This window comes from Lutibacter holmesii (assembly GCF_042679665.1).
GTDB classification, from domain to species: domain Bacteria; phylum Bacteroidota; class Bacteroidia; order Flavobacteriales; family Flavobacteriaceae; genus Lutibacter; species Lutibacter holmesii.
The window spans coordinates 978,304-1,208,989 of the sequence record NZ_JBHTMV010000003.1 but is presented as its reverse complement, the minus strand read 5'-3'; the positions used below and the strand labels follow the sequence as shown (position 1 = coordinate 1,208,989).

Here is a 230,686-nt window from a genome sequence, read left to right as displayed (position 1 = left end):
TTTGGTTTTGTTTTAAATATTTTTTTCGCCCATAATAAAGCGTTATTTTCTTCAATACTTTCTGCATTGGCTTTTTCAAACCTAGCAAAAGAAATCCCTAATTCACTTTCAAACTCTGCCAATTCAACAACTTCTTCTTGTTGTAACACCGTTAAAGAAAGTCCGTTTGCTCCTGCTCTTGCAGTACGCCCGCTTCTATGCACATACGTATCAAAAACATCAGGCAAATGATAATTTACAACATATGATATCTCTTTCACATCAATTCCTCTTGCAGCCAAATCTGTAGCCACTAAAATATTAATATGTCCTTCGCGAAATTGCCCCATAATTCTATCACGAATAGGTTGAGACAAACTTCCGTGAATAGCTCCTGATGAAAATTTATTGATAGCTAAGTTTTTAGCTAATTTATTAACCGCTGCTTTTGTTTTACAAAATATAATTCCTCTTTCGCCCTCTTTTGAGTTTAAAAAATGCATTAAAACATTTAATTTCTCAATAGGCTCTACCACAACATATTGATGGTCTATACCTTGGTGTCCGGTTGTTTCCATATTTGAACTTACCTGAACCACATGTTTAGACATATAGTTTTGAACCAATTGCTTTATGGTTCCTGGCATAGTAGCAGTAAACAAAATTGTTCTTCTGTTTTTTGGTAATACACCTACAATTTCATTTAAACCTTCTTTTAAAGAAGTTACCATTTCATCCGCTTCATCTAAAACTAAATAGTTTGCTTTTTTAATATTGATAGCATCACGCTTTATCAAATCAATCAACCTTCCTGGTGTAGCTACAACAATATGAACCGCTGCTATTAACTGCTCAATTTGTGGCTTTATAGGTGTTCCTCCACAAATTGAAACAATAGACACTTTAGGTAAATATGTTGCAAAAGAAATAAGGTTATTATAAATCTGCTGTCCTAATTCTCTAGTCGGAGCAATAATAACAGCTTGAATACTTGTATTTTCAACATCAATTAATTGCAATAAAGGTAAACCAAATGCAGCTGTTTTTCCGGTTCCTGTTTTTGCCAAACCAACAAAATCAGTTGTTTCATTTAATAAAATTGGGATAGATTTTTCTTGAATATCCGTTGGTATTGAGATATTTAAATCTTCTAAACTTTTTTGAAGTGGCGCTAAAATTCCTAAATCGGAGAATGTTTTTGACATAAAATTAATTTGGGCAAAGATAGTTACTCTAATGATGCGAATTACATAGAATTATACAATCTGTAAATTTATGTAATCTTATTAATTTCAACCTTTTATCTACAATTTAATTGACACTATTTCAGTATATTCGTAATCAACTAACTATTTTACAATGAAATCTTTCAAATTAAAAAAAGCAGTAATCACCGGTGGTGCTTCAGGTATTGGAAAAATTATGACTCGTTTACTCTTAGAACGAGGAGCTGAGGTTATTATTTGGGATATTGATCAATTAAAAATTGATGCTACTATTGCTGAATTTTCTTCGCTTGGAAAAATTTACGGATTTCAAATAGATGTATCTAATAACGCGCAAATTAAAGCAACTGCCAAAAGAGTAAAACAAGAAATTGGTATTGTTGATTTACTTATAAATAACGCAGGAATAGTTGTAGGAAAATACTTTCATGAACATACAAAAACTGACATTACAAAAACAGTAGCAATTAATGCCACAGCGCCAATGCTTGTAACACTTGCTTTTTTAAATGATATGCTTGCTCAAAACTCAGGACATATTTGTAATATTGCATCTTCAGGAGGTTTAATTTCTAATCCAAAAATGTCTGTATATGCAGCAAGTAAATGGTCGTTAATAGGCTGGTCTGATAGTTTACGTATTGAAATGAAACAGTTGAAAAAGAAAGTACATGTAACCACAATTATGCCTTATTATATAAACACAGGAATGTTTGATGGTGTACAATCAAAATTACCAATTTTAGAACCAGAACCAACAGCTCTCACCATTATAAAAGCAATTGAAAAAAATAAAAGAATGCTCACCATTCCTGGGTATATTTACCGAGTTACTAAATTAGGGCAAGCAATTATGTCTATAAACGTATTTGATTGGTTTGCTGGCAGCGTTTTAGGTATTTATAAAACAATGGAACATTTTACAGGGCACAAAAAATAATTCATTTCTAAAAACAAGAATATGATGGAAGAAACTACCGAAAAAACAATAGTTGAGCATTTAAAAAGGCAACGCACTTTTTTTTCTTCTAACCAAACAAAATCAATTCCTTTTAGGCTGAAACAACTTCAAAAATTAAAAAATGTAATTCTTACATCTTCAAAAAAAATAGAAGCAGCCTTATGGGAAGATTTGCATAAGTCACCCGAAGAAGCATATTTAACAGAAATAAGTATTGTTCTTCAAGAAGTAAACTACCACATAAAACATTTAAAAAAATGGGCAGCGCCAAAAGCTGTTTCTTCACCTATACATTTGTGGCCATCATCAAGCAAAATTATGTTTGAACCACTTGGGGTTTCATTAATTATTGCTCCATGGAATTATCCGTTTCAGCTACTTTTTAACTCATTGGTAGGCTCAATATCTTCTGGTTGCTGCTGTATTTTAAAACCTTCACCAGATACACCAACTATTGCAAAAGTAATGGAGGAAATGATTGAAAAAACTTTTGACCCCAACTATATAACTTTAGTGCAAGGAGGTAGAGAAACAAACACATTATTACTTAAACAGCGTTTTGATATTATCTTTTTTACTGGAAGTTCAAACGTTGGAAAAGTAGTAATGAAAGCTGCATCTGAAAATTTAACACCAGTTGTATTAGAATTAGGTGGTAAAAGTCCGTGTATTGTAGATTGTGATGCAGATATTGAAATTGCAGCAAAACGAATAGCTTGGGGAAAACTTATAAACGCAGGACAAACTTGTATAGCTCCAGATTATATTTTTGCACACGCATCAATTAAAGATAAATTATTGCAAAAAATAGCACAAAACATACATCAAATGTATGGAGATGCTATTAAAAATAGTCGTTTTTATCCTCGTATTGTAAATGAGCGCGCAATGAAACGATTGGAAACTCTACTAAAACAAGGGAAAATTTATACTGGAGGAATAGTTGACCATACCGAAAAGTATATTTCACCCACAATTATTGATGAAGTTCAGCCAGATTTTTTAATTATGCAAGAAGAAATTTTTGGACCTATTTTACCTGTACTAACATTTAATCATATTGATGAAACAATAGCCTACATTAACCAAAATGAAAAACCATTAGCATTTTACTACTTTGGTAAAAATAAAAAAGCAAAAGAAGTTTTAGAAAAAACTAGTTCAGGTGGCGCGTGTATAAATGATACACTTATGCATATAACCAATCACAATTTACCATTTGGCGGTGTTGGAAACAGCGGAACAGGAAAATATCATGGAAAACAAAGTTTTTTAGCTTTTAGCAATCAAAAAGCTGTTGTTAAAACACCTACGTGGATTGATATTCCTTTAAAATATGTTCCTTTCAAATATTTTAAGTTGATTAAAAAAATTATTTAATTTTAGTTTTAAAAGAGTTTCACCTATAAAAACAGTCTTAATTCAGCCTAAAAAACAGTAACAATTGTTACTTAAAGGAAATAATTTATAAGAACTGACAAAAGTCATATTTCTAACTAAATAAACGTTTTAAATTTACACCATAATTCAATTACTTATTTATTTAAGTAATGTTTTTGATTTTTTTAGTTAGTAGTAAAATAAAAAAAGAGAGTTTACCCAAACTCTCTTTTTTATTGTTTTATAAAGTCTTTTCTTTACAAAGCTACCACAGAATTTAACTCTGCTCCCAATCCACTATTGATGTACTTATCAGCACAATCATCATTTACCCATTTTTCACCATCCAATAAATATTTGAATTGAAATTCCTTTTCAGAAGGTAAATCAATAGTAACTTTAAAAGTACCATTTTTTAATTTTTTCATCTGCACAGGTTCTGCAGTATTCCAGTTATTGAATTCACCTAATAAATCTACTTTGCCAGCACCAGCTACAGCTTCTTTATCCATTGAAAATGTAACTTTACAAACTGGCTTACTTTTTAAGTATTGCTTTTTTAAACTCATAATTTTGGTGTTAAGTTTTACATGTCAAAGTTAACCTTCAATAACTCAACAATGTACAACTCTATTTTCATATTTATATACTTTTTTACCACACAAATCAATAATTAACCACTAAGGGTTAAATTTATATAGACTCATTATAAATAAGGTCAATTTAAACTATATTTCGGATAATTTTGCAAACAAACCTTGTAATAGCAAGGGATTCCTATTAAATAACCTAAATTTTAGCGACCTTGTTTAAACAGTGATTTTTTGACTATTTTTTTAAACTTACCAAAAGTTAAAACGCTTCAAAAATTTTGCTATAAACTTAGATTAGTAGTTATTTCAACTTCCTAAAACAAACAAAAATTTACTTTTAAAACGTTTTATTTCTACTCTAATAAATCTTAACTTCAATAATTTTAGCAGTTGATTTAAAATCACTTTTCTTTAAGTTCATTTGATCACTAGTAATCTCTAACTCACCTTTTGTAAAATCATTCTTACTTAAAATAAATAATCCGTTTACACTTTTTGTTTCTAAAACGTACAAATCTCCTACATACGTGTACCAAAGTTTATATGCTGGGTATGCTGCAATAAATTCTTCAATTGTTGATGAAACTCCAATACCTTCAGTAGTTTTAAACTTAGGTGATAAAACGATTACTTCATTTATTTTTTCAACAGTTTTATCTGTTTCAATAGAAGCTACAGTTTTTAAATCCAATAATTTTTCATTGTTTTCTATAACCGTATAAACAGTTTCCTCTTCTTCATTTCCTTCTACCATTTTAGTCACAATATTTTTTTCTAACTCAAAGGCATCATTAGCAGTTGGTAATACAATTTCGCTTCCAATTTTAAAATCTCCTGCTGCATTAGTTGAAATTGTAAAATTTTGAATTGCCTGTTTTGCAACTTCAACTTTTTTAGACTCAACATCTTTCTTTTTTTCTTGATTTGAATTTGTGTTACAGCTAACTAAAACACTTATTACTAAACCAGCAAATAACATTTTTAATTTCATATTTTTTTCATTTTTCAGGTTCCTATTTTTCAAAAATAGATTTTCAAAAAATAACAGGAACTGATAAAATTCATCTTAATTGTACTTTTTTATCAATATAAGAAGTGTTTATCTTATCACTATAATCATACTGTTTGAAATGAATACCCACAAAAAAACCTCACAAGAAATAATCTTGTGAGGTTTTCAATATTAAATTTTTTTATTTTTAAATAATTTCAGCAGATAAACCTCTGTTTAACAATTTTGTACAACGTGGTTCTAAGTCTTTATATTCACCTGTTTTTACCGTGCATTTTCCTTTATAATGTACTAACATTGTACATTGTTCTGCTTGCTCTAAGGTATGGTCGCAAACCTCAATTAAAGCATCAATTACAAAATCAAATGTGTTTACATCATCATTAAACAACACAATTTCATTCAAATTTGTTTCTTGCTCTAAAACATCAACCTCTTCTTGTATTTTTTCTTTTGTACTCATTTTCAACTTCTAAAATACTAATTATTTAATATACTTCAAAGAAACCCAATTATTTCGCTCTATAGTTTTATCTAATTTTAAACCATATTTTGAAACTTCAGCATCAATTATTGAAATATCCTCTTTATAAAATCCGCTAAACAAAATTACACCACCCTTATTTAAGCAATTCATATAAGCTTCCATATCATTCAACAAAATATTTCTATTAATATTTGCAATAATAACATCGTAACTTTTGTCTTTTAATAGCGTTGCATCTCCTTCAAAAACTTCAATATGCTGACAATTATTTCGCTGAACATTTTCAATTGAATTTTCATAGCACCAATTATCAATATCAATTGCATCAATTGGATGTGCACCTTTCATTTCAGCAAAAATGGCTAAAATTCCAGTTCCGCAACCCATATCTAACACTTTTTTATTGGTTAAATCAAGATCAATTAATTGCTGAACCATCATATGCGTAGTTTCATGATGACCTGTACCAAAACTCATTTTAGGCTCAATTACAATATCGTATTTTAAATTTGGATTTTCGTGAAATGGTGCACGAATACTTACCAAATCATCTACTTGAATTTGATTGAAATTCTTTTCCCATTCACTGTTCCAATTGGTTTGTTCAATTACTTCTTCAACATATGAAATTTCAAATTCATTAGAATTTAATATTTGAATATCTTCTAAAATAGTTGCATTCCAATCTCCTTCTTGAATGTAAGCCGTTACACCGTCTTCATTTTCAACAAAACTTTCAAAACCTTCTAGCCCTAATTGAGCAATTAAAATCTCAGTTGCTGGTTCTTTCGGACTAATTTTAAACGTGTAACCTATATAATTTACCATAATTTATGTATTCAGAATGCAAAAATACGGTTTCCTTTCAAATGAAAGAAAACCGTATTGTATTTTGTTATTATTTTAACGTTTATTTAAAATGATTGTACTAGCGCTAAAAAGTCTGCTGAATTTAATGCTGCACCTCCAATTAAACCACCATCAACATCAACTTTAGAGAAAATTTCTTTAGCATTTCCTGGCTTCACACTTCCACCATATAAAATTGATACGTTTTCAGCAAGTTCAACATTGTATTTTGCTGCAACAATTTTACGAATAAAAGCATGCATTTCTTGTGCTTGTTCAGGAGAAGCAGTTTCACCTGTTCCAATAGCCCAAACTGGTTCGTATGCAAGTACAATATTTTTCCAAGCATCAGCTGGTAAATGAAATAATCCGTTTTTTATTTGACTTTCAACAACATTAAAATGATTGTTTGATTTTCTATCTTCTAAAACTTCACCAAAACAAAAAATCACTTCCAATCCGTTTGCCAAAGCAGAATTCACTTTTTCAGCTAAAATGGCATCTGTTTCACCAAAATATTCGCGTCTTTCAGAGTGCCCTAAAATAACAGATTTTAACCCTAATGAAGTTAACATTTCAGCAGAAATTTCTCCTGTATATGCTCCACTTTTTGCTTGATGCATATTTTGAGCTGCTACTTCAACTGCAGATCCTTCAGTAACTTTTACAACTTCACTAATATTTACAAAGGTTGGAGTAACAATTACTCTTGTATTATCTAAAGTTAAATCTTTAACTCCATTTACAATTTCGTTTGCTAATTGTGTAGATTCTTGAACGTTTTTGTTCATTTTCCAGTTTCCTGCAACTATTTGTTTTCTCATGATTTTAAATTTTTATAATATTTTGGTTTACCCAACAAATTTACCACTTTACCTACTAAAAACGAGTTAAAAAAGAGATTGTTTCCGCAATCGTTTTCGACTGAGAATCAAGTTAAAACCTTTATTTAATTCTAATTCTTGGATCTAAAATTCCGTATAAAATATCCACTAAAATATTAATAATAATAAACATGGTAGCAATTATTAAAACACTTCCCATTATTACTGGTAAATCTAGCGTATTTAAAGCATTTACAATTTCTTTACCTAAACCATTCCAATTAAAAATGTATTCTACAAAAACAGCACCTGCCAATAAGGAAGCAAACCAACCAGATACTGCTGTAACAACCGGATTTAAAGCATTTTTTAAAGCGTGGGTTTTTATTATTTTAAACGTTGAAAGGCCTTTTGCTTTAGCCGTTCTAATATAATCTTGATTTAAAACTTCCAACAATGAATTTCGGGTTAATTGAATGACCACTGCTAGTGGCCGAATACCCAAAACTATTGAAGGTAAAATTAAATTTTTCCATTGAATAAAAATATGTTCGCCAAAATCATCAACTGCGTACAAACTTCCGGTCATGTTTAAATGGGTATATTTTCGCCACACAAAACCAAATAACCAAGCAAATAATATTGCTGAAAAGAATGATGGCACACTCATTCCCAATGTACTTACTACCGAAATTAAACGATCAAAAAAAGTATCTTTATACAATGCTGAAAGTATTCCGAAAAAAACACCAATTAAAATGGCAATAGTTATCGCTGAAACGGCTAAAATTGCAGTGTTTGGTAAAGTTTCACCAATTACTTCAGAAACCTTTTTATCATTCTTTTGAAATGATTTTCTTAGGTAAGGATACTTCAATACAATCGTTTTATTTCCTACTGAAAACAGTTGTGTATAACTAAATGTATTCTCTTTTAAAAACGTGTAATTTTCAGGGTTTTTACTATGAATTGATAAGGGCGATAAATCATTTAAATAATATAAATACTGCACGGATACCGGTTGATCAAATCCATATTTTTTACGAATATTAGCTAATTGCTCAGTATCCTCTCGCTGGTCTAACATCATTCTAGCAGGATCACCAGGTAAAATATTAAACAAGAAAAATATAACCGTTACCACTCCAAAAAGCGTTAACACACCATAAAAAAATTTATTTACTATATAATTTATCAATGAAAAGAATATTTGATGAACAAATATAACTTAAAGTATTAAAATTACTACTTTTGCTGAACTCTTTATTTAAAGTTATGAATAGACAAGAACTTATTGATCAAATTCAACTAAAAAAATCATTTTTATGTATTGGTTTAGATGTTGATATTACAAAAATTCCAGCACATTTATTAACCGAAGAAGATCCTATTTTCGCATTTAATAAACAAATAATTGATGCCACTGCACACTTAGCGGTTGCCTACAAACCAAATACTGCTTTTTATGAAGCCTACGGAATTAAAGGTTGGAAAGCATTAGAAAAAACGATTAATTACATCAACGATAATTACCCTGAAATTTTCACAATTGCTGATGCAAAACGAGGAGACATAGGTAATACTTCAACTATGTATGCCAAAGCTTTTTTTGAAGATTTAAATTTTGATTCGGTTACTGTTGCGCCTTATATGGGAAGTGATTCGGTTGAGCCTTTTTTAGCTTTTGAAAACAAAACTACTATACTGTTAGCATTAACATCTAACAAAGGAGGTTTGGATTTTCAGGGATTAAAAACTGAAAACAACGAATTGTACAAAGAAGTATTAAAAACAGCTATTACTTGGAAAAACTCTGAAAACTTAATGTTTGTTGTTGGAGCTACCAAAGCTGAATATTTTTCAACCATAAGAGAAATAGTTCCTAATCATTTTTTATTAGTACCAGGAGTTGGTGCACAAGGCGGAAACTTGCAAGATGTTTGTAAATACGGTTTGAATAAAGATTGTGGGTTGCTTATAAATTCTTCAAGAGGAATTATTTACGCCGGAAATGATGAAAATTTCGCCATAAAAGCGCAAGAAGAAGCTCTAAAACTACAACAAGAAATGGAAATTATTTTAAATGAAAACAATTAAAGATCAAATTGGTAGAGAAATTACCTTAAAAACTACACCTAAAAGAATTGTTTCTTTGGTTCCTTCTCAAACTGAATTATTGTACGATTTAGCTCTTGAAAACGAGCTAATAGGAATAACCAAATACTGCGTACACCCATTTCAATTAAAATCTATTAAAACAATTGTTGGAGGCACCAAAAAAGTTGATTACGAAAAAATTAAAGCTTTAAATCCTGATTTTATTTTATGTAACAAGGAAGAAAATGCATACGATATGCTTCCTGAATTAGAAAAAATAGCTCCAACTTATTTTTCTGATGTAAATACTATTCAACAGTCTGTAGATTTAATATTAAGATTAGGTTCTATTTTAAATAGAAGAACTGAAGCTGATAACTTAGCGCATAAAATAGAGTTTAAACTTAATGATTTTAAACAGTTTATAGCAGACAAACCCATAAGAAAAGTTGCTTATTTTATTTGGGCAAAACCGTGGATGGTGGTTGGAAACGAAACCTACATAAATGAAATGCTTGAATTAAATAAATTCGAAAATATTTATGCAAATATGAGTCGTTACCCTAAGGTTGAAATTAATAAAATTAGACATGAAGGTGACCCTGAAGTTATTTTTTTATCTTCGGAACCATATGATTTTAAAGATGAACACGCTATGGAAATAGCCTCTTTTACCAACCGATCAATCACTGTTTTTGCTGATGGAGAAATGTTTAGTTGGCCTGGTTCTAGAATGTTATTGGCGTTTGAATACTTTAAAAAATTACATGAAAAATTAGAAAGTCATTTCTAATTAAGCTCACCAGTTTTTTTGTTATAACCATACGGACAATGTTTACATCCGTTTTTACAACAATATCCTCTTTTTAGGTGATATTGTTCAGTAAAAACACGGTAACCTTGTTCGTTTTCGTAGTAATCTCCTTCTTCTAAAGGTTGTAATCTATTAAATTCCATTTGGCGAATATAAAAAAAACGTTCTGAAAAAATCAGAACGCTTTGTAATTTCAATATTATTTTATGAATTAAGGAGCTACAACTGGTGGGTATTGTGCCATTATTTGAGCTACAAACTCTTTAATTCTTGCTTCTTTTTTTGCAACATTTCCTGAAGTAGACAATCCGCCGCTTCCAATACCTTGCCAAGCTAATTCTTTTTTATTTGCATCAATTAAATCTATAAACAACGTACCTTCTGTATATTCAGAAATTGTGGTTCCGTAGTTAGGGCCATAATACCAAGGGTACCAACCATAATAACCGCCATAACCAAAACCAAAGTTATTGTTGTTAATATCCACTTTCCTTCTAGATTTTGTAAATATATTCACCAAAACATCAGGATTTTCAGATTTTGTAAAACCTTTAGCCATTAATTCAGCTTCAACAGCTTTTAAAATTCTACGTTTATCTAAATCTGAAATTTCAGCCTTATCAATTCCTTTTTTATAAAATGCAAATGTTTTATATTGTGTAAAATCAGTTGTGGATTCATAGTCGGCCACTACTTTTATTGAATTACAAGATGTAATTAAAAATACCAATACCAATGATGCTAATTTTAAGACTTTCATTTCAAATAATTTTAGGTGTTAAACAAATCATTCAATAAGGTATCATCAATTAAATTAGGCAATGTTACCTTTAAATTTGGTTCCATTTCCATAGCTCTTTTAACTGCAAAAGTAGCTCCTTTATTACGAGCCCAATTTCTTCTTGCAATACCATTATTTACATCCCAAAAAAGCATACTTTTTAAACGCTTTTCTGCTTCTATTGTTCCATCAATAACCATACCAAATCCACCATTGATAACTTCACCCCAACCTACTCCACCACCATTGTGAATTGAAACCCATGTTGCGCCTCTAAAACTATCACCAATTACATTTTGAATTGCCATATCAGCTGTAAACCTTGAGCCATCATAAATATTTGATGTTTCACGGTAAGGAGAATCGGTTCCTGAAACATCGTGATGATCTCTTCCTAAAACAATTGGTGCTGTTATTTTTTTATTTTTAACTGCATTATTAAAGGCTTCAGCAATTTTTATTCTTCCTTCAGCATCAGCATATAAAATACGTGCTTGTGACCCCACCACTAATTTGTTTTTTTGCGCACCTTTTATCCATTGAATATTATCATCCATTTGCTGTTGAATTTCTTTTGGTGAATGCTTTTTAATTTCTTCTAAAACTTCACAAGCAATAGCATCAGTCTTTTCTAAATCTTCAGGATTCCCACTTGTACACACCCAACGAAACGGTCCAAAACCATAATCAAAACACATTGGCCCCATAATATCTTGCACATAACTTGGGTATGCAAAAGATTCGCTATTCAAATTAGTTTCATTAACCGAACAAAACTTATTTTGCTTGTCTTTAAAAACAAACGCTCCTGCTCTGCTAGATTCTAATAAAAAAGCATTTCCATAATCAAAAAAATAGGTTCCGTTTGTAGTATGTTTGTTTATGGCATTTACCTGTCTTCTTAGGCTAGCTTGTACTTTTTCTTTAAACACTTTTGGGTTGCTAGCCATAAGTTCATTTGCTGCATCAAAAGAGAGACCTATTGGATAATAACCTCCTGCCCAAGGATTATGTAACGATGTTTGGTCAGAACCTATATCCACATAAATTTTAGCTTCATAGAATTTCTCCCAAACCTCAACAATATTACCTAAGTAAGCAATGGAAACAACTTCTTTAGTTGCTTTCGCTTTTTTAACTCTTACTACTAACTCATCAATATCTGTAATTTTTTCATCAATCCAACCTTGCGATAAACGCACCTCCGTAATTTTAGGATTTACCTCTGCACACACTGTAATACAACCAGCAATATTTCCAGCTTTAGGTTGCGCACCACTCATACCTCCTAAACCAGAAGTTAAAAAAAGTTTACCTGCCAAACTCTCGCCTTCTTTTGCTATTTTTCTTCCGGCGTTTAAAATGGTAATTGTTGTGCCGTGCACAATTCCTTGCGGGCCAATGTACATATAGCTTCCCGCCGTCATTTGACCATATTGCGTAACGCCAAGTGCATTGTATTTTTCCCAATCGTTAGGCTTGCTGTAATTTGGAATCATCATTCCGTTAGTAACTACAACTCTAGGCGCATTTTTATGTGAAGGGAACAAACCCATTGGATGTCCTGAGTAAATAGCCAAAGTTTGCTCATTTGTCATTTCACTTAAATACTGCATTGTTAATAAATATTGCGCCCAATTTTGAAAAACAGCACCATTTCCGCCATAAGTAATTAATTCATGTGGATGTTGCGCTACAGCATAATCCAAATTATTTTGAATCATTAACATAATTGCTTTTGCTTGTTCACAATTCCCAGGATATTCTTGGATTGGACGTGCATACATTTTATAATCTGGCCGAAAACGATACATATAAATACGGCCATAAGTTTCTAATTCCTCTAAAAACTCTTTCACTAACACTTTGTGATGCTTTTTATCAAAGTATCTCAATGCATTTTTAAGTGCTAATTCTTTTTCTTCTTTTGAAAGAATTTCTTTTCGTTTTGGCGCGTGATTTATTTCTTTTTGATATTCTTTTTTTGAAGGTAATTCAGCTGGAATTCCTTGTTTTATTTTTTCTTGAAAAGTCATAAGTAAGTATTTATAGGTTATCGTCAATTTTTTTCAAAAAAAAATAAACTACGGATAACGAATATCTACCCTAAAATGAGTACGAAAAATACAACGCTTATATGTGAAGTGAAAAATATCCAAGATATTTTATTTTAGTGTCCTCAACAAATATAATGTAATTTGGTTTGATTTTTGAATATGTTTGGTTGTATGCTAATAGTTTGTAAATATTTAACACCCAAAAACTACAACGCCATAACCATTTACCCTTTTATTATTTTAAAGCACCAACATTTAAAAGGGAATTGCTTACTAATACAACATGAAAAAATTCATATAGTTCAACAAAAGGAATTACTGTGGATATTTTTTTTCATTGCATATTTGTTAGAATACATATTCCTTTTTATGAAATATAAAAATCACCACAAAGCATACAAAAATATTAGTTTTGAAAAAGAAGCATATCAAAATGAATCTAATGCAAACTATTTAAATAGTCGAAAAAAATATAGTTTTTTAAACTACTTTTAAGTGAATACTACTGTTTTATTATTAAACACCATTACTTTACGTTTTGTATGTAGTTTTAACGCTCTAGACAATACAATTTTCTCTAAATCACGCCCTTTTAAAATAAAATCTTTAATGGTATGCGTATGTGAAACACGTGTAATATCTTGTTCAATAATTGGCCCTTCATCTAAATCTTCAGTTACATAATGACTTGTAGCTCCAATAATTTTAACACCACGTTCATACGCAGAGTGATAAGGTTTTGCACCCGGAAAAGCTGGTAAAAATGAATGATGAATATTTATTATTTCGTACTTATATTCTTCAATAAGTTTAGGCGAAATAATTTGCATATACCTTGCTAAAACAACAAAATCTACATTGTGTTCTTTTAACAAACGTAATTGCTCTTCTTCAGCTTCTTGTTTAGTATCTTTTGTAACTTTTATACAGAAATACGGAATATTAAACGATTTTGCAATTGGCTCTAAATCTGGGTGATTACTAATAATTAATGGAATATCTACTTCCAATTCATTAGAACTATATCTACTTAAAATATCATACAAACAATGCTCGTATTTAGAAACAAAAATGGCCATTTTTGGTTTTGAGTCTGAATCATGTAATTGCCAATTCATTTCAAATTTCTTACCAATAACTTCGGCAAAAATATTTTTAAACACCTTTAATGAAAATACATCTTTTGAAAACTCGCACTCCAAACGCATAAAAAACATATCGTCAACTCTATCTACATGTTGATCAATGTAAACAATATTTCCGCTTTGTTGGTGAATAAAATTAGTTGCTGAAGCAATTATTCCTTTGCTATCCTTGCAGTTTATAAGAATGGTAATCCTTTTCATTTTAAAATTTAATTAAGTTTCAAAATTATGTAAAAAATTAGACTATTTATAAGTTTTATTAAAAACACCTGTTAAAATTAACGAATAACTAATATTCTGCCCTATTCCCTTTTAATAAATTTCGGATTATACTAACTACAACTTTTATTTATAGGTCAAATCAGCTATAAAAAAATACTCCTATGTTTGATAGGAGTATTTTTAAATTATGATTGTAACTTTTAACTACACTTAATTAAAATTAACCTTTTGGAACTCTTATTTTACTTCCAAAAAATAATGCATTCATAAACATTTTATTCGTTCCGTACCAAGCTCCTCTAAAATTCGGGTTATCAGCAAATAAAATAACTCTTCCTCTTCCTATTGGACTAACAATTAAAGAGGCTGATTTACTTAATAAATCTAAGTTTTTAGGCGAAATAAAACCATTTATAAGTGGATCATTAGTATATTTTGCAACTGTTGAATAAATGTTTTTACTAGATTTAATAAATGTTAAATTGTTTTTATATACAGGTATCTTACTATCTCTATATCCAAAACCTAAAGGATGTGAAACATCTAAATCAACTTCAAAAATAGCACCTCCTAAACGTTGTTTCCCTATGTCTTCAGCAGCGTTCACATATGACACTCTTTTAGCCACAGAATCTTTATTTTGTACAACTAGTTTTTCAGCAACAACTTTCTTAGAAACCGCCCATTTACTAGCACCACCAATTGTAACCAAAGTATTTCCTTCTTTCACCCAATTTTGCAATTTCTCTAATTTTAAAGAATCTAGTTGGTAATAACTACCAGAAACCATTACAAGTGTATTGTACTTACTAAAATCTACTCTATTAAAATTGTGTAATTGAATTTTAGTAATAGGCATTTCAATTCGTGTATCTAATAAATGCCAAACTTCACCAGCTTCATAAGGCGAAACACCATCACCAATTAACATAGCTACTTTTGGTTTATCAACCTTAATAAAATCTCTACTTCCTAAAGGAATTCCCTTTGAACTCATTCCTGAGTTTACAGCCCAAATAGGCACATTAAATTTTTCCTGAGCTTCGGCAATTATTTCATAAACTTTATTGCTATCAAATGTTTGTTTACTTACAGGAAACATCATACTTCCATAATTAAAACTTTTAACTCCTGAAGTCGTTTCAATTGTAAACGGCTTAAACGCAGAAGCTGCTTTTAGACCTTTAGTTTGAAGGAAATATAAAGCCGCTGATGCATTATAATCATCCCAATCTAAAATATACGCATAATTAGTTTTTATAATTTTTTCAACTTTAACCAAAGAACTTGTTTCAGTAATTTTTTCACCTAATGATGGGGATTTTGTTAACTCTTTGTAATCAATATTATAAAAGTCTACTACATTCCAAGCAGAAGCATCGTAAAAAACACTATCAACAAACTTTTTATTTGTTTCAAACATAGTTTGAACCATTCTTTTTTGTGGCTGATTTAACGGAATAATAAAACTTTGGTCGTTCTTTTTATAAACTTCTATATTATGTTTCAGTAAAAAATCTACAAATGCTTTTTTTCTATTATTATCGTATTTTTCAGAAATTTCATATGCTGCAACACCATTTTTTGCTGAAGCTGCTTTAGCAGAATTAAAAAAGTCTTGCTGATATTTTCTTAAGAAATCTTTATTCTCAACACTTGCCTGCAAAGTTGCTAAACTACTTACATATTGGTTTCTTATTGTAAAAGGAAATGTAATTTTACCAAAATCAGTATCTTGCACGTGACCTCTAGAACTTGCTTGTTCAAATAACAACCCTAAACCACCTTGTAAATCTGGATATGTTGAACCATAACCTGGGTACGTACCATCAAAAGCTTCACTGGTAAAATAAAAACCTCCTATACTATCTAAAGATTTTTGAAAATATTTTGCAAACATGTTATTTAAATCTTCATAATTTTCTTTTGGTGGCAATGGTTTTGTAAGTGCACTTGTTCTCTTTGGCTCAAAGAAATAAGTACTATTTGTTCCCATTTCATGAAAATCTGTAGTTACATTTGGATACCAGCTATGATACCAATTTAATTTAGATTGACTTTCTGGATGAACAGCTAATAACCAATCTCTATTCAAATCAAACCAATAATGATTTGTTCTTCCTTTTGGCCACGCTTCATTATGCTCTGCTTCAACATTATCTGAAACTAAATTATTTGACCTATATTGATTTGCCCATTGCGTATGACGATCTCGTCCATCAGGATTAATTGCAGGGTCAATAAAAACTATTGAGTTTTTAACATAATTTAAAATTTCAGGATTCTCTGAAGCAACTAAAGTATAAGCAACTAACAAAGCGGCTTCCGCACTTGAAGGCTCGTTTCCGTGAACACCATAACCCAAGTTTACAAAAACAGGTAAAGCACTATAATCTTCATCTCCTACTGAATTTAAATAGTTTAAATGCTTTTGCTTTAAATCATCAATATTTGTTAAGTTCTCTTTGTTTGAAACTCTTAGCATTACTAATTTTCTTTTTTCATGAGTTTTACCATAAACCTCAATTTCAGCTTTATCAGAAACTTTAGCTAACTCTTCAAAATAAGCCACAATTAAATCGTGCCTTGTATGATATTCTCCAATACCATAACCTAAAAATTCTTCAGGAGAAGGAATATCTTTATTAAAGGGTTCATATTTTTCTAAAAAGTAATTTTGAGCTACTAAAATATTTACAAAAAATAATAGCGTTAGTGAAGTTAAAAATTGTTTAAAATGCATATTTAATAGGGTTAAAAATTTTAAATAAATGTAGATGTTTTAAACAATTATTTAACAAAAAACACGCTAAAACCTTAAAAAACTGCTATTTTTTAACTATTTTATAAAAATCATTACATTTTTTTGATTTAAGATAAAATAGTATGAATTATTTTTATTAATCTAAAAATCCAATAGCACTAATTGCTGAATAGAATTACAATAAAATTTTTAAAATATTGGGATTAATTACCCGTCAGCATCTAATATTGTTAAGGCCAAACGTATTTTAAAATATTCAATTTCCGCATTAAAATGTTCAAAATACGGTTTTAATGCTTGCGGATTTTCCAATTCATCTTTCGCCTTTCTAACTCGTTCAACTTCTTCTTTGGTAACAAAATCATAAATATCTATATCTTTTCCATCAGCATACAATTTTGCTAAATGAGAAAAAATAGTGGTAGATTTTAAATTTCGTTTTTTAGCTATTTCATCAATTGTTAAACCTTCTTTATATAATTGGTAAGTAACTTTATGAGTGTCTTTCTTTTTACGTGTTTTAATTTTTTCGTTTGAAAAAGACACAATTTCAGCTATAAAATCTTCTCCATACACTTCTAACTTTCGTTGCCCAACTCCGCTAATATCTAAAAAATCTGTTTCACTCATTGGGCGCGCTCTTTCCATTTCTTTCAATGCGGCATCACTAAATACTAAATACGCCGGAATATTTTCAGCAATTGCAATTTCTTGACGTAATTTTCGTAAACGTTCAAACAACGTATCTTTTTTAGGTTTTGCTGCACGCGTTGTTTTTGACTTTTTAATAGCAGCTATTGGCTCTTTAAACTCTGTAGGTTTTGTTAAATTTACTTGCTCGCCTTGAAACAATACTTTTTTTGAAAATTCAGTTAATTGCAATGCATTATTTTTATGAAAGGCAATTTCACAATAGCCTTGATTCATTAATTGAATTAAATATTGCTGCCAATCTCTCCAAGATATTTCGCTTCCAACACCGTGAGATTTCAATTTATCGTAGCCTTTGTCTAAAACTGTTGCATTGTGTGCGCCACGTAACACATCAATAACAGTACCTATTGCCTCTTTTTCTTTTAAACGCGTAATTACAGACAATGCTTTTTGGGCAATAATTGTTCCGTTAAAAAACTGAGGTGGATTTTTACATACATCACAATTTCCACAGTTTTCAGCCAACAATTCTCCAAAATAGCTCAACAATATTTTTCTTCTACAAGCAGTAGCTTCAGAAAATTGTTTCATTCTATCTAATTTAGCTGCTTGCACTTCTTCATTAGTAGCACCGCTCATAAATTTTCGAAGCTGAATTACATCAGCATAACTATGAAACAACAATGCATTTGCTTTTAAACCATCTCTACCACAACGACCAATTTCTTGATAATAACCTTCAATATTTTTAGGCATATTGTAATGAATTACCCATCGAACGTTAGACTTATCTATTCCCATACCAAAAGCAATAGTTGCGCAAACTACTTTTGTTTGATCATAAATAAAATTCTCTTGAACTTTAGAACGTTCATCAAAATTTAAACCGGCATGATAAGCCGCAGCATTAATTCCGTTTTGCTTTAATTTAGCCGCTGTTTGCTCAGTTCCTTTTCGGCTTAAACAATAAATAATCCCAGATTCATTGGGCTGCTTTCTAATAAATTTAATTATTTGAGCCATTCTATCATTTGCAGGACGAACTTCTAACTCTATATTTTTTCTATCAAAAGAAGCAATAAATTGAGTTGCTTTTGGAATATTTAACTGTTCTAAAATATCAGCTCGTGTAGCTTTATCAGCCGTAGCAGTTAGTGCAATAATTGGAGTATTTGGCAACGTTTGTTTTAAAAAACCAAGTTGTTGATACGAAGGTCTAAAATCGTGACCCCAAGAAGAAATACAATGCGCCTCATCAATGGCAACACAACTTAAATGCTCTTCAGTTAAAATATTTTGCAACAATGATAAACTCTCTGGAGCTACATATAATAATTTTAATTTTTGCTGAATAATTTGTTCAAAAATAGCTTCTTGCTCAATACTATCTTGGCTACTATTAAAAAAATCAGCTTCAATTCCGTTTGCTTTTAACCCATCTACCTGATCTTTCATCAAAGCAATTAAAGGTGAAATAACCAATGTTAATCCTTCAAACAATAATGCAGGTAATTGAAAACAAATAGATTTTCCTCCACCCGTTGGCATAATTACCAAATTATCTTTTTTTAACAATACAGATTCTACTATTTGCTGTTGTTGCGCACGAAAACTATCGTAACCAAAATAGGTTTTTAAAGTTGGTAATAACTGGTCTTGGGTTTCTTTCAAAAGCATTTAACAAATTTTCGACAAAAGTACGGTTTATTAACAAATTATAAGAAATTGAAATAAGCGGCATTATTTTCACTTTTATTTCAAGATACACTAATGATTTTGACCTTGATTTCATATATCACAAAATATTTACTAAATAGTTTAGAATACTTATGTTACACCCAATGCAATCACAAAAAAAACGTGCATCCCTCACAAAACTTTCGTAATTTGGCCTGCTTAAAGTTTAACACTTAAACTAAATAAAAAAGAGATGAGTAAAATAATGACTGTCGACGTATTGTCGAGTATTAAAGGAGCGCAGCCCTCAGAGACTGTAAACAAATTATTTGATGTGATTAAAAATGCACAACCAACAAATAATAACTCTTTAAATAATGTCAATTATAATTGTGTGTCGTTAAATGATTTAAGAGAAGATGTTGTAGTTGAAAGCCCTGCTTTGGAGAAAAAAATTATTATAGAAAACTTTCCAAAAGAAAAAAATGGGTATTTAGTAGTTTCAAAAGTGATAGAAGACTAATATGGATTCGCAAATAAAACAACTTCACCAACAACTGGTGAACAAAGAAATAACTTGTACAACTTTAGTGCAAGACAGATTAGAGTTATTAAAGAAAAACACGTACAATTCTGTAAATTCTATTTTAGAAACTACAGCTTTAGAATTAGCAAAAAAAGTTGATGCTAAAATAGCAAACGGTGAAAAAATAGGATTGCTAGAAGGAATTCCTTTTGGAATTAAAGATGTGTATATGGTGCAAGGAACCTACACAACTGCAAGTTCCGATTTGTTAAAAAATTACAAATCGGCTTATACCGCAACTGCTATTCAAAAATTATTAGATGCAGGTGCTATTCCGTTAGTAAAAGAAAATTGTGATAGTTTTGGTCACGGTTCATCAAGTGAAAACACCATTTTTGGAGCTGTAAAAAATGCTATCAATCCTGAATTGGTTGCAGGAGGTTCAAGTGGAGGTTCAGCAGTAAATGTAGCAAAAGATTATACGGTATTTTCAATTGGTGGAGATACAGGTGGTTCCATTCGTCAGCCTGCTGGTTACAATAAAATATATGGTTTAAAACCAACTTATGGTCGAATTTCAAGATATGGAATTATGGCATACGCTTCATCAACAGACTGTGTTGGACCTTTAGCAAAAACTATTGATGATATTCGCATTGTGTTGAATGTTATGAGCGGTAAAGATGTAAAAGATCAAACTACTTATAAATCTTCTACAATTGAAGAAGCAGATATTTTAAATAAAACTACCATAAAAACAGTTGGATATTTTAGTAATTTTATTGAAAACGAAGCAATTGATCCAAAAATTAAAGCCGACTTTTTAGCGGCTTTAGAAAAAATAAAAGCAACAGGTGTTGAAGTAAAAGAATTAGATTTCTTTAAATCGGACACCTTAGTTTCAACGTACTACACACTTGCAATGGCTGAAACAGCATCAAACCTTTCAAGATTAGACGGTACAAATTATGGAAATAGAATTGAAGGTGATAATTTAAAAGACACGTATTCAATTACACGTTCTGAAAACTTTTCAGAAGAATCAAAACGAAGAATTGTTGGTGGAAATCAAGTATTATCTCAAGGATTTTCAGATGAAATTTATTTAAAAGGATTGGCTTTAAGAGACCAAATCTCGGCAAACTTTGAAAAAGACTTTAAAGAAGTTGATGTTATTATTTCACCTGTTACACCTAACAACATACCAAAAATTGGTGAAAGTTTAAACGACCCTATGGCTATGTATTTGTCTGATGCATACACTGTTGGTTTTAGTTTAGGACAATTACCAACACTTACCGTACCACAAGGAACAGCAACCGGATTGCAAATTACGGCTGCAAAAAATCAAGAACAAACAATATTGAAGTTTGCTAACTTCTTAAAAGAAACAATATAATGGAATTGGAACAATTAACTGCTGCTTTAAAAGCGCACGATTTAGAATTGGTAATTGGACTGGAAACACACGTTCGCTTAAATACCAAAACGAAGTTGTTTTGTTCTTGTCCAAATCAAGAAATTGAAACACCAAACGAAAACATATGTTCAGTTTGTACAGGACAAATGGGCGTTTTACCAGCCATAAATAAAGAAGCAATTACAAAAGCTATTTATTTTGGAAAAGCCGTAGAATCTTCATTTGAAAACGAAGTAATTTCTTGGGATCGTAAACATTATGAATACCCAGACAATCCGAAAAACATACAAATTACACAGTTTCACAATCCGATTATTCCTGACGGACACGTTTCGTGTTACAGAAATGATGGATCAAAATTCACGGTGAATTTAACGCAAGTTCATATTGAAGAAGATGCTGCAAAATTAATGCATGAAAAAAACATTTCATTGGTTGATTTTAACAAAGCTGGTGTTCCTTTAATTGAAATTGTTACAGAACCTTGTATTAGAAATATTGAAGATGCTTCAACCTACGCACAATACATTCAACGTATTGTTCAAAATTTAGGAATTTCAGAAGCTAACCTTGAAAAAGGTGAATTTAAATCTGATGTTTCGGTATCTTTACGTAAAAGAAGAACGTACGATTTAAATCCAAGAACTGAAATCAAAAACTTAAACTCGTTTAAGTTTATGGTAGATGCGTTAAAAGAAGAAATTGAAAAACAATTCAACTATTATGTTGAAAATAAAGAATTTAGACCTGAACAAACCACAGTTTTATGGGATGCTGATTTGAAGCAAACCAAAACAATGCGTAAAAAAGAATTTGAAGCTGATTACCGTTTTATTTCTGAACCAGATTTACCTTTTGTAAGTATTAAAAATGAAATAAAAGCAATTAGTGTTGATTCAAGCGTATTACCTTTTGCCGTTGAAACTATTTTAATTGAAGGAGGTGTTTTACCACAAGACGCAAAATTCTTTACTGCTGATGCTATTCGTTCTAAAGTTTTTATGGGAATTAACAATGAGTTAAAAGACCCTTCTTTTGTTGCAAAAACACTGGTAAACAACATAAAACCTGAAGATTACGCCACCATAAATAGTATAGAAAGCTTAACAGAAATTTTTCAACTATTTAAAGCTGAAAAAATTACAGCAGTACTAGCGCAAAACGGAATTACAGCTTACTTAAAAGATAGAACTTTTGATTACAATCAATATTTTGAAGACAATACCATTTCAGAAGACAAAATACAAGAGGCTATTCAAAAAGTAATTTCAGAAAATGACGCTATTGCAAATGACATTAAAGCTGGAAACCAAGGAAAAGCTGGTATTTTAGTTGGAAAAGTTATAGCTATTATTGGTAAAGGTGCTTCAGGAAAAGTAATTAGAGAAGGTATTTTAAATAAACTAAATTCCGCTTCTACACAACAAAAATCAGCTGAAGGTAAAGCTAAGGGAACACATGAAGAAACTTCTTCAAAAGAACAAGATGATGTGTTACCTGAAATTCCAATCATAATAAAAGACGAGTATAGAACACATAAAATCTCACAACTTTCTGATACTAGTATTTCTGAAAAGGTAACACTGTCTGGTTGGGTAGCAAGTGTTCGTGATCACGGAGAATTAATGTTTATTGATTTACGTGATTCTAGTCAAGAAATTTTTCAAGTTCGATTAAGTAGAGAGTCATTCCCTAATTTAGATGACTTGGTAAAACTAAAACCAGAATCTGTAATTTCAGTTACAGGAATTGTTGTAAAACGTAAAGAAGATGATTACAATGCTGGTTTAAGAACAGGAACTATTGAATTAGAAACTTCAGCTTTAGAAATTTTAAATCTTTCTAAAACATTGCCTTTTGAAATTAAAAGAGCTACAAAAACCAATGAAAGTACTCGTTTTCAATACAAATTTTTAGATCATAGAAATGATGATGTTCGTAGAGCAATAGTGAATCGCCACAAGGTGATTAAACTAATGCGTGACATTTTAGATGAAGAAGAATTTTTAGAAATTGAAACTCCAATTTTAACTGCCGGAACAGATGAAGGAGCTCGTGAATTTATTGTGCCAACACGTAAACAAGGTGGTTTATTTTACACCTTACCACAAGCACCACAGCAATTCAAACAAATGTTAATGGTGAGTGGTTACGAAAAATATTTCCAAATTGCACGTTGTTTTAGAGATGAAGATTCTCGTGGAGATCGTCAGCCAGAATTTACACAATTAGACATTGAAATGGCATACGCAAGTATGCAACAAATTATAGATTTAAACACCAAAATGTTTAATAAAATAGTTAAAAAAATATATGGTAAAAAATGGATTTTACATCCGTTTGAAGTGTTAACTTACAAAGAAGCAATGGACAATTATGGTTGTGACAGACCAGATTTACGCTATGGCTTAAAAATGCAAGACATTACTGAGATTGTAAAAGACACCACATTCCAAGTATTTAGCAAACCTATTGAACAAGGCGGTATTGTAAAATGTATCAAGGTTTCTGCAAAGGAACAAGGAGACAAACGTATGTCTAAAGGTCAAATTGAAAACCTAACTGCCATTGCACAGCAACACGGATTGGGCGGATTGGCTTATATTATTGTAAATGAAAACGATTTACAATCGCCAATTATTAAGTTTTTAGGTGCTGAAATTGCAGCAGGAATTATCAACGAAACCAATGCACAAGTTGGAGATATAGTGTTTTTCTCAGCTGCAGATTATGAAACTGCAAATAAAGCATTAGACGCCGTTCGTCAAGAAATGGGAAAAATCCTACGATTGATAAATCCAAAAGAATTAAGACCTGCTTGGGTAGTTGATTTCCCAATGTTTGAGAAAAACGACGATGGTAGATGGACATTTACTCACAACCCATTCTCTATGCCTGCTGTTTACGATTTAGAGAAGCACTTGAATGGAAAAGAGGATGAAATTGGAAGTATTATTGCGCAGCAATATGATTTAATCTTAAATGGTTTTGAAATTGGTGGTGGTTCTGTACGTGCTCACAAAGCGGAGATTTTAGAAGCAACTTATAAAAATATGGGTTACAATAAAACTGAAATGATTAAAAGCGTTGGAGCTATGTACAAAGCTTTCCAATACGGGGCACCGCCGCACGGAGGAATTGCTTGGGGAGTTGACCGATTGATGATGATTTTAGAGAAAAAAGCGTCTATTAGAGAGGTGATGGCTTTCCCTAAAACAGGAACTAGCGACGATTTATTATTTGGAGCACCTTCTAAATTATCAGATAAAAAAGTAGAAGAACAAAATGTTCGAATTTTAAAATAACTTTTATATTATTTTGTCATTTTGAGCGGAATGAAATGAAGTCGAAAAACCTTATGAAACTATTCTTTCAATAATAAGATTTCTCGATTACGCTTCGCTTCACTCGAAATGACATTTTTTCTCTAAATAACATAGTAAAACCAAAATGTCACAATTCACATTACAATTCGCCAGTATTTTAGGTGGTTTAGCCGTAATATTTGGTGCTTTTGGTGCGCACGCATTAAAAAAAATCCTTTCAGAAGAACAATTAAAAAGTTTTGAAACTGGCGTAAAATACCAAATGTATCACGCCATTATTTTATTAATTATTGGATTTAATTTTAGTTTAGAAATTCCTTCTGAAAAATATATGGTGTATAGTTTTATGCTTGGAATTATCTTATTCTCTTTTAGTATTTATGGATTGGTAATTTCTTCAGCAAAAAATAAAAAACTACGCTTTTTAGGTCCAATAACACCACTTGGCGGGTTATTTTTAATAATTGGATGGTGTCTTTTAGCATACAACGTTATATCATTAGATTGCTAATCTTTTCAACATAAACAAAACCCTTTTATTATTTCATTTTTTTGTAGATTTACGATTCAATTAATCTAATCTTTAATGAAAAACTATCCTTTTAAAGCAATATTAATATTATTGCTATGTATCTCTTTTTTTTCTTGTCAAAATACAACTTCGGAAAAGGTTTCTAAAAATGAAAAAGAAGCAAATTATGTTGAGGAAAATTACGATAAAACAGAGACAACAATTACCATGCGAGATGGTATAAAACTGTTTACAACCATTTATACTCCAAAAGACAAAAGCAAAACCTATCCAATTTTATTACAACGAACTCCTTATAGCGCAAAACCTTATGGAGCAAATAAATTCAAAAAAAGTATAGCTCCTAATAAACATTTAATGCAAGAAGGAAATATTGTAGTATACCAAGATGTTCGTGGACGTTGGATGAGTGAAGGTGTGTACGATAATATGCGCGCTTATATTCCTAATAAGAAAGATAGTACTCAAATTGATGAAAGCTCTGATACGTATGACACAATTGATTGGTTGATAAAAAATGTTGAGCATAACAATGGAAATGTGGGTATTTGGGGAATTTCGTATCCTGGTTTTTACAGTACGTATGCTACTGTTGATGCGCACCCTGCATTAAAAGCAGCTTCACCACAAGCGTGTATTGGCGATTTCTTTTTTGATGATTTTCACCACAACGGTGCGTATTTGTTGAGTTATTTTATGGCAACACCTCTTTTTGGAACACCAAAAGATACGCCAACGGATAGCAGTTGGTATAAATTTCCTGATTTAAAAAGTAAAGACATGTACCAGTTTTTCTTAGATGCTGGCCCACTTAAAAATTTAGATAAATATTTTGAATATGAACAATTAGACAAGCCCAACATAGAAACTAGTGAAAAAGTAACCGATTTCTTTTGGAAGGAATTAAAAGAACACCCTAATTATGATAGCGTTTGGCAAAGCAAAGGAATTATTCAGCATTTAAAAAATGTAAAACCACACGTTGCAACAATGGTTGTAGGTGGTGAATTTGATGCCGAAGATTTATACGGACCACTTGAAACCTATAAAACTATAGAAAAGCACAACCCAACTAATTATAACACCTTGGTTTTTGGCCCTTGGAGTCACGGACAATGGGCAAGCACAAAAGAGACAAATAGTGTAGGAAATTATTATTTTGGAGATTCTATTTCATTAAACTATCAAGCACAAATTGAAACGAAGTTTTTTAATCACTTTTTAAAAGGAACTGGCGATAAAAATTCTGGTTTACCTGAAGCTTATGTATATGATAGTGGAAAAAAAGAATGGAATAGCTACGATTCTTGGCCTCCAAAAAACACTTCAAAAGTTGCTTATTATTTAGGCGATTCACAAAAATTAACAACATTAAAAGAAAAAGAAACAGCTATTCAATTTATAAGTAATCTTAAAAAACCTGTTCCGTATACTGAAGATATTAAAATTGTATTTACGCCAAGAAAATACATGACAGATGATCAACGTTTTGCTGCCAGAAGAAGCGATGTGTTGGTTTTTGAAACAGAAGTTTTAGAAAATGATATTACATTAGCCGGAGATATTTTAGCAAAATTACAAGTTGCAACAACGGGAACCGATGCCGATTGGATTGTAAAAGTAATTGATGTGCATCCTTCAGATATTGAAGAAAATAATGAAAATATGCAAAAGCACTTAAAACTTAGCAATTATCATTTAATGGTACGAAGTGAAGTAATGCGTGGAAAATTTAGAAACAGTTTTATACATCCTGAACCTTTTATACCTAACAAAAAAACGGCAGTAAATATTAAACTACAAGATGTACACCACACATTTAAAAAAGGTCATAGAATGCAAATTCAAGTACAAAGCACTTGGTTTCCATTAATTGATTTAAATCCGCAAACTTTTGTTGATAATATTTTTGAAGCAAATGCTGAAGATTTTAAAAACCAAACACATACTGTTTTTACTTCATCAAGTATTGAATTTTCTGTACTAAACTAAAAAATAAGAACCAGCATCGTTGATTGAGAATCGTTGATGCTGGTTCTAAACTAAAACTACTAACTAAATTTTTGTTCGAAAAAGACAATTTTAGCTTTAAACTAAAAATAAGAACTAGCATTGTTGATTGAGAATCTTTAATGCTAGTTCTAAACTAAAACTACTAACTAAATCTTTATTCGAAATAATTTTATTTTTTCATTTAATATTGAGATTTCAATATTCTCTTTTGAAAAATAAGAACCAACATTTATGATTGAGAATCGTTAATGTTGGTTCTAAACTAAAACTACTAACTAAATTTTAATTTGATAAAAATAATTTTGGTCTTTCTCCAATTCATGAATTATTTTCATCCCTAATAACAATGCAAATATAGAAGTGAAATTAAGTTCAAAGACTGATTTTTATCAAGGTTTTTTAATTTTTTTTAAATTATGAGAGGCCTATTTATATTAATTTTATTGATACTACATAAAGTAAAAGCCATATTTTAACATATTAAGCTATATTAAATTGATTTCTCAATACAATTACAATTGTGTTTATTCAAATTAAAAAACAAAGAGAATTTCATTTTTTAAAAATTGAATTAAAAAACACAAGAAAAAGTAATAAGTGAATTATTAGTAAAAAATTAATTTTCTTTAGGAACTATAAGTCTAAATTTATGAAACAGTTTTCATAAATTATTTTCCAGCACCAATATCTTTTAAGGTAAGTACGCGTCCTTTTTCAGAAATTTCTTGAGCAAATTCTATAATTGTTTTATCTCTAAATTTTCCTAAAATATTTTCTTTAAATGGTTCAACAATAAAATGTACAGGACAAGGGTTTGCTGCATCGCATTCATTTAAACCTAAAAAGCAATCATTTAATTTATTTAAACCATCAATATTTTCAATAATATCTAAAACGTTTCTTTTACCGTTTGTTTCTGTTAAATAAAAACCACCGTTTGGACCTTTGGTTGAAGAAATTATTTTACCACGAACTAATTGTTGAAATAATTTTGCTAAAAAAGGACTTGGTACATCAATACTTTCTGCAATTACTTTTACACTAATTTTTTTTTCTTCACTGGAATGTTCTGCCAAAAATAAAGTTGATAAAATAGCATATTTACTAGCACGTGATAACATCATAATTTAATTTAATATTTTTTGATACTTCAAAACTACTGAAAAAAGAGTAAATGATATTATATTTTTTTGAATTTTACAGTAAAATGACGCATTATTGGAGCTTCATCTACAATTATATAGCCAGATTTCGCCTCATTTCTAGAGTCGTACACATTTTTTAAAGTTGCCGCAATATAATCCATATGGTTATTGGTGTATGTTCTTCTTGGAATGGCCAATCGCACCAATTCTAATTCTGGAAAACGATTTTCACGTGTAAACGGATCTCTATCGGCTAAAACAGTACCTATTTCAACACTTCTAATTCCACCAACCACATACAATTCAATAGCTAGCGCTTGGGCTCTATATTCTTCTCTTGGTATATTTGGCACAAACTTATTGGCATCTAAAAATATTGCGTGCCCACCAAAAGGTTGCTGTACAGGAACACCATATTCTACCAACTTATTACCTAAATATGTAATTTGCTCTACCCTACTTTCCAAATAATCAAACTCTGTAGCTTCATTTAAACCAACAGCTAGCGCACCCATATCTCGCCCATTCAATCCGCCATAAGTAATAAAACCTTCGTACATAATATTAAAAACAGTTGCCTGCTTAAAAACCTCTTTACTATTTAGCGCAATAAAACCACCCATATTTACCAAACCATCCTTTTTAGCACTAATAGTCATTCCATCTCCATATGAAAAAACCTCTTTCACAATTTCCTTAATTGTTTTATCCTTAAATCCTGGCTCTCTTTTTTTTATGAAATAAGCATTTTCAGCAAAACGTGCAGCATCAAAATACAATGGAATTTCATATTGCTTGCACAAAGCTGAAACTTCTTTAACATTTTGAAGAGAAACAGGTTGACCTCCAGCACTATTGCAAGTAATGGTTAAAATAACGAAAGGTATTTTTTCTCTTGGATGACTTTCAAAAAAAGTTTGTAATTTTTTCAAGTCTACATTTCCTTTAAACGGATGAATAATTGATGTATCAAAAGCTTCAGTAATAGTACAATCTACAACAGTAGCTTTTCTAAATTCAATATGTCCTTTTGTAGTATCAAAGTGTGAATTTCCAGGAACAACATCACCTTCCTTAACCAATGCAGAAAACAGTACATTTTCAGCGGCTCTACCTTGGTGTGTTGGTAAAAAATATTTGAATCCAGTTATTTTTTTAACAGATTTTTTTAATTTTTTAAAAGAAGAAGAACCGGCATAACTTTCATCACCAATCATCATTTCGGCCCATTGATGATCGCTCATTGCCCCAGTTCCTGAATCTGTTAACACATCTATAAAAACCTTATCTGAAGCTAAATTAAACAAATTATAATCTGCCTGTTCAATCCATTTCAAACGTTGCTCTTTTGTTGAACGTTTAATTTGTTCAACCATTTTAATTTTATAAGGTTCAGCATATGGCAATTCCATAAATGTATAATTTAAAGTGAATAAGTTAAAAAAGAATAGTTTACAAGACGTTTAATTTTAAAAAAGACAAGAAAATAAAGATCATCCTTTTAATGTAAAAAACAACCTTAACAAATTTACATTTTTTATTTAGTTGAACATAAAATAAGACTTTTTAAATACCTATAAACACAACTTATAACCAAAGTTACTTGTATATTTACGCTCAAGTTTTGCAAAAAAATAAAATAGTTAAAATCAAACACAAAAGGTTGTACTATGACAATTATCATTATTTTTGCATTTCATTTATTTTTCATCATAAAACTTAAATAATGAATAAAATTCTTTCCTTTTTATATTCAACCCGCTTAATGGCTGTTTTGTTTTTAATTTTTGCAATAGCTATGGGTGTTGCCACCTTTATTGAAAATGATTTTGGCACAGAAACAGCCAAAGCATTGATTTATAATTCTTGGTGGTTTGAAGGTATTATGGTGTTTTTTGTAATTAATTTTTTAGGAAACATTTTCAAATACAAATTGTTTAGAAAGGAAAAATTAGTTGTTTTAGCATTTCACCTTTCTTTTATTTTTATAATTGTTGGTGCCGGAATAACTCGTTATATAAGTTTTGAAGGAATTATGCCTATAAAAGAAGGTACAGTTACCAATAAATTTCTTTCAGAAAAATCATTTATAAGTATTACCATTAATGATGGAAATGTACAAAAAGAACCTGTGCATACGCCAATTTTATTGTCTGCAATTGGAAACAACAATTTTAATTATACTACAGATTTTAAAGGAACTGATGTTGAAGTTAAATTAACCAACTACATACCAAATGCATCAGATGTTTTTGAAGAAAGTGAAACAGGTAGTGAATATTTATTATTTGTAGAATCAAGCAGCGGCGGAAGACATGACCATTATTTGAAAAGAGGTACATCAGAATTAGTTCACGGTGTTTTAGTTGGTTTTGATTCGCCAAATGAAAATACTATTGACCTTAGATCAAGTGAACAAAGTTCTACTGGGTTTACAATAAACTCAAAAGTTGCAGGAAATTATTTTAGAATGGCAGACCAATTTAATGGTTCTATTTCAAAAGATTCTGTACAAGAATTTTCACTTTTAGCTGTACATAATATTGCCGGATTACAATTTGTGATTCCTAAAGGAACTACAAAAGGATCTTACAAAACAGTTTCTGGAGACAGCGAACAATTTTCAAATGCACAATTAGAATTTGATGTAACAGTTGCAAATAAAACAGAACACATAAAATTAAGAGGCGAAAAATTTGCCATTCAACCACCAACACAATTTAAAGTTGGAAATTTAAATTTTAGAATGAGTTATGGTGCAAGACAAATGGAATTACCTTTTAGCATTAAACTAAACGACTTTCAATTAGATAAATACCCAGGTTCTAATAGTCCAATGTCTTTTGCTAGTGAAGTTACCGTAATTGACCCAAATGAAACTTTTGATTTTAGAATATTTATGAATAACATATTAAACTATAAGGGTTATAAATTCTTTCAATCTAGTTACAATATTACACCTGAATATGAAGAAACACATTTATCTGTAAATCACGATTATTGGGGAACTTTAATTACTTATATAGGTTATTTTTCACTTTATGCTGGTTTAATTTTAATACTATTCACAAGAAATACTCGATTTGATTTTTTAAGAAAAAACCTTCAAAAAATTAGAAATAAAAAATCAACTTTATCAATTATAGCATTGTTATTTATTTCTGGTTTTGCTTTTTCTCAAGAACACAATCATACGCTTTCTAGCACACAAATAGATTCTATTTTAACTAAAAACGTAATCTCAGCTGAACACGCTGATGTATTTAGCAAAGTTATTATTCAAGATGCTGGTGGAAGAATGAAACCAGTACATACGTACGCTTCTGAATTACTAAGAAAAGTTAGTAAAAAGGATATTTATCACGGTATGAATGCTACACAAGTATTTTTATCTATTCAACAAAATCCACGAACTTGGTTTCAAATTCCCGTAATTTTTATTGAACGAGGAAATACTAAATTAAGAGATATTTTGGGGATTCCACACGATCAAAAATACACTTCATTAGCAAGTTGTTTTGATACAAAAGGAAATTATAAACTTGGAGAAATTCAAGCGAAAGCTCAAAAAAATAACATCAAAAGTAAATTTGAAAAAGATGTAATTAATGTAGACAAAAGAGTGAATCTTTTATATTCAGCAATTACTGGTTCTATTTTAAGAATTTTCCCTATTCCAAACGATGCAAACAATACTTGGGTTTCGCATAACGATATTAACAAAGCAAATTTTCACGGACAAGATTCAGTATTTGTACGCCAAATATTACCTATTTACATTCAAACCCTTGCTGAAGCCAAAAACACAAATAATTATGCTACTGCTAATGAAATTTTAGGTGGAATTACAAACTTTCAAAAAAAATATGGAAGCGCTGTTTACCCTTCAGAAGACAAAATAAATTTAGAAATAGCCTATAATAAATATGATGTGTTCAAAAAGCTGTTTAGCTACTATATGTACATTGGAACATTTATGTTTTTATTGGTGATTTTCCAAATATTCAAAAATAATAAAACGGTTAGCTTTTTAATTAAAGCGTGTGCTGTAATTATTATTGGATTGTTTTTAATGCATACAGCAGGTTTAATTGCTCGTTGGATTGTAAGCGGTCACGCACCGTGGAGTAACGCATACGAATCTATGATTTACGTAGGTTGGGCAACAATGTTTTTTGGATTAATATTTGGACGAAAATCGTCTATGACTTTAGCTGCAACTGCATTTTTAACAGCATTTATTTTAATGGTTGCACATTGGAATTGGATGGATCCAGAAATTGCAAATTTACAACCTGTATTAAATTCATATTGGTTAATGATTCACGTTGCCATTATTGTTGCTAGTTACGGCCCGTTTGCATTAGGAATGATTTTAGGACTTATCGCCTTAATTTTAATGACTTTAACTACTGAAAAAAATAAGGCAAAAATAGATTTAATGATTAAAGAAATTACCATTATTAATGAAATGTCTTTAACCGTAGGTTTAGTAATGCTTACTATTGGTAACTTTTTAGGTGGTCAATGGGCCAATGAAAGTTGGGGTAGATATTGGGGATGGGATCCTAAAGAAACTTGGGCGCTTATAAGTATTATGGTATATGCTTTGGTTTTACACTTGCGTTTAGTGCCAGGATTAAGAAGCAAATTTACTTTTAATGTACTTTCAGTAGCCGCTTTTGCATCAATTTTAATGACTTATTTTGGTGTAAACTTTTACTTATCAGGATTGCATTCATATGCGAGTGGAGATAAAGCCATTACACCTACTTTTGTATATTATTCTGTTGCAATTGTAAGTATATTGTCAATAGCAGCATACATAAAGTTTAAAAAACATTATAAAAAATAAAGAAAATCATTGCAAAAATGTAACTTTGCAAACTATTAAAAAATAACAATCCATGTTTAATAAAAATATAAAATTAGTAATTGCAGGTTTAATCATAGTTTGGTCAGTGTTTCAATTTATTGAAGGTAATATCATGAATGGAATTTCATTGGTTTTATTAGCTGGTATTTTTGTGTTGTTTTACTTTAAAAATGAATTTATTTTATTAGCCTTTTGGCAATTAAGAAAACAAAATTTTGCAGGTGCAAGCAAATGGTTAACGTATATAAAAAACCCAAGTTCAGCACTTGTTCAAAAACAAGAAGGATACTATAATTTTTTACAAGGAATTATGGTTTCACAAACTAACTTAACACAAGCAGAAAAATTCTTTAAAAAGGCATTAACTTTAGGTTTAAGTATGGATCACGATGTTGCTATGGCCAAATTACAATTAGGTGGTATTGCAATGTCTAAAAGACGTAAACGTGAAGCAACTTCGTTAATTAACGAAGCTAAAAAATTAGACAAACAAGGTGTTTTAAAAGATCAAATAAAAATGATGAAAGATCAATTAAAGAGAATTTAATTCACTTGAACTATAAAAAAAAAGAGCTTCGTATTGAAGCTCTTTTTTTTGCTGTTATTTTAGATTAAATCTTTTTTAACTGTTTTTTTATTTTATTTATTGCATTTTCAATTGGTTTTTCAGGCTCAATTAAATTGTATTCTCCCCAAAACTCCGGATCTGAAAATCCTGAAGCTTCATCTGTCATAACCACTGAAGGTTTTAACCTATCTTTCGATTTTACAACTTTTGGATCAGAGATTTTATCCCAATCTGTAATTGCCAACTCCATAGTTGAATAATACGTTGAATTAAATAGTTTTTTATCCCAATTAATTTTAAATCCTAATTCAATTCGGCTATAAGTATGGTACCAAGTTTCTCCTTGTTTTCTATAATCTACTTGATATTTAGCCAAAACAGGCGTTACATCAGCTTTTTGAGGTTTCTTTATAATAAAAAATCGTTTAGCTTTAGAAATATCAGATAAATCAAGTTCAAACTTGGCACTTACCAAAGCTAAAGACTGTGCATCAATATATAATTTTCCATAAAAGAAAACATCTTCAGCTCCACGATACGGTTTAAAATTAACTACATAAATTACTCTATCATCAATTTTTGTTGAAGTGTCAAATGTGAATTTATAATTTTTAAAAGTATCTTGCGTTAATAGCATTTCAGGGTTTTTCATAATATCTAAATGTACTGTACTATGCGCTCCTCCTCTATGTTTTAACGCTACAGTATCTAACTTTTTATAGTCGGTACTTTTTCTAGATTTATGTAATTGTAAAATGTCACTTCTTTCAGAAGCATAAGGTTTTTTATTTAAAAGAATAATTGCTTCAGACAATGAAACATAGGTTTTTCTTTTTTTTATGGCTTCTCTATAAAAGGCTGTCATTACCAAATTATCCGATGAATAATTTTGTGTTCTTCTTTTTAACACTTCACGCATTAATGTTGGCGCATCTTTTACGGTTATACTAATTTCAGTAAGTTCTTCAATATATGTTTCTAAACGTATAATAGTTTCTTCTTCGTTAAAATCAGACAAGTTCATTACTTTACTAGTGTATCCCAAAAATGAAATAGTCACATTTTCATTTTTATATTTTTTTGGGACTTTTAATAAAAAGGCGCCTTTTGAATTTGAAACCGTACTAATATTTGTTCCATTCACATTTAACGATGCAAATTCCAACGGTTTTTTAGTATTTCCTTCAACAACAATACCTCTATAACTATTAAAACCAATAGTATCATTTAAAATTATATTTGATGCCTTTATAGTTTGTTGGTTACCAACAAAGCATAAAAAACACAACAAAGTAAAAATGTAAGTCTTTTTAAAAAATAGTGCAGCTTGCGTTTCCATGAGCTTTCAATTTAAATAATTAATATCTATCATTTAACAAGATACTAATTTCCACACAAATATAAAAGTCTACAATCACCTTATTATAAGATGATTACACTTTTACAAAAAAATATATAACACAAAAATGTTTGCTTAACCTACAACTATTTTCTTTAAAAATAAAAAGGAAGTGCTTTAGACACTTCCTTTTTATTAAATTATAAAACAACGCTTATTTTTTTGGAATAGGAAAACCTCTATCTCTCATAATAGCATCAATTTTAGCATCACGTCCTCTAAACATTCTATACGCTTCAGCAGGATCTATTGCGTTTCTTGGAGCAAACAAATACTTCACCATTTTAGCTGCTAAATCTTTATCGTAAAAGCCATTTGGTGCTTCAGAAAAAGCTTCTGCAGCATCTGATGTTAAAACATCTGCCCACATATAACCGTAATAAGCAGTTGCATAACCTTCGCCTGAAAATACGTGTCCAAAATGCGGTGTACGGTGACGCATTACCAATTCTTTTGGCATTTTTAAAGCTTCTAATGTTTCCTTTTCAAAGGCATCAACATCCATATTTGTAGGGTCTGCTAAATGAAGTTTCATATCCATTAAAGCTGATGCTAAATACTCAGTAGTTGCAAAACCTTGATTAAAAGTAGCTGCACTTTTAATTTTTGCAATCAACGCTTTTGGCATTGGTTTGCCCGTTTTATAATGAACTAAAAATTGATTTATCACTTTATCTGTAGATAACCAACGTTCTAATACTTGCGATTGAAACTCGGTATAATCTCTTACTCCTCCATTTAATTTAGGGTATCTTACTTCTGAAGAAAAGAAATGTAAAGCGTGTCCAAATTCATGTAAAAATGTTGTTGCATCATCCCAAGAAACTAAAACAGCTTCTCCTGGAGCAGGTTTTACAAAGTTTGAATTATTTGAACCAAGTACATTTTTATTTCCATTGAAAGTAGTATGGCTTCTATAAGTTGTTGCCCAAGCACCAGATCGTTTTCCTTTTCTTGCAAACGGATCTAAATACCATAAACCAATTGTATCTCCAGTAATTTTATTGGTTACCTCCCAAACTTTTACATCATCATGAAAAACTGGTACAGTACCTTCAGCAACTGGTGTAAATTTATAATTAAACAATTCATCTGCTACAAAAAATAACGCTTGGGTTAATTTATCCAATTGTAAATATTGTTTAACCTCATCAGAATCTAAATCATATTTTTGTTTTCTTACTTTTTCAGCATAATATCTATAATCCCAAGGTTCAATTGTAATTTTATCTCCTCTTTCATTAGCTACAGCTTGCATATCACGTACCTCTTCTTTAACTCTTGCAATGGCTGCTGGCCATACTGCATTCATTAAATTCATTGCGTTTTCAGGAGTTTTTGCCATTCTATCTTGCAATCTCCAATCTGCATAATTATCATATCCTAATAATGCTACGCGCTCTTTTCTTAATTTTAAAATTTCAGCAATATTTTTATTATTGTCAAATTCATCACCATTATCACCACGAGAATAATAATTGGTCCATACTTTTTTACGCAATTCTCTTTCATTAGAATATGTTAAAAAAGGATCCATATAAGAACGGGTATTTGGAATGGCATATTTTCCTTCTTGACCTTTATCTGAAGCTATTTTAGCCATTGATTTAATCATTGCTTCAGACAATCCGCCTAATTGATCTTTGGTTAAATACACTACATAATTTTCTTCATCGGCTAAAATATTATTAGAAAAATTGGTGTATAACGTAGATAATTCTTTATTTATAGCTGCGTAACGTTTCTTTTTATCGGCATCTAATTCTGCGCCATTCATTGCAAAATCTTTATAAATTAATTCAACTACTCTTTGTTGATCATCTTCTAAAGGTGTAATTAATGAATTATCGTACACTGTTTTAATTCTTTGAAATAGTGCCAAATTTTGCGAAATTTTAGAACGAAACTCTGAAAGTAAAGGTGCCATTTCTCCTTGAATTTTTCTAAACTCGGGAGATGAAATATTTGCACTCCAAATACCATAATATTTTTGTACTCTTGACAGTTCTTCACCTGCTTTTTCTAAAGAAACAATGGTATTTTCAAAAGTTGGAGCTTCCGTATTAGCTGTAATTTCTTCAATTTCATGTAGATTTAAAGCCATTGCCTTTTTAAATGCTGGCTTAATATCAGCTATATTCATTTTATCAAAAGCAGGAACACCTCCGTAAGGTCCAGTCCATTCTTCTAATAATATATTTGTATTTTCTTCGGAATTCATGTTTTGCTTATTTTCATTACTATTATTACAACTCATAAAAGAAACAATAGTACAAAATACTATAACTACTTTTATGGGAGCTGTAGTTGATTTTTTAAACATACGTACAAATTTAGATTTTAAGTATTCGAAGATAATAATTGTACTCCAAGCAAGTTTAATCAAAATTAACCACTATTAATACTAAATCACTTATTTAAAGAAAAACTTAAATATAGTAGCATAACTAGCAACAAAAAAAGGAATTACGTTTAAGTAATTCCTTTTTTGTTTATTAAAATAAAATGCTAAAACACGTTTAACAAACTATTCATATGTTATCTTATACTACCTCAACAAATAAACCATCATCAGTATTATTTACTTTTGCCAAGTTATATTTAGTTAAACCTTTTAAAGTTTTATCCCATTTTTTGTTACTTAAACCACTTTTTGCTTTTAAGTCGTTTAATAACACTGGAGAATTTGCTTCTAACATTGCCAACACTGCTTTTTCTTCTTCATTTAATTCTACTGAAGGCGCTTTCTTTTCTGGTTTCATTTGTGGGAAAAATAATACTTCTTGAATAGAACTATTATTTGTCATAAACATAACTAAACGATCAATTCCAATACCAATTCCTGATGTTGGTGGCATACCATACTCTAACGATCTAATAAAATCTTGATCAATAAACATAGCCTCATCATCACCTTTTTCAGATAACGATAGTTGATCTTCAAAACGTTCACGTTGATCAATTGGATCATTTAACTCAGAGTAAGCATTTGCTAACTCTTTACCATTTACCATTAATTCAAAACGCTCTGTTAATGCAGGATTATCTCTATGCTCTTTTGTTAACGGGCTCATTTCTTTTGGATAATCTGTAATAAATGTTGGTTGAATGTATAAGTGCTCACATTTTTCTCCAAATAATTCATCAATCATTTTACCAATTCCCATGGTTTCATCTACTTCAATACCAACTTTTTTACATACATCTCTAAGCTCTTCTTCTCCCATTCCTGCAACATCATATCCTGTATGTATTTTAATAGCTTCTAAAATTGGCACTCTTGGATAAGGCGCTTTAAAACTTACTAAATTATCTCCAATTTGAACTTCACTTGTTCCATTGGTATCAATTGCTATTTTTTCTAATAACTCTTCAGTCATATTCATCATCCAATGGTAATCTTTGTATGCAACATACAATTCCATTACCGTAAATTCTGGATTATGCGTTCTGTCCATTCCTTCATTTCTAAAGTCTTTTGCAAACTCGTACACCGCATCAAAACCACCAACAATTAATCGTTTTAAGTACAATTCATTTGCAATTCGCAAATATAAAGGTATATCTAAGGCGTTATGGTGTGTCATAAACGGACGCGCAGCTGCTCCACCCGGAATTGGTTGTAAAATAGGTGTCTCTACTTCTAAATAACCACGTTCGTTAAAAAAATTACGCATTGAATTGGTAATTTTTGTACGCTTAATAAATGTTTCTTTAACTTGATCATTTACAATTAAATCAACATAACGTTGACGGTAACGTGTTTCTGCATCAGAAAACGCATCGTGCACTTTTCCGTCAGCATCTGTTTTTACAACAGGCAACGGACGTAAACTTTTAGAAAGTACTGTAAGTTCCTTCACATTTACTGAAACTTCTCCAACTTTAGTTTTAAAAACCTCACCTCTAATTCCAATAATATCTCCCATATCCAATAATTTTTTGAATACAGTATTGTACATTGTAGGATCATCTTCAGAAGAAATTTCATCACGGTTTACGTAAATTTGCATTCTTCCGCTTGCATCCTTCAATTCAGCAAAAGAAGCTTTTCCCATAATCCTTCTACTCATCATTCTACCAGCTAAAACAACCTCCTTACCTTCAAATTCATCAAATTTTGAAACGATTTCATTGATAGTTGTCGTAGTTTTAAACTCTTCTGCAGGGTATGGATTTATACCTAATTCTCGCAGTTTTTGAAGGGATTCTCTCCTAACTATTTCTAGTGCTGATAATTGCATGCTTTAATTTTTAAAATTTACTTTTTATAAACAGTTTGCAAAGATACATTCATTTAAATTAAATAAATAATTTCCAAAGAAAAAGTAATTAGAATTTGAATTCAATTATTATTTCCTATATTTGCGTACTGCTTTTAAGAGCAGTTTAGTTGTGTTGTTTGACGTTTTTATAAACGTCTAGGTTTTTTAAACCAATGGAAAGCTTCCCGAAAAACCGGGACGCTTTTTTTATTTTATAGCAATACCTTTAAAAGGTAAAGAAAGTATTTTTATATTCCCAAAAAATTGAAATATACAAGCCTAAAAATACAACGGCGGCTATAAATTTTAAAAAGGTTGAAGTTAAAAAACCAATAAACGATCCAAATGCGGCCTTCAAAGCTTTTTTTGGCTCTTTTGAATTTTGAATCATTTCTCCTAAAAAGGCTCCTAAAAATGGGCCAATTATTATTCCTAATGGAGGAAAAAAGAACAAGCCAACAATTAAACCAACCATTGTACCTACTACTCCATACCTTGTACCTCCAAATTTTTTAGTTCCCATAGCTGGTATAAAATAATCTATAATCCAAATTATAACTGCAACAGCTAAAGTAATGCTCAAAATTGTCCAATTCATTGGAATAACACTTGTTAAATACAAAAGTAATAAACCAAACCAACTTGTAATTGGACCAGGCAATACCGGTAAAAAAGCACCAATTATACCTAATATAGCTAACAAAAAACCACTAAAAAGTAAAAATATATCCATACACAAATTTATACATTCAAATGATGTAAAAAAACATGTACACAAAAATTTTCAACTAAAAAATTAGTTTAAACTAAATATTTAGTTATATTTGTATTGTAGAACTAAAAACTTAGTTGATAATGGAGAAACAATTAACAAAGGCTGAAGAACAATTTATGCAAGTTTTATGGGAGCTAGAAGAAGCTTCAGTAAAAGAAATTATTGAGCAACTTCCAATACCAAAACCGGCATATAATACAGTTTCAACAATTATTAGAATTTTAGAAACTAAAAATTTTGTAGCACATAAAACCAAAGGCAGAGGTTATATTTATTATCCGCTTATTAAAAAAGCAGATTACAGCAATAAGAGTTTGCAAAAATTGGTTGATGGTTACTTTGGAGGCTCATTTAAAAATATGGTATCCTTTTTTGTAAAGAAAAATGATGTTGATATTAATGATTTAGAAGCCATTTTAAAAAATATAAACGATAAAACTTCTGAAAAATGATAAACTATATACTACAAGTACTCCTTTTTCAAGCGTTATTTTTAGCAGTGTATGATTTCTTTTTACAAAAAGAAACCTTTTTTAAGCTAAATAGAATTTATCTTTTGGCTTCTCCACTCCTTTCCTTTTTAATTCCATTTTTAAAATTGGAAAGTATGCAGCAAACTATTCCACAAGAATACATAGTACAACTGCCAACGGTATTTTTAAATCCACAAGCTGTACTTGAAAACACCACTGCTAACACAACATTAAGTGATTATTTACCAAGCATATTCTATGCAGGTGTTCTTATTTTTACTATGCTCTTTTTGGTTCGTTTGGCTCAAATTTTACTATTGATTAAAAAGAATACCATTGTAAAAAAGAAGAATTATAACCTTGTTATTTTAGCAACTAAACAAGCTGCTTTTTCTTTCTTTAACTATGTTTTTATTAGCAATCGCTTACAAACTAAAAAGGAATTAAACATTATTCAGCACGAATTAATTCACTGCAAACAAAAACATTCTATAGATTTATTAGTTTTTGAAGTATTGAAAATTATACTTTGGTTTAATCCGTTGATTTATGTGTATCAAAAAAGAATTACACTTTTACACGAATATATTGCAGATGCTGAAGTAGTAAAAGTAACCGACAAAAATACGTACTTCAACAACTTACTATCTGAAACTTTTAATGTAGAACATATCTCTTTTATCAATCAATTTTATAAACAATCATTCATAAAAAAACGCATCGCCATGATTACAAAAAACAAATCAGAAAAAATGAAACAATTCAAGTACTTATTAATTGTACCCTTATTATTTGGGATGCTAATTTATTCATCTTGTAGTGAAAACGCTAACAATGAAATAAGTGAAATAAATTCGATTATAGAGAATGAAGAAGTAAGTATAAATGGGAAATATTTCACTGCAAAAAATGGAACCATCATATTTATAGGTACATCATTAGATGGTGAGGTTATTTCCTATGAAAATATGACTGAAAAAGAAAAGAGAATTTCAGATAACTTCAGCAGTAAAGAAAGCGAAGGAATTGATTATAGTTTAATCTTAGAACCTAATGGTACTAGAGCTCATTTTATTAAAACTCCAATACCACCTATTCAAAAAACTACAGTTGAAGTTGACAGATCAGTTTCTTTTGCTACAATTGAAGACGTTCCTGTTTACCCAGGTTGTGAAGGAACTAATGAAGAATTAAGACTATGCCTTCAAGAAAATATTACAAAACATGTAGGCGCAAATTTCAATTCAGATTTAGCAAATAGTTTAGGTTTAGATGCTGGTACAAAACGTATATTTGTCATGTTCAAAATTGACGAAGAAGGAAAAATTGCGGAAGTAAAAGCAAGAGCTCCACATAAAGCCTTAGTTGAAGAAGCAAAGCGAGTTATTAATTCTTTACCAAAAATGATTCCTGGAAAAATGGAAGGTAAACCTGTAGCAGTAAAATACAGTTTGCCAATTGCTTTTAAAGTAAATGGTAATGGAAAAAAAACAGCTACAAAACTTCCTGAAGATTTAATCTATTTATTAGATGGAAAAGAAATTACTAAAAAAGAAATGCAAAAAATAAAGCCAGACGATATTGAATCTATCAACGTTTTAAAAGGTGAAAATGCGTTGGAGAAATATGGAAAAAAAGGTGAAAATGGAGTTATAGAAATCACCTTAAAAAAATTATAAAAAGTTCTTATTTGTAAAATTATTTTAAAAACCGAAGCCTTATCTTCGGTTTTTTTTATTTGAAATTGTTACTTGCATAAAAAGTTGTATTTTCACTGTTTGAAAAAAGATGTCATGTTAAAACAACTTATTATCATTTTATGTTGCAGTTTCCTGGTGGTTTCCTGCTCTTTTTTTGAAAATAAATCAAAAACTCAACCTATTCAAAAAGTTGATACAATAGTTGACTTTAATTCTGTTGATGCTTTTCCATTATTTCCAGATTGTTCTGATATTCCTTCACGAGACAAACAACAAATTTGTTTTCAGCTAGAAATGTCAAATTATATTTATGCCAGTTTAAAAGAGTTTCCTTTAAATACTTCTGAAGCTATTAACGATACTGTTTTAGTAAAACTAAGAATAGATCATTTAGGAAAAACTAGCCTTTCTAAAATTGAAAGTTCTAAAAGCACTCAACAATTAATTCCTGAATTTGATAGCATTGTAAACTTAAGTATTGAAAACCTACCTCAACTTCAACCTGCAATTAAGAGAAATATGCCGGTAACAACTGAATTTACCTTACCAATAATTTTGAAAAATTAGTACATTTTTTAACACGTAAATTTATTGGCTACTAGTTTAAAAATTACTTTTTATTATGAACTAATTGAATAAAATAACTACCACATTTAGGACATATTTCTATTTTATCACTACCAAAACAAGTCTCTGTAGCGTCGAATTCTAACTCTTTTTCTGTGCCTTTCCAATTACAACCTCCACACTTATATAGCATATTTCACAAGTTTTTTATGTACACAATATAAACAATATTTAACAAGCTCTAACATAAAAACACCATTTGAAAATTGGACAAACATTCACTATTACAAAAAATCAATTTAAAATTAATAGAGAAATTCACATGAAAAATTGCCATAAAAAAAGGAGCTAAAAAGCTCCTTTTTTTATTCTAATATTTTGAATGCACTACCAAATTTTTACTCTGTCTTCTGGTTTTAAATACATTTCATCACCTTCAACAATATTAAATGCTGTGTAAAAAGCATCTACATTTTGTAACGGCATATACGATCTGTACAATCCTGGTGCGTGCGGATCCGTTTTTATTTGATTTTTTAAAGCTTCATCTCTTGTTTTGGTTCTCCAAATAGTTCCCCAAGACATATAAAAACGTTGCTCTGCAGTAAATCCATCAATATCTTCAGGTCTTCCATTTTTCTCATAAAAAATTTGTAAACCATCATAAGCTGCATTAATTCCACCTAAATCACCAATATTTTCACCCAGTGTAAATTCACCATTTAAATGAACATCATCAATAGCTACAACTGCACTGTATTGATCTACTAATTTTTTCCCTAACGCTGCAAATTGTGTTGCATCTTCTTCTGTCCACCAGTTTGATAAATTTCCATCAGCATCAAACCTAGCTCCTTGATCATCAAAACAATGTGAAATCTCATGACCAATAACAGCTCCTATTCCTCCATAATTAACAGCTTCATCAGCTGTGTAATTGTAAAAAGGAGGTTGTAAAATTGCTGCAGGAAAAACAATTTCATTATTTACAGGATTAAAATACGCATTTACAATTTGCGGAGCCATTCCCCATTCAGAACGATCAACTTCTTTTCCTAGTTTTTCAATATTTTCATTAAAATTCCATTTTGAAATATTAATTGAATTTTGAAAATATGAACCTCCATCTTTCAATCCTTTTACGTCTAATGCTGAGTAATCTTTCCATTTATCAGGATATGCAATTTTAACTGTCATTTTATGAAGCTTTTCTAGTGCTTTTAATTTTGTATCAGCACTCATCCACTCCAATGCGTTAATTCTTTTTTCAAACCCTAACATAACGTTAGCAATCATTTCTTCAGCTTTTGCTTTTGCCTCTGGGGGAAATTTAGCATCTACATACAACTTCCCTAAAGCTTCACCAATATTTCCGTTTAAAGATGCCAATGCTCTTTCATCTCTTGGTCTTTGTTGTTTTGCTCCTCGCAATTCTTTACTGTAAAACTCCCAGTTAGCTTTTTCAATTTCTCTTGTTAATTTACCAGCAGCTCTGTCAATTGCTGTCCAACGTAAATACAATTTAATATCCTCTATTTCACTTGTTTTTAGAATAGTTTCAACCGATTCCATATATTTTGGTTGCATCACAATAACTCTATCTAAATTTTCAACTCCTAATCCATTAAAATACGTTTCCCAGTTAATTGAAGGAGTTAACTCATTTAACTCTTCCATTGTTTTAGGGTTGTACAATTTACGCGTATCTCTAGATTCTTCTTTTGTGAAACGAGGTTCGGCTAAATTATATTCATACTTAAAAATTTTATCAGCATTAATAGTTGCTTCCTCTGGTGAATCTCCAAAAAATTGCAACATTCGTGCTATGTGTGCAATATATTTTACACGTTTACCTTTGGTATCTTCATCTTGATCTACATAATAATCACGAGATAACCCTAAGCCTGCAGGAGACAAATAGCCTGCATTCATTTTACTATCTTTTAAATCATTAAACACACCAAAATCAAAAAATCCAGCACCTCCGTATGGCGCCATTTCAACTAATAATGTTTCTAAATCTTTTAAGTTTTTAATAGCATCAATTTTATCTAAAAATGGCTGAACTGGTGCAATACCTTGTGCATCTCTTGCAACAGTATCCATAATAGATTCGTAATAATTTACAGCCTTTTTTTGATCAGATTCTAAGGTTAAATTACCTTGAGCATCTTTTAATTTTGGAAAATTATCTTGTGCAATAGCTTCACTTAAAATAGCCAACACATCAGCATCTGTTTTTTTTCTAAGTTCATTAAAACCACCCCAAGAAGTTCTATCTGCAGGAATTTCAGTTTTGTCAAACCAAGTACCATTTACAAATCTAAAAAAGTCATCATTTGGTCGAACGGAAGTGTCCATATTTTCAACAATGATTCCTGGTATTTTTTCTTCTTCAACTTTAGAATCACTGCCACAAGAAGTTGCCGTGGTAATTAATGCTACAGAAGAAATAAGCATTAACTTTTTAACTAAATTTTTCATAATATTAGATTGATTGTTTTAAATTTTAACATTTTAAACGCCTAAAATAAGATTTTTCAACCAAACCTTAACTAAATAGCATTCATATTATTTGTTAATAATGTCTAAAATGTTTGGCTTAAAATAGTTTGGTCCCTTCATAACCTTTCCGTCTTCCCGGTAAATTGGTTTTCCATTTGCTCCTAATTTACTCATATTACTACGTTGAATTTCATTAAAAACGGCTTCTATTTTGTGTTGCATTCCATGTTCTAAAATAGTACCGCACAAAATATATAGCATATCGCCTAAAGCATCAGCAACCTCAACCAAATCATTTTCATTTGCTGCTGCCAAATACTCTTCATTTTCTTCAGCCATTAAATCGAATCTTAATTTAATTTTATTAACATCTAATTGCGCTGTTGGTTTTTGTTGAATTCCTAACCCAAATGCTTCGTGAAATTCTTGTACTGCTTTTAATTTATTTTTCATTAAGAATCCTATTTATAAATTGATTTATTTTGTTGAATTTTATGTACTTTTGACACTAAATATACACATTTATATGTTTAGTAAAGGTCAATTAATATTTGCTGTTTTTTTTGTAATTGCTTTTAGTATGGCTATGGTTTGGAGCTATAGAAAGGATATTAAAGTTCATAAAAAGCATTATAAAAACACATTTTTAATTATTATTGGTTTGTTTTTAATTGTTGCAATTTTTGCTTTAATTACATTTTCTCTACATTAGTTTCCATAGGAATTAAAGTGCTTAATTCATTATGATCTAACACCACAAAGCCTTCATCGTTGTATGAAATTGAAGGTTTAAATTTCACATTAAATTTTAAATCATCATTTGTATAAACAAAGGTTTGAAACACCTTTTGAGCAAACGAGTCTTCATGATATTCCATTAAAATGTACCATTCAACATCTAATTTTTGAATTTCAGCATCACTTAAATTAAAAAGTGGACTTTCAGTATCAATTTCATGAACTACTGTCCAAACTGTAGATAAATATCGAATTGCTTTTCTTTCTAATTTCAACTGATAAAAATCTCTTTTTGAAATACTATGTTCAAGATTGTTTCTTATGGCCATAGTAACCGAAATTTTTGGCTCAATCATAATGGTTGATCTATTGTTCATTAATCTAAACATTAGTGCTTTTCCGTCGTTAAAATCTCTATAAATAATATGATTGCTAAATTTAACCGATGCTTTTGGTTTAGAAAACCTACCGTATAACAACCCTGTAATAAATGAAAACGATAACAGTCCTATTAAAGCTTCAAAGGCCGAAACCAAATTTGCCGAAAACCCGTGAGGAGAAATACCTCCGTACCCAACAGTTGTAATTGTTTGAGCGCTAAAAAAGAAACCATTTAAAAAATCTTTAAACTTATTTCCTGATAAAGTGGTAATTTCTTCAATTCCAATTAGCGTGTAAATTAATCCGAAAAATACATTTATAAGCACATAGCTTAAAAACACAAATAGAAAAAATTGAAACCACGAAATTTGAATTAAATACGCATACGTATCTTGAAAACTAAACTTCTTATTTTTATGAATAATAGTAGATTCACCTTTTTTATTAATAACACTTTGCGCATTTCTTTTGGATGAATACCCAAAACCTGGATCTTTTATTTTTTGCATAAAAAATTATTTGATGCCTAAAATACCAATTTTCAATGATACTTTTTCCAAAAAATAAGCCTTTTAATAAAACTAATTAATTTCATAAATTAGCATACCAAATTAGCACATATTCAAACAAATGAAATCTTTAAAATATATTTTCTTTTTAGTTCTAATGGCCATTATTGGTGGCTCAATTTATGTAGCAACTTTAGATGGCTCTTTTGATGTTCAACAATCTAGAACTATGAAAGTTCCTGCAAGCGTTGCTTACAATAACATTAACGATTTTAAAAATTGGCAACATTGGGGACCTTGGTACGAATTAGACTCTACCATAGTTGCAACATTTCCAGAAAAAACATCTGGTATTGGAGCCTCATATTCTTGGACAGGAAAAGAAGGTGATGGCAGTATGAGAACTATTTCAACCATAGAAAATAAAGAAATTATTCAACAAATTAATTTTGGTTCAGATAGTACTCCTGAAGTTTACTGGAAACTAGACACCAAACAAGATAGCACCATAGTAACTTGGGGAATGCGAGGAAAAAATAGTTTTAGTGAAAAAATATTTTGGTTATTAAATGGTGGTATAGAAAAAAATATGACACCAATGTATAAAAGAGGTTTAGAGCTTCTAGAAATACAATTAATAAAACAATTAGATGTACACAGTATAACCTATAAAAACGAAGTTGATTTTGGAGGCGGTTATTATTTATACCAAACTATTGCTTGCAGAATTGAAGATGCTTCTAAGAACATGAAAAAAATGTTTCCTGAAATTATAGAGTATATGGCAACAAATTCAATTGAAGCCTCAGGAAAACCATTTACTTTAAATCATCAAACAGATTTTATTAATAACAGTATTATGTTTTCAGCTTGTATTCCTGTTAAAGAACGTATTGTTACTGAAGGAACAATTTTAACTGGCTTTTTAGAACCTCAAAAAACATTTAAATCTATTTTTAAAGGTAACTACAAATTCTTACCTGAAATATGGCCAGAAATTTATAAAAACTTAGAAGAAAAAGGGTTTAAAGCGGTTCAAAAAGGGTTTTCTTTTGAAATTTACACAGTAAGTCCGCAAGAAACTGAAAATCCTGCAGAATGGCTTACTGAAATTTATGTTCCTATTGAATAAAATTAAACCTCGTGATATCTAAAACAATCCGTTACGTGGTCATTTACCATACCTGTTGCCTGCATATGCGCATAAATTACTGTTGACCCAACAAATTTAAAACCTCGTTTTTTTAGGTCTTTTGAAATAGTCTCTGATAGTTTAGTTGTAGCCGGAACATCATTCAACGTTTTTGCACTATTTTTAATAGGCTTACCATTAGTAAAACCCCAAATATACGCTGAGAAAGAACCAAATTCTTTTTGAATTTTCATAAAAGCAACTGCATTTGAAATAGTTGCTTTTATTTTTAATTTATTTCTAATTATGCCCGCATTCAACAGTAATTCCTCTTGCTTTTCAACTGAATAATTAGCTATTTTTTTATAGTTAAAATTATCAAAAGCCTCTCTAAAATTTTCTCTCTTTTTTAAAATAGTAATCCAACTTAAACCTGCTTGAAAGGTTTCTAAAATTAAAAACTCAAACAAAGTTGCATCATCATATACCGGAACACCCCATTCTGTATCATGATACGCTATATACAAAGGGTCATTACCACACCAAGCACATCTTTTTTTATCCATAAAAAATATTTTTTTCAATATACAAACTAATTAAAATTAGTATCAACTATTTTTTGTAAATTTAATAGACTTAAAGTTATCATTATGAAAAATTTACTAAAGTGTTTTGTGCTAATATTTTTTATTATTAGCTGTGGTTCTACTTCAAAAACAACTGTAAAAAATAAAAAAAACACTTCTGAAGAAGCTGTTAGAATAGCCAATGACTCTTTAGAATATGAAATTATTATTTTTGATATTGGTTTTAATACTTATTTAAATACCATAGCACAACCACAAGGATATTATTCATTACAATATTTAGAAAACAAAAATAAATTTTATGTTTCTAAATGGAATATTAGGGTTCAAAACCCATATAAATACAATCCTAAAATTTATGAAAACATTATAGATTACGATTTTTCTACAGATTACGGACTTGAAGTAAACTATAAATTATTCAACTATTTTAAATTTGTAGAGTATAAATACAAAGAAGTTTTTTAGCTTTTATTCTTCATAAAACTCTTTAATAAACTTCATAAAAAAAGCCTCTCAAATGAGAGGCTTTTTTTTATAAGAACATACGTTTTTAATTTAATTGTGGACCTGCAGCTACTAAAGCTTTACCTTCATCATTATCAGTATATTTATCAAAATTCTCAATAAACAATTTTGCTAATTTGGTAGCTTTTTCATTCCATTCAGCAACATCTTTATACGTGTCTCTTGGATCTAAAATTTCCGTATGTACTTGATCTAGTGATGTTGGTACTTCTAAATTAAATACCGGAATAGTTTTAGTTTCAGCTTTTTCTATTGAGCCATCTAAAATTCTATCAATAATTGCTCTTGTATCTTGTATAGAAATTCTTTTCCCCGATCCATTCCATCCTGTATTCACTAGGTAGGCTTCAGCACCATTTGCTTCCATTTTTCTAACTAACTCTTCACCGTATTTAGTTGGGTGCAACGTTAAAAATGCTTCGCCAAAACAAGCAGAAAATGTTGGTTGGGGTTCTGTTACACCTCTTTCTGTACCGGCTAATTTAGCTGTAAACCCAGACAAAAAGTGATATTTAGTTTGCTCAGGAGTTAATTTAGATACTGGTGGCATTACGCCAAAAGCATCAGCAGTTAAAAATATTACTTTACTCGCAGGACCCGCTTTTGAGATTGGTTTTACAATGTTTTCAATATGATAAATTGGGTATGAAACACGAGTATTTTGCGTCACGGATCCATCTGAAAAATCTATTTTCCCGTGCTCATCAACACTAACGTTTTCGAGTAAGGCATCTCTTCTAATAGCTCCATAAATATCTGGTTCAGCTTCAGGATCTAAATTTATAGTTTTTGCATAGCAGCCTCCTTCAAAGTTAAAAACACCTTCGTCATCCCATCCGTGCTCATCATCACCAATTAATTGTCTCTTTGGATCTGTTGACAAAGTAGTTTTACCTGTACCTGACAAACCAAAAAAGATAGCTGTTTTCCCATCTTCACCAACATTTGCCGAACAGTGCATACCTGCCACACCTCTTAAAGGTAAATAATAATTCATCATTGCAAACATTCCTTTCTTCATTTCTCCACCATACCAAGAACCACCAATAACTTGCATTTTCTCAGTTAAGTTAAATACGGTAAATACTTCAGAATTTAAGCCGTGTTCTCTCCATTTATCGTTTACTGTTTCTGAACCATTCAAAACTACGAAATCTGGATCGCCGTACACCTCTAATTCCTCGGCTGTTGGGCGTATAAACATATTTGTAACAAAATGAGCTTGCCAAGGCACTTCAACTACAAATCTAACTTTTAACCTTGTATCTTCGTTAGCTCCACAAAATGTATCAACTACATATAATTTTTTTCCAGACAATTCTCTAATAGCCAATTCTTTTAAATCATTCCAAACAGCTTGTGTAGTTGGTTTATTGTCATTTGGTGCTTTTTCAGAAGTCCACCATAAAGTATCTCTTGTTATATCATCTTTTACTATAAATTTATCTTTAGGAGAACGTCCAGTAAATTTACCTGTCATTACATTTATACAATCTAATTCCGTTAAAACCCCCCTTTCAAAACCGACTAATGCAGGATCTAACTCTGCTTTATGCAACTCTTCGAAAGAAGGGTTGTACACTATTCCTTTAATATCCTTAAGCCCTATGTTTTCCAGAGCTTTAACAACTGAATCTCTTAATACTTGCATCGCGGTAAATGTTTTTTATTAATAATATTTTTGATTATCCTTATCAAATTTACACATAATTACAGTCAAAAACATGAAATTCGTTATAAAATATAGCACTAATTACTAAAACGTTTTCTTTATATAATCACTTGAAAATCAACCACATAAAAACACTTAAAAAATACTTACACTTCAATTCAACCTAAAAACATTTAATAAAATTTGTTTTTATTAAATATTTACATATGTCGTTTTTTTTTATTAATTTTAAAGTTTTACCCTTATTAAAACCATCTATTTTATTATTAATTCATTTTTACACCTTTTAAACAAGAAATACCTAAAACAATCCATCCAACTATTAATAACAGCCCTCCAAAAGGTGTAATAAACCAAATTTGTTTGGCCTCTACCCCAAATGCAATTGCATAAATAGATCCTGAAAAACAAGCAATTCCAAACAAAATAATAGTAGAAATTATTTTTTTACTTTTATTTGAAACAATGGCAAGCGAATTCACCACCAATAGCATTAACACATGATACATTTGGTAACGCACCGCGGTTTCAAAACTTTTTAATGCTGTTTCTGAAAGTATTTTCTCCAAAGAATGTGCACCAAAAGCACCTAACACAATCGTAATTGCCCCTAAAAACGCAATAACACTCAAAATTTTATTCATTTTATCTCTATTTTAAGGTTTAAAGATAAAATATAAGCCACAAACACATTTATTTATTTCGTATATTTAATAAATTTAAAGTCATATGGAAAATCACTCAAATACTTTAGTCACAGTTTTAACTGCTAGTTTAATTCACCAAATTCATATTGCAAAAACACTTTTAGCCAGTAGAGGAATTGAAAGTTATGTGTTTGATGAAAATATTACAACTACTATTGGTACCGCTTATGTTGATGGTTATAAACTAGAAGTAGATAAATCTGATTTAGAACGTGCTCAAGAAATTTTAGCAGAAATTGAAGAAGATAATAGCTAAACCTATTAAAGGTTTAAGCTATGTAGCTTACATTTTTTCTAATCCTTGTTACATTAAATAGCACAACTATGCGAACCATTTTAGTTATTGGAGCAGGAAAGTCTTCATCATCTTTAATTCGTTATTTATTAAATAAATCTGAAGAAGAAAATCTTCAGGTTATAGTTGCTGATGCTGTTTTGCAAGTTGCTAAAAGCAAAATTCAAAAACACAAAAACGGTTATGCAATAAAACTTGACGTTTCAAACAAAGCTGAACGTCAAAAAGCCATACAACAAGCTACTATTGTTATTTCTATGTTGCCAGCACGTATGCATTTAATAATAGCAAAAGATTGCCTTGTTTTCAATAAAAACTTAGTTACTGCTTCTTATATTTCAAATGAAATGAAAGCATTAAATACCGAAGCTATTGAAAAGAAACTTGTTTTTATGAATGAAGTTGGATTAGATCCAGGAATAGATCATATGAGCGCAATGAAGGTTATTGACACAATTAGAAAGAAAGGTGGTAAAATGCTCTTATTTGAATCTTTTACAGGCGGATTGGTAGCTCCTACTAGCGATAACAATCTATGGAATTATAAATTCACTTGGAACCCAAGAAATGTAGTTTTGGCTGGCCAAGGTGGCGCTTCCAAATTTTTACAAGAAGGAAAATACAAATACATTCCCTACCACAAACTATTTAGAAGAACCGAAATTTTAACAATTGATGGTTATGGCAAATTTGAAGCTTACGCCAACCGAGACTCTTTAAAATACAGAAACGCATATGGCTTAAAAGATATTTTAACCTTATATCGCGGCACCATTCGTAGAGTTGGCTTCTCTAGAGCATGGAATATTTTTGTGCAATTAGGAATGACCGATGACAGTTATACTATTGAAGACTCAGAAAATATGAGCTATCGTGATTTTACCAATTCATTTTTAGCCTATAGTCCAAATGATTCTGTAGAATTAAAATTAAGACACTACCTAAAAATTGATCAAGATGATATTATTTGGGATAAACTGTTAGAACTCGACATTTTTAATGCAACTAAAAAAGTTGAATTGAAAAATGCCACACCTGCTCAAATTTTAGAAAAAATATTAAAAGAAAGTTGGACATTGAAAGAAGATGAAAAAGATATGATTGTAATGCAGCATCTTTTTGGATACGAGCTTAATGGAGAACAAAAACAAATTGAAAGTAGTATGGTTTGTATTGGAGACAACCAAATTTATACAGCTATGGCAAAAACCGTTGGCTTACCCGTTGCTATTGCCACTCTTAAAATATTGAATGGTGAAATTAAAACGTCTGGAGTTCAAATTCCAATATCAAAAGAAATTTACAATCCTATTTTAGAGGAACTTAAAGAAAACGGTATTGTTTTTATTGAAAAAGAAGTACCTTATTTAGGATATAATCCCGAATCAATCATAGGATAATTACATTTTTAAATAATAATCTTTCACTAAATTTATATAATCTTGCGTGTATTTATGACGTTCAATTTCAATTACTAATTCATCTGTTTCAATTGCTGTTTTCTGAAATGACAATTGTAATAAACTTCTTTTTATAGGAGTTATAGCTGTACCTTTTACTCTTGTTATTCTATTTGCAAACAACTTATTTTGATTGGCTATTTTTAGAAATTCTTGTTCTTCTGAAAAAGGAATTACAAATGCACAACTTCCCATTTCAGCCAATAATTTTGAAGTAGCTTCTAACAACTCCACATACGTTAAACTCTCGGTATGTCTTGCCATTGCTCTTTCTTCTGAAAGTTCTTTATAGGTTGAAGTATAAAACGGTGGATTGGCAATAATTAAATCGTATTCATCATCAATTTCATCACTAAATTCTTGTAAAGATGCGTGGTAACAAAACAAACGATCTCCCCAATTACTATGTTCAAAATTTTCAACGGCTTGCTCATAAGCATCATCATTCAACTCAATAGCATCAATTACTTCGGCATTACTTTTTTGCGCCAACATTAAAGCTATTAAACCTGTTCCTGTTCCAATATCTAACACACTAAAATACTCTGATTTCAGTTGTACCCAAGCTCCTAACAAAACACCATCTGTACCAACTTTCATTGCCGTTTTATCTTGGTTTATTGCAAACTCTTTAAATTTGAATGGTTTAGTAGCCATACTATTCTATATTTTTTAATAACACTTTTATGTTTCTGCAAAAGTAAGCATCCTTAACTTATAAAAGCTTTTACAAACTGTCATTTTTAAAATAACTACCAATAAAATCCACTCATAAAAGAAATCTAAAGCACTAATTTTTATATATTTGATTATCATAAACCACTATTTATCAAAACTTCTATGGAATTCCCAGACAAATCAACTGAAAAAAAGATTGATCAATCAATTTACGCTACTCTTAGAATTGCATTTATTGCCTTTCTGTTTTTTATGAGTTTTTTATTTTTAAAACCTTTTATAACTCCAATAGTTTGGGGTACAATAATTGCTGTTGCAGTTTATCCATTGTTTAAAAAACTAGCTAAAAAACTAGGTAATAGAGAAAAATTAGCAGCAGTTATTTTCGTTTTTTTTGGATTAAGTTTGATTATAGCTCCTGCTTTTATGTTTACTTCTTCAACTGTAGAAAGTTCTGAAACTATTTCAAAACAAATTCATGAAGGGAATATTTCATTACCAATTCCAAATGTAGAAATAAAAGACTTACCTATAATTGGAAAAAAAATATACAATATTTGGACAATAGCCTATGAAAGTTTGAGTGACTTAGTTGTAAAATTTGCTCCATTATTTAAAAGTGCTGCAACATTTTTAATTTCTATTGCAGGAAGTATTATTGGAACTGTTTTTCTATTTATAATTTCACTAATTATTTCTGCAGCTTTACTTGTTAACGCTAAAGCAGCAGAAAAAACGTCAAGAGCTTTATTTATTACTTTAGCAGGAAAAACAGATGGTGAACATTTTTCTAAACTTGCAAGTGCCACTATTAGAAGCGTTGTGCAAGGAATTTTAGGCACAGCCGTTATACAAGTAATTGCATTAAGTATTGGTTTATTTTTAATTGATTTTCCTGCTGCAGGTATTGTTGCAATAATTCTACTTTTTTGTGCCATTGCACAGCTACCATTGTTATTAATTTCATTACCTATAATTTTTTATGTATTTAGTTATGCTGGCACAACTGCAGCCGTAATTTTTACAATATGGACTATTATTTGGAGTATGGCTGACAATTTTTTGAAACCCATGCTAATGGGACGAGGTGTTGATGTTCCAATGTTGGTAATTTTATTAGGTGCAATTGGAGGAATGATGTTTGCCGGAATTATTGGTTTATTTATTGGTGCTGTTTTCTTAGCTTTTGCATACAAAGTTTTTCAAGCTTTGATAAGCATTGAATCCAACTAAACAAATTATACTATTAAAAATAAAGGCTGTTTATACAAAAATGTATACAGCCTTTTCTTATACAATTTAATTGAAACCTTAAAATTAACAAGGCAATGAAAAATGAAATATTGTACCTTTATTTATAGTACTTTCTACACTAATTTCGCCTTTATTTTTCTCTACAAACTCTTTACATAAAGCCAACCCAATTCCTGTTCCTTTTTCATCATTAGTTCCTAAAGTTGTGAAATTAGAATCAATTTTAAACATCTTTTTCAAATTACTTTTTTCAATACCCATTCCTTCATCTTTAATTGAAATTGTACAAATATCATTTTCACAATTACTATAAATATCTATTTTACCATTTTTAAACGAAAATTTTATTGCATTTGACAGCAAATTTCTAATTATAGTATTCAACATATTTGCATCACATTTAACAAATTGCGTAGCTGAAATCCTGTTTATTACTTCAATATTTTTCTCATTTAATTTCCCTTTAAAAAGATCTATATTTTCATCAAAGTTATCTTTTATACAAATTTTTTCTTCTTTAATAGCCAAAGAATTACTTTGAGAACGTGCCCAACTTAATAAATCATCTAATAGTTTTGATGTTCTTAATGAAGAGTCTCTAATTGCAAATCCTAATTTTTCCAACTCTAATTCACCCATACTCCCTTTTTTCATATCAATAATTTGGGCAATATTGGCAAGCTGAATCATTGGAGATTTTAAATCATGACCAATTATTCTAAAAAGTTTATTTTTGGTTGTATTTAATTCGTAAAGCTCTTGGTTATCCTTTTCAATTACAATTAACAATAAAAAAACAGGAAAAGTAAAGGTTACAATAATATACATGTAACCTGTTATTACTTGCATAACAGCATTGTTGTAAATCTCAAATTCAACTTGAAACCAAACACTATAAACTCCTCTACACAAATGAATTAACCCAAAAATTAAAGCCAACCAACCTACAATATGTTGAGTATTTGTGTGACTTTTAGAAAAAACTAAACGAGTAAACATAAAAGTATACAACCCAAAAAACAAGCAGGAAGATATAATAACTCTAACAATAATATTTGATGCCAAAAAGAAATACAATACCGAAAATAAACTACAAATAAGCATCCATATTACTATTTTCTCCTTACTTCTTTGTGTAAATACATATGTAAATCCAAACACTTCAAATGTGAGCCCAAAATATTGAAATATGTTACCAATACCCATTACTTGAGACGTTAAATTATTTTGATAATAAATAAAAAGAACCCAAGAAATTGTTTGTAGTATTTTACCTACAGCAAAAAACATTAAAGCAGTTCGCTTATTTTTATGAGAGTATATAAAAAACAAAAATATTATTGAAAATACTCCATTACCTATTGCAAGAAGATTAATTATTGTACCTATATCCATTAGCCATTTTTTTACACAATCCTAAACTTCAAAAACAACTTTAATAGCTGATTTGCTAAATCAAGAGTTTACACACCCTTTGTTTTAAGGAAAATTTATAATAAATGAATTTAAATTATTTGCTTTAAAAAAATAATGACAATTATCAAGAAAATACTTTTTCAGTAAAATAATTAATGTTTACACTGTTTTGTGAAGTTAAAAAATGAAAGGATACTGGTGCATAAGAACCTCATTTTTAACAATAAAAACAGTACTCTTTTCAAGTAGTTTTTGCTCTTGTTTTAAAAAATTAAAGATTTGCTCTTCAGTATCAATAATTTCAACCACATGCGGGTGACGAAAATTTAAGGTTTCACTAATTCCCCAATGAACTTTACCTTTATTAAAATATCCTTTTGTTACATTAAAACTTAAAACCTGCTCTAAATTTAATGCTTTTGCTCTTTTGATTATCTCGGTTGAAAAATCAGAAGACGTCATTTTTTTCCAGAAGGAAGTATCGTTTGCCTTTTGGCCATATTCAAAATAAATTCTTATGGTAGTTAATTGCTTCATTCTGATTTTCTTTTATTTTTAACTTCAAATAAAGCCAGTCCTTTTTCTTTTAAATAACTACTGTTTTTGGGGCTTCCAATTATTTGTGATGAATATACGCCTGAATGTCCAGAAAATAAATAAGCAGCACTACAAGCAATTGCTATAAACACTCCTGATTCTATTCCAAACAATTCAATTCCCATTATTGTACACGCAATTGGCGTGTTAGTTGCACCTGCAAAAACCGCTACAAAGCCCATTCCGGCAAGCAAACCCATTGGTAATGGAATAAACCAAATTAACACATTACCCAACGTAGCTCCTATAAAAAACAACGGTGTTACTTCACCGCCTTTAAATCCTGCACCTAAAGTAAAAGACGTAAACAATACTTTTAATAAAAAATCATACGAATTTAAATTATTATGAAACGCATCAACAATGGTTGGAATACCCAGTCCAATATATTTAGTGTTTCCAATTGCAAAAATTGCAATTGCTAAAACTACACCTCCTATAACTGGACGCAATGGTGGGTACTTAATATGCTTGGAAAACAAATTACCCCAAAAATGAGTTGATTTTGAAAAAAGCATAGCAGCCAAACCAAAAATAATTCCAGCTAATAATGCCCATAATAAATTCACAGGATTCATTTCTGCAACCGTTGAAATTGAATAATGCGTATGAGAAACATTCCATATTTCACAAAAATAATTTGCTAAAACTGCTCCCATAAAACTGGGAACAATAGCCTCTAATCTAATTCGTCCTAATACCAATACTTCCAACGCAAATATTCCACCTGCCAATGGTGTTCCAAAAACTGCAGCAAAACCAGCACTAATACCAATAATAATTACAATTTGCCGATCGCTCTTTGATAATTTGAACAGTTTGGTAAATTGATCTGCTACAGCTCCACCAATTTGCACTGCTGTTCCTTCTCTTCCTGCTGAACCACCAAAAAAATGAGTTACAATGGTTCCAAATAACACCAAGGGAGCCATTTTAAAAGGTATTATTTTTTTTGGAGAATGAAACTCTTCTAACAATAAATTATTTCCTTTCACCACACTATCACCATACAAATGATAGGACAAACCAATTATAAACCCTCCAATTGGTAACAATGCAATAATCCATAAATGAGATTCTCTCCAATTTGTGGCCCAATTTAAACTCAGTAAAAAAAATGCTGAAATACTTCCAACAATTGCACCTATTAACGTACAAATAAACAACCATTTTACAAGGTATATTAATGATGGAATTTGTTCTATTGAACTTAAAATGCGTTTAATTTTAGTACTACTCATTAATTCCTGGTCTTATCATTTTAAAAGTTGAAGTGACTTACATAAAAAAGCAAAGTTACGTGTTGCCTTTCAAACAGTTGTTCAAATTTAAAACAAATAATAAATTGACCATATTATAATTCATAATTATTGTAAAACACACAGGTATAAAACAAAAAAGAGCTGGTGTATACCAGCTCTTTTTTTTAAATATAAGTATTTTATTTCTAGTTCCAAAAAACAGCATACAACGCAACTAAAATTAACATAATTGCAAATGAACCAATATTAAATAATGGACTTGTTTTAAATAATTCTTTAGAAATATCAATTGCTTTTTCATCATCTTTTCCTTTATGCTGAAAATAACTAACCAACCCAATAACTACCATAGTTAAAATAGTTGTGTATGCCATTTGATCCATAAAAGGAATATTTACAAATATAGCGCTAGAAGACCAACCATTTGGCGCAATTTTAAAATACATTGCTACAGGAATAGAAGCTAAAGCCCCAATAATAGCTGCTTTGTTTGTTGTTTTCTTCCAAAACAACCCTAACATAAATACCGCTAATATACCCGGACTTACAACTCCTGTATACTCTTGTATATATTGAAAAGCTTGATCTAAGCCACCTAATAAAGGAGCTACAACACTTGCAATTATTAATGCTACCAAAGCTGAAATTCTACCAATATTTACCGTTTGTTTATCACTTGCATTTTTATTGATATATTGTTTATAAATATCCATTGTAAAAATGGTTGAAGTTGAATTTAACATGGAAGCTAAAGACGAAACAATAGCTGCCGCCAAAGCAGCAAATGCCACACCTTTCATCCCAGTAGGTAAAAACTGTAATAACCAAGGATAAGCTTTATCCGCTTGCTCTAATGTTGGTATATTATTTACGCCTGCAGATCCTAAACGCGCCATAATCTCAGGGTCATTTACCATTACATAAGCCGCAATTCCAGGAATTACAACAATTATTGGAATAATTAATTTTAAACCAGCAGCTAATAAAATACCTTTTTGAGATTCTTTTAAAGATTTTGCTGCTAAAGTTCGTTGAATTATATATTGATTAAAACCCCAATAATATAAATTTGCTACCCACATACCACCAATTAAAACACCTATTCCAGGTAATTTATCATAATACGTATTTGTTTCATCAAATATCATAACAAAACGTTCTGGGGCAACTTCGTAAATAGTTTTCATTCCGGCTACAATTCCTTCACCATTAGATACAGTATCTAATGCCAAATAAGTTGTTACCAACCCTCCAAGTACTAAAAACACTACTTGTATTACATCGGTCCAAGCAACTGCAGAAAGTCCGCCATATAACGAATAAGCTGCAGCAAATAATGCCAACCCAAAAACACCATAAATCATTGGAACTCCCATTATAGTTTCTAATGCCAATGAACCCAAATACAGTACTGATGTTAAGTTTACAAACACATATAAAAAGATCCAAAAAACAGCTAAAATTGTTTTTAAATTTGTTGAAAAACGTTTTTCAACAAATTCTGGAATGGTATACAAACCTTTTTCAATAAAAATAGGTAAGAAATACTTTCCTACAATAATTAAAGTAAGAGCAGCCATCCACTCATAAGAAGCTATTGCCAAACCAAGCGCAAAACCAGAACCTGACATTCCTATAAATTGTTCTGCTGATATATTTGCAGCAATTAAACTAGCTCCTATTGCCCACCAAGGCAAACTTTTACTTGCTAAAAAATAATCTTCAGCATTTTTTTCATGTCCTTTTTTATCTCTGGAAACCCATAATCCTACACCTAAAATAAGTATGGCATAGGCAACGAAAATGAGGTAATCCCAAAATCCAAAATCTGTTGTCATAATTTACTAATGTTTGTGTTTGTTTGTTTACTCTTCAAATATATTTATAATTAGAAAAAATAAATGATACTATTTAGTCGTATTTATAAATTATTATTCTAATAAAGTATTATTTAACCATCAATATATTTTCATACTAACAAAAAAAGGTTCACCAAACTGGTAAACCTTCTTTTTAATTAATAATAGTTTTATTCTAATTCAAAAGGATAAATTACTTTCCAATCATTTTTCATATCAATAACTGTCCAACCATCACTCATAGCTTGATCTAATCCTTTGTCTAAACGACCAATATGTGATTCTCTATCATAAGCCCACTCACGAACCTCATCTGTATGGTGCACATACAACATAAAGCTCTTATAACTGTTTGAAGCTGCATATTGCATCATTTGTAAATCACCATCAGAATTCCCTGAAGAGAATACTGGTTTTTTACCAATAATTTTTTGAATATTTAAAGGCTTTCCTTCTTTATCATCGTTAAAATCTAATCCAGGCGTACGTTTAATTACAGCTTTACCATCCTTATATTCATATGCTGTAGTAATACGAGAACCTATAATTTGTTCTGCTGGAATACCATAAATTTCAGTAACAATAGCTCTCATAAAATCTACACCTCCACCAGAAACAACGTACGTTTTAAAATCATTTGCTCTTAAATACTGCAACAGTTCTAACATTGGTTGGTACACTAACTCATCAAACCCTACATTTTTAGTTGGATGTTTAGCTGTTTTAATCCATTCTTTAACGTTAGCATCAAACTCTTCAATAGTATTTCCAGAGTGCGTTGCCATTACCAATTTAACTAAACCATGTTCTCCTTGTTTTGCTAAAGAAGCCATATCATTTTCTAATACTGATTTAAATGGTTCTTGAGTTTTCCACTCAGGATGGTCAACTGCCATTTCTTTTACTCTATCAATAGCAAAAAATAGTTGAAAATATGCTGGCTGTTCACTCCATAAATTCCCATCATTATCAAATGTTGCTATTCTTTCTGAAACAGGAATAAAATTTGCGCTTTCAGAATTAGTAACATCTTCAACATACGCAATAATGTTCTGCTTGCTTTTTACTTCATTCCAAGAAGGAAGAGGGTCTGATTTCTGTTCTGTAGCATTTTCAGAACTTCCTATTTGAGAGTTTTGGTTTTTACAAGCAACTGTTACAAAAAACACAGTTGCTAAAAAAAGGACTACATATTTCTTCATTGTTTTAGTTTTTTTTTAATTACTTTATAAAAGTAAACAAAAAAAGCTTCTCAAAAATGAGAAGCTTTTCTTTAATAAAAATTAGATTATTTACTTACAGGTGCTGTTAAAGCATCCATAGTGTCTCCTAAGTTAAAGCTCGCAGCTTTCATACGTGGAGGGTATTCTTTAAATGTACCTATAAATTGCGCAACATATTCTGAAGCTGGTAGTAATAGAAACACATGGTCTAAATACCAATCCCAATAAGTATTAGAAGTTGTTGAAGCAAATTCATAAGGGTCTCTACGTAAATTATACAACCAAGGAATTCTTGTAGTAACCATTGGTGCAGACCAAACATCTAATGTACCAACAGATGGTTGATGCATAAATGTTACTTTCCAATCATTATAACGTAAGGCCATTAATTCTCCATCATCAGAGAAATAAAATAATTCTTTACGTGGTCCTTTTTCTTCTTTTCCAGTTAAATAAGGTAAAAAGTTATACCCATCTAAATGTACTTTGTAAGATCTACCTCCTGCAGTAACACCTTTTAATAAATTTTCTTTAATATCTGTATTTCCTGCTGCCGCTAAGAAAGTAGGAAACCAGTCCATTCCGGACATAATTTCATTTGAAATTGATCCTGCTTCAATATGCCCTGGCCAACGAACCATTGAAGGAGTTCTCCAACCACCTTCCCAGTTTGTATTTTTCTCACCTCTAAAAGGATTTACACCTGCATCTGGCCAAGTATTTTTATGAGGACCATTATCAGTTCCATATTGTACAATTGTATTGTCTGCAACACCTAATTCATCTAGTAAATCTAATAATTTACCAACGTGCATATCGTGCTCTAACATTCCATCAGCATATTCATTTTGACCTGAAGTACCTCTTAATTCATCTTTAACATGTGTTCTAAAGTGCATACGCGTTCCATTCCACCAAACAAAGAAAGGTTTTCCTGCTTTTACAGATTTTCTAATAAAAGCAATAGCCGCATCAGATGTTTCATCATCTACAGTTTCCATTCTTTTTTTAGTTAAAGGTCCTGTATCTTCTACTTTACCATCAGCATATGAATGTATTACACCACGAGGTCCAAATCTTTTTCTAAAATTTGGGAATTCTTCAGGATCTGGATAATCAGGTAATTCTGGTTCTTCTTCAGCATTTAAATGATATAAGTTTCCAAAAAATTCATCAAATCCGTGATTAGTAGGTAACATATGATCTAGATCTCCTAAGTGATTTTTACCAAACTGACCTGTTGCGTACCCTAAAGGTTTTAACATTTCAGCAATTGTAGGGTCTTTTTCACTAATTCCATCTTTTGCCCCAGGCATTCCTACTTTACTTAAACCAGTTCTTAATACACTTTGTCCTAAAATAAATGAAGAACGACCCGCAGTACAACTTTGCTCAGAATAATAATCTGTAAAAATCATACCTTCTTTTGCGACTCTGTCAATGTTTGGAGTTCTATAACCTACTAACCCCATAGTATAGGCGCTAATATTTGATTGTCCAATGTCATCACCCCAAATTACAAGGATGTTTGGTTTTTTTGTTTGAGCAAAGGTATCTGTTACATTAGATAACAAAAATACACTTAACAAAAACAAAAGTTGAAAGAAATTTGTTTTGCTTTTTTTCATAATTATTAGTATTTATTTGAATATTTAAAGTTTTTAATTTATTCAGCAAAACAAATATAAATATAATATTTGTTTTACTAGTACTGTATTTATTAATCTAATGTTAATCATTTTAATTAAAAGACAGTAACATATTGAACAAAAGAATAATTTTAATCATAAAAAAGAGTTCTTTAACTATTAAGAACTCTTTTATATTTAATCACAAACCTTTTTAGTTTTGAGGTTTTACATTTAATGACTGAACAACTTTATCTACACCTAAAGAACCTCCACGAACAGGTGGGAATTCTTTAAAGGTTTCTAAGAATTTAGCTACATAAGCTTGAGCCGGAACAAATGTCCACATATTATCAGCAAACCATCTTATATACAATGCAGAATCCATTGATACTTCAAAAGGATCTGCTCTTAAATTTATTAGTATTGGCCAAGACGGTGTTTTTCTATAAGCCGTATTTATTGCTCCATCCATAATTGAAAAGTGTAATTTCCAATCTTTATAACGTAAAGCGTTTAGGTTTCCACCAGCATCAAAATAAAAGATTTCATTTCTAGGTGATTCTTCAACATCTCCTTTTAAATAAGGCATCATATTGTAACCATCTAAATGTACTTTAAATGTTTTTCCATTTGCTTTAAAACCGGTTAATAATTTTTCTTTTACATCAGGAACTCCTGCTGCGGCTAATAAAGTTGGCATCATGTCTTCATGAGAAAAAATACCATTTTCTTTTGTACCTGGCTTAATTACACCTGGCCAACGAATAGCACATGGAGCTCTAAATCCACCTTCCCAAGTAGTTCCTTTTTCTCCTTTAAATGGTGTAGTACCTCCATCAGGCCAAGTAAATTTTTCTGCACCATTATCTGTAGAATACATAATAATTGTATTATCAATAATACCTAATTCTTCAAGTTTAGCTAATACAACACCAATTGATTTATCATGCTCTACCATTCCATCAGGGTATAATCCAATACCTGTTACACCTCTGCTTTCTTCTTTTAAATGTGTCCAAACATGCATACGAGTAGCACTTAACCACACAAAAAATGGCTGACCATTTGCATGTGCTTTTTCAATAAATGAAATTGCTGCACTTGTAAATTCATCATCTGCAGTTTCCATTCTTTTTCTTGTTAAAGGTCCTGTATCTTCAACCTTACCATCAGCATAAGAATGAATTACACCTCTTGGCCCAAACTTTTTGTGAAATTCTGGATCCTTTGGATAGTAATAGGTTTCTGGTTCTTCTTCAGCATTTAAATGGTACAAATTACCAAAAAACTCATCAAACCCGTGGTTAGTTGGTAAATGCTCATCTCTATCTCCTAAATGATTTTTTCCAAATTGACCAGAAGTATAACCTTGTGTTTTTAAAAGTTCAGCTATTGTAGGTTGATTGTCTTGAATTCCTTGTTTTGCACCTGGCATTCCAATAGTTAATAAACCTGTTCTAAAAGGATGCTGTCCTAAAATAAAAGCAGCACGACCTGCTGTACAAGATTGTTGTGAGTACCAATCAGTAAACATTGCACCTTCATTTGCAATTCTATCAATATTAGGTGTTTTATACCCCATCATTCCGTGGTTATAAGCACTAATATTATCCCATCCTACATCATCACCCCAAATAACAAGAATGTTTGGTTTTTCTGTTTGTGCAAATGCATCTCCTACATTAGAAAGTAGAAATACACCCATCAACATAAAAATTTTAAAGAAATTTGTTTCGTTTTTTTTCATAATAGCTGGTATTTATTTTAAACTTAATTAACTATATTTTAATAACTTATAGTTATAATTTTGGAATAAGTTAACGTTTTTCTAGCGTTTTGCAAAATCCATTTTTAAAAATGGTTTCTTCAAATTTAATCTAGTTCTATAAACTCGCAACTAATTATTCATAACTCTTGCAAATAGTACTATAAATTAATTTTATTATTCTAATTTTTCCTTAGGGATTAATCCAATCCTGTAAAACGCTAACTTTTTCATTTTTACCCAAGCGTAAAAACTTTTTTCTAGCAATAACCCAAGGAGTTGTTTTTAGCTTCAACTTTACAGATTTATTACTATCAGAAGCATTCATTAATTCCGTCATAGCTTCACTCAATTCCTCTGCTCCATATTTTGAAACAAAAAACTGAATTGTTGGTTCTTTTAGTTGTAATTTATCTATCCATTGATAGAGTGCATTTAAAATTTCTACGGAATCTTCCTTCTTCAAAGCATTTATAAATAATTTAAAAAAGTAAGCTTCGCTAACTTTGTATACTTCCTTTCTTAATTTCAACTTCTTATAAATACTTTTTACAATTCTAAATAATACATAAAGTAAAATTATAAATCCTACTAAAAGTAGTGCAAATTGTTTTTTTGACAATCCAAAAATAGTTGCTGATTCCTCCTCTTCAATTCCATTAGAATCAATTTTCACTGATACGTTTAAAGAGTCTTTCATAGTAGTTAACATTCCTAAATCTGGGTTTGGCAAAACTTCTATGGTACGGGCCTTTAAGGTACGTTTATAAACTTTTTTAGCATAAGGGTTCCACCAACTCAGTACCATTTCAGGTATTTCAACTGTTCCTTCTTTTTCAAATAAATACCTAATACCATCGGTTCTATTTGCACTAATCGCTGTTTTTGACTTGTTGCTATTTATTACTGACCTTGTAGGGTATAAACTTACAGCTGGAATACTATCCCAATTTATTGGTGGAATTAATTCAGAGACAGTTCCTGAAACATTTCTAGTAATTTTACGCTCTAAAACATCACCAACTTTCACTTCTTTTTTATTACTTGACCAAATATCTGAAACCGATACATTTGAGGTTACAAGCCATTCATTCTTATTAAATCCAGGTGGAACTGGCTTTACTTTAATTACTCTCGAAGGTGTTTTAACTGTTCTTTTTACGCCTTTAAACCCGCCATCATCAGGTGTGTTTACGGTAAATTCTAAGGCCGGAAATTCAATATCTTTTTCACTATATGGAAAAACATTGAAATACAAAATTACGCCCGCATATGTTTTTCCATTAATTTGTTTTGAAGTACTTAACGATCTAAAATAAATAGTAAAAGCATCGTTCACTTTAATATTTCCTGGGTTAATTCCTTCAGTAAACCAGGTAGAAGTAAATATAGAAACACTAACCTCAACAGGTTCACCAACATACACGCTACTTTTGTTAATAGCTACATTTCCTATTAAATGTCGCTGTGCATTTATAGAGAAACTAACTATAAAGCATATGAAAACAAATAAATATTTAAATTTAGAACTTACCATTTTTCTAAAGTGTTTTGTGGTTTTATTTGTTCTTTTTTTACTTGATACTTGAATTTTCGTTTTAAAAACAATGCCGGATCGTCATCTACTTTTCTCATTAATATTTTTTGAGAATTGTTTTGTTTTCCACTTTCAAAATCATCAGGAACTTCTTCTAGTTCTTTTCCTTTTCGTATATCAGTATTTACGGTTTCTTCTAACCGCTCTTTTTCCATATCTTTTTTAGTTGCTTCTTGTCCGCCACCACTTAAATCTTCCGGGCTTTTATTTTGTTCATTTTGAGCTGTTGGTTTTTCTTTTTTCGCTTCTTCAGCATCTTCTACAGAAGCTTCATTTTCACCAGAAATAATTTGTTGTGTTAAGTTTTGATTCTTTTTTGCCTGTTCATTCTCAGGATCCATCTCTACTGCTTTTCCAAAAGCTAATTCTGCCGCCGCATAATCTCCGTTTTTATAATAACTCAAACCTAAATTATAAGCACCCATTGCTGTGGTATCTTTTTGAAATGATGAAATTGCTTCTTCGTAATTCCCAGATTTAAAATACGCAACACCTTTTCTAAGCGGGTCAACATAGGTTTCTGCCGCACGAGCATAGTCACCATTATCAGCCATTTTTTGAGCTTGGTAATCTTTTGAAAACCATAAATCTTTAAATGATGAATTATTTGAAGAACAAGATGAAAAACTCACTAAAATCAATAACGAAAAAACTACCCAACCTTTTCTAAACCACATTAACACAAAAAACACCAACGGAATAACTAACCAATAACCTTCATCTTGCCATTCATCTTTTATAGCATCGTTTTCTTCATTAAATTCTAAATTACTACTAATAATTTTAGCTAATAATTCCATATCACTATTATCAAGTGTCAATAGATTTACGTGAATATTTTCAATAGAATTTAACTTATTTAACACTTCTGAATTTAAAGCTGAATGCACAACTTTTCCGTTCGTATCTTTTAAATTTCTTTTACTTCTTGCTGCAGGAATAGTTGAACCCGCTTTTGTATTCATTGGAATAATTTCAACAATTGTTTTTCCTTTTAAAACAAACTTTTGAAGTGTTTCAAACGTTTCATTGGTTAAATCATCTGTTATCAATAATAATTTAGCGGTTGCTGTTGTAATACTTGTTAACGAATCTGTTAATTGTAAAGCGGCGTCAAGATTGGTTCCTGCATACGGCATCATTGCTGGTGAAAGTCCATCTAAATGCGATTTAATTATTTTATAATCGCGCGTTAATGGTACAATTGTATGTGCAGAGCCAGAAAACCCAATAAGTGCAATTCGTGCTTTCGGATTTTCAGCTAATAAATCTTTAATTTTAAATTTTGCACGTTCTAACCTGTTAGGCTGAATATCTGTTGCCATCATACTTTGCGATAAATCTAGCGCAATAACCAATGGTGTTTCTAACTTTTTATCTGGCACTTCAGAAGTTTTCCAAGTTGGGCCAGCAACGCCTAAAGTTCCTATTGAAAGTACAATAACCAAAACTATTTGCATCCATTTTTTTAAATTTTCGCTTCCTTTTTTAATTACATAAGGTTGCAAGTGAGGTGCAATTACTTTTTTCCATTTTACATCTTCTTTTGAACTAATTAATGTTAGAATCAAAATAATAGCTAATGGCAAAAACAACCACAAAAATTGAGGTCTCAAAAAATGGAACTGCTCCCAATTTATATGTAAGTAATCATCAATCATTGTTATTTTTATTTTTGAATTGATGAAATACTTTATATATGCTTAAAATCAATGATTGAAAAATTGCTAAAAACAAAGCCACAGCTAACGGATAATAAAACAGCAATGTTTTTGGCTTAAACTCTTCTTCTTCGTATTCAATTGGTTCTAATCTGTTTAGCTCATCATAAATTTCATTCAATCGTTCTGTATCAATAGCTCTAAAATACTGTGCATTGGTCATTTCAGATATTTCAACCAACGTTTTTTCATCTAAATCTGAACTTCCACTATTAGGGTCACCAATTCCTATGGTATACACCATAATTGAATCTTTTTTTGCCATATCAGCAGCATCTAAGGGAAGAATTTCTGTTCCGGCATCAATACCATCTGTTAATAACAACATTACTTTTGTTTTAATGGTATCTTGATCAAACATCTCAATTCCTTTCACAATTGCTTTTCCAATGTTTGTCATTTGGCCTGCCATTCCAACATCAGCTTCTTCTAACATGGCATCAACAGTTACTAAATCTGGAGTAAAAGGAGCTTGAATGTAAGCACTTGAACCAAAAAATATCAAGCCCATTCTATCTCCTTCTCTTTTTGAAATAAATTCGTGCATTACACTTTTAACACCATCCCAACGACGAACTTTTTGCCCATTATCAACCCAATCTTTTTGAGCCATACTAAATGAAATATCCGCAACAACTAAAAAGTTTCTAGAAGTTTTTACTTTCATTTCAGGGTCTGCAACTAATTGAGGTGAAGAAAGTGCCCCCAAAAGACAAATCCAAATCAATGTTAAAATTGTAAATGAAAAGAAATTTCTTCGCTTTATCATTGCTGAACTTCGGGGTTTCTCACCTGTATACTCTTGAACCTTTCCAAAATTAGGCATAGACAATGAAGCACTTTTTAATCGTAAAGGAGGTAATAACCAATAGATTAAAAAAGGCAAAGGTAATAACCAAAACACCCAAATATGCGCTATTTCAAAATTTTCAGGCATGTGTTTTTATCCAGTTTTTGCTTGTTTTACAAATTTCTTTTAAGGTGCTTTTATTTACCTTTTTATTTTTATATATCGCATCAAAAAAATCAACTTCATACTTTAAAAATTCGCCCTTTTTGCTTTTTGAATCTAAAAAAACGAGCCATTCATTTCCAAATAAATTAGCAACATTTTCTCTTCCAAAAGTGGTAATTGCAACTTGTTTTAAAACAATATTTAAATTATTAATTTCATTTTGAGCTGTTGAACTTTCAATAGCTTCAATTTTTTTTATTGCTACTCTTCTATAGGTGTTTTTTTTATATAATTTAAATTGTTTATATAAGGTAAACACTAATACTATTAACAATAACACAGCTAAAACTTTCCAACCAATTGTTTCAAATGTAAAAGGTAATGGATCAGGTTCTAAAATAGTACCCACTGGTTCAGAAGAACTTACATCTTGCTGAAAAGAAAAAGAGCTAAGTATTAGAAATTTTAAATATGTAAGAACTCCTATTTTCATCTTTTGGTTCCTTTTAAAACTTCTTTTAATTGCACATCTACATCACTAACGGTATCAACTAAAATTAATGGGATTCTTTGTTTTTTCATTTGAGCTTCAAAACGCTCAAAATCTTCATCAAATCCCTTTTCAAATTTTTCATTTATTGATTTATTTTTTCCATCAACCACAACTTGCTTTTGATCATCACCAGCAACTAATTTTACTTTTGGAATAGTACGCTCTATAGGATCAAACACTTTAAATAAAACTACATCATTATGAAGAGCTGTGTAGGTAATATTTTTAATAACTTCAGGTGAATACCTTTGAAAATCACTAATAATTATAACCAAAAAATCATGTGTTACAATATTTCTAACTTTTAAAAATACCTCTTTAATAGCCTTTTCAAAATTGGTTACTTTAGTGTTTTGTAAATTTCTATTTCTTAATACAATTCGTTCTAAAAAACGAAGAATATTTTTACGATCTCTTTTTGGAAAAACAATGTCCAAACCATCATCTGCAAAAACAGCACCTCCTACTCTATCTCCTTCTTTTTGAATTCTAAACGCCGCTAATGCTGCCAATTCAGCAGCCACAACAGATTTTGTTCTTCTTTGAGAACCAAAAAACATAGATTTAGACTGATCTACAACAATTAAAGCCGGCTTTTCTTTTTCTTCACTAAATACTTTTGAATGCGTTTTTTGTGTACGCGCAGTCACTTTCCAATCTATATTTCTAATATCATCTCCTGCCACATAATTGCGTACCTCTTCAAAATCTAAACCTCTACCTCTTAATTTTGAGGCATGTTTACCGCCTAAAATACTACGTACTTTTTGCTTTTTTGCCAAAAAACTAAACCCCGAAGCAATATGTTCCATCTTCAATAAATTTTGAAGTGAAATAAATACATCTTGTGGATATTTAGTGTTGTTGTTCATTTATTTTGCGTTAGCCTGCAACCGCAACTTGTTTTAAAATAGCATCAATTACATTATTTGCTGAAATTCCTTCAGCATTAGCTTCGTAACTTAAAATTAAACGGTGACGTAAACAATCGTGTATTACCGCTCTAATATTATCAGGTGTAACCGTTTGTTTTCCTTCCATCCAAGCGTGTACCCTACTGGCTCTATCTAGTGCAATGGTTCCTCTAGGGCTAGCTCCAAAATCAATCCAACTATCTAATTCTTCACTATATTTTTCTGGGTAACGTGTTGCTGAAATTAAATCTACAATATACCGCTCCATATTTTCAGAAATTGTGATTTTTGAAATTTCATCTCTCGCTTCAAAAATTACTTGAGGAGACAGTTTTTCATCTGCTTCTTCTTTTTTTGATTTTTTTTGCTCATTTCTATTCAATCGCATAATAGCTAACTCTGAAGCATCATCAGGATAATCAATAGTTACATGCATTAAAAAACGGTCCATTTGTGCTTCAGGCAAAGGATAAGTTCCTTCTTGCTCAACCGGATTCTGAGTTGCCATAACCATAAATAATGGTTCCATTTTATAAGTTTTTCCGGCAACGGAAACTTGGCGTTCTTCCATAGCTTCTAACAAAGCACTTTGAACTTTTGCCGGTGAACGATTAATTTCATCAGCTAAAATTAAATTGCTAAAAATTGGACCTTTTTGAAATATAAATTTATCTTCTAATTCTGGTTGATAAATTTCTGTTCCTGTAACATCAGACGGCAACAAATCTGGCGTAAACTGAATACGGCTTAACCCACAATTTAGTTCTTTTGCCAATGATTTTATAGCTCGTGTTTTTGCTAAACCTGGTAAACCTTCAAGCAAAACGTTTCCATTAGCTAATAAAACTAATATCAATTGATCTATTAACTTTTCTTGCCCAATAATAGATTTAGACATGCTCTTTTTTAATACTTGTATACTTTCAAACGCAGTCATATTCAGAATTTATAATTTAGATTGAATAAAAATAAAATGCTTCTTTCAAAAATAGGGATTTTAATTTTAGCAGCTATCATGAATAACTTTAAAAATACAATTGGTTGATTTTAACCAATAAATCGATTATTCATTTAAATAATTCACAAAGGTACCTTCATAAAAACGAGGGAAAATTTCTATTCCCATTTTATCTATTATAGCCTCATCTTCCCAAACAACTTTTAACCCTAATTGTTCATTTATTTTAAATGTATCATGCCTAAAAACGTAACCTCCATAAATATAAGACGTTTTTAATTTTTTAAAAAAGCATAGCATTTCTCTCACCATAAAATACAAATTCACATTACAATCTGCCGCAATATCATAATTATAAAATATAGGTGTTTCTTTATGGGTATTAGAAACTATATCACTTTCACACAGCTGATCTTCTCTTAATTCTTGCTTTTTCATTTTTATAAATGTAGCCTCTTTAAGTGGTAAAATAATACTATGTCCTGAATAATAGCCGGCATTATCAGTAATAATAAAATTCAACTCAGGTAATAAACCAACTGCTTTTTCAATAGCTTGTAATATATTTTTAGGTACTTCTTTTTGAAATTTTAAATATTTAATAAGGTACGTATTATCAAAACTAAAATCTATGGTTCTAATATTCTTGTTTTTAGAGCCTAAATCTCTTTTAAACCATAACGCATCAGGCACTTCGTTTGAAATTTCAGACAATGAATATTTTCGAATTCTAAAATCATAAAAAGTTGGAATTACCACAGCGGCATTCAAATTTCTAACCAATTGGTACGGCAATAATGTTTTAACTACAATTTCTTCTTCTTTATCACTTTTTATTAAAGTTTGGCCTTTCTCCCATCGTTGAACAGTTCGGGTATCAACATCTAATTTTTCAGCAAAATCTGCTTGAGACAAATTATTTATAGCTCTATAATCAATTAAAAGTTCTCCAATAGACTCGTATCTTTTCATAACATTTATATAATTCTATTCGTAAAAATATGTAAAAAATGTTACCGAGACATATAGTGTCGTACTCTAAACAAAGCTTTTAACATAATTTTGGGGTATAAAACTATTAAAACACTACTAAAAATGATTAGAGAAATAATTTCAACCATAAAACAAACCACTTCACAAAAAATTAATGAACAAGTAAATAGATTTACAGCTGCAAGCACAATTGAAGAGCTACTTGAACAGATAGATTTTGCTTCTGAAGAAGTTCCAATACACAATGCTCAAGAACTTCAAAAACTATTTCAAACTTTAAAAGGTGAAGCGTTAAACTCCTCAGAAATAGCAATAATACACGAAATAACAGAAAAGGCAAATGGAAGCACATAAATACGTTACTTAACAACACAATATTTGTACAAATCAAAAACCGTAACAAGTAGTTAACTACTTGTTACGGTTTTATTTTAACTGCTCAATTTTGTTTAATAACTATAGAATAGTTGCGCTAATTGACGTCTATAAAATTCAGAATATTTAGTAACTTCGCAGCGAGAAATATAAACTTGTGAAAAAAACAAACGAAAACTCTACAAACATAAATAAATTCATTAGCAGTACAGGTATTTGCTCTCGCAGAGAAGCTGAAAAATTTATAGTTGATGGAAAAGTAACAATTAACGGAAAGCCTGCAAAATTAGGAAACCGTATTTTTGATGGTGACGTTGTAAAGGTAAACGGGCAATTGCTTAAGTCTAAACCAACAACGCTGTATATTGCATACAACAAACCTGTAGGCATTGTATGTACAACAGACTCTAAAGAAAGAAATAACATTGTTAATGCCATTGGGCACCCTGAAAGATTATTTCCTATTGGCCGTTTAGATAAACCTTCACAAGGTTTAATATTTTTAACCAACGATGGCGACATTGTAAATAAAATTTTAAGAGCTGGAAACAATCACGAAAAAGAATATATTGTAACTGTTAACAATCCAATTACACCTGAATTTATTGAGAAAATGAGTAATGGAATTCCTATTTTAGGAACCGTTACAAAAAAATGTTTGGTTGAAATGGTGAATAAAAACACCTTTAAAATAACGTTAACGCAAGGTTTAAATAGACAAATTCGCCGTATGTGTGAATATTTAAATTATGAAGTTACCAAGTTAAAACGCACTAGAATTATGAACGTTCATTTAGAACGTTTGGCTGAAGGTGCTTGGCGTGAATTAACTGATGATGAAATGGCTTTAATTAATGAAATGACTTCTTCATCGTCAAAAACAGAAGAAGCCTCCAAAATTTCTCAAAAAAAACAAGCGCCTAAAAAGAAATTTACTCCAAAAAAAGCGAATCAACGATTTCAACCAAAAAGAAAAAAGAAAAGAAGATAACAAATGGCTTTTGCTTAATTTAAACCTTTTAAATTTTTAAACTTTCCTCTTTTCGACTTATATAACTATCTTTGTCAACTATGCAATTTGAATTAAAATCTAAAGACGCTCAAAGCCAAGCAAGAGCTGGTGTAATTACAACCGACCACGGTACTATTGAAACACCAATTTTTATGCCTGTAGGTACTGTAGGTACTGTAAAAGGTGTACACCAAACAGAATTAAAAGATGAGATAAATCCTGATATTATTTTAGGAAACACCTACCATTTATACTTACGTCCACAAACAAAAATTTTAGAGCAAGCCGGAGGTTTGCATAAATTTATGAATTGGGACAGAAATATTTTAACTGATAGTGGCGGATACCAAGTTTACTCACTTTCAGGTCGAAGAAAAATTAAAGAAGAAGGCGTAAAATTTAAAAGTCACATTGACGGGTCGTACCACACATTTACACCTGAAAATGTAATGGAAATTCAACGTTCTATTGGTGCTGATATTATTATGGCTTTTGATGAATGCACACCGTATCCTTGTGATTACAGCTATGCAAAACGTTCAATGCATATGACGCATCGTTGGTTAAATAGATGTATAAACCATTTAGAAAAAACACCTTTAAAATACGATTACAACCAAGCATTTTTCCCAATTGTACAAGGTAGTACTTATAAAGATCTTAGAAAACAATCTGCAGAATATATTGCTTCTGTTGGTGCCGAAGGAAATGCAATTGGAGGACTTTCAGTAGGTGAACCTGCAGAAGAAATGTATGCTATGACCGAGGTTGTAACTGCTATTTTACCTGAAGACAAACCAAGATATTTAATGGGCGTAGGAACACCAATTAATATTTTAGAAAATATTGCTTTAGGTATTGATATGTTTGACTGCGTTATGCCAACAAGAAATGCCAGAAATGGGATGCTTTTTACAGCTTACGGAACCATTAATATTAAAAATAAAAAATGGGAGAATGATTTTTCTGCCATAGACGATATGGGAATTACTTTTGTTGACACGTTGTATTCAAAAGCATATTTACGTCATTTATTTGCTACCAAAGAATTATTAGGTAAACAAATTGCTTCTATCCACAATTTAGGTTTCTATTTGTGGTTGACCAGAGAAGCAAGAAAACATATATTAGCAGGAGATTTTACCGAGTGGAAAAACAAAATGGTAAAACAAATGGACCAAAGATTGTAATAATTAATACGCTTCAAAAAAAGTTCACTTGAGAATATTAGATAAATACATATTAAAAAAATACCTAAGTTCATTTACTTTAGTTTTAACATTGCTAATTCCAATAGCTATTGCAATTGATGTTTCTGAAAAAGTAGATAAATTTTTAAGGCACGCAAATTTATCTGTAGGTGAAATTATTGAAGACTATTATGTGAATTTCGTAATTATTTACGGAAACACATTTATGCCGTTGGCACTATTTATTGCTGTTATATTTTTCACTTCAAAATTAGCTGGTAATACAGAGGTTATTGCAATTCATTCTGCAAAAATTTCTTTTACAAGGTTCTTAAAACCCTATTTTATTGGCGCAACAATTGTAACTGTTTTTGCTTTAACTATGAATCATTTTGTAGTTCCTAGAAGTAATAAAATATTTGAAAATTTTAACCGAACTTATTTAAAAAAGAAGAAGTTAAACGCCAATTTTATTACAAATGTTAATTTACAGTTAGGCCCAAATGATTACATATTTATTAAAAATTATACGGTAGACAGAAGTATTGGTTATAACTTCTCCTATGAAATATTTGAAGACAATAAACTATCACAAAAGTTAATGGCCGATAATATTAGATGGGTAGAAGAAGATAGCACATACACGCTTATAAATTACAGTAAACGATTTCTTTTTAAAGACAGAGATAGCATTGTTCACGGTAACAAATTAGATACCATTTTTAATTTTGAACCAAAAGACTTGGTTAATATTGATTATATGGCTAAAGAGATGAACTCTGTAGAATTATATAAATACATCAATCAAGCTAAAGAACGTGGCGTTAGTAATTTAAACAGTTATTTAGTTGAATTTCATAAAAGATCTAGTTTACCAATTTCATCGTACATTTTAACTTTTTTAGCTGTTGCATTGGCTGCCAAAAAAAAGCGTGGAGGAATGGGAGTAAATTTAGCAATAGGAATTACCCTAATGTTTGTGTACGTATTCTTCTTAAAAATTTCTGAAGTTTTAGGAGCCGGAGCCGACACCAATTCCTTTGTAATGGTTTGGATTCCTAATTTAATTTTTGGAGGGCTAGCATTCTATCTATATTTAAAAAATGCCAAAAACTAAACTAAAAAATTACATTCATCTTCATATATTAGTATTTATTTGGGGATTTACCGCAATTTTAGGCGCTTTAATAAAAATAGACGCAATTCCTTTGGTGTGGTACCGTATGCTTATAGCAACTGTTTTAGTTTTTGTATATTTTATAATCAAAAAAAAATCGCTTAAAATTGACACAAAAGCCTTTTTCAAATTTTTAATTGGCGGTATATTAATAGCGCTTCATTGGATCTTTTTCTTTTCAGCAATTAAAGTCTCAAATGTCTCGGTAGCACTAGTTTCAATGAGTACAGGAGCTTTATTCACCTCTATAATTGAGCCTTTCTTTTTTAAACGAAAACTTATTTTTTTTGAATTACTATTTGGTGTCATAGTAATCTCTGGTTTGTATCTTATTTTTAATGTGGAAACAGCCTATAAAATGGGAATTGTGTATGCACTAATTGCAGCATTTTTGTCTGCACTATTTACTGTTTTAAACGGACTTTATATTAGAAATTATGAAGCTGATAAAATATCACTGTATCAACTTCTTTTTGGTGTTGCATTTATTACCGTTTATGTTTTAGCAACCACCGGATTTACAGTTGAAGACTTTCGCCTTACAAGTTTAGATTTTTTCTATTTATTTATTTTAAGTAGTATTTGCACAGCATATGCATTTGTAGTATCTGTTAAAGTTATGAAACACCTTACACCTTACACTGTAATGCTTACCATTAATTTAGAACCAATTTACGCCATTGTTTTAGCACTGCTAATTTTTGGTGAAAAAGAAAAAATGAGCCCTCAGTTTTATTTCGGTGCTCTAATTATTTTAGTTACAGTTATTGCAAACGGAATACTAAAAAATAAAAAAAATAACTAAATTGCCACATTGATTTTAAGAAGTTAGTATATTTGTAGTTAGACCCAAAAGTAAAAACATGGAATATTTAGATTTTGAATTACCAATAAAAGATTTAGAAGAACAACTTACTAAGTGTGAATTAATTGGTAAAGAAAGTGATGTTGATATGACCGAAAGTTGTAAAAACATTGAGAAAAAATTGCTAAAAACCAAAAAAGATATTTATAAAAACTTGACTGCTTGGCAACGTGTTCAGCTTTCTCGTCACCCAAATAGACCGTATACTTTAGACCACATAAATTCACTTTGTGGACAAACATTTATGGAATTACATGGTGACAGAACCGTGAAAGATGACAAAGCAATGGTTGGTGGTTTAGGAAAAATTGGTGATCAGTCGTTTATGTTTATTGGTCAGCAAAAAGGATACAATACCAAAACTAGACAATATCGTAATTTTGGAATGTCTAATCCTGAAGGATATAGAAAAGCCTTACGCTTAATGAAAATGGCCGAAAAATTTGGAATTCCTGTAGTAACTTTATTAGATACACCTGGAGCATATCCTGGGTTAGAAGCTGAAGAACGTGGACAAGGTGAAGCCATTGCTAGAAATATTTTAGAAATGACTCGTTTAAAAACTCCAATCATAACAATTGTTATCGGTGAAGGAGCATCAGGTGGAGCTGTTGGTATTGGTGTTGGTGATAGAGTTTACATGATGGAAAATACTTGGTACACTGTAATCTCACCTGAATCTTGCTCTTCAATTTTATGGAGAAGTTGGGAACATAAAGAAAAAGCTGCTGAAGCCTTAAAATTAACGGCTACAGACATGAAAAAATTAAATATCATTGATGGAATTATAAAAGAGCCTATTGGTGGTGCCCACTCTGATAGAGAAAATGCTTTTAAAGAAGTTGAAAAAACAATTTTAGCTGCCTATGACGAGCTAAAAGACTTAACACCTAAAATGCTTGTAAAAAAGCGAATGGAAAAATACCTTAAAATGGGTGAATTTAAAGGATAAAAGTTTAAAGTAAAACCTCTCAATTTTGAGAGGTTTTTTTTATTATTTTTATGCTATGTACATACTTACTTCAAACCAAATAAAACAAGCTGACCAAGCTACAATTGAACATAAAAATATTACTTCATTAGAATTAATGGAACATGCGGCCACACTTTGCTTTAACTGGTTGCACTCAAGACTTCAAGGTCAAAATATAGAAATCCATGTATTTTGTGGTATTGGAAACAATGGTGGTGATGGCTTAGTTATTGCACGTCATTTATTTCAACATGGTTACAATGTACATTGCTATATTGTAAATTTTAGTGACAAACGAAGTGATGATTTTTTAACAAACTACAATCATTTAAAAGAATTAGGAGAATGGCCAACGGTTATTAGTAGCGAAAAAGATTTTCCAAAAGTTGATTTTGAAGATATAGTTATTGATGCTATTTTAGGAAATGGGCTCACTAGAAAACCTGCTGGTTTTACTAAAAACCTAATTCAATACATCAACAGTACAAAAGTTTTTACTTTAGCTATTGACTTTCCTTCGGGGCTATTTTCAAACGCATCTGTGATTGATAAAGATTCGGTTTTACGAGCCGGACACACGCTTACTTTTCAAACTCCAAAACTCGCGTTTTTATTACCTGAAAATAAAAACTTTATAAATACTTGGGAAGTTTTAGATATTGGATTAGATGAAAATTTTATTGAAAGTTTAAAACCAACTACACATTACATCACCAAAAATGATGTAATACCAATGTATCAAAGTAGAAACAAATGGGATCACAAAGGAACCTATGGACATTCACTTATTATTGGAGGAAGTTTTGGTAAAATTGGTGCTGTAACGTTAACTACAAAAGCTGCATTAAAAATAGGTAGCGGATTGGTTTCTGCATACGTACCAAAATGTGGTTACAATATTTTACAAATATCAATTCCGGAAGCAATGGTTGAAGTAGATAGTGATAAACTATTAACTCATTATAATTTTAAAACAAAACCTTCGGTTATTGGAATTGGACCAGGAATGGGAACCGCTGAACAAACAGCTATTGGATTTGAAAAGTTTTTAAAAAACAATAAAATACCATTGGTTATTGATGCAGATGCTATTAATTTAATTGCACAACAACCAACATTAATTGAATATGTCCCAGAAAAAACAATTTTAACACCGCATCCTAAAGAATTACAACGCTTAGTTGGTGAATGGAAAAATGACTTCGATAAATTAGAAAAAGTAATTTCGTATTCATTAAAACATAACGTACTTATAATTATTAAAGGAGCACATACAACAATTGTAGATGGAGGTTTTCTTTTTGTTAATTCAACAGGAAATCCCGCTTTAGCAACTGCTGGCAGTGGAGACGTATTAACAGGAATAATTACAGGGTTTATAGCACAAGGTTATTCACCTTTAAAGGCTGCAATTTTTGGTGTGTATTTACACGGAAAAACAGCTGATATTGCACTTCAAAAAACAAGCTATGAAACCTTTACAAGCTCATCTATTTTAGAATATTTACCTGATGCCATTTTAGATTTATTTAATCAAGAAAATACATCTTCACAAGAATCATAATCTTATTTTATCATAAAAAAAGGCTGTACATTTAAATGTACAGCCTTTTTTATGTATAATTACCTTTAATTAAATTCCTAATTCTGTAAAATAGTCTTTCAATTTTGGGTTTGATGGTCTTAACACATCAGCATCTACAATATTTCCTTTAGGGTCAATTAAAATAAATCTTGGAATACTGTTAATATTATATGCTCTAATAAATTCAGAATTAAAATCATTGTCTGCAAATAATTGCGTACCACCTAATTCTTCATCTTTTACCATTTTTAACCAACTTTCATGACTTCCTCTTTTACCATCAATATTATCAACTGAGATACTCACAAATTCAATGTTTTTTCCGTGATATTCTTCTTCTAAAAGTTTTAAAGATGGAATTTCACGTTTACAAGGTCCACACCAAGTTGCCCAAATATCAATATAAACAAATTTCCCTTTTAAATCACTTAAAGAAGTTGTTCCGCCCGCAAAATTCTCATAGTTTGAAAATACTGGTGAAGGTTTCCCTGCTCCTAACATTGCTAAGCTTGCGTGGTTTTGCTCATAATTACTTTCAACATAAGCAAATAATTGTTTATCACTTTGGCCCACAATTTCAATTACCGATGAATCTACTTTTGAAATATCTACAGCTGATTCATTAAACTTAGCTTTCGCCTCACTTAACCTTAATTCATACGCTGCTTTTTCTAATTTAAAATATGATTTAGGATTTGCATAATCACTCATAAAAAAAGCTGCTTTTTCTTTTAAGTAATTATTTGTTTCTGCTCCTTCACCTGTAAATAAAACTGTGTTTTCAGCTTCACCGGCTACCAATTCTAAATTTAAATCGTATCCGTTTTTTAAATAAAGTGTTGCTCTATCTACACCAGCAATTAAACCATACATTCCTTCTGGTGCTTTTAATGTATCAGAAAAAGTTCCATCTTCGTTAACGGCAATTTCTTTTGTATAACCTTTTCCTTGAATTAATATTGAAGTTATATCTTCAACATTTACTTTTCCTTTAATAGCCGAATAATCTTTTACTTCAGAAGTACAAGAAGAAAACAAAATTACTGCTACAAAAACCCAAATACTATTTCTCATTTATTATATTTTTAATTCATTAAATAATTCAATTAACTTTTCACTTGAAGGTCTTGGTGCATTTGCATTTACAATATTTCCTTCAGTATCAATTAATATAAACCTTGGAATTCCTTTAATTAAATAACCTTCAACAAAATCTGATTTCCAACTTTTATCTGCAAATAACTGCACACCTTTTAATTCTTTTTCTGCCACCATTTCTTTCCATTTATCATGGTCTTTTAAAGCGTCTACAGAAATGCTCACAAATTCAATATTTTTTCCATGATATTGTGCTTCAACTTTCTTTAAAGAAGGTATTTCAGCTTTACAAGGTCCGCACCAAGTAGCCCAAACATCAACGTATACATATTTTCCTTTTAAATCTGATAATGATGTTGTTGTTCCATCAAAATTTTCATAATTCTCAAAAGAAGGTGAAACATTTCCTTTTGCTACAGTTTTTAATGTGTTGTAACTTTTAGTAATTTCTTCATTGTTTTTCACATTTGTTGATCCCGCTATAAACTCAATATAATAAGCTTCAACATCATTTGTATAGGTAATCTCATATTTAGCAGCGTTAAACAATAAACTGTTTTTAACAACTGCTGAAGAATTTGTATTTACAGCCTTTAAGTAACCAATATCTTCGGTAATTTCATTAGTACTTGCCAATTCAGCACCTAATTTTCTATAATGTGAAGACAATAATTCTTCATAACTACTTGAGAATAAAAAATCTTCTTCATTTGAGTAATCTATATCCTCTAATTCATCTAAAAAGCCTTCAGACACTTTAAAACCTTCAACTTTTGCAAAGTGCGTATGGTATCTTTCGTATCTATTAATAGATGCTAAATACTCATAATTTAAATTTTTCAACTCACTTGCTTTATAAGCGGCTGGCACATCTTTTGAAGCTTCTAAAATAGCTGTTACTTCAGATTGAACTTCTTTTGCTTTTTGTTTAAAACCGGCTTCCTCTAGCGCATAAAAATCTTTACGATCTCCTGTAATTTCATTTGATTTTTCTTCCTTTTTTAACAAATAATTACTTACTGTAACTCCTTCTCCTGAAAACGTTAAAGTATTTTTAAAATCATTAGCATCTACATCAATTAAAATATCACTTCCAGCATCTATATAAATTTTAGCGCTATTTTTTCCAGCTCTTAAAAAGTACATCCCTTTTTCAAAGTTAAGTGTATCAGAAAAGCTTCCATTTTCATTAATCTTCACACTTTTGTTTACTGAATTATCTCTGTTCATAATTTTTAATTCAGTAAACGAATTATTGGCTATTTTACCAGATATTAATGCATAATTAACAGGTGCTTTTTCTTGACAAGAAAACACAGCTAACAACACTAATAACAACCCTATTTTTTTCATATAATATGCTTATTTGTTAATATTTTCTCAAAGATAGAATTTATTAAACAATTAACTAAATAGCCTTATACTTTAACAAATAATTTGCATATCTTCATAAGAATGTAGACTTTTAATCAAATAAAAATAGCAAATGAGTAACATACATTTTATAGATAATAAGCCCATAACTTTTGAATTATTAAATAATCTTATTTTTTCAAACCAAAAATTAGAGCTTTCAAAAAAAGCAATTGAAAGGATTGAAAATTGCAGAAACTATTTAGATGATAAAATAAAAAAAGATTCTGCACCTATCTATGGAATTAACACTGGATTTGGATCTTTATGTAATGTAAAAATTAATAGCGAAAACCTACAATTACTTCAAGAGAATTTAGTGATGAGCCACGCTTGTGGTACAGGCACTGAAGTTCCGAAAGAAATTGTAAAACTAATGCTATTTCTAAAAATTCAATCTTTAAACTATGGATTCTCAGGCGTACAAGTACAAACAGTACAACGGTTAATTGACTTTTACAATAACGATATTATACCCGTTGTTTATACACAAGGTTCATTGGGTGCTTCAGGAGATTTGGCTCCATTGGCACATTTAGCGTTACCGCTTATTGGAAAAGGAGAAGTTTATTACAAAGATGAAAAATTAACAGGAGCAAAAGTTTTACAAATTTTTAATTGGAAAAGTATTCAATTAAAATCAAAAGAAGGATTGGCTTTATTAAACGGCACACAATTTATGAGTGCGTATGGAGTTTCGCTCATATTAAAATCATATAAACTTTCGTATTTAGCCGATTTAATTGGAGCTTTATCTTTAGAAGCTTTTGACGGAAGAAATTCACCTTTTAATGAATTGATACATCAAATAAGACCACATTCAGGTCAAATAAAAACTGCAAAACGCATACAAGAATTTTTAGAAAATAGTGAATTAATTAATGCTACTAAAGAACACGTGCAAGATCCTTATTCATTTAGATGTATGCCTCAGGTACACGGAGCAAGCAAAGATGCCTTGGAATATTGCAAACAAACATTTTTAACCGAAATAAATTCTGTAACCGACAATCCAAATATTTTTATTGAAACTGATGAAATTATTTCAGGAGGAAATTTTCATGGACAGCCATTAGCATTGGCATTTGATTTTTTAAGTATTGCAATGGCAGAATTAGGAAACATTTCTGAACGAAGAACATTTCAATTAGTTTCTGGTTTACGCGGCTTACCTCCTTTCTTGGTTAAAAACCCTGGATTAAATAGTGGTTTTATGATTCCACAATACACGGCAGCAAGTATTGTAAGTCAAAATAAACAATTAGCCACTCCAGCATCCATAGATTCAATAGTTTCAAGTAACGGACAAGAAGATCACGTAAGTATGGGAGCAAATGGAGCTACAAAAGCAAAAAAAGTAGTAGACAATATTGAAACCATTTTAGCAATAGAATTGTTAAATGCCTCACAAGCTTTGCATTTTAGAAATCCAGTAAAATCATCTCCATTTTTAGAATCATTTTTGCAATCGTATCGAACTGAAGTAGCTTTTATTGAAAATGATATTGTTTTAAGTTCAGAAATAAAAAAGACAGTAATATTTATTAAAAATTTAGAAATAGACACAGAAGAATTATTTTAAATAAACTGTTTAAAAACAAAAAGCGATAGGTTTGCCTATCGCTTTTAATTCAAACAATTTACAATGATATTCTTTTTCTACTCTTATACTTTTTATATTTTATTAAGCGGTTATTATATTTATTAATTCTATTCAAATATAGGCATAATTTGAAATAACCACAAGCCTAAAATTGTGTTTTTCACAATATTTTAACGATTATTTTTACCAAAATTAACATTTAACAATTTTTTCACATACGGAATTGAAATTTATACAATTCCAACATAAAAATATTAAAAAATTGACCAAAATTATTTAGAAATTAGCAACTCTTTAATTTTCCGTTAAGATTTAACAAAAAAAAGCTAAACATTTCTGTTTAGCTTTTTTTACAATTAATCTATAATTAAAATACAAATCTTCTTTTGCTATTCCAAGTAGAACTCTTAGTATTTCTAAAATCTAATGTTATACTTTTTTTCTTATTATCTTGATTTTTAATTCTTTTTGCTATTTTCATTTCTTAGTTATTTTGTAATTCTGACTGCAAATTTACAACATAACTAAAGTTTTAAAACACATATAGTTATCTTAAAAAATTATAGCTATATAGAAAAAAATGATATATAAATTTCAATTAAAATAACTGAACAAAAACTTAAATGAAATACACTAATAAATACGGTATTTTACGCCAAACATAACGTTTCCTTTAGGCATTGGCACCAAATTAGTTTCTGTATATTCTGTATTAAATATATTATTTGCTATAAACGATAACTGTAGACCATTATTTAAGTTTGCAGAAACTCTCGCATCCATCACATTATAGCTTTCACCATCGGTACGTTCAACGTATCTATATGAAATATTTTGAGTGAAAATTGAACAAAATTGAAAATTAAAACCTGTATTAAATTGATGTTTAATACTATTTAAAGAGTAACGTGTAAATTCAACACCGGCATCTAAAATTTCATCATTAATATATGTATAAGCAATTTGTAAATTTTGATTGAAATTCAATAAATCAAAATTATAATTCACAGACGTCTCAATTCCGTTTGTTTTTACTTCACTAAAATTTCTTGTTTCCCATTTATCTTCTTCATTGTCTTTTGACCAATCAATTAAATTTTCAGATTTTCTATTAAATAAGGCTACATTCACATTTATATTAGAACCTTTAATTTTAATTCCAATTTCTTCAGACAACGCAGATTCTGGTTCTAAATCAGGGTTTCCAATAGTTGTTGGTCCAACATAAAACATTTCAGTAAATGTTGGTACACGATATGTATAACCAATATCTCCATAAATTCTAACCACATCAGATACTTTGTAACCAATATCAATCCCTGGGAAAGCTTTTGTACCAAAATCTGAATAAGAACTTATAGCAACTCCTGGTGTAATATCTAACGTTTCATTTAATAACACAAAACGCTGCTCAACAAAACCTGTAAAACTTGTACGATTGTGATCTCCTAAATTATTACTTACCAAAAACGATCTTGAAGCATCAAAACCAATACCCGTTTTCCCCAGTTTTGAAGAAATTTCAACATTGGTTTCAACACCTAATTTATTTGAAATATGTAAATTTCTGTAATAATCAGGATCTTGTCTTAAAAACAAATACATATCTTGATTTCTTCTCCAATAAATTCTAGGTTTAATTTTAACAGTTTCTGAACCATAATCTCCTGAAAAAGCAACTAAACTTGTTTGTGTTTCTTCATATTGATCAACATAAGCAGGACTTGCATAAAAACCGTTTGCACCAAAATTACGTTGCGCAAATGATGTAGTTAATGTATAATTTTTAAAATTTGATTTTAAAAATGCCATTACATTTTGAAAGTCTGTGTTATATCTATAACCATCTGACTCTTGATAAGAAACAGATGCAAACACACTACCATCAGTAAATTTTTGTCCAACAGAAGCTCCAACTTTTACATTATTATATGAACCGTAGTTAACACCAACATTCAACGTATTTTCTTCAACTTTTTTTGATACAATATTTACAGCACCTGTAAAAGCATTTTGACCATAAACACGAGCTGCCGGACCTTTTATAACCTCAATTCGTTCAATATCATCAAAAGACAAAACACCGTTCATAGTATGGTGACCTGTTTGAACATCATCCATTTTTATACCATCAATTAACAAAAGTGTTTGGTTAAAATTTCCACCTCTAATAAATAAATCAGATTGCATTCCATCAACTCCTCGCCTTCTAACATCAACACCTGTAACATTTTGCAATAAATCAGAAACATTTGTTGATGCTGATTTTAAAATAGCTTCAGAAGAAATTAAGTTAATTGTTCTTGAAGTTTTTGAAAAAGGAACTGAAATTCGGTTTGAAGTAATCACAACTTCTTTCAACTCAACAGTATCTTTTTTTACTGGTGTTACTTGTGCTTGTAATTGTACAACACAAAATAATAGAACTATTAATAATGTACTTTTAATTTTCATAAATAATAATTTAAAACGAGGCAAAATTAGTAACTTTCCGGACGATTAAAATAGTCCAGTTTTAAAATGACAGATAGTCCGGTTAATAATTTATTTAAAGAGCTAATTAGCGTAGATAAATCTACATTGCAACCTTTATACCAACAGGTTTCAGGCCAAATAGTAAATGCTATTCAGCGCAGCTATTTAACAAAAGGAACCAAACTTCCTGGTACACGTATGTTAAGTGAATTATTAAACGTACATAGAAATACAGCTGTTGCTATTTATGAAGAGTTAGCTTCTCAAGGTTGGGTAGAAATTATTCCAAATAAAGGCACATTTGTTTTAGAACCAAAACAAACAACTATAAAAATTAAGGCTACTTCACAAAAAGTGAATGAAGCATATACTTATGCAAAAACAACAGGATTTCCTTTTCAAAATTCTTTACACTTAGTTTCAACTGTTGAAGCAACATCTGCCAAATTTATAATTAATGATGGTAAACCAGATTTACGCTTGCATCCGGTACATCAATTTACAAGGTGGTACAGCGCAGCAATGAAACGAAAAACATTGGTGAACAAATGGAATAAAACAGCTGATTTTTTTAATTCAACATTTCAAACTCAACTTTGTAATTATTTAAATGCAACAAGAGGTTTTCATATAAAACCAACAAACTTACTAAATACGCGTAGTACAGAAATGAGTTTGTACGTGGTATCTCAATTACTGTTAAAACCAAAGGATGTTGTTCTTGTTGGTGAATTAAGTAATTATGCTTCAAATATGATTTTTCAACAAACAGGCGCTACAATAAAAACAATTCCTGTAGATAAAGAAGGTTTAGACATAACGTACATAAAACAACATTTTAAAAAAAATAGTATAAGATGTGTATACATTTGTGCACACAGAGATTACCCTACAACTGTTAAATTAAGTACACAACGTAGGCTAGATTTATTACAACTTGCAAAAGAATATGGTTTTGCTATAATTGAAGATGATTTTGATTACGATTTTCAGTTTGAAGGTTCTCCTATGTTACCTATGGCAAGTGCAGATGCCAACGGAATGGTAATTTACTTAGGAAAATTGGGACAATCATTATTTCCTAGTTTTCAAACCGGATTTGTAATTGCGCCAGAAAATTTAATTTCAGAAGCTAAAAATTATTTAGAATTATTAGATAAGCAAGGAGATTTAATACAAGAACAAATGCTCTCAGAGTTAATTTATGAAGGTGAAATTTACCGACTAATGAAAAAAAACATTGTTATTTATAAAAAAAGACGCGATCTCTTTTGTCAGTTTTTAACTACCTATTTTTCAAATACAATACAATGGAAAATTCCTTCTGGTGGATTGGCTGTTTGGTTACAATTCAACCCAAAAATTTCATTGATAAAATTAGCCCAAGAAACCGAAAAACACGGTTTACATTTACCAAAAACAATTCTTTACCAAGATAAAAATACCTGCGCCATACGTTTTGGTTTTGGACATTTAAATGATGAAGAAATTGAACCTGTGATAACAAAATTAAAAACTGCTTACGACGCGATAGTTTTAAAATAAAAAAAGTCCGAACAAATGTTCGGACTTTTTTTATTTTAAGCTTCTCCAGTTGGTCCAAAATTCATTGGAATTGGAGGCTGTTCATAGTCTTTAATTTCACCATGAGCATGTTCAAACCTTTTTACGTTTTCAGCTAATGCTTTTGCTAATCGCTTGGCGTGCTGAGGCGTTAAAATAATTCTTGATTTTACTTTGGCCTTTGGTCTCCCCGGCATAACACTAATAAAATCAACTATAAATTCTGATACTGAATGATTGATAATAGCTAAGTTAGAATATGTTCCTTCAGCCATTTGATCATCTAATTCAATATTTATTTGCCCGTCATTTTTAGGTTTTTGATCACTCATAATTAAAAACTTGAATCCATTTCATCTTTAGATCCAACAATCATATTATCGTAAATTCTCATACCTGTACCTGCAGGAATACGTTTACCAACAATAACATTCTCTTTTAGACCTTCTAAATTATCAACTTTACCACTTACAGCAGCTTCATTTAATACCTTTGTTGTTTCCTGGAAGGAAGCAGCAGAAATAAATGATTTTGTTTGTAATGAAGCTCTTGTAATACCTTGTAAAATTTGCTCAGCTGTTGCTGGTCTAGCATCTCTTGCTTCAACCAACGCTTTGTCTTCTCTACGTAAAACAGAGTTTTCATCTCTTAACTGACGTGGTGTAATAATTTGACCTTCTTTTAAATTTTCAGAATCTCCAGCATTTTCAACAACCTTCATTCCGTAAATTTCATCATTATCTTGAATAAAGTCGTTCTTATGAACTAATTCATTCTCTAAGAATAATGTATCTCCAGAGTCAATAATTCTAACTTTACGCATCATTTGACGTACAACTACTTCAAAGTGCTTATCGTTAATTTTTACCCCTTGTAATCTATATACCTCTTGAATTTCATTTACTAAGTATTCCTGAACTTTTCCAGGACCTTGAATATTTAAAATATCATTTGGTGTAACAGCTCCTTCAGAAAGTGGCATACCTGCTTTGATATAATCATTCTCTTGAACTAAAATTTGGTTAGAAAGTTTAACTAAATATTTCTTTACATCACCTAATTTAGACTCAACGATAATCTCACGATTACCACGCTTAATTTTACCAAATGAAACAACACCATCAATAGCCGAAACAACTGCTGGGTTTGAAGGGTTACGAGCTTCAAATAATTCTGTTACTCGAGGTAAACCTCCTGTAATATCCCCAGATCTTCCAGATTTACGTGGTATTTTTACAATTACCATTCCTGAATTAATCTTATCACCATCCTCAACAATTAAGTGAGCACCTACTGGTAAGTTATAAGATCTAATTACATTATCATTGTCATCTTTTAATAATAATGTTGGAATTGTTTTCTTATTTTTAGATTCAATAATTACTTTTTCTTGGAAACCTGTTTGTTCATCAATTTCTACTAAGTAATTAACACCTCTTTCAATACTTTCAAAATGAATAGTACCTGCAAACTCAGAAACAATCACACCGTTAAATGGATCCCATTTACAAATTAATTCATCTTTCTTAAGTTTTTGACCATCTGCAACATATAAGAACGAACCGTAAGGAATATTGTTAGTACTTAAAGTTAATCCTGTTTTCTCATCTACTAATTTAATTTCAGTAGTTCTAGAAATTACAATATCAACATCATTACCATCATTATCTTTACCTTTTACAGTATTCAAATCATCAATAATTGCTTTACCTCCAAACTTAGAAATTAAACCATTATCTTCTGAAATGTTTCCTGCAACCCCACCAACGTGGAATGTTCTTAGTGTTAACTGTGTACCAGGCTCACCAATTGACTGTGCAGCAACAACTCCAACAGCTTCACCAATTTGAACCATTTTTCTTGTAGATAAACTATGCCCATAACATTTAGCACAAATACCTTTTTTAGCTTCACACGTTAATGCTGAACGTACTTCAACACTCACAATTGGAGAATTTTCAATACGTTTTGCAATTTCAGTTGAAATCTCTTCACCTGCACGCACATATACTTCTTCAGAAATTGGATCAATTACATCGTGTAATGATACACGACCATCAATTCTTTCACTTAAAGATTCAACAATTTCATCATTCTTTTTAAGCGCCTCAACATTCAATCCTCTTAAAGTACCACAATCAAATTCATTTACAATAACATCTTGTGAAACATCAACTAAACGACGAGTTAAATAACCTGCATCGGCAGTTTTTAATGCCGTATCCGCTAAACCTTTACGAGCACCGTGAGTTGAGATAAAGTATTCAAGAATTGATAATCCTTCTTTAAAGTTAGAAAGAATTGGATTCTCAATAATTTCTCCACCACCTGCTGTAGATTTTTTAGGTTTCGCCATTAATCCACGCATACCTGTTAACTGACGAATTTGTTCTTTAGAACCCCTTGCACCAGAATCAAGCATCATAAATACAGAGTTGAATCCTTGTTGGTCTTCACGCAAACGTTTCATAGAAAGTTCAGTCAAACGGTTGTTTGTAGAACCCCAAATATCAATTACTTGATTGTAACGCTCTTTGTTTGTTAACATACCCATATTATAGTTTACCATAATATTGTCAACTTGAGCATTTGCATCAGCAATCATTGTGTGTTTTTCTGGCGGAATAATAATATCACCTAAACTAAATGATAAACCACCACGGAATGCAAACATATATCCCATTCCTTTCATGTCATCTAAGAATTTTCCTGTAGTAGGAACATCGGTTACTTTTAATATTTCACCAATAATATCTCTTAATGATTTTTTATTCAATACCTCATTTACATATCCTGCAGCTTCAGGTACTACTTCGTTAAATAAAACTCTACCAACAGTAGTTGCTATAATTTGATTTACAAGTTCACCTTTTTCATTAAAGTCTTTTGTTCTAACTTTAATACTTGCATTTAAGTCAACAGCTTTTTGGTTAAAAGCAATTGTTACCTCTTCAGGAGAGTAAAAAGTTAAACCTTCACCTTTAATTGGATATTCAGGTGTAGATTTTCTTTCTTTAGTCATATAATATAAACCAAGTACCATATCCTGTGAAGGTACAGTAACCGGTGCCCCATTTGCAGGGTTCAAAATATTATGTGATGCTAACATTAATAACTGACACTCTAAAATAGCCTCAGGTCCTAATGGTAAGTGAACCGCCATTTGATCCCCATCAAAATCGGCGTTAAATGCCGTACACACTAATGGGTGAAGTTGAATTGCTTTTCCTTCAATTAATTTTGGTTGAAAAGCTTGTATACCTAAACGGTGAAGCGTAGGTGCACGGTTTAACATTACAGGATGTCCTTTTAAAACATTCTCTAATATATCCCAAACAACTGGTTCTCTTTTATCTATAATTTTCTTTGCAGATTTTACTGTTTTTACAATTCCTCTTTCAATTAATTTTCTAATTACAAAAGGTTTGTATAATTCAGCTGCCATATCTTTTGGCAATCCACATTCGTATAATTTTAATTCTGGTCCAACAACAATTACAGAACGTGCAGAATAATCAACACGTTTTCCTAAAAGGTTTTGACGGAAACGTCCTTGTTTACCTTTTAATGAATCTGATAATGATTTTAATGGTCTGTTAGATTCAGTTTTTACTGCTGAAGACTTACGTGTGTTATCAAATAATGAATCTACAGATTCTTGTAACATACGTTTTTCATTACGTAAAATAACTTCTGGAGCCTTAATTTCAACTAACCTTTTTAAACGATTGTTACGAATAATTACTCTTCGGTATAAATCATTTAAATCTGACGTTGCAAAACGACCACCATCTAATGGTACTAAAGGACGTAATTCTGGTGGAGTCACCGGAATCACTTTCATAATCATCCATTCTGGACGATTTTCTCTATTTTTATTAGCATCTCTAAAAGATTCAACAACGTTTAATCTTTTTAAAGCTTCAGTTTTACGTTGTTTAGATGTTTCTGTATTTGCTTTATGACGTAATTGGTAAGATAATTCATCTAAATCAATACGATTGAATAAATCAATTAAACATTCAGCACCCATTTTAGCAATAAACTTATCTGGGTCATTATCATCTAAATATTGATTTTCAACTGGGAAAGATTCTAAAATATCTAAATATTCTTCCTCAGTTAAGAAGTCCATTTTCTGTACTGGTTCTCCTTCTGCATTTTTTGCACCTGCTGGTTGTATTACCACGTAACGCTCGTAGTAAATAATCATATCTAACTTTTTAGATGGTAAACCTAAAAGGTATCCCATTTTGTTAGGTAATGATTTAAAGTACCAGATATGAGCTACAGGAACAACTAAATTAATATGTCCTACTCTGTCTCTACGTACTTTTTTCTCTGTAACTTCAACACCACAACGGTCACAAACTATTCCCTTATAACGAATTCTTTTGTACTTACCACAAGCACATTCAAAATCTTTTATAGGGCCAAAAATTCGCTCACAAAATAATCCATCTCTTTCAGGTTTATGAGTTCTATAGTTAATAGTTTCTGGTTTTAATACCTCTCCGTTAGATTTCTCAAGAATTGCTTCTGGAGATGATAATCCAATCGAAATTTTATTAAATTTTTTTACAGTGTATTTATCGTTTTTTCTTGCCATAATATAATGATGGATTCGAATTTTAAAAATGTAAAAATATATAAACAGTTAGAAGTAAACTTCTAACTGTTTTTTAGTTGTTATTCCTCTAATCTAACGTCTAACCCAAGACCTCTAAGCTCGTGCATTAATACGTTAAATGATTCTGGTAATCCTGGTTCTGGCATCGCATCACCTTTCACAATAGATTCATACGTTTTAGCTCTACCTAAAACATCATCTGATTTTACTGTTAAGATTTCACGAAGTGTACTTGATGCACCGTATGCTTCAAGAGCCCAAACCTCCATCTCACCAAAACGCTGACCACCAAATTGTGCTTTACCACCTAATGGTTGTTGTGTAATTAATGAATATGGTCCAATAGAACGTGCGTGCATTTTATCATCAATCATATGACCTAGTTTAATCATATAAATAACTCCAACTGTCGCTTTTTGATCAAAACGTTGCCCTGTTCCTCCATCATATAAATACGTGTGTCCAAATTCAGGTACACCTGCATCATTTGTTATTTTTGTAATTTCTTCAATTGAAGCTCCATCAAAAATTGGTGTTGCAAATTTTCTACCAATCTTTTGACCAGCCCATCCTAAAACAGTTTCATAAATTTGACCAATATTCATACGTGATGGTACCCCAAGTGGATTTAATACAATATCAACTGGTGTTCCGTCTTCTAAGAAAGGCATATCTTCTTGACGAACAATACGAGCAACAATACCTTTGTTACCGTGACGACCCGCCATTTTATCACCTACTTTTAGTTTACGCTTTTTAGCAATGTATATTTTTGCTAATTTTAAAATTCCTGCAGGTAATTCATCACCAACTGAAACAGTAAATTTCTCACGTCTTAAAGAACCTTGTAAATCATTTACTTTAATTTTATAGTTATGAATTAAATCAGTAACTAAGGTATTAATATGATCATCTGTTGTCCAAGTTCCTCCAACTAAGTAACTAAAATCAGGTACAGCATTTAACATTTTCAATGTAAATTTCTTACCTTTTAAAAGAATTTCTTCTCCTAAATCATTTAGTACTCCTTGAGAAGTTTTTCCACTAATTAAAGTAAATAATTTCTCAGTTAAAACAGCTCTTAAGTCTTCTAACTTCGCAGTATACTTACTTTCTAAATTAGCAATACTAACTTTATCCTGTGCACGTTTAGATTTATCTTTAACAGCACGTTCAAATAATTTTTTATCAATAACAACACCTCTTAAAGAAGGAGAAGCTTTTAATGAAGCATCTTTTACATCTCCTGCTTTATCACCAAAAATTGCTCTAAGTAATTTTTCTTCAGGTGTAGGATCTGATTCTCCTTTTGGTGTAATTTTACCAATTAAAATATCACCAGGTTTCACTTCAGCACCAATACGAATCATTCCATTTTCATCTAAGTCTTTAGTAGCCTCTTCTGAAACGTTTGGAATATCGTTTGTTAACTCTTCTGAACCTAATTTAGTATCTCTAACATCCATTGAGTATTCATCAATATGAATAGATGTAAAGATATCTTCTTTTACAACTTTTTCTGAAATTACAATCGCATCCTCAAAGTTATACCCTTTCCAAGGCATAAAGGCTACTTTCATATTTCTTCCCAAGGCTAATTCACCTTGTTGTGTTGCATATCCTTCACAAAGAACTTGACCTTCAACAACTCTATCTCCTTTTTGGACAATAGGTTTTAGGTTAATAGAAGTTCCTTGATTTGTTTTTCTAAATTTAATTAAGTTGTATGTTTTTGAATCACCTTCAAAACTAACCATACGTTCTTCTTCAGTAGAATCGTATTTAATCTCAATTTTATCAGCATCTACATATTCAACAACTCCAGCACCTTCAGCATTAATTAAAATACGTGAATCTTTAGCAACTCTACGCTCTAAACCAGTACCTACAATTGGAGATTCAGGTTTTAATAATGGTACAGCCTGACGCATCATATTCGATCCCATCAATGCACGGTTGGCATCATCATGTTCCAAGAATGGAATTAAAGATGCAGAAATAGATGCAATTTGATTAGGAGCAACATCCATATAATTAACCTGTGTAGGGTCAACAACTGGATAATCTGCCTCTTCACGAACAATCACTTTCTCAGCAACAAATTTACCTGTTTCATCTAAAGGAAGATTTGACTGTGCAAATTTCATTCCTTCTTCTTCTTCAGCACTTAAATATCTAGGCTCTTCGGCAATATTTACACTACCATCAACAACCTCTCTATAAGGAGTTTCAATAAATCCTAAGTTATTTACTTTCGCAAATACTGATAATGATGAAATTAAACCAATATTTGGTCCCTCAGGTGTTTCAATAGGACATAAACGACCGTAATGTGTATAGTGAACATCACGAACCTCAAATCCTGCTCTTTCTCTTGATAAACCACCTGGTCCAAGTGCCGATAAACGACGCTTATGAGTAATCTCAGCTAATGGATTTGTTTGATCCATAAATTGAGATAACTGGTTTGTACCAAAGAATGAGTTAATAACAGATGATAATGTTTTAGCATTAATCAAATCAATAGGTGTAAACACCTCATTGTCACGAACGTTCATACGCTCACGAATAGTACGAGCCATACGAGATAACCCAACACCAAATTGACTAGCTAACTGCTCACCAACAGTTCTAACACGACGATTAGAAAGGTGGTCAATATCATCAACTTCAGCTTTAGAATTTACTAATTTTATCAAGTTTTTGATAATAGTAATAATATCTAATTTTGTTAAAACTTTTTGATCAATATCTTCATTAAGTCCTAACTTTTTATTCATTCTATAACGACCAACTTCACCTAAGTTATAACGTTGTTCAGAAAAGAATAATTTATCAATAATACCTTTTGCCGTTTCAAAATCTGGCGGTTCAGCATTACGTAATTGTCTATAAATATGTTCTACAGCTTCTTTTTCAGAGTTTGTTGGATCTTTTTGAAGTGTATTATGAATAATTGCATAATCAGCCATTTCATTATCTTCTTTATGAAGTAAAATGGTTTTAGCACCTGAATCAACAATTTCTTCAATTTGATCTTTTTCTAAAATTGTATCTCTATCTAAAATAATTTCGTTTCTTTCAATAGAAACTACCTCACCAGTATCCTCATCAACAAAATCTTCAAACCATGTTTTTAAAACACGCGCAGCTAATTTTCTTCCTAATACTTTTTTAATTCCACTTTTAGAAACTTTCACTTCTTCAGCAAGATCAAAAATCTCAAGAATATCTTTATCTCTTTCATAACCAATTGCTCTAAACAATGTAGTTACAGGTAATTTTTTCTTTCTATCAATATAAGCATACATTACTTGATTGATATCTGTTGCAAACTCAATCCAAGAACCTTTAAAAGGAATTACTCTTGCAGAGTATAATTTAGTTCCGTTTGCGTGGAACGATTGCCCGAAAAACACACCAGGTGAACGGTGTAATTGTGAAACAACAACTCTTTCAGCACCATTAATTACAAAGGTACCACTGTGAGTCATATAAGGAATTGTACCTAAATAAACATCTTGAACAATAGTTTCAAAATCTTCATGTTCAGGGTCAGTACAATATAATTTTAACCGTGCTTTTAAAGGAACACAGTACGTTAAACCTCTTTCAATACATTCTTGAATAGAATATCTTGGAGGATCAACAAAATAATCGATAAACTCTAACACAAATTGGTTACGAGTATCAGTAATTGGGAAGTTGTCAAGGAAGGTTTTATATAATCCTTCGGTACTTCGTTCGTCAGCCTTTGTTTTTAATTGGAAGAAATCTTGAAATGATTTAACTTGAATATCTAAGAAATCAGGATATTCCATTACCAATTTAGCTGAAGCAAAGTTTATTCTTTCGGTGAAATTTTTAGGTGCCAATGGACAAAAATTTTAGTTAAAAAAACTATTATAATAGTAAGAACGAATATATACGCAAAATGGTTTAGGTCTTAGGGTAACCCCAGACCTAAACCTTAAATTGTGTTAACTGTTGTAAGCTTATTTAAGCTCAACCTCAGCTCCAGCTTCTTCTAATGAAGCTTTTAATCCTTCAGCTTCTTCTTTAGAAACACCTTCTTTTACTGGTGCAGGTGCGCTATCTACAACACCTTTAGCTTCTTTTAATCCTAATCCAGTTAATTCTTTAACAAGTTTTACAACTGCTAATTTAGAACCACCTGCTGCTTTTAAAATTACGTCGAATTCAGTTTGCTCATCAGCTGCTTCTCCTGCTGCTGGACCTGCTACAGCTACTGCTGCTGCTGCTGCTGGCTCAATACCATATTCGTCTTTTAAAATATTAGCTAACTCATTTACTTCTTTTACTGTTAAGTTAACAAGTTGTTCTGCGAAATCTTTTAAATCTGCCATTTCTCTTTGTTTAATTTTTATTATATTAGTTTATTAGTGCGCTTATTCTTTCTCTGATAATGTTTTAAGAATACCTGTTAGAGTATTACCTCCAGACTGTAATGCTGAAACAACAGTTTTAGCTGGTGATTGTAACAATCCAATAATATCTCCAATTAATTCTTCTTTAGATTTAATATTAACTAAAGCTTCTAATTGGTCATCTCCAACATAAATTGCCTCTTCAACATAAGCTCCTTTTAAAACAGGCTTATCAGATTTTTTACGGAATTCTTTAATTACTTTTGCTGGTGCATTACCAGTATCAGAAATCATTAAAGATGTATTTCCTTTTAAAGTTTCTGGTAATTCACCAAAATCTTTATCAGATTTTTCCATTGCTTTTTCAAGCAAACTATTTTTAACAACAGCTAATTTTACATTGGCTTTAAAACAAGCTCTACGTAAATTAGATGTATCTAAAGCATTCAATCCTGAGATATCTGCTAAATAGATAATATTTCCTTCAGTTAACTGTGATGTTAAAACTTCTATTACTTGTGATTTTTCTTCTCTCGTCATAATTAATAAGATTTAACTATATTAAACTGATTTAATATCAACATTAATACTAGGACTCATCGTACTTGAAATAAATATACTTTTAACGTAAGTTCCTTTTGAAGCTGTAGGTTTTAATTTAATTAAAGTTTGAATTAATTCCTCTGCATTTTCATAAATTTTATCAGCATCAAAAGATGCTTTTCCAATTGCAGCGTGCACAATTCCTGTTTTATCAACTCTAAAGTCAATTTTACCTGCTTTTACTTCTTTAACAGCTTTTGCAACATCCATTGTTACCGTACCAGTTTTTGGGTTTGGCATTAAACCTCTTGGTCCTAAAACACGACCTAAAGGACCTAATTTACCCATTACACTTGGCATTGTAATAATAACGTCAACATCTGTCCATCCTTCTTTAATTTTTTGAAGGTATTCATCTAATCCAACATAATCAGCACCTGCTGCTGTAGCATCTGCTTCTTTATCTGGAGTTACCAATGCTAAAACTTTAACATCCTTACCTGTACCGTGTGGTAAAGTTACTACACCTCTAACCATTTGATTGGCTTTACGAGGATCAACTCCCAATCTCACAGCTAAGTCAATAGATGCATCAAAATTTACGCTAGTAATTTCTTTTACTAAAGCAGAAGCATCTTTTAAAGATAAAGCTTGATTTCTATCAACCTTTGCTTGCGCTTCTTTTTGCTTTTTTGTTAATTTTGCCATTTTTTAATAACTGTTTTATTGTTTAACTGGAGCTTCTCCCTTTACTTTAATACCCATTGAACGAGCTGTACCTGCCATCATTAACATAGCTGACTCTACAGTAAATGCATTTAAATCTACCATTTTGTCTTCAGCAATAACTTTCAATTGGTCCCAAGTAACTGTTGCTACCTTGTTACGATTAGGTTCTGAAGAACCTTTTTTTACTTTCGCTGCTTCTAAAATTTGGATAGCCGCTGGTGGAGTTTTAACAACAAAATCAAAAGATTTATCTTTATACACAGTAATTGCTACTGGTAATACTTTCCCTTGCTTGTCTTGAGTTCTTGCATTAAATTGCTTACAGAACTCCATAATGTTAACTCCGGCAGCACCTAAAGCAGGTCCAACTGGTGGTGATGGGTTTGCCGCACCTCCACGTACTTGTAATTTTACTACTTTACTAACTTCTTTTGCCATTTTTTAATCTTAATTTAGATACTACACATTAGTTGGAAGCATAATGCATTATCATATTATTATTGTAACAATTATGAAATTTTTTCAACTTGCATATAACTTAATTCTAATGGTGTTTTTCTTCCAAAGATTTTCACCATTACCTCAAGCTTACGTTTTTCTTCATTTATTTTCTCAATAGTACCATCAAAACCGTTGAATGGACCATCAATTACTTTTACAGTTTCACCAGTTACATAAGGTATTGCAACATTATCATTTTGAACAGATAATTCATCAACCTTACCTAGCATTCTGTTTATTTCAGACTTTCTCATAGGAACAGGATCACCTCCTTTAACTTCTCCTAAAAATCCAATAACTCCCGTAATACCTTTTATAATATGTGGAAGCTCACCACTTAAATTAGCTTCAATCATAACATAACCTGGAAAATATACTCTTTCTTTGTGTAATTTTTTCCCGTTACGTACTTGAATCACTTTTTCAGTAGGTACTAAAACACTTGCGACATAATCAGTCATACCTAGACGAGATATCTCAGTTTCAATATAAGATTTCACCTTATTTTCTTGCCCACCAATAGCTCTAACTACGTACCATTTTTTTACTGACTCAGCCATGAAATTTCTTGAATTAAAATAATTTAAAATACTCAGTTAAACCTGATTGGAATAATTTATCTACTGCAAACACAGCCAAAGCAAATAATACTGTAAATAAGGCAACAACTACCGTAGATTTTTGAGCTTCTTCCCAAGAAATCCAAGATACTTTATTGCGTAACTCATCAAATGAGTCTTTTATATATTTAACTAAATTCATTTCTTTTATTTTTGCACGGGCGGAGAGACTCGAACTCCCGACACCTGGTTTTGGAGACCAGTGCTCTACCAACTGAGCTACGCCCGTAAGAAAGGTGCTCCCTTTCAGAAGCACCTTTATATATTTTAGATTAGATTAGTCTAACATTTCTGTTACCTGACCTGCACCTACTGTTCTACCACCTTCACGGATTGCAAAACGTAAACCTACATTTAATGCAATTGGTTGGTGTAATTCAACAGTAATAGTTAAGTTATCACCTGGCATTACCATTTCAACACCTTCAGGTAAGTTAATAGTACCTGTTACGTCAGTTGTACGTACGTAAAACTGTGGACGGTAGTTGTTATGGAATGGAGTGTGACGTCCACCCTCTTCTTTTTTAAGAATATAAACCTCAGCTTTAAAGTTAGAGTGTGGAGTTACAGAACCTGGCTTACAGATTACCATACCTCTTTTGATATCTTCTTTAGCAATACCTCTTAATAAGATACCTACGTTATCCCCAGCTTCACCTCTATCTAATATTTTACGGAACATTTCAACTCCAGTAATAGTAGAAGTTAATTTTTCAGCTCCCATACCAATAATATCAACAGCATCACCAGTATTAGCTACACCAGTCTCAATACGACCAGTTGCAACAGTACCACGACCTGTAATTGAGAATACATCCTCAATTGGCATTAAGAAATCTTTATCAACATCACGCTTTGGTAACTCAATCCAAGTATCAACAGCATCCATTAATTCCATAATTTTGTCAGCCCATTTTGGCTCACCATTTAATCCACCTAAAGCAGATCCTTGAACTACAGGAGTGTTATCACCATCATATTCGTAGAAAGATAATAAATCTCTGATTTCCATTTCTACCAATTCTAATAATTCCTCATCATCAACCATATCCACTTTATTCATGAATACAACTAATCTAGGAATACCTACTTGACGACCTAATAAGATGTGCTCTCTTGTTTGAGGCATTGGTCCGTCTGTTGCAGCTACAACGATGATTGCACCATCCATTTGAGCAGCACCCGTTACCATGTTCTTTACGTAATCGGCGTGACCTGGACAGTCAACGTGAGCGTAGTGACGATTTGCAGTTTGATACTCAACGTGAGCAGTATTAATTGTAATACCTCTTTCCTTTTCCTCAGGAGCGTTATCGATTTGATCGAAATCTTTTACTTCAGAAAGTCCTTTATCTGCTAATACAACAGTAATAGCAGCTGTTAAGGTTGTTTTACCGTGATCAACGTGTCCAATAGTACCAATGTTTAAATGTGGTTTCGAACGATCGAAGGTTTCTTTAGCCATAATTATTAAATTTTAAATCTTAGTTATATATAATAGTGTTAAATTCTATTTATTTTATTTTGAGCCAATGACGGGATTTGAACCCGTGACCTCTTCCTTACCAAGGAAACACTCTACCCCTGAGCTACACCGGCCAAAAAAAAGAGCGAGAGACCGGGCTCGAACCGGCGACAGTCAGCTTGGAAGGCTGAAGCTCTACCAACTGAGCTACTCTCGCAATAATTTCTTCAAATCATCATTGTGTAATAATCTCTTACTACATTTTTCATTTGTGGTGAGAGAAGGATTCGAACCTTCGAAGCTTGCGCAGCAGATTTACAGTCTGCCCTCGTTGGCCACTTGAGTATCTCACCATTTATTCTTTTCAAAGATCTGAGCTAAAGAAGATTTTACGCTTCAAACACTTTTATTAAAAGCATTTACTCATTTCAACATATAAAAACAATCTCTTGTTTTTATTGAGCCGATGGAGGGACTCGAACCCACGACCTGCTGATTACAAATCAGCTGCTCTAGCCAGCTGAGCTACATCGGCTTTTTACTCCATAAAAGAAGTCCGCTATTTCTAACGGACTGCAAATGTATTAAAGTTTTTAAGTTTAAACAAACCTTTTTAAATTATTTTTTAAAATTTATTTAGCTCTTACTTTTTCCTTCTTTTTTAGAAGCTGTCTTTTTAGCGATTCTGTAGCTAACATCACACCTTCCTCAAATGTTTTACTTTGTTTCTTCACCACCAAATCATTCCCAGGAATATTTAATTTAACGTCAACAGACTTATTTTCTTTATCACTTGTTTGTTGAACTTTTAAAAAAACATCTGTATCTACAATTTTATCATAATACTTTTCTAAACTATTTACTTTTTTTTCTATAAATTCAACAAGACCTTTATCTATATTAAAATTAACTGACTGTACGTTTACTTTCATAATAAATTAGTTTTTTTCGCCCCTTGGGTGAGCATTGTTATACACTTCTTTTAACTTACCCAAACTACTATGGGTATATACTTGTGTTGACGCTAAACTCGAATGCCCAAGCAGTTCTTTAACAGAATTCAAATCTGCGCCTTCATTCAATAAATGTGTCGCGAAAGAATGTCGAATCACATGAGGACTCTTCTTTATTTTTGATGACACACTACTAAAATAATTATTTATTATTCGATACACAAGTGTATCATATGTTTTTTTACCTTTTTTTGTAAGTAATAAATAGGACTCGCTGGTCTCAATTTCACTTCTAAAAAGTAAGTATTCTTGTAATGAGCTTTTTACAGATTTTAATAACGGAATAAATCGTTCCTTATTTCTTTTTCCTAAAACTTTTACTACCTGATTGCTAAAATCAATATCATTTACTTTTAAATGAATTAATTCACTCCGCCTCATTCCTGTTGAATATAACAACTCTACAATTAATTTATCTCTAACCGACTCAAAATCTTGAACGTCACTTTTAGAATTAATTACCGTCTCTATTTCTCCTTCAGAAAAAGGTACCTGTACTTTCTTTGCTATTTTTAATGCTTTGTGTTTTATTAATGGACTTACCTCTATTTGTTTTGTTTTTTGAAGAAACTTATAGAATGTTTTTAATGAAGATACTTTTCTATTAATAGTTCTGTTTGAAATGTTATCTTCTACCAAAGAAACTATCCAACTTCTAATTTCAGGATAATTAACAGAAACAATATTTTTATCACCAAACTCGCTACTACAAAAATTTTGAAATGATTTTAAATCATTCTTATATGCAGTTACCGTGTGCTGAGAATATTTTTTCTCTAAAAGTAAGTAATTTAAAAAGGAATTTATAGGCATAAAAAAACCGTTAGCAAACAAACATACAACTTGTAATTTGTTTTTACTAACGGTTTAAAGTGTTTTGGCTAAAAATTAACCTTGCTCTTCTGATGTTCTTAATTTTTGAACATATTGAGCTTTTATGTTTTGCGCGCGTTTTACAACTGAAGGTTTGTTGAATTGCTTACGGTTACGTAAATTTTTCATTGTCTTCGTACGATCAAATTTTCTTTTGTAACGTTTTAACGCTCTATCAATATTCTCTCCGTCTTTAACTGGTATGATTAACATATTTTGGCACCTCCTTTCAAGTCGTTCTCTTTTAAATTTTGGATTGCAAATGTACAAACAATTTTAAATAAACAATAATTAAATTATATTTATTTAAGCAATAGGTTTATATTCCTTTTTATCAATAATCATTTTTGCAATTATTTCTCTCAAAATCTCAGAAGTTCCACCGCCAATTGGACCTAACCTACTATCTCTTAATAACCTAGCTAAAGGATATTCTTCCATATAACCATAACCACCTAGTAATTGTAAACAGTTATAAATTACTTCATCAGCAATTTTTGTAGACATTAATTTAGACATGCTAGCCTCTTTTACTACATATTGTCCCAAATCTAATCGCTTAACTATAGAATAATTAAACTCTTTACACATTTCTATTTCACTTGCCATATCGGCAACTTTATGCCTTAAAGCTTGAAATTTATCAATTGTTTTTCCAAAAGCAGTTCTTTCAGACATATATTGTATTGCGTAATCTAAAGCAAACTCTGCACGTGCATGTGCATTTACCCCCATAATAACTCTTTCTGAAGCAAAATGCTGCATTATATACGCAAAACCTTTCCCTTCTTCACCTAATAGATTTTCTTCTGGAATAACCACATTGTCAAAAGCAATTTCTGCAGTATCAGATGCTTTCCATCCTAATTTCACCAATTGCGTTGCTGAAATACCAGCTGTTTCTCTATCTACAACAAAAATACTCATTCCTTTATTCCCTAATTCAGGCGCTGTTTTTGCAGCAACCACCAAATAATCAGAATAAACTCCATTGGTTATAAACGTTTTTGAACCGTTTATAACATAAGTATTTCCTTTTTTAGTAGCAGTTGTTCTCATTCCTGCAACATCTGAACCACCAAATGGTTCTGAAACACAAAGGCAACCAACTAAATCACCTTCTATACTTGGAACTAAATACTTCTCTTTAATGTACGCACTACCTTCTGCGTTTAAATGCGTCATAGCTAAATAAGTATGCGCCCACATAGCTGCAGCAAAACCACCAGAATTTACTTTTTGCAATTCTTCTAAAAAAACTACGGTATAAAAAAGATCTAAATTTAAACCTCCAAACTCTTCTGGATAATTCAATCCAAAATAGCCCATTTCACCAAATTTCTTATAAATATTTTTATCTATAAACCCGGCTTTTTCCCAATTATCAATATTAGGAACTACTTCTTTTTGTAAAAAATCTCGAAAACTTTGTCGAAATACCTCGTGCTCTTCTGTAAAATACATACTTTATATCAGGCTAATTGAGTTATTAAATCAAATTTATTTAGCTGTCAAATATAAAGCTATTCTGTCGAATAGCCCCAAAGGAAAACCATCAATTTTTTTCAACTCTTCAAGAGATTGAATTTCAGCTACTTCATCTCTATAATTAAAAATCTTTTTTGTCAATTCATAATCAATATAAACAATAGACAACACTTCTTTAAAGGTGGCTTCATTCACATTTATTTGCTGAATTACAGGAGGCTTCATTACTTTAAATCTATCTAAAACCTTATTTGCTACATCTTTATCTAAATTCCAAACCTCATATAATTGCTCATTAAAACAAAATCCTTGCAACTTAGTTCTGTAATTAATAATTCTTTCAGCTCGCTTTTCTCCAATTCCGTTTACAAGTTGTAACTCTTCAATAGTTGCTAAGTTTAAATCTTTTAAAACAATAACTTCTTTTTGTTTTACAGACATTGTAGTTTTTACCTTTTTAGAAGTTACCCATGTTGGAAATTTAAAATAAGGTACAATTTGAAGTAATAAACTATCGTGAACACCTGTGACTTCTTGAAATTGTTTGGCTGAATTCACAAACAATCCTTTTCCTCTAAACGCTAGTAATTTGTCAATTTCAGCAACAGACATTCCTAATTGATAGCCTTTATAATCTGAAATATAATTAGGATTGAAAGGGTAAATTTTTGGTTTAGATTTTTCAACCTCAACCAAACGAAGTGAATCCATTTCTTTTTGAAACAACGCTATTTCCTTTTGTGAAATTTGTATGTTTTCTTCTGAAGAAAAATCAACATAAAAGAAACTTATTTGTAACACAATAATAATTAGCAGCAAAAAGAAAATCCCATTCCGTTGCTTTTTATTGAAACTGAAATGGGATTTGAAATTTTTCATTATCTTAAATTTTAGATCATTGCTTATGACCAATTGCTTTTAAATATTTTTTAAGCTCTCCTTTTACTTTTGGCGCTAATAACAGCAAACCAATAATATTAGGAAATACCATTGCAAAAATCATAGCATCTGAAAATTCAATTACAGAACCTAAACTTGAAGATGCTCCAACTACTACAAACATTAAAAATAATGCTTTATAAGTAATATCTACAATTTTACTTTTTCCAAACAAAAATTTCCAACCTTGTATACCGTAGTAAGACCAAGATAACATTGTTGAAAAAGCAAATAATATTACTGCAACAGTTAATAAAATAGAGAAATTAGGAATTGCAGAGTCAAAAGCTACAGAAGTTAAATCAACACCTCCTAAATGCTTTCCTGTACCATTCATAATTACATTATTACCTTCATCTAAATTTGAGTAATTAAATAAGTTACTTTTTAAGTTTGTTACCACAATTACCAAGGCTGTCATTGTACAAATAACAACTGTATCAACAAAAGGCCCAATAGATGCCACAATACCTTCACTTGCAGGAAATCTAGTTTTTACTGCGGCATGTGCAATAGATGCAGAACCTACACCAGCCTCATTTGAAAATGCTGCTCGTTGAAAACCAACAATCATTACACCAATTACACCACCAACTACAGATGTTTGTGTAAATGCACCATTCCAAATTTGAACTAAAGCATCAGGGATGATTGTAAAATTCATTCCAATAATTACTAAAGAAGCCCCAACAAACATAATTCCCATGAAAGGAACTATTTTCTCTGTAACCTGACCAATTCTTTTAATACCACCAATAATTACAATACCAACTAAAATAGCCATTACAACACCAAATAAAAATCCAGATTCTAATCCAAAAAGCAATTTAAATTGTGCCGTAGCTTGATTGGCCTGAAACATATTTCCACCTCCAAAAGAACCACCAATTACAAAAATAGCATACATTACTGCTAATACTTTTCCTAATCCGCCTAAACTCTTTTCTTTTAATCCTTTTCTAAGGTAGTACATTGGACCACCATAAATTTTTCCGTCTTCACCAACCTCACGGTATTTTACACCCAAAGTAGCCTCAACTAATTTTGTAGACATTCCAAAAAATCCTGCTACTATCATCCAAATTGTTGCACCTGGACCACCAATAGCAATTGCTACTGCTACACCTGCAATATTACCTAAACCAACTGTTGCAGAAAGCGCTGCTGTTAAAGCTTGAAAATGTGTAACTTCTCCTACAACACCTTCAGCCTGAACGCTTTCAAAAACATCTCCTCCCGGAGTAGGATCTCCCGCTACTGGTTCAACTGAATGATGATCTACATCATCATATTTTCCTTTTGCTGCTCTAATAGCTACACCCAATAAAGTAATATTTGCAAATTTAAAATACAGTGTAAAAAACAAAGCTCCTAACAGTAAAATAATAATTACAATAGGAACCTCAATACCAACAATTGAAATTGGATAAAAAACAACCGAACTTACAGCATCTGCGAAAGGTTTAAATTTTGCTTCTATCTGTTCATCGATAGATAATTCTTGAGAATATGTTAAAAAAGGAATAATTAGTAGTAGAAAAGATACTATTTTACGTTTCATATAAATTGTTTTATTAAAAATCGCTGCAATATGGTAAAAAAATGAGGTTACTACAAGTTTTTAACAATTAAAACAGATATCTATTACTATTCTAAATAATATTAACAAAAAAAGTCAAAAAAATTAAAAATAGGCTCGTAATTTTTTAATTTGCTCTTTTTCTCCTAAAACAATTAAAAAAGTATTTCTTTCTAGTTTTGTTTTAGCTTCAGGATTTATAATGTATTCACCTTTTTCAGTTTTAAAACCAATAATGCTACATCCTGTTTTTCGACGTAAATCTAAATCTAATATGGTTTTTGAGATATACTCATCTGGCAATTCGTTTACTGAGATTTCTTCTAAGTTTGCATCAACATCACCAGCAATTGTTAACCTATCTACAAATTCAACTAAATCTGGAGTTACCACTAAAGATGCCATATGAGCTCCTCCTAATTTATCTGGCATAATTACATTGGTTGCACCGGCAAACTTTAACTTTCCGTAAGAAGACTCATTAGAAGCTCTACTTATTATTGTAAAGTTTTTATTGAATTGACGCGCCGACAACACAACAAATAAATTATCAGCATCAGATGGTAATGCAGTTATTAAACTTTTTGCTTCATCTAAATTTAACTTTCTTAAATCATCATCATTAGTTGCGTCACCTTCAACATGCAATACACCATCTCTAACTAAATCTTCAACCTCAGCTTTTCGCTTTTCAATAACAACACAAGGTTGATTAAATTGTTTCAATTTCCCTACAGCTTGTTTCCCATTTCTTCCATAACCACAAACTACGGTATGGTTTTTTAAGTTTTGAATTTGTTTTTGCACCTTTTTTTCTTTTAAAAGTTTAAACACATCACTATTTGTAAAATATTGCGTTATTGAAGCAAACGTATAACCATAAACAACAATACTTATAATAATTAAAAAAATTGTAAATAATTTTCCTTGAACAGAAAGCGCATGAATTTCACTAAAACCAACTGTAGACATAGTAATAATTGTCATGTACAGTGAGTCTACAAAACTACCATTTGAGATAATCATATAGCCCGCAACACCAATGGCAATTACCAGCATTACCAAAACAAATGACAAATAAAGTTTAGATTTAAATTGCATATTTTATAAATCGAAAACCGAGCTTCTTTTAGTATAAATTAAGTCTTTAAGTCGCAATAGAAAAGCCAACGTTAAGTAAATACCAAATGACACTCCTAGTGTTACAAACGATAAATATATAAAAAATAAACGCACATTTGAAGCGCTCATTCCTAATCTATCTGCAAATCTAGATGAAACAGCAAAACCATGTTTTTCAAAAAAATGTCGTATGGAATGTATCCAATTCAAAGGCTCCTAATTTTTACGCAATATACTAATTTCCAAATAAGATATCACCTCAATTCAAATTTCTAATTTCATTTATTTAACTTTGCAACTTTCCAAAAAATCAATGACAAAACACGAAGAATATATTGAAGTGCTAGGAGCACGTGTTCATAATTTAAAAAATATTGATGTACGTATTCCTAGAGAAAAACTGGTAGTAATCACAGGTTTAAGTGGTAGTGGCAAATCGTCTTTAGCTTTTGACACTATTTATGCCGAAGGCCAACGCAGATATATTGAAACTTTTTCAGCATATGCTCGACAATTTTTAGGCGGATTAGAACGACCGGATGTTGATAAAATTGATGGTCTTTCACCTGTAATTTCTATTGAGCAAAAAACAACTAATAAAAGTCCGCGCTCAACAGTTGGTACTATTACTGAAATTTATGACTTTTTAAGATTGCTTTACGCTCGTGCTGCTGATGCTTACTCCTACAACACCAATAAAAAAATGGTTAGTTATAGTGATACGCAAATTAAAGAGCTTATTTTAGATACCTACAAAGGAAAAAAAATAGTTGTACTTGCGCCTGTAATTAAATCTAGAAAAGGCCATTATAGAGAACTTTTTGATCAAATTGCAAAACAAGGATTTGTAAAAGTTAGAGTAGATGGCGAAATAAGAGACATAGAAAAAGGCATGCGTTTAGACCGCTACAAAACGCACGATATTGAAATTGTTATTGATAGACTTGCCATTCAAGAAAATTCTGAAAAAAGACTAGCAGAAACCATTAATACCGCTATGTATACCGGTGACAATATTTTAATGGTTTTAGAACACAACACAAATACACCACGTTATTTTAGTAGAGATTTAATGTGTCCTGAAACAGGAATTTCATACCCAAAACCTGAACCAAATACTTTTTCGTTTAATTCACCTAAAGGTGCTTGTGACAGTTGCAATGGTTTGGGAATTACAAACTCTGTAAATATTGACAAAATTATTCCTAACAAAAATGTTTCTATAAAAAACGGAGGAATTGCACCACTTGGAGAACAAAAAACAAGCTGGATTTTTAAGCAATTGCAATTAATTGCAGATAGATACAAGTTTCAACTAACTGATCCTATTTCAAAAATACCAAATGAAGCACTTGACATTATATTAAATGGTGGGAAAGAAAAATTTAAAATTACGTCAAAAACTGTTGGAGTAACAAGAAATTATGAAATAGACTTTGAAGGAATAATTAATTTCATTGAAAATCAATACAAATCAACCGATTCTTCTTCAATAAAACGTTGGGCAAAAGATTTTATGGACGAAATTGAATGTGAAACTTGTAAAGGTGCTCGATTAAAAAAAGAGGCACTTTATTTCAAATTCAACAAAAAAAATATTTCTGAATTAGCAAAAATGGATGTAAGCGAGCTTGCAAATTGGTTTGTTGCTATTGAAGAAAAACTAAGTGAAAATCAACTAAAAATTGCTTCAGAAGTTTTAAAAGAAATTAGAACCAGAATTCAATTTTTATTAGATGTTGGATTGGACTATTTACAATTAGACCGAAGTTCAAAATCACTTTCAGGTGGTGAAGCACAACGTATAAGGTTAGCAACGCAAATAGGATCTCAATTAGTTGGTGTTTTATATATTTTAGATGAACCAAGCATAGGTTTACACCAAAGAGACAACGAGAAATTAATTAAATCTCTTATTAACTTACGAGATATTGGAAACTCTGTTATTGTAGTTGAGCACGATAAAGACATGATTGAAATGGCCGATTTTGTATTAGATATTGGTCCTGGAGCAGGTGTTCACGGAGGAGAAATTGTAAGTGAAGGTACTTTTAATGAACTTAAACAACACCATACTTTAACCGCTGATTATTTAAACGGAAGCAAAAAAATTGAAATTCCTAAAAAAAGACGCAAAGGAAATGGTGAAAAAATAGTTTTAAGTGGAGCCACAGGTAACAACTTAAAAAATGTAACTGTTAATTTTCCTTTAGGACAATTAATTTGCGTTACAGGTGTTTCAGGAAGCGGAAAATCTACCTTAATTAATGAGACCTTATACCCTATTTTAAATCAACATATTTACAAAGGTGTAAAAAAACCAATGCCTTACAAAGCCATTACTGGACTTGAACACATAGACAAAGTTATTGCAATAGACCAATCTCCTATTGGAAGAACACCGCGTTCAAACCCAGCAACATACACAGGCGTTTTTAGTGAAATTAGATCCCTATTTGCAAAAACAAGCGAGGCAGCCATAAGAGGTTACAAACCTGGAAGGTTCTCATTTAATGTAAAAGCAGGAAGATGCGAAACGTGCCAAGGTGGCGGTGTTCGTGTTATAGAAATGAACTTTTTACCAGACGTGCAAGTAGAGTGTGAAACGTGCCAAGGAAAGCGATTTAATAGAGAAACCTTAGAGATTAGATACAAAGGAAAATCAATTTCAGATATATTGAATATGACTATTGAAGAAGCCGCAGTGTTTTTTGAACATATTCCTAAAATTTTTAGAAAATTAAAAACTATAAACGATGTTGGTTTAGGTTACATTACTTTAGGTCAACAATCTACAACACTTTCTGGTGGTGAAGCACAGCGCATAAAACTAGCAGCTGAATTATCAAAAAGAGACACAGGAAACACTTTTTATATTTTAGACGAACCTACCACAGGACTTCATTTTGAAGATATTAGAGTATTAATGGAGGTATTAAATAAGCTTACCAATAAAGGAAACACTATTTTAGTAATTGAACACAATATGGATGTTATTAAACTAGCCGATTATATTTTAGATATTGGAATGGAAGGTGGAAAAAATGGTGGTGAATTAGTTTGCTTTGGTACTCCTGAAAAAGTAAGTAAACACCCAAAAAGTTATACCGCTAAATTCTTAAAAAAAGAACTAAATTAGACAACAATATTTTTAACTAAACAAAATAAAACTAAATGCTACCTACTGAAGATAGAAAAATACGTGAAAAATTCAAGCAAAAAACTTGGAATGAAATAAAAACAAACGACTCTTGGGCTATATTTAAAATTATGGCTGAATTTGTTGATGGTTTTGAGCGATTAGGAAAAATTGGGCCTTGTGTAAGCATCTTTGGTTCTGCTCGTACAAAAGAAGATCACGAATACTATAAATTAGCCGAAAATATTGCTTTTGAACTTACCCAAAATGGTTATGGTGTTGTTACTGGTGGCGGGCCAGGAATTATGGAAGCAGGTAACAGAGGTGCCGCACGAGGTAAAGGAACATCTGTAGGCTTAAATATTGAATTACCTTTTGAACAACATGACAATCCGTACATAGATTCAGATAAAAGTTTAGATTTTGATTACTTTTTTGTGAGAAAAGTAATGTTTGTAAAATACTCTCAAGGTTTTGTTGTTATGCCAGGTGGATTTGGAACCTTAGATGAATTGTTTGAAGCACTTACACTAATACAAACCAAAAAAATTGGAAAATTCCCTATTGTATTGGTAGGAAGAAAATTTTGGTCTGGACTTATTGATTGGGTAAAAAACACTATGCTTACCGAAGGAACCATAAGCCCAAAAGATTTGGATTTAATTTCTATAGTAGATACTGAAGATGAAGTTTTAGAAGTAATTAACACCTTCTATAAAAAATACAGTTTAAGCCCTAATTTCTAATAAAAAGCTTTGAATAAAACCCTGAAATTTACATTGCTGTTAAGTGTATTGTTTTTAAATCTATGCGTAGGTCAAAAAAACAACATTTCAATTACTGCAGCATTAAATTCAGAAACAAACAAATTAGAAGTTTACCAAGAAACACTTTATTACAATACTTCTAACAATAGTTTAAACTCCATTTATTTTCATAATTGGGCAAATGCTTATAAAGATAAAAATACGCCATTAGCCATACGTTTTGAAGAAAAAAACTCAAAATCATTTCATTTTACAAAAGAAAAAAATCGAGGTTATTCAGAAATTAAAAGCATAAACATTAACAATAAATTAGCCTCTTGGGAAAGTACTAAGGAAAACCCTGACATTTTAAAACTAATACTAAACCAACCTTTACAACCTAACGACTCAGTTAAAATAACCGCAACGTATACCGTAAAAATTCCGAAGGATAAATTCACAAGATACGGTGTAAATAATTACGAATACAACTTGCGATACTGGTACTTGGCACCTGCAATTTTGGAAAAAAATTGGAAAACGTTTAGCAACTTAGATTTAGATGATTTATACATTGATTTTTGTGATTATGATATTACATTAAACATTCCAAAAGAGTATACCGTAAATAGCGATTTATTATTTACTGTTAAAGAAGATAAATTCACTAATGAATACAGATTATTAGGAAGTAATAGACCTGATGTTGAAGTAAATATTACGCAATTAAATGAGTTTTCAAGCTACAACTCTACACCTGTTGCAATTACCACAAATCTAAATTCTGAAAAATTAAATTTAGTTGTTAAAACAAATATTTTAACTAGAGAACTAAGTTTTATTGAATCCTATTTAGGTAAATTCCCTCACAAAAAATTGCTTATAAACAAAATTAGTTATGAAAGTGATCCTGTGTATGGGTTAAATCAACTACCTTCTTTTTTAGAGCCATTTAGCGATATTTTTGAATGGGATATAAAAATGTTTAAAGTATTAGTACGCAAATATCTTGAAAACAAATTTTTATTCAACCAAAGAGATGATATTTGGCTTATTGACGGACTTCAAACATATTTAATGATGCAATATGTTGAAAAATTTTATCCTGAAGTAAAAGCACTAGGAAATATTTCGAAGTTTTGGGGTGTTAAAAAATATAATTTGGCTAAAATTAATTACAATGCAAAATATGATTTTGTTTATCAATTTGCATCACGTAAAAATTTAGACCAACCTTTAACCACACCCGCTGATTCACTATCAAACTTCAATAAAAAAATAGCCAACAAATACAAAGCCGGACTTGGATTAAGGTATTTAGATAGTTATTTAGGCGAAGCAACTATTAAAAATGCAATTGTTGATTTTTCAAACCAAAACTCTTCAAAAAAAGTTGAAAGCAAAGCAATTTTCAACTACATAAACACAACAAAAGACCTTGAATGGTTTAAAATTGGCTATTTACAAACCAATAAAAAACCAGATTACACCATAAAAAAAGTTGAAAAAACAGATGACTCACTTAAGGTAATTGTAGAAAACAAACGATCTTTTACTACACCCATAAAATTATATGGTTTAAAAGACAACAACATAAAATACCAAAAATGGCTGTCAGAGATAGATACTTCAGCTACAATTACAATAGCAAAAAATGGCTTTGACAAACTCTCTTTAAACTACAACTCTTTACTTCCTGAATATAATTTAAGAAATAACTGGAAAAACGTTGATAAAAAATTGGTTACCAGACCTATTCAGTTTCGTTTTCTAAAAGATTTAGAAAATCCATATTACAACCAACTCTTTTACAAACCGGTATTTGGATACAATTATTATAATGGTATTATTTTAGGTATGACTTTCTCAAACCAAACATATTTAAACAAAAGCATAAACTTTAAAATTACTCCTTCTTATGGAACAAAAAGTAATTCTTTTTCGGGTTCATATTCTTTAAGATATGAGTATTTACCAGAAAATGGGAAAGTAAATAAAATATTGGTGGGCGTTGCTGGTGGCCATTATGATTATGCTGAAGGATTGCCTTATAACCAAATTGTTCCTTATGCTGCACTTGAATTTAGGAAAAAAAATTACAGAGATATTAGTAGCAACATAATTTCTACCTCTTTTACATTTGTAGACAAAACACCTTCATTAACCGAAACTCAAGACATTGAAACACTAAAATACAATGTTTTTAACATAGGTTACGGATTTGCAAAACCAAATATTATTAAAGATTTACGTTTCTCTACAGGATTAGAAATCTCTGATAAATTCAGTAAAATATCGTTAAATGCACATTACAGAACACTTACAAACACAAACACACAATTTGATTTTAGATTATTTGCAGGTGCGTTCTTATCAAACAATACCAATACTGATTTTTTTAGCTTTGCTTTAGATAGACCAACAGATTATTTATTTAGATACGATTATTTAGGACGTTCAGAAACCAGTGGTTTTTTAAGTCAACAAATTATTATTTCTGAAGGTGGATTTAAATCAAAACTACCAGTAGCATACGCAAATCAATGGCTAACATCTATAAACACAAGCATTGGTCTTTGGCGTTGGATTGAAGTTTACAATGATACTGCTTTGGTAAAAAATAAATATGAAAAAGTATATTTTGCTTATGAAAACGGAGTTAGACTAAACTTTGTACAAGATATTTTAGAAGTTTATTTCCCAGTATACTCAAATTTAGGTTGGGAAATTACACAACCAAATTACGCCTCAAAAATTAGATTTGTATTGGTATTAAAACCTAAAAAAATATTCAATTTTCTTAAAAGAGGGTTTTATTAAACCTTATCTCGCACAAAAACCAACCACCATAAACCATTTAAATACAATACGTTAAACTCAATAAAATCAACTTAAAAAAGTCAACTTTCAACTATCATTTAAAAACCGTACCTTTGCACAACCAAAAAAATTGAAAATATGCAAGTAAAATCTTCAGCTTCCAACCAAGAACAACTTTCATTTAATCAATTTAGAACAGAAGTTTTACATGATTACAAGGTTGCTGTAATAAGCAGGGAATGTAGCATGCTGGGGAGAAGAGAAGTACTAACCGGAAAGGCTAAATTTGGAATTTTTGGAGATGGTAAAGAAGTACCTCAACTTGCAATGGCAAAGGCCTTTAAAAAAGGAGATTTTAGATCTGGTTACTACAGAGATCAAACTTTTATGATGGCTATTGGAGAGCTATCTCCACAACAATTTTTTGCAGCTTTATACGCACACACTGATATTGAAGCTGAACCTATGTCTGCGGGAAGACAAATGGGTGGTCATTTTTTAACGCATAGTTTAGACGAAAATGGTGAGTTTAAAAACTTAACTGAACAATACAACTCAACAAGTGATATTTCACCAACAGCTGCTCAAATGCCACGATTGCTTGGAGTTGCTTATGCTTCTAAATTATTTAGAAGACTTCCAGAATTAGAAAATCCGAAATTCTCAAATAATGGAAATGAAATTTCTTGGGGAACTATTGGAAATGCAAGTACTTCAGAAGGTGTCTTTTTTGAAACCATAAACGCCGCTGGTGTTTTGCAAGTACCAATGGTAATGAGTGTTTGGGACGATAACTACGGAATTTCGGTACCTGCAAAATTTCAAACTACCAAAGAAAATATTTCAGAAATATTAAAAGGGTTTCAACGTGATAAAAATGCGAAAGGATATGAAATTTTCACTGTAAAAGGTTGGGATTATGCTCAACTTATTGAAGTTTACAGCAATGCTTCTAAAATTGCAAGAGAAGAACACGTACCTGTATTAATTCATGTACAAGAATTAACGCAACCACAAGGTCATTCAACTTCAGGTTCTCACGAACGTTACAAATCACCAGAGCGCCTTACTTGGGAACGTCAATATGATTGTAATTCACAAATGCGCGATTGGATTATTGGATTTGAATTGACTGACTCTGAAGGAAACTCGCTAAAATTTGTAGAGGATGAAGAAGAATTAATTAAAATTGAAAAAGACGCAAAAAAATTAGTAGGAAAAGCACGAAGAGAGGCTTGGAATGCTTTTATTACACCTATAAAAAATCAAAAAAACGCTTTATTATTACTGCTTCAAAATGTTGCCAACAAAAGCGAAAACAATGTTTTTATCACTAAAATTAAAAATGATTTAAACGCAGTTTTAGAACCTACAAAAAAAGATTTATTAAGCACGGCAAGAAAAACAATTGTATACTTAAGAAATGAAACTTTTCCAGAAAAAAAACAGCTTCAAAACTGGATTTTAAACTTTATTGCTGTTGAACAACCAAAATTTAGTTCACATTTATATAGCCAAACAGAAAAAAAAGTTAGCAATTTAAAAGAAGTACTACCTACTTATAACAAAAACCCTGACGTAGTAGATGGCCGAATTGTTATAAAAGATAATTTTGATACCATTTTTTCAAATAGAAAAGATGTTTTTATATTTGGTGAAGACGCTGGTAGCATTGGAGATGTAAATCAAGGACTTGTTGGACTTCAAGAAAAATACGGAAAATTAAGAGTTTCTGATACAGGAATTAGAGAAGCCACTATTATTGGACAAGGAATTGGAATGGCCTTAAGAGGATTACGTCCAATTGCAGAAATTCAATATTTAGATTATTTGTTATACGCATTACAAATATTAAGTGACGATTTAGCGACACTTCTTTACAGAACCATTGGAAAACAAAAAGCACCGCTAATTATTAGAACAAGAGGTCACAGGTTAGAAGGTATTTGGCATTCTGGATCTCCTATGGGAGCAATTGTTAATCTATTAAGAGGTATCAATATTTTAGTTCCCAGAAATATGACTAAAGCAGCAGGGTTTTACAACACATTGTTAGAATGTGATGAACCAGCATTAGTTATTGAGAATTTGAATGGTTATAGACTAAAAGAAAAACTACCAAATAATTTAGGTGAGTTTAAAACACCAATTGGAGTTGTAGAAACAGTAAAAGAAGGAACTGATATTACCGTTGTTTCTTATGGATCAACACTAAAAATTGTGCAAGATGTTGTAAACGATTTATTACAAGTTGATATCAATATTGAAATTATTGATGTGCAAAGTTTACTTCCTTTTGATGTAAATCATGATATTGTAAAAAGTGTCCAAAAAACAAATCGCTTAATAATTATAGACGAAGATGTGCCAGGTGGAGCTTCAGCTTATTTATTAAATGAAATTTTAGAAAAACAAAATGCTTACGAGTTTTTAGATAGTAAACCAATTACATTAACAGCTAAAGAGCACCGAGCTGCTTACGGAAGCGATGGCGATTACTTCTCTAAACCAAATGCTGAAGATATTTTTGAAACTATTTATAAAATAATGCACGAAGTAAACCCTTCAAAATATAAAAAACTGTATTAAACAACAATTGTTACACAAACATAAACACGCTTTAAAAACACCTATTTAGGTGTTTTTTTTGGTTTAAAACACACCTTAAAGTGATTCAAACCCACATAAATTCTATGACAAATATCATAAATTGACATATATCATAGTTTTTACAATAAATAGTCGTTAAATTTGAGAATAATAGAATTACAAGCTAATAATCATCTTTAAAATTATTAAAATGGCAAAAGTTAAAGGAGCGATCGTTGTTAATACTGAAACATGTAAAGGCTGTGAGGTTTGCATACCTGTTTGCCCTGAAGATGTAATTGCAATGTCAACTGAAGTAAACAGAAAAGGCTATCATTACGCCTATATGAAAAATCCCGAAGCGTGTACAGGCTGCACAAATTGTGGAATTGTTTGCCCAGACAGAGCAATCTCTGTATATCGCGTAAAAGTTTCAGCATAACTAATAAAACATTAACCCAATGTCCGAATTAAAACTAATGAAAGGTAATGAAGCTTTAGCCGAAGCTGCTATTAGAGCCGGCGTAGATGCTTATTTTGGTTACCCTATTACTCCTCAATCTGAGGTGATAGAATATTTAATGACTGAACGTCCTGAAGAAAGAACCGGTATGGTTGTTTTACAAGCAGAAAGCGAAGTTGCAGCAATAAATATGGTTTATGGTGGAGCAAGTACCGGAAAAAAAATAATGACCTCATCATCAAGCCCTGGAATTTCATTAAAACTTGAAGGTATTTCTTATTTGGCAGGCGCAGAATTACCTGCAGTTATTGTAAACGTTGTTCGTGGTGGTCCAGGATTGGGTACTATTCAACCTTCACAAGCTGATTATTTTCAATCTGTAAAAGGTGGCGGACATGGCGATTACAAATTATATGTTTTAGCTCCAGCATCTGTTCAAGAAATGGCAGATTTTGTAGAAGATGCTTTTGATATTGCTTTCAAATACCGAGCTCCGGTATTAATTCTATCCGACGGATTAATTGGTCAAATGATGGAAAAAGTTGTTTTAAAAGAACAAAAAGAGAGAATAAGCGACGAAGAATTAATTCAAAAACATGGAAGTTGGGCTACAACCGGAAGAACTAATAGAGAACGAAATATTATTACTTCATTAGACCTACAATCTGAAAAAATGGAAGCTCGTGTGCATCGCTTAATGGCTAAATATGCCAAAATGGAGGCTGAAGACACTCGATTTGAAAAAATAAACTGTGACGATGCTGAATATTTAATTGTAGCATATGGCTCAAGCGCAAGAATTAGTCAAAAAGCAGTTGAACTTGCAAGAGCCAAAGGAATAAAAGTTGGCCTTTTAAGACCAATCACATTATTCCCATATCCAAAACAAGAATTATTTGAATTAGCTGACCAAGTAAAAGGAATTTTAAGTGTTGAATTAAACGCTGGTCAAATGGTAGAAGACGTAAAACTTGCTGTTGAACATAAAGTACCAGTAGAGCATTTTGGAAGAACTGGAGGTATTATTCATACTCCTGAAGAAGTATTAGCAGCCTTAGAACAAAAAATTATAAAATGAACGTACTAGACATTATAAAACCAGAAAATGAAGTATTCTGTAAAACTAAATTAATGACAGACACAACCCTGTCTTATTGCCCGGGTTGTGGTCACGGTACTGCACACAATTTAACAATGGAAGTTATAGACGAAATGGGAATAGTTGAAGAAACTATAGGTGTAGCTCCTGTAGGTTGTTCTGTGCTCGCTTATGATTTTATGAATATTGACATGACACAAGCTGCGCACGGAAGAGCTCCGGCGGTAGCAACAGCAATTGCAAGATGTTGGCCAAACAAATATGTGTTTACTCACCAAGGTGATGGTGATTTAGCAGCAATTGGAACTGCCGAAACTATTCACGCTTGTAATAGAGGTGAAAACATTGTAATTATTTTTGTAAATAATGGAATTTACGGAATGACTGGTGGTCAAATGGCTCCCACTACTTTAGAAGGAATGCAATCTTCAACTTCACCATATGGAAGAGATTCTAAAACAATGGGAATGCCAATTAAAATGACAGAGTTAGTTGCAAATTTACCTGGTGTTTATTACGCTACACGCCAAGCTGTACACACACACAAACATGCTCGAAAAGCAAAAAAAGCCATAAAAAAAGCGTTTGAAAACACTAGATTAAAACAAGGAGTTTCATTTATTGAAATTGTATCAAATTGTAATTCTGGATGGAAAATGAACCCAAATGAAGCCAATAAATGGATGGAAGAACATATGTTTTCTTACTTTCCTTTAGGTGATATTAAAGTAAATGGTAAACTAAAATAATAAGTTATGACAGAAGAAATTATTATTGCAGGATTTGGAGGCCAAGGAGTTTTATCCATGGGAAAAATATTGGCTTACTCAGGAATAATGCAAGACCAAGAAGTAAGCTGGATGCCTTCATACGGACCTGAAATGAGAGGAGGAACAGCCAACGTAACTGTTATTTTAAGTGATGAAAGAATTAGCTCGCCTTATTTAAAATTATTTGACACAGCAATTATTTTAAATCAGCAGTCTATGGATAAGTTTGAAGAAACTGTAAAACCTGGCGGTATATTAATTTACGAACCAAATGGAATTCATGTGCACCCAACTAGAACTGACATACATATTTACCAAATTGAAGCTACTAAAATAGCCACAGAAATGGGAAACAAAAAAATATTTAATATGGTTGTTTTGGGCGCTTATTTAAAAGCCAAACCAGTAGTTGAATTAGAAAACGTTATACACGGCTTAGAAAAATCACTTTCTGAAAGATATCATCATTTAATACCTTTAAATAAAGAAGCAATTACAAAAGGAATGGAATCCATACAAAAGTATGAAGCCATAGCAACCGTTTCCTAATTACTTCTTTAATTTATACTGATTTAGATTTTAATTTTTGAAGTTCAACTAACACGCGTTTAATTGTATTTTCTAGATAAAGAATCATGGCACTCAATTCTTCTGAATCACCATAAGTTTCAGCATCAGCTTCAATTTCACGTATTTCCTCTTTTAATAAATGAACACCTAACGTATCTAAAGAAGGTTTTATTTTATGTGCTATTCTTGCAACTTCTTTAAAATCTCCAGATTGATATGCCTGCTTCATTTCATTAATAGATGCAGGTGTATCATCAATAAATAATTGCAACATTTTATCAATAAATGCCTTGTTTCCTTTGGCTATAGCTTCAAGTTTACTTAAATCAAATAGTGCTTCTGTTGGCACTTTTTTCTCTACTGAAGATGTCTGAGGCTTGTTTTTAGATTTCCCCAACCAAGTTGAAACAACATACAAAAACTGATCTTCATCAAATGGCTTCGATAAATAATCATTCATTCCTAAAGAAAGACATTTTTCACTTTCACCCTTTATTGCATTTGCTGTTAAAGCTATAATTGGAATATTAGAATTTAAATCTTCTCTTATTACTTTGGTTGCTTCATACCCATTTAAAACTGGCATTTGTAAATCCATAAGCACCAAATCACAAGGGTTTTCTTTTACAAACTTCACAGCCTCCTCTCCATTTTCAACTTCATAAACAGAGACATCATATTCACTTAAAATAAGTGCCGCAACCATCCTATTCATTTGATTATCGTCAACAACTAATATTTTTTTATTTGTTAAAACATTTTTATCAACAAATGAAGCATCTTTCTTCTGAATATCTTGCTCTCCTCCTTTTTCTAAATTAAATCTTAAGAATACAGTAGTTCCTTTCCCCTTTTCACTTTCAACCAAAATATCACCCTCCATAACATCAACTAAAGATTTTGTAATACTCATACCTAAACCTGTACCTCCGTGATTTTTGGCTACTGAAACATATTCTTGACTGAACTTTTTAAACAAATGCTCTAAAAATATTGGCTCCATTCCAATTCCTGTATCTGTTATTTCTATTTCAACATCTTGAGATGTTTTATAATCTTCAACAACTTTAAAACAAATATCAACACCACCAACAGCCGTAAATTTAATAGCATTAGAGATAAGATTTAACAAAATTTGATTGATACGGAATGGATCTCCCAATAGCACTGAGCTTAACTTACTATCATAATACGAATTAGTTAATGACAATCCTTTTTCTTCAGCTTTATGCATCATTACTTTTATAGCTCCATCAATTACTAATTTTGGATCAAAACCAATTTTTTCAAAAGTAAGCTTACCAGCCTCTAGTTTAGCTAAATCTAAAACATCATTTATTATTACTAAAAGATTTTCAGATGCACTTGAAATAGTTTCTAAATAACTACGCTGCTTATCATTTAAAGTTGATTTTTGAAGTTGGCGACTCATTCCCATAATAGCATTCATAGGAGTTCTAATTTCATGACTCATATTTGCTAAAAAGTTTTGCTTAGTTTGCGCTAACTCTTCTGTTACTTTTTTAGCTATTTTAAGCTCTTTTTCAACAAGTATACGACTGGTAATATCTACAGCAAAACCAATTGCATAAGGCTCTTCTCCTTTTTCTTCTTTTAAAAAGTTGTTATAAAAACTATAAACAATACTTCCATCTTTATGAAGCACCCTAAAAATACCCGTAGCTTCTTTGTTTTCTTTTATTTTATTTAAATAATTTTCTTGAAACAATAACTTATCTTCATCTGGCATAAATTCCATTAATGAATGCCCTATAACCTCATCATCTTCATAACCATATAGTTTTTTAACCATTGGATTTACACTCATGAAATTACCTTCCATATCATGCGTGGTTATTATAGCTAAACTATTATCAATAACATCTCTGTATCGTTTTTCGCTTTTAGCCATTTCCTTCTGAATATTTTTTATATAGGTAATATCAACCCCATACCCTATTACCAAATCAACCTCATTGGTATCACTAATAACCGGATACATATTTCGCATCATAAACCTACTAGTGCCATCTTCTTGTGGAATTTCTTCTTCCCAGCTTTTAAGCTTTTTACTTTCTAATATTTCTTTGAATGCTTTTTGCCTACCCTCTAAAATATATGCAGGTTTATTTCTTCTTTTTATATAATCAGCATCATTTTTACCAATAATCCATTTTCTTAATTCTTCATCTTGCATTCCCGTAGGGTTGATATATAGGTAGCGATGATTTTTATCAAAAACAGCAATATCGGAAGGAATATTATCTAGAATTCTTTCATAGAAAACACGTAAATTCTCTAGCTTTTTATCAATAGCAATTTTTTCAGTAACATCATTATACATCCATAAATGCCCGTCATAAACACCATCACTCCAAATTGGAACAAAATCACGCTCAAATACACGGCCATCAGCCAACTCTAATTGCTCTCCTGTAACCAATTCCTTGTTTTTTAAAAGCTCAGAAACTCTTGAAACAAACAGATCTGGATCAACAAACAAATGCTTAAACTTATTGTCTAGGTTTGAACAATCTTCTCCTATTAATTGAGCTGGATCAGTACCTATATTAAACAACTCACAATATCGTTTGTTAGCCAACGCTACGGTTTCATTTTTATTTTCTAACAACACACCATCACTTAAATTAGCAATAAGTGAAGACATTCTACTAGCCGCTGCTTTTATTTTTTCTTGTGCTTCTTTTTCAGCCGTAATATCTTCTTCTAAAGCAAAAAAGTGTGTAACCTTCCCTTTATTATCAAATATTGGTTGTCCATTGATTCTTAACCAATAACCTTCCCCACATTTTTTATAATTATATACCTCACAAGTAAACGGTAATGATTTTTTAATTTGCTCCCTCATATAGGAAACACTTTCAGGATCTGTTTCTTCACCTTGTAAAAATTTCCCAGGAGTTTCACCCTTAACTTCAGACAGCTTGTAACCCGTTATTCTTTCAAAAGCCTTATTTACCCACTCTAACTTCCCTTTTGAATCTGTAATTATAACAGCATTTGTTGTTTCTTGAACAATAAGCGACAGCTTCTCAAGCTCTGCTTGATTTTTTTTCTGCTCAGTTATATCTCTTCCATAAATATTAATATAACCTTCTTCAGGCATAGATACACAACCAAAAGAATAATCTACATCATTAGATCTAGCTTCAAAATTCCATCTTTTAGCAGTTTTATCAATATCTGTCACTAAAAATTTAAAAAACAAGTCGTTTCTATAAACATCTCCATTGTATTCAATAAAATCAAGATTGGAAGCTGCAGGGTTATTTTGTATTAAATCACCTTCATAATTAATTCTAATATTTGGATCTGGATTTTGTTGAGGAAATAATGCTATATCATAAACTTCTTTATTTGCCTTTTTTAAATCATTTTTTTGTTTGACAATTGTTTTAACAAGTCCTTTAAGTTCATCATTGGTTATTTCTTGAGATTTTAAAACATTTAACAAATCAATTATTGGATCGTGCTTGGCAAAATCATCAATAATTAAGTTATTTTCTTTTAATTGCTCAATGGTTCCAAACCAGGGTGAACCAATAAATAAGATATTTTCTGAACCTTTCAAATACTCAAATTGCCCACGTAATTTTAGTTTTTCAGTAGTTACCGCTTCTAAAACAATTAAATTATCTTCTAGTTCAATTAAATCATTAAATGAGTTGATAATAGTTAGTGGCCTTGGTATTTTAAAAAACTCATGAAATTTTTTAACTTGCCCAAAATCATACAATTTTGCAATAGACTCTCCGTAAGAAACAACTTCCATTTCCTTATTAATTAAAATAAAAAAAGGAAACAGTCTATTTAACTGTTTTTGACTTAAAGAACAAAAATTGGACATATTTTACCAGCTTACTTTAAATATCTCATGGCTACTACCATCACTTCTACTCTGCAACAATTCAACATTCACATCAACTTCATACATTTTACCTAACCCGCTCATTAATCCTCTTACAAACTCTTGTAACCCTTCTCTTTCAGAGTGATAATGAACATGAATTGAACTTTCCTCAATGTCGCTAACCTTAAATTCTGGTGGTGTTAATTTAGGATACATCAACATAATTCGGTTGTGAAATAGCGGTAAGTTTACTAAAAACTCTTTTAAATTGTTTCCACCAGACTCCATTAAACCACCATACTTTTCTTTACCTGTTTTAAGCACCCACCATTCACCAAAAGCTTGTAAAACATCTCCTGCTGAAATACCTAATACTTCTGATGCTGCTCCAACTAACTCATAAGTTATACTATCTTCATAAGGTTCATTACTTAAGAAAAAATCAACATCAACTCCACTTTTTTCTTTTACTGCCTCCCATTTATCCTCTCCAAAAGTTTCGGTAACAAGGTCCTGAATAGCTTTATTTACAATACCGTACATAGTTTATTAAATTTAAGTTATTATTAATCCTCATAAAACGAGGTAATTGTCATTGTTTGGTTATGTAATTGACAGTCTCCTCCTTCATTAAAAGGTGTAATTTCACCATATGAATAAAATCCTGCCATTACTGTTTTATTGTTAAAGGTTTTAGCTACAGCTTTCACTTCTTCATCTATTTTTTCTCCTAACACCAATTTACGACCAACACAACTAATTAAAATTGCTAAATCTGGTTGCTCATTTTGTTTATTTGAAGTTTGACTTGCGGCTTCAGACGCTGCTTTTGTTAATTTTGTAAAGTTAGATTTCATAAATCTCACTTGTGAACCTACCGGAACATCACCTGCAAAAGTCATACTTTTCTCTTCTTCATTAATTGATAAAATAGTACGTACAATTGGTTTAGTAGCTCCCGGAATAACAACTGATAAAGGGTACAATAGTGCAGCTCCTGGTAAATTTTTAGCCTCAGGTCCCAAATATTTTTTATACAACTCTAATGCATTTTGATGCCCTAACTCATACAAAATATTATCTGTAGATTTTGTAATTCTTTTTTCCAGCCCAAAAATATCCCAACCTCCTTGAGATCCGTGTTCTACCGTTAAACTTTCCCCATAAAACCCTATTGCTATAATTTCACCTTCTTTAGGTTGCTCATTAAGTCCCAAAAGAGTAGATTTAAAATTTGCCCCATCACCAGCAAGCCCACCAGTAATTAACACATCTTTATGAACTTGAGTTGACAAACCTTTCACAAGCTCACTACCATTTACTAAACTACCGTCTGAAAAAACCATTAAATACTTTAAATTTTCTTTTGATATTTTTTTTACCAAACCAATACCAGCATTAAAACTTGTATCAAAATTTTTAATATTAACTGTTGTAGCCTCAATTTTTGTTTTATCAAAACGCATTGCAACTGCCACCAATGAATTATCGTAAACATTTTCTTGATAAATTTCACCTGAAGTACTACACATTGAAACAATTGCAGCTGGAAATTTAGATTTAACAATTGAATAAATATTGTTTATTTCTAGCATTGCTTTAGAGCCAAAACACAAAACTAGTTCAGCCTTTTCATCTTCTAATGATTGACTTTCTGTATTTTTTGACCAATTGTTTTCTGAAAACTTATAAAGCAATGTATTCATAGTTATTTTATTTAAAAAATGGGTTTCTCATTAATTAAATTATATAGTTAAAATTATACCAAACAATAAATAAACTCTAACATATTTATTATCAGTAAATTAAACTCAAACTCAACTAAAGTAAACTCCAATTTTTAGAAATATTTCCAAATTATGGAAAACAGGTTTCTTACTCCAATTCTCCATCTTTTAGCATTTTATAAATTGTACTTTTTCCTATATCTAAAACTTTAGCAGTTTCAATAACATCATTATCATGTTTACCTAAATAATATTTCACAATATCACAAGTATGCTGCCTTAAAGTTTTTTTCTTAGTTAGGAAAATTTCGCCATTTTTTGTTGGCGTATATGAAATGTCATTTTCCGTTATTTCATTATTCTCGCAAATAACTGCCGCTAACTCAACCATTGCTCTTAATTCTCTTACATTTCCCGGAAAATAATATTGCATTAATTTTTCTTTTGCTTCTTTAGAAAAACGAATAACTCCCATATTATTTTCTTTTGAAAATTCATTTAAAAAATACTTTGAAAGAATTAAAATATCATTTCCTCTATCGCGCAATGGTGGCAATTCAATTGGTAACCCCATAATTCTAAAAAATAGATCTTCTCTAAAAGCACCTTTTCTAACTTCTTCAACTAAGTTATTATGTGTTGCAACAATTAATCTAACATCTAATTTAATATTCTCATTTCCTCCAACCCTCGTTAATTCTCTTTCTTGAAGAACTCTCAATAATTTAGATTGCAAACTCAAATCTAACTCTGCAATTTCATCTAAAAATAATGTTCCACCACTCGCTTCTTCAAATTTCCCTATTTGACGAGAAACCGCCCCAGTAAAAGCACCTTTTTCGTGTCCAAACAGCGTACTTTCAATCAATCCATCAGGAATTGCAGCCATATTAACTGCTACAAAATTATTTTTTTTTCTAGAACTATTATAATGAATTGCTTTTGCTACTAACTCTTTACCAGTACCTGTTTCACCTGTAATAGAAATATTTATATTTGTTTTTAAGGCTTTTTCCATCATTGTAAAAACACGTTTCATAACAGTGCTTTGCCCTACAATTGATTTATCAAATGAATATTTTTGACCTAACTCTTCACGTAAATGCTCAACTTCTTTTTTTAAAGTTTGCGTTTCACGTATACGTAAAATACTATTCCATAATAAATCTTTGGTTGAATCATCTTTAATTAAGTAATCACTTACACCCATTTTAAGCATATTAACCGCAACAGAAACATCTTCTTGACCACTAATCATAATCACAGGAATAGATGGGTTTATTTCTTGTAATTTCTTTAGCAACTTATCTCCAGTAATATCAGGTAACGAAAAATCTAAGGAAATTAAATCGGGTTGTGGCCACATTTTTGAAAGTAATTCTTTACCTGTTGTAAAAAGAGTAACTTTATAATCTGGATTCAAACTCAAATGATGCTTCAATATTTCTCCATACCAAGGATCATCTTCTACAATAAAAATAGTGTAACTACCCATAAAATTTTAATAAACTTTAGCAATTTTGTAAAGAGAACAATTCAAAATACTATTGCAATATAAAGATTTTTTTCCAAAATATAGACTGAAATCACCTCTAAAAAATAAAGAGATTTTAAATTATAAAAACTTTATTTCAAACACAATTACATAAACAACATTTCATTTTTTTCCATGTAACTATATAAATCTCTCTCCCTAGAAACACTTATTTTAACACTTTTCACACACTTATTAAATATTTAGCTGAAAATACAGATTTTAACAGCTAAAACATTATTTATCAAAAACTTAAAAACCAACCGGTTAAAATTTATAATTTTTACTAAAATTTTAACACAAAAGTCGTATATTTATTGCAACCAACCATTCATACTAAAAAACATGCTGTTTACTCCAAATTCCGAACTTCCCGCTAGCAAACTATACAATTTATCTTTAATTGACACCATGTGTAGAGGCAACCAAGAACAAGTAGCGAAAATGGTGAAAGTTTTTACCAGTGAAATTTCTCAATCTGTCGCAGATATTAATACCGCTTTTTCAGAAAAAGATTTCTTAACTATAAAAAAACTCACACACAAAGTTAAACCTACACTTACATATTTTGGAGTTGAAAAATTACAAAAAGAATTACTTCTAATAGATGCATTATTATTGACAGATTTTGACATAACAACATTAGAAACACACTTAAATAATTTTACAAAATTAACAACTAAAGTTATTGATCAATTAAACAATGACTTTTAATAAAACAATACCTAAAACATGAAGAAAAAAATATTAGTAGTAGACGACGAAATGAGTATTTGTCTTTTGTTAGAGAATTTTCTTTCACAAGACTACGATGTAGTGTCTTTAAACAATGGTGCAGATGCACTTGAATGGCTAGAAGGTAACCTTCCTGACTTGATTATTAGTGATATTCAAATGACAAAAATGGATGGTTACGAATTTTTAACAAATGTTAGAAAAAGAGGTTTTACAAAACACACACCTGTTCTAATGTTATCAGCCAGAGCTGAAAGTAAAGAACGTATTAAGTGCTATCAGTTAGGCGCACAAGATTACCTAACTAAACCTTTTAATCCTGAAGAACTAGAAGAATTGGTTAAAAAAAATCTTTTCCCTATTCATTATGCCATAGAATGGTAATTGAGTGATTAAAACATTGCATTAAATAATCCCTAAAAACAATTATGAGCTCTACTTTAAATATATTATACATTGGGAACGAAGAAGAAGTATTAAAACAGCTAGGCCTGCAAGAAAATGTTTCTTTAACTATTGTAAATAACAACTTAGCTGCTGTAAACTTTCTTAATTCAAACAATAAACCAACTGCCATTATCTGCGACTATAATTTAACAGGTAGTAATGGTTTATTTTTATTTGATTGGGTAAGAGAACGTAGTGAATTTAACACCACCGCTTTTATTTTACTAACAAAAGAGTTTAGTGTTGACTTGTACAAAGAAGCATTTAAAAAGCGTGTTGATGATTTTTATGTAATTTCTCCAAACCTTTCAGAAAATCTTTTAACAAGAATACAATTTCTTCAGAAATTCAAAAGTAAAACTACACCTTCTGAGTTACCTATTCAGAAAAGCGACAACTACCATATGCCGTTTACAAAACGACTGTTCGATATTTTTGTAGCCGGATCAGTGCTTTTATTTGCCTCTCCTTTTTTATTACTTATTATTATAGCTATTAGATTAGAATCTAAAGGAAAAGTATATTACATTGCTAAAAGAGTTGGTCGTAAAACTTTTGATTTTTACAAACTTCGCTCTATGCGTACTGGTTCTGATGAGTTATTAAAAAAACTAGCTAAAGAAAAAAATCAATATAATACGGGAGCTGTACAAGAAAAAAATCCGCTAGATGTTCCTTGCCCTAGATGTAGTGCTTTACCTGAAGGAGAAACATGTTCTCCTATGATGTATGTAGACACGCATCATATTTGCGACTATTGGCACAATCATCAAAAAGCTGAAGCTGCAAAAAGCGACTCTACATTTGTAAAAATTGTTGATGACCCAAGAGTCACTAAAGTGGGGAAATTTATAAGAAACACAAGTATTGATGAATTACCTCAACTTATTAATGTACTAAAAGGCGATATGTCTATAGTAGGAAATAGACCTTTACCGGTATATGAAGCTGAATTATTAACAGCCGACACTTTATCTAAACGTTTTTTAGCTCCTGCTGGTATTACTGGTTTATGGCAAGTTGAATTAAGAGGGAAAGGTGGTGACATGTCTGAAGATGAAAGAAAACGCTTAGACAATGAATACGCTGATCACTTTAAGGATGGTAATTTTTCCTTTTGGTACGACATTAAACTAATATTAAGAACGATACCTGCTCTTTTTCAAAAAAGCTCAGTATAATTAAAACAAAATATTTAGGATTATTACATAATGAAAAACATTTCTAAAATTATTTTTTTTATCATAATTAACTTTTGTCTCATTCAAGTTACTACAGCTCAAACTAGCGAAATAAAAAGTAAACCTAGAGAAATACTTTTTCCTCCTCTAGAAGAATTAATTGAAGCGGCAATAAAAAACAATCCTGCTGTTAAGTTTAGAATATCTACAATGGAAGCGAAAGAATCTTTAGTGAAATCTGAACGCAATTATTGGACACGCAACTTTGGTTTACAGGCTGATTTTACATACGGAAACATAAATAACAGCTCATATAGTATTGAAGCTGAAGACAGCAATTTATTATCTACTTCTACCACCCAATTAAATTATGGCGCTGGTGTATATATGAAGTTTCCCATTTTTGACATTATTAATAGGAAAGCCCAAATTAAACAAGCTGAATTAGAAGTAGATCAAGCTAAAAACATGGCTGAAAGTCAAAAAAATGAAATCCGAGAGTTGGTTATAAAACAATATCAAGAAGCTATTCTAAAACAAAAATTGCTCAACATAAAATCTCATAATCTTGGTAATGCAAGAGTAAATATGGAAATGGTGGAAAAAGAATTTAGAAATGGAGTAATTGCCGTTTCAGAATATGTTCGTATTTCGGATATAACTTCTAAAATTGAAGTGGAATATGAAACTGCAAAATCTGACTTTTTTTTAGCAAAAAAATTACTAGAAAATACTATTGGATTTACAATAGGTAAAACTAATTCAAATTAGAAAAATGACAATAATTGAACTCATAAGATTAATATTAAAACACTTAAGGCTATTAATAATTGTGCCTTTAATGCTTGCATTATTAGTTTTGTTACTTACAAGCAAACCTAGCCTTGAATATTCATCGCAATCTATTTTATACACCGGTCTTGCATCAGGATCCTCAATTGAAATGGATAAGGCTTTCAATTATTATGCTACAAATACAGCATTTGACAATTTAATAAACATAATAAATTCAAGAGAAACTCAAGAAGAAGTAGCCATTAGACTGTTAAGTCAACATTTAATGTTACCTAAGGCAAACCCAAAATTTATATCTCAAAAATTATTTGAAGAATTAAAAAATAAAATTCCAAGTGAACTGTATGAATATGTAGATACAAATTCAACCAACCAAGAAAACAACAAAAATGATGTTGCTACAGAAGTACTTTTTCCTTCAGAAATAAATAGAGAAAGTTACGAAAAAACGGTAAAAAATCTTACTGATTTAATGAATAGTAGCAATACCAACTTTGTATATGAATTATTAAATTACGAAGATGAACATTATTCTCTTAAAGCAATATCATCAATAAAAGCAATGAGAATTTCAAGTAGTGATTTAATAAAACTTAGCTACACCGTAAATGACCCTGGTATTTGCCAGCAAACACTTGCTATTTACAATGAAGTTTGTATAAAAAATTATAAAAACATTAAAGAAAACAGATCAGGCTCGGTTGTTAAATATTTTGAATCTCAACTTGAACTTTCACGTGAAAAGTTAAAACAAGCAGAAAGTAAACTGCTCGAGTTTAACAAATCGTACAACATTATAAACTACTACGAACAAAGTAAAGCAGTAGCAGTTGTAAAAGAAGATATGGAAGTTGCTTACAACAACAAAAAGGCTGAATTAGCTGGTGTAAAAGCAGCAACCAAAAGACTTGAAGAAAAACTGAATATTCAAGACCAAATACAAACTAAAAGCACTCTTGTTCTTGAAAAAAAGGAAAAGTTAGGCGAACTTAATTATGAGATTGCCATTTCTGAAGCAGAATCAAACAATGATGAAGAAAGTATCGCTAGAATTTATGATTTAAAAAAGCAGGCAGAAAACCTTACAAACGAAATACGAGCTGGTGTTGATGAATTGTATAGATATCAAAATACACTTGACGGAGTACCAACAAGCAAAGTACTTCCTGACTGGATGAACACAGTTGTACAATCTGAAAACCTAAAAGCTGAAATTCAAGTAATGGATCAGCGAAATAAAGATTTTCAAGAACAATATGAAATATATGCACCAGCAGGAGCTAATATAAAAAGAATTGAACGTGAAATATCAGTTTCAGAACAAGGATATTTAGAAATTCTTCACGGATTAAACTTAGCCAAACTTAAGTTGCAAGACAGTGAAATGTCTGCAAATTTGAAAACAATTGATCCACCTTTTTATCCTTTAACACCAATACCTACAAAACGAAAAATACTTATTATTGCCGCCGCATTACTTGGAGGCATCTTAATTTTAGGTATAATTTTGGTTATGGAGTATTTTGATGATACTTTAAAAAACGCAAAAAAAGCAAGCGAAATTTTAAAACTAAAACCTTTAGGAATGATTCCTAAAATACTACTAAACCCAAGTACTATAAATCCTAAATATATACACCAACGTTTAGTAGAAATAATAACGCAAAACATTATACAGTCACTAACAACTCAACATTCAGAAAATAATACAAAAACCATTTTATGCTTTAGTACACAAAAAATGGAAGGAAAAACTGTATTAGCGGGTAATATTGCGAAAGGATTGAAGGAAAATGGTAAAAATGTTTTAGTACTAAACTACAATAATGAAGAACAGCCTATAAATGTTCAACGAAAATACTCAATAATTGATAAAATTTTAGGCAATCAAGATCCAAGGATTGATTTTGACAATCCTTTTTTGGCAAACCCTTCAACATATTTAGATGCTTCTGAATATCATACATATACAATAGACAAGCAATTTTATAAAGCAAAAAATTACATAGATATTCTTAACCTTAACAACATTAAGCTTAATTATACACCTGACTATGTAATTATAGAATTACCTGCATTAATTTACAACAATCATCCTGCAGAGTTATTCGCAAATTCAGATATTGATATTTTAGTTTGCAGATCAAATAGATTATGGGCTGAAGCTGACCAAACCGCATTAAATAACCTGTTACCACTTTCTGGTGAAAAAATGAAATTTATTGTGAACGGGGTAGAATTAAAAGAGGTAGAATCACTATTAGGCGATTTACCAAAAAAACGAAGCCAATTTAGAAAGAAGGTGAAAAACATGTTTAAATTTCAATTCTTTTCTAAAAACCAATTGTAATAATCAATGGAAAAACTTAAACAAATAATCCGTGAAGATAATTTCTTATCCCTAACAGGAAATGTTGTAATAGCAGTTCTTGGATTGGTTGGATTTGCATTACTTGCAAGAAGTTTATCTTTAGATATTTTTGGAGAATGGGTACTATTTATTTCAGCAGGTTCTTTTGTTGAAATGTTTCGATTTGGAATTACAAATACTGGCCTAATTCGTTATTTATCAGGCGCTGATGATAGCTCAAGAGTAAAACTAATAGGTTCAAATGCATTAATAGGTTTAGGTGCCACTACATTTATTGCTTTCTTATTAATAATTTGCAACAACTTTTTTAGTGAAGCCATTGGTAATTCAGGGTATAATTTGTTTTTTACTTGGTATCCATTATTAGCATTTCTAAATTTACCTTGGAACAACGCCCTAGTGGTTTTGCAAGCAGATAGAAAATATGCCAAAATTTTAGCTATTAAAGCTATGAATAGTGGAGCCTTCTTTTTAGTGATAGTAGCTCATTTTTATTTTTTTGAATTGTCACTTACACAATTGGTTTTAGCAATGTTATTTATTAATGCTACTACATCACTTACAACAATTATTTTAGGCTGGGACGGAACGAAACATATTATTAGTGCTTCTGCAGAAACAAATAAAACATTATTAAACTTTGGAAAATATACAACATTTACTCTTATAGGAAGTAATTTATTACGAAGCGCAGATGTACTAATTATAAGTTTAAGTCCTATGGGAAATGCAGCTGTTGCCTTGTATAGTATCCCATTAAAATTAACTGAATTACAACAAATTCCACTGCGTAGTTTTGTAGCTACTGCATTTCCAAAAATGTCAAAAGCAAGTGTTCACAATAAGATTTCTGAAGTAAAGGATTTATTTTACACTTATGCAGGAGCGCTTACTTACTTATTTGTTGGTATTAGTTTATTCACCTTTGTTTTTGCTGAATTTTTTGTATTTATACTTTCAGGTGATCAATATTTAAAGACAGATCCAGTTACAGGATTTAATGTAGTAAATATTGTACGCGTATTTTCAATCTACGGATTATTATTACCTATTGATCGTATGACAGGAATTGGTTTAGACAGTATTAATAAACCAAATATTAATGCCCTAAAAGTATTTTTAATGGTAATAGCAAATGTTGTTGGAGATCTTATTGCCATTTTCATATTCAAATCATTGTTACTTGTAGCTGTTGCATCTATATTTTTCACATTAGTTGGTATTTGGATGGGTATGTACTTTTTAAATAAAGAATTAACATTATCCTACCGAAAAATATTCTCGAGCGGCATCCGTTTTTACGCCGATTTATATAATAAAGCAATCAAGAAAAGTTACGCAAGTTAATAACCACTAATTAAACAAGAATATTAATGATAAAAAGCAACTCAAATCCATTTAATAATCACTCAGGTTCTGGCAATTTAGCCAACCCGAGAGCTATTATATTGTTATTTGTTGTTGTAGGTTTATTTGCCATAATATTAGCCAAAATGCAGGTTGTAGGAGTTGGTCTTTTATTAGCTTTGTTTGGTGCTTGTGTTTATGGCTATGTTTTATTCAAAAATCCTATTATAGGTTTTTTTACGGCAATAGCACTTAATTTTGTATTACTTGGTTTAGGAAGATATGTAAAAGGATTACCTCTTGGATTTGGAATAGATGGTATTTTTATTTTAACCTATTTAGCATTATTTTTTTCAAGATTTAAAGAAAGGATTGATTGGTCGCCAGCAAATAAAGATATTACTTATTTAGCCGCTATTTGGTTAATGTATATTGTTTTTCAAATTGTAAATCCTGAAGCACGCAGCATGGCTGCCTGGATTTCTGGTAGAGGTTTAGGGTTTTATTTCTTTTTGCTAGTTCCGCTTACATTAATGCTTATTAATACAAATAAAAAACTAGATTACTTTTTATATGTATGGGGAGCTTTTTCAATTCTTGCAACTTTAAAAGGAACTATTCAGCTTCTTTTTGGTGTAGATGCTGCAGAACAAGCTTGGTTAGACGGTGGTGGAGCAGAAACACACGTCCTTTTTGGAAAATTAAGAATTTTCTCTTTTTTTAGTGATGCAGGACAATTTGGAGCAAATCAAGGGTACGCTGGTGTTGTCTTCATTATTTTCTCAATGACTAAAAAAGGGCTCTCAAAACTATTTTTCATTGCTGTTGGCGTGTTAGGTTTTTATGGGATGATGATCTCAGGAACAAGAGGAGCCATTAGTGTGCCTGTAGTTGGTTTTATGACATATTTTGTACTAAGCAAAAACATTAAAATTCTTACAGTTGGCATCACAGGTATTCTACTTCTATTTGTATTTTTTAAGTACACCACAATCGCCAATGGGAATGCTCAAATTAGAAGAATGCGTGGTGCTTTTGATCCTAATAACAAATCATTACAAGTACGTTTAGACAATCAAAAAATATTAAAAGGATATCTTGCTTCAAGACCATTTGGTGGTGGTGTTGGACACGGAGGTGTAAAAGCACAACGATTTTTACCCAACGCATTTCTTTCACAAGTAGCAACAGATAGTTGGTATGTTTTAATTTGGGTTGAAACCGGAATTATTGGATTAACATTACACTTAATGATTTTGTTTTATGTAATGGGAAAAGCATCATATATGGTCTTTTTTAAAATTAGAGACCCCATTACAAAATTAAAAATGTCAGCTTTAATTTCAGGAATGGCGGGTGTTATGATTGCCTCTTATGGAAATGCAATTTTAGGTGGAATGCCTACAGCATTATTATTTTATGCGTCCATGGCAATTATATTAAATTCAGAAGTTTTTGATACTCCTGAACAAAACACAAAGCAACAATTAATAGAACAGTAATATTAGAATAATAAAAAGATTTATAAAATATAAAAACAACCCTTATGAATTATAGAAATATTAGAGAACTAAACAATGTAATACTTGAAAAACTTAGTATCATTCCCCGCGATTTCGATTTAATTGTAGGAGTTCCAAGAAGCGGTATGCTACCAGCAAACTTATTATCATTATATCTTAATAAACCTTATACTGATATTCACTCATTTTTAAATGGCCACATATATAAGGCCGGTGCACGAAGTCAATTTTTTGATGGAAATGGCTTTAAAAAAGTACTAGTGGTAGATGACAGTATTGCATCTGGATCAGCAATGACAGAATGTAAAGAAACACTAAAACACTTAGAATCTAAATTCGACATTAAATATTGTGCTATTTATATAATTCCTGGAAAAGAAAAAATGGTTAACTATCATTTTGAAATGGTACCACTACCAAGATATTTTCAATGGAATATTATGAACCATACAACTTTAGAAAAAGCTTGTTTTGATATTGATGGAGTTTTATGCCCTGATCCTTTACCAGAACAAAACGACGATGGTGAAAAGTATATTGATTTTATTTTAAATGCTCCGCCATTATTCATTCCTGGCAGTAAAATAGGAACTATTGTAACTTCTCGTTTAGAAAAATACCGAAAAGAAACAGAAACCTGGCTAAAAGCAAACAACATAAAATACAACGATCTTGTAATGTTAGATTTACCAGATATGAAAGCCAGACAAAAAGCAAATAATCACGGAGGTCACAAAGCAAAAGCTTATATGGCTAAACCTTATGTACTATTTGTTGAAAGCGAAATTACGCAAGCTATACAAATAAATCAGATAACTAAAAAACCTGTGTTATGTACGGCAAATTTTGAAATGATTTATGACTCTGAATCTTTCTTATACAATCTTAAAAGTGGAAAACACATGCCTTTCTTAAGAAAATATGCGCTAAAAGTTCGTGATAAGTTAAGAGAACTTAAAAAGTAACCCCATATTTAGGATAACAAGCTAAATTTCAATCAACTAAAAAACAATCATAGCATGCTAATATTTAACACAGTCCAACTAATTATCTTAATTCTAACAGGATTGGCTACCCTATATATTTTCGTGTTTTCAATCGCTGGTTTATTTTACAAACAGCGAGCATACAAACAAACTGAAAATCTTAAAAAAATTGCCGTACTTATTCCAGGATATAAGGAAGATGAAGTTATTATAGAAGTTGCCAATTCGGCTTTAAAGCAAAACTACCCTTCTAATCTTTACGATGTTGTGATTATTGCAGATTCTTTTTTAGAAGAAACACTTACAGAATTAAAAACGTTACCCCTTAGATTAATAGAAGTAAGTTTTGAAAAAAGCACAAAATCTAAAGCTTTAAACAAAGCAATGGCCGCACTAACTGACCAATATGATATTGCAGTTATTTTAGATGCTGATAATTTAATGGAAGCTAATTTTTTAAAAAAAATAAACGCCTCTTTTGAAGAAGAACATATTGCTGTGCAAGGACATAGAACCGCGAAAAACACAAATAATTCTTGGGCTATTTTAGATGCTGTGAGCGAAGAGATAAACAACCATATTTTTAGAAAAGGACACATTGTTTTAGGTCTTTCATCAGCCATCATAGGTTCAGGAATGGCATTTAAGTATGATTTTTTTAAATCATTAATGTCAACAGTGAAAGCTGTAGGTGGTTTTGACAAAGAGATTGAATTGAAAATGCTAAAAGATGGTTATAAAATAGCGTACCTTAATGATGCTATGGTGTACGATGAAAAAATTCAAAAAGCTGAAGTTTTTGGAAACCAACGAAGACGCTGGTTATCTGCGCAATTACACTATTTTAGAAAAGACTTTTTTAGTGCTTTAAAGCACCTTTTCTTAAAAGGAAATGTAGATTATTTTGACAAAGCAATACAATTTATTCAACCACCAAGAGTACTGTTGTTAGGAAGTGTAATGCTTTTTGGCTCTATTTTTATAATTACAAATTATGTGTTAGAAAATGAAACAGTTTTTTCGTTAAGTTGGCTTATTGTTGCTACGGCTTGCATTCTATCTTTTCTATTTTCTATACCAAGAAGTTTGTATTCTGTAAAAACCTTAAAAGCAGTAGCTAACCTACCAAAAGGTATGTTTATGATGCTGTTATCTTTACTTAAAATTAAAGGAGCTAACAAAAAATTTATTCATACTAAACACAGTTCTAACACTTAAAAACATAAGTAACATATTAAATAAAGCTAAATTAACAGTTCCCCCAAAACATTAATTAATGCATAAAAACAAATTTGAAAAATTAGAAGCTCTTCGTGGATTTGCCGCATTGTATGTGGTACTATTTCATACATTTCCTCAACAAATTAATTTGTTAGGAATTAATGTAGGCGTTCTTTTTAGATTTGGGTCTGAAGCTGTAATAGTTTTTTTTGTATTAAGTGGGTTTGTTATAAAATATTCTTTTGAAAAATCTAACGATAAATCTTTCAAAAACTATTTTAAAAGAAGATTCATAAGACTTTATATTCCCTTAATTTTTATATTTATTTTAGGTTACCTTATTAAATCATACAGTGAAGGTGCACTCGCCAATCCAGAATGGAGTTATTTATTATCAAATTTATTTATGCTTCAAGATGTAATTTCACAAAAACCAAATGTAATTGCTCCTCCGTATATGGGAAATGGCGTTTTATGGTCGCTATCTTATGAATGGTGGTTTTATATGTTCTTTTTTATAGCAACAGTTTATATTAACAATAAAAACCTTAATAAATGGATTAACATAACTGTTATTATTAGTGCTATTTCATACCTCTTCTACCCTTTTATTGTAAATAGAATAGTAATGTATTTTGCTATTTGGTGGACAGGAGCACGTTTTGCTGACTTATACTTAAAAGGAAATAGCATCACATATAAAGCAATGCTACCGTATGCTGCGGTACTTATTACGGTAACTTTAATTTTAGCCCTAAATTTTTATTTAAATTTCAACTACACAAAAATATATAGTTACCCACTTGTAGCCTTTCCGTTTATTGAACTTAGACATTTTGTTTTCACAATTATGCTACTTTTTACAGCAATTACCTGGAAAAATTTGAATTGGTTTGGCTTCAATACCTTGTTTGGAGTTTTTAAATATTTAGCACCTTGCTCCTATGTTATTTACATTTCTCACCACTATCTGGTGGTAAAGGCAACTTATTTAAATTTCATTAATAACACAATAATTGAATATGGACTTTATATTATTTTAATGATTCTTTTCTCATACTTGATAGAAGCCATAATATATGAACGTATTAAAAAATACTTATTCATTAAACCTATTAATAACAATATACCGTAAAAAACTTAATTAATTATGAAGATAGGAATAGAAGGACAACGACTTTTTCGGAAGAAAAAACATGGAATGGATATGGTGGCTTTGGAGCTTATCAGAAATCTCCAAGAAATTGATAAGGTTAATGAATATTTTATTTTTGTAAAGCCCGATGAAGATAATAAGGTTTTAAATGAAACACCTAATTTTAAAATTATTGAATTAGATGGTGGCTCATATCCTACATGGGAACAAATTGCCTTACCAAAAGCTGCAAAAAAATACGGTTGCGAAATATTACATTGCACAAGCAATACAGCTCCGTATGTTACTAATATCCCGTTAGTAACAACTTTACATGACATTATTTATATGGAGAGTTCTTATTCCAAAATACTAACCGGTAGCGCAACTACTTACCAAAAATTTGGAAATATTTACAGAAAATTAATTGTTCCAAGAGTTGTTAAAACCAGTGCTAAAATTATAACTGTTTCACATTTTGAAAAAAAACGAATTGCTGATTTTTTTAATATTAAAAATGACAATCGTTTAGAGGCTGTTTATAATGGTGTAAGTACACATTTCAAACCTATTTTAGATAAAACAGTACTAAATAGCGTAAAAGAAAAATACCATTTACCAGATAATTTTTTCTTTTTCTTAGGTAATACAGACCCTAAAAAAAATACCAAAGGAACCTTAAAAGCTTTTTCTGAATTTTTAAAACAAAGTAAATCAAATTACAAATTGGTAATGCTTGATTACGACACTCAGGAATTACAAAAATTACTCTCTGAAATTGGAGACAAACAACTTATCAACCATATAGTTTTAACGGGATATGTAGTAAATACAGATTTACCAGCAATATATTCATTAAGTACTATTTTCTTGTACCCATCATTAAGAGAAAGCTTTGGTATTCCTATGCTAGAAGCAATGGCTTGCGGAGTTCCTGTAATTACTTCAAATACATCTTCAATGCCCGAAGTTTCAGGAAATGCTGCACATATTATAAACCCTTTTAACCCTAATGAAATTACTGAAGGAATTATTAAAATTCTTTCAGATAAAGAATATTCAGAAGAGCTTTGTAAAAAAGGATTGGAAAGAAGTAAAGTCTTTTCATGGAAAAATATGGCCAAACAAGTTCTTGTATTGTATAATGAAATAAAAAACCCAACATCATGATTAAAGGAAAAGATATAATAGTAGTCGGTATCCAAGCTTGGGATATAGAAATTGGAAGCAATTGTAAAAATATAGCTTTAGAATTTGCTAAAAACAATCGTGTTCTTTATGTAAATCCGCCAATGGTTAGATCTACAATGACTAAAGATAAACACAAAGAAAGTATACAAAAAAGAATAAAAATAAAGAATGGTTTAGAGCCCGATTTAGTTGAATTAGCACCAAACTTATGGAATCTTTACCCAAAAAATTTAGTAGAATCTATTAATTGGATTGGGTCACACAGCATTTTTAAAATTTTAAATAAAAGAAATGCTCGCTTATATACAAACAACATTAAATCAGCTATTGAAAGGTTAGACTTTAAAAATATAATTCTTTTTAATGATAGCTCAATGTTTCTTGGTCTTCATTTAAGAAAATTTCTTCAACCTGATGTATATGTTTATTACATGAGAGATTATCTTGTAAAAGTACCATATTGGCAAAAACATGGCGAACGTTTAGAACCTGAAGTAGTGAAAGATGCAGATGTTCTTACAACAAACTCTGAATTCTTTTCAGAATTTGGTTTACAATACAACAAGCATAGTTATATGGTTGGTCAAGGGTGTGATGTTTCTCACTTTAATGATGAAGATAATTCCATAAAAATACCCGATGAATTTAAAAATATTCCTAAACCTGTTATTGGTTATGTTGGCTCTTTAACTACTTTAAGGCTTGACATTGAATTGCTAGAACACATGGCCACAGAAAGAAAAGATTGGAGTATTGTATTGGTTGGACCAGAAGATGAAGATTTCAAAAATTCCAATTTACACAACTTATCCAATGTATATTTCCTTGGAAGAAAAAACGAATCAGAATTACCAGAATATGTAAAAGGTTTTGATGTAGCAATGAACCCACAGCTGTCAAACAACTTAACAATTGGAAATTACCCAAGAAAAATTGATGAATATTTAGCAATGGGTAAACCTATAATTGCAACTCAAACAATAGCAATGCAAATGTTTAAAGAGTTCGTTTATTTAGGAGCCTCAAAAGAAGAATATGTTACTCTAACCCAAAAAGCATTGGATGAAAATTCACCAGAATTAGAAGTGAAAAGAATCAATTTTGCAAAAAGTCATACTTGGACCAATAATGTAAGTGCAATTTATGATGCTATTATTAAAGCAACAAAACACCGCATAAAATGGGACTAAAAGAAAAAATAAAGTCGAACGAGAAGTTAAAAAAGCTTGTACATTGGTCAATTCTTATCCCAAAACAAACTAGACCAAGGTTATGGATAAAATGGTTTGTAAACCCTTTCTACCATAAAAAAGGAAAAGGAGCCTGTGTACGACGAAGAACACGTATGGATGTGGTGCCTTGGAATAAATTTGAACTTGGAGACTATTCAACCATTGAAGATTTTTCAGCAATTAATAATGGGGTTGGACCCGTAATTATTGGAGATAGAACTAAAATTGGTTTAAGCAATACAATTATAGGTCCAGTTACTATTGGAAATGATATTCGTCTTGCTCAAAACATTACACTTTCTGGTTTAAACCATAACTACACAGACGTTACATTACCAATACATGTACAAGGGGTTTCTACAGCTCCAATTGTAATTGAAGACGATACTTGGATTGGTGCAAATGTTGTGGTTTTAGCAGGAGTTACCATTGGTAAACATTGTATTGTTGCAGCAGGAAGTGTAGTTACAAAAAACATCCCTTCTTTTTCAGTTGCTGTTGGTAACCCCGCAAGAGTATTAAAAAAGTATAACCCCAAAACCAAACTTTGGGAAAAAGTATAAATACACATTATGGAAATATTAAAAATCATTTTTTGGACATTATTATTTATCATTGTTTACACTTACATAGGTTATGGTATATTATTGTATTTCATAATTAAAATTCGAAGAATATTTAACATTGGTAAAAAAGCAGACATTGATCCACATTACGAACCTGAAGTTACCTTATTTATTGCTGCCTATAATGAAAAAGACTATGTAGCTGCAAAAATGAAAAACTCACTAGAGTTAGAGTATCCTAAAGAAAAACTAAACATTGTTTGGGTTACCGATGGGTCTGATGATGGCACACAAAACTTATTAGAAGGCTATCCAAATACCACTGTGCATCATTTAGATGCAAGAAATGGGAAAATTGGTGCTATGAATCGTGGAATGGATTTTGTAAAAACCCCAATTGTTATATTTAGCGATGCCAATACAAACCTAGGAAAAGAATCCATTAGACGTATTGTAAACCTTTTTGCAAATAAAAAAGTTGGTTGTGTTTCAGGAGAAAAACGTATTGTAAATAAAGAAAGTGATGTTGCCTCTGGTGCTGGTGAAGGATTGTATTGGAAATATGAATCTGCCTTAAAAAAATGGGATGCTGAATTATATTCTGTAGTAGGAGCTGCTGGTGAATTATTTGCTATTAGAACAGAGTTATACCGCCATGTTGAAAAAGATACCCTTTTAGATGACTTTATAATTTCACTAAGAGTTGCACAAGATGGATACATCATTCAATATGACCCTGAAGCGTACGCAATAGAAACGGCTTCAGCAAATGTAAAAGAAGAATTAAAACGTAAAGTTAGAATTTCTGCAGGTGGAATTCAATCTGTAGTAAGGCTACGTTCGTTATTAAATGTATTCAAATATGGTACGCTTTCGTTTCAATACATTTCTCATAGAGTTTTACGATGGACACTTACACCTTTATGCTTAGTACTATTAATACCGGTTTCATTTGTTTTAGCTTACAACGAAGGTATTTTTGAATTTGGATTGTATGCTATTTTATTTTGGCTACAACTACTTTTCTATTGTGCAGCATTATTAGGTTGGTTCCTAGAAAACAGGTCTACACGTATTAAAATTCTATTTGTTCCTTATTACTTTTTTATAATGAATTTATCGGTTGTACTTGGCTTTTTTAGATATATGAAAAAATCACAATCTGTAAATTGGGAGCGCGCGAAAAGAGCTCAATAAAAAACCAAAACATTTTCAAGTTCTAATTATTCATTACTGATACTTTTACATAAAACCTCAACTTTCTGTATCAAGAAACATACTTTAGAATTTGAAAATGTTTTATAAATAAAAAAATTGCAAATAAATACTATATAAAATAGCTCTGTTTTAATTAAAAATTTGATTTAAAAAATTAACTTTTTTTGTTATCGCAGTTACATTAAATAGTGTTTAAGTTTTTAAAACAATAAATAGCCTATTAGCTACAATTCAAGAAAAATTGTATTGAATTAATTATGAAAAAATTTAAATTCACCCTGTTTTTGGGAATACTAGTAGTATTTCTAGTTGCAATATCACCCCTAATTGCAAGAATTCCTTCCTACACAATTAAAACAAACGGAAAATTATATATCGTTAATAAATTAAGTAGTAGTATTACTGTTTTTGACCTGTTTGAAGGAAAAAAAATAGTGGAAATACCAATTAAAGTAACTCCACATGAACCAATCGCAATAGCTGATCAAAATAGGTTAGTTGTCACAAATTATGGCACGGCAAGTGTAAGTGGTAAAAGTTTAACCGTTATAAATACCAAAACCAATACTATAGAAAAAAAAATAGATTTAAAGGAAAGCTTAGCTCCGCACGGAATTATTGATTTTCCTAATTCCAATAATGTTGGAGTGGTTACTGACTTAGGAAATGATTTACTAGAAGTTAATATAGAAACCGGAGAAATTGTAAAAAGAATACTTACTGAACAAATTGTAAGTCACCTAGTAGTTCTTCACCCCAAAAAACCTTTAGCTTATATTACAAATACATATTCTGGCTCAGTAAGTGTTATTAACCTTGATCTTGATAAAGTAATTAAAATAATTCCTTGCGGAAAAGGCACAGAAGGTATTGATATTACACCCAACGGCAAAGAAGTTTGGGTAACAAACATTAAAGAAAATACAATAAGCATAATAAATACCGAAACAAACAAAATTACACACACACTCCCAACAGGACAAGAATCATATAGATTAAAATTTTCTGTTGATGGCAACTATTGTTTAGTACCAAACTCTAGAGACGGCACAATTTCAGTATACCATACATCTACAAAAAAACAAATAAAAACAATATTAGTTAGAGGGAAAGTTAATTTTATAGAACGTTTCCTTTTCCATACTCCTCGCCCAGTTGGACTATTAATTCACCCAAACGGATTGTATGCATTTGTAACCAATTCAAATGCAAACGAAGTAATAGTTTTAGATATGAAAACATTTACAATTGTAAGTACTATAGGAACAGAAAATGTACCTGATGGTATGGCCATTGTAGAATAGAAAGCTTTATTATTCATATATTTATACAATAGCAATATTTTAATAAAATATGTAACTAATAAAGTGTGTAAAATTGTCATAAATTACTAAAAATGGAAACTGTTTTAATTACTGGAGGAAACGGATTAATTGGTAAACACTTAAATCATTTACTACAAAGTAAAGGTTATAAAGTAACTATTTTAAGCAGATCGAATTCAGACAGACCGAACACCTATTTTTGGGATATTGAAAAAGGATTTATTGAGCAGGAAGCCATTGAACAAGCTGATTTTATTATTCATTTAGCAGGAGCCGGAATTGCTGACAAACGTTGGACTAAAAAAAGAAAGAAAGAACTTATTGATAGTCGTGTTCATTCAACGCAACTACTATATAAAAAAGTAGCACAATTCAACCCAAATTTAAAAGGTTTTATTGCTGCTTCAGGTATTGGGTATTACGGAGCAACTACTTCTGATAAAATTTACATTGAAAATGATACTGCTGGAACTGATTTTTTAGCTACAATTTGTAAACTTTGGGAAAAAGAATCACTTATGTTTAACACCATAAATATTAGAACTGTTATTTTTAGAACTGGAATTGTACTTTCAAAAGACGGTGGTGCTTATACAAAAATTAGCAAGCCAATAAAAATGGGCGTTGGAGCTGCATTAGGAAATGGAAAACAATATATGCCTTGGATTCATATTATAGATGTATGTAATATGTACTTAAACGCTATTGAAAATCCTAACTTGCACGATATTTATAATGCTGTAGCTCCAGAACATATTACAAATAAAGAATTTACAAAACTCACGGCCAATAGCTTACACAAAAAAATTAGACTTCCAAATATCCCAAGTTTTGTACTTAAAACGCTTTTAGGTAAACTCGCTGTAATATTGTTAACTGGTTCAAGAATTTCTTCTGAAAAAATAATTACTACTAAATTTAAGTATAAATACCCTTCATTAAAAATAGCCTTGAAGCATATAAATTCATAAAAAATATTTATTTACAAATTAATTAAATTCAAACCTTAAATTTCTTTTAAGTTCAGGAAAAGGAGTATCAGAATTTACAAGTTTTTGAATTAATACATCTCTCACCAAATTAACATCATGGTGGTAATATGTTGCCCATTTATAATCTTTATATAACGTGTTTATTTGTTTTAACCTCTTATGGGCAAAATCCAATGTCATTAAAAAAGGAGATTTCTTTTTAGCTTCATTTACATGAACTATTTTTAACACTTCATTACTATTAACTTCTAAGCAAAACACCTTTTCTGTAGAATTTAACGAATGAAAATCAGACCAAATAGCGTAACCTATATAATAATTTTGGTTTTTATAGTTTTCAACTCCTTTAATATTCCATCTACAATTGGCAACTCTTCCCCAATGGTTTGAATATCTGTACACACCATTGTTTGAATACAAATATAAACTCCCTGATTTACTTTTATAATGTGGTGACTTTTCTTTAAAAAAATGAATATCAACCATCTCAAATTCACAATAAGTATGTTTATGAAAATTGAATTTAGTTTTGGTTTTCAAAGCGTTGTAATTTACAAGTGCACAAAAGTATCAATTAACAAGTCTTTCAACAATTTTTTTAACTGGTAAAATTTCTTTGGTATGTGAAATACTTGGTCCGGCAACCCAAACCGTTTTGTAAGTAGCTTTTTTAGCTGCATTTTCTGTAGCTCTCATTCCAATAGAGAAACGAATCATTTTTACCCATTTTTTAAGCCTTTTATTCTTATTCAAAACACTTTCTAACCAAGTTTGTTTGGTTCCTATTTTTTGAACATAAGGCGTATTTATTACTGTACAAGGTGTTCCAGAAATTCTTTCAGTTACAACAATATCATTGGCTGAATATGTAACACAGGCTTGTTTATATTCATTTGTAATTTCAGCTTCAAGAGAAGCTATAAATGGACTTCCAATTGAAACACCCTCAGCTCCATAACTTAACATTTCTTCTAATTCAGATTTACAGCCAACTCCACCAGCAGAAATTATTGGAATTGTACAATTTTCCACTAAATTTGAAATTAACACTTCAGGAGATGTATCTCCACGATGACCACCAGCTAAATTATTTACGGCTATAATAGCATCGGCACCTAATTCTTCCACTTTTTTGGCAAATTTTAAATCTACCACGTCACAAAAAACCTTGATGTTTTTTTTATGAGCTTCTAAAATGGTTTCTTTAGGGTTTCCCAAAGATGTTATAATAAAATCTGCTCCTTCTTCACAAATTACTTGTAATTGATCTTTATACTTTAAATTAGATTTATTAACTATTAAATTAAACCCAAACGATCCACCTTTAACTTTTGCGGCTTTTAACTCCTTTATAGCCGCTCTTAATTCATTTAGCGTTCTATAATTTAACGCAGGTATACAACCTGCAATACCACTTTTCATAGCTTCAATTACCATAGTTGTATTTGAAACCAAAAACATAGGTGCTTGTATTATTGGGTATTTAATTTTTAAAAGCGCGGTTAACTTAGTTGGTTTCATATAAAGTGGTTTTCTCAAATATAGCAAATTTAAATTATGCACGCATAATAATATAAAATGGCTCTTTCCTGTATTAACATATAAAAATCAACTTTAAGTTTTTTTTAACCAGTTGAATCACAACCATTCATTTTCACTTTAGTAATTTCAGCATCTAAAACTGAAACTACATATTTTATGACTAGAAAAATTACAATCCACCTATTAGCTTTTATTACAAGTTTACATTGTATTTCTCAAACAAAAAAAGACACTATACAAGACACATCACAAGAAACGGTTAAACTACTTTCTGAAATTAAAGGGAATGTTTTAGATGCTCAAAGTAAAGAGCCTTTACCTTACACAAACATTATTATTAAAAATCAAAATCGCGGTGTTATTAGTAATGAAAAAGGTGACTTTTCATTAAATATTTTAAACATTTCAAAAACAGATTCCATTTGGTTTCAATACATTGGGTATGCTACCAAAAAAATAACTGTAAACCAGTTAATGTTAGACTCAACAATACTTCTTGATCAAGATGTTTACTCTATGAATGAAGTTTTTATTTTAAGTCAAGACATTGACCCAAAAAAAATTGTGAAAAACGTTTTAGAAAATAAAGAAGTAAATTATGTGACTTCAACCCAAAAAAATCAAACATTTATTAGAACGCGTTACACTACAGATATAGAAAAATTTGACATCGAATTTCAAAAAAGCACCTTTGAAGAAATCAACAAAGAAATGATTGATGATTTTAAAAATAACGTTCCTAAGCACTCTACATCATATTCAGATTTTTTAGGAAATGTTCTTATAAGCACCAATGAAGATGATGAACTAGAATTAAAAATAGATCCAATTAAACTAGTTTCATTAAAAGAAGAAGATATTGCTGAACTTGATAAAATTGAGAAACTTTTTGATAGTTTATTTAAAAACACTGGCGAAAAAGAATACTGGAAAATTAAAAGTGGACTTTTCGGGGGGAAAATTGATATTCCTGAAGAAACTGAATCTGATACTTTAGACGAAAACACTCATAAAATTAAATATATCAATCAAAGTATAAAATACAAGTTAGGCTATGCTACTTTTGAAAACAAAAAAAAGTGGGAGTTTTTACATAAAACGGGGAATTATAATTACACAGTAGCAGGACTTACAAATGTAAACGGAGAAGATGCTTACATTATAGATTTTACACCAAAAAGTGATGGCGAATATGAAGGTAGGCTTTACATTTCGGTAGAAACATCAGCATTAATAAGAGCCGATTATAATTATGCGCCTGGTAAAATTGGAAAGGACTTTCAATTGTTAGGTATTGGTTATTCTGAAACGGCTTTTTCTGGATCTATCTATTTTGAAAAAACAAATAATACTTCTTATACGTTAAAATATTTCTCTACAAAAAGTGAAAATCAAGTAAGCATCAACAGAAAATTTGCACTTCAAAAAAAGCAAAATAAGTTTTTATTTGATAAAAATTTAAATGAAATAAAAGCTCGTTTTAAAATGATTGCAACCAATGCAACCACCATTGAGTATATGGTTATTGAAAATGAAAATATTCCTAAGACTACTTTTACCAATTTTAAAGAACAAGAAAAAATGAAGGTAATTTATGTAGATCAATTTGATGAGAGTCTTTGGAAAGATTATAACATTATTGAACCTACTCAACAAATGAAAACTTATAAAAAGCTTCAATAAAACGCATAAAAAAAGGCTCCCAAATTGGGAGCCTTTTTAATTATATATTTCAAAGACTAGTCTTCTTTTACTTCTTCAAAATCAACATCTTCAACATCATCATTTCCACCTGCTGGCTCAGCATCTCCTGCAGGAGCGCCTTGCGCTTGACCTTCTTGTTCTGCTTTGTACATTTCTTCACTAGCAGCTTTCCAAGCTTCATTAATCTTTTCCATTGCAGCATCAATTTGTGCAAGATCTTTAGATTCGTGAGCAGTTTTTAATTCAACTAAAGCAGCTTCAATAGGTTCTTTTTTATCAGCTGATAATTTTTCACCAAACTCTTTCAATTGTTTTTCAGTTTGGAAAATCATTGAATCTGCAGCATTTACTTTTTCAGCAGTTTCTTTTGCATTTTTATCTGCATCAGCATTTGCTTCAGCATCAGCTTTCATTTTTTCGATTTCCTCTTCAGTTAATCCAGAAGAAGCTTCAATTCTAATATCTTGTGTTTTATTAGTAGCTTTATCTGTTGCAGAAACTTTAATAATACCATTTGCATCAATATCAAAAGTTACTTCAATTTGAGGAGTTCCTCTTTGTGCTGGTGGAATTCCATCTAAATGAAAACGACCAATTGTTTTGTTATCTGCAGCCATAGCACGTTCACCTTGTAACACGTGAATTTCTACTGATGGTTGGTTATCTGCTGCTGTTGAAAACACTTGAGATTTCTTTGTTGGAATTGTAGTGTTTGCATCAATCAACTTTGTCATTACATTCCCCATAGTTTCAATTCCTAATGATAATGGAGTAACATCTAATAACAATACATCTTTTACATCACCTGTTAAAACACCACCTTGAATTGCTGCACCAATTGCAACAACCTCATCTGGATTTACCCCTTTTGAAGGTGCTTTTCCAAAGAATTTCTCAACAGCTTCTTGCACTGCAGGAATACGAGTTGAACCACCAACTAAAATAATTTCATCAATATCTCCAGTTGATAAACCTGCATTTTTCAATGCTGTTCTACAAGGCTCAATTGTTCTTTTTACTAAATCATCAATTAATTGTTCAAATTTAGCTTTAGATAATGTTCTTACCAAGTGTTTAGGACCACTTGCTGTAGCAGTTACATAAGGTAAATTAATTTCTGTTGAAGCAGAAGATGATAATTCAATTTTTGCTTTTTCAGCAGCTTCTTTTAAACGTTGTAAAGCCATTGGATCTTCACGTAAATCCATATTTTCATCAGCTTTAAACTCTTCAGCTAACCAATCAATAATTTTTTGATCAACGTCATCACCACCTAAGTGCGTATCACCATCTGTTGCTAATACTTCAAAAACACCGTCTCCTAATTCCAATATTGAAACATCATGTGTTCCTCCACCAAAGTCAAAAACAACAATCTTTTGATCTTCTCCTTTTTTATCTAATCCGTAAGCTAATGCAGCAGCAGTAGGTTCGTTAATAATACGACTTACTTTTAAACCTGCAATTTCACCTGCTTCTTTTGTAGCTTGACGTTGAGAATCATTAAAATAAGCTGGTACAGTTACAACTGCTTCACTTACTTCAGTTCCTAAATAATCTTCAGCCGTTTTCTTCATTTTTTGAAGAATCATTGCTGAAATTTCTTGAGGCGTGTATAATCTTCCATCAATATCTACTCTTGGAGTATCGTTATCACCTTTTTGAACTGAGTAAGGTACACGATCAGCTTCCATTTTACTTTCTGAATATTTGTTCCCCATAAAACGTTTAATTGAATAAACTGTTTTTGTTGGGTTAGTAACAGCCTGACGTTTTGCAGGATCTCCTACTTTTCTTTCTCCTCCTTCTATAAATGCAACAATAGAAGGTGTAGTTCTTTTTCCTTCTGCATTAGGTATAACAACTGGCTCGTTACCCTCCATTACAGAAACACAAGAGTTGGTTGTTCCTAAATCTATTCCTATAATTTTACTCATAATTATATATATTTATTTTTTGTTCTTAATTAATTTTTTAATTCTACATATACAATTTGTCAATGATTATGCCATTAGAAAAAATATGTCAAGTTGTCATAAAACATATTTCTTGCGTTTTAAATTGGCATAAATATGAAAAAAAGTACTGCAATATTTACATAAAATTGACACCTTATTTGAACAATATCCTATATTTGACAACTTAAATTTAAAATGTACATATGGAGTGTATTTCAGTATTTGACATGCTAAAAATTGGGGTTGGACCTTCAAGTTCACATACCTTAGGACCTTGGCGTGCCGCTGAAAGATGGATAAATCATCTTAAAAAGGAACAGTTATTTACACAGGTAACAAGTATTAAAGTTGATTTATATGGTTCGTTATCATTAACAGGAAAAGGACACGCCACCGACTTAGCTATTGTTTTAGGTTTGGCCGGTAAAGATCCAGAGTATATAAATACCGAAACTATTCCTTCAATTATTCAGCAAATAAAAGAAACAAAACAAATTCTTTTTGGAAATGAAATACAAATTGATTTTAACATAACTAAAGATATTATTTTTGATCAAACATTTTTACCGTTTCATCCAAATGGTATTAAATTTACCGCTTACAAAAACTGCTTTGAAATTTCAACCGACACCTATTACTCTATTGGTGGTGGTTTTGTTGTTCGTGAAGAATTAATTCACGCGAAAGAGAACATAAAAATTCACAAAACATTTCCTTACCCTATTCAAAATGCCAAAGAATTAGAAACGTATTGTGAGCAAAAAAAATTAAAGATTTCTGAAATTGTTTTAGAGAATGAAAAGTCACTACGATCTGAACAAGAAATTGATTTTGAGCTTGAACGAATTTGGAATACCATGCTTGAATCTATTTACACAGGTTGCCATACCAACGGAAAATTACCTGGCGGATTAAATGTTAGAAGACGTGCTTTTGACATGTATCAAAAACTAAAAGGAGACATTCCGTATACCAATTCAACAAATTGGATAAAAAGCATACGACGTACTAAAGTAAAATTTAGAGAAATATTAAAATGGGTAAGTTGCTTTGCACTAAGTGTAAATGAAGTAAATGCAGCTTTAGGAAGAGTTGTAACAGCACCTACTAACGGAAGCGCTGGTGTTATACCGGCGGTACTTTTGTATTATTTAACTATTGAAAATCACCAAGCCGGTTTTAAAGAAATTAAACAATTTTTATTGGTGGCCAGTGAAATAGGAAGCATTTTTAAAAAAGGTGCAACCATTTCAGCTGCTTTGGGTGGTTGCCAAGCAGAAATTGGAGTTTCAAGTGCCATGGCTGCAGGTGCATTAACTGAACTTTACGGTGGAACTCCCGAGCAAGTATTAATGGCTAGTGAAATTGCAATGGAACATCATTTAGGTTTAACGTGTGACCCCATAGCTGGTTTGGTTCAAATTCCTTGTATTGAAAGAAATGCAATGGGAGCAATTAAAGCCATAAATGCAGCTGAACTAGCTTTAGATAGCGACACGAAACACGCCAAAGTTCCATTAGATAAAGTTATTAAAAGCATGTACGAAACCGCGAAGGACATGAACTCTAAATACAAAGAAACTTCAGAAGGTGGATTGGCAGTAAGTGTAAATATCTCTGATTGTTAAAATAAATTTATTTTAACAAAATTTATTCTTTATATTTGAAAGTAAACTATAAATTAATTAAAAAAAATTCTATTCTCATGAGTAAACTCGATGAAAAAATAGCTCTATACCAAGGCGAAATGACAAAATTAGGTTTAAGTTTTGATGCTGATTTATTAACTGCTGTAACAAAAGGATTAGGACCTTCTATTTACAAAAAAGATGCTGAAACTGTTTCTGGATCAGATGAAAAAGAATTAGCTACTGTAAAAAACAACTTCTTAATTAAAAAATTAGGTCTTGCTGATGGTCCTCAATTAGATGAAGCTATTGCTTCTGTTATTGAAAAAGTTGGTAAATCTAACAGAAATAAATATAGAGCAATTGTATATTATTTATTAGTTAAAGAATTAGGACAAGAATCTAAGTATTAATACTGTCTTGTTTAAAAACAAAAAAACCTGCGAATGCAGGTTTTTTTTGTTCTTATTTAGTTCTTATTTAGTTCTTATTAACGTGTGAAAACTAACTCCTTTTCACTTGAAAGATTTCCATCAAAAGCATATCCTTCATAATTAAAACCTTTTAAATCTTCAACAGACTCAATTTCATTGTCAATAATATAGCGTACCATTAAACCACGTGCCTTTTTAGCAAAAAAACTTATTATTTTAAGTTTTCCATTTTTATAATCTTTAAAAACAGGAGTAACAACAGGTGCTTTTAACACCTTTGTTTTTATAACTTTAAAATATTCATTACTTGCTAGGTTTATTAAAGCCTCATCTTCTTTTAACTCAGAATTTAAAGCATCTGTTACTTTAGTATCCCAAAACTGGTATAAATTTTCCTTTCTACCAACCTTTAATTTTGTACCCATTTCTAAACGGTAAGGCTGCATTAAATCCAAAGGTTTTAACAAACCGTATTGCCCAGAAAGTATTCTTAATTTATCTTGCAGTTGATCTATTTTAGTTGAAGAAAGAGAATATGCATCTAAACCCACGTACACATCTCCTTTAAAAGCAAAAACGGCCTGTTTAGAATTCTCTAATGAAAACGGTAATGCCCATTCTTGATTACGTTTCCAGTTTAATTCTCCTAAATTAGCTGAAATACTCATTAATTCAGATAATTTTTTAGGTGATTTCTTTTTTAAAACTGCATTTAATGTTGAAGCTTCCTTTAAAAAAATTCCTTCGGTAAATACTGAAGTTGGTACTTTTGTTTCAAAATCTAATGATTTTGCTGGAGAGATTACTATTTTCATTTTCTAAATTTATTTCTTTTCACACTGTAAATTTACTACTTAAAATAGAAAAACAAACAATAATTACATACCATAAAATTATGTTGAAATAGTTAAAACTTATACTAATTCATCAATAAACTGTTGCATACTTTTAAATAACAAGCCAACGTGGTAACCATCTACCAAAGCGTGATGTACTTCAACTGAAAATGGTATTTTTTTAAGGTTATTTTCAGTAAAAAATTTTCCAAATATAATTTTTGGAATTCCTTTACTAGCTTCATCTCCTTTACGTGCATGTTTAAAACCTGTAAGTGAAATCCAAGGTAATGTAGAACAATGTACCATTTGCACCTCATCTTCTTGGGCATCAAAAGTTACTCCTTCTTTGTGTTTTTTAATAATACTTTTACCGTTTGTATCAAATTCAAAAATTGAAGAAACATAAGGGAAATCACAAAATGAAAACGTAAAATCTTCATTTAAAATTGTAGAACCTATTGGAACGCTATCATACTGAACTACTTTTTTATTTTTAATTCTAAGTTTTAACTCAGGAATTTCATTTATACTTTTTATAGCCACAAAAATACAAGCCAACGAAAAAGACAAATCATGCTTTTTACAAAACGAGTATAAATTTGTAACATTTAAGTTTGCGGTAACATTAAAAAAAGGATCTTCATAGGTGCTAAAAAACTCATATTGCGCTTTTCTGCTCCAATTTTCAATAGCTATTTCTTTCATTTAATCTTTTTGATTTACGGTATAAGTTTTCCATTTTTCCAAACAATCAACCATATCTTGTGGAATTTCAGAATTAAAACGCATAAACTCTTTAGTAGTAGGATGCTCAAAACCTAAAGTTTTAGCGTGTAACGCTTGCCTTGGAAGAGCTTTAAAGCAATTGTCTACAAACTGCTTGTATTTAGTAAATGTTGTACCTTTTAAAACTTCATTACCACCATAACGTTCATCATTAAAAAGGGTATGTCCAATATGTTTAAAATGTGCTCTAATTTGATGAGTTCTTCCAGTTTCTAATTTACATTGTACCAATGTTACGTAACTAAAACGCTCTAAAACTTTATAATGAGTTACTGCATGTTTTCCAAAATCACCTTCAGGAAAAACACTCATTTGCAGTCGGTTTTTTAAACTTCTACCAATATTCCCTTCTATGGTTCCTTCGTCTTCTTCAATATTTCCCCAAACCAACGCATAATACAAACGCTCTGTTGTACGGTCGTAAAATTGTTTAGACAAATGTGCCATTGCAAATTCAGTTTTTGCAACAACCAACAAACCACTGGTATCTTTATCAATTCTATGCACTAATCCAGGACGTTCGTTTGAATTATTTGGTAAATTTTCAACATGGTGAATTAAAGCATTTACCAACGTACCACTGTAATTTCCGTGACCTGGATGCACTACCATTCCGGCAGGTTTATTCACTACAATTACTTGGTCATCTTCAAATAAAATATCTAATGGAATATCTTCAGCAACCAACAAATTTTCATGCGGCGGATGCGATAATACTACGCGAACAACATCATGAGGTTTTACTTTATAGCTTGATTTTACTGCAATATCATTCACTAAAATATTCCCTGCTTTTGCAGCTTGCTGAATTTTATTACGCGTAGCATTTTCAATAAAATTCATTAAAAATTTATCTACTCGCAAAGGTTCTTGACCTTCGTGTGCTACATAATTAAAATGTTCGTAAAATTCTTCTTTTTCTATTTCTTCAATACTCATTAGTTACTTCCTTCAGTTGTTGATTTGTACCTTCCTGTTCCTTCACCATCACCCAACATTAAGGTAATCATAGAGTTTTTTGGAATTTTATCTCCTATTTTTAATTCTTTTCCTTTAAATTTTAAACCTCTCACAACATCTTTTGCAATATCTTTCACTAATATTTCTGTTGAAGAAACTCTAAAACCAATACCTAATAATTGCGAAGTTGCTTGTCTTTTTGTTCTTCCAAACAAATCAGGAATTACAACATCATTATAATTTGAAGGGTTTAAAGTAAGGTAAATCTTTCTTTTTTCCTTTACAAAAGTACCTGCTTCTGGGCTTTGTTCAATCACAGATTTTGGTGGGTAATTTGGATTATAACTTGCTGAATCAATTACAACAAATTTTAAATCTAAATCTTCCAATATGCTTTCTACACTTAACAAACTCTTTTTCTCTAAATTTGGAACTTCTATTTTTTGATCGTGATTTGTAGTGATATCTAACCACTTCATTACTGCAAAAATAAAAAGTACCAAACCAACAATGGCTAATACTAATTGTTTTAAAAATGTTTTAGACTTGATAAACTGAAAAAGACCCATTTTATTTATTTAAATTTTATGCAAATATACTTTTTTTGAGCTGAATTGTTTGCCAGTTCAACTTTTGACTTTCAAATTTTAAATCTTTAAACTTTTAATAGTAAGTTTGTAGTTATATTCAATAACTACAAATGAAAAAAAATATTGCCATAATAATGGGTGGCTACTCTTCAGAAGTTGATATTTCTTTAAAGAGTGGGAATGTTGTATACCAAAATGTTTCAAAAGAAATTTACAACACATACAAAGTTCATATTTTAAAAAACAAATGGGTTTTGGTAGATGATAACCAAAATGAACACCCAATAAACAAACACGATTTCTCAGTTGAAATTCATGGCGAAAAATTAACTTTTGATTGTGTTTTTAATGCCATTCACGGTGCACCTGGTGAAGACGGTACCATTTTAGCCTATTTTGATTTAATTGGCTTAAAACACACGTCTGCTCCTTTTTATCAAATGGCGTTAACTTTTAACAAACGTGATTGTTTAAGTGTTGTAAAACAATATGGTATAAAAACGGCTACATCTTATTTTTTAAATAAAGGAGATGCTATTGCTATTGAAAAAATAATTGAAAAAGTAGGTTTACCTTGTTTTGTAAAACCAAACAATGCAGGTTCAAGTTTTGGAATTTCAAAAGCAAAAACCAAAGAAGAAATACTACCTGCAATTGAAAAAGCCTTTCAAGAAGATTCAGAAATTTTAATTGAATCGTTTTTAGATGGACGTGAAATTACAATTGGTGTATTTATATATAAAGGTGCAATTAAAGTATTGCCAATGACTGAAATTTTAACAGAGAATGACTTTTTTGATTATGAAGCCAAGTATTTAGGAAAGTCTGAAGAAATTACACCTGCACAAATTTCAACTGAACTACACAAAAAACTTGAAACTGTAGCAATTAAAACCTACAAAGCTTTAAATATGAGTGGTTTTTCAAGATCTGAATATATAATTGTAAACAGTGAACCTCATTTTTTAGAAATGAATACGGTTCCTGGTTTAACAACTGAAAGTTTAATTCCACAGCAAGCTGCAGAAGCCGGAATTAGTCTTTCAGAACTTTTTCATAATGCCATTGAAACGGCTTTAAATAACTAATTATGCGCAAAGCAATTTTCCCAGGGTCTTTTGATCCTATTACTTTAGGCCACGTTGATATTGTAAACAGAGCTTTACCTTTATTTGATGAAATTATTATTGCTATTGGTGTAAATGCTGATAAAAAATATATGTTTTCACTAGAAGAGCGTGTAAACTTTATTAAAGAAAATTATAAAGATTTTCCAAAAATAAAAGTAACAACGTATTCTGGCTTAACTACAGATTATTGCCAAAAAGAGGAAGTAGATTTTATTTTAAGAGGTTTAAGAAATCCTGCCGATTTTGAATTTGAAAAAGCCATCGCTCAAACTAATAGAAAACTTTCAAATATTGAAACAGTTTTCTTATTAACATCACATGACACCGCTTTTATTAGCTCTAGTATTGTACGCGATGTGTACCGTCACGGTGGAGATATTACAGGTTTTGTACCTAAAAGTGTTTTAAAAAAATAATTTATTTATGAAGAATTTTCTTTATGTTGCTGTATTCATTTTAATAACTTCTTGTTCAGAAAAAAAGCAAACTTCAACCTTTGATTTTACTACTAAATTTGAAAAATCAAACGGAACCGAAACTACAACGTATACAGAAACTATTGAATATTACCAGCAATTAGCTGAAGTGTATCCTGAAATTTCTATCCAAGAAATTGGAAAAACAGACAGCGGAAAACCATTGCATATAGTTACACTTAGCCCAACAAAAGAGTTCGATTTTAAAAACTTACGTTCAAAAAATATAATTTTAATTAACAACGGTATTCACCCAGGAGAATCTGATGGTATTGATGCAACAATGCTATTGTTAAGAGATATCTCTCAAAATTCAGAAAAATTAAAGCAATTAGAAAACATTGTGCTTGCGGTAATTCCTATTTACAATATTGGAGGTTCTCTAAATAGAAACAGTCATACGCGTGCCAACCAAAACGGACCAAAAGAATACGGTTTTAGAGGTAATTCCAGAAATTTTGATTTAAATAGAGATTTTATAAAAGCAGATACTAAAAATGCTCGCACATTTGCGCAACTATTTCATTTGGTAAAACCTGTAATTTTTATAGACAATCACGTTAGCAATGGTGCAGATTACCAATATGCAATTACTCATTTATTTACGCAACACAACAGATTAGGCAATGATTTAGGGATTTTTATTGAAGACAAAATGCGTCCAAGTATTGAAGCTTCTTTATTAGAAAAAGACATTATAATTACACCTTATGTAAATGTTTGGAGAAACACACCAAGAGCAGGTTTTAGTCAGTTTTTTGATTCTCCAAGATATTCTACCGGCTACACAACCTTATTCAACACCTTAGGAATGATGGTTGAAACACATATGTTAAAACCTTACAAGCAACGCGTTGAACAAACGTATGCTTTAATGGAATCTATGATAGATTTTACTATTGAAAATGATGCAGAAATTAAAGAATTACAAAAAAACGCAGTCGCTAAAATTTTAGAAAAAGACACCTACCCTATTTCGTATAATTTAAATAAAGATGCGTTTGCTACGTATACTTTTAAAGGCTACGAAGATTCATATATTGACAGTAAAGTAACCAACGGAAAGCGACTGTTTTATGATAGATCTAAACCTTATGCAACTCCAATAAAATACTTTAATGAGTATACCGTTTCAAAAGAAATTAGCATTCCAAAAGCGTATATTTTAAAACAAGGTTGGTGGAAAATTGTTGATCGTTTAAACGATAATAATATTGAGTATACTATCTTCAAAAAAGATACAACTATTAATGTACAAGAACAACATATTAAAGATTATAAAACGGCAACTCGCCCGTACGAAGGTCATTATCCACATCACTCAACAACGGTAACAGCAACAAATAAAACTGTCACTTTTAAGAAAGGAGATTTATACATTCCTGTGAATCAACCTGGCGCTCGTTATATTATGGAAACCTTAGAAGCTTCGGCTACAGATTCTTTTTTTAACTGGAATTTTTTCGACACTATTTTACAACAAAAAGAAGGCTATTCAGCCTATGTTTTTGAAGATATTGCTGAAGATTTATTAAACAACAATCCAACATTAAAACAAGCACTTGAGACAAAAATGAAAAACGACAAAGAGTTTGCTAAAGATCCAAGAAAGCAATTAGATTTTGTATATAAAAACTCACCTTATTACGAACCTGCACATTTAAAACTTCCAATATATAAAGTTTTTTAAAATCCATTATTTAATGTGAGTGAAAGCTTCAAAGACATACAATTACAATACGAAGGTTTTTTAAAAACGCCATTACTTTGGAAAAATAATACTGTTTTTGAATTGCAACAATTTGAAGTAACCTCCAAAGAAACACAACAGTTTAATAAACATAAAAAAACAGAAATTAGATTAGGTAAAAGAGTTGAACAATTTACTTTTTTTACTTTTCAACAAGACAAATCAATTAAAATAGTTTCTGAAAACCTTCAAATTCAAGATGGAAAAAGAACTGTTGGAGAAATTGATTGTTTACTTTTAAAACAAGAGCAACCTTTTCATATAGAAATTGTATACAAATTTTATTTATACGATAAAACTGTGGGAACTACAGAAATTGAACATTGGATTGGCCCAAACCGTAGAGATAGTTTTCATCAAAAATTAACTAAATTAAAGCAAAAACAATTACCTCTTTTACAAAGTAAATACACAAACCAATACCTTGAGAGGTTAAAATTACCTTCAGAAAGCATAGAGCAAAATGTATTTTTTAAAGCGCAATTATTTGTTCCTTTAGCAACTATTGGCACTACATTTCCAAAAATAAATAACAACTGCATTTACGGGTTTTACATATTTTATTCTGAAATAGAAAAATTTAAGAATTGTAAATTTTACATTCCTACAAAAGTAGATTGGTTAAAGGAAGTACAAACGAACTGCAACTGGTTGAATTACGAAACTTTTAAAGAACGTATTTTAGTATTTCTAAATTCAAAAAGTGCTCCGTTATGTTGGCTGAAAGAACCAAACGGAAATTTTCAAAAGTTTTTTGTTGTTTGGTGGAACTTTTCAAATTCGTAAAAATCATTCATTTTATTTTAGTATTTTTGTGAACTACAACTAAAATAAATGCATGCTAAATTACACTGAATACAGACATAAAAGCGCAACAGAATGGGTGACATTTGTGCACGGTGCTGGTGGAAGCTCATCTATTTGGTTTAAACAAATTAGAAGTTTTAGTACAAAATTTAATGTTCTAATTTTAGATTTACGCGGTCACGGTTCTAGTAAACTTGCTTTAAAAGACACCTTTAACGATAAATATACTTTTGACGCTATTACACAAGATATTGTTGATGTAATTGATTATTTAAACATTAAACAGTCTCACTTTGCAGGAATTTCACTAGGAACAATTTTAATTAGAAATTTAGCTGAAAAACATCCTAAACGTGTAAAAAGTATGATTATGGGTGGTGCAATTATGCAACTAAACCTAAAGTCTCAAATACTCATGAAACTTGGTGTTTTATGCAAATCTGTTGTACCATATTTACTGTTATATAAATTATTTGCTTTTATAATTATGCCTAGAAAAAACCATAAAAAATCTAGGTTGATTTTTGTAAACGAAGCAAAAAAATTATACCAAAAAGAATTTATACGTTGGTTTAAATTAACTGCTGAAATAAACCCGCTGTTACACTTTTTTAGAACAAATGACATTAAAATCCCTACATTTTATATTATGGGAGAAGAAGATCACTTGTTTTTACCTGCAATTAAAAAAGTGGTAACAAGTCACATAAAGTCTTCTCTTTTAATTATAAAAAATTGTGGACACGTTGTAAATATTGAACAAGCCGAAACATTTAATACTGAATCAATTCAGTTTATTGAGCGACAAACTTTAGCGTAATTTTTTAGTTACTTCTGTATAATAACGAATGGTGTGATACATAGATTTCCAAAAATGAATTATTGGAATTGATTTATTTGGCTGCCCATTACTAAAAACTTCAGTATACCATTCACCACTTTTTGCAATACAATTTCTACTAATGTAATTGATTAGTTCAATGGCACTATTTTTATATTTTATTTCATTTGTAATTTTGTAACTGTTTAAAAGCCCTAAAACTGTTTCAGCTTGTACCCACCAAATTTTCACAGTTTCAGTTGGCATATTATTTTGTAACACATTAAAAACTCCGCCATTTTTATCCAAAGCGTTGTCTAAAACACCTTTCATCATTTTTAATGATAATTTATTACATTCATTAAGCAGTTTTTCATTGTTAATATTGGAAGCAGCGTTGCATAAAATCCAGCTACACTCTGCATTGTGACCAGCCCAAACTTCATTTGTTAATACATTCCAATTAGGTGTTAATCTATGTAAACAGTCGTACGTATCTTTTGTTATGAATTTTTGAGTAATTATGGTAATTAACTCTTCAATTAGCACTTTAGTTTTTTCAGTTTTTTCATATTCATACAACTTCACAAAAGCTTCTAACAAATGTAAATGCGTACCTAGTGCTTTGGTAGGTGCTTCTCCTAAAATCCAATTTTCAGTAAAACCATCAATATATCCGCTATTTTCAAGATCATACAACGTATTTGTTATAAAATCTACTTGCTTTTTTATGATTTCATCCAACTGCAAACTAGGCTTTAGTTTTGCATATTCTAACAATCCGTATAAAACAAATGCTTGTGCCATGTTTATATTTTCGGCATCGTGAAGTATTTTGTTTGAAGTATTTTTAGCCCAATAATAACCGCCAACAGGATTTTCAAATTCTAACAATTGCACAAAAGCTGCAGTTGCCAATTCCATATAATTTGAATCTTTAACAAGTTGGTAAGCTGCAGATGCTCCATATAGAATTCTACTCAAATACATAACTCCTAAAGGAGCATTTTTATTTGGAATTCCATCAATTGAAACTTCAGAAAAAAAATGTTTTGTATCCTTTTTTACACCTTGATTTAACCAAAATGAAAGGTTGTTTTTTAATTCTTTCTGAAGTTTTTTTTGCAACTCAATCATCATCTTATTGAATTAAATTAGTTCTAAGGCCATTGTATAGTATCATCATCAACAAAAAAAGGAGACCACTGAATTTCATCTAAAACACCATCAACAAACCAAAAGTTAATTGACTTTTCATCAACTTCAATAACTTTATGATCTTCACCGTCAACTTCTGAACAATCTTCTAAATACAATTCTTCATCAAACCCTTTTAATTCTTTTATTACAGTTTTTTCTGTTTTACCAATTAAAGAATTCTCTTCTAACTCATAAAAATTTGAAGACACAGACATCATTGTTAATTTCCAGTTTTCTTCCTGATCAAAAGAAATAGATAAACCTAGATCTTCATACTCCCAAGATTCCGTTAAATCATTTGCACTATCAGAATGTGAATATTCATCAACAAAAGAAGGTTCACCAAGTATTAACTTTACTTCTGAACGTTTCATTCCAAATTTTAAAACTCCAAGACCAAAGCCTGGTTTAATTTCTTGTAATTGTTTTTTCATGATTAAAATTGAATTTATTTAAACAAAGGTACTTGAATATAATTTAAAAAATAGCCTATAAAAAACTTCTCCTTATCATTAGTAAACACTAAAATAAGGCGAAGTTTAATTATCAAAATAAAGCTAATTTACTTTCTATTTTCTTGCAAGTAACCAAGTACATAAACTGCAGGAGCATTCCAATTTATACACACTTCATTTGAAGCAAAACTTGCTTGCACATCAGCAAAAGATTTCGCCGGATATTCAGAAGTATATTCAACTTGAGCGCTATCTTGTTTGTCCTTATTTGGGCCTCCTGCAATAAAACCAGGTATTGGATCTTCAATACCATCAGCACCACTTGGTCTATGGTGTACGTGCATTACTTTTTTAGATCCAAAACCAGTTAAAAAACTGTAACCCGTTGCATTTTTACCAAAAATATAATCGGTTATTTGCTCTGCTCCTTGTATATATTTTTCATCTCCTGTAAATCTATGAGTCATACATAAAATCATAGCTTGATTTAAAATATCACTGTTTGAACCCCATTCAAATCTGTCCAATGCAATATTGTATGGATTTGTATCAATTGCTGCTAAAATTTCATTTGCTAATTTCACTTGATTCTTCAACAACGTTGAAGCAAATTCTTTTTCTAACACATTTTTATTTTCTAATAAAGAATGAAAAGCATTGTTACGAATAAAAAATTTCCAACTATTTGTTAATTCATGAATATAAGGCTGTTCATTTTCATTTAAATAAGTTACATATTCATCTTCATTTGTAGCTAAATACAACTCTGTAGCAGCCCAATAAAAATCATCGGAAAAAATAGTATCATCATATGCACCTGTGCTTACATCTTTTGGATTACTATATGCAACATCAGGATTTTTTAAAGCCCAATTCCAAGCTTTTTTAGCTGCTTCTAATGCTTTTATAGACCAATCTTTATCACTATTTTTATACAACCTTGATGCTTGTGCTAATACTGCAGCATAATTTAAAGTTGCTGCGGTTCCTTTACCAATAATCATTCTTTCTAAATCAAATTCATTTGGCATAATAAAACCACTAAAATTTTTAGCCGTTAACTTATGAAAAACGCCTCCATCATTAGCTTGCATTGTAATTATCCAATCTAGTTCATATTTTAATTCATCCATTAAATCACTATTTCCATTACCACTTTCAGGAATATTTAAAGCTCCATCAACAATGGCATTTGGGTATTGCTCTAATAATTGCAACATTTGACCGGTAGATAATGCGGCATTCACAATATATTTTCCGTAATCTCCAGCATCATACCAACCACCAGGAGAATTTAAAGTTCCTTCTGTTTTCCCTGTTGAAGGATGAAATGAACAATTATCATCTAAATGCCCAGCTTCACGCTTATAAACTCCTCCAAATTTTTCTTCAATTGGCATTGAGGCTCTTTGGTAATAATAACTTTTTATAGAAGCATTTAAAGCATCTTTATAAATTCCTTTTTTAATTTCAAACTCATAAGAGTGTAAACTATCATCTACAACAACTCTATAGTTACCTTCGGCAGTTAGTTTGGAAAAATCACCTAATAAAACATTTTCTCCTGAAGCTTCCCAAACACCTTCGTCACGAAGCTCACCACTAAATACTTTTTCATTTTTCGCATCAATAATTGTAAAATTTGTACCATTATTAGATGCAACTACAAATTGTTTTACTGAATTAGGGTAAAAACCAACTTGATTAATTCTAATGGCTTCACTTAATGTTGTTGAAGTTGTTTTAGTAGTACAAGAGCTCATTATTACTATTAATAAAATGGCTAAAAAATATACTTTTCTCATAATAAAATAAGTGATTATTGAATGTTAAAATTTTAACTAAAAGTACACAATAGCAATTATAAATTTTGATACAATTTTGTCATAAACTAAACACAAAATAAAACTTATTCAACTAATAAAATTTTAGTAATTTGCGTCTCCTGAAAAAAATCATTCATGAAAGTTTGCATTGCTGAAAAACCGAGTGTTGCCCGTGAAATTGCTACCGTATTAGGTGCAAATACAAAGCGCGATGGCTATTTTGAAGGAAACGGCTATGCAGTAACTTACACTTTTGGACATTTGTGCACGCTGTTTGAACCCAATGATTACAAACCTTATTGGAAAAGTTGGGATTTGAATAATTTACCTATGCTGCCTGAAAAATTTCAAACCAAAGTTGTTGCAAATGATGGAATTCAAAAACAATTTAACATTGTAAAAAACTTATTTGACAAAGCCGATGTTATTATAAACTGTGGTGATGCCGGGCAAGAAGGAGAATTAATTCAACGTTGGGTAATAAACCAATCTAATTACAAAGGCAAAGTTGAACGCTTATGGATTTCATCCTTAACTACGGAAGCTATCAAAGAAGGATTTCAAAATTTAAAGCCATCTGAAGATTACGATAATTTGTATTATGCCGGTTTTTCAAGAGCAATTGGCGATTGGTTGTTAGGAATGAATGCCACACGTTTGTACACTGTAAAACACGGAGGTTACAAACAAATGCTTTCGGTTGGAAGAGTACAAACACCTACTTTAGCCATGGTTGTAAATAGGTTTAAAGAAATTGAAAATTTTAAACCTCAACCTTATTGGGAATTACAAACCATGTATCGCGAAACTTTATTTAATTGTGAAGAAGGTCGGTTTTTAAAAAAAGAAGAAGGAGAACGTTTTGCCAATAAAGTAAAAGAAAGTGATTTTGAAATTGTTTCTGTTACTAAAAAAGCTGGTAAAGAGTACGCTCCAAAATTATTTGACCTTACAGGTTTACAAGTATATTGCAATAATAAATTTGGGTTTTCGGCAGATGAAACGTTGAAAATTGCACAAAAATTATACGAACAAAAAGCAATTACTTACCCAAGAGTTGACACTACTTTTTTACCAAATGATGTATATCCAAAAGTTGGTGGAATTTTAAAAAAATTAACAAAATACAGCACACTTACTGCACCTATTTTAGGGGAAAAAATAAAAAAGTCGGCCAAAGTATTTAATGACAAAAAAGTAACAGATCACCACGCAATTATTCCTACAGGAATTGAAATAAACTTACAGTACAACCAACAACAGGTGTACGATATTATTACAAAACGTTTTATCGCAGTTTTTTATGATGAATGTAAAGTATCAAACACTGCAGTTATTGGAAAAGCAGATGAAGTAACTTTTAAAACAACTGGTAAAGAAATTTTAGATAAAGGTTGGCGCATAGTTTTTGAAACTCCAGGCGCAGTAAAAAAAGAAGCCGGAATTTTACCAACCTTTACAAAAGGAGAAAAAGGGTCGCACATTCCTTCATTTTTAGAAAAACAAACCAAACCACCCAACAACTTTACAGAAGCAACGCTACTTAGAGCTATGGAAACTGCGGGTAAACAGGTTGATGATGAAGATTTAAGAGAAGTTATGAAAGAAAATGGTATTGGTCGTCCGTCAACAAGAGCCAATATTATTGAAACATTGTTCCGAAGAAAATATATAGAACGTAAAAAGAAACTTTTAATACCAACTTCCACAGGAATTCAGTTAATAGATACTATTCAAAATGAATTGTTGAAATCTGCTGAATTAACTGGTCAATGGGAAAAACAATTAAAAGAAATTGAGCAAGGAACTTTTAATGCCGGAACTTTCATAAAAAATATGAAAAAAATGGTTGACAATTTGGTTTATGAAGTTCGTTCTGAACAACGAAGAGCCAATATTTCTCATACCACTGTAACTGCCAATAAAAAAGAACTTTCAAAAAAAGCACCTAAAAAAAAGAAAGGAATTACTGAAGAAAAATGCCCTAAATGCAAACAAGGTACACTTTTAAAAGGTTCAAGTGCTTATGGTTGCAGTAACTATAAAAATGGCTGCGATTTTAAACTTCCTTTTAAGTTTTTAGACAAAAATATTTCAGAAAACCAGTTTATTAGGTTGCTGCAAAAAGGTTGTACCGTAAATTTAAAAGGCTTTAAAAAAGATGGAATAACCAAAGAAGGCTTGGTTCGTTTTGATGAAAACTTCAATCTAAAATTAGAAGAAAAGAAGAAAGTTATTCCAGACACCTTAACTTGTCCTAAATGTAAAAAAGGAACAGTTTTAAAAGGAAAAACTGCTTATGGTTGCAGTAATTTTAAAAATGGCTGTGATTTTGTGGTGCCTTTTGATGAAATTAGAACAAAAGCTGCAGGCAAACCACTTTCAAAAGAACTTGTTTATTCAATTTTAAATGGAGCAACATAGACATTTTATTTTATTTAAACCCTTTGGATATTTAAGTCAGTTTGTGAATAATCAAACCAAACGGACGAAAAAAAAACTATTAGGTGAATTAGGTGATTTTCCTGAAAACACTATGGCTATTGGCCGTTTAGATGAACCTTCAGAGGGTTTATTACTATTAACTACCAATGGAAAAGTGAGTGAATTTATAAGAAGTAACAAAGTTGAAAAAGAATATTATGCTCAAGTAGACGGACTAATTTCTGATGATGCTATTGAAAAACTAAAAAATGGTGTTGAAATAAGTACTGAAACAGGTCCATACATCACAAAAAATTGTACGGTAAAAAAACTAGTCGAGACACCTCAACTTCCTGAAAGAGCAAAAAAAATTAGAGATGAACGTCACGGCCCTACAAGTTGGGTTTCTATAACTTTAACTGAAGGTAAATTTAGGCAAGTTCGTAAAATGACAGCTATTGTAGGCTACCCAACGCTAAGGCTTGTACGCGTAAGAATTGGTAAAATTACTATTGAAAACTTACAAGCTGGCGAAGTAAAAGAAGCTCCTAATTTAGTTACGCTAACTTGCTAAAGTTTATAAAGCAAAAAACGCATCTAAATTTTAATGCTAAAAATTAGATGCGTTTTTAAAACTTAAAAAAGTTTGTTTCTTATTTTTCAAATAATCCTTTTGTAAATTTCTCAGGATTCGCTGCTAAATGATAACGAGGATCATCAATATCTTCTATAATTACATCTCTAAATTTAGGATTAGATTTGTAAAGCAATAATTTACATTCTTCACTTAAATGTTTTAATTTAACTTTTTTTCCTGCTGTTTCAAATTTTTCAACCAAGTTAAAAATAGCTTCTACTGCAGAATGGTCTGCTACACGAGATTCAACAAAATCAATTTCAACTGAATCAGGATCGTTTTTCACATCAAATTTATCTAAGAAGGTTGTAATAGAACCAAAAAACAAAGGTCCCCAAATTTCGTAAATTTTTGTTCCATCAGGCTTCATACGTTTTCTAGCTCTAATTCTAGTTGCGTTTTCCCAAGAAAACACCAATGCACTAAATATTACACCAGCTATTACCGCAATTGCCAAATCAAACATTACCGTTAATGAAGAAACTAAAACTAGTACGAAAAAATCTGCACGTGGAATTTTATTTATAATTCTAAAACTACTCCAAGCAAACGTACCAATAACAACCATAAACATTACACCAACAAGAGCTGCAATTGGAACTTGTTCAATATAACTTGAACCAAATAAAATAAACATTAACAACATAACTGCCGCTACAATTCCTGAAAGTCTTCCTCTACCACCTCCTTTAATATTAATGATAGATTGACCAATCATAGCACAACCACCCATTCCACCAAACAAACCAGTAATAATATTTGCACCACCTTGTGCCATACATTCTCTGTTTCCGTTACCACGAGTTTCAGTTAAATCATCAATTAAATTTAAAGTCATTAAAGATTCTATTAAACCAATAGCTGCTAAAATTAACGCATATGGCAAAATAAATTTAATAGATGCCCACGTAAATGGCACTTTTGAAAATGTTTCTAAATTTAGTGTTGGCAAACCACCTTTAAGTCCTTCACCTCCACCGTCTCTAATAAATGAGCCAACAGTTGCAACATCAAAATTCATAAAAATAGCTAAAGAACTAACAACTAAAATAGCAATTAATGCTTCAGGCAATTTTTTTGCTGCTTTAATCTTTGGTAAACCCCACATAATTAACATTGTAAGACCAACCAAACCAATCATTAAATACAATTCGCTACCTTGTAACCATTCTTTATTTCCATTTATTGTTTCTTTAAACATTCCCAATTGAGAAAGAAAAATAACAATTGCTAAACCGTTTACAAACCCCATCATTACAGGGTGCGGAATTAAACGTACAAATTTACCTAACTTAAGTACACCGGCTAACATTTGAATAATTCCCATTAAAATAACGGTTGCAAATAAATAGTATAAACCTAAGTTTTCACCAGGAGCTCCCATTGCGTTTCCTTCAGAAACTAAACTAACCATAACTACAGCTAAAGCTCCAGTAGCACCAGAAATCATTCCTGGTCTTCCACCAAAAATTGAGGTAATTAAACCAACCATAAAAGCAGCGTACAAACCTACTAAAGGGTCTACACCTGCTACAAATGCAAAAGCAACTGCTTCAGGAACCAATGCCAATGCAACAGTAATTCCCGATAAAACATCGTTTCGTACGTTAGAAACTCTCTTTGTAATAAATTCAGTCATAAGTAATTTTTCAAAAGCCGCAAAGGTAAGGCTTTTTTTAAGTTCTACTTAATTAAAATGAAGGAGTTACGAAAACGTTTAAAGCAAGAAGTTAAAACAATAACTTTATATTTTCATAAGTGTTGGTAAGCGCTTCTGAAATTTCATTTTCATTTTTATAAACAACTTTTTCAATTCCTTCTTCGGTTTGAGGAATTAACTCACCTTCAAAAGTTGTATGCATTAAAAACCAATAGGTAATTTTAAAAATGGTTTTATTTTTTCGTTGAAAAATATGATACGTTGTTTCTAATTGCTTTTCAATAGTTACATTATTTATACCACATTCTTCTTCTACTTCTCTAACAGCACACTCTTCAATAGATTCTCCTTTTTCTAATTTACCTTTTGGCAAATCCCATTTTTGAAACCTATAAATAAAAAGCACTTCAGAGTTTGTATTAAAAACCTTTCCACCTGCGGCTTCTTGCACTTTTAAAACTGATTTAAAATCTTTTAAAGAACCTTCTAAATCACTACAAACAAGACAGATACCATTTATTTCTCCATCAAATATTTGTTGTACTATTTCTAATAAATTCTTCTTATTAAAATCTCTAATTTCAAAAATTGTTGAAATATTCTTATTTTCTGTCAAAATTATTGGACAGTCATTCACAAAAACTTTATACATTTGCATTATGATTATGAACAAAGATACTGCAAAAAAAACAGCTGAACTTTTATTACAAATAAAAGCTATTAAATTACAGCCAAACGAACCTTTTACTTGGGCTTCAGGATGGAAATCACCAATTTATTGCGATAATAGAACAACGCTATCATTTCCTAAAATAAGAAATTATTTAAGAGAGAATTTAGCCAATATTATTGAAAAAGAATATGGAAAACCTGATGTTATTGCAGGTGTTGCAACTGGTGCAATTGCTATTGGTGTGTTAGTTGCACAACATTTAAATGTTCCTTTTATTTATGTAAGACCTGAACCAAAAAAACATGGTAGAAAAAACCAAGTTGAAGGTTTTTTAGATAAAAATAAAAATGTTGTGGTAGTTGAAGATTTAATTAGCACAGGAAAAAGTAGTTTAAATGCCGTAAAAGCTCTTAAAGAAGAAGGTGCTACCGTAAAAGGAATGGTCGCTATTTTTAATTATGGCTTTGAAATTGCAGATGAAAATTTCAAAAAAGATAATGTAAAACTAACTACTTTAAGTGATTACAATCACTTATTAGAACAAACATTTGACAGTAGTTACATCTCTAAAGAAGAATTAGAAACCTTAAAGCAATGGAGAGAAAATCCTGCTGAATGGAAGCAATAAAACATATATTATGAATTTAGAAACTAATAAAACGGTTATTAATAAATCTCAAAAGGAGTTCTTCGAATTTTTATCGAATCTTCATAATTTTGAGCAATTAATGCCAGAAAATACAGAGAAATTTGAAGTTGACGGAGATTCTTTTTTATTTAGCTTAAAAGGAATGCCTGAAATTAGATTGATTGTTAAAGAAAAACAAGAATTTAATAAAATAGTTTTAGGGGCTGCAAGCAGTAAATTAAACTTTTCATTAACAGCTAACATTAACGTAGTCTCAGAAAATAGCTGTGAAGCGCAATTATTATTTGAAGGTGATTTTAACCCAATGATGGCAATGATGGTTAAAAGCCCGCTTCAAAAGTTTATAAACACACTTACAGAAAACGCTGGTAAATTATAAAACTGGCTTTTTATTTTTTAAAGACTCGCAAATTTTATTTCTTTCAAATTAAATTTGCGAGTCTTTTCATTTTCAAGCGCTACCACCAACCTTCCATCAGCTGAAATGTCAATAATTTTACCTAAAAATTGAACTCCTTCCACATCCTCAAACATAGCAGGTGTATTATATTTAAAAAGTGAATCTATGTATTTTTCTTTTAAAAACTGGAAATCATTATTCTCTACATAACTCACATACTTTTTTAAAGATTTTACAACCTCTGCAAGAAGGTTATCTTTATCAATATAAGCTCCCGCCATATTTTTTAAAGAGATTGCATTTTTATTTATTGCTGAAAATTCTTCTTGATTTACGTTTAACCCAACACCAACTATTGCATACTTAATATGTTGACCGCTTAACACATTTTCAATTAAAATACCCGCAAGTTTATTTTTTTCTGCCATAATGTCGTTTGGCCATTTCACAAATAACTTATTTTTAACATATGTTTTTGCAACGTTTAAAATTGCCAAAGCAACTGCCATACTTAAGTAAAACTGATCTATAATTTTCAACTTAGAAAAACACATTAACACACTAAATGTCAAGTTTTTACCGCGTTCAGACTCCCAAACATTACCTATTTGACCTCTACCAGAAATTTGATGATCAGCTGCCACAACAGTAAAATTATTTGGAAGTTCTTCAACAGCGAGCTTCTTCAAGTAAGAATTGGTTGAATCAATGGCACTAAGTTTGATTATATGCATAAAATAAATTGATATATTTAACAAAGTTACTTAAAACATTATTTATTATAATAAGATGTAATAACTTTGCAGCAAACTAAAAAAAAATTAATGACAAAAAAAAGTGTAAGTGCCGACGAACTAATAGCTGTAGTTTTAAAAGCAATTGATGATGTTAAAGGTGTAGATATTCAACTTTTAGATTTAAGAGAAATAGAAAATACCGTTTGTGATTATTTTATTGTATGTACAGGTACCTCAAATACGCACGTAAATGCAATAGCAGCCATTATACAAAAGCAAGTTGGTAAAATTTGCCAAGAAAAACCTTGGCATGTTGAAGGTGAAGCAGGAGCCGAATGGGTTTTACTAGACTATGTTAATATTGTTGTTCATGTTTTTCAAAAACATATTCGTGAATTTTATGATATTGAAAGTTTATGGGGAGATGCTAAAATTACCGAAATACCAGCTAGTTAATACGGTTTAAAAACTTGTAAAAAAAAATTAAATGAGCCAGAATAAAAAAAATACTCCAAATAAAAACATTATAAAAGCACCTAAATTCAACTTTTACTGGATTTATGGAGCTATTTTCGTATTGTTTATTGGTTACCAATTTTTTAGTAGTGACAGTATGTCAACTAAAAATTTGAGTCAAAATGAATTTGATGTCATTTTAGCCGATAATGATATAGACAAAATATTAATTGTTAATAGAGATATAGCCAATATTTTTATAAAAGCTGAAGCTTCAGAAAAAGAAAAACATAAAAAAAATAAAGGCACATTATATACTGCAAATTCACCTATGTATTACTACAACTTTGGTGATTTGCAAAATTTTGAAAAAGAATTAACTAGCAAAAAAGGTGATCGTAACCTAGATTTTGATTTACAATACGAAGAAAAAACAAACCTTTTAGATCAAATTTTCATGTATTTACCATTTATCTTTTTAATAGGATTATGGATTTACTTTATGAAAAGAATGTCTGGTGGTGGTTCTGGCGGAGGTGGACAAATTTTTAGCATTGGAAAATCAAAAGCTAAATTATTTGACCAAGATCAAAAAGTAAAAACATCATTTAAAGATGTAGCTGGTTTAGAAGGCGCTAAAGAAGAAGTGCAAGAAATTGTAGATTTCTTAAAAAGTCCTGATAAATATACTTCATTAGGAGGTAAAATACCTAAAGGAGCTTTATTAGTAGGACCTCCAGGAACAGGAAAAACATTATTAGCTAAAGCTGTAGCTGGTGAAGCAGAAGTTCCGTTCTTCTCACTTTCAGGGTCAGATTTTGTTGAAATGTTTGTTGGTGTAGGTGCTTCTCGTGTACGTGATTTATTTAAACAGGCACAACAAAAATCTCCTGCTATAATTTTTATTGATGAGATTGATGCTATTGGTAGAGCTCGTGGTAAAAGCAATATGACTGGTGGAAATGATGAACGTGAAAATACATTGAACCAATTACTAACCGAAATGGATGGTTTTGGAACAGACACAAATGTAATTGTATTAGCAGCTACAAACAGAGCTGATGTTTTAGATAAAGCATTAATGAGAGCTGGTAGATTTGACAGACAAATTTATGTTGATTTACCAGACATTAAAGAACGTGCCCAAATTTTTAAAGTACACATTAAACCAATTAAATTACACAAGGATGTTGATGTTGAATTTTTATCTCAACAAACTCCTGGATTTTCAGGTGCAGATATTGCAAACCTTTGTAATGAAGCTGCTTTAATTGCTGCACGACAAGGTAAAAAAGCGGTACATCATCAAGATTTTTTAGATGCCGTTGATAGAATTGTTGGAGGATTAGAAAAGAAAAATAAAATTATATCTCCTAAAGAGAAAAAAACAATTGCTTTTCATGAAGCAGGTCACGCAACCGCAAGTTGGATGTTAGAGCACGCTGCTCCTTTAGTAAAAGTTACTATTGTACCTAGAGGACAAAGTTTAGGTGCTGCTTGGTATTTACCTGAAGAACGCCAAATTGTACAATCAGAGCAAATGCTTGATGAAATGTGTGCAACTTTAGCTGGTAGAGCTGCTGAAAAAATTATGTTCAATAAAATTTCAACAGGAGCTTTAAATGATCTTGAAAAAGTTACACGCCAAGCTAAAGCAATGGTAACTGTTTATGGTTTAAATGATAAAATTGGAAATATAACGTATTACGATTCAAGCGGACAAACAGATTATAATTTCACAAAACCTTACAGTGAAGAAACTGCAAGAGTAATTGATAAAGAAATTTCTGAAATTATTGAAGCGCAATACCAAAGAGCAATTCAAATTTTAACAGATAATAAAGATAAACTTACAACTTTAGCTGAATTATTATTAGAAAAAGAAGTCATTTTCAAAAAAGATTTAGAATTAATTTTTGGAAAAAGACCTTTTGATGAAGATGAAATTATTGAGGAAAATAAAGAAGATTCTATAGAAGAATCAACTGAAGATAAAGGGATTGAAACTTCAGAAGAATCAAATAATGAAAATACATCAAAAACTAGCGAATAAATTGCTAACTTTTTTCTAATTTTGAATTTATTCAATATAATTAATGAGTTTTTTCAAAAAGTTATTTAGTAGCCCCAAACCTGAACAACCTAAACGCACCAATTTAGAGTTTGAAAATTTACCCGTTGAACAAGTTTTTGTGAAAAAATTTGTAGAAAATCAGGGTAAATTTTTATACTGTACTTCATTAGCTGAAGTAACAGAGAATATTGCGAATATTATTAAGGAAAATTCTTGGGAGGAAATTGTTTGTAATGATTATGATTTACAAAAGTTAATTAAATCTGTTAAAGTTAAAACTTCAGAAAAGCTAAATAATAAAAAACCTTTATTTGTTTCTTGTGAACATTTAATTGCTGAAAATGGAAGTATTTTATTTTCATCAAACCAATTAAAAGACTCTAAAATCTCAGAATTATCAGAGAATTTTATAGTGTATGCAACTACAAGCCAATTAGTAAAAACTAAAGGAGAAAGCTTAGCAGGAATAAAAACGCGATACAAAGGCAATATACCAAGTAATATTAGTGCTATAAAAAGGTTTAACCCTAGTAGCAAGGATGATGATTTTATGAGTTATGGAAATACCAACTCAAAAAACTTATATTTGCTTTTGTTCGAAGATTTATAATATATGAGAAAAGTTTCTAAACGTGCTCTTTCAGGACTAGTTTTTGTGAGTGTTTTAATATTTTCAATCTTATTTAGTAAAATTACTTTTATAAGTTTATTTTTTGTTTTGATGATTTTCTGTTTATATGAATTTCAAAAAATGATTAAACTAAAAAGTATTTTCGCTTACTTAATTGGGGTGCTGCTTTTTGTTTTTGGTAATATTTTAAACGTTGAAGACATTCCTTCAAAAGTAATTTTTGAATATGTAGGTGTGGCATTGTTTTTAACAATTTTTATATCTTTTGCCTCTATCCTATTTGCAAAAAAAGAAGAAGTAATAAGTCATTTAGGTAAGATTTTTTTATCCATTATTTATATTGTAGTTCCGTTTACTTTAATGGTTCAAATTCCATTTTTAAACACAGAATACAGCTACATAAACACAACAATTTTAGGCGTTTTTATATTGATTTGGACCAATGATACATTTGCGTATTTAATTGGTAAAAACTTTGGAAAACATAAACTCTTAGAGCGCATATCTCCAAACAAAACTATTGAAGGTTTTATTGGCGGAATGGTATTTACATTATCGGTTAGTTTTATACTAGCAAATCAATTTACAACACTTACTTTGGTTCAATGGATTGTAATTGCAGGAATAGTTAGTATATTTGGAGTATTAGGAGATTTAATTGAATCTATGTTTAAACGCCAAGCTGGCGTAAAAGACAGCAGTAACTTTATTCCTGGTCACGGAGGTTTTCTAGATAGATTTGATAGCGTTATATTTGCTGCCCCATTTATTTTTATTTATTTACAATTAGTACAATAATTATGTTTCATAAAGAAGGTTTTAAAATAATATTAATTGCTACATTTATTGTAGGATTAGGTATTATAGCTATTGAAAATTTTGTATCCATAACTTGGCTTAATAAATCATTATCTGCTTTATTATTGCTTTTTTATATTATTATTTTACAATTTTTTAGAAACCCTAAAAGACATACTGTTGAAAACAATAACCATATTATTGCTCCGGTTGATGGAAAAGTTGTAGTTATTGAAGAAGTTTTTGAAAAAGAATATTTTAAGGACAAACGCTTACAAATTTCTATTTTCATGTCGCCTTTAAATGTACATGTAACTAGATATGCTGTTAGCGGAAAAGTAAAATACAGTAAATATCATCCTGGAAAATATTTGGTTGCTTGGCACCCAAAAGCTTCTGAAGAGAATGAAAGAACAACTGTTGTAGTAGAAAACCCAGAAATTGGTGAAGTTTTATACCGACAAATTGCGGGTGCTTTAGCTAAACGAATTGTAAATTACGCTAAACCCGAAATGCAAGTTATTCAAGGAAGTGATGCTGGTTTTATTAAATTTGGATCAAGAGTTGACTTATTTCTACCATTAAATACTGTTGTTAATGTTGAATTAAACGACAAAGTTAAAGGTGGAGAGCAAATTATTGCAACACTTTAAAATGTATACCTAAGTGGAATGGATGAAGAATTAGAAAAAAAATTTCAGGAAGCATACCAAATTGCTTCAACTACTAATATTAAGCTTCCACCTGATATTATGTTACAGTTTTACGCCTATTATAAGCAGGCTACAAAACAAAATAATTTTACGCAACCATCAGGAGAAATTAAATTAAAAAACGCCTTTAAATTAAATGCTTGGATTCAAATTAATCATTTAAGTGAAAAAGAATCTAAAGAAGCCTATATAAAATTGGTACACAAATATTTAAAATAACACTAACTACACTATTATGAAAAAACTACTTTTTTTAAGCTTATTTTTTGTTTTAACATTAACTATAGTTTCTTGTGGAAATGATAAAAAAGAAAAGAAAGCATCAGAAAAAAACACTTCTGAAAAAACCTATTCAATTGAGCCTAAAACAACAACTATAAATTGGACCGCTTATAAAACAACAGATAAAGTTCCTGTAAAAGGTCAGTTTACAAAGTTTACAATTGAAAATACTAAAAATGGAACAACTGCTATAGATGCACTTAATGGATTAAAATTTAGTATTCCTGTGAGTAGTATTTTTACAAAAGATACTATTAGAGACGGAAAACTAAAGAAATTCTTTTTTGACAAAATGTTAGACACGCAAGAAATTAAAGGTACTTTACACTTTTTAAATGAAACTTCTGGTACTGCTGATATTACTATGAATGGTGTTTCACAAGAATTGCCAATTACATATGTTATAGATGGGCAAATGGTGAGTATTGAAGGAATTATGAACTTAGATAACTGGAAAGCTCAAATAGCCTTAGAAAGCTTAAATGCAGCTTGCCTTGACTTACATAAAGGTGCTGATGGAATTTCAAAAACTTGGAGCGATGTAAAAATTGAAGTTGTTACCTATTTAAAACAGAATTAATAAAAAACAAATACCATAAAAAAAGCCTGCAAATGCAGGCTTTTTTATTTTTAATACTCTAAATCTCTTAGGTATTGAAGTTTGGTTTTCCAAATTACTAATTTATCTTTAATCACATCAATTTGATTGCGTACATTTTTAACGAGAGGATTATCATCAGACACGTTTGAAATAAAGCCTATATTATTTTCTAACTGCTGAATTTCACGAACTGATTCATCAATTTTTTTACGCACAAATAATTGTTCTGAATCTAACTTTCTATAATTCTTTTGATCAACATAGCTACCCACCAAATTCTTAAATTTGATCATCTCAATTTCAATTTTGTCAATATCACTACCATCAACAATTTTATCAAGAAGCTTATTAAATTTCATTTCAATATGCCTCATATCATACGGAACTTTTCCAAGCTCTCTCCATTGCGAAATGTATTCATTTAATTGATCTAAAGAAATTTGAGTTTCTTTCTCAACTTTTTCTTTAATAGTTTTTAATAAATCTTTCTTTTCATTAAAAACACCTAATTCAGCTAAATTACCTTCTTCTTTCTTAGCATGTAATCTATCAAAATAATGGTTACAAGCATCTTTAAATTCTTTCCAAAGTTTATCAGAATATTTTCTTGGTACGTGTCCAATTTTTTTCCAATCAGATTGGATTTTCTTCATAACATCTGTAGCCACATCCCAATCTTCACTATCTTTTAAAGCAATGGCCTGCTCAATTAAAGCATTCTTTTTATTTAAGTTTTCTAAATGATCCTTTTTTACATCTTTAAAAAACTTATTTTTATCTCTGTTAAATTTACGGGTAGCATCCTTAAATTTTCCCCAAATCATATCGCTTTTTCCTCTTGGAACCTGTCCAATTGCAAAAAACTTTGTGCGTAAAGCTTCTAATTCGGTAATACTTTTTTGCCAATCATTTCTTGATGAATTTTTGGAAGTATCCATTAATTCAATTTCATTAATAACTGCCATTTTTTTATCAATATTCTCTTCAAACTTAGATTTTAAATCCTTGAAAAAATCATGACGTTTATCATGTACTTTTTTAGTTGCAGCACTAAAACGCTCCCAAACCTCATCTCTATGCTCTCTGGCAACAGGCCCTACTTCTTCTTTCCAAAGTTTATGTAAAATCTGTAATTCTTTAAAAGCCAGATTAATATCTTCAAGTTCAGCTAATTCCTCAGCTTTGGCAACCAATTTTAATTTTTCTTCTAAATTATGCTTAAAGTCTAACTCACGTAAATCATTACTAATGTGCAATAAATCGTAAAAACGCTCAACGTGATGGTGATATGTTCTCCAAATATCATTGTATTTTGTTCTAGGAACCGGACCAGTTTCCTGCCATTTAGTTTGAATATCTCTAAAGTTTTTATACATAACGCCTCCATCATCAGAATTTTCAATTAGGCGTTTCAATTCTTCAATAATTTCAAGTTTTGTTTCTAAATTATCTTTTAATTGCTTTTCTTGATTTGCAAAAAACTCGTTCCTTTTTATTTTATAGTCATACAAATGACTATTGTATGTAGATTTTAATGGATTGTTATACTGAAAGTCTACAATATCTCCTCCATCGGCTAAAAACTTCTCCTTTTCTTCTTTTAATAATTTTCCAAATTCAACATTAAAAATAGTTTTAATGTTATTTACATTGGTACCAATACTTTGAACCTCGTTGCTGTGAATCAATTTACCTAATTCATCTACCAACTCTTCTAAACTAAATGTACTGTAATCAATTAATTCAACAGATGTATGTTCTACTTTTTCTGAACTTTCAGCAATTTTATCTTCAATTTCTTCAATTGCTTTGTTTTCCAATAACTTTACTTCTGTAGTTTCAATTTTCTTGATTTCTTCAGGCGCTTCTATCTTCTTAATTTCCTCGGGTAACTCAGTTTTTTGAGGGTTAACATTTACTTCTTTGGAAGACGAAGTGTTGTCTTCACCTGGTAATTTGTTCTCTTGATCTAACATATTAAAATGTTTAAGGTTCGTTAAAATAAATTGAAGAATAGCCGCTTTGAACGCTACTAAATCTCCTTCTATAAAGATGTATAAATTTAATAAAAGTTGCGTAAAATAATGTAATAGTTTTTACGAATTCCAAATCTCCCAAGACTTTTCAGCTTGTAGCTCAAGCATTTCGTATCCATTTTTAATTGCGGCTCCTCTTTTAAGACCTTCTTTTAAAAATTTAGACTGCTCTGGATTGTAAATTAAATCAAATAATAAATGCTTTTCTGTAATAAATTCAAATGGAATATTTGGAGATTCATTAACATTTGGAAATGTCCCAACAGGTGTTGAATTAATAATTACTGTATATTCTTCAAAAATTTGCTGGTTTAACATTTCATATGTAAACTTATCTTCAGCTTTACTTCTAGAAACAAATTTATACGCAATATTCATTTTTTTTAAAGCATAAGCAATTGCTTTTGATGCGCCACCTGTTCCAAGAATTAATGCTTTTTTATGGTGATTTTTAATAAATGGTTCTATAGATTTTTGAAATCCATAAAAATCGGTATTGTAGCCAAATAACTTATTATCATTTGTAACTTTAATTGTATTTACTGCTCCTATTTTTTTTGCATCTTCATCAATTTCATGCAAATATCTCATTACAGATTCTTTATACGGAATTGTTACATTAATTCCTTGATATTCATCTTCTCTATGATATAACAAAAATGGAAATTCCTCAATTTCAGGAATATCTAAATTGCTATAAGTAAGATCAGCTAATCCAAGTTTTTCAAATTTTTCAGAAAAATATTTTCTAGAAAATGAATAGGAAATATCTTTTCCTAATAAACCAAATTTTGTTCTTTTACTCATCTATATATTCTTTACGTTCTGTACCATATTTATCAATTAACAAAATAACACCTGCGCCTAGCACAATAAAAAAAACTGCTACCCAAGTATTCATTTCAAGCAAATCAGGAAAATAACGTGTATAATTTTCAATAATATTATTTCCTTTCCCATCAACTAAAATTTCACCATTTTCAACTTTAAAAATCTCTTGTTTCCAAGGCCAAACAATACCTAAAGAGCCCGTTATAAAACCAATTATTGAAGCCGTTACAATTTGATGCCATCGTTTTAAAACAAACCCTAAAATATGAGAAGTTACCACCAAACCAAAAGCTGACCCAACAGTAAAAGTTGTTATTATTTTTAAATAATGAATTTGCTCAGGATTTTCCATAAAACTAAAATCGCCCGTAATAATTTGTGTTAAAGTTTGAAAAAGAACCGCTACTGAATCTACTAACAGCAACACATAATTTCCCAGTAAAATTAAAATAAATGAGCCCGATAATCCTGGTAAAGTCATTCCAGAAACTCCAATTATTCCACAAACAAAAACAAACCACAGGTTATCATTTTCTTTAGCAGGATTCATAAAACTAATTGCCAAACCAATTGAAATCCCCACAAATAAAGCAATTAAATTCTTAGGTTGCCAATCATCAAAATCTTTTGAAATGTAATAAATAGAACCTAAAATCATTCCGAAGAAAGTGCTCCACACATATAACTCGTAATTTTTTAATAAATAATCTAATGCTAATGAAATTGAAAAGTAACTAAACATGCTTCCTCCAAAAATTAGCAACAAAAAAGTACCATTTACATAAGCGTAAAAACTTTTAAACCTTCCATTTATAAGTAGTAAAAAAGCTTTATAATTAATTTTTCGGAAGGAGTAAATCATTTCTTCGTAAAAGCCTAATACAAAAGAAACAGTTCCACCTGAAACACCTGGCACTTTGTTAGCCGCACCCATAGATAATCCTTTTAAAAAAAGAAAAACATTATCTAATAAAGTACGATCTTTTGCCATAATTTATTTATTTGAAAGATTTGCTATTTTTTCAAGTAATATAATTACTGCAAAACCAACAACCGCTAATACTATAGCGTACATTAATTGAGGGTCTCCTTCAAATGAAAATGGAGAAATACTTTGCTCATTAAACGGAACATTTTCACCGTGTGAATTTACACGCCACGTTAGTACTTTTTTCCAAGGCCAAATTTTATTTAATGATCCTAAAATAAACCCTGTTAAAACTGCTAACGTTAAGTTTTTAAAGTGTGAAAACAACCATTTTAACACTTTAGAAAAAGATAACAAACCAACAACAGCACCTGCTCCTAAAATAGCAATGGTTTTTAAATCTTTATCATGAATTGCATCTAATACTGGTTTATAAGCACCTAAAAGCACTAAAATAAAAGAACCTGAAATTCCAGGTAAAATCATAGCGCAAATTGCTAATGCACCAGCTAAAAACATAAAAATTGGTGATGAATTTTCAGAAACTAAGGGCTCTAATGTTGTAATATAATAAGCAACTATTGCTCCTATAATTAACAACAGAACAGTTAAAAAATTCCACTTTGTTATTTGTTTTCCTATAAATAAAATACTTGCCAACACCAACCCAAAAAAGAACGACCAAACTAAAATAGGCTTGTGTTCTAACAACCAGGATATAATTTTAGCTAAAGACAAAACACTAATAAAAACACCAATAAGTAACGAAACTAAAAAGTTACCATTTACAGCTTTCCAAGCTGTTTTAATTCCATCGGTTTTTAACAATTTTAAGGTTGCAAAGTTAACCGAGCTAATTGATGTTAACAACTCCTCATAAATACCTGAAATAAAAGCTATTGTACCACCTGAAACTCCCGGAACAACATCTGCTGCTCCCATAGCCATTCCTTTTAAAGAAATAACAATATATTCAATAAATTTTCGTTGTTGCATATGTCTGTAAGATTATCAGACAAATGTAGTATTTTTATAAAGAAGTTTTTTTAAATTCATTTATTAAATCCTGAACTTCTTGTAATTGATACACTTCAAAAAATAATTCTTTTAGTATAGATTGGTATTCAAAATCTTCAGATAAAGCTTGCTTTAAATAAAATGCGCCTTTTTCAATATTCTTAAATTTAAAATACAAACCACTTAATCTATAATCTATTTCAGCAAAATCATTAAAATAAATTTTAGCGCTTAATAAATTTTCAAGTGCACTTTCATACTCGCCTAAAAAACAAAGTACATCAACTAAACCAACCCAAATTTCAATATCATAGTCTTGTAACGCAATACAACGTTCAAAAGCTTCTATGGCTTCTTCAAAAAGGTTTAATTTTAAATTAATTTCAGCATATTTCCGCCAATATAACGAGTTATTTTCATCAATTTCAATGGCTTTATTTACGTAAAACAAAGCTTTGTTGTATTTTTTTTGTTTTAAAACTAAATTGGTTAAAACAATCCATCCTTTATCTAACAAAGGATCTTCATGTACCGCCTTTTTATAATACTGAATTGCTAAAGTATTTAATTTTAATTTTTCATAGCAAGCACCTATTCTTAAAAAAACAAAAGCAGTAGCATCATCTAACTCTAAAGTTTTCTTATAATTTTCAATAGCTTCTTCAAACTCATTTAATTTTTCTAAGGTTTTCGCCTTTTCTAAATACGCACCAACAAAATATTCATCAGCAATAATTGCAAAATCAAAAGCTCTCGCCGCTTTTTCAAATTGCTCTAACACAAAATGTTGCCTTCCTAATTGATGCCAAGCAACTTCACTATACGGATCTTTATTGATATACTCATTTAAAAACTCAATGGCTTCTTCGTGTTTATTTTCCATATCAAAACAATAAACTACATTGTATAATGATGAGTAATCTTCAATATCTTCTTCTAAACACTTTGCAAAGCTCAATCGTGCTTCATTAAAATTATCTAAGAACAAAAACTCCATCCCAATCATAGCATAAACATCTGCTTTGTCCTCAGCATACTTCAATGCTATTTTTAATAAATCAATTGCTTTTTTATGATGGTCTCTTTTTGAAAAAATACTTGCTTGTTGCACATAAACCTCTTCATTAGTTGGCTCAATAGCCTGAATTTCTCTTAAAAGAATCCCAGCAGCGTCTAACGCATCTTCAAAAATTAAAACTTCAGCTTTAAGAAGCTTTAATATAATTGAGTTTGGATGTTGTTTTAAACCTAATGTAAGGGCTTTTTTAGCCAAAGCTGTTTTACCCGTATCCAAATAATAATGTATAATCTCCTCAAACTCAACAGAATCAAAAAAATAAACAGCGTTAGTTTTTAACATTGATTCAAATTTTGAAAGCGATAAATTATTTTCGTTTGGAGTAAATGGCATAAATGTAATTGAATTATTACTGTGTGAATAAAAGTACAAGAACATCTTATCAATTTTAGAGCAACTTCTATTTTTTTTTAACAAATTAGTTAACAAAATGCTTTATATTTGTTTTCCAAACAATGTTTGGTACTACTATGAGTAAAAAAACACTTATAAACTCAAAAGAGATTGATATTATTTTACATCGATTAGCGTGTCAGTTAATTGAAAACCATCATAATTTTGAGAACACGGTGCTTATTGGAATTCAACCAAGAGGTACTTTTTTAGCAGAACGCTTAGTCACAATTTTAGAAAACGACTATAATATTCCAAAAATAAAACACGGACAATTAGACATCACTTTTTATAGAGATGATTTTAGACGTCGTGATGCACCATTAGGAGCAAATAAAACACATATAGATTTTATTGTTGAAGAAAAAAATGTTGTTTTTATTGATGACGTACTTTTTTCAGGAAGAAGTATTAGAGCTGCTCTTACGGCAATTCAATCATTTGGAAGACCTGCAGACATTGAACTTTTGGTGTTAATTGACAGACGTTTTAGCCGTCACTTACCAATTCAACCAGATTATACTGGAAGACAGGTTGATGTGATTAACCAAGAAAGAGTTACTGTAAATTGGAAAGATAGAGATGGTGAAGACACCGTATATATTATAAATAATTAAGTATATGAATCAGTTAAGCGTACAACACCTTTTAGGCATAAAACATTTAAATAAAGCTGATATTGATTTAATTTTTGAAACAGCTGATCACTTTAAAGAAGTAATTAATCGCCCAATTAAAAAAGTTCCTTCTCTTCGTGATATAACTATTGCAAATATCTTTTTTGAAAATAGCACACGTACAAAACTTTCTTTTGAATTAGCTGAAAAACGATTATCGGCTGATGTTATAAATTTTTCTGCTAGTCAATCTTCAGTTAAGAAAGGAGAAACTTTAATTGATACAGCAAACAATATTCTATCAATGAAAGTTGATTTGATAGTAATGCGCCATCCAAATGTTGGAGCTTGTGATTTTTTATCAAAGCACGTTGATGCTAAAATTGTAAATGCCGGTGACGGAACGCACGAACACCCAACACAAGCTTTACTTGACTCCTACTCTATTAGAGAAAAATTAGGAAATGTAGCAGGTAAAAAAGTTGTTATTGTTGGTGATATTTTGCATTCTAGAGTAGCACTTTCAAATATTTACGCACTAAAATTACAAGGAGCTGAAGTAAAAGTTTGCGGACCAAAAACATTGATTCCAAAATATATTGAAAGTTTAGGTGTTGGAGTTGAATTTAACATTAAAAAAGCATTAGAATGGTGTGATGTTGCCAATGTTTTAAGAGTACAAAATGAACGTATGGCAGTTAATTATTTCCCATCTACAAGAGAATACGCACAACTATTTGGAATTAATAAACAACTATTAGACAGCTTAAACAAAGAAATTGTAATTATGCACCCTGGACCAATAAACAGGGGTGTTGAAATTACAAGTGATGTTGCCAATTCCAATCAATCTATTATATTAAATCAGGTTGAAAATGGAGTGGCTGTTAGAATGGCTGTTATATATTTATTAGCTGAACAAATTCAAAGAAAATAATTCATGAAAATCACTAGTACCGAAAAATACACGCTATTAACACCTGAACAAGAACCAATTAAAACTTTTTTAATTGAACTTGAAAAAGAATATTCAGGGTTGAAAAGTGCGCATTTAATTATTGATTTTTCTGAAAACATTAACACCACTGTTCAAGATTTATTGCTATTTTTGAAGATAAGTACAAACCACAGAGAAAATGGCACAAGTTTTGTGATTATTTGTAAAGGTATTGATATAGATGAAATACCTGATGAAATTAATGTTGTACCAACATTTGAAGAAGCCGTAGACATACTTGAAATGGATGCGATTGAACGAGATTTAGGATTTTAAAACGCAATTGCTTATTGATGAAAAAACTACTTTTGTTAATATTTTTATTTATTTCTGCTTTTAGTTTTGCTCAGCAAAATACTAGAGGTGCATTTCATATTAATAAAACTGCAACATCAGCTACTTTAACTACTATTACTGCTTCTCCAAATCCTTTTAATATAAACACCCGAATTACATTTAATTCTTCAAAAAATCAATTGATAGAATTTAGCGTAAAAAGCTTATTGGGAAAAACTGTTTATCACGAACAAGTGAATGCTAAAGAAGGATTTAACACCATTCCTTTTGAACGTAACAACATTACCAAAGGAATGTATATTTACACCTTACAATCTGAAGCTGAAATTGTTTCTAAAAGACTTGTTATTAAATGAGTTTAAAACTAACAGTTTTAGGCTGCCACTCAGCTACACCAAGAGTAAACGCAAACCCAACTTCACAATTTTTAGAAATAAAAAACCATCATTTTTTAATTGATTGTGGTGAAGGAACTCAAGTGCAATTAAGGCGATATAACGTTAAATTTTCAAAAATAAAACACATTTTTATTTCGCATTTACACGGAGATCACGTGTTTGGTTTGGTTGGACTTATTTCAACCTTTAGACTTTTAAACCGTGAAAGTGAATTACACGTTTATGGTCCAAAAGGCATTAAAGAAATGATAACATTACAACTTAAATTATCAAACTCTTGGACACATTATCCGTTATTGTTTCATGAATTAAGTTCTAAAGAACCTGAACTTATTTTTGAAGATGAAAAGGTAGAAGTTCATACAATTCCGCTTGACCATAGAGTTTACACCAATGGGTTTTTATTTAAAGAAAAACTAGGAGAACGTAAACTTAATATGAATGCTGTTTTTAACCATAAAGAAATTGAGATTTGTGATTATCAAAACTTGAAGAATGGAAGAGATTTTATACTAAAAAATGGCACTACAATAAAAAACAAGGAATTAACCTTAGATCCTTCACCTGTTAAAAGCTATGCCTTTTGCAGTGACACTTCATATTTCCCTGAAATAATTCCTCAAATAAAACAAGTTACCGCTTTATATCATGAAGCTACATTTTTAAACGACAAAGAGAATTTAGCTACTATAACAAAGCACTCTACCGCAAAACAGGCCGCAACAATTGCACAAAACGCAGAAGTAAAAAATTTAGTAATTGGGCATTTTAGTGGGCGTTATAAAAACAAAGAATTATTTTTAACCGAAGCCAAAAGTTTTTTTAAAAATACTATTCTTGCTGAAGAGGGGAAAACTTTTGTTTTTGAATAATAAAACAATTCTGAAATATTAAATCAAAAAAAAAGCTCACTTAAAAGTGAGCTTTTTTAATATTAAGAACTTTTATTTATTCTTTTAAGCTATCGTAAACTGCTTGCATTTCAGTTAACTCACTAGACATATCTAAATTCTCATACAAACCTACTAAAATTTGTACTACAGAAATATTTGATTTGTTTAATTCGTAAGCTTTTTCGTAATAAGGAAGTGACTCTTTATAAATTTCTTTTTGCTCATTTAAAAGTCTATCATACTTATCAAAATCGCTTAAGCTTTTATTCATTTCTTCTTGTAAAGGCTTCGTTTTATCTAAAATAGTTGCTCCAATATTGTTGTAAGCATCAGAATTATTTGGATCTAACTCAAGAACTTTATTGAAGTTTTTCATTGCTTCATCAATGTTGTTCTCATTTTTATACATAATACCAATATTTTGGTATAATGAAACGTTTGTTGGGTCAATTTGTACAGCTTCTTCTAATAACTCTTTAAATTTAACCTTGTTACCTTTTTTAAAGTAAATATTAGCCTCAGTAATTAATAATTGGAAATTCTTTGGAAACTCCTCTCTACCTTTAGCAATAACTTCTAATGCAGCATCGTAGTCTTCAATTGAAACATTGTTTTCTGCTAAAATATTATAAAAAATATTTCTTCTAGACTCTTTAGGCTCAACTCTTGGATTTGAAGCAACTTTCAATCTTACTTGTGCATCCATTGTTTTTTTGTCTGGGTATGTAATATCTTTTCCATCAATACCTGTTGCAATATACTCAGTTGTAATTCCTGTGTATCCAATATCTAATAATTCTTGAGAATATTTAATTGAATTTTCATAGTCTTTAGCCTTATTAAACAAAAATGCTGAATTGTCTAAAAACATAGTATCTTTTGGACTTAAGCTGTACACAGTATAAAACTTTTCAGCAGCTAATTTATAATCTGCATCTGCTTGATTTTCAACAGCTTTTTGGTAAGCTTCACTAGCTTCATTCACAGTTCCTTCAACTAATTTTTGAGATAAACCATTAATCTCTGAAGTATATTTAAGTTTGTTTGATTCTTTTTCAAACTCAACTACATCATTAAATGCTGCACTCACTTTCTTTAAATCTGCTTGTTTTGAACCACCTTGATACAAAGCCAACGCTTTTAAGTAGTAAAATTTAGCTTTTGTTTTTTGGTCTGCATTTTCAACCAAACCTTCTGCTTGATTGATAACGGTCATAGCTTTTGCATAATCTTTGGCATCAATAGCTTTACTAGCCATTTTAAGCTCATCTTTTTGACCGAATACTGTCATACTAATTAAAAAAGCAGACAGAATTAATAATTGTTTCTTCATTTTTGTTAAATTAATTTATTCTTGATTTGTATTTTCTTCGTTATTGTTTTCAATTTCCGTGCCATTGTCTATTTCTTCACCATCTAATTCATCTAATTCTTCATTTTCATGTGCAACCTTGGCTACGGCTGCAATAGAGTCATTATCTTTAATATTAATAAGCTTCACACCTTGCGTTGCTCTACCCATTACTCTTAAATCTGCTACTGCTAATCTAATGGTAATACCAGATTTATTGATAATCATTAAATCATCTTCATCAGTAACATTTTTAATAGCAACTAAACCTCCTGTTTTATCGGTAACATTAATAGTTTTAACACCTTTACCTCCACGGTTTGTAATTCTATAATCATCTAAACTAGAACGTTTTCCATATCCTTTTTCAGAAACAACTAACACATTACTTTCTGAATCGTCTACAGCAATCATTCCTACTACCTCATCATTTTCATGTGATAAAGTAATACCTCTTACACCAGAAGCATTTCTACCCATTGGTCTGGTTTTACTTTCTTCAAAACGAATAGATTTACCAGATTTTAATGCCATCATTACCTGACTGTTTCCAGAAGTTAATTTAGCTTCTAGTAATTCATCATCTTCTTTAATAGTAATTGCATTGATACCATTTGTTCTTGGACGAGAATATTGTTCTAAAGAAGTCTTTTTAACTTGTCCTTTTTTAGTAGCCATTATTACATAATGGTTATTTATATATTCTTCGTTTTTAAGATCTTCGGTAACTAAAAATGCTTTTACTTTATCATCTTGCTCAATGTTAATTAAGTTTTGAATAGCTCTACCTTTAGATGTTTTACCACCTTCTGGAATTTCATAAACACGCATCCAAAATACTTTACCTTTTTGCGTAAAGAATAACATATATTGGTGATTTGTACCTAGGAATAAATGTTCTAAGAAATCTTCATTTCTAGTAGCAACACCTTTTTGCCCTCGTCCACCTCTATTTTGAACTTTATACTCGTCTAAATTAGTACGCTTCACATAACCTGCATGAGAAATTGTTACCACTACTTTAGAATTAGGAATCATATCTTCAATAGATAAATCTCCTCCTGCATATTCAATTACAGATCTACGGTCATCTCCGTATTTATCTTTAATTACTATTAATTCTTCTTTAATAATATTAAAGCGTCTTGCTTCATTTGATAAAATATCTTTTAAATCTTCAATCAATTTAATAATAGCATCGTATTCAGCTCTTAACTTATCTTGCTCTAGACCTGTTAATTGGCGTAATCGCATTTCTACAATTGCTTTCGCTTGAATTTCAGACAATTCAAAACGTTCAATTAAACTTTCTCTTGCTTCATCAGCATTTGAAGAGCCTCTAATAATTTTAATTACTTCATCAATATTATCACTTGCAATAATTAAACCTTCTAAAATATGAGCTCTTGCTTCAGCTTTTTTAAGTTCAAATTCAGTTCTTCTAACTACAACTTCATGTCTGTGTTCAACAAAATAATGAATTAACTCTTTTAAATTTAATTGCTGTGGACGCCCATTAACTAAGGCAATATTGTTTACACTAAAAGAAGTTTGAAGCGCTGTATATTTAAATAGTTTATTTAATACAATGTTTGGAATTGCATCTCTTTTTAAAACATACACAATACGCATTCCATTTCTATCCGATTCATCACGAATATTAGAAATACCTTCTAGTTTTTTCTCATTTACTAAATCAGCAGTTTTCTTAATCATGTCTGCTTTGTTTACCTGATAAGGAATCTCGGTAACAATAATACATTCACGACCTTTAACTTCTTCAATAGTTGCTTTTGCACGCATTACAATTCTACCTCTACCAGTCTCAAAGGCATCTTTTACACCTTCGTACCCGTAAATAATTCCACCGGTAGGAAAATCAGGAGCTTTAATGTGCTGCATTAATTCAGAAATTTCAATATCTCTGTTATCAATATAAGCTAATGTTCCATTAATTACCTCTGTTAAATTATGAGGAGCCATATTTGTAGCCATACCAACTGCAATACCTGAAGCTCCGTTCACTAACAAGTTAGGTATTCTTGTAGGTAAAACCGTAGGTTCATTTAATGTATCATCAAAGTTTAATCTATGGTCTACCGTATCTTTTTCAATATCAGAAAGCATTTCTTCTGATATTTTTTGCATTCTAACCTCGGTATAACGCATTGCTGCCGGACTATCACCATCAACAGAACCAAAATTCCCTTGACCATCAACCATCATATAACGAACACTCCATTCTTGAGCCATACGAACCATAGAGTCGTAAACAGATGTATCACCATGCGGGTGATACTTTCCTAAAACTTCCCCAACAACTCTTGCTGATTTCTTGTAAGAACCTGTAGCTTTAATTCCTAATTCGTGCATCCCAAATAAAACCCTTCTATGTACTGGTTTTAAACCGTCTCGTACATCAGGCAATGCTCTTGAAACTATTACTGACATTGAATAATCAATGTAAGCTGACTTCATTTCATCTTCAATATTAATAGGTATCAATTTTTCCCCGTCTGCCATATATTTTTAATTTATTTTAGTCTAGATTTTTAACAAAGCAATATACAACTTTTCACTTTTTTACAAGTTATTTACACTGATGTTTTTATAATATTTATCAACAACTTAATTACCCAACACTAAATAATAAAACACTGTAAATCAACAGGTTTAAAACCGACAAAATGACTCATTTCATAAAAAAAAGAAAAGTGGAACTGTTTTTGTGGAATAAAAAGAAAAAAATCAGTTAAATTTACCATATAAACACAAAAACTATGGACGATAATTTTTCACCAAAAGTTAAAGATGTAATAGCTTACAGTAAGGAAGAGGCCTTGCGTTTAGGCCATGATTTTATTGGCACTGAGCATTTAATGCTTGGACTATTGAGAAAGGGTGATGGAAAAGCTATTGAAATATTAAATTCATTAGATATCAATCTTGATCATTTACGAAAAAAGATAGAAAGCTTAAGCCCAATGAACCCTGCTTCAGTATTTACTACTGAAAAGAAAAGCTTACATTTAACAAGACAAGCAGAAAAAGCTTTAAAAACTACATTTTTAGAAGCAAAACTATATCAAAGTGAATCTGTAAATACGGCGCATTTATTATTATGTATTTTACGTAATGAAAATGACCCTACAACCAAATTACTTAACAATTTTGATGCTAGTTATGAAGATGTTAAAACTATTTTTAAAAATTTATACTTAAATGAAGAAATAGATTTACCTAAAGCTGAAAATAGCTCAGATGATACGTTTGACTCTCCAAAATCAAACCCATTTGAACAACCACAATCAGGAAACCCTACTCAAAAGAAGTCTAAAACACCGGTTCTAGATAACTTTGGACGTGATTTAACGCGTTTAGCCGAAGAAGGAAACTTAGACCCTGTTGTTGGTAGAGAAAAAGAAATAGAGCGCGTTTCTCAAATTTTAAGTAGACGTAAAAAGAACAACCCAATGTTAATTGGTGAACCTGGTGTAGGAAAATCTGCCATAGCTGAAGGCTTAGCCTTACGTATTAATCAACGTAAAGTGTCTCGAATTCTTTTCAATAAACGAATTGTTTCTTTAGATTTAGCTAGCCTAGTTGCTGGTACAAAATACCGTGGTCAATTTGAAGAACGCATGAAAGCATTGATGAATGAACTGGAGAAAAATGATGATATTATTTTATTTATAGATGAAATTCATACCATTGTTGGCGCCGGTGGAGCTACAGGTTCTTTAGACGCTTCAAACATGTTGAAACCAGCTTTGGCTCGTGGTGAAATTCAATGCATTGGAGCTACAACATTAGATGAGTTTAGAACAAATATTGAGAAAGATGGAGCTTTAGAGCGCAGATTTCAAAAAGTAATTGTAGAACCAACTTCTGTTGAAGAAACTATTCAAATTTTAGAAAACATAAAAGATAAATACGAAGATCACCATTTGGTAACTTATACTGATGATGCCTTAAAAGCCTGTGTGCAATTAACAAACAGGTATATGACTGATAGGTTTTTACCAGACAAAGCCATTGATGCTTTAGATGAATCTGGCTCACGTATTCACATTACAAATATTGTAGTACCTAAAGAAGTACTTCAATTAGAAGCCGAGTTAGAAAAAATAAAAGAAGATAAAACGGCAGCTGTTAATGGTCAAAAGTATGAAGAAGCTGCTCGATTAAGAGATGACGAAAAACGAGTTGAAAGCTTCCTAAAAACTGAACAAGCAAAATGGGAAGAAGCTTCAAAACTTAATCGTGAAATAGTAACTGAAGATAATGTAGCTGAAGTTGTATCTATGATGACAGGAATTCCTGTAAATAGAGTTGCTGAAGCTGAAAGCCATAGATTGCATGATTTACCAAATTTAATTAAAGGTAAAGTTATTGGTCAAAATGAAGCTGTTGCAAAAGTAGTAAAGGCAATTCAACGAAACAGAGTTGGTTTAAAAGATCCAAACAAACCAATTGGTTCGTTTATATTTTTAGGTCAAACTGGTGTTGGAAAAACCCAGCTTGCAAAAATTTTAGCCAACGAACTATTTGACAATGACGATGCTTTGATTAGAATTGACATGAGCGAGTATATGGAAAAATTTGCCGTTTCAAGATTAATTGGTGCGCCTCCAGGATATGTTGGTTATGAAGAAGGTGGACAATTAACTGAAAAAATAAGACGTAAACCATATGCTGTAGTTTTATTAGATGAAATTGAAAAAGCACATCCTGATGTATTCAATATGTTGTTACAAATTTTAGATGACGGACATATTACTGATAGCTTAGGAAGAAGAATTGATTTTAGAAATACAATTATTATAATGACGTCTAACATTGGTTCTCGTCAATTAAAAGATTTTGGTACAGGCGTAGGTTTTGGAACAACTTCTAAAAAAGCACAAGCTGATGCCAATGCAAAAAGTGTAATTGAAAACGCATTGAAAAAATCGTTTGCACCTGAATTTTTAAATAGAATTGATGATGTAATTGTATTTAACGCCTTAGAACGCGAGGATATTCATTCAATAATTGATATTGAGCTTAAAAAACTTATTACAAGAATTGAAGGTTTAGGTTACCAATTAACTTTAACCGATGAAGCAAAAGATTATATTGCCGATAAAGGTTTTGATAAGCAATACGGAGCCAGACCTTTAAAAAGAGCAATTCAAAAATATATTGAAGATGCTTTAGCTGAAGAAATTGTAAATTCTCAATTAGACGAAGGCGATTCAATTCATATGGATTTGGACAAAGAAAAAAGTGAACTTACCATAAAAATAAGCAAAGGGAAAAAAGAAATTGAATAATTTAAAAAAGGTTGAGAAATTCTCAACCTTTTTTTTTACCATAAAATCATATTATGAAAATCAAAACTTTAATTTCAATCATTTTAATTGTACTATTTTTTCAAAACATAAAAGCGCAAGAAGCACCACAAAGTGTTGAAGTAATAATGAAAAACGCACTTCAGCAAGCAAAAAAGCAAAATAAAAATGTATTTGTAATGTTCTCAGCTTCTTGGTGCACTTGGTGCAAACAAATGGATGCAAAAATGAAAACACCATCCATCAACAACTTATTTTTAGACAATTATATTATTGAACACTTTACGGTTTTTGAACAAAAAACAAAACAACATTTGGTAAATCCTGGTGCTGAGGAATTACTTGTTAAATACGGCGGAAAAAATCAAGGAATTCCATTCTATTTAATTTTTGATAATGAAGGAAATTTAATTGCCGACTCCAAAATGGTAAAAGACAAAGAAGTTTTGAAAGGTGAAGGCAACAACATAGGCTGCCCAGGAACTCCTTATGAAATAGATGCTTTTGCATATAAACTAAAAGAAACATCAAATTTAACTGATAAAGAATTGCTAGCAATTGCCGCAATATTTAAACAAAACTAATTTTTAGAAACCAATCCTATTAAAAACCCAATTCCGTAACCTGCAAACTGAATTAGCGTGGTTAGAACACTCACAAAAGCAACAAAAATATTTTTATTTTTCACTAATGAATCTAAAAATAATATCACAAAATAAACTGTAAAAAATCCAGCAAAAATTTGAACACCAAACAAAGAGCTTACCAAAGAAAACAGTAATAATATTATAAAAACTGAAGGAAACCAATAGGTAATTTTAGCTGTACCAGGATATTTTTTATTTAAAAATGGTCGGCCTTTTCCAAAAGCAAATGTTTGCTTAAAAAACTGTTGAAACGTTGCTCTTCTTTTATGATAAACAAACGCATTTTCAATAAACTGGGTTTCAAAATTATGTTTCCAAAGTCTAAAAGTTAAATCTATATCCTCTCCAATTTTCATTTTTGAAAACCCTTTGGTTGCTTCAAAAGCAACTTTTGAAATACCAAAATTAAAACTTCTTGGCTGAAATTTATCTACCGCTTTTTTATTTCCACGAATTCCGCCAGTGGTAAAAAAAGAAGTCATACTATAATTTATGGCTTTTTGAATAATTGTAAAAGAATCATGTGCTGCATCAGCACCACCAAAAGCATCAGTATAATTTGCATTCAATGCATTATCAACTTCCTTCAAATAATTTGAAGGTATTATGCAATCTGAATCAAAAACAATAAAATAATTACCTGAAGCTTTTTGCATACCAAAATTACGGCTTGCACCAGCTCCTGTATTTTTTTTTAAAAAATAATGAAGATTTAAAGCGTTCGCATACTTATTTACAATTTTATCAGCTTTTAAAGTAGAACCATCTTCAACTATAATAACCTCAAAGTTGTTTTTATAGGTTTGCTTTACCAAACTTTGCAACAACTCATCAATTTCAGTTGGTCTATTGTAAACAGGAATAACTATGGAAAATTGTAATTTCACTATTATCTAATTTTTCAAATTCAAATTTAGGTTATTTATTATTTCTAAAATGAAAAATCTATTTAAAAAATATTTTCAAACATATGCGCCATTTACCTAAAACAAACAGTCATTTTAATTATTTAATAAGTAACATTTCCTTAAATAAAAAACATAAAAAAAGCGATAACTTATAATTATCGCTTTTTATTATGTTAAGAAATATATACCTTCTAAGGTTATTCTTCTTTTCTTTCATTTTCAAAATTACTCATGAAGTTTTCCATAATAGGGTTGCTTACACCCATATTTGAAAAACCACCATCATGAAATAAATTTTGAAGTGTTACTTTTTTTGTTAAATCTGAAAATAAGCTAATCGTATAATCTGCACACTCTAAAGCTGTTGCGTTACCTAACGGAGACATTTTTTCAGCATAAGCAATAAACCCATCAAAACCTTTTACTCCATTACCAGCAGTTGTTGGCGTTGGTGATTGTGAAATTGTATTTACACGAACTTTATTTTGTTGTCCAAAGAAATATCCAAAGCTTCGCGCTACAGATTCTAAATAAGCTTTATTATCAGCCATATCATTATAATCAGGAAAAACACGTTGAGCTGCCATATAAGACAATGCCACAATACTTCCCCAATCATTCATTGCATTAGAATTGTACAATACATTCATTACTCTATGAAAAGACAAAGCTGAAATGTCAAATCCTTTATGTGTAAAATCATAATTAGAATCTGTATAATGTTTTCCTTTTCTTACATTCATAGACATTCCTATTGAATGTAATACAAAATCAATCTTTCCTCCTAATATTTCAACAGATTTATCTACTAAATTCTGAAGATCTTCCATAGATGTTGCATCTGCAGGAATTACTGTAGAATTTGTTTGTTCAGCTAACTTATTAATAGCACCCATTCTCATTGCTATTGGTGCATTTGTCAATACAAAAGTTGCTCCTTCTTCGTGGGCTCTTTCTGCAACTTTCCAAGCAATTGAGTTAGAGTCTAATGCTCCAAAAATGATACCTCTTTTTCCTTTTAATAAATTATACATAGTATAGATCGTTATTTATTTTATTTTATTTTGGTTGCAAATATAGTAAATTAATGTAACAACTCTTTTGCATGTTCAATTGCTGTAGAAGTAATATTTTTACCACCTAACATTTCAGCTATTTCAATAATTCGTTCATCGTTAGAAAGTGTTTTTAACTGGGTAACAATGTTATTTGAAATATCTTGTTTATACACTTTATAATGTTGTTGCCCTTTGGCCGCAATTTGAGGTAAATGCGTAATAGTAATTACTTGCATATTCATACTCATTTCTTGCATAATATCGGCCATTTTTTGAGAAACATCTCCAGATACACCAGTATCAATTTCATCAAAAATAATAGTTGGCAGCTTTAAATATGAAGACAGAATAGATTTTACAGCTAACATAATTCTAGACAATTCACCACCAGAAGCAACCTTTTTTAATTCTCCAAAATTAAGGCCTTTATTTGCCGAAATTAATAATTGCAACTCATCTTTTCCGTGTTGAAAATATGATGATGAATGTTGAATATCAAATTTAAAACGGGTATTTTCCATTCCTAAATTAGAAAGAATTTTTTCCAACTTTTTAATTAGAACAGGAATTACTTTTTGACGCTTATTAAATATGTTTTTTGCTAACACATCAATTTTAGTTGCAACATCCTGAACCTCATCTTCTTTCTCTTTTATAATTGTTGATGAGTTTTGAACAGCCGATACTTTTACAGATAGTTCTTCTTGCAATAGCAACAATTCTTCCACTGAATTAACAGTATGCTTTTTTTGCAAATTATAAATTAGTTGTAATCTATCATTTAACTTTTCTAATTCAAGCGGATCAAAATTTACATGTTCATTCGCATTTTCAATTTCATTTGTAATATCGTCAAATTCAATTTTCAAGCTTAAAACACGTTCGTACAATTCATTATAATCATTTGAAAAAGATGCAATTTTACTAACATTATTAGTTAAAGAGTTTAGCAAAGTTTGCACTCCAATTTCTTCATTTAAAGCTAAAGATTGCGCCTCAGATAAGTTTAATTTTATTTCTTCAATGTTATTTAACTTATCTAACATTTGTTCAATTTCTTCTTGCTCACCAACTTTTAAGTTTGCTGCATTTAGCTCTTCAAACAAATACAAATTATACTCATATTTCTCTTTTTCAGCTTCTTGATTTTGTTTAAGCGCTTTTAATTCTTTTACTAATTTATTGTATAATTTTAATCCTCTTTTATATGATTCTATTTTAGCAAAATTATTTGCCATTGCATCAATAATTTGAAACTGAAAGTTTGTATCAGACAGCTCAATGGTTTGATGCTGAGAATGTACATCTATTAATTTTTCGCTTAATTGATTTAACACCTGTAAAGTAGTAGGTGTATCGTTTATAAACGCTCTGGACTTACCGCTTGGTAAAATTTCACGACGAATAATTGTTTCTGCTTCAAAATCCAAATCGTTTTCTTCAAAAAAAGATTCTAAATTGTAATTTTCAACAGAAAATTGTCCTTCAATAATACATTTTTTAGACGTGTCTTTCAAAGTTGAAGACTCAGCTCTTTTACCCAAAACTAATCCAAGTGCACCTAATAATATAGATTTACCTGCACCTGTTTCACCAGTAATAATTGAAAGTTTATTTTTAAAACCAACAGCCAAACTATCTATTAAGGCGTAATTTTTTATGGAAAGGTTTGTTAGCATTTTTTAAAATAAAAAGTAAAAATTACTTTATTGAATTCCACTTTTCAGCGTTTAAAGGAGATATTCTTATTAAATCTTCTTTTAATTCAAATGTATCATAACTTGGACCATCAGAGAAAATTTCTACAATTTCATCAGATTTTGAGTCCATAAAAACACGCAATAAAAACGCATTAGGTCGCGAATTATATAAATTCTTCAACGTAAATATAGCATCTCCAATATTCTCTTTTGCTATTTTAGAATCTTTGCTCATTAAGTCTAAGCCACGCAAATGATAATAATACATTGCTGTATGAAATTCTTTATAGGTTGGTGACAATAAATTGTCTATCAAACTAAAACGTGTTCTTGGTCCGTCAGACTGATTCCAACCTGAATATCCACTTTGCTGAGCTTGTACAAGTACATCTTGCGCTTGGGTAAAAAATGGAATTCCTCCTTGTTGCGAAAACGTATCTGCATCCATTCCTAATATTACATACGCGTAATAGGTCATCATTGAAACTAAGTTAGATTCAAAAATGGTAGCATTGTACACTAAAGGTTCAAATTCATTATACTCAAATGAAAAGTTAGCGTCCTTAAAATTAAAAACCGGCGTTGAATAGTTTGAATTATAAACTGTACGAGACGATTGAACTTGTAGGTTTGCTTTAAAAGCGCTCCCATTTTGTTCATCAATTATAATACTCATATTACAATTAATACGCTCTTGGTTTTTATAATTATATCCTGTCCATTTCGTTTGATTTATAAAATCATTCAATGAATTTTCTAACGTTGTAAAAATTTGCTTGTTTGAACCAGGAATTTTATCAGAATTAATAGTTACTGTACAGTTTAACTCTTGCGCGTTTAATTGTGAAACCGCAAAAAGAAAAAGTACTATTTTAACTATGTTACGCATGTATTGTTTTTGCTATTTCATTAAATATATCTGCTGCTACTTCTTCTTTAGATTTCAAACTAAACTCTGTTACATTATTTAGCTTATCAATAAGTGTAACCTTGTTTGTTTCAGTTTTAAATCCAGCTCCTTTATCTTGTAACGAATTTAAAACAATTAAATCTAAATTCTTTTTTTGAAGCTTTAATTTAGCATTTTCAATTTCATTATTAGTTTCTAAAGCAAAACCAACTAAAAACTGGTGCTTTTTTTCTTTACCTAATGAAGCTAAAATATCATGTGTTTTTACTAATTCTATGGTCATAGAATCAGATGACTTTTTAATTTTTTGATCTGAAATGTTTTTTGGCTTATAATCTGCCACCGCCGCTGAAAGTATCGCAATATCCATATCTTTATAATAGGTATGTACTGCATTATTCATTTCTTCAGCACTCACAACATCAATTCTTTTAATTGCTGAAGTAGTAACAACTTCATGTGATGGTCCTGAAATTAAATAAACTTCAGCGCCTAAACTAGCCGCTGTTTTAGCTAGTTCAAATCCCATTTTACCTGAAGAATGATTTCCAATAAAACGAACTGGATCAATAGCTTCATAAGTTGGACCAGCAGTAATTAATACCTTCTTTTTGAATAAAGGTAAGCCATTCATTATTTCATTTTCAATAAACGAAACTATATTTTCTGGCTCTTCCATTCTACCTTCTCCTGTTAAACCACTTGCCAAAAATCCACTAGAAGGTGCAATAAATACATTTCCAAATTTTTGTAACTTCTCTATATTTGATTTAGTGGTTGGATGTTGGTACATATCCAAATCCATTGTAGGCGCAAAATAAACTTTACATTTTGCAGACAGGTAAGTTGCTAATAATAAGTTATCACAAACACCATTTGCCATTTTAGACAATGTGTTTGCTGTAGCCGGAGCTACAAGCATATAGTCAGCCCAAAGTCCTAATTCTACATGACTATTCCATTCTTCAGTTTCTTCATCTTTTTTATCAAAAAAAGTTGAATACACAGGGTTTTGAGATAGTGTAGAAAGTGTTAGTGGTGTAACAAAATCTATAGAGGCAGGTGTCATTACCACTTTTACCTGGGCACCTGCTTTTATAAATAGACGGACTAAACTAGCTGTTTTATAAGCAGCAATACCGGCAGAAACACCTAAAAGTATATTTTTACCGCTTAAAATGCTCATAATTACTCTTGCTTTTCTTCTGGGTTTCTATGGTAAATTTTACCTTGTAACCATTCTTCTACAGCAATTGCAGTTGGTTTAGGTAATTTTTCGTAAAATTTAGAAACTTCTATTTGCTCTTTGTTTTCAAAAACTTCGTCCAAACTATCTGTATAAGTAGCAAATTCTTCTAATTTTTCAATTAGTTCATTTTTTAAATCTCCACTTATTTGTTCAGCTCTTTTAGCAATAATAGTTATTGCTTCGTAAATATTTTCTGTTGGTGCTTCAATTAAGTTCTTATCGTAAGTAATTGTAGTATTAGCAGCTTTTGTGTTTTTATAATCCATTTGTTTCCTGTTTTAGTGCAACAATAGTGTTTAATTCCTGATTTAAATTTTCTAATAATTTTTCTGTCTCTCCTAACTTTTCAGCTTCAGGAAAATTTCTTTTATATTTTTCTTGAGCTTTAATAGCATCATTCAATCTTTTCTCTTTTTTACCAATAAAACTATTCATTGCTAATTCATAAGACGAAAGAAAACGCAAATATAAGGTCTCTTCTTTAAAACTTGTACCTAAATACTCTCCTAAAAATATATCAAAAGCAGTAATGGCAGCAACATAATCCATTGTATGATAATATTGTCGTGCATTTTCAAATGCTTTTTTCTCTAATTTAAAGGTAAGTTCTTTTATACTTTGATTTGCTTCTGCAATTTTATCAGACTCTGGATATTTATAAATGAAGTTTTGTAACGCGTTAATTGCTTCATACGTATCCTTTTGATCTAAACTATAAACAGGAGAAGCCAAATAGTAACTTCTTGCAGATAAATAAGCCGCTTCTTCTACTTTTGAACTTTGCGGATAATTTTTCACAAACTTATCAAAATAATACGATGACAATGTATATTGTTTGGTATTATAATGCGCTTGAGAAATCATGTATTGAATACGCTCATTTTGAGGCTTTCCTCTATAAAATGGCGTAATTTTTTCAAGCAGCTGATTTGCTTTATTATAGCTCTGCTCTTCATACATTTTTGTAGCCATTTTATACTGCTCTTGTGCAGTACCTTTATTAAGTACTTTGTGATACTCACCACAAGATGAAAGTCCTGTTGCGATCAATAAAATGAAAATATAAATCTTATTTTTTTGCATTGGGCAAAATTAGTTATTTATTATGGATTATTAAAATGATTTTTTTACTTCAATAAAACACAAAAATAACTAGCTTAGACTATATAAACTCTGTAAAAAACTTAATTGTTTGTTAATTGTTACACTACAGGTCCGGCAGCACTAGTAACATTAAGTTGCTTAATATCATTATCAAACAAATACAATCCTCCTTTATCGTCTCCAATTAGGTTGATTTTATCTAAAATTGTTCTGGCTTGTGCTTCTTCTTCAATTTGTTCTGCAACATACCACTGTAAGAAATTATGTGTTGCGTAATCTTTTTCTTCTAAAGCTATATGAACTAATTCATTAATACTTTGTGAAACAAACACTTCATGTTTAAATAGTGTTTCAAACATTTCTTTAATTGAACCAAACTCTGTCTCAGGCTCTGATAAATCTGATACTAACGCTTGACCACCTCTTTCATTTACATATCTAAACAATTTTAACATATGCTGACGTTCTTCATCTGAAGCATCATACATGAATTCAGATACTCCTTCTAAACCTTTACCTTCAGCATAAGAAGCCATTGCTAAATATATTTGAGACGATTCTGCTTCAATTCTTATTTGCTTATTTAAAGCCATTTGCATATTTTCTGATAACATAATTTTTATATTTTTTATTAATTTTACACCTAAACGATGTAAAATTACTAATAATTATCTATAAAATTGTTAATTTTTTGCTGTAATTTAGGTGTTGCAGCTACTAAAGGCAACCTAACATTTAAATTACAAATAGCTTTTTTATTTAGCACTGCTTTAATTCCTGAAGGATTGCATTCTTCAAAAATATAGTCAAAACTATTCATTAGCTTAAAATGTAATTCATTTGCTTTTTCAACTTCTCTATCCAATCCATTCTGAATCATTTTAGAAAAGTCACTTGGAAATCCTTGTCCAATTACCGAAATAACTCCAGATCCGCCAGCTAAAACCATTGGCAATGCAATCATATCATCACCAGAAATCACCATAAAATCTGCTGGTTTACTTTTAATTAAACGCATTGCTTGAACCAAATCTCCTGCAGCCTCTTTTACAGCAACAATATTATCAAAATCATTTGCCAACCTTAAAACAGTTTCAGGTTCAAAATTTTTACCTGTTCTACCAGGAACATTGTATAAAATTATTGGCAAAGGACTTGCTTCAGAAATAGCTTTAAAATGCTGATAAATTCCTTCTTGCGTAGGTTTGTTATAATACGGTGAAACGGAAAGAATTGCACAAAAAGCTGATAAATCAGTAGTTTTAATTTCTTCAACAACCGCCATTGTATTGTTACCTCCTATTCCCAAAACTAAAGGAAGTCTATTATTATTAACAGTTATAATAGTTTGTTTTACTTGCTCCTTCTCTTTAGCAGTTAAAGTTGCAGGCTCACCTGTAGTTCCTAAAACCACCAAATAATTTACACCATTATCAATTTGAAAGTTTACCAAACGTTCTAATCCAACAAAATCTACAGATCCATCTTCATTAAATGGAGTTACCAATGCAACGCCTGTCCCTAACAATTCCTTCATTATATCTTATTTAAAATCTTTAAATATTTTTTTAACTCACTATTAAACAACTCAATGTCTATTTTTCCCCCTTCAAGCATTAAATCATATAAACGATTATCAAAATGCGAAAAACCAACTTTAAAAGCTGCTTTAGTTTGCAAAATTAACAAGTTGCGGTATATATTTTCAACTTTACTATAATTAATTAACAAATCGTATTTTTTTGTTAAAATAGCATTCAATTTTTCAGACTTCACTTTCCCTGACCAACCAAAATCTTTTGGAGAAAAACAAGCATCGCATACTTGTTTTTTTTGAAATTTATTTTTAAAAACAATAAATTCAAATTGATTTTCAACAACTTGCAACGTTTCCATTAAACTTTCTTGCACGCTTTTCTTTTCAGAAATATCGTCTAAAAAAACAAGCACGCTACTTACCTTATTTGAAGCGTATTTTTTATTATTACTCAATAATTTTTGTAACTGTTTATTAAAAAAAAATTGAGCACTTTTTCGTTTAAATCCTGTAAAAATCATCTATATTTACCCTTGATTCACAAAACTAATTAAAATCATTAGTAATACAGCAATGAAAAATAATATTCTCATCTTTTTTACACTACTACTTCTTGTTAGTTGTAAAAATGAACCTCAGCATTTAGTTAAAATTGAAGGAAAACTACTTCCAATATCTGAAGAAATTTCAACAGATAAATCTATTGAAGAATTTATTCAACCTTTTAAAGAAAAAGTTGAAGCAGAAATGAATACCGTTTTAAGCTACACACCAACAGATTTGGTGAGAACTGATGGTGAATTAGAAAGCTCACTTGGAAATTTAATGGCAGATTTATGTTATGAAAGAGCAAATCCGGTTTTTAATACTAGAACTGGAAAAAATATCGATTTTGCCATGTTTAATTACGGAGGCATTAGAGCAGGAATTACAAAAGGTCCTATTAAAACTAAAAATGCTTTTAACTTAATGCCTTTTGAAAACAGTCTTGTTGTTGTTGAATTAACAGCTGAAAAAGTAACCGAATTAGCACAATATTTAATAGCTCAAAATAAAGCGCATCCTATATCAAAACAGTTAAAATTAGTAGCAAATTCTAAAGGATACAATTTAACTATACATAATTTACCGCTTGACAATTCAAAAACCTATTTTGTGCTAACATCTGATTATTTACAAAACGGTGGTGACCGAATGGTGTTTTTTAAAAATCCAATAGAGCTGCACAAGTTAGATTATAAAGTTAGAAATTCAATTATTGATTATTTCAAAGAAACAGACACTATTAAAATAGCTTTAGACGGAAGGTTTACAAAAGAAAAATAAGATTATGAAAAGAAGAAACTTTATACAAAAATCTACTGCTGCAACTGCTTTTCTAACTTTAGGAGGGCTTACAATGCAATCGTTCAACCAAAAAACAACAAAACACATTACAATTTTGCACACAAATGATGTGCACAGTCATATTGAACCATTTCCAAAAAATCATTATAAAAACCCAAATAAAGGTGGTGTAGCCAGAAGGGCTACTTTGGTTGAAGAAATTAGAAAAGAAAACCCAAATACCCTTTTATTAGATGCTGGTGATATTTTTCAAGGAACACCATATTTTAATTTTTACGGCGGTGAATTGGAATTTAAATTAATGAGTATGCTAAAATACGATGCTGCCACTATTGGAAATCATGATTTTGATAACAGTATTGAAGGTTTGTATGCACAACTTCCACACGCTGAATTCAATTTTATCTCTTCAAATTACGATTTTAAAAATACCATTTTAGACACACACGTAAAACCTTACAAAGTGTTTGTAAAAGATGGAATTAAAATTGGTGTATTTGGCTTAGGAATTGAACTAAATGGTTTGGTAGACCCTAGAATGTTTAAAGAAACAGTCTATTTAAATCCAGTTGAAATAGCACAGGATATGAGTAGAATATTAAAAGAAGATGAAGAATGTGATTTGGTTATTTGCCTTTCACATTTAGGATATCATTACAAATCTGATAAAATAGATGATTTAAAATTGGCCTCAAAAACTAAAAATATAGATTTAATAATTGGTGGTCATACACATACATTTTTACCAAAACCAACCGTTACAAAAAACAGTATAGGTGAAAATGTGTTGGTAAATCAAGTAGGTTGCTACGGAATTAATGTGGGCCGCGTTGACTTTTATTTTGATAGTGATAAAAATAAAGCAAGTAAAGGAAAAAGTATAATTGTATAAAAAATACCATGAGAATTGAAACCGATTTAAAATTAGGGTTTAAAGATGTAATGATTCGTCCAAAAAGATCTACTTTAAGTTCAAGGGCGCAAGTAAATTTAGATAGAGAATTTACCTTTTTACACAGTAATTACAAATGGACAGGCGTACCAATTATGGCAGCCAATATGGATACTGTTGGAACTTTTGAAATGGCAAAAGCATTGGCAAAAAACAAAATATTTACAGCTATTCATAAACATTATTCAATTGAAGAATGGGCTACTTTTATGGAGTCTATTTCTAATGATATGGTAAACTATTTTTCAGTAAGTACAGGTACAGGAGCAGCAGATTCTGAAAAATTAGCAACAATATTAAAAAACCATCCGCAAATACAATTTATATGTATTGATGTTGCTAATGGATATTCAGAACATTTTGTGAATTTTGTAATGAACACACGTAAACTCTATCCAAACAAAGTTATTATGGCTGGAAATGTAGTTACAGGTGAAATGGTTGAAGAACTACTATTAGCTGGCGCTGATATTATTAAAGTTGGTATTGGACCAGGTTCAGTTTGTACAACTCGTGTAAAAACAGGCGTTGGATACCCGCAACTTTCAGCAATTATTGAATGTGCTGATGCTGCGCATGGTTTAGGCGGACAAATAGTTTCTGATGGTGGCTGTAAAATTCCAGGTGATATTGCCAAAGCTTTTGGTGGTGGCGCTGATTTTGTAATGCTTGGCGGAATGCTTGCCGGACATACTGAAAGCGGAGGAGAAACCATAGAAGTTAATGGTCAAAAGTTCAAACAGTTTTATGGAATGAGTTCAGAAACCGCAATGAACAAACACGTTGGAGGTGTAGCAAACTACAGAGCTTCTGAAGGTAAAACTGTTGAAATTCCTTTTCGTGGAAACGTAGAAGCTACCGTACAAGATTTTCTGGGAAGTTTGCGTTCAACCTGTACATATGTTGGAGCAAACCGATTAAAGGAACTAACGAAAAGAACAACTTTTATTAGAGTTCAAGAGCAACATAATCAAGTTTTTTCAAAATAAAATTACCTCAATAACATTCTTATTTCTTATAAAAGGTGTAAAAAATAACTCTTCTATTTTTTACACCTTTTTTATATGCGGATTGACGCTGTTTGTAATCATTTTAAATTTTCTCGTCTAAACTAGAAAGTTTAAAACAATGCATAAAAACATTTCTTTAGGTATTCGATTTCTTATTGCAATTATATTGATACAAACCCTACGCTACAAATTTACAGCACATCCAGACAGTGTTTATATTTTTACAAAAGTTGGTTTAGAGCCTTTTGGAAGAATTGGAATAGGTGTTTTAGAGTTAATTGCTGCCATTCTAATTTTAGTTCCAAAAACAATTTGGGTAGGAGCAGTTTTAACTACCGGAATAATAAGCGGTGCCGTTTTTATGCACTTAACAATATTAGGAATAGAAATTAATGAAGATCAAGGTAAATTATTTTACATGGCTTTAAGTGTTCTAATTTTAAGCCTTATTATTTGTTGGAATCAGCGAAAAAAAATTCCATTCATAAAAAACTACCACACACAAAAACAACTATAACAACCTAACAAATAGTTGTTTAACATTTTTTTAACAATGAAAACTGTTACAAAACCAGAACTTTATAGTCTTATTTGTATACCATTTATATGGGACATTCCATTAAAACAAGGGATTAAATTATAATGTAATCCTAAAAAAAAGCCTCTAAACTTGCATTTTAGAGGCTTTTTTAATGTTATAATTTAAAGTTTATTACCATCTCATAATTACACTTCCCCAAGTAAATCCACTACCAAAAGCAGCCAAAACAACTAAGTCGTTTTCCTTTAACTTTCCTTGTTCCCAAGCTTCAGATAAAGCAATAATTACCGATGCCGCAGTAGTATTTCCATATTTATGAATATTACTATGCACCTGATCATCACCAAGTTTAAATTTCTTTTGAATAAATTGTGTAATTCTTAAATTCGCTTGATGCGGAATTAACATATCAATATCTGTTGTTTCTAAACCATTGGTTTTTAAACCTTCATAAATAGCTTCAGAAAAACGAACAACTGCATTTTTAAATACAAATGTTCCATTCATATGCGGGAAATAAGATTCGTCATTTTCATCATTTTCCTCTAACAATTCAGTAACCCAATGCTTTGCACTTGGAGCTAAAACTGTTAGCTCTTCAGCGTGCTTTCCTTCTGAATGTAAATGTGACGATAAAATTCCTTTGGTATTATCTTCGGTTCTAGAAAGTACTGCAGCTCCTGCCCCATCACCAAAAATAACTGAAACTCCTCTTCCTCTTGTTGTTTTATCTAATCCTGAAGAATGATACTCTGCTCCAACTACCAATATATTTTTATACATTCCTGTTTTAATAAACTGATCTGCAACAGACATTGCATAAATAAAACCAGAACATTGATTTCTAATATCCAAAGCCCCAACCGTATTCATACCAAGCATTTCCTGCAATTGCACACCTCCACCTGGGAAATAATAATCTGGGCTTAAAGTTGCAAACACAATAAAATCAATATCTTTTGAAGTTAAGCCTGCACGTTCAATAGCAATTCGTGACGCTTTTGCTCCCATTACAGATGAAGAATCATCACTTCCTTCTTTAATCCATCTTCTTTCTTTAATTCCGGTTCTTTCCTGAATCCATTCATCATTAGTATCCATCATTTTGGATAAATCATCATTGGTTACCACATTATCAGGAACATAATAACCAAGCCCTGTAATCTTAGAATTATACATATTTTTCATTTTTTAACAAATCTATTTCAAACTTACTAAAAACTTCATGTTTTTACAATTAATTTTTTCATAATTCGCAAAACATAGTTCAAAATCAATTAATTAAAATTTTGGCATTTAACATTTTATTAGCAACCCCTTTTTTTTTGTTTTAGTAGCTTTGAGTTTACAATCATCAACTTAACCTATTTCATATGAAAAATTTACCATTAATTTTATTGCTTTTTTTGGGAATATGCGGATTTTCACAAGAAAACTTAACCTATCAAAAACCTCCACAAGAAATTTTAGAACTCGCTGAAGCTCCATTAGCTCCTTCTATGAGAATGGATCACGAAGGAGAAAATTTTGTGTTTTTATATCGCTCAAATTTTAAAAGTATTGAAGAGCTTTCAGAAACTGAAATGCGCTTAGGAGGTTTAAGAATTAATCCTAAAACAAATATTAGCAGTAGACAACGTTATTACACCAATATAAAAGTTAGAGCTGGTAGAAAAAACAAAGAAACAACTACAAATGGTTTGCCTAAAAACGGACGTTTTGCAAATTTTACGTGGTCGCCTAATCAAAAAATGATGGCATTTACCAATACGGTTGCAACGGGTGTTGAGCTTTGGATTTTAGACATTGCAACAAACACTGCAAAAAAAATAACCGATGCTACTTTAAATGCAAATACAGGACGCCCTTTTTCTTGGTTTAAAGACAACAACTCGCTATTGGTAAAATTTATTTCTTCAGAAAAAAAACAGTTGATTGATACCAAAACTGCTGTGCCAACCGGGCCAACAATTTCAGTAAGTGAAGCAGGAAAAAAAGCTCAAAATAGAACCTATCAAGATTTACTTAAAAACAAAACTGATGAGCACAATTTTGAACAATTAGCACTTTCTGAATTGCATAAAGTTAATTTAGACGGAAGTAAAAACTTATGGAAAAGCAGCGATATGTACCGAAACGTTTCTTTTTCACCTGACGGAACTTACGTTTTAGTAACAACTATTGAAAAACCTTTTTCTTATTTAGTTCCTTACCGTCGCTTTCCTTCAAAAACAACTATTTACAATGCAGCAGGATCAATTGTAAATGAGTTTTCTAAAGTGCCTTTAATTGAAGATTTACCTAAAGGGTTTATGGCTACAAGAACAGGAAAACGAAATATTTCTTGGAGAGATGACAAACCAGCCACAATTTATTGGACTGAAGCTTTAGACGGTGGAGATCCTGCTAAAAAAGTAACATATAGAGATGTAATTTATGAATTAAATGCTCCTTTTAACGCAGAACCGACTACTTTAATTAAAACAATTGGGCGATTTGCTGGTATTGAATGGGGAAACAATCAAGTTGCCATTGCTTATGACTATTGGTGGAATACTAGAAACACAAAAACCTATGTTTTTAACCCATCAAACAATAAAAGTGAACCTAAAATTATTTCTGATAGAAATTACCAAGATAAATATAGCGATCCTGGAAATTTTATAACTAAAAGAAATGAATTTGGAAGGTATCCGTTAGATTTAATAGACGATAAAGCCTATTTAATTGGAGATGGTTATTCAGAAAAAGGAAAATTTCCTTTTGTAGATGAAATGAATTTAAAAACCTTAAAAACTACTCGTTTATACCAATCTAATTTAACTGATAAAGTAGAAGCAATTTCTTCTGCCTTAGACATTAAAAAAGGTGAGTTTATTGTTAGACTAGAATCTAAAAATGAATACCCAAATTATTATATTAGAAACCTTAAAAAACGAATTGGATTAATTCCTTTAACTCAATTTGAAAACCCTTTTAAAAGCATTCAAAATGTTCACAAAGAAGTAATTAAATACAACCGTGAAGATGGCTTAGAATTATCAGGAACTTTATATTTACCAACTAATTTTGAAAAAGGTAAAAAATACCCAATGGTAATGTGGGCGTACCCTGAAGAATTTAAAGATAAAAGTAGCGCAGGTCAAAACACAAAAAATTCAAACGAATTTACGTATCCTTGGTATGGTTCACCGGTATATTGGGTAACACGCGGTTACGTTGTTTTAGATGACGCTTCTTTTCCAATAGTAGGTGAAGGAGATGAACAACCAAATGATACATTTATAAAACAACTAGTTTCTAATGCAAAAGCTGCAATTGATGCTGTTGACAATTTAGGTTATATTGATAGAAATAAAGTGGCCGTTGGAGGACATTCATACGGTGCATTTATGACAGCAAACTTGTTAGCTCATTCTAATTTATTTGCAGCAGGAATTGCAAGAAGCGGTGCTTATAACAGAACACTAACACCTTTTGGTTTCCAAAGTGAAGAACGTAATTATTGGGAAGCTCCTGAAATTTATTACAATATGTCACCATTTATGCACGCTGATACTATGAAAACTCCTTTATTACTAATTCATGGAGAAGCAGACAATAACTCAGGAACATATCCTTTACAAAGCGAACGCTATTTTAATGCTTTAAAAGGACTTGGAGCACCAGTAAGATTAGTCATGCTGCCAAAAGAAAGTCACGGTTACAGTGCAAAAGAATCTGTTTTGCATATGTTATGGGAACAAGACCAATGGCTTGAGAAACATGTAAAAAATAGACCTGAAAAAACTGAAGAAGAGAAATAAAAAAAACTAATTTTCAATATTAAAAAAGGCAGCTAAAAGCTGCCTTTTTTAATACACATTCATAATTGCATTCAACTTTTTACGTTCAATATCTGGCACAAATGTTTCAGTTGCTGGGTAACCAACTGGCAGCACTAAAAATGCTCGCTCATTTGAAGGACGCTTTAATATTTGCTCTAAAAATCGCATAGGACTTGGCGTATGCGTTAATGTTACTAAACCGGCATTATGAATGGCTGAAATTAAAAAACCACAAGCCAAACCAACTGATTCATTCACATAATAATTGGGGTGTTTTTTACCTTCAGCATCTATTTCATAAGGTTTTTTAAATACAATAATTAAATAAGGAGCCGTTTCTAAAAAAGGTTTATTTGCATCGGTTCCCAAATGTTTTAAATCCTCTAACCATTCATCGCTCATACGTTCAGCATAACTTTTACGCTCCTCTTCTTCTGCTGCTAATCTAATTTTATGTTTTATTTCAGCACTTTTAACCACACAAAATGTCCAAGGTTGTTTATTTGCACCTGAAGGCGCGGTTGAAGCTGTTTTTATAAGGTTTTCAATAACTTCAATTGGAATCTCTTTTTCAGAAAAATCACGAATAGAACGGCGCTTATTACACATATTATAAAATGTAGTAGCACGCTTCAACATTTCGTTTTCTGAAACTGATTCATGTTGAAATTGTATATGCTTATGACCGTTTATTAAAATAGTTTTTTCTGGTTTCATGAATTCATTTTTGGAACTTTAAAAATACAAAACTTTTCATAAAACAAGTCTTTTTGACCATTCTGGTAAATCAAAATAAAAGATCGCTGTCAAATTGTCACAGATATAACTTTGGTATTTTTTTTGACCATAAACAAATCGTTAAACTTAAAATTAAAAATATATTCATATGGCAACAGGAAATATTAATGTAACAGCGGAAAACATTTTTCCTATTATTAAGAAATTCTTGTATTCGGATCACGAAATATTTTTGCGTGAATTAATTTCGAATGCAACTGATGCAACTTTAAAACTAAAACACCTTTCAACTTTAGGAGAAGTAAAAGGTGATATTGGAGAACCAATGTTAGAAATTAAAGTTGATAAAGACAAAAAAGAAATTAGAATTATTGACCAAGGAATTGGTATGACAGGTGAAGAAGTTGAAAAATACATCAACCAAGTTGCCTTTTCTGGAGCTGAAGAATTTGTTGAAAAATACAAAGACAAAGTAGAAGACTCAGGAATTATTGGTCACTTTGGTTTAGGTTTTTACTCTTCATTTATGGTAGCTGAACGTGTTGAAATTTTTTCAAAATCATTTCAAGAAGATTCAAAAGCAGTACGTTGGGAATGTGATGGAAGCCCTGTTTATACTTTAGAAGAAACTGATAGAACTGAAAGAGGAACTGAAATAGTATTACATATTGATGATGATTCTTTAGAGTTTTTAGAAGAAAGTAGAATTAATGAGCTTTTAAACAAATACAACAAGTTTATGCCTATTCCAATTAAATTTGGAACTAAAGAAGAGGCATTACCATTACCTGAAGGTGCTGCAGAAGATGCAAAACCTGAAATGATTACAGTAGATAATATTGTAAACAACCCTTCTCCGGCTTGGACTAAAAAACCTTCAGACTTAAGTGATGAAAACTATTCATCTTTTTACAGAGAGTTGTATCCAATGCAATTTGAAGAGCCTTTATTTCACATTCATTTAAATGTAGATCACCCATTCAATTTAACAGGAATTTTATATTTCCCTAAATTGAGTAAGAATATGGACCCTGCAAAGGATAAAATTCAATTGTATCAAAACCAAGTATTTGTAACTGATAATGTTGAAGGTATTGTTCCTGACTTTTTACAAATGTTACGTGGTGTAATTGATTCACCAGACATTCCGTTAAACGTTTCACGTTCATACTTGCAAGCAGATGGAGCTGTTAAGAAAATTTCAGGATACATTACTCGTAAAGTTGCAGACAAATTAATTAGTTTGTTTAAAAACGATCGTAAAGGTTTTGAAGAAAAATGGGATGATATTAAAGTAATTATTGAGTACGGAATGCTTTCTGAAGAGAAATTCTTTGACAAATCAGAGAAGTTTGCGTTGTACCCAACTGTTGATAAAGCATACCTTACTTTTTCTGAATTAGAAGAAAAAATAAAAGCAAACCAAACTGATAAAGATGGTAAAACTATTATTTTATACGCTTCTGATGTAAACGCACAACATAGTTATATTGATGCTGCTAAAGAAAAAGGATACGAAGTTTTATTATTAGATTCTCCAATTGTTTCGCATTTAATTCAAAAATTAGAAGGAAGTAAAGAAAATATTCAATTTGTAAGAGTAGATTCTGATCACGTTGATAACCTAATCAAAAAAGACGAAGATGTTATTAGCAAACTTTCTGAAGAAGAGAAAGAAACTTTGAAACCTATAATTGAAGGTGCAATTCCTAAAGAAACATACACTGTTCAACTAGAATCTATGGATTCTAACGCAAATCCTTTTATGATTACGCAACCAGAATTTATGCGTAGAATGAAAGAAATGCAAGCTACAGGTGGTGGTGGAATGATGGGAATGGGTAATTTCCCTGAAATGTACAACTTAGTGGTAAACACTAATAATGATTTGGTTAGTGAAATTTTAAACACTAAAACAAAGAAAAAACAAGAACGTTTAATTCAACAAGCATTTGATTTAGCTAAACTATCTCAAGGTCTTTTAAAAGGACAAGAATTAACCGAGTTTATAAAACGTAGTTTTGAAATGGTAAAATAAAGTACCAACTACACTTAAATTATAAAAAAGCCACTGCATTTGCAGTGGCTTTTTTTAGTTATAAATTAAAACTCATAATAAACAGTTTAACAAACAATTATAAAAACTTACCAAACCACTGCTGTAATTTTTATTATTTTTACCAGCAAATTAGCCGTTTTACAATTGGCAACAATTTTTAAATCGCTTAACAGATTCACGCACATTATGAATATTTTTTTAAAAAACTTCTTTATAATTGGTATTTTCCTTTTAATATCAGTGCATTGTTTTGCGCAAACTTTCCCTGCGACCTCAAAACAATTTGATACTGAAATAAACACCGCTTCAGGAAATAAACAGTTGAATTCAAATTATGGAAATACTAAAGTAGCGCCAAACGCCAATATTGATTTAAACATTAATAAATCTTTAAATACAAATACTGTAAACAAAACATTGAACAATACATCCACAAAAAATGATGGGAATTTTTTAATGGAAACATTACCTGAAGATAGAGATATTACAGGTAAATTATACGTAAATAATGAAGATGTAACTCACAAACGTTTAAGCTCAAACATGGATTTAGGAACAGTTAAAACTACTTCTAAAGAAGTAAGAGTAGTTTGCCGAGATTATAGCTATGTTGACGGTGATATAATAAAAGTATTTATTAACGGGCAAGCACTTGAGCGTAATATTGTTTTAAAAGGTAGCAATTCTATGGTATATTTAAAACTTGAACCTGGCTCAAATAGAATTGATTTTCAAGCACAAAATCAAGGACTTTCAGGACCTAACACTGCTGAAGTTTTATTGTATGATGAAAATGATAATTTAATTTCTGCCAAAGAATGGAACTTGCTAACCGGACAAACAGCTACACTAGGAGTTATTAGAAAAACAACCAACTAAATACTTTTGTTAAACTACAAAAGCATTTTTTTTTACAAAAAATTAGGAATACATTAACAAGTTAACGTGTAACTTTTAAGTTTCAATAGCGTCTTTTCTTTATAACTCAAACTAATGGAAACTAATACAAACTTAAATAACACCAAAACAATTCATTCGCATATTGTTCCTAATTCTGTTGAAAAAATTCGTCTTCAAGATTACGCACCCAAAATTTTTAAATTATTTATCCCATCAAATAGCGGTATAAAAAAAGCAATTAAAAAAGGACGAATTTTAACGAACGGAGAAATTTCTGATACAGGAAATTGGGTTACCAAAGGTCAAATTATTGAACTTATTGAAGACCCAACTAATAAACCAAAAGTATACGAATTTAATTTAGAAGTAATTTTTGAAGATGATCACTTAGCGGTTATCAACAAACCTGCAGGAATTACGGTAAGCGGAAACTCTTTTAAAACCGTTTTTAATGCGCTGCCGTACAATATAAAACCAAGCTCACAACCAGATGCTTTATCCGCTCCAACTCCAGTTCATAGACTTGACAATCAAACTTCAGGCATTTTACTTGTAGCTAAAACTAAAACGGCGCAAATTGAATTAGGAAAAGAATTTGCGAACAACACTATTCAAAAAAAATATTGTACCATTTCCATTGGAAAAGTGCACACCAACAGAACCATTACAACACCTGTTGACAATAAAGAAGCTGAAACTAGTTTTGAAATTATTAGAATTGTTAAATCTCTAAAATACAATGAACTATCCTGTTTAAAAGTTTCACCAAAAACAGGTAGAACACATCAAATAAGAATTCATTTAGCTTCCATTGGTCATCCCATTTTAGGTGACAAACTCTACGGAAACAAAGACCAAATTCATAAAGGAAAAGGATTGTTTTTATGCGCTTCAGAAATTAAATTTCTACATCCAAAAACCTTTGTACCTATGGTTTTTAAAGTTGATGTACCTCAAAAATTTCGCTCTATATTAAGTCGCGAAAAAAGACGTTGGAATACGCACAATTTAGGTTAAAACTGCTATGCAAATAAATCATCTAATACTTTAGCCAAACGAATACCTCCTTTTTGCAGTTGTGTTCGTACGGTTTGAAAATTAAGATACATATATTCATACCTTAAATTCTCACCAACTTCGGCAGAATTATACACTTCTATAGCATAAGTTTGTGTTTCATTTACCCAGTCAATAACAGAACCTTTCTTAAAACTTAAAACCTCATCTTTTGAAAGTTCATTCATATTTATTGCCAACTCAGTATAGGTCATATTATAATGTTCAATCATTTTTGAATCCCACACAGAATGCAAATTAGTTCCTTTTCCAAACCACTGAACCTGAAAACCATTTCCTCCTTTATCTTCTTTTTTCCCAACGTGCATTGGCTGGTGCAAATCTCCTATTAAATGAACTAATAATTTTAAATAAAAAGCTTTGTCCTGTTTTGAAGTTGTTTTATCTAAAATAATAGATTTACATTTTTCAATACCTAAAACTAAATCTCCTGAAGGATTTTTTTCTGAATCTTCATATTTCACATCAAAAGGCATATTAATATAATGCCACGAATAAAACTCTCTGTACCTTTTGTCCGATTTAATATCATCTCCAAAAGTTGACACCAAAGCTAAACTTTGCCCGTCTAACAAATCTGCAATTTTACGTTTAGTTTTTCCTTTTATATAGGTTGAAGCAATTTCACCAATTGTTCTATGACCAGTTGCTCCCCATTCAGGATTCTCAGCCTTCACAGTTGAAATTCCAAAAAGAAACACGATTGCAATACAAATTATATTTTTCATTTGTTGATTGTTCTATTTTCGGCAAATATAAAATAAAGTTGCTAAATTCTTTGGAAATAACAGAAATAATAATGTATCTTTATGATATCATTTTAATATCACAATAAAACTAACATTATGACTGAAGAAAAAATTATAAAATTATCAAGCGGTTACTTTATGCTAATCTTACTAATTCTATTTATTATTGGCGGCATTACAAGTTTGGTAAACTCTGTTATTCCATTATTTTTTATCTTTTTACTTTTAACAATTACCACATTACCTGGTTTCTTTTTAGTAAACCCAAACACCTCAAAAGTTATTTTATTATTTGGTAAATACATTGGCACAGTAAAAGAAAATGGTTTTTATTGGGCAAATCCATTATACAGAAAAAAAGGAATTTCATTAAGAGCAAGTAATTTTGACAGCGAACGCGTAAAAGTAAACGACAAGTTAGGTAACCCAATTATGATTAGTACCATTGCTGTTTGGAAAGTAAAAGATACTTTTAAGGCCGCTTTTGATGTAGACAATTACGAAAATTTTGTACGTGTACAATCTGATGCTGCCGTGCGTAAATTAGCAAGTTTATACCCTTACGACAATTTTGAAGATGATGGAAAAGCTGAAGAAATTACTTTAAGAGCAAGTGTAAATGAAGTTAGTCAAGCTTTAGAAGAAGAACTTTCTGAGCGATTAGAAATGGCTGGAATTGAAGTTTTAGAAGCTAGAATAGGTTATTTAGCTTACGCACAAGAAATTGCAAGTGCTATGCTAAAACGCCAACAAGCAACAGCAATTATTGCTGCACGTCATAAAATTGTTGAAGGTGCAGTAAGTATGGTTGAAATGGCAATAGATAAATTAAGTGAACAGAATGTAGTAGATTTAGATGAAGAACGAAAAGCTGCCATGGTAAGTAATTTAATGGTTGTACTTTGTTCAGACAAAGACGCTGCACCAATAGTAAATACAGGAACTTTAAACCATTAAAATGGCTTCATTTCTTATATATATTTCAATTTTAATCTATTCACTTTTACAACTAATTTTAATTCGTTTTTTATAATATGAGAGAATATAAAATTGTAAAACCCAAAAGCAGGTGGTCAATTAATGATGCTACTTTTGAAGAACTTTTCAACAAGTATGCATCACAAGGTTGGCGCGTTATAAGCATTGCATATGGACAATCAGGGAATTTACAAAAGGCCGTTTTAGAAAGAGACAAAAATCGTTAATACAATTTAATATGAAATTTAATTCTGAAACCAAATCAATAGCAATTGGAACTGCTTTAGGCGTTGCAATAGGTGTTGCTTTAAATAACTTTATTTTAGGACTCGCCATTGGAATTGTATTTGCAGTTGCTTTCCAGAAAAAAGATAAAACTTCAAAAGATAATTAAAAAATATCCTATGAAAGTTTTTACAGAACAACAAAAGTTTACGCAACCTTTGGTAATTATAGCATTATCAATTGCACTTTTAGTCTCTTTATTTTTAACTTTTAAAGACTGGAACATTATTGTAACAGGAAATTTGAGTGATAAATTTAAAACTTTAAGCGGCTTACTAATTGTGTTATTAGTTATTGCGCTATTTATAAATTTAAAATTAAAAACTAGAATTGATGAGCGAGGAATTTATTACCAATTTTTCCCTGCTCATATAGCTTTTAAATTTATAGACTGGAAAGACATTTCATCATGTACTATTAGAAAATATGATCCAATTTCTGAATATGGCGGTTGGGGAATAAAAATTAATCTGTTCAAAAACAAAGAAACAGCATTTACAACTAAAGGTACTATAGGTTTACAACTTGAGCTTACCAACGGAAAAAAGATATTAATTGGAACTCAAAAAAAGGAAGCTTTACAAAGAACTTTAGAAAGTTACCAACATAAACTTTTAAAGCAATAAACTATGGCAAAGAAAAAAGCGTTTGCATTGCGCATAAATGAAGATATGCTAAAGTCTATTGAAAAATGGGCTGCTGATGAATTTAGATCTACCAACGGACAGCTTGAGTGGATGCTAAACAAGTGCCTAAAAGAAGCGAAACGACTGCCTAAAAAGAAAGAATAAGTACAATTTATAACAAAAAAAACGCCAACAAATTGTTGGCGTTTTTTATACATTATTTTTTATTCTTTTTCTTAGGATGAACTAAGGTCATTTCTTCAATTAAATTGGTAGCTCCTGCATATTTATCAATAATAAATAATACATAACGAATATCTACTGAAATACTTCTAACAATATCTGCATCAAAATACAAATCACTCATTGTTCCTTCCCAAGTAGTATCAAACGCTAAACCTATCATATTTCCTTTTCCATCAATAATTGGGCTTCCTGAATTTCCACCTGTCATATGATTTGTAGATAAATAATTTACTGGCATTTTACCATTTTCAGCATATGGTCCGTAATCTTTAGCATCATATAAATCCTGTAATTTTTGAGGAACATCAAACTCATAATCACCAGGCACATATTTTTCCATAACACCTTTTAAATAAGTTTTATTGGTATAGTACACACCATCTTTTGGAGAGTATCCTTGCACCATTCCGTAGTTTACACGTAATGTACTATTGGCATCTGGGTAAAAACGCTCATTTGGAAACACTTTCATTAAAGCGGTCATATACTCTTTTTGAACCGCTCCAATTTCCATAGTTAACTGTTGAAATTTAGGCTCTATTTTACTGTAAAATATAGCGTGTAATTGTTTCCCAAATTTATAAGCAACATCTTCATTTAACTTTTTAATTACCTCTTCAGGGGATCCTGCTAAAAGTGCTTCAGTACTTTCTAAACTAGTTAATTGTGATGTTGTATAAATTGCTTCTGATAGTGCTTCAAAATCAATTTCGTTAAATCCTTCAGGTAAATATTCTAGCGGCATTTTTTCAGCATACAACATAGTCAACTTGTCAAAAACTGGTTGATCTACTGTTTTACTATAATTTTTAAAGGTCCCTTTTAATCTGTTTAATGTGGCTACTCTTGCTTTTTCAAAAGCTGCAGCTCCTCCTCTATTAAATGCTTCTTCTAATTGAAATGTTCTAAATGTAACACCTAAAACTTCAACGTTTCTGTAAGCAACTTCAATCCAATAATCACGCGCTAAAGAAACCGTTTCAATTTCTTTGTACAGTTTTTCAAAATCTGACAATAAGCTAGTGTAACCAGCCATATCTTTTTCTAAAACTATTTTAGAAAACTTAGCTTCTAATTCTTTCTTTTTTTCAATTGCATTTGTTTGGTGAATTCCTTGATTTTCACCAATCCATTTTTTCCAATAATTAGCTGTTGAAGCAAATTTAGATGCGTATTTTATTTTAATGTCAGCATCTTTACGCATATAAGAATCAATAATTTTTAATGCATTATCACGCACTTCAATTTTAGCTGGATTTAACACATTTACAATTTGATCTACAGCAACCGCTGGTAAATATTCATTTGTTCTTCCTGGAAAACCAAACACCAATGTAAAATCACTTTCTTCAACACCATCTAATGAAATTGGTAAATAATGGTTTGGTGTGTATGGTTTATTGTCTTTTGAATACGCTGCCGGACGGTTATTTGCATCAGCATACACTCTAAACATAGAAAAATCACCCGTGTGGCGAGGCCACATCCAGTTATCTGTATCTGAACCAAATTTTCCAATTGATGTTGGAGGCGCACCTACCAAACGAACATCGGTAAATTTTTCTGTTACAAATAACAAATATTGATTTCCTTTAAAAAACGACTTCACATTTGCATCTTGCCATGCTTCTTTTTGAGCTGCTTTTGTAGCTTTATCAATGTTTTTATCTATTAAGCTTTGCTTAGCTGCTTCATCCATATCTTCAGTAACACCTTCAAAAACCTGCGCTGTTACATCATCAATTCTTTTAATAAAAGTTGCGCTTAAGCTTTCATTTGGCAATTCCTCTTCATAAGTTTTAGCCCAAAAACCATCTTTTAAATAGTCATGTTCTAAGGAAGAGTGCGACTGAATAACGCCATACCCACAATGGTGATTCGTTAATAACAGTCCGTTTGGCGAAATAATTTCAGAAGTACAACCTCCGCCAAAATGTGCAATGGCATCTTTTAAACTTGAGCTGTTGGTGTCGTAAATGTTTTTAGCAGACATTTTACTTCCTAACATATGCATTTCTTGCTCATTCATTCCTTCTAATAACGAAGGAACCCACATTCCACCTTGAATATCTCTTGGGTCAATTTTCTCAGCTTTTTGTGCTGAAATAGTTAACGATATAAAAGCTATCGCTACTAATAAATACGATTTTATAATTTTCATTTAGTTCTATTTTATTGTTTTGAGTTTTCTTTTTTTGGATGCACTAAAGTCATTTCTTCAATTAAATTTTGAGCGCCAGCATATTTATCTACAATAAATAATACGTAACGTATATCTACCATAATATTTCTACAAATTTCAGGATCGTAATTCATATCACTCATAGTTCCTTCCCAAACTCTATCAAAGTTTAAACCAATTAAATTTCCGTGTGCATCAATTGCAGGACTTCCAGAATTTCCTCCTGTGGTATGATTTGTTCCAATAAAACATACTGGCATTTTACCATTTTTATCTGCATAAGCGCCATAATCTTTTGTTTCGTATAAACTCAACAATTTTTGAGGTACATCAAATTCATAATCTCCTGGCACATATTTTTCAATAACACCTTGTAAATGTGTTGTAGTTTCGTAATACATTCCATCTTTAGGTTCATAACCACTAACCTGACCGTACGTTACACGTAATGTGCTATTTGCATCAGGAAAGAAACGTTCATTTGGAAAAACTTCCATTAAAGCTTTCATATACTTTTTTTGAACTGCTTCAATTTCTAAATTTAACTGTTGAAATTTAGGTTCAACGCTATTATAAAAAACATTGTGTAATTCTTTACCAAAAATATATGCTTTGTCTTCATTTAATTTTTTAATAACCTCATCTGCTGAACCTGATAATAATTCTTCAGCACCAGCTAAACTAGTTAATTTTGAAGAAGTGTAAATTGAGGCTGCTTCATCACTAAAATTTAAACCTTGCAACTTTGTTGGAAAAAATTCTTTTGGAGATTTTTCAGCATATAAAACCATTAATTTTTCAAACACAGGCTGATCAACAACCGCGCTGTAATTTTTATAGGTTCCTTTTAATCTATTTAAAATTGAAGTTCTTGATTTCTCAAATGCAGCTTCTCCTCCTCTTAAATAAGCTTGTTCTAATTGATAAGCTCTAAATGTAATTCCTAATAACTCAACATTTCTATAGGCAACTTCAATCCAATAATCACGTGCTAACGAAACATCTTGAATTTCTTTATACAAAGTTTCAAAATCTGATAGTAGTGTTTGGTAACCTACCAAATCTTTCTCCTTCACTATTTTTGAAAACTCAACTTCTAATTCTTTTTTATTTTCAATAGCATTTGATTTTTCAATTCCTTGATTTTCACCAATCCATTTTTTCCAATAGTTAGCTGTTGAAGCAAATTTAGATGCATATTTTATTTTAATGTCAGCATCTTTACGCATGTAAGAATCTATAATTTTTAGTGCATTGTCTCGTACCTCAATTTTAGCAGGATTCAAAACATTTACTATTTGATCTACTGCAACTGCTGGTAAATACTCATTTGTTCTCCCTGGAAAACCAAATACCAAGGTAAAATCACCTTCTTCAACACCATCTAATGAAACTGGTAAGTAATGTTTTGGTTGGTAAGGCACATTGTCTTTTGAATATGCTGCCGGACGGTTATTTGCATCAGCATAAATTCTGAACATAGAGAAATCTCCGGTATGACGAGGCCACATCCAGTTATCTGTATCTGCACCAAATTTTCCAATTGATGAAGGTGGCGCACCAACTAAACGTACATCTTTAAATATCTCAGTAATAAATAAAATGTATTGATTGCCTTTGTAAAATGACTTTACATTGGCTGATTGCCATTCTTCTTTTTGAGCTGAAGCTGTTACTTTTTGAATATTCTGGTCAATTAAACGTTGTTTTGAAGCTTCATCCATATCTTCAGTAACTCCAACAAAAACTTGTGTAGTAACATCATCAATTCTTTTGATAAATGTAACTGTCATACTTGGGTTTGCTAATTCATCTTCTAAACTTTTTGCCCAAAAACCATCTTTTAAATAATCATCTTCAACCGTTGAATGCGATTGAATTGCACCATAACCACAGTGATGATTTGTTAATAATAACCCTTTAGGTGAAATAATTTCAGAAGTACAACCACCATTAAAATGCACAATTGCATCTTTTAAACTAGAATTATTTACATCATAAATATCTTTGGCAGTCATTTTACTTCCTAATAACTGCATTTCCTCTTCATTTACTCCTTCTAATAAAGACGGAATCCACATTCCACCTTGTATTTCTCGCGTGTCAATTGCTTCTTGTACTACCGCAGGTTCAACTGCCTTTACCGTTGGTTGTTTTGTTTTACAAGAAACTACCAATAAGGCCGCTAACAAATAGATTTTTATATATTTCATTTAATTAAATTTTATCCAACAAATATACATAACGAAAACATTTATTATTGTAACATACATCATAAAAAATACTATTTTAGCCCAAACAAGAAAAAATTATGGATACAACACCAATTATAACACAAGACACTATTGTTTTTGGAATTTTAATGCTTTGTTTAGGCTTTGTTTTTTACACTTCAAACAGTGAAAACAAAATATGGAAAAAGTTTTACAAAGTTATACCAGCTTTATTAATGGCTTACATGTTACCAGCTTTATTTACAACCTTAGGTATAATTTCTCCAAAATGGGGAATTGAAAATGAACTCGGCGCAATGGTTGAAGTAACTGGAGAGTCTAAAATATATTATATAGCTAGTAGATTTTTATTACCTGCAGCCTTGGTATTAATGACCTTAAGTATAGATTTAAAAGCAGTGTTTAATTTAGGACCAAAAGCCTTAATTATGTTTTTAACGGGTACGGCAGGAATTATTATTGGCGGACCAATAGCAGTACTTTTGGTTTCATACGTTTCACCAGAAACTGTTGGCGGAGCAGGTTCAGATGCCGTTTGGAGAGGTTTAGCAACTTTAGCGGGAAGCTGGATTGGTGGTGGCGCGAACCAAGCTGCTATGTTAGAAATATACAAATTTAACCAAGCCAATTATGCGAGTTTTGTTATTGTAGATATTGTGGTTGCAAATATATGGATGGCTCTTTTACTGTATGGAATTGGAAAGAAAGAAAAAATTGACAAATGGCTAAAAGCCGATACTTCAGCTATTGAAGATTTAAAAGAGAAAGTTTCTAGTTACGGTGCAAAAATTTCTAGAAACCCTTCATTAACCGATTTTATGATTATTTTGGGAATAGCTTTTACCGTTGTTGGAATTTCACATTGGGGAGCAAACGGTGTTTCAACGTATTTAAAAGAAAATTTTGAAGCTGTTGCAAATCCAACATCTGCTATGTCTTCATTTGGTTCACAGTTTTTTTGGATGATTAGTATTGCTACAATTCTAGGGATTTTATTATCATTTACAAAGTTAAAAACCTATGAAGGCGCAGGAGCAAGTAAAATTGGAAGTGTTTTTATTTACATTTTAGTAGCTTCAATTGGTATGAAAATGGACTTAACAAAAATATTAGACAACCCAGGATTATTAATTGTTGGGCTAATTTGGATGACAACACACGTACTTTTACTTGTTATTATTGCCAAATTAATTAGAGCTCCTTATTTCTTTTTAGCAATTGGTAGCAAAGCGAACGTTGGTGGTGCAGCTTCAGCACCTGTTGTTGCAGCGGCTTTTCACCCTTCATTAGCTACAGTTGGAGTTTTATTGGCTGTTTTTGGATATGTAGTAGGAACTTACGGCGCAATGTTAACCGCCGAATTAATGAGAATTGTTGCTGCATAATAAATTTTAAAAACCAATTAAAAGTTAGATATTTGCCTGATTAAAATTTTATAAATGAAAAAATTATTACCCTTATTTATTGTTCTTAGTTTAGTTATTTCTTGTGGAAAAAGTCATAACGGAACTATGTTAGTTAATGGAAACATAGATGGTTTTAAAAAAGGAACAATTTATTTACAAAAGTATGTTGATACTTTATTAGTTTCGGTTGACTCAATTCAACTAAATGGTGAAAGTAACTTTACCTTGGCTGATGATGTGCTAAGTCCTGAAATTTATTATTTAACAATTAATGAAGTACCAAATGAAAACATTTTGTTTTTTGGTGAAAAAGGAGAAATTACCATCACTTCTAAGCTTCCAAAACTTGAATATTCTGCAAAAATAACAGGTTCAAAAAATCAAGACTTATTAGATGAGTATCAAGAAATGGCTTCTCAATTCAATAATAAACAATTAGATTATATTAAAGAAAAGTTTGAAGCTCAAAAAAATAACAATAAAGAATTGTTAGAAGAAACCGAAGCTAGTGAACAACAACTGTTAAAACGAAAATACTTATATACTGCAAACTTTGCACTAACACATAAAGATGCTGAAGTTGCGCCTTATATTGCATTAACTGAATTGTACTATGCCAACATAAAACTTTTAGATACCGTAAATAACTCGCTTTCAAAAAATGTGAAAGCTTCTAAATACGGAGTTCAACTAGATGAGTTTATTGGTAAAATAAAAAAAGCTGAATAAGAAATTTTATTTCTTTTCTTAAAAAAGCTACTCAGTTGAGTAGCTTTTTTTATTTTTCAAAAAAATTGTAACAAATCATAGATTTTAACTACTTATTATTGAAACTAAAGCAAACTTGTGAACAAAGACCTTGAACATAAATTTATAGCTGAGTTCGAAAAGAACCAGAATATTATTCATAAAGTATGTAGAATATATACAAACAATCAAGATGCTCACAATGATTTGTTTCAAGAAATTACCATTCAACTTTGGAAAGCATATCCAAAATTTAGAGGTGATTCAAAACTAAGTACTTGGATGTACAGAATTGGCTTAAATACAGCCATTACTTTGTACCGAAAATCTAAACGTACTATAAAAACACAAGATTTTGATAGTGTTTTGCATAAAATTCAAGCAACTGAATATGATGCTACAGAAGAAGAACAATTAAAAATAATGTACCAAGCAATACATCAATTGTCTGACATTGATAAAGCACTAATTTTCTTGTATTTGGAAGATAAAAATTACAGCGAAATTTCAGAAACTTTAGGAATTTCAGAAGTGAATGCCCGCGTGAAGATGAACAGAATTAAAACTCGCTTAAAAAAAATACTAAATCCATAATTATGAAGGAATTAGATTTACTTAAAAAAGACTGGAATAAAAAGGACACTGAGTTTCCTAAACTTTCCTATAATGATATTTATAAAATCATTCATAAAAAATCATCATCTATTGTAAAATGGATTTTTATTATTTGCATTGCTGAGTTATTCTTTTGGAGCTTTCTTAACTTTTTAATACCAGACAGTTACCTTGATATTTATGAAAAATTTCACTTAAAAACATTTTTATTTGTTACGCAAGCCATTCATTATATTATATTATTTGTTTTTATTTATTTGTTTTATAGAAACTTTAAAGCTATTTGCGTTAAAGACACTACAAATAAATTAATGAAAAGCATTATTAAAACACGTAAAACAGTAAATTACTACGTGTATTATAACATTATTTTATACGCTATAATTTCTATTGTATTTAACATTAGTATGTTTTCTCAACCAGATATTTTAGTTGAAGTAATGAACCCAAGTGGAGCTGACGTAGATAGCCAATTATTTATAAATATAATGCTTATAGTTCAAATTGTAACATTCTTTATTATTTGCGGATTGTTATGGTTGTACTACCGTATTATTTACGGCATTTTACTTAAAAAATTAACAAGAAATTACAAGGAATTAGAATCATTAGAATTTTAACAATAAAAAAGCCAAAGCAATTGCTTTGGCTTTTTTGTTAGAACATATAATTAACATTCATAACAACTCTTTATTTTTTAGGTTTTAACTTAATACTCCATTCAAATTGATAAGAAGACACCTGTTCTCCAGCTTCATTTACACCAATTGATTTCATTTGAATTGTTTGCCCTTCGCCTGTTTCAATAGTTTTTTTTAAAGCAGCATCAATTAAAACTCCATCGTTACAAATAAATGAAATTTTACCTACTGCTTTTTTTGAAAACGCACCTGAATGATTGGTAACTAACATAGAAATTTTGGCGCCGCTTTCTTGAATTTTTTTAATAACAATAGCTCCTGTAGCTAATTCTGCTGCCATAGACTGTACCGCAAAATACATAGAATTAAATGGATTTTGATTGATCCATTTATATTTAACAGCAACAACAGCTTTATTATTTTCTAACTCTTTTAATCTAACTCCACATAAAAATGCAGAGGGAAGCTTAAACATTAAATAGGTATTCAGTTTTTTAACAGTAACCTCCATTTAAAATCATTTTGAGGTTAATTTATAAAAAAGAATCTATTTACCTAACTTTCTTACCAATTATTTTATGCTGACGCAGATAAATTAAAAATAAACTTACTACCAACTTCTAATTCACTTTCAGCTCTAATTTCTCCGTCATTTTGGGTCATAAACTCTTTACAAAGCACCAATCCTAAACCTGTTCCAGCTTCGTTATTTGTTCCTTTTGAAGTAACATTGTATTGAATTTTAAACAATTTATTCAATTGCTCATAAGACATCCCAACACCTGAGTCACATATTTTTGTTTCAATAACTCGCTTGTTATTAACAACTTTTGATTTAGAAGAAACAAATATGTTTCCACCATTTGGCGTAAATTTAATAGCATTTGAAATTAAATTTCTTATCACAGTTGAAATCATTTTTTCATCAGCACACACAGGTAACTCATCATCAAAATCAAAACTAAACAAAATATTTTTTGCTTGTGCTTGTGGAATATGTCCTTCAATATTATTACTTAATATTTGACTTAAATTACAATTTGTTTTTTCTGATTTTAAACTACCATTTTGTATTCTAGACCAGGTTAATAAATCTTCTAGAATTTCAACTGAAAACTTTGAAGATTCATGTATATAATGAATAAACTTTTTAATATCATCATTATCTAAATTCGTGTAATTTTTATCTAATAATTCTGAAAAACCAATAACTGTAGATAATGGGTTTTTTAAATCATGTGAAATTATTGAGAAAAACTTATCTTTAGTAGCATTTTGAAAAATAAGTTCTTCGGCTTGTTTTTTTAATTTTATATGCGTTGCAATTCTTGCTAATAACTCGTCACTATTAAACGGTTTTGTAACAAAATCTACACCACCCGATTTAAAAGCCTTTGAAATGCTTTCAGCATCAGTATTTGCAGTTAGAAAAATTACTGGAATTGATTCAAGATCTTTGTTTTCTTTTATTTTTAAGCAAGTTTCAAAACCATCCATTTCAGGCATTTGAATATCCAGTAAAATTAAATCTGGCTTGGTTTTATCAAGAACACTAAGTGCCTGACTTCCACTTTTTGCCATTCTAAATTTATACCCTTCACCTTTCAATACGCCAGCTACTACTTTTAAATTGTTAGAATTGTCATCAACAATCAATATTGTATTTTCATTTTTAGCCATAATATTAAGATTTTAACCAGTTAATTAATTCTTCAAACTCAAACTCTTCAATGCAATTTTCTAAATATTTAAACGATTTTCCTGTATCATTTTCTAATTCTATTAATAATTCTTGTAAAAGAACAAAATCACCTTCTAATGCAGCTTCTATAAATTGCTCTTTTGTATTTCCTATTATTTCAGTTGATTTACCATCAACTATTTCTTTTTCTATAATATCTTCATAAATAAACTTTACACCACCCTTATCGCTCATTTCAGTTAAAAGTTCATTAAAAATTACGGGTTTCTTAATAAAAATAGTTGCCCCAATTTCCATTACTTCTTTCTGTTCAGACTCTAAAGCACTAGCACTTATAATAAATATTTTAACATCATGGTCTCCTGCTATTTTAAATATTTCTCTTGTAGCATCAACACCACTCATTACAGGCATTACCACATCCATTAATATTAAATCAGGCTTCCATTCTTTATAAAGTTCAACAGCTTCTTTACCATTTTCAGCCATTCTTAAATCAAAACCAAGCGGGTTTAATTTTTGATATAAAATATCTCTATTTTCAAATCGATCATCAACAATCGCCACTTTTAATCCAAGTGTTTCAGAAGATAAAGACTTTATTTTTTTGTTTTCTAAGTTATCCGTTAATACTGTTTCTTCACTATCTTCATAACCAAATGTAAATACAAAATTGGCACCTTTACCAAGTTCACTTTCAATGGTAATATCACCTCCCATTAAATGAGAGAATTTTTTACTAATTGCCAATCCTAAACCTGTACCTCCACTAGTTTCACCTCCTATTTGAGCTTGTTCAAATGGTCTAAAAATTGCCTCCTGTTCTTCTAGTGCAATACCTTTACCACTATCTTTTACGCTAATTTTAATAAAGTTATCTTTACATTTTTCAACATTTATATGTACAAAACCTTTTTTAGTAAACTTTAAGGCATTTCCTACTAAATTTATAATAACCTGCTTAATTTTAGATTCATCACCTAAAATAATTCTAGGTATGTTATTAAGTGTTTTAAAGGTAAGATCAATATTATTTTGAGATGCTTTAAAATTAAATAATTGCTCAACTTCATTTAACATTTCCGCCAAACTAAAATCATTTGGTTTTAATGTAATTCTTCCTGCTTCAATTTTAGACATATCTAAAATATCATTAATCAGGTCTAATAAATGAGCTCCACTTTTATTTATAATCTCTAAATTTCCTTGTTGATTTTTCGTCAAATTATCATCATCTTGAAGCAATTGAGAATACCCAAGAATTGCATTCATAGGAGTTCTAATTTCATGACTCATATTTGAAAGGAAAACTGATTTAGAAAGGTTAGCTGCTATTGCACTTTCAGTTGCTTTTTTAAGTTGTATTTCGTTTTCTCTTCTTTTAGTAATATCTTCTGAAGTTCCAATAATTCCAATAACATTATTATTTTCATCATAAAAAGGTAATTTACTTGCTACAAACCATCTTTCTTTCCCTGAGTAAAATGACGATTCTTGATAATTTATTTTTGGTTTACCACTAAGCATTATTTTAACCTCATCTGCTCTATATTTTGTAGCATCCTCTTTTTTATGAATGTCAAAATCCGTTTTGCCAATCATTTCCATTTCATCGCTTAAACCTTTCTCTTTTAAATATGCTTTATTACAACCTAAATATTTTGAATCTACATCTTTCCAAAATACTTTAATAGGAATATTATCAAATACATTTCTTAAAACTTCTTGAGAAAGTCTTGCTTCATTGGTGGCTTTTTTTAGTTTTTCTTCAGTTAACTTTTGAAGAGTTACATCTTCTTTTATAGCCATATAATTGGTAATTACACCTTCATGATTTGTAATTGGTGTAATTGCAACACGCTCCCAATATAATTTGCCTTGTTTAGATTTATTTTGAAATTCTCCAATCCATTCTTTACCAGATGAAATGGTTTTCCACATGTTAGCGTAGTACTTCTTAGGCTGATTACCTGAATTTAAAATTCTAGGATTTGCTCCTAAAGCTTCTTCTTTAGTATAACCTGTAGATTTTTTGAATTTAGAATTCACATATTCAATACTTCCTTTTGTATCTGTAATTACAATGGTATTTGAACTTTGTTCAACTGCCAATGAAAACTTCTTTAATTCAAGTATTTGCTGACTTTTTTGAATGGCTGTACTAATATAAGAAGATACAAACTCTAATAATTCAATATCACTTTCATTATATGCATTCTCATCATCATAACTTTGTACTACTAACGCACCAATAACTTCACCTTCAACAATTAAAGGAACACCTAACCAAACCTGAGCAAAAGTACCTATAAGATCAACTTCACCAGCATCAATTAGTGCTGTATACTCTTTAGCTTTAATTAATCTAGACACTTTACCTTTAATTAAATATCCTGTCATAGATTTTCCTACAGGAAATTCTTCTTCAGCATCTTCACCTGAAATAAACGGAATATTTATAGTTTGCTTTGCTTTATTATAAAAAGCTATATAGGAATTAGAAACATCCATTAATGTTCCCAGTTGCTCAATTATAAATCTGTTGTATTGTTTAAAATCTACAATATCATGACCAACCTGAGAAATTTTCAATAACATTTTTTGAATGTCACTAGCTTTTTTAATTTCAGTTACATCACGAAAAATACCTTCATAATATAATACTTCACCGTTACTATTAGTTATATCAACCCCATAATTTTCAACCCAAATAATAGAGCCATCTTTTTTATATAATTGGTGTTGCTCTTTTGTAGTATCATAAAAATGATCTATAATCTCATTCCTATCATTACCATTAACATAAAGTTGTTTTTTAATATTTATTTGAAGTAATTCCTCTTTAGAATTATAACCCAACATTTTAACCAATGCAGTATTTACATCAATAAATTTGCCTTCTGGAGTGCTTTTATATATTCCATCAATAGAATTATTAAACAAATTATCATACTTCCTATCATTATGCTGCAAAGCATAAATAGTTTTTTCCTGCTTATTAATTATGGATAATAATTCAGATTTTGTTAAATCTTCATGTAGTATGGCTTCCGTATTCATGGGGACTGACTAGGGGTTTAAAATTTTAACGAC

Annotated in this window: 200 protein-coding genes and 5 tRNA genes (1 of these 205 cut by a window edge); 96 read left to right on the top strand and 109 right to left on the bottom strand. The window is 30.6% G+C overall.

Features of this window, described 5'->3' with window-relative positions; genetic code table 11:
* On the bottom strand, positions 1 to 1,184 hold the 5' portion of the coding sequence (locus ACFQ5N_RS08135) for a DEAD/DEAH box helicase (RefSeq protein WP_386808990.1). 160 nt of this gene lie to the left of the window's left edge; 1,184 of the gene's 1,344 nt are visible here — the first part of the coding sequence; its start codon is at positions 1,182 to 1,184; its stop codon lies beyond the left edge, outside the window.
* Positions 1,185 to 1,338: 154 nt separating this feature from the next.
* On the opposite strand from ACFQ5N_RS08135, the gene ACFQ5N_RS08130 reads away from it, so the two are divergent.
* Both ACFQ5N_RS08130 and ACFQ5N_RS08125 read left to right on the top strand, forming a co-directional pair.
* Positions 1,339 to 2,145 carry an SDR family oxidoreductase gene (locus ACFQ5N_RS08130; protein WP_386808989.1) on the top strand — a complete coding sequence of 269 codons (807 nt, stop codon included), beginning with the start codon at positions 1,339 to 1,341 and terminating at the stop codon, positions 2,143 to 2,145.
* 21 nt (positions 2,146 to 2,166) lie between these two features.
* Complete coding sequence (locus ACFQ5N_RS08125) at positions 2,167 to 3,546, top strand: aldehyde dehydrogenase (RefSeq protein ID WP_386808988.1); 1,380 nt, start codon at positions 2,167 to 2,169, stop codon at positions 3,544 to 3,546.
* A 257-nt stretch (positions 3,547 to 3,803) separates the two neighbouring features.
* Here ACFQ5N_RS08125 and ACFQ5N_RS08120 read toward each other — a convergent pair whose 3' ends face one another.
* The 6 genes from ACFQ5N_RS08120 to ACFQ5N_RS08095 form a co-directional block, all read right to left on the bottom strand.
* The gene (locus tag ACFQ5N_RS08120) at positions 3,804 to 4,115 is read right to left on the bottom strand and encodes an isoamylase early set domain-containing protein (protein ID WP_386808987.1); all 312 of its coding nucleotides are present in this window, start codon (positions 4,113 to 4,115) and stop codon (positions 3,804 to 3,806) included.
* Positions 4,116 to 4,497: 382 nt separating this feature from the next.
* Positions 4,498 to 5,130, bottom strand: a complete 633-nt coding sequence (locus tag ACFQ5N_RS08115) for a hypothetical protein (RefSeq protein WP_386808986.1) — start codon at positions 5,128 to 5,130, stop codon at positions 4,498 to 4,500.
* A gap of 208 nt (positions 5,131 to 5,338) precedes the next feature.
* Positions 5,339 to 5,614 carry an ATP-dependent Clp protease adaptor ClpS gene (locus ACFQ5N_RS08110; RefSeq protein ID WP_386808985.1) on the bottom strand — a complete coding sequence of 92 codons (276 nt, stop codon included), beginning with the start codon at positions 5,612 to 5,614 and terminating at the stop codon, positions 5,339 to 5,341.
* A 21-nt stretch (positions 5,615 to 5,635) separates the two neighbouring features.
* Positions 5,636 to 6,466 (bottom strand): 50S ribosomal protein L11 methyltransferase, encoded by an 831-nt coding sequence (prmA, locus tag ACFQ5N_RS08105; RefSeq protein ID WP_386808984.1) that lies wholly within the window; start codon positions 6,464 to 6,466, stop codon positions 5,636 to 5,638.
* 86 nt (positions 6,467 to 6,552) lie between these two features.
* Positions 6,553 to 7,311, bottom strand: a complete 759-nt coding sequence (gene tpiA / locus ACFQ5N_RS08100; protein WP_386808983.1) for a triose-phosphate isomerase — start codon at positions 7,309 to 7,311, stop codon at positions 6,553 to 6,555.
* Between the two features lie 121 nt (positions 7,312 to 7,432).
* Positions 7,433 to 8,509, bottom strand: coding sequence for an ABC transporter permease (locus ACFQ5N_RS08095; protein WP_386808982.1), 1,077 nt, complete (start codon positions 8,507 to 8,509; stop codon positions 7,433 to 7,435).
* A 77-nt stretch (positions 8,510 to 8,586) separates the two neighbouring features.
* On the opposite strand from ACFQ5N_RS08095, the gene pyrF reads away from it, so the two are divergent.
* Positions 8,587 to 9,408, top strand: a complete 822-nt coding sequence (gene pyrF, locus ACFQ5N_RS08090; protein WP_386808981.1) for an orotidine-5'-phosphate decarboxylase — start codon at positions 8,587 to 8,589, stop codon at positions 9,406 to 9,408.
* Positions 9,395 to 10,201, top strand: a complete 807-nt coding sequence (locus ACFQ5N_RS08085) for an ABC transporter substrate-binding protein (protein ID WP_386808980.1) — start codon at positions 9,395 to 9,397, stop codon at positions 10,199 to 10,201. The genes pyrF and ACFQ5N_RS08085 overlap by 14 nt, the downstream gene beginning before the upstream one ends.
* Here the strand turns inward: ACFQ5N_RS08085 and ACFQ5N_RS08080 are convergent.
* The 6 genes from ACFQ5N_RS08080 to recQ form a co-directional block, all read right to left on the bottom strand.
* The gene (locus ACFQ5N_RS08080) at positions 10,198 to 10,365 is read right to left on the bottom strand and encodes a DUF5522 domain-containing protein (RefSeq protein ID WP_386808979.1); all 168 of its coding nucleotides are present in this window, start codon (positions 10,363 to 10,365) and stop codon (positions 10,198 to 10,200) included. The two genes, ACFQ5N_RS08085 and ACFQ5N_RS08080, sit on opposite strands and share 4 nt — an antisense overlap.
* Positions 10,366 to 10,433: 68 nt before the next feature.
* Entirely contained in the window at positions 10,434 to 10,982 is a 549-nt protein-coding gene (locus ACFQ5N_RS08075) for a DUF4136 domain-containing protein (protein WP_386808978.1), read from the bottom strand.
* Between the two features lie 11 nt (positions 10,983 to 10,993).
* Positions 10,994 to 13,039, bottom strand: a complete 2,046-nt coding sequence (locus ACFQ5N_RS08070; RefSeq protein WP_386808977.1) for a urocanate hydratase — start codon at positions 13,037 to 13,039, stop codon at positions 10,994 to 10,996.
* 512 nt (positions 13,040 to 13,551) lie between these two features.
* Positions 13,552 to 14,406: a formyltetrahydrofolate deformylase gene (gene purU / locus ACFQ5N_RS08065; protein WP_386808976.1), complete on the bottom strand. Its 855-nt coding sequence runs from the start codon at positions 14,404 to 14,406 to the stop codon at positions 13,552 to 13,554.
* Between the two features lie 241 nt (positions 14,407 to 14,647).
* Positions 14,648 to 17,170 (bottom strand): M14 family zinc carboxypeptidase, encoded by a 2,523-nt coding sequence (locus ACFQ5N_RS08060; protein ID WP_386808975.1) that lies wholly within the window; start codon positions 17,168 to 17,170, stop codon positions 14,648 to 14,650.
* A gap of 228 nt (positions 17,171 to 17,398) precedes the next feature.
* On the bottom strand, positions 17,399 to 19,522 hold the full coding sequence (gene recQ, locus ACFQ5N_RS08055; RefSeq protein ID WP_386808974.1) for a DNA helicase RecQ: 2,124 nt from the start codon (positions 19,520 to 19,522) through the stop codon (positions 17,399 to 17,401).
* Between the two features lie 253 nt (positions 19,523 to 19,775).
* Between recQ and ACFQ5N_RS08050 the strand changes: the two genes are divergently transcribed.
* The 5 genes from ACFQ5N_RS08050 (at position 19,776) to ACFQ5N_RS08030 (ending at position 27,318) form a co-directional block, all read left to right on the top strand.
* Positions 19,776 to 20,045, top strand: coding sequence for a hypothetical protein (locus ACFQ5N_RS08050; RefSeq protein WP_386808973.1), 270 nt, complete (start codon positions 19,776 to 19,778; stop codon positions 20,043 to 20,045).
* A 1-nt stretch (position 20,046) separates the two neighbouring features.
* Positions 20,047 to 21,447 carry an amidase family protein gene (locus ACFQ5N_RS08045; RefSeq protein ID WP_386808972.1) on the top strand — a complete coding sequence of 467 codons (1,401 nt, stop codon included), beginning with the start codon at positions 20,047 to 20,049 and terminating at the stop codon, positions 21,445 to 21,447.
* Positions 21,447 to 24,773 carry a bifunctional amidotransferase subunit GatB/aspartate--tRNA ligase AspS gene (gene gatB/aspS / locus ACFQ5N_RS08040; protein WP_386808971.1) on the top strand — a complete coding sequence of 1,109 codons (3,327 nt, stop codon included), beginning with the start codon at positions 21,447 to 21,449 and terminating at the stop codon, positions 24,771 to 24,773. Before ACFQ5N_RS08045 ends, gatB/aspS begins: the two co-directional genes overlap by 1 nt.
* A 145-nt stretch (positions 24,774 to 24,918) precedes the next feature.
* Positions 24,919 to 25,305: a DUF423 domain-containing protein gene (locus ACFQ5N_RS08035; protein ID WP_386808970.1), complete on the top strand. Its 387-nt coding sequence runs from the start codon at positions 24,919 to 24,921 to the stop codon at positions 25,303 to 25,305.
* A 75-nt stretch (positions 25,306 to 25,380) separates the two neighbouring features.
* The gene (locus ACFQ5N_RS08030; protein ID WP_386808969.1) at positions 25,381 to 27,318 is read left to right on the top strand and encodes a CocE/NonD family hydrolase; all 1,938 of its coding nucleotides are present in this window, start codon (positions 25,381 to 25,383) and stop codon (positions 27,316 to 27,318) included.
* Positions 27,319 to 28,007: 689 nt separating this feature from the next.
* On the opposite strand, the gene ACFQ5N_RS08025 is transcribed toward ACFQ5N_RS08030, so the two are convergent.
* Both ACFQ5N_RS08025 and ACFQ5N_RS08020 read right to left on the bottom strand, forming a co-directional pair.
* Positions 28,008 to 28,463, bottom strand: coding sequence for an RrF2 family transcriptional regulator (locus ACFQ5N_RS08025; RefSeq protein ID WP_386808968.1), 456 nt, complete (start codon positions 28,461 to 28,463; stop codon positions 28,008 to 28,010).
* Positions 28,464 to 28,519: 56 nt separating this feature from the next.
* Complete coding sequence (locus ACFQ5N_RS08020) at positions 28,520 to 29,896, bottom strand: tryptophanase (RefSeq protein WP_386808967.1); 1,377 nt, start codon at positions 29,894 to 29,896, stop codon at positions 28,520 to 28,522.
* Between the two features lie 314 nt (positions 29,897 to 30,210).
* Between ACFQ5N_RS08020 and ccsA the strand changes: the two genes are divergently transcribed.
* Together ccsA and ACFQ5N_RS08010 are read left to right on the top strand one after the other, a co-directional pair.
* Complete coding sequence (gene ccsA / locus ACFQ5N_RS08015; protein WP_386808966.1) at positions 30,211 to 33,339, top strand: cytochrome c biogenesis protein CcsA; 3,129 nt, start codon at positions 30,211 to 30,213, stop codon at positions 33,337 to 33,339.
* 52 nt (positions 33,340 to 33,391) lie between these two features.
* Positions 33,392 to 33,907 (top strand): DUF2892 domain-containing protein, encoded by a 516-nt coding sequence (locus ACFQ5N_RS08010; protein ID WP_386808965.1) that lies wholly within the window; start codon positions 33,392 to 33,394, stop codon positions 33,905 to 33,907.
* Between the two features lie 64 nt (positions 33,908 to 33,971).
* Here the strand turns inward: ACFQ5N_RS08010 and ACFQ5N_RS08005 are convergent, their stop codons facing one another.
* From ACFQ5N_RS08005 to ACFQ5N_RS07990, 4 genes are all read right to left on the bottom strand, one after another.
* On the bottom strand, positions 33,972 to 35,267 hold the full coding sequence (locus ACFQ5N_RS08005; protein WP_386808964.1) for a carboxypeptidase-like regulatory domain-containing protein: 1,296 nt from the start codon (positions 35,265 to 35,267) through the stop codon (positions 33,972 to 33,974).
* 214 nt (positions 35,268 to 35,481) lie between these two features.
* Complete coding sequence (locus ACFQ5N_RS08000) at positions 35,482 to 37,584, bottom strand: M3 family metallopeptidase (RefSeq protein ID WP_386809031.1); 2,103 nt, start codon at positions 37,582 to 37,584, stop codon at positions 35,482 to 35,484.
* Between the two features lie 286 nt (positions 37,585 to 37,870).
* Positions 37,871 to 39,571: a lysine--tRNA ligase gene (gene lysS, locus ACFQ5N_RS07995; RefSeq protein WP_386808963.1), complete on the bottom strand. Its 1,701-nt coding sequence runs from the start codon at positions 39,569 to 39,571 to the stop codon at positions 37,871 to 37,873.
* A gap of 247 nt (positions 39,572 to 39,818) precedes the next feature.
* Positions 39,819 to 40,325 (bottom strand): DUF456 domain-containing protein, encoded by a 507-nt coding sequence (locus ACFQ5N_RS07990; protein ID WP_386808962.1) that lies wholly within the window; start codon positions 40,323 to 40,325, stop codon positions 39,819 to 39,821.
* Positions 40,326 to 40,447: 122 nt separating this feature from the next.
* Here ACFQ5N_RS07990 and ACFQ5N_RS07985 point away from each other — a divergent pair, with 122 nt between their 5' ends.
* The 3 genes from ACFQ5N_RS07985 (at position 40,448) to ACFQ5N_RS07975 (ending at position 43,107) form a co-directional block, all read left to right on the top strand.
* Positions 40,448 to 40,819 carry a BlaI/MecI/CopY family transcriptional regulator gene (locus ACFQ5N_RS07985; protein ID WP_386808961.1) on the top strand — a complete coding sequence of 124 codons (372 nt, stop codon included), beginning with the start codon at positions 40,448 to 40,450 and terminating at the stop codon, positions 40,817 to 40,819.
* Positions 40,816 to 42,519 carry a M56 family metallopeptidase gene (locus tag ACFQ5N_RS07980; RefSeq protein ID WP_386808960.1) on the top strand — a complete coding sequence of 568 codons (1,704 nt, stop codon included), beginning with the start codon at positions 40,816 to 40,818 and terminating at the stop codon, positions 42,517 to 42,519. Before ACFQ5N_RS07985 ends, ACFQ5N_RS07980 begins: the two co-directional genes overlap by 4 nt.
* 114 nt (positions 42,520 to 42,633) lie before the next feature.
* Positions 42,634 to 43,107, top strand: a complete 474-nt coding sequence (locus ACFQ5N_RS07975) for a hypothetical protein (RefSeq protein ID WP_386808959.1) — start codon at positions 42,634 to 42,636, stop codon at positions 43,105 to 43,107.
* A gap of 43 nt (positions 43,108 to 43,150) precedes the next feature.
* Here the strand turns inward: ACFQ5N_RS07975 and ACFQ5N_RS07970 are convergent, their stop codons facing one another.
* The 3 genes from ACFQ5N_RS07970 to ACFQ5N_RS07960 all read right to left on the bottom strand — a co-directional run bounded on the left by ACFQ5N_RS07970 (position 43,151) and on the right by ACFQ5N_RS07960 (position 46,065).
* The gene (locus ACFQ5N_RS07970; protein WP_386808958.1) at positions 43,151 to 43,300 is read right to left on the bottom strand and encodes a hypothetical protein; all 150 of its coding nucleotides are present in this window, start codon (positions 43,298 to 43,300) and stop codon (positions 43,151 to 43,153) included.
* Between the two features lie 194 nt (positions 43,301 to 43,494).
* Entirely contained in the window at positions 43,495 to 45,591 is a 2,097-nt protein-coding gene (locus tag ACFQ5N_RS07965) for a M13 family metallopeptidase (protein ID WP_386808957.1), read from the bottom strand.
* Positions 45,592 to 45,678: 87 nt separating this feature from the next.
* Positions 45,679 to 46,065 carry a pyrophosphohydrolase domain-containing protein gene (locus ACFQ5N_RS07960; protein ID WP_386808956.1) on the bottom strand — a complete coding sequence of 129 codons (387 nt, stop codon included), beginning with the start codon at positions 46,063 to 46,065 and terminating at the stop codon, positions 45,679 to 45,681.
* Between the two features lie 73 nt (positions 46,066 to 46,138).
* Here ACFQ5N_RS07960 and ACFQ5N_RS07955 point away from each other — a divergent pair, with 73 nt between their 5' ends.
* Positions 46,139 to 46,324: a hypothetical protein gene (locus tag ACFQ5N_RS07955; RefSeq protein WP_386808955.1), complete on the top strand. Its 186-nt coding sequence runs from the start codon at positions 46,139 to 46,141 to the stop codon at positions 46,322 to 46,324.
* Here ACFQ5N_RS07955 and ACFQ5N_RS07950 read toward each other — a convergent pair.
* Positions 46,305 to 47,240 (bottom strand): ion channel, encoded by a 936-nt coding sequence (locus tag ACFQ5N_RS07950; RefSeq protein ID WP_386808954.1) that lies wholly within the window; start codon positions 47,238 to 47,240, stop codon positions 46,305 to 46,307. The two genes, ACFQ5N_RS07955 and ACFQ5N_RS07950, sit on opposite strands and share 20 nt — an antisense overlap.
* Positions 47,241 to 47,361: 121 nt before the next feature.
* Between ACFQ5N_RS07950 and ACFQ5N_RS07945 the strand changes: the two genes are divergently transcribed.
* On the top strand, positions 47,362 to 48,372 hold the full coding sequence (locus ACFQ5N_RS07945) for an SRPBCC family protein (RefSeq protein WP_386808953.1): 1,011 nt from the start codon (positions 47,362 to 47,364) through the stop codon (positions 48,370 to 48,372).
* A 2-nt stretch (positions 48,373 to 48,374) separates the two neighbouring features.
* On the opposite strand, the gene ACFQ5N_RS07940 is transcribed toward ACFQ5N_RS07945, so the two are convergent.
* Positions 48,375 to 48,938 carry a DNA-3-methyladenine glycosylase I gene (locus ACFQ5N_RS07940; RefSeq protein ID WP_386808952.1) on the bottom strand — a complete coding sequence of 188 codons (564 nt, stop codon included), beginning with the start codon at positions 48,936 to 48,938 and terminating at the stop codon, positions 48,375 to 48,377.
* 84 nt (positions 48,939 to 49,022) lie between these two features.
* On the opposite strand from ACFQ5N_RS07940, the gene ACFQ5N_RS07935 reads away from it, so the two are divergent.
* Positions 49,023 to 49,427: a DUF6146 family protein gene (locus ACFQ5N_RS07935; protein ID WP_386808951.1), complete on the top strand. Its 405-nt coding sequence runs from the start codon at positions 49,023 to 49,025 to the stop codon at positions 49,425 to 49,427.
* A gap of 85 nt (positions 49,428 to 49,512) precedes the next feature.
* On the opposite strand, the gene pckA is transcribed toward ACFQ5N_RS07935, so the two are convergent.
* Together pckA and ACFQ5N_RS07925 are read right to left on the bottom strand one after the other, a co-directional pair.
* On the bottom strand, positions 49,513 to 51,138 hold the full coding sequence (gene pckA, locus ACFQ5N_RS07930; protein WP_386808950.1) for a phosphoenolpyruvate carboxykinase (ATP): 1,626 nt from the start codon (positions 51,136 to 51,138) through the stop codon (positions 49,513 to 49,515).
* 287 nt (positions 51,139 to 51,425) lie between these two features.
* Entirely contained in the window at positions 51,426 to 51,803 is a 378-nt protein-coding gene (locus tag ACFQ5N_RS07925) for a DUF423 domain-containing protein (protein WP_386808949.1), read from the bottom strand.
* An 85-nt stretch (positions 51,804 to 51,888) separates the two neighbouring features.
* Here ACFQ5N_RS07925 and ACFQ5N_RS07920 point away from each other — a divergent pair, with 85 nt between their 5' ends.
* Positions 51,889 to 52,122: a putative signal transducing protein gene (locus tag ACFQ5N_RS07920; RefSeq protein ID WP_386808948.1), complete on the top strand. Its 234-nt coding sequence runs from the start codon at positions 51,889 to 51,891 to the stop codon at positions 52,120 to 52,122.
* Between the two features lie 68 nt (positions 52,123 to 52,190).
* Positions 52,191 to 53,561 carry a saccharopine dehydrogenase family protein gene (locus tag ACFQ5N_RS07915; protein ID WP_386808947.1) on the top strand — a complete coding sequence of 457 codons (1,371 nt, stop codon included), beginning with the start codon at positions 52,191 to 52,193 and terminating at the stop codon, positions 53,559 to 53,561.
* Here ACFQ5N_RS07915 and ACFQ5N_RS07910 read toward each other — a convergent pair whose 3' ends face one another.
* Positions 53,562 to 54,278 (bottom strand): tRNA1(Val) (adenine(37)-N6)-methyltransferase, encoded by a 717-nt coding sequence (locus tag ACFQ5N_RS07910; RefSeq protein WP_386808946.1) that lies wholly within the window; start codon positions 54,276 to 54,278, stop codon positions 53,562 to 53,564.
* 183 nt (positions 54,279 to 54,461) lie between these two features.
* On the opposite strand from ACFQ5N_RS07910, the gene ACFQ5N_RS07905 reads away from it, so the two are divergent.
* A complete protein-coding gene (locus ACFQ5N_RS07905) occupies positions 54,462 to 55,532 on the top strand; it encodes an AI-2E family transporter (protein WP_386808945.1) in 1,071 nt (356 codons plus the stop codon).
* A gap of 84 nt (positions 55,533 to 55,616) precedes the next feature.
* Here ACFQ5N_RS07905 and ACFQ5N_RS07900 read toward each other — a convergent pair whose 3' ends face one another.
* The 14 genes from ACFQ5N_RS07900 to ACFQ5N_RS07835 all read right to left on the bottom strand — a co-directional run bounded on the left by ACFQ5N_RS07900 (position 55,617) and on the right by ACFQ5N_RS07835 (position 72,976).
* Positions 55,617 to 56,948, bottom strand: coding sequence for a sensor histidine kinase (locus tag ACFQ5N_RS07900; protein ID WP_386808944.1), 1,332 nt, complete (start codon positions 56,946 to 56,948; stop codon positions 55,617 to 55,619).
* A gap of 198 nt (positions 56,949 to 57,146) precedes the next feature.
* A complete protein-coding gene (locus ACFQ5N_RS07895; RefSeq protein ID WP_386808943.1) occupies positions 57,147 to 57,506 on the bottom strand; it encodes a DUF190 domain-containing protein in 360 nt (119 codons plus the stop codon).
* Positions 57,503 to 58,807 carry a voltage-gated chloride channel family protein gene (locus ACFQ5N_RS07890; protein WP_386808942.1) on the bottom strand — a complete coding sequence of 435 codons (1,305 nt, stop codon included), beginning with the start codon at positions 58,805 to 58,807 and terminating at the stop codon, positions 57,503 to 57,505. Before ACFQ5N_RS07890 ends, ACFQ5N_RS07895 begins: the two co-directional genes overlap by 4 nt.
* A gap of 206 nt (positions 58,808 to 59,013) precedes the next feature.
* Positions 59,014 to 60,666, bottom strand: coding sequence for a sodium/sugar symporter (locus ACFQ5N_RS07885; protein ID WP_386808941.1), 1,653 nt, complete (start codon positions 60,664 to 60,666; stop codon positions 59,014 to 59,016).
* Between the two features lie 191 nt (positions 60,667 to 60,857).
* Complete coding sequence (locus ACFQ5N_RS07880) at positions 60,858 to 61,889, bottom strand: HAD family hydrolase (protein WP_386808940.1); 1,032 nt, start codon at positions 61,887 to 61,889, stop codon at positions 60,858 to 60,860.
* A gap of 86 nt (positions 61,890 to 61,975) precedes the next feature.
* Positions 61,976 to 63,538 carry an arylsulfatase gene (locus ACFQ5N_RS07875; protein ID WP_386808939.1) on the bottom strand — a complete coding sequence of 521 codons (1,563 nt, stop codon included), beginning with the start codon at positions 63,536 to 63,538 and terminating at the stop codon, positions 61,976 to 61,978.
* Positions 63,539 to 63,752: 214 nt separating this feature from the next.
* Positions 63,753 to 65,288: an arylsulfatase gene (locus ACFQ5N_RS07870; protein WP_386808938.1), complete on the bottom strand. Its 1,536-nt coding sequence runs from the start codon at positions 65,286 to 65,288 to the stop codon at positions 63,753 to 63,755.
* Between the two features lie 211 nt (positions 65,289 to 65,499).
* Positions 65,500 to 66,843: a BatD family protein gene (locus tag ACFQ5N_RS07865; RefSeq protein ID WP_386808937.1), complete on the bottom strand. Its 1,344-nt coding sequence runs from the start codon at positions 66,841 to 66,843 to the stop codon at positions 65,500 to 65,502.
* A complete protein-coding gene (locus tag ACFQ5N_RS07860) occupies positions 66,837 to 68,564 on the bottom strand; it encodes a VWA domain-containing protein (RefSeq protein WP_386808936.1) in 1,728 nt (575 codons plus the stop codon). The genes ACFQ5N_RS07865 and ACFQ5N_RS07860 overlap by 7 nt, the downstream gene beginning before the upstream one ends.
* Positions 68,557 to 69,561, bottom strand: coding sequence for a VWA domain-containing protein (locus ACFQ5N_RS07855; protein ID WP_386808935.1), 1,005 nt, complete (start codon positions 69,559 to 69,561; stop codon positions 68,557 to 68,559). The genes ACFQ5N_RS07860 and ACFQ5N_RS07855 overlap by 8 nt, the downstream gene beginning before the upstream one ends.
* Positions 69,554 to 70,072 (bottom strand): DUF4381 domain-containing protein, encoded by a 519-nt coding sequence (locus ACFQ5N_RS07850; protein WP_386808934.1) that lies wholly within the window; start codon positions 70,070 to 70,072, stop codon positions 69,554 to 69,556. Before ACFQ5N_RS07850 ends, ACFQ5N_RS07855 begins: the two co-directional genes overlap by 8 nt.
* Entirely contained in the window at positions 70,069 to 71,004 is a 936-nt protein-coding gene (locus ACFQ5N_RS07845) for a DUF58 domain-containing protein (protein ID WP_386808933.1), read from the bottom strand. Before ACFQ5N_RS07845 ends, ACFQ5N_RS07850 begins: the two co-directional genes overlap by 4 nt.
* A 10-nt stretch (positions 71,005 to 71,014) precedes the next feature.
* On the bottom strand, positions 71,015 to 71,983 hold the full coding sequence (locus ACFQ5N_RS07840; RefSeq protein WP_386808932.1) for an AAA family ATPase: 969 nt from the start codon (positions 71,981 to 71,983) through the stop codon (positions 71,015 to 71,017).
* Positions 71,984 to 72,109: 126 nt separating this feature from the next.
* Entirely contained in the window at positions 72,110 to 72,976 is an 867-nt protein-coding gene (locus ACFQ5N_RS07835; RefSeq protein ID WP_386808931.1) for a helix-turn-helix domain-containing protein, read from the bottom strand.
* 123 nt (positions 72,977 to 73,099) lie between these two features.
* Between ACFQ5N_RS07835 and ACFQ5N_RS07830 the strand changes: the two genes are divergently transcribed.
* From ACFQ5N_RS07830 to ACFQ5N_RS07800, 7 genes are all read left to right on the top strand, one after another.
* A complete protein-coding gene (locus ACFQ5N_RS07830) occupies positions 73,100 to 73,351 on the top strand; it encodes a hypothetical protein (protein WP_386808930.1) in 252 nt (83 codons plus the stop codon).
* A 178-nt stretch (positions 73,352 to 73,529) separates the two neighbouring features.
* Positions 73,530 to 74,363: a 23S rRNA pseudouridine(2604) synthase RluF gene (gene rluF, locus ACFQ5N_RS07825; protein WP_386808929.1), complete on the top strand. Its 834-nt coding sequence runs from the start codon at positions 73,530 to 73,532 to the stop codon at positions 74,361 to 74,363.
* 80 nt (positions 74,364 to 74,443) lie between these two features.
* A complete protein-coding gene (gene tgt, locus ACFQ5N_RS07820; protein ID WP_386808928.1) occupies positions 74,444 to 75,574 on the top strand; it encodes a tRNA guanosine(34) transglycosylase Tgt in 1,131 nt (376 codons plus the stop codon).
* 28 nt (positions 75,575 to 75,602) lie between these two features.
* Complete coding sequence (locus ACFQ5N_RS07815) at positions 75,603 to 76,691, top strand: LptF/LptG family permease (RefSeq protein WP_386808927.1); 1,089 nt, start codon at positions 75,603 to 75,605, stop codon at positions 76,689 to 76,691.
* Positions 76,678 to 77,556 (top strand): DMT family transporter, encoded by an 879-nt coding sequence (locus ACFQ5N_RS07810; protein WP_386808926.1) that lies wholly within the window; start codon positions 76,678 to 76,680, stop codon positions 77,554 to 77,556. Before ACFQ5N_RS07815 ends, ACFQ5N_RS07810 begins: the two co-directional genes overlap by 14 nt.
* A gap of 58 nt (positions 77,557 to 77,614) precedes the next feature.
* Positions 77,615 to 78,568, top strand: coding sequence for an acetyl-CoA carboxylase carboxyltransferase subunit alpha (locus ACFQ5N_RS07805; protein ID WP_386808925.1), 954 nt, complete (start codon positions 77,615 to 77,617; stop codon positions 78,566 to 78,568).
* 55 nt (positions 78,569 to 78,623) lie between these two features.
* Positions 78,624 to 80,153, top strand: coding sequence for an NAD(P)H-hydrate dehydratase (locus ACFQ5N_RS07800; RefSeq protein WP_386808924.1), 1,530 nt, complete (start codon positions 78,624 to 78,626; stop codon positions 80,151 to 80,153).
* Between the two features lie 69 nt (positions 80,154 to 80,222).
* On the opposite strand, the gene ACFQ5N_RS07795 is transcribed toward ACFQ5N_RS07800, so the two are convergent.
* Both ACFQ5N_RS07795 and ACFQ5N_RS07790 read right to left on the bottom strand, forming a co-directional pair.
* The gene (locus tag ACFQ5N_RS07795; RefSeq protein WP_386808923.1) at positions 80,223 to 81,248 is read right to left on the bottom strand and encodes a TlpA family protein disulfide reductase; all 1,026 of its coding nucleotides are present in this window, start codon (positions 81,246 to 81,248) and stop codon (positions 80,223 to 80,225) included.
* A 3-nt stretch (positions 81,249 to 81,251) separates the two neighbouring features.
* A complete protein-coding gene (locus tag ACFQ5N_RS07790) occupies positions 81,252 to 82,625 on the bottom strand; it encodes a TlpA family protein disulfide reductase (RefSeq protein ID WP_386808922.1) in 1,374 nt (457 codons plus the stop codon).
* A 133-nt stretch (positions 82,626 to 82,758) separates the two neighbouring features.
* On the opposite strand from ACFQ5N_RS07790, the gene hutH reads away from it, so the two are divergent.
* Positions 82,759 to 84,267: a histidine ammonia-lyase gene (hutH, locus tag ACFQ5N_RS07785; RefSeq protein WP_386808921.1), complete on the top strand. Its 1,509-nt coding sequence runs from the start codon at positions 82,759 to 82,761 to the stop codon at positions 84,265 to 84,267.
* A gap of 654 nt (positions 84,268 to 84,921) precedes the next feature.
* On the opposite strand, the gene ACFQ5N_RS07780 is transcribed toward hutH, so the two are convergent.
* Complete coding sequence (locus ACFQ5N_RS07780) at positions 84,922 to 86,742, bottom strand: TonB-dependent receptor plug domain-containing protein (protein ID WP_386808920.1); 1,821 nt, start codon at positions 86,740 to 86,742, stop codon at positions 84,922 to 84,924.
* A 66-nt stretch (positions 86,743 to 86,808) separates the two neighbouring features.
* Here ACFQ5N_RS07780 and ACFQ5N_RS07775 point away from each other — a divergent pair, with 66 nt between their 5' ends.
* Positions 86,809 to 88,308, top strand: a complete 1,500-nt coding sequence (locus ACFQ5N_RS07775) for an aminotransferase-like domain-containing protein (protein WP_386808919.1) — start codon at positions 86,809 to 86,811, stop codon at positions 88,306 to 88,308.
* Positions 88,309 to 88,343: 35 nt separating this feature from the next.
* Here ACFQ5N_RS07775 and ACFQ5N_RS07770 read toward each other — a convergent pair whose 3' ends face one another.
* The 23 genes from ACFQ5N_RS07770 to ACFQ5N_RS07660 all read right to left on the bottom strand — a co-directional run bounded on the left by ACFQ5N_RS07770 (position 88,344) and on the right by ACFQ5N_RS07660 (position 108,426).
* On the bottom strand, positions 88,344 to 88,658 hold the full coding sequence (locus tag ACFQ5N_RS07770; RefSeq protein ID WP_386808918.1) for a DUF3467 domain-containing protein: 315 nt from the start codon (positions 88,656 to 88,658) through the stop codon (positions 88,344 to 88,346).
* Positions 88,659 to 88,660: 2 nt separating this feature from the next.
* Positions 88,661 to 92,935, bottom strand: coding sequence for a DNA-directed RNA polymerase subunit beta' (rpoC, locus tag ACFQ5N_RS07765; protein ID WP_386808917.1), 4,275 nt, complete (start codon positions 92,933 to 92,935; stop codon positions 88,661 to 88,663).
* 80 nt (positions 92,936 to 93,015) lie between these two features.
* Positions 93,016 to 96,831 carry a DNA-directed RNA polymerase subunit beta gene (gene rpoB / locus ACFQ5N_RS07760; protein ID WP_386808916.1) on the bottom strand — a complete coding sequence of 1,272 codons (3,816 nt, stop codon included), beginning with the start codon at positions 96,829 to 96,831 and terminating at the stop codon, positions 93,016 to 93,018.
* A 120-nt stretch (positions 96,832 to 96,951) separates the two neighbouring features.
* Positions 96,952 to 97,323, bottom strand: a complete 372-nt coding sequence (gene rplL, locus ACFQ5N_RS07755) for a 50S ribosomal protein L7/L12 (RefSeq protein WP_386808915.1) — start codon at positions 97,321 to 97,323, stop codon at positions 96,952 to 96,954.
* A gap of 42 nt (positions 97,324 to 97,365) precedes the next feature.
* Entirely contained in the window at positions 97,366 to 97,884 is a 519-nt protein-coding gene (rplJ, locus tag ACFQ5N_RS07750; RefSeq protein WP_386808914.1) for a 50S ribosomal protein L10, read from the bottom strand.
* A 21-nt stretch (positions 97,885 to 97,905) separates the two neighbouring features.
* Positions 97,906 to 98,595, bottom strand: coding sequence for a 50S ribosomal protein L1 (rplA, locus tag ACFQ5N_RS07745; RefSeq protein WP_386808913.1), 690 nt, complete (start codon positions 98,593 to 98,595; stop codon positions 97,906 to 97,908).
* A gap of 15 nt (positions 98,596 to 98,610) precedes the next feature.
* A complete protein-coding gene (rplK, locus tag ACFQ5N_RS07740; RefSeq protein WP_386808912.1) occupies positions 98,611 to 99,054 on the bottom strand; it encodes a 50S ribosomal protein L11 in 444 nt (147 codons plus the stop codon).
* A 71-nt stretch (positions 99,055 to 99,125) separates the two neighbouring features.
* A complete protein-coding gene (gene nusG / locus ACFQ5N_RS07735) occupies positions 99,126 to 99,677 on the bottom strand; it encodes a transcription termination/antitermination protein NusG (protein ID WP_386808911.1) in 552 nt (183 codons plus the stop codon).
* Between the two features lie 13 nt (positions 99,678 to 99,690).
* Positions 99,691 to 99,879 (bottom strand): preprotein translocase subunit SecE, encoded by a 189-nt coding sequence (gene secE / locus ACFQ5N_RS07730; protein WP_386808910.1) that lies wholly within the window; start codon positions 99,877 to 99,879, stop codon positions 99,691 to 99,693.
* A 14-nt stretch (positions 99,880 to 99,893) separates the two neighbouring features.
* Positions 99,894 to 99,966 (bottom strand) — tRNA-Trp (locus ACFQ5N_RS07725).
* A gap of 48 nt (positions 99,967 to 100,014) precedes the next feature.
* Positions 100,015 to 101,202 (bottom strand): elongation factor Tu, encoded by a 1,188-nt coding sequence (gene tuf, locus ACFQ5N_RS07720; protein ID WP_386808909.1) that lies wholly within the window; start codon positions 101,200 to 101,202, stop codon positions 100,015 to 100,017.
* Positions 101,203 to 101,264: 62 nt separating this feature from the next.
* Positions 101,265 to 101,336: transfer RNA gene (locus tag ACFQ5N_RS07715), tRNA-Thr, on the bottom strand.
* Between the two features lie 10 nt (positions 101,337 to 101,346).
* Positions 101,347 to 101,419, bottom strand: a tRNA-Gly gene (locus tag ACFQ5N_RS07710).
* A gap of 55 nt (positions 101,420 to 101,474) precedes the next feature.
* A tRNA-Tyr gene (locus tag ACFQ5N_RS07705) sits at positions 101,475 to 101,555 on the bottom strand.
* A gap of 108 nt (positions 101,556 to 101,663) precedes the next feature.
* A tRNA-Thr gene (locus tag ACFQ5N_RS07700) sits at positions 101,664 to 101,737 on the bottom strand.
* Between the two features lie 97 nt (positions 101,738 to 101,834).
* On the bottom strand, positions 101,835 to 102,134 hold the full coding sequence (hpf, locus tag ACFQ5N_RS07695) for a ribosome hibernation-promoting factor, HPF/YfiA family (protein WP_386808908.1): 300 nt from the start codon (positions 102,132 to 102,134) through the stop codon (positions 101,835 to 101,837).
* A 6-nt stretch (positions 102,135 to 102,140) separates the two neighbouring features.
* Positions 102,141 to 103,028, bottom strand: coding sequence for a tyrosine-type recombinase/integrase (locus ACFQ5N_RS07690; protein WP_386808907.1), 888 nt, complete (start codon positions 103,026 to 103,028; stop codon positions 102,141 to 102,143).
* Between the two features lie 75 nt (positions 103,029 to 103,103).
* Positions 103,104 to 103,301 (bottom strand): 30S ribosomal protein S21, encoded by a 198-nt coding sequence (gene rpsU / locus ACFQ5N_RS07685; RefSeq protein ID WP_386808906.1) that lies wholly within the window; start codon positions 103,299 to 103,301, stop codon positions 103,104 to 103,106.
* A gap of 93 nt (positions 103,302 to 103,394) precedes the next feature.
* Positions 103,395 to 104,552: an acyl-CoA dehydrogenase family protein gene (locus ACFQ5N_RS07680; protein WP_386808905.1), complete on the bottom strand. Its 1,158-nt coding sequence runs from the start codon at positions 104,550 to 104,552 to the stop codon at positions 103,395 to 103,397.
* Positions 104,553 to 104,588: 36 nt separating this feature from the next.
* On the bottom strand, positions 104,589 to 105,455 hold the full coding sequence (locus ACFQ5N_RS07675) for a ComEA family DNA-binding protein (protein ID WP_386808904.1): 867 nt from the start codon (positions 105,453 to 105,455) through the stop codon (positions 104,589 to 104,591).
* Between the two features lie 16 nt (positions 105,456 to 105,471).
* Positions 105,472 to 107,076, bottom strand: a complete 1,605-nt coding sequence (locus ACFQ5N_RS07670) for an alanine/glycine:cation symporter family protein (protein ID WP_386808903.1) — start codon at positions 107,074 to 107,076, stop codon at positions 105,472 to 105,474.
* A gap of 123 nt (positions 107,077 to 107,199) precedes the next feature.
* A complete protein-coding gene (locus ACFQ5N_RS07665) occupies positions 107,200 to 108,195 on the bottom strand; it encodes a potassium channel family protein (RefSeq protein WP_386808902.1) in 996 nt (331 codons plus the stop codon).
* Positions 108,196 to 108,198: 3 nt separating this feature from the next.
* Positions 108,199 to 108,426 carry a PspC domain-containing protein gene (locus ACFQ5N_RS07660; RefSeq protein WP_386808901.1) on the bottom strand — a complete coding sequence of 76 codons (228 nt, stop codon included), beginning with the start codon at positions 108,424 to 108,426 and terminating at the stop codon, positions 108,199 to 108,201.
* A gap of 103 nt (positions 108,427 to 108,529) precedes the next feature.
* Here ACFQ5N_RS07660 and uvrA point away from each other — a divergent pair, with 103 nt between their 5' ends.
* The 8 genes from uvrA to ACFQ5N_RS07620 all read left to right on the top strand — a co-directional run bounded on the left by uvrA (position 108,530) and on the right by ACFQ5N_RS07620 (position 120,391).
* Positions 108,530 to 111,355 carry an excinuclease ABC subunit UvrA gene (gene uvrA / locus ACFQ5N_RS07655; RefSeq protein ID WP_386808900.1) on the top strand — a complete coding sequence of 942 codons (2,826 nt, stop codon included), beginning with the start codon at positions 108,530 to 108,532 and terminating at the stop codon, positions 111,353 to 111,355.
* Positions 111,356 to 111,390: 35 nt separating this feature from the next.
* Positions 111,391 to 112,101 carry an LOG family protein gene (locus ACFQ5N_RS07650; RefSeq protein WP_386808899.1) on the top strand — a complete coding sequence of 237 codons (711 nt, stop codon included), beginning with the start codon at positions 111,391 to 111,393 and terminating at the stop codon, positions 112,099 to 112,101.
* Positions 112,102 to 112,110: 9 nt separating this feature from the next.
* Positions 112,111 to 114,921, top strand: coding sequence for an aminopeptidase (locus ACFQ5N_RS07645; protein WP_386808898.1), 2,811 nt, complete (start codon positions 112,111 to 112,113; stop codon positions 114,919 to 114,921).
* 138 nt (positions 114,922 to 115,059) lie between these two features.
* Positions 115,060 to 117,510: an alpha-ketoacid dehydrogenase subunit alpha/beta gene (locus ACFQ5N_RS07640; RefSeq protein WP_386808897.1), complete on the top strand. Its 2,451-nt coding sequence runs from the start codon at positions 115,060 to 115,062 to the stop codon at positions 117,508 to 117,510.
* Positions 117,511 to 117,721: 211 nt separating this feature from the next.
* Entirely contained in the window at positions 117,722 to 117,952 is a 231-nt protein-coding gene (locus ACFQ5N_RS07635; protein WP_386808896.1) for a 4Fe-4S dicluster domain-containing protein, read from the top strand.
* A 19-nt stretch (positions 117,953 to 117,971) separates the two neighbouring features.
* On the top strand, positions 117,972 to 119,051 hold the full coding sequence (locus ACFQ5N_RS07630; protein WP_386808895.1) for a 3-methyl-2-oxobutanoate dehydrogenase subunit VorB: 1,080 nt from the start codon (positions 117,972 to 117,974) through the stop codon (positions 119,049 to 119,051).
* Complete coding sequence (locus ACFQ5N_RS07625; protein ID WP_386808894.1) at positions 119,048 to 119,821, top strand: thiamine pyrophosphate-dependent enzyme; 774 nt, start codon at positions 119,048 to 119,050, stop codon at positions 119,819 to 119,821. The genes ACFQ5N_RS07630 and ACFQ5N_RS07625 overlap by 4 nt, the downstream gene beginning before the upstream one ends.
* 6 nt (positions 119,822 to 119,827) lie before the next feature.
* Complete coding sequence (locus ACFQ5N_RS07620) at positions 119,828 to 120,391, top strand: 2-oxoacid:acceptor oxidoreductase family protein (protein ID WP_386808893.1); 564 nt, start codon at positions 119,828 to 119,830, stop codon at positions 120,389 to 120,391.
* Positions 120,392 to 120,404: 13 nt separating this feature from the next.
* Here the strand turns inward: ACFQ5N_RS07620 and ACFQ5N_RS07615 are convergent, their stop codons facing one another.
* The 4 genes from ACFQ5N_RS07615 to ACFQ5N_RS07600 all read right to left on the bottom strand — a co-directional run bounded on the left by ACFQ5N_RS07615 (position 120,405) and on the right by ACFQ5N_RS07600 (position 127,505).
* Positions 120,405 to 124,280, bottom strand: a complete 3,876-nt coding sequence (locus ACFQ5N_RS07615) for a PAS domain S-box protein (protein WP_386808892.1) — start codon at positions 124,278 to 124,280, stop codon at positions 120,405 to 120,407.
* Between the two features lie 3 nt (positions 124,281 to 124,283).
* The gene (locus ACFQ5N_RS07610; protein ID WP_386808891.1) at positions 124,284 to 124,826 is read right to left on the bottom strand and encodes a heme NO-binding domain-containing protein; all 543 of its coding nucleotides are present in this window, start codon (positions 124,824 to 124,826) and stop codon (positions 124,284 to 124,286) included.
* A gap of 23 nt (positions 124,827 to 124,849) precedes the next feature.
* Positions 124,850 to 125,989, bottom strand: a complete 1,140-nt coding sequence (locus ACFQ5N_RS07605; protein WP_386808890.1) for an FIST signal transduction protein — start codon at positions 125,987 to 125,989, stop codon at positions 124,850 to 124,852.
* Positions 125,990 to 126,158: 169 nt separating this feature from the next.
* Positions 126,159 to 127,505 (bottom strand): sigma-54-dependent transcriptional regulator, encoded by a 1,347-nt coding sequence (locus tag ACFQ5N_RS07600; RefSeq protein ID WP_386808889.1) that lies wholly within the window; start codon positions 127,503 to 127,505, stop codon positions 126,159 to 126,161.
* A 384-nt stretch (positions 127,506 to 127,889) separates the two neighbouring features.
* Here ACFQ5N_RS07600 and ACFQ5N_RS07595 point away from each other — a divergent pair, with 384 nt between their 5' ends.
* The 16 genes from ACFQ5N_RS07595 (at position 127,890) to ACFQ5N_RS07520 (ending at position 145,788) form a co-directional block, all read left to right on the top strand.
* On the top strand, positions 127,890 to 128,258 hold the full coding sequence (locus ACFQ5N_RS07595) for an Hpt domain-containing protein (RefSeq protein WP_386808888.1): 369 nt from the start codon (positions 127,890 to 127,892) through the stop codon (positions 128,256 to 128,258).
* An 18-nt stretch (positions 128,259 to 128,276) separates the two neighbouring features.
* Positions 128,277 to 128,663: a response regulator gene (locus ACFQ5N_RS07590; RefSeq protein ID WP_386808887.1), complete on the top strand. Its 387-nt coding sequence runs from the start codon at positions 128,277 to 128,279 to the stop codon at positions 128,661 to 128,663.
* Between the two features lie 44 nt (positions 128,664 to 128,707).
* On the top strand, positions 128,708 to 129,907 hold the full coding sequence (locus tag ACFQ5N_RS07585; RefSeq protein ID WP_386808886.1) for a sugar transferase: 1,200 nt from the start codon (positions 128,708 to 128,710) through the stop codon (positions 129,905 to 129,907).
* 30 nt (positions 129,908 to 129,937) lie between these two features.
* The gene (locus tag ACFQ5N_RS07580; RefSeq protein WP_386808885.1) at positions 129,938 to 130,678 is read left to right on the top strand and encodes a TolC family protein; all 741 of its coding nucleotides are present in this window, start codon (positions 129,938 to 129,940) and stop codon (positions 130,676 to 130,678) included.
* 70 nt (positions 130,679 to 130,748) lie between these two features.
* Positions 130,749 to 133,052, top strand: coding sequence for a hypothetical protein (locus ACFQ5N_RS07575; RefSeq protein ID WP_386808884.1), 2,304 nt, complete (start codon positions 130,749 to 130,751; stop codon positions 133,050 to 133,052).
* Between the two features lie 6 nt (positions 133,053 to 133,058).
* Positions 133,059 to 134,420: a lipopolysaccharide biosynthesis protein gene (locus ACFQ5N_RS07570; protein ID WP_386808883.1), complete on the top strand. Its 1,362-nt coding sequence runs from the start codon at positions 133,059 to 133,061 to the stop codon at positions 134,418 to 134,420.
* A gap of 26 nt (positions 134,421 to 134,446) precedes the next feature.
* On the top strand, positions 134,447 to 135,922 hold the full coding sequence (locus ACFQ5N_RS07565) for an O-antigen ligase family protein (RefSeq protein ID WP_386808882.1): 1,476 nt from the start codon (positions 134,447 to 134,449) through the stop codon (positions 135,920 to 135,922).
* A 44-nt stretch (positions 135,923 to 135,966) separates the two neighbouring features.
* Positions 135,967 to 136,908 carry a phosphoribosyltransferase gene (locus ACFQ5N_RS07560; protein WP_386808881.1) on the top strand — a complete coding sequence of 314 codons (942 nt, stop codon included), beginning with the start codon at positions 135,967 to 135,969 and terminating at the stop codon, positions 136,906 to 136,908.
* Positions 136,909 to 136,962: 54 nt separating this feature from the next.
* A complete protein-coding gene (locus ACFQ5N_RS07555; protein ID WP_386808880.1) occupies positions 136,963 to 138,147 on the top strand; it encodes a glycosyltransferase in 1,185 nt (394 codons plus the stop codon).
* A 58-nt stretch (positions 138,148 to 138,205) separates the two neighbouring features.
* Positions 138,206 to 139,285, top strand: coding sequence for an acyltransferase family protein (locus ACFQ5N_RS07550; protein ID WP_386808879.1), 1,080 nt, complete (start codon positions 138,206 to 138,208; stop codon positions 139,283 to 139,285).
* Positions 139,286 to 139,300: 15 nt separating this feature from the next.
* A complete protein-coding gene (locus tag ACFQ5N_RS07545; RefSeq protein WP_386808878.1) occupies positions 139,301 to 140,455 on the top strand; it encodes a glycosyltransferase family 4 protein in 1,155 nt (384 codons plus the stop codon).
* Positions 140,452 to 141,666: a glycosyltransferase gene (locus tag ACFQ5N_RS07540; RefSeq protein ID WP_386808877.1), complete on the top strand. Its 1,215-nt coding sequence runs from the start codon at positions 140,452 to 140,454 to the stop codon at positions 141,664 to 141,666. Before ACFQ5N_RS07545 ends, ACFQ5N_RS07540 begins: the two co-directional genes overlap by 4 nt.
* Positions 141,657 to 142,271, top strand: coding sequence for an acyltransferase (locus tag ACFQ5N_RS07535; protein ID WP_386808876.1), 615 nt, complete (start codon positions 141,657 to 141,659; stop codon positions 142,269 to 142,271). The genes ACFQ5N_RS07540 and ACFQ5N_RS07535 overlap by 10 nt, the downstream gene beginning before the upstream one ends.
* Positions 142,272 to 142,280: 9 nt before the next feature.
* A complete protein-coding gene (locus tag ACFQ5N_RS07530; protein ID WP_386808875.1) occupies positions 142,281 to 143,471 on the top strand; it encodes a glycosyltransferase family 2 protein in 1,191 nt (396 codons plus the stop codon).
* A 278-nt stretch (positions 143,472 to 143,749) separates the two neighbouring features.
* A complete protein-coding gene (locus tag ACFQ5N_RS07525; RefSeq protein WP_386808874.1) occupies positions 143,750 to 144,796 on the top strand; it encodes a beta-propeller fold lactonase family protein in 1,047 nt (348 codons plus the stop codon).
* 92 nt (positions 144,797 to 144,888) lie between these two features.
* Positions 144,889 to 145,788, top strand: a complete 900-nt coding sequence (locus tag ACFQ5N_RS07520) for a TIGR01777 family oxidoreductase (RefSeq protein WP_386808873.1) — start codon at positions 144,889 to 144,891, stop codon at positions 145,786 to 145,788.
* 18 nt (positions 145,789 to 145,806) lie between these two features.
* Here the strand turns inward: ACFQ5N_RS07520 and ACFQ5N_RS07515 are convergent, their stop codons facing one another.
* A complete protein-coding gene (locus ACFQ5N_RS07515) occupies positions 145,807 to 146,349 on the bottom strand; it encodes a hypothetical protein (protein WP_386808872.1) in 543 nt (180 codons plus the stop codon).
* Between the two features lie 30 nt (positions 146,350 to 146,379).
* Positions 146,380 to 147,330 carry an NAD(P)H-dependent flavin oxidoreductase gene (locus tag ACFQ5N_RS07510; RefSeq protein WP_386808871.1) on the bottom strand — a complete coding sequence of 317 codons (951 nt, stop codon included), beginning with the start codon at positions 147,328 to 147,330 and terminating at the stop codon, positions 146,380 to 146,382.
* 177 nt (positions 147,331 to 147,507) lie between these two features.
* On the opposite strand from ACFQ5N_RS07510, the gene ACFQ5N_RS07505 reads away from it, so the two are divergent.
* A complete protein-coding gene (locus tag ACFQ5N_RS07505; protein WP_386808870.1) occupies positions 147,508 to 149,034 on the top strand; it encodes a carboxypeptidase-like regulatory domain-containing protein in 1,527 nt (508 codons plus the stop codon).
* A 56-nt stretch (positions 149,035 to 149,090) separates the two neighbouring features.
* Here the strand turns inward: ACFQ5N_RS07505 and dnaK are convergent, their stop codons facing one another.
* Complete coding sequence (gene dnaK, locus ACFQ5N_RS07500) at positions 149,091 to 150,992, bottom strand: molecular chaperone DnaK (protein WP_386808869.1); 1,902 nt, start codon at positions 150,990 to 150,992, stop codon at positions 149,091 to 149,093.
* Between the two features lie 224 nt (positions 150,993 to 151,216).
* Between dnaK and ACFQ5N_RS07495 the strand changes: the two genes are divergently transcribed.
* A complete protein-coding gene (locus tag ACFQ5N_RS07495; protein ID WP_386808868.1) occupies positions 151,217 to 152,641 on the top strand; it encodes an L-serine ammonia-lyase in 1,425 nt (474 codons plus the stop codon).
* 77 nt (positions 152,642 to 152,718) lie between these two features.
* Complete coding sequence (locus ACFQ5N_RS07490; RefSeq protein WP_386808867.1) at positions 152,719 to 153,054, top strand: DUF2853 family protein; 336 nt, start codon at positions 152,719 to 152,721, stop codon at positions 153,052 to 153,054.
* 77 nt (positions 153,055 to 153,131) lie between these two features.
* Here the strand turns inward: ACFQ5N_RS07490 and yaaA are convergent, their stop codons facing one another.
* From yaaA to ACFQ5N_RS07470, 4 genes are all read right to left on the bottom strand, one after another.
* Positions 153,132 to 153,890 carry a peroxide stress protein YaaA gene (yaaA, locus tag ACFQ5N_RS07485; protein WP_386808866.1) on the bottom strand — a complete coding sequence of 253 codons (759 nt, stop codon included), beginning with the start codon at positions 153,888 to 153,890 and terminating at the stop codon, positions 153,132 to 153,134.
* A gap of 99 nt (positions 153,891 to 153,989) precedes the next feature.
* Positions 153,990 to 154,619 carry a CatA-like O-acetyltransferase gene (locus tag ACFQ5N_RS07480; RefSeq protein ID WP_386808865.1) on the bottom strand — a complete coding sequence of 210 codons (630 nt, stop codon included), beginning with the start codon at positions 154,617 to 154,619 and terminating at the stop codon, positions 153,990 to 153,992.
* A complete protein-coding gene (locus ACFQ5N_RS07475) occupies positions 154,620 to 155,639 on the bottom strand; it encodes an RluA family pseudouridine synthase (protein ID WP_386808864.1) in 1,020 nt (339 codons plus the stop codon).
* Complete coding sequence (locus ACFQ5N_RS07470; RefSeq protein WP_386808863.1) at positions 155,639 to 156,229, bottom strand: PASTA domain-containing protein; 591 nt, start codon at positions 156,227 to 156,229, stop codon at positions 155,639 to 155,641. Before ACFQ5N_RS07470 ends, ACFQ5N_RS07475 begins: the two co-directional genes overlap by 1 nt.
* A 131-nt stretch (positions 156,230 to 156,360) precedes the next feature.
* On the opposite strand from ACFQ5N_RS07470, the gene ACFQ5N_RS07465 reads away from it, so the two are divergent.
* From ACFQ5N_RS07465 to ACFQ5N_RS07445, 5 genes are read left to right on the top strand one after another with little or no spacing between them, the layout of a single operon-like run.
* Positions 156,361 to 157,338 (top strand): D-alanine--D-alanine ligase, encoded by a 978-nt coding sequence (locus ACFQ5N_RS07465; protein WP_386808862.1) that lies wholly within the window; start codon positions 156,361 to 156,363, stop codon positions 157,336 to 157,338.
* A 2-nt stretch (positions 157,339 to 157,340) separates the two neighbouring features.
* Positions 157,341 to 157,796 (top strand): pantetheine-phosphate adenylyltransferase, encoded by a 456-nt coding sequence (gene coaD, locus ACFQ5N_RS07460; protein ID WP_386808861.1) that lies wholly within the window; start codon positions 157,341 to 157,343, stop codon positions 157,794 to 157,796.
* Between the two features lie 7 nt (positions 157,797 to 157,803).
* Entirely contained in the window at positions 157,804 to 159,546 is a 1,743-nt protein-coding gene (locus tag ACFQ5N_RS07455; RefSeq protein WP_386808860.1) for a M14 family metallopeptidase, read from the top strand.
* Between the two features lie 15 nt (positions 159,547 to 159,561).
* On the top strand, positions 159,562 to 160,392 hold the full coding sequence (locus ACFQ5N_RS07450) for a DUF1853 family protein (RefSeq protein WP_386808859.1): 831 nt from the start codon (positions 159,562 to 159,564) through the stop codon (positions 160,390 to 160,392).
* Between the two features lie 52 nt (positions 160,393 to 160,444).
* On the top strand, positions 160,445 to 161,233 hold the full coding sequence (locus tag ACFQ5N_RS07445; protein WP_386808858.1) for an alpha/beta fold hydrolase: 789 nt from the start codon (positions 160,445 to 160,447) through the stop codon (positions 161,231 to 161,233).
* On the opposite strand, the gene ACFQ5N_RS07440 is transcribed toward ACFQ5N_RS07445, so the two are convergent.
* The 3 genes from ACFQ5N_RS07440 to ACFQ5N_RS07430 all read right to left on the bottom strand — a co-directional run bounded on the left by ACFQ5N_RS07440 (position 161,225) and on the right by ACFQ5N_RS07430 (position 164,693).
* Positions 161,225 to 162,373: an AGE family epimerase/isomerase gene (locus ACFQ5N_RS07440; protein ID WP_386808857.1), complete on the bottom strand. Its 1,149-nt coding sequence runs from the start codon at positions 162,371 to 162,373 to the stop codon at positions 161,225 to 161,227. The two genes, ACFQ5N_RS07445 and ACFQ5N_RS07440, sit on opposite strands and share 9 nt — an antisense overlap.
* Positions 162,374 to 162,393: 20 nt before the next feature.
* Positions 162,394 to 162,867, bottom strand: a complete 474-nt coding sequence (locus tag ACFQ5N_RS07435; RefSeq protein ID WP_386808856.1) for a hypothetical protein — start codon at positions 162,865 to 162,867, stop codon at positions 162,394 to 162,396.
* A 128-nt stretch (positions 162,868 to 162,995) separates the two neighbouring features.
* Complete coding sequence (locus ACFQ5N_RS07430) at positions 162,996 to 164,693, bottom strand: glycoside hydrolase family 9 protein (RefSeq protein ID WP_386808855.1); 1,698 nt, start codon at positions 164,691 to 164,693, stop codon at positions 162,996 to 162,998.
* 156 nt (positions 164,694 to 164,849) lie between these two features.
* Here ACFQ5N_RS07430 and ACFQ5N_RS07425 point away from each other — a divergent pair, with 156 nt between their 5' ends.
* Positions 164,850 to 167,138 (top strand): type IA DNA topoisomerase, encoded by a 2,289-nt coding sequence (locus tag ACFQ5N_RS07425; RefSeq protein ID WP_386808854.1) that lies wholly within the window; start codon positions 164,850 to 164,852, stop codon positions 167,136 to 167,138.
* Positions 167,125 to 167,712: a pseudouridine synthase gene (locus ACFQ5N_RS07420; RefSeq protein WP_386808853.1), complete on the top strand. Its 588-nt coding sequence runs from the start codon at positions 167,125 to 167,127 to the stop codon at positions 167,710 to 167,712. Before ACFQ5N_RS07425 ends, ACFQ5N_RS07420 begins: the two co-directional genes overlap by 14 nt.
* A gap of 79 nt (positions 167,713 to 167,791) precedes the next feature.
* Here ACFQ5N_RS07420 and ACFQ5N_RS07415 read toward each other — a convergent pair whose 3' ends face one another.
* Positions 167,792 to 169,414, bottom strand: a complete 1,623-nt coding sequence (locus tag ACFQ5N_RS07415; protein WP_386808852.1) for a SulP family inorganic anion transporter — start codon at positions 169,412 to 169,414, stop codon at positions 167,792 to 167,794.
* Positions 169,415 to 169,505: 91 nt separating this feature from the next.
* Positions 169,506 to 170,087, bottom strand: coding sequence for an NUDIX hydrolase (locus tag ACFQ5N_RS07410; protein WP_386808851.1), 582 nt, complete (start codon positions 170,085 to 170,087; stop codon positions 169,506 to 169,508).
* A 7-nt stretch (positions 170,088 to 170,094) separates the two neighbouring features.
* On the opposite strand from ACFQ5N_RS07410, the gene pyrE reads away from it, so the two are divergent.
* Together pyrE and ACFQ5N_RS07400 are read left to right on the top strand one after the other, a co-directional pair.
* Positions 170,095 to 170,736, top strand: a complete 642-nt coding sequence (gene pyrE, locus ACFQ5N_RS07405; RefSeq protein ID WP_386808850.1) for an orotate phosphoribosyltransferase — start codon at positions 170,095 to 170,097, stop codon at positions 170,734 to 170,736.
* A gap of 10 nt (positions 170,737 to 170,746) precedes the next feature.
* Positions 170,747 to 171,136 carry an SRPBCC family protein gene (locus ACFQ5N_RS07400; protein WP_386808849.1) on the top strand — a complete coding sequence of 130 codons (390 nt, stop codon included), beginning with the start codon at positions 170,747 to 170,749 and terminating at the stop codon, positions 171,134 to 171,136.
* A 17-nt stretch (positions 171,137 to 171,153) separates the two neighbouring features.
* On the opposite strand, the gene ACFQ5N_RS07395 is transcribed toward ACFQ5N_RS07400, so the two are convergent.
* Positions 171,154 to 171,891 (bottom strand): biotin--[acetyl-CoA-carboxylase] ligase, encoded by a 738-nt coding sequence (locus tag ACFQ5N_RS07395; protein WP_386808848.1) that lies wholly within the window; start codon positions 171,889 to 171,891, stop codon positions 171,154 to 171,156.
* Positions 171,892 to 171,981: 90 nt separating this feature from the next.
* Between ACFQ5N_RS07395 and rsfS the strand changes: the two genes are divergently transcribed.
* From rsfS to ACFQ5N_RS07360, 7 genes are read left to right on the top strand one after another with little or no spacing between them, the layout of a single operon-like run.
* Entirely contained in the window at positions 171,982 to 172,350 is a 369-nt protein-coding gene (rsfS, locus tag ACFQ5N_RS07390; protein ID WP_386808847.1) for a ribosome silencing factor, read from the top strand.
* A gap of 31 nt (positions 172,351 to 172,381) precedes the next feature.
* Complete coding sequence (ftsH, locus tag ACFQ5N_RS07385; protein ID WP_386808846.1) at positions 172,382 to 174,403, top strand: ATP-dependent zinc metalloprotease FtsH; 2,022 nt, start codon at positions 172,382 to 172,384, stop codon at positions 174,401 to 174,403.
* Positions 174,404 to 174,446: 43 nt separating this feature from the next.
* Positions 174,447 to 175,034: an LUD domain-containing protein gene (locus tag ACFQ5N_RS07380; protein WP_386808845.1), complete on the top strand. Its 588-nt coding sequence runs from the start codon at positions 174,447 to 174,449 to the stop codon at positions 175,032 to 175,034.
* Between the two features lie 3 nt (positions 175,035 to 175,037).
* The gene (locus ACFQ5N_RS07375; RefSeq protein ID WP_386808844.1) at positions 175,038 to 175,853 is read left to right on the top strand and encodes a phosphatidate cytidylyltransferase; all 816 of its coding nucleotides are present in this window, start codon (positions 175,038 to 175,040) and stop codon (positions 175,851 to 175,853) included.
* Between the two features lie 2 nt (positions 175,854 to 175,855).
* Positions 175,856 to 176,506: a phosphatidylserine decarboxylase family protein gene (locus tag ACFQ5N_RS07370; RefSeq protein ID WP_386808843.1), complete on the top strand. Its 651-nt coding sequence runs from the start codon at positions 175,856 to 175,858 to the stop codon at positions 176,504 to 176,506.
* Positions 176,507 to 176,524: 18 nt separating this feature from the next.
* Positions 176,525 to 176,785, top strand: a complete 261-nt coding sequence (locus ACFQ5N_RS07365) for an acyl-CoA-binding protein (RefSeq protein WP_386808842.1) — start codon at positions 176,525 to 176,527, stop codon at positions 176,783 to 176,785.
* A 16-nt stretch (positions 176,786 to 176,801) separates the two neighbouring features.
* The gene (locus tag ACFQ5N_RS07360; protein WP_386808841.1) at positions 176,802 to 177,428 is read left to right on the top strand and encodes a YceI family protein; all 627 of its coding nucleotides are present in this window, start codon (positions 176,802 to 176,804) and stop codon (positions 177,426 to 177,428) included.
* 50 nt (positions 177,429 to 177,478) lie between these two features.
* On the opposite strand, the gene ACFQ5N_RS07355 is transcribed toward ACFQ5N_RS07360, so the two are convergent.
* The 5 genes from ACFQ5N_RS07355 to ACFQ5N_RS07335 all read right to left on the bottom strand — a co-directional run bounded on the left by ACFQ5N_RS07355 (position 177,479) and on the right by ACFQ5N_RS07335 (position 183,621).
* Positions 177,479 to 179,425, bottom strand: coding sequence for a DUF349 domain-containing protein (locus ACFQ5N_RS07355; RefSeq protein ID WP_386808840.1), 1,947 nt, complete (start codon positions 179,423 to 179,425; stop codon positions 177,479 to 177,481).
* Positions 179,426 to 179,545: 120 nt separating this feature from the next.
* Complete coding sequence (locus tag ACFQ5N_RS07350; RefSeq protein WP_386808839.1) at positions 179,546 to 180,292, bottom strand: shikimate dehydrogenase family protein; 747 nt, start codon at positions 180,290 to 180,292, stop codon at positions 179,546 to 179,548.
* Positions 180,285 to 181,307 carry a DUF368 domain-containing protein gene (locus ACFQ5N_RS07345; RefSeq protein WP_386808838.1) on the bottom strand — a complete coding sequence of 341 codons (1,023 nt, stop codon included), beginning with the start codon at positions 181,305 to 181,307 and terminating at the stop codon, positions 180,285 to 180,287. The genes ACFQ5N_RS07350 and ACFQ5N_RS07345 overlap by 8 nt, the downstream gene beginning before the upstream one ends.
* A gap of 3 nt (positions 181,308 to 181,310) precedes the next feature.
* A complete protein-coding gene (locus tag ACFQ5N_RS07340) occupies positions 181,311 to 182,240 on the bottom strand; it encodes a DUF368 domain-containing protein (RefSeq protein WP_386808837.1) in 930 nt (309 codons plus the stop codon).
* Positions 182,241 to 182,274: 34 nt separating this feature from the next.
* The gene (locus ACFQ5N_RS07335) at positions 182,275 to 183,621 is read right to left on the bottom strand and encodes a tetratricopeptide repeat protein (protein WP_386808836.1); all 1,347 of its coding nucleotides are present in this window, start codon (positions 183,619 to 183,621) and stop codon (positions 182,275 to 182,277) included.
* Between the two features lie 188 nt (positions 183,622 to 183,809).
* On the opposite strand from ACFQ5N_RS07335, the gene pyrR reads away from it, so the two are divergent.
* The 5 genes from pyrR to ACFQ5N_RS07310 are packed head-to-tail and all read left to right on the top strand — an operon-like array spanning position 183,810 to position 186,913.
* Positions 183,810 to 184,349, top strand: coding sequence for a bifunctional pyr operon transcriptional regulator/uracil phosphoribosyltransferase PyrR (pyrR, locus tag ACFQ5N_RS07330; protein WP_386809030.1), 540 nt, complete (start codon positions 183,810 to 183,812; stop codon positions 184,347 to 184,349).
* Positions 184,350 to 184,353: 4 nt separating this feature from the next.
* Positions 184,354 to 185,286 carry an aspartate carbamoyltransferase catalytic subunit gene (locus ACFQ5N_RS07325; protein ID WP_386808835.1) on the top strand — a complete coding sequence of 311 codons (933 nt, stop codon included), beginning with the start codon at positions 184,354 to 184,356 and terminating at the stop codon, positions 185,284 to 185,286.
* A gap of 3 nt (positions 185,287 to 185,289) precedes the next feature.
* On the top strand, positions 185,290 to 185,622 hold the full coding sequence (locus ACFQ5N_RS07320; protein WP_386808834.1) for a ribonuclease Z: 333 nt from the start codon (positions 185,290 to 185,292) through the stop codon (positions 185,620 to 185,622).
* A gap of 17 nt (positions 185,623 to 185,639) precedes the next feature.
* A complete protein-coding gene (locus ACFQ5N_RS07315) occupies positions 185,640 to 185,999 on the top strand; it encodes a T9SS type A sorting domain-containing protein (protein WP_386808833.1) in 360 nt (119 codons plus the stop codon).
* Positions 185,996 to 186,913, top strand: a complete 918-nt coding sequence (locus tag ACFQ5N_RS07310) for a ribonuclease Z (RefSeq protein WP_386808832.1) — start codon at positions 185,996 to 185,998, stop codon at positions 186,911 to 186,913. The genes ACFQ5N_RS07315 and ACFQ5N_RS07310 overlap by 4 nt, the downstream gene beginning before the upstream one ends.
* Positions 186,914 to 186,989: 76 nt before the next feature.
* Here ACFQ5N_RS07310 and ACFQ5N_RS07305 read toward each other — a convergent pair whose 3' ends face one another.
* Together ACFQ5N_RS07305 and gyrA are read right to left on the bottom strand one after the other, a co-directional pair.
* Positions 186,990 to 188,267, bottom strand: a complete 1,278-nt coding sequence (locus tag ACFQ5N_RS07305) for a tetratricopeptide repeat protein (RefSeq protein ID WP_386808831.1) — start codon at positions 188,265 to 188,267, stop codon at positions 186,990 to 186,992.
* Positions 188,268 to 188,282: 15 nt separating this feature from the next.
* Entirely contained in the window at positions 188,283 to 190,808 is a 2,526-nt protein-coding gene (gene gyrA / locus ACFQ5N_RS07300) for a DNA gyrase subunit A (protein WP_386808830.1), read from the bottom strand.
* Between the two features lie 257 nt (positions 190,809 to 191,065).
* Here gyrA and ACFQ5N_RS07295 point away from each other — a divergent pair, with 257 nt between their 5' ends.
* Together ACFQ5N_RS07295 and ACFQ5N_RS07290 are read left to right on the top strand one after the other, a co-directional pair.
* Positions 191,066 to 193,600 carry an ATP-dependent Clp protease ATP-binding subunit gene (locus tag ACFQ5N_RS07295; protein WP_386808829.1) on the top strand — a complete coding sequence of 845 codons (2,535 nt, stop codon included), beginning with the start codon at positions 191,066 to 191,068 and terminating at the stop codon, positions 193,598 to 193,600.
* A 53-nt stretch (positions 193,601 to 193,653) separates the two neighbouring features.
* Positions 193,654 to 194,202 (top strand): thioredoxin family protein, encoded by a 549-nt coding sequence (locus ACFQ5N_RS07290; RefSeq protein ID WP_386808828.1) that lies wholly within the window; start codon positions 193,654 to 193,656, stop codon positions 194,200 to 194,202.
* On the opposite strand, the gene ACFQ5N_RS07285 is transcribed toward ACFQ5N_RS07290, so the two are convergent.
* The 10 genes from ACFQ5N_RS07285 to ACFQ5N_RS07240 all read right to left on the bottom strand — a co-directional run bounded on the left by ACFQ5N_RS07285 (position 194,199) and on the right by ACFQ5N_RS07240 (position 203,252).
* The gene (locus ACFQ5N_RS07285) at positions 194,199 to 195,152 is read right to left on the bottom strand and encodes a glycosyltransferase (RefSeq protein ID WP_386808827.1); all 954 of its coding nucleotides are present in this window, start codon (positions 195,150 to 195,152) and stop codon (positions 194,199 to 194,201) included. The two genes, ACFQ5N_RS07290 and ACFQ5N_RS07285, sit on opposite strands and share 4 nt — an antisense overlap.
* Before the next feature lie 218 nt (positions 195,153 to 195,370).
* Positions 195,371 to 196,207, bottom strand: coding sequence for an enoyl-ACP reductase FabI (locus tag ACFQ5N_RS07280; protein ID WP_386808826.1), 837 nt, complete (start codon positions 196,205 to 196,207; stop codon positions 195,371 to 195,373).
* A 50-nt stretch (positions 196,208 to 196,257) separates the two neighbouring features.
* Complete coding sequence (gene recN, locus ACFQ5N_RS07275; protein ID WP_386808825.1) at positions 196,258 to 197,910, bottom strand: DNA repair protein RecN; 1,653 nt, start codon at positions 197,908 to 197,910, stop codon at positions 196,258 to 196,260.
* A 22-nt stretch (positions 197,911 to 197,932) separates the two neighbouring features.
* Entirely contained in the window at positions 197,933 to 198,820 is an 888-nt protein-coding gene (gene porD, locus ACFQ5N_RS07270; protein ID WP_386808824.1) for a type IX secretion system protein PorD, read from the bottom strand.
* Positions 198,813 to 200,027 (bottom strand): bifunctional phosphopantothenoylcysteine decarboxylase/phosphopantothenate--cysteine ligase CoaBC, encoded by a 1,215-nt coding sequence (gene coaBC / locus ACFQ5N_RS07265; protein WP_386808823.1) that lies wholly within the window; start codon positions 200,025 to 200,027, stop codon positions 198,813 to 198,815. The genes porD and coaBC overlap by 8 nt, the downstream gene beginning before the upstream one ends.
* Positions 200,028 to 200,029: 2 nt before the next feature.
* Positions 200,030 to 200,356 carry a DNA-directed RNA polymerase subunit omega gene (locus ACFQ5N_RS07260; protein ID WP_386808822.1) on the bottom strand — a complete coding sequence of 109 codons (327 nt, stop codon included), beginning with the start codon at positions 200,354 to 200,356 and terminating at the stop codon, positions 200,030 to 200,032.
* On the bottom strand, positions 200,346 to 201,173 hold the full coding sequence (locus ACFQ5N_RS07255) for an outer membrane protein assembly factor BamD (RefSeq protein ID WP_386808821.1): 828 nt from the start codon (positions 201,171 to 201,173) through the stop codon (positions 200,346 to 200,348). Before ACFQ5N_RS07255 ends, ACFQ5N_RS07260 begins: the two co-directional genes overlap by 11 nt.
* Before the next feature lie 119 nt (positions 201,174 to 201,292).
* Entirely contained in the window at positions 201,293 to 201,808 is a 516-nt protein-coding gene (locus ACFQ5N_RS07250) for a ferritin (RefSeq protein ID WP_386808820.1), read from the bottom strand.
* Positions 201,809 to 201,855: 47 nt separating this feature from the next.
* Positions 201,856 to 202,731 carry a 4-hydroxy-tetrahydrodipicolinate synthase gene (dapA, locus tag ACFQ5N_RS07245; protein WP_386808819.1) on the bottom strand — a complete coding sequence of 292 codons (876 nt, stop codon included), beginning with the start codon at positions 202,729 to 202,731 and terminating at the stop codon, positions 201,856 to 201,858.
* Entirely contained in the window at positions 202,731 to 203,252 is a 522-nt protein-coding gene (locus tag ACFQ5N_RS07240) for a DUF6913 domain-containing protein (RefSeq protein WP_386808818.1), read from the bottom strand. The genes dapA and ACFQ5N_RS07240 overlap by 1 nt, the downstream gene beginning before the upstream one ends.
* Positions 203,253 to 203,304: 52 nt before the next feature.
* Here ACFQ5N_RS07240 and ACFQ5N_RS07235 point away from each other — a divergent pair, with 52 nt between their 5' ends.
* From ACFQ5N_RS07235 to ACFQ5N_RS07220, 4 genes are all read left to right on the top strand, one after another.
* On the top strand, positions 203,305 to 204,057 hold the full coding sequence (locus tag ACFQ5N_RS07235; protein WP_386808817.1) for a 5'-nucleotidase C-terminal domain-containing protein: 753 nt from the start codon (positions 203,305 to 203,307) through the stop codon (positions 204,055 to 204,057).
* Between the two features lie 4 nt (positions 204,058 to 204,061).
* The gene (locus ACFQ5N_RS07230; RefSeq protein WP_386808816.1) at positions 204,062 to 204,970 is read left to right on the top strand and encodes a bifunctional metallophosphatase/5'-nucleotidase; all 909 of its coding nucleotides are present in this window, start codon (positions 204,062 to 204,064) and stop codon (positions 204,968 to 204,970) included.
* A gap of 8 nt (positions 204,971 to 204,978) precedes the next feature.
* On the top strand, positions 204,979 to 206,019 hold the full coding sequence (locus ACFQ5N_RS07225; RefSeq protein ID WP_386808815.1) for a GMP reductase: 1,041 nt from the start codon (positions 204,979 to 204,981) through the stop codon (positions 206,017 to 206,019).
* Positions 206,020 to 206,158: 139 nt separating this feature from the next.
* Positions 206,159 to 206,557 carry a DoxX family protein gene (locus ACFQ5N_RS07220; RefSeq protein ID WP_386808814.1) on the top strand — a complete coding sequence of 133 codons (399 nt, stop codon included), beginning with the start codon at positions 206,159 to 206,161 and terminating at the stop codon, positions 206,555 to 206,557.
* 195 nt (positions 206,558 to 206,752) lie between these two features.
* On the opposite strand, the gene ACFQ5N_RS07215 is transcribed toward ACFQ5N_RS07220, so the two are convergent.
* On the bottom strand, positions 206,753 to 207,760 hold the full coding sequence (locus ACFQ5N_RS07215; protein ID WP_386808813.1) for a 3-oxoacyl-ACP synthase III family protein: 1,008 nt from the start codon (positions 207,758 to 207,760) through the stop codon (positions 206,753 to 206,755).
* A 194-nt stretch (positions 207,761 to 207,954) separates the two neighbouring features.
* Here ACFQ5N_RS07215 and ACFQ5N_RS07210 point away from each other — a divergent pair, with 194 nt between their 5' ends.
* A complete protein-coding gene (locus ACFQ5N_RS07210; RefSeq protein ID WP_386808812.1) occupies positions 207,955 to 210,387 on the top strand; it encodes an alpha/beta hydrolase family protein in 2,433 nt (810 codons plus the stop codon).
* A gap of 48 nt (positions 210,388 to 210,435) precedes the next feature.
* Here the strand turns inward: ACFQ5N_RS07210 and ACFQ5N_RS07205 are convergent, their stop codons facing one another.
* Positions 210,436 to 211,125: a nitroreductase family protein gene (locus tag ACFQ5N_RS07205; protein ID WP_386808811.1), complete on the bottom strand. Its 690-nt coding sequence runs from the start codon at positions 211,123 to 211,125 to the stop codon at positions 210,436 to 210,438.
* Between the two features lie 169 nt (positions 211,126 to 211,294).
* Between ACFQ5N_RS07205 and htpG the strand changes: the two genes are divergently transcribed.
* The 3 genes from htpG to ACFQ5N_RS07190 all read left to right on the top strand — a co-directional run bounded on the left by htpG (position 211,295) and on the right by ACFQ5N_RS07190 (position 215,122).
* The gene (htpG, locus tag ACFQ5N_RS07200; RefSeq protein WP_386808810.1) at positions 211,295 to 213,184 is read left to right on the top strand and encodes a molecular chaperone HtpG; all 1,890 of its coding nucleotides are present in this window, start codon (positions 211,295 to 211,297) and stop codon (positions 213,182 to 213,184) included.
* A 207-nt stretch (positions 213,185 to 213,391) separates the two neighbouring features.
* Positions 213,392 to 214,084 carry a hypothetical protein gene (locus ACFQ5N_RS07195; protein WP_386808809.1) on the top strand — a complete coding sequence of 231 codons (693 nt, stop codon included), beginning with the start codon at positions 213,392 to 213,394 and terminating at the stop codon, positions 214,082 to 214,084.
* A gap of 114 nt (positions 214,085 to 214,198) precedes the next feature.
* The gene (locus ACFQ5N_RS07190; protein ID WP_386808808.1) at positions 214,199 to 215,122 is read left to right on the top strand and encodes an RluA family pseudouridine synthase; all 924 of its coding nucleotides are present in this window, start codon (positions 214,199 to 214,201) and stop codon (positions 215,120 to 215,122) included.
* A 5-nt stretch (positions 215,123 to 215,127) separates the two neighbouring features.
* Here the strand turns inward: ACFQ5N_RS07190 and ACFQ5N_RS07185 are convergent, their stop codons facing one another.
* Positions 215,128 to 215,910: a S1/P1 nuclease gene (locus ACFQ5N_RS07185; protein WP_386808807.1), complete on the bottom strand. Its 783-nt coding sequence runs from the start codon at positions 215,908 to 215,910 to the stop codon at positions 215,128 to 215,130.
* Positions 215,911 to 216,027: 117 nt separating this feature from the next.
* Here ACFQ5N_RS07185 and ACFQ5N_RS07180 point away from each other — a divergent pair, with 117 nt between their 5' ends.
* From ACFQ5N_RS07180 to ACFQ5N_RS07160, 5 genes are all read left to right on the top strand, one after another.
* Positions 216,028 to 216,888, top strand: a complete 861-nt coding sequence (locus ACFQ5N_RS07180) for an SPFH domain-containing protein (RefSeq protein WP_386808806.1) — start codon at positions 216,028 to 216,030, stop codon at positions 216,886 to 216,888.
* Positions 216,889 to 216,965: 77 nt separating this feature from the next.
* Positions 216,966 to 217,136, top strand: coding sequence for a DUF4177 domain-containing protein (locus tag ACFQ5N_RS07175; RefSeq protein WP_386808805.1), 171 nt, complete (start codon positions 216,966 to 216,968; stop codon positions 217,134 to 217,136).
* A gap of 11 nt (positions 217,137 to 217,147) precedes the next feature.
* Entirely contained in the window at positions 217,148 to 217,303 is a 156-nt protein-coding gene (locus ACFQ5N_RS07170) for a hypothetical protein (protein ID WP_386808804.1), read from the top strand.
* 10 nt (positions 217,304 to 217,313) lie between these two features.
* Entirely contained in the window at positions 217,314 to 217,820 is a 507-nt protein-coding gene (locus ACFQ5N_RS07165) for a hypothetical protein (protein WP_386808803.1), read from the top strand.
* Between the two features lie 3 nt (positions 217,821 to 217,823).
* Positions 217,824 to 217,985, top strand: coding sequence for an Arc family DNA binding domain-containing protein (locus ACFQ5N_RS07160; protein ID WP_386808802.1), 162 nt, complete (start codon positions 217,824 to 217,826; stop codon positions 217,983 to 217,985).
* Positions 217,986 to 218,037: 52 nt separating this feature from the next.
* Here the strand turns inward: ACFQ5N_RS07160 and ACFQ5N_RS07155 are convergent, their stop codons facing one another.
* Both ACFQ5N_RS07155 and ACFQ5N_RS07150 read right to left on the bottom strand, forming a co-directional pair.
* On the bottom strand, positions 218,038 to 220,227 hold the full coding sequence (locus tag ACFQ5N_RS07155; RefSeq protein WP_386808801.1) for a S46 family peptidase: 2,190 nt from the start codon (positions 220,225 to 220,227) through the stop codon (positions 218,038 to 218,040).
* A gap of 11 nt (positions 220,228 to 220,238) precedes the next feature.
* Positions 220,239 to 222,461 carry a S46 family peptidase gene (locus ACFQ5N_RS07150; protein WP_386808800.1) on the bottom strand — a complete coding sequence of 741 codons (2,223 nt, stop codon included), beginning with the start codon at positions 222,459 to 222,461 and terminating at the stop codon, positions 220,239 to 220,241.
* A 98-nt stretch (positions 222,462 to 222,559) separates the two neighbouring features.
* Between ACFQ5N_RS07150 and ACFQ5N_RS07145 the strand changes: the two genes are divergently transcribed.
* The 4 genes from ACFQ5N_RS07145 to ACFQ5N_RS07130 all read left to right on the top strand — a co-directional run bounded on the left by ACFQ5N_RS07145 (position 222,560) and on the right by ACFQ5N_RS07130 (position 225,870).
* A complete protein-coding gene (locus tag ACFQ5N_RS07145) occupies positions 222,560 to 223,867 on the top strand; it encodes a DUF819 family protein (protein ID WP_386808799.1) in 1,308 nt (435 codons plus the stop codon).
* Positions 223,868 to 223,921: 54 nt separating this feature from the next.
* On the top strand, positions 223,922 to 224,617 hold the full coding sequence (locus ACFQ5N_RS07140; RefSeq protein WP_386808798.1) for a DUF4369 domain-containing protein: 696 nt from the start codon (positions 223,922 to 223,924) through the stop codon (positions 224,615 to 224,617).
* A 117-nt stretch (positions 224,618 to 224,734) separates the two neighbouring features.
* Positions 224,735 to 225,229 carry an RNA polymerase sigma factor gene (locus ACFQ5N_RS07135; RefSeq protein WP_386808797.1) on the top strand — a complete coding sequence of 165 codons (495 nt, stop codon included), beginning with the start codon at positions 224,735 to 224,737 and terminating at the stop codon, positions 225,227 to 225,229.
* A 2-nt stretch (positions 225,230 to 225,231) separates the two neighbouring features.
* On the top strand, positions 225,232 to 225,870 hold the full coding sequence (locus tag ACFQ5N_RS07130; RefSeq protein WP_386808796.1) for a hypothetical protein: 639 nt from the start codon (positions 225,232 to 225,234) through the stop codon (positions 225,868 to 225,870).
* Positions 225,871 to 225,940: 70 nt separating this feature from the next.
* Here the strand turns inward: ACFQ5N_RS07130 and ACFQ5N_RS07125 are convergent, their stop codons facing one another.
* From ACFQ5N_RS07125 to ACFQ5N_RS07115, 3 genes are all read right to left on the bottom strand, one after another.
* Complete coding sequence (locus tag ACFQ5N_RS07125) at positions 225,941 to 226,402, bottom strand: DUF4442 domain-containing protein (protein ID WP_386808795.1); 462 nt, start codon at positions 226,400 to 226,402, stop codon at positions 225,941 to 225,943.
* A gap of 65 nt (positions 226,403 to 226,467) precedes the next feature.
* Positions 226,468 to 227,571 (bottom strand): hybrid sensor histidine kinase/response regulator, encoded by a 1,104-nt coding sequence (locus ACFQ5N_RS07120; RefSeq protein WP_386808794.1) that lies wholly within the window; start codon positions 227,569 to 227,571, stop codon positions 226,468 to 226,470.
* A gap of 4 nt (positions 227,572 to 227,575) precedes the next feature.
* Positions 227,576 to 230,653: a PAS domain S-box protein gene (locus ACFQ5N_RS07115; protein WP_386808793.1), complete on the bottom strand. Its 3,078-nt coding sequence runs from the start codon at positions 230,651 to 230,653 to the stop codon at positions 227,576 to 227,578.
* Positions 230,654 to 230,686 lie beyond the last annotated feature (33 nt).

Coding starts and splice junctions, on each gene's coding strand:
- ACFQ5N_RS08130 (WP_386808989.1), top strand. CDS start 1,339: ATGAAATCTTTCAAATTAAAAAAAGCAGTAATCACCGGTGGTGCTTCA.
- ACFQ5N_RS08125 (WP_386808988.1), top strand. CDS start 2,167: ATGATGGAAGAAACTACCGAAAAAACAATAGTTGAGCATTTAAAAAGG.
- ACFQ5N_RS08120 (WP_386808987.1), bottom strand. CDS start 4,115: ATGAGTTTAAAAAAGCAATACTTAAAAAGTAAGCCAGTTTGTAAAGTT.
- ACFQ5N_RS08115 (WP_386808986.1), bottom strand. CDS start 5,130: ATGAAATTAAAAATGTTATTTGCTGGTTTAGTAATAAGTGTTTTAGTT.
- ACFQ5N_RS08110 (WP_386808985.1), bottom strand. CDS start 5,614: ATGAGTACAAAAGAAAAAATACAAGAAGAGGTTGATGTTTTAGAGCAA.
- prmA (WP_386808984.1), bottom strand. CDS start 6,466: ATGGTAAATTATATAGGTTACACGTTTAAAATTAGTCCGAAAGAACCA.
- tpiA (WP_386808983.1), bottom strand. CDS start 7,311: ATGAGAAAACAAATAGTTGCAGGAAACTGGAAAATGAACAAAAACGTT.
- pyrF (WP_386808981.1), top strand. CDS start 8,587: ATGAATAGACAAGAACTTATTGATCAAATTCAACTAAAAAAATCATTT.
- ACFQ5N_RS08085 (WP_386808980.1), top strand. CDS start 9,395: ATGAAAACAATTAAAGATCAAATTGGTAGAGAAATTACCTTAAAAACT.
- ACFQ5N_RS08080 (WP_386808979.1), bottom strand. CDS start 10,365: ATGGAATTTAATAGATTACAACCTTTAGAAGAAGGAGATTACTACGAA.
- ACFQ5N_RS08075 (WP_386808978.1), bottom strand. CDS start 10,982: ATGAAAGTCTTAAAATTAGCATCATTGGTATTGGTATTTTTAATTACA.
- ACFQ5N_RS08070 (WP_386808977.1), bottom strand. CDS start 13,039: ATGACTTTTCAAGAAAAAATAAAACAAGGAATTCCAGCTGAATTACCT.
- purU (WP_386808976.1), bottom strand. CDS start 14,406: ATGAAAAGGATTACCATTCTTATAAACTGCAAGGATAGCAAAGGAATA.
- ACFQ5N_RS08060 (WP_386808975.1), bottom strand. CDS start 17,170: ATGCATTTTAAACAATTTTTAACTTCACTAACGCTATTATTTTTTGTA.
- recQ (WP_386808974.1), bottom strand. CDS start 19,522: ATGCTTTTGAAAGAAACCCAAGACCAGTTATTACCAACTTTAAAAACC.
- ACFQ5N_RS08050 (WP_386808973.1), top strand. CDS start 19,776: ATGAGTAAAATAATGACTGTCGACGTATTGTCGAGTATTAAAGGAGCG.
- ACFQ5N_RS08045 (WP_386808972.1), top strand. CDS start 20,047: ATGGATTCGCAAATAAAACAACTTCACCAACAACTGGTGAACAAAGAA.
- gatB/aspS (WP_386808971.1), top strand. CDS start 21,447: ATGGAATTGGAACAATTAACTGCTGCTTTAAAAGCGCACGATTTAGAA.
- ACFQ5N_RS08035 (WP_386808970.1), top strand. CDS start 24,919: ATGTCACAATTCACATTACAATTCGCCAGTATTTTAGGTGGTTTAGCC.
- ACFQ5N_RS08030 (WP_386808969.1), top strand. CDS start 25,381: ATGAAAAACTATCCTTTTAAAGCAATATTAATATTATTGCTATGTATC.
- ACFQ5N_RS08025 (WP_386808968.1), bottom strand. CDS start 28,463: ATGATGTTATCACGTGCTAGTAAATATGCTATTTTATCAACTTTATTT.
- ACFQ5N_RS08020 (WP_386808967.1), bottom strand. CDS start 29,896: ATGGAATTGCCATATGCTGAACCTTATAAAATTAAAATGGTTGAACAA.
- ccsA (WP_386808966.1), top strand. CDS start 30,211: ATGAATAAAATTCTTTCCTTTTTATATTCAACCCGCTTAATGGCTGTT.
- ACFQ5N_RS08010 (WP_386808965.1), top strand. CDS start 33,392: ATGTTTAATAAAAATATAAAATTAGTAATTGCAGGTTTAATCATAGTT.
- ACFQ5N_RS08005 (WP_386808964.1), bottom strand. CDS start 35,267: ATGGAAACGCAAGCTGCACTATTTTTTAAAAAGACTTACATTTTTACT.
- ACFQ5N_RS08000 (WP_386809031.1), bottom strand. CDS start 37,584: ATGAGTTGTAATAATAGTAATGAAAATAAGCAAAACATGAATTCCGAA.
- lysS (WP_386808963.1), bottom strand. CDS start 39,571: ATGCAATTATCAGCACTAGAAATAGTTAGGAGAGAATCCCTTCAAAAA.
- ACFQ5N_RS07990 (WP_386808962.1), bottom strand. CDS start 40,325: ATGGATATATTTTTACTTTTTAGTGGTTTTTTGTTAGCTATATTAGGT.
- ACFQ5N_RS07985 (WP_386808961.1), top strand. CDS start 40,448: ATGGAGAAACAATTAACAAAGGCTGAAGAACAATTTATGCAAGTTTTA.
- ACFQ5N_RS07980 (WP_386808960.1), top strand. CDS start 40,816: ATGATAAACTATATACTACAAGTACTCCTTTTTCAAGCGTTATTTTTA.
- ACFQ5N_RS07975 (WP_386808959.1), top strand. CDS start 42,634: ATGTTAAAACAACTTATTATCATTTTATGTTGCAGTTTCCTGGTGGTT.
- ACFQ5N_RS07970 (WP_386808958.1), bottom strand. CDS start 43,300: ATGCTATATAAGTGTGGAGGTTGTAATTGGAAAGGCACAGAAAAAGAG.
- ACFQ5N_RS07965 (WP_386808957.1), bottom strand. CDS start 45,591: ATGAAAAATTTAGTTAAAAAGTTAATGCTTATTTCTTCTGTAGCATTA.
- ACFQ5N_RS07960 (WP_386808956.1), bottom strand. CDS start 46,065: ATGAAAAATAAATTAAAAGCAGTACAAGAATTTCACGAAGCATTTGGG.
- ACFQ5N_RS07955 (WP_386808955.1), top strand. CDS start 46,139: ATGTTTAGTAAAGGTCAATTAATATTTGCTGTTTTTTTTGTAATTGCT.
- ACFQ5N_RS07950 (WP_386808954.1), bottom strand. CDS start 47,240: ATGCAAAAAATAAAAGATCCAGGTTTTGGGTATTCATCCAAAAGAAAT.
- ACFQ5N_RS07945 (WP_386808953.1), top strand. CDS start 47,362: ATGAAATCTTTAAAATATATTTTCTTTTTAGTTCTAATGGCCATTATT.
- ACFQ5N_RS07940 (WP_386808952.1), bottom strand. CDS start 48,938: ATGGATAAAAAAAGATGTGCTTGGTGTGGTAATGACCCTTTGTATATA.
- ACFQ5N_RS07935 (WP_386808951.1), top strand. CDS start 49,023: ATGAAAAATTTACTAAAGTGTTTTGTGCTAATATTTTTTATTATTAGC.
- pckA (WP_386808950.1), bottom strand. CDS start 51,138: ATGCAAGTATTAAGAGATTCAGTTGTTAAAGCTCTGGAAAACATAGGG.
- ACFQ5N_RS07925 (WP_386808949.1), bottom strand. CDS start 51,803: ATGAATAAAATTTTGAGTGTTATTGCGTTTTTAGGGGCAATTACGATT.
- ACFQ5N_RS07920 (WP_386808948.1), top strand. CDS start 51,889: ATGGAAAATCACTCAAATACTTTAGTCACAGTTTTAACTGCTAGTTTA.
- ACFQ5N_RS07915 (WP_386808947.1), top strand. CDS start 52,191: ATGCGAACCATTTTAGTTATTGGAGCAGGAAAGTCTTCATCATCTTTA.
- ACFQ5N_RS07910 (WP_386808946.1), bottom strand. CDS start 54,278: ATGGCTACTAAACCATTCAAATTTAAAGAGTTTGCAATAAACCAAGAT.
- ACFQ5N_RS07905 (WP_386808945.1), top strand. CDS start 54,462: ATGGAATTCCCAGACAAATCAACTGAAAAAAAGATTGATCAATCAATT.
- ACFQ5N_RS07900 (WP_386808944.1), bottom strand. CDS start 56,948: ATGGATATAGGTACAATAATTAATCTTCTTGCAATAGGTAATGGAGTA.
- ACFQ5N_RS07895 (WP_386808943.1), bottom strand. CDS start 57,506: ATGAAGCAATTAACTACCATAAGAATTTATTTTGAATATGGCCAAAAG.
- ACFQ5N_RS07890 (WP_386808942.1), bottom strand. CDS start 58,807: ATGAGTAGTACTAAAATTAAACGCATTTTAAGTTCAATAGAACAAATT.
- ACFQ5N_RS07885 (WP_386808941.1), bottom strand. CDS start 60,666: ATGACAACAGATTTTGGATTTTGGGATTACCTCATTTTCGTTGCCTAT.
- ACFQ5N_RS07880 (WP_386808940.1), bottom strand. CDS start 61,889: ATGAAGAAATATGTAGTCCTTTTTTTAGCAACTGTGTTTTTTGTAACA.
- ACFQ5N_RS07875 (WP_386808939.1), bottom strand. CDS start 63,538: ATGAAAAAAAGCAAAACAAATTTCTTTCAACTTTTGTTTTTGTTAAGT.
- ACFQ5N_RS07870 (WP_386808938.1), bottom strand. CDS start 65,288: ATGAAAAAAAACGAAACAAATTTCTTTAAAATTTTTATGTTGATGGGT.
- ACFQ5N_RS07865 (WP_386808937.1), bottom strand. CDS start 66,843: ATGGTAAGTTCTAAATTTAAATATTTATTTGTTTTCATATGCTTTATA.
- ACFQ5N_RS07860 (WP_386808936.1), bottom strand. CDS start 68,564: ATGATTGATGATTACTTACATATAAATTGGGAGCAGTTCCATTTTTTG.
- ACFQ5N_RS07855 (WP_386808935.1), bottom strand. CDS start 69,561: ATGCCTGAAAATTTTGAAATAGCGCATATTTGGGTGTTTTGGTTATTA.
- ACFQ5N_RS07850 (WP_386808934.1), bottom strand. CDS start 70,072: ATGAAAATAGGAGTTCTTACATATTTAAAATTTCTAATACTTAGCTCT.
- ACFQ5N_RS07845 (WP_386808933.1), bottom strand. CDS start 71,004: ATGAACAACAACACTAAATATCCACAAGATGTATTTATTTCACTTCAA.
- ACFQ5N_RS07840 (WP_386808932.1), bottom strand. CDS start 71,983: ATGACTGCGTTTGAAAGTATACAAGTATTAAAAAAGAGCATGTCTAAA.
- ACFQ5N_RS07835 (WP_386808931.1), bottom strand. CDS start 72,976: ATGAAAAGATACGAGTCTATTGGAGAACTTTTAATTGATTATAGAGCT.
- ACFQ5N_RS07830 (WP_386808930.1), top strand. CDS start 73,100: ATGATTAGAGAAATAATTTCAACCATAAAACAAACCACTTCACAAAAA.
- tgt (WP_386808928.1), top strand. CDS start 74,444: ATGCAATTTGAATTAAAATCTAAAGACGCTCAAAGCCAAGCAAGAGCT.
- ACFQ5N_RS07810 (WP_386808926.1), top strand. CDS start 76,678: ATGCCAAAAACTAAACTAAAAAATTACATTCATCTTCATATATTAGTA.
- ACFQ5N_RS07805 (WP_386808925.1), top strand. CDS start 77,615: ATGGAATATTTAGATTTTGAATTACCAATAAAAGATTTAGAAGAACAA.
- ACFQ5N_RS07800 (WP_386808924.1), top strand. CDS start 78,624: ATGTACATACTTACTTCAAACCAAATAAAACAAGCTGACCAAGCTACA.
- ACFQ5N_RS07795 (WP_386808923.1), bottom strand. CDS start 81,248: ATGAGAAATAGTATTTGGGTTTTTGTAGCAGTAATTTTGTTTTCTTCT.
- ACFQ5N_RS07790 (WP_386808922.1), bottom strand. CDS start 82,625: ATGAAAAAAATAGGGTTGTTATTAGTGTTGTTAGCTGTGTTTTCTTGT.
- hutH (WP_386808921.1), top strand. CDS start 82,759: ATGAGTAACATACATTTTATAGATAATAAGCCCATAACTTTTGAATTA.
- ACFQ5N_RS07780 (WP_386808920.1), bottom strand. CDS start 86,742: ATGAAAATTAAAAGTACATTATTAATAGTTCTATTATTTTGTGTTGTA.
- ACFQ5N_RS07775 (WP_386808919.1), top strand. CDS start 86,809: ATGACAGATAGTCCGGTTAATAATTTATTTAAAGAGCTAATTAGCGTA.
- ACFQ5N_RS07770 (WP_386808918.1), bottom strand. CDS start 88,658: ATGAGTGATCAAAAACCTAAAAATGACGGGCAAATAAATATTGAATTA.
- rpoC (WP_386808917.1), bottom strand. CDS start 92,935: ATGGCAAGAAAAAACGATAAATACACTGTAAAAAAATTTAATAAAATT.
- rplL (WP_386808915.1), bottom strand. CDS start 97,323: ATGGCAGATTTAAAAGATTTCGCAGAACAACTTGTTAACTTAACAGTA.
- rplJ (WP_386808914.1), bottom strand. CDS start 97,884: ATGACGAGAGAAGAAAAATCACAAGTAATAGAAGTTTTAACATCACAG.
- rplA (WP_386808913.1), bottom strand. CDS start 98,595: ATGGCAAAATTAACAAAAAAGCAAAAAGAAGCGCAAGCAAAGGTTGAT.
- rplK (WP_386808912.1), bottom strand. CDS start 99,054: ATGGCAAAAGAAGTTAGTAAAGTAGTAAAATTACAAGTACGTGGAGGT.
- nusG (WP_386808911.1), bottom strand. CDS start 99,677: ATGGCTGAGTCAGTAAAAAAATGGTACGTAGTTAGAGCTATTGGTGGG.
- secE (WP_386808910.1), bottom strand. CDS start 99,879: ATGAATTTAGTTAAATATATAAAAGACTCATTTGATGAGTTACGCAAT.
- tuf (WP_386808909.1), bottom strand. CDS start 101,202: ATGGCTAAAGAAACCTTCGATCGTTCGAAACCACATTTAAACATTGGT.
- hpf (WP_386808908.1), bottom strand. CDS start 102,134: ATGAAAGTAAACGTACAGTCAGTTAATTTTAATATAGATAAAGGTCTT.
- ACFQ5N_RS07690 (WP_386808907.1), bottom strand. CDS start 103,028: ATGCCTATAAATTCCTTTTTAAATTACTTACTTTTAGAGAAAAAATAT.
- rpsU (WP_386808906.1), bottom strand. CDS start 103,301: ATGTTAATCATACCAGTTAAAGACGGAGAGAATATTGATAGAGCGTTA.
- ACFQ5N_RS07680 (WP_386808905.1), bottom strand. CDS start 104,552: ATGTATTTTACAGAAGAGCACGAGGTATTTCGACAAAGTTTTCGAGAT.
- ACFQ5N_RS07675 (WP_386808904.1), bottom strand. CDS start 105,455: ATGAAAAATTTCAAATCCCATTTCAGTTTCAATAAAAAGCAACGGAAT.
- ACFQ5N_RS07670 (WP_386808903.1), bottom strand. CDS start 107,076: ATGAAACGTAAAATAGTATCTTTTCTACTACTAATTATTCCTTTTTTA.
- ACFQ5N_RS07665 (WP_386808902.1), bottom strand. CDS start 108,195: ATGCAATTTAAATCTAAACTTTATTTGTCATTTGTTTTGGTAATGCTG.
- uvrA (WP_386808900.1), top strand. CDS start 108,530: ATGACAAAACACGAAGAATATATTGAAGTGCTAGGAGCACGTGTTCAT.
- ACFQ5N_RS07650 (WP_386808899.1), top strand. CDS start 111,391: ATGCTACCTACTGAAGATAGAAAAATACGTGAAAAATTCAAGCAAAAA.
- ACFQ5N_RS07640 (WP_386808897.1), top strand. CDS start 115,060: ATGCAAGTAAAATCTTCAGCTTCCAACCAAGAACAACTTTCATTTAAT.
- ACFQ5N_RS07635 (WP_386808896.1), top strand. CDS start 117,722: ATGGCAAAAGTTAAAGGAGCGATCGTTGTTAATACTGAAACATGTAAA.
- ACFQ5N_RS07630 (WP_386808895.1), top strand. CDS start 117,972: ATGTCCGAATTAAAACTAATGAAAGGTAATGAAGCTTTAGCCGAAGCT.
- ACFQ5N_RS07625 (WP_386808894.1), top strand. CDS start 119,048: ATGAACGTACTAGACATTATAAAACCAGAAAATGAAGTATTCTGTAAA.
- ACFQ5N_RS07620 (WP_386808893.1), top strand. CDS start 119,828: ATGACAGAAGAAATTATTATTGCAGGATTTGGAGGCCAAGGAGTTTTA.
- ACFQ5N_RS07615 (WP_386808892.1), bottom strand. CDS start 124,280: ATGTCCAATTTTTGTTCTTTAAGTCAAAAACAGTTAAATAGACTGTTT.
- ACFQ5N_RS07610 (WP_386808891.1), bottom strand. CDS start 124,826: ATGTACGGTATTGTAAATAAAGCTATTCAGGACCTTGTTACCGAAACT.
- ACFQ5N_RS07605 (WP_386808890.1), bottom strand. CDS start 125,989: ATGAATACATTGCTTTATAAGTTTTCAGAAAACAATTGGTCAAAAAAT.
- ACFQ5N_RS07600 (WP_386808889.1), bottom strand. CDS start 127,505: ATGGGTAGTTACACTATTTTTATTGTAGAAGATGATCCTTGGTATGGA.
- ACFQ5N_RS07595 (WP_386808888.1), top strand. CDS start 127,890: ATGCTGTTTACTCCAAATTCCGAACTTCCCGCTAGCAAACTATACAAT.
- ACFQ5N_RS07590 (WP_386808887.1), top strand. CDS start 128,277: ATGAAGAAAAAAATATTAGTAGTAGACGACGAAATGAGTATTTGTCTT.
- ACFQ5N_RS07585 (WP_386808886.1), top strand. CDS start 128,708: ATGAGCTCTACTTTAAATATATTATACATTGGGAACGAAGAAGAAGTA.
- ACFQ5N_RS07580 (WP_386808885.1), top strand. CDS start 129,938: ATGAAAAACATTTCTAAAATTATTTTTTTTATCATAATTAACTTTTGT.
- ACFQ5N_RS07575 (WP_386808884.1), top strand. CDS start 130,749: ATGCTTGCATTATTAGTTTTGTTACTTACAAGCAAACCTAGCCTTGAA.
- ACFQ5N_RS07570 (WP_386808883.1), top strand. CDS start 133,059: ATGGAAAAACTTAAACAAATAATCCGTGAAGATAATTTCTTATCCCTA.
- ACFQ5N_RS07565 (WP_386808882.1), top strand. CDS start 134,447: ATGATAAAAAGCAACTCAAATCCATTTAATAATCACTCAGGTTCTGGC.
- ACFQ5N_RS07560 (WP_386808881.1), top strand. CDS start 135,967: ATGAATTATAGAAATATTAGAGAACTAAACAATGTAATACTTGAAAAA.
- ACFQ5N_RS07555 (WP_386808880.1), top strand. CDS start 136,963: ATGCTAATATTTAACACAGTCCAACTAATTATCTTAATTCTAACAGGA.
- ACFQ5N_RS07550 (WP_386808879.1), top strand. CDS start 138,206: ATGCATAAAAACAAATTTGAAAAATTAGAAGCTCTTCGTGGATTTGCC.
- ACFQ5N_RS07545 (WP_386808878.1), top strand. CDS start 139,301: ATGAAGATAGGAATAGAAGGACAACGACTTTTTCGGAAGAAAAAACAT.
- ACFQ5N_RS07540 (WP_386808877.1), top strand. CDS start 140,452: ATGATTAAAGGAAAAGATATAATAGTAGTCGGTATCCAAGCTTGGGAT.
- ACFQ5N_RS07535 (WP_386808876.1), top strand. CDS start 141,657: ATGGGACTAAAAGAAAAAATAAAGTCGAACGAGAAGTTAAAAAAGCTT.
- ACFQ5N_RS07530 (WP_386808875.1), top strand. CDS start 142,281: ATGGAAATATTAAAAATCATTTTTTGGACATTATTATTTATCATTGTT.
- ACFQ5N_RS07525 (WP_386808874.1), top strand. CDS start 143,750: ATGAAAAAATTTAAATTCACCCTGTTTTTGGGAATACTAGTAGTATTT.
- ACFQ5N_RS07520 (WP_386808873.1), top strand. CDS start 144,889: ATGGAAACTGTTTTAATTACTGGAGGAAACGGATTAATTGGTAAACAC.
- ACFQ5N_RS07510 (WP_386808871.1), bottom strand. CDS start 147,330: ATGAAACCAACTAAGTTAACCGCGCTTTTAAAAATTAAATACCCAATA.
- ACFQ5N_RS07505 (WP_386808870.1), top strand. CDS start 147,508: ATGACTAGAAAAATTACAATCCACCTATTAGCTTTTATTACAAGTTTA.
- dnaK (WP_386808869.1), bottom strand. CDS start 150,992: ATGAGTAAAATTATAGGAATAGATTTAGGAACAACCAACTCTTGTGTT.
- ACFQ5N_RS07495 (WP_386808868.1), top strand. CDS start 151,217: ATGGAGTGTATTTCAGTATTTGACATGCTAAAAATTGGGGTTGGACCT.
- ACFQ5N_RS07490 (WP_386808867.1), top strand. CDS start 152,719: ATGAGTAAACTCGATGAAAAAATAGCTCTATACCAAGGCGAAATGACA.
- yaaA (WP_386808866.1), bottom strand. CDS start 153,890: ATGAAAATAGTAATCTCTCCAGCAAAATCATTAGATTTTGAAACAAAA.
- ACFQ5N_RS07480 (WP_386808865.1), bottom strand. CDS start 154,619: ATGAAAGAAATAGCTATTGAAAATTGGAGCAGAAAAGCGCAATATGAG.
- ACFQ5N_RS07475 (WP_386808864.1), bottom strand. CDS start 155,639: ATGAGTATTGAAGAAATAGAAAAAGAAGAATTTTACGAACATTTTAAT.
- ACFQ5N_RS07470 (WP_386808863.1), bottom strand. CDS start 156,229: ATGGGTCTTTTTCAGTTTATCAAGTCTAAAACATTTTTAAAACAATTA.
- ACFQ5N_RS07465 (WP_386808862.1), top strand. CDS start 156,361: ATGAAAAAAAATATTGCCATAATAATGGGTGGCTACTCTTCAGAAGTT.
- coaD (WP_386808861.1), top strand. CDS start 157,341: ATGCGCAAAGCAATTTTCCCAGGGTCTTTTGATCCTATTACTTTAGGC.
- ACFQ5N_RS07455 (WP_386808860.1), top strand. CDS start 157,804: ATGAAGAATTTTCTTTATGTTGCTGTATTCATTTTAATAACTTCTTGT.
- ACFQ5N_RS07445 (WP_386808858.1), top strand. CDS start 160,445: ATGCTAAATTACACTGAATACAGACATAAAAGCGCAACAGAATGGGTG.
- ACFQ5N_RS07440 (WP_386808857.1), bottom strand. CDS start 162,373: ATGATGATTGAGTTGCAAAAAAAACTTCAGAAAGAATTAAAAAACAAC.
- ACFQ5N_RS07435 (WP_386808856.1), bottom strand. CDS start 162,867: ATGAAAAAACAATTACAAGAAATTAAACCAGGCTTTGGTCTTGGAGTT.
- ACFQ5N_RS07430 (WP_386808855.1), bottom strand. CDS start 164,693: ATGAGAAAAGTATATTTTTTAGCCATTTTATTAATAGTAATAATGAGC.
- ACFQ5N_RS07425 (WP_386808854.1), top strand. CDS start 164,850: ATGAAAGTTTGCATTGCTGAAAAACCGAGTGTTGCCCGTGAAATTGCT.
- ACFQ5N_RS07420 (WP_386808853.1), top strand. CDS start 167,125: ATGGAGCAACATAGACATTTTATTTTATTTAAACCCTTTGGATATTTA.
- ACFQ5N_RS07415 (WP_386808852.1), bottom strand. CDS start 169,414: ATGACTGAATTTATTACAAAGAGAGTTTCTAACGTACGAAACGATGTT.
- ACFQ5N_RS07410 (WP_386808851.1), bottom strand. CDS start 170,087: ATGTATAAAGTTTTTGTGAATGACTGTCCAATAATTTTGACAGAAAAT.
- pyrE (WP_386808850.1), top strand. CDS start 170,095: ATGATTATGAACAAAGATACTGCAAAAAAAACAGCTGAACTTTTATTA.
- ACFQ5N_RS07400 (WP_386808849.1), top strand. CDS start 170,747: ATGAATTTAGAAACTAATAAAACGGTTATTAATAAATCTCAAAAGGAG.
- ACFQ5N_RS07395 (WP_386808848.1), bottom strand. CDS start 171,891: ATGCATATAATCAAACTTAGTGCCATTGATTCAACCAATTCTTACTTG.
- rsfS (WP_386808847.1), top strand. CDS start 171,982: ATGACAAAAAAAAGTGTAAGTGCCGACGAACTAATAGCTGTAGTTTTA.
- ftsH (WP_386808846.1), top strand. CDS start 172,382: ATGAGCCAGAATAAAAAAAATACTCCAAATAAAAACATTATAAAAGCA.
- ACFQ5N_RS07380 (WP_386808845.1), top strand. CDS start 174,447: ATGAGTTTTTTCAAAAAGTTATTTAGTAGCCCCAAACCTGAACAACCT.
- ACFQ5N_RS07375 (WP_386808844.1), top strand. CDS start 175,038: ATGAGAAAAGTTTCTAAACGTGCTCTTTCAGGACTAGTTTTTGTGAGT.
- ACFQ5N_RS07370 (WP_386808843.1), top strand. CDS start 175,856: ATGTTTCATAAAGAAGGTTTTAAAATAATATTAATTGCTACATTTATT.
- ACFQ5N_RS07365 (WP_386808842.1), top strand. CDS start 176,525: ATGGATGAAGAATTAGAAAAAAAATTTCAGGAAGCATACCAAATTGCT.
- ACFQ5N_RS07360 (WP_386808841.1), top strand. CDS start 176,802: ATGAAAAAACTACTTTTTTTAAGCTTATTTTTTGTTTTAACATTAACT.
- ACFQ5N_RS07355 (WP_386808840.1), bottom strand. CDS start 179,425: ATGTTAGATCAAGAGAACAAATTACCAGGTGAAGACAACACTTCGTCT.
- ACFQ5N_RS07350 (WP_386808839.1), bottom strand. CDS start 180,292: ATGAGTAAAAGAACAAAATTTGGTTTATTAGGAAAAGATATTTCCTAT.
- ACFQ5N_RS07345 (WP_386808838.1), bottom strand. CDS start 181,307: ATGGCAAAAGATCGTACTTTATTAGATAATGTTTTTCTTTTTTTAAAA.
- ACFQ5N_RS07340 (WP_386808837.1), bottom strand. CDS start 182,240: ATGCAACAACGAAAATTTATTGAATATATTGTTATTTCTTTAAAAGGA.
- ACFQ5N_RS07335 (WP_386808836.1), bottom strand. CDS start 183,621: ATGTTAAAAACTAACGCTGTTTATTTTTTTGATTCTGTTGAGTTTGAG.
- pyrR (WP_386809030.1), top strand. CDS start 183,810: ATGAGTAAAAAAACACTTATAAACTCAAAAGAGATTGATATTATTTTA.
- ACFQ5N_RS07325 (WP_386808835.1), top strand. CDS start 184,354: ATGAATCAGTTAAGCGTACAACACCTTTTAGGCATAAAACATTTAAAT.
- ACFQ5N_RS07320 (WP_386808834.1), top strand. CDS start 185,290: ATGAAAATCACTAGTACCGAAAAATACACGCTATTAACACCTGAACAA.
- ACFQ5N_RS07315 (WP_386808833.1), top strand. CDS start 185,640: ATGAAAAAACTACTTTTGTTAATATTTTTATTTATTTCTGCTTTTAGT.
- ACFQ5N_RS07310 (WP_386808832.1), top strand. CDS start 185,996: ATGAGTTTAAAACTAACAGTTTTAGGCTGCCACTCAGCTACACCAAGA.
- ACFQ5N_RS07305 (WP_386808831.1), bottom strand. CDS start 188,267: ATGAAGAAACAATTATTAATTCTGTCTGCTTTTTTAATTAGTATGACA.
- gyrA (WP_386808830.1), bottom strand. CDS start 190,808: ATGGCAGACGGGGAAAAATTGATACCTATTAATATTGAAGATGAAATG.
- ACFQ5N_RS07295 (WP_386808829.1), top strand. CDS start 191,066: ATGGACGATAATTTTTCACCAAAAGTTAAAGATGTAATAGCTTACAGT.
- ACFQ5N_RS07290 (WP_386808828.1), top strand. CDS start 193,654: ATGAAAATCAAAACTTTAATTTCAATCATTTTAATTGTACTATTTTTT.
- ACFQ5N_RS07280 (WP_386808826.1), bottom strand. CDS start 196,207: ATGTATAATTTATTAAAAGGAAAAAGAGGTATCATTTTTGGAGCATTA.
- recN (WP_386808825.1), bottom strand. CDS start 197,910: ATGCTAACAAACCTTTCCATAAAAAATTACGCCTTAATAGATAGTTTG.
- porD (WP_386808824.1), bottom strand. CDS start 198,820: ATGCGTAACATAGTTAAAATAGTACTTTTTCTTTTTGCGGTTTCACAA.
- coaBC (WP_386808823.1), bottom strand. CDS start 200,027: ATGAGCATTTTAAGCGGTAAAAATATACTTTTAGGTGTTTCTGCCGGT.
- ACFQ5N_RS07260 (WP_386808822.1), bottom strand. CDS start 200,356: ATGGATTATAAAAACACAAAAGCTGCTAATACTACAATTACTTACGAT.
- ACFQ5N_RS07255 (WP_386808821.1), bottom strand. CDS start 201,173: ATGCAAAAAAATAAGATTTATATTTTCATTTTATTGATCGCAACAGGA.
- ACFQ5N_RS07250 (WP_386808820.1), bottom strand. CDS start 201,808: ATGTTATCAGAAAATATGCAAATGGCTTTAAATAAGCAAATAAGAATT.
- dapA (WP_386808819.1), bottom strand. CDS start 202,731: ATGAAGGAATTGTTAGGGACAGGCGTTGCATTGGTAACTCCATTTAAT.
- ACFQ5N_RS07240 (WP_386808818.1), bottom strand. CDS start 203,252: ATGATTTTTACAGGATTTAAACGAAAAAGTGCTCAATTTTTTTTTAAT.
- ACFQ5N_RS07235 (WP_386808817.1), top strand. CDS start 203,305: ATGAAAAATAATATTCTCATCTTTTTTACACTACTACTTCTTGTTAGT.
- ACFQ5N_RS07230 (WP_386808816.1), top strand. CDS start 204,062: ATGAAAAGAAGAAACTTTATACAAAAATCTACTGCTGCAACTGCTTTT.
- ACFQ5N_RS07225 (WP_386808815.1), top strand. CDS start 204,979: ATGAGAATTGAAACCGATTTAAAATTAGGGTTTAAAGATGTAATGATT.
- ACFQ5N_RS07220 (WP_386808814.1), top strand. CDS start 206,159: ATGCATAAAAACATTTCTTTAGGTATTCGATTTCTTATTGCAATTATA.
- ACFQ5N_RS07215 (WP_386808813.1), bottom strand. CDS start 207,760: ATGTATAATTCTAAGATTACAGGGCTTGGTTATTATGTTCCTGATAAT.
- ACFQ5N_RS07210 (WP_386808812.1), top strand. CDS start 207,955: ATGAAAAATTTACCATTAATTTTATTGCTTTTTTTGGGAATATGCGGA.
- ACFQ5N_RS07205 (WP_386808811.1), bottom strand. CDS start 211,125: ATGAAACCAGAAAAAACTATTTTAATAAACGGTCATAAGCATATACAA.
- htpG (WP_386808810.1), top strand. CDS start 211,295: ATGGCAACAGGAAATATTAATGTAACAGCGGAAAACATTTTTCCTATT.
- ACFQ5N_RS07195 (WP_386808809.1), top strand. CDS start 213,392: ATGAATATTTTTTTAAAAAACTTCTTTATAATTGGTATTTTCCTTTTA.
- ACFQ5N_RS07190 (WP_386808808.1), top strand. CDS start 214,199: ATGGAAACTAATACAAACTTAAATAACACCAAAACAATTCATTCGCAT.
- ACFQ5N_RS07185 (WP_386808807.1), bottom strand. CDS start 215,910: ATGAAAAATATAATTTGTATTGCAATCGTGTTTCTTTTTGGAATTTCA.
- ACFQ5N_RS07180 (WP_386808806.1), top strand. CDS start 216,028: ATGACTGAAGAAAAAATTATAAAATTATCAAGCGGTTACTTTATGCTA.
- ACFQ5N_RS07175 (WP_386808805.1), top strand. CDS start 216,966: ATGAGAGAATATAAAATTGTAAAACCCAAAAGCAGGTGGTCAATTAAT.
- ACFQ5N_RS07170 (WP_386808804.1), top strand. CDS start 217,148: ATGAAATTTAATTCTGAAACCAAATCAATAGCAATTGGAACTGCTTTA.
- ACFQ5N_RS07165 (WP_386808803.1), top strand. CDS start 217,314: ATGAAAGTTTTTACAGAACAACAAAAGTTTACGCAACCTTTGGTAATT.
- ACFQ5N_RS07160 (WP_386808802.1), top strand. CDS start 217,824: ATGGCAAAGAAAAAAGCGTTTGCATTGCGCATAAATGAAGATATGCTA.
- ACFQ5N_RS07155 (WP_386808801.1), bottom strand. CDS start 220,227: ATGAAAATTATAAAATCGTATTTATTAGTAGCGATAGCTTTTATATCG.
- ACFQ5N_RS07150 (WP_386808800.1), bottom strand. CDS start 222,461: ATGAAATATATAAAAATCTATTTGTTAGCGGCCTTATTGGTAGTTTCT.
- ACFQ5N_RS07145 (WP_386808799.1), top strand. CDS start 222,560: ATGGATACAACACCAATTATAACACAAGACACTATTGTTTTTGGAATT.
- ACFQ5N_RS07140 (WP_386808798.1), top strand. CDS start 223,922: ATGAAAAAATTATTACCCTTATTTATTGTTCTTAGTTTAGTTATTTCT.
- ACFQ5N_RS07130 (WP_386808796.1), top strand. CDS start 225,232: ATGAAGGAATTAGATTTACTTAAAAAAGACTGGAATAAAAAGGACACT.
- ACFQ5N_RS07125 (WP_386808795.1), bottom strand. CDS start 226,402: ATGGAGGTTACTGTTAAAAAACTGAATACCTATTTAATGTTTAAGCTT.
- ACFQ5N_RS07120 (WP_386808794.1), bottom strand. CDS start 227,571: ATGGCTAAAAATGAAAATACAATATTGATTGTTGATGACAATTCTAAC.
- ACFQ5N_RS07115 (WP_386808793.1), bottom strand. CDS start 230,653: ATGAATACGGAAGCCATACTACATGAAGATTTAACAAAATCTGAATTA.